Below are 226,559 nucleotides of genomic sequence, written 5' to 3' on the forward strand. Positions count from 1 at the left end.
TTTAAAAGAAGTCCGGCGGTGTCCTACTCTCCCACAGGGTCCCCCCTGCAGTACCATCGGCGCTGTGAGGCTTAGCTTCCGGGTTCGGAATGTAACCGGGCGTTTCCCTCACGCTATGGCCGCCGAAACACTATTGATGTTTCAATCAAACCTATAGACAAATCATTGTTATCTGTAGGGTTCTCGACCGTACATCGAGAACCACTCAGTGGACGCGTAGCACCAACAAACGGTGTGTTATCAAGTCATCGGCTTATTAGTACCAGTCAGCTGCATGCATTGCTGCACTTACACATCTGGCCTATCAACCCAGTAGTCTGGCTGGGAGCCTCTCACCCGAAGGTATGGAAATCTCATCTTGAGGCCGGCTTCCCGCTTAGATGCTTTCAGCGGTTATCCATCCCGAACGTAGCTAATCAGCGGTGCTCCTGGCGGAACAACTGACACACCAGAGGTTCGTCCAACCCGGTCCTCTCGTACTAGGGTCAGATCCTCTCAAATTTCCTACGCGCGCAGCGGATAGGGACCGAACTGTCTCACGACGTTCTAAACCCAGCTCGCGTACCGCTTTAATGGGCGAACAGCCCAACCCTTGGGACCTACTCCAGCCCCAGGATGCGACGAGCCGACATCGAGGTGCCAAACCATGCCGTCGATATGGACTCTTGGGCAAGATCAGCCTGTTATCCCCGAGGTACCTTTTATCCGTTGAGCGACAGCGCTTCCACAAGCCACTGCCGGATCACTAGTCCCGACTTTCGTCCCTGCTCGACCTGTCAGTCTCACAGTCAAGCTCCCTTGTGCACTTACACTCGACACCTGATTGCCAACCAGGTTGAGGGAACCTTTGGGCGCCTCCGTTACATTTTGGGAGGCAACCGCCCCAGTTAAACTACCCACCAGGCACTGTCCCTGAACCGGATTACGGTTCGAAGTTAGATATCCAGAGTGACCAGAGTGGTATTTCAACAATGACTCCACAAGAACTAGCGTCCCTGCTTCACAGTCTCCCACCTATCCTACACAAGCCACACCGAACACCAATACCAAGCTGTAGTAAAGGTCACGGGGTCTTTCCGTCCTGCTGCGCGTAACGAGCATCTTTACTCGTAATGCAATTTCGCCGAGTTCGCGGTTGAGACAGTTGGGAAGTCGTTACGCCATTCGTGCAGGTCGGAACTTACCCGACAAGGAATTTCGCTACCTTAGGATGGTTATAGTTACCACCGCCGTTTACTGGGGCTTAAATTCTCAGCTTCGCCTTGCGGCTAACCGGTCCTCTTAACCTTCCAGCACCGGGCAGGCGTCAGTCCGTATACATCGTCTTGCGACTTGGCACGGACCTGTGTTTTTAGTAAACAGTCGCTACCCACTAGTCTCTGCGGCCACCACACCCTTTTCGGAGCAAGTCCGTATAAGTGGATGGCCCCCCTTCTCCCGAAGTTACGGGGGCATTTTGCCGAGTTCCTTAACCACGATTCTCTCGATCTCCTTGGTATTCTCTACCTGACCACCTGAGTCGGTTTGGGGTACGGGCGGCTAGAACCTCGCGTCGATGCTTTTCTTGGCAGCATAGGATCATCCACTTTTTATCCGCATCGTGTCTCAGCCTATGTGAACGGCGGATTTGCCTACCGTTCGGCCTACGCACTTGCACCAGGACAACCATCGCCTGGCATGGACTACCTTCCTGCGTCACACCTGTTAATACGCTAACCGCACCAGCATGGGGTCGTACGCTAGGCCCCACGGCGAACCCCGAAGGGTCGAATGTGAGGATTCAGATACTTAGCACTACGGGATTAGTTTGGGCGGTTCTTCGCCGGTACGGGAATATCAACCCGTTGTCCATCGACTACGCCTGTCGGCCTCGCCTTAGGTCCCGACTTACCCAGGGAAGATTAGCTTGACCCTGGAACCCTTGGTCTTTCGGAGGACGTGTTTCTCACACGTCTTTCGCTACTCATGCCTGCATTCTCACTCGTGTAGCCTCCACGGCTGGTTTACACCGCCGCTTCGCTGGCCACACGACGCTCTCCTACCCATCAACACGGCTGGACCACGAAGGCCTACCAATAATGTCAATGCCACAACTTCGGTGGCGTGCTTGAGCCCCGTTACATTGTCGGCGCGGAATCACTTGACCAGTGAGCTATTACGCACTCTTTCAAGGGTGGCTGCTTCTAAGCCAACCTCCTGGTTGTCACAGCAACTCCACATCCTTTCCCACTTAGCACGCGCTTTGGGACCTTAGTTGGTGGTCTGGGTTGTTTCCCTCTCGACTATGAAGCTTATCCCCCACAGTCTCACTGCTGCGCTCTCACTTACCGGCATTCGGAGTTTGGCTGACGTCAGTAACCTTGTAGGGCCCATCGGCCATCCAGTAGCTCTACCTCCGGCAAGAAACACGCAACGCTGCACCTAAATGCATTTCGGAGAGAACCAGCTATCACGAAGTTTGATTGGCCTTTCACCCCTATCCACAGCTCATCCCCTCAGTTTTCAACCTAAGTGGGTTCGGTCCTCCACGACGTCTTACCGTCGCTTCAACCTGGCCATGGATAGATCACTTCGCTTCGGGTCTAGGACATGCGACTGAATCGCCCTATTCAGACTCGCTTTCGCTACGGCTACCCCACACGGGTTAACCTCGCCACATATCGCTAACTCGCAGGCTCATTCTTCAAAAGGCACGCTGTCACACCTGCTAGGGGTGCTCCAACGGTTTGTAAGCAAACGGTTTCAGGTACTATTTCACTCCCCTCCCGGGGTACTTTTCACCTTTCCCTCACGGTACTTGTCCGCTATCGGTCATCTGGGAGTATTTAGGCTTATCAGGTGGTCCTGACAGATTCACACGGGATTTCACGGGCCCCGTGCTACTTGGGATACTCTTCGCGCCACGGTTGGCATTTCGACTACGGGGTTGGCACCCTCTATGACCGGCCTTTCAAGACCGTTCGTCTATACCATCGTGTAACGCCGCCACCTCGGCAGAGATGACTGAAAAGTCCCACAACCCCCAACGTGCAACGCCTGCCGGCTATCACACACGCTAGGTTTAGCCTGTTCCGGTTTCGCTCGCCACTACTAACGGAATCGCGGTTGCTTTCTCTTCCTGTGGGTACTGAGATGTTTCACTTCCCCACGTTCCCTCTACCCGCCCTATATATTCAGGCGGGAGTCACTAGGTCGGCACGCCGCCCAGCGGGGTTTCCCCATTCGGACACCCTCGGATCAAAACTTGCTTATCAGTTCCCCGAGGCTTATCGCAGATTGCTACGTCCTTCTTCGGCTCCAGATGCCAAGGCATCCACCGTTTGCTCTTAAAGACTTGAAATCACATGAGTTTGAATCAGAATCGACACCAGACCCCGAAAGGTCCGGCATGAAATTGACTAATGATCTTTAAGATCATCTTGTGCAACCGATCAAAGATCGGCTGCAAGATGCTCGCGTCCACTGTGTAGTTCTCAAAGTACGGGCGGTACCCCTTCTCGCAACCCCACACGGGGGAAACAACAAGAGGCCCAGAGGAGACAGAACGACCCAAAGGCCGGCCCGGTCCCTCAGGACCCAACAGCGTGCAGACACCGGCCCCCTCACCCAGAACCTTCCAACCGCAAGCGGCGTACTAGCTCCGAGATCAGATCTCGATGTCATGTCAAATGTTCCACCCATGAGCTCCCAGCGAAGAACGTATGCCTTCGATCTGGGTTCTGGACACCTACAAGAGGTGTCAGATGCTCCTTAGAAAGGAGGTGATCCAGCCGCACCTTCCGGTACGGCTACCTTGTTACGACTTAGTCCTAATTACCGATCCCACCTTCGACGGCTCCCTCCACAAGGGTTAGGCCACCGGCTTCAGGTGTTACCGACTTTCATGACTTGACGGGCGGTGTGTACAAGACCCGGGAACGTATTCACCGCAGCGTTGCTGATCTGCGATTACTAGCGACTCCGACTTCATGAGGTCGAGTTGCAGACCTCAATCCGAACTGGGACCGGCTTTTTGGGATTCGCTCCACCTCACGGTATTGCAGCCCTTTGTACCGGCCATTGTAGCATGCGTGAAGCCCAAGACATAAGGGGCATGATGATTTGACGTCATCCCCACCTTCCTCCGAGTTGACCCCGGCAGTATCCCATGAGTTCCCACCATTACGTGCTGGCAACATAGAACGAGGGTTGCGCTCGTTGCGGGACTTAACCCAACATCTCACGACACGAGCTGACGACAACCATGCACCACCTGTTTACGAGTGTCCAAAGAGTTGACCATTTCTGGCCCGTTCTCGTATATGTCAAGCCTTGGTAAGGTTCTTCGCGTTGCATCGAATTAATCCGCATGCTCCGCCGCTTGTGCGGGTCCCCGTCAATTCCTTTGAGTTTTAGCCTTGCGGCCGTACTCCCCAGGCGGGGAACTTAATGCGTTAGCTGCGTCACGGAATCCGTGGAATGGACCCCACAACTAGTTCCCAACGTTTACGGGGTGGACTACCAGGGTATCTAAGCCTGTTTGCTCCCCACCCTTTCGCTCCTCAGCGTCAGTTACGGCCCAGAGATCTGCCTTCGCCATCGGTGTTCCTCCTGATATCTGCGCATTCCACCGCTACACCAGGAATTCCAATCTCCCCTACCGCACTCTAGTCTGCCCGTACCCACTGCAGGCCCGAGGTTGAGCCTCGGGATTTCACAGCAGACGCGACAAACCGCCTACGAGCTCTTTACGCCCAATAATTCCGGATAACGCTTGCGCCCTACGTATTACCGCGGCTGCTGGCACGTAGTTAGCCGGCGCTTTTTCTGCAGGTACCGTCACTTTCGCTTCTTCCCTGCTAAAAGAGGTTTACAACCCGAAGGCCGTCATCCCTCACGCGGCGTTGCTGCATCAGGCTTCCGCCCATTGTGCAATATTCCCCACTGCTGCCTCCCGTAGGAGTCTGGGCCGTGTCTCAGTCCCAGTGTGGCCGGTCACCCTCTCAGGCCGGCTACCCGTCGACGCCTTGGTGAGCCATTACCTCACCAACAAGCTGATAGGCCGCGAGCCCATCCCCAACCAAAAAATCTTTCCAACAACTGGCCATGCGGCCGTTGTTCGTATCCAGTATTAGACGCCGTTTCCAGCGCTTATCCCAGAGTCAGGGGCAGGTTGCTCACGTGTTACTCACCCGTTCGCCACTGATCCACCCAGCAAGCTGGGCTTCACCGTTCGACTTGCATGTGTTAAGCACGCCGCCAGCGTTCATCCTGAGCCAGGATCAAACTCTCCGTAAAAAAGAAATGCATACCCCACCGGGAAAACGGTGACGCAGCGAGTTTGAAACTGACCAAAGAGACAAATCATTGCTGACTTTATCCATTGCCAACCCCAGAAAAGAGGCTGGTCTTTGATCCAAAGGAATCTCACCCCACCGAAGTGGAGTCGAGGTTATTTGGCATTTGACAAGTGCACGCTGTTGAGTTCTCAAGGATCGGACGCTCCCCCGACCCAACCATCACAGTCAGGCCCGAAGGGCAACTTCTCAATCTTACCGAAGCGATCCGGCCTGTCAAATCGACACGCCGTAGGCTTCGAAGCTGATCATGTAACCAGGCGCTTACTGCGCCGAGGCAACTTGACTAGCTTATCCGTTTCGCGATCGAAGTCAAATCGACTCGAACCGGATCCGGAAGCTCCACGTCAGACAGAAGTATGTCTGCGATCCGCTCCGAGGAGCTGATCTGGTGGAGGTGGTTCTCCGCTTGAGGGGGGTAAGGCTCTCGGCCTCTCCGCTTCCCTGTGGGGCGAACAAGTAATAAGTTACGTGGATTCCGGGGATCGGGCAAATCAGGCCGGTCTGCCGGGCGTGTCGCAATCGGGGTGCCGAACTGGCGGCACCGCCGGATCAGAACGAACGGTGCCCGCAGGGACAGAAGAAGCCCCGTCCTAGCTGAGCTCGGACGGGGCTTCTTCGTTCTGTGGACCTAAGGGGACTCCGCCGTCCTCGCTCCGCTGCGGCGGGCTCCCCGAATCACTCAGCCTGACAGATACGAGAAAACCCCCCGGGCTTCGCGCGGGGGGTTTTCTCGTATCTGTGGACCTAAGGGGATTCGAACCCCTGACCTCCTCGATGCGAACGAGGCGCGCTACCAACTGCGCCATAGGCCCTTGAACTCGTCTACGTTATCACGCAGATCTCGGCGCTCGTGTCATCCGGCTGAGCGACGGGCGAGCAGCTCGCGGACGTGCGCCTCGATCTCGGCGTCATCGACGAAGCCCATCTTCGCGTACGGCGACGAGGCGGCGGGCGGCAGCTGTACCGGAGCGGGCGGCGCCATCTGCTCGGCGCGCTCTCGCAGTTCGGCCAGTCGAGCAGCCTTGCGACGTTCGGCCTGAGCATCGTGCTGCGCCATCGCCGCCTGCGCGCGCGACCCGCTCATCGACACGAGGGGTTCGGGAAGGGCACGAGGCGTCCAGGTCGCCGCCCCCTGGTCGTGGAGCGGCGGAGCTTCCCGGTGCACGGCGGGCTCGGCCTTCCGGGCATTCCGACGAGCGGCGCGCGCCGCCCTCGCAGCGACCGAAGACATCCGCTGCAGAAGGAAGGATGCGACTACGACGGTCGCGCCCCCGAGCCACAGCAGCAGCGAGGCCTGCGTGGCGATGAGCTGCCAGGCGCCGAGACCGGCGACGACGAGACCGAGGAACAGGGCGATCGTGGCGGTGAGGCGAACCCGGCGACGGGCACGCGCCTGACGCACGACAGGATCAGCCTTCGTGGCTGCCAGTTGTTCGCGCAGAAGCACGAGCTCGGCGGCCTCCTTCTCCGACTGCAGCCGCTTGGCGAGCTTCTGCTGCGCGAGCGCTGTCCGTGCGGTCAGCTCGAGGCGGACCTCCCCTGGCGTCTCACTCGTTTCGGCGAGCACGCGCAGAGCCTGATTCAGACGGACGGCGTTGCGTTCGGCGGCGTCGTACTGGAAGCGCCCGCGCCACGACGGCAGCAGGTACAGCATCCACAGGAGCACAGCGACGAGGACGATCACGCCCCCGCTCAGCACCGGCCCATCCATATCGACAACGGTAAGGGAACAGCGCGCCCACGGCGGACGGTGTCGACGCGTGTCGCGATCGGATCGCAGACAGTTCGGGGCCGACATCCCCCGGGACCCGATCGGATGACGGCATCCGATCGCTCCTGAGGCGTGTCGGCCCCGATGCGGCGTCGTGCGGGACGTCAGTCCAGGAAGATGTCCGGGAAGAGCCGGTCGTCCGGGGTGCCGGGGATCGCGGCGTACCTCGAGAAGTCGGTCACGCCGTCGGCCTCGAGGACGTCTTCGACGATGAGCGTCTGGCCGGTGTACTCGGCGGCGGGCTTGGTGAGCACGGCGTACGCGGCATCCGCATAGATCTCCGGTATGCGGCTCGCAGCCATCACCTTGTCTCCGCCGAGCAGATTCTGCACGGCGGCCGTCGCGATCGTCGTGCGGGGCCACAGGGTGTTCGCGGCGATCCCGTCGCGGGCGAACTCCGCGGCGAGGCCGAGCGTGACCATCGTCATCCCGAACTTGGCGAGCGTGTACCCGGTGTGTGCGCCGAGCCACTTCGGAGTCGGGTTCAGGGGCGGGGAGAGCGACAGGATGTGCGGGTTCGCCGCGTCCTTTAGGATCGGCACCGCCGCGCGCGACAGCATGAACGTGCCGCGGACGTTGACGTCCTGCATCAGGTCGTACTTCTTCGGGTTCAGATCGAGCGAGCGCGACAGGTCGATCACACTGGCGTTGTTGATGACGATGTCGATGCCGCCGAACTCGCCGTGCGCCTTCAGCACCGCTTCGGTGATGTCGTCGTCGTCACGCACGTCACCCACGATCGGCAGCGCCTGACCGCCGGCCGCGCGGATCTGCTCGGCCGCGGTGTGGATCGTGCCCTCGAGCTTCGGATGCGGAGTGTCGGTCTTCGCGAGCATCGCGATGTTCGCGCCGTCGCGCGCGGCCCGAAGGGCGATCGCGAGGCCGATGCCGCGGCTGCCGCCGGACATCAGGATGGTCTTGCCTGCCAGTGTGCTCATGGTTTCTCCTGGTCTGTGCTCGTTCCCGTCGCAGAAGATCCCGGAAAGCCGGCTGGAAAGCGGGCGTTCTCGCGACGGGAGGGGTCGTCTTACTTCGGTGCCATGCGGATCGCACCGTCGAGGCGGATGGTCTCGCCGTTCAAGTACGAGTTCTCGATGATCTGCTGCGCGAGTGCGGCGTATTCGTCGGGGCGACCGAGGCGGGAGGGGAAAGGCACCTGCTGGCCGAGCGAGTCCTGAGCGGCCTGCGGCAGGCCCATCAGCATCGGCGTCTCCATGATTCCGGGCGCGATCGTGCAGACCCGGATGCCGTGGCGCGCGAGTTCACGTGCCACGGGAAGAGTCATGGCGTGCACGCCGCCCTTCGACGCAGAGTAGGCGGGCTGCCCGATCTGTCCGTCGAACGCCGCCACGCTGGCGGTGTTGATGATCACCCCCCGTTCGCCGGATTCGGTGGGGTCGTTCTTCGCGATCACGGCGGAGGCCTGCGACAGCACGTTGAACGTGCCGACGAGGTTGATGCGGACGATCCGCTCGAAGTCGGCGAGCACGGCGGGGTTGCCCTCGCGATCGAGCACCTTGGCCGGCGGGGCGATGCCCGCGCAGTTGACGACCACACGCAGCGGGGCCGCGGCCTGTGCAGCGGCGACCGCAGCATGCACTTCGTCGACGCTGGTCACGTCTGCGGCGACGAACTGCCCGCCGAGCTCCTCGGCGAGCTCGGCGCCCTTCGACGAGGGCAGGTCGATGATCGTGACGTGGCCGCCGGCCGCCGAGATGCACCGGGCTGTGGCCAATCCGAGCCCGGAGGCGCCGCCTGTGATGAGCGCGCCGAGACCTGTGATCTGCATTCTCGTTCTCCTTCGAACCTCGTCGTGTGATCGACCGCGTGAGACGCAGTCTCAGCTTACGTGGTTCTTGGGTCCACGAGAATCTCAGTGGGGACCCGCCGGAGACGACAGTGCGGGCGCCGCGGATGCTCTATGGAATCCGCCGCGCCCGCGTACCCGCGAAGCCAGAGCGCTCAGTACGGGACCTGACTGACGTGGAGGTTGAAGGTGATGCCCATCCACGACCCCGAGTAGTAGTTCTGCGAGCCGTTGCTGTACTTGAAGCAGCCGGTGCCGCACGACCCCTGATATACGTAGCTGTTGCCCGCGGCGCTCGCAGATCCAGCCGAGCCCAGGAGGATCGCCGCAGCGACCCCGATGACCGCAGCGGAGCTGGCGGCCTTGCGTGTGATCGTCCTCATCTTCTTCGTCGCCTTTCGAACGTGGAACGCCGGATGCGGCGAAGCGCCGCTCGGCGCTTCTCATGATGCCGACTGCCAGGCGGCTCAGCATCCGTGAAAATACCTGTTCCCCGCCTCGCCTCGCCCCTTTGCCCTCGCTCCCGTAGTTTGCTGATCTCATGGAGCTGCGGCGCAGAAGAGCGTACGATCCCGCCTCGATCGACGACGGGTTCCGTGTTCTCGTCGACCGGCTCTGGCCTCGCGGCGTCTCCAAGGAGCGCGCCGCGATCGACCTATGGGCGAAGGAGACCGCCCCGTCCGCGGAACTGCGACACGAGTGGCACGCGGCTCCCGCCAGCGAGTGGGGCGTCTTCGCCGAGCGCTACCGCGCGCAGCTCGCTGGAGAGTCGGCCGACGCGCTTCAGGAGCTGGCCGGCCTGCTGCGACAGCATCCGGTCGTCACCTTGGTCTATGCGGCGCACGATCCTGTGCACAACCACGCCGTCGTGCTGGAAGAGGCCCTGCGGAAGCTGCAGGACGCGTGAGCTTCCCCGCTCCGGACATCGCCGTGCCCGAACGCGTCCGCGAGCTCGCCCGAGGCGCCGCGCTGACGCCGGTCTGGCTCAACAACATCGGCGGGCTGACGTTCCGCACCGACGACGGCCGCTACATCAAGTGGGGTCCGCACGATCTCGAGGCGAACATGCGCGACGAGGCCGAGCGCATGCGCTGGGCGTCGCGATGGATCGCGGTTCCCGAGGTGCTCGACCAGGGCCAGGATGCCCACCAGGAGTGGCTGGTCACGATCGCGCTCCGGGGACGCAGCGCCGCGGATCCGCGCTGGCACGACGACCCCGAGCGCGCGGTCCGCGCGGTGGGCGAGGGATTGCGGATGCTGCATGATGCCCTGCCCGTCGACGAGTGCCCGTGGGAGTGGAGCGTCGGTTCGCGCACCGCGGGAGCTGCCGAACGCGGCACGATCGTGCCCGTCGATCTGCGGGATGCGCCCCCGGTCGACCGCCTCGTGGTGTGCCACGGCGACGCGTGCCTGCCGAACACGCTGCTCACCGACGACGGCGTCGTCGCAGGCCATGTCGATCTGGCCGCCCTCGGCGTCGCCGACCGCTGGGCCGACATCGCCGTCGCCTCGATGAGCACGGAATGGAATCTGGGCGACGGATGGCAGGACACGCTGATCGACGCCTACGGCATCGCCCCCGATCGCGAGCGCCTCGACTACTACCGGCGGCTCTGGAACGAGACCTGACTCAGGCGCTCCCTCCGAGCACGAAGTTCCACGCGCCGGTCGCGACGGCCGCCCAGATCGCGATCGCAGGAATCACGCCTGCGATGAGGACAAGCACGGTGTCGCGCCAGGTCCACACCGATTCGCGCGCCCACGAGCGCGCGCCCGAGCCGCCGAAGCCACGTGCCTCCATGGCCGTGGCGAGCGACGATCCGCGTCGGATCGCCAGCACGAACAGCGCGAACGCCATGCCGAGGGTGCGGCGGATCCGACCCTGATCCGCGACCCCGCGGGCCCGACGGGCGAGCGCGAGAGCCCTCCAGTCCTCGGCGAGCAGGCCCAGCATCCGCATTCCGGCGAGCGCGCCGATCACGAAGCGAGCCGGCAGCCGCAGTCGCTGCGCCAGATCGTCGGCCAGATCGGTGGGGTCGACTGTGACGAAGAGCACGACCGACGGCAGCCCGATCGCGAGGACGCGCACGGCGGTCGCCGCCGCAAGCGAGAGCGACCCGTCGCTGACCCTGATCAGCAGCCATTCGAAGTGCACGGCGCCGCTCGTCGAGCCGTACAGAGCGATCGTGACGGCGCTCAGCGGAGCCGCGATCCACAGCACCGCGGTGCGGGTCCAGAACTCACGGGCGCCGAGACCCGCGAGCAGCAGCAGCGGGATCTCGAGGACGAGCGCGACGGATGCCGACACCACGTCGATCGACACGATCAGCGGCACGGCGATCAGCAGAGCGGCGGCGAGCTTGGCGAGCGCCGATCGCGGCGCGATCGGGCCGCGGCGCTCGATGCGCGCAGTGAGGGGATCGATCACGGGCTCACCTCGAACCGACGGGCGTGCAGGGCCTGCAGCACTGCTTCGTCGTGACTGATCGCGACGATCGCGGCTCCGTCGTCGCGGAGCGCCGCGATGATCGCGACGAGTTCGGCCCAGGTCGTCGCATCCTGCCCGAACGTCGGCTCGTCGAGCACGATCATCTGCGGCCGCGTCGCCAGGGCCGCAGCGACCGTGAGCCGACGCTTCTCGCCTCCTGAGAGCGTGTACGGGTTGGCCTCGGCGAGCGCCGAGAGCCGCAGCCTGTCGAGGAGTTCGTCGGTGCGACGCGCGATCTCGGCCTCGTCGAGGCGCAGCGCTCGAGGACCGACGGCGAGCTCCTCACGCACCGTCTTCGCGAGTAGCTGGTGCTCCGGCGTCTGCAGCACCGTCGCGATGCGGGTGAGCAGCGACGTCGACGACCACCGGAACGGGTCAGCTCCTTCACCCGAAGACAGCGCCGCTGTGGCCGTGACCCGACCGCTCTCGGCGGGGATGAGCCCCGCGACCGTCAGGCCGAGCGTCGATTTTCCCGCGCCGTTCGGACCGGTGATCCCGATGACCTCGCCCGCATGCACGTCGAGGTCAAGGGGTCCCGCCACGGCCACTCCTCGGCTGCGCGCCACGGTGAGGCCACGGGCTTCGATCAGCCGTTCACCGGGGGCGAGGACGGGCGGCGGCGGCACGGCGGGCGGATGCTCGGGAACCCAGACGCCGGACGCCGCCAGTTCCGCTCCGCGCGCGCCCAGCACCTCGTCGGGCGGACCGTCCGCGAGCACGACCGTGCCTTCCGGCTCGGCCCCCAGCACGATCACCCGGTCGACGAGCGGCAGCCAGACGTCGATGCGGTGCTCGATCACCACGAGCGTGGCGCCGGTGACATCGAGCGCGGCCGCGACGGCGTCCCGCACGTCCTGAACACCTACGGGGTCGAGGTTGGCGGTCGGCTCGTCGAGCAGGATCGCGCCCGGCCTCATCGCCAGCACACCGGCGAGCGCGAGGCGCTGCTTCTGTCCTCCCGACAGCGCGGCCGTGGATCTGTCGAGGGGAACGGCGAGCCGAACGGCATCCAGCGCCGACCGCACCCGATGCCAGATCTCGGGGCGGGGCACGCCCAGGTTCTCGCAGCCGAAGGCCACGTCATCCCCGACACGGGCGAGCATGGTCTGCGTGTCGGGGTCCTGCAGGACCATCCCGACTCTGCCGCGAGCCTGCGCGGCAGGCAGGCCGTCGACGAGAAGCGAGCCGTGCGTCTCCCCCTCGTCGGCTCCGCCCAGCACGCCGCCGAATCCCTGCAGCAGGGTCGACTTGCCCGAACCGGACGCGCCGAGCAGCAGCACGCGCTCCCCCGGCGATATGGCGAGGTCGATCTCTCGCACCGCCCAGCGCAGCCGCGTGGCGTACCGCCAGCCCCAACCGCGCGCCTCGAGAGCGGCGGGGGTCGCCGCGCCGGTCACACCCGTGCGGCGACCTCGCGACCGGCGGCGAAACGGCTCAGCGCACCGGTCGCGGCGAGGCCGCGGGCGATCAGCCACGCGCCGATGCCGGCGATGACGGCACCCGAGACGGTGCTCGAGGCGATGTAGATGACGGTGAACGCGGTGTCGGCTCCGGCGTACCAGAGGATCACGTCGTTGATACCGCAGGCGACGCCGGCGGCGGCGCCGGCGAGGATCGCGACGGGCAGCTTCCACACCCCGTAGAGGAACAGCAGGAAGATGAGTTCGGCGCCCAGACCCTGCACGAGGCCCGAGACGATCGTGAGCGGACCCCACACGTTGCCGACGAGCGCGGAGATGACCGCGGCGACCAGTTCGGTGTACAGCGCAGCCCCCGGCTTGCGGATGATCAGCCCGCCGAGCACTCCGGCGATCAGCCAGGGCCCGTTGACGAGCGCCTGGACACCGGGGAGCAGCGGTTCGAGCAGCGTACTGGGGCCCTGGTAGCCGACGTTCCACAGCACGAAGATCAGGGCGCAGGCGACGGCGATGACGCTGGCCACGACGATATCGACGACGCGCCAGCGCCACAGCTGGGCGTTGCGAAGACCGGACGCCGTGCCGGTCGTGGAAGCGGACGTGGAAGTACTCATCTGAACTCCTCCCTGCGCCGGCATTATCCGGATCAGGTTCGACGGTCGAAGCGCGATTCGCTCCCTCTCAGCCCGGCTCGCCGGACTCCCGTGGTTGTTCTGTCGATATTACCCGTCGTACCGGTGTTCTGTGAGCGGAGTTCGGTACCGTAGGCAGGTGACCGCTCCTGACTCCGCCGAGGCCACTGCACCTGTGGGCGATGACGTGACGACGGATGCTGCGGCAGAAGCCTTCGACGACCTCGATGCACTGGTCTCGGCTTCCGTCGCTCCCGACGCTCGCTGGGCCGAGGGCGACGACCACGCCACCGCCCTGACCTGGATCGATCCTGCCCAGGTGGCCGACGCCTCACCCGCTGCCGACGGTGACGATGCGGCCTCGCTCTTCACCGGCGCACATCTCCGGTCGGCCGTCGTCCGGCCAGGGGTGCTCGTGCCCGTCGGCGTTCTGCTCGCGCTCGTCGGCGCCTACACGGGCACGACGCTGCTGTGGCCCCTGCACGAGATCGCCCCCACGGTGCAGGCCGTGGAATTCTCGACGACACCGGCTCAGGCCGCCGCGATCACGTGGCCCGCGCAGGGAAGCGCCGCCGTCGGGATCGCAGGTGTCGGCACACTGGCGTCTTCGACCGATCCTGCGGCGATCGCGAGCATCTCCAAAGTGGTCTCGGCCATGATGGTGCTCGATCGGATGCCGTTGGCTCCCGGAGAGCAGGGTCCCTCGTTCTCGTTCACCAGGGCCGACAGCCAGTCGTACCTCGCATACAAGCGCAGCGACCAGTCGGCTCTCGACGTGCCCGTCGGCGGCTCGCTCACCGAGTACCAGATGCTGCAGGGCGTACTGCTCGGCTCGGCCAACAACTACATCGACCGGCTCGCGAAGGAGATCTGGGGATCGGATGCCGCGTTCGCCGACGCGGCGGCCACCTGGCTGAGCGAGCGCGGAATCAGCGGCATCACGATCAAATCTCCGTCGGGGTTCGACGAGCGCAACGTGGCGACGCCCGAAGCCCTGATCGCGGTGGCGCAGAAGGCCATGCAGAATCCGGTGTTCGCCGAGATCGTCGGCACGACGTCGGTCGACCTGCCCGGAGCCGGAACCGTGCGCAACACGAACGGGATGATGGCCGATTCCGGGGTCGTCGGGGTCAAGACCGGCACCCTCCATGAGAGCTGGAATCTGCTCACGGCGAAGGATGTCACAGTGGGCGATACGACCCTGCGACTGTATGCGTCGGTGCTCACGCAGGAGGACGACGACATGCGCCTCGCGTCGACGCGCTCGCTGTTCTCGCAGGTCGAGAACGAGCTGCAGACTCAGGCGCCGACGGTACCCGAGGGCACTGTCGTCGGCTCCGTGGAGACCCTCTGGGGTGCCGAGGTCGACATCGTGACGGACGCGGATGCCGACGTGGTGCTGTGGAACGGCGGAATCGCGACGACGACCGTGGAGTTCGACCTCGACGAGAAGCGCAAGGCCGGCGCAGAGGTCGGCACGCTCACGACGACCGGCCCGGTGAACACGGCGACGACCGAACTGGAGCTCGCGGGAACCGTGCAGGATCCGAGCCCGTGGTGGCGGCTCACGCATCCGCTGGAACTGTTCGGGCTGACCGACAAATAGCCGCCCGCGCAGAGCCACCCGCGCAGAGCCACCCGCGCAGAGCCACCCGCCTGCGGTCCCCGCCGTACGCAGATGCCCCGTCCCGGATTCCGGGGCGGGGCATCTGCGTGCACGAGTCAGGCCTTGGGAGCCTCACCCCGGTTCTCGACCACGGCTTCCGCCGCGGCGATCTCGGCGGCCGGGCTCTCAGCTCCGACCACAGCGCCGACGCGCGCGGCATCCGCTTCAGCCTCGGCGTCTCCCGTGACGACGACCGGGGTCGTGCCCGTGAGAGCCTCTTCGGCGTCGATGTCGGCGGCCGCCTGCTCGAACTGCGACTGGTACAGGCGCCAGTACGCGCCCTGCGCCGTGATGAGCTCGTCGTGCGTGCCCTTCTCGACGATGTCGCCGTGCTCCATCACGAGGATGAGGTCGGCATCGCGGATCGTCGACAGGCGGTGAGCGATCACGAACGAGGTGCGTCCTTCGCGCAGCGCCGCCATGGCGTGCTGCAGCAGCAGCTCGGTGCGGGTGTCGACGGCCGACGTGGCCTCATCGAGGATGAGGATCGACGGCTTGGCGACGAACGCACGGGCGATCGTGATCAGCTGCCGCTCACCGGCCGAGACGTTCGAGGCGTCCTCGTCGAGCACGGTGTCGTAGCCCTCGGGGAGGGCGTGAACGAAGCGGTCGACGTACGTCGCCTTGGCGGCGGCGAGCACCTCGTCGTCGGTCGCGGTCGAGCGTCCGTAGCGGATGTTCTCGCGGATGCTCCCGGCGAACAGCCACGGGTCCTGCAGCACCATGCCGGTGCGCGAACGCAGGTCGTCGCGCGTCATCTCGGAGATGTCCTGCCCGTCGAGCAGGATGCGTCCGCCGCTGAGCTCGTAGAACCGCATGATCAAGTTGACCAGCGTGGTCTTGCCAGCGCCGGTCGGGCCGACGATCGCCACAGTCTGACCAGGCTCGACCTGGAAGGAGAGATCGGTGATGAGCGGGCGGTCCTCCGAATAGGAGAACGCGACGTGCTCGAACTCGATGACTCCCTTGCCGTCGACGACCGTGGGGGCGTCTTCGGCATCCGGGTCCTGCTCGTCCTCGTCGAGCAGCTGGAAGACGCGCTCGGCCGATGCGGTGCCCGACTGCACGACCGCAGCCATGCCGCCGAGTTCGGCCAGCGGCTGCGAGAACTGCTGCGAGTACTGGATGAACGCCTGCACGTCGCCGAGTCGCAGCTGACCGCTGGCGACCATGAGACCGCCCAGCACTGCCAGAGCGGCGTAGCTGAGACTTCCGACGAAGGTCATCGCGGGCATGATGATGCCCGAGAGGAACTGCGCCTTGAACGCCGACTGGAACAGCTCCTCGTTCTCGACCTGGAACTTGTCGAGTGCGTCCTGCTCGCGGCCGAAGACCTTGACCAGCGCGTGGCCGGAGAACGCCTCTTCGACGCGCGCGTTGAGACGACCGACCTTGCGCCACTGGGCGCCGAAGGCCTTCTGCGAGCGCGGACCGATGATCCCGAAGATCACTCCCATGAGAGGGAGGGCGATCAGGGCGACCAGCGCGAGCTGCCACGAGATCGAGAACATCATGACCAGCACGCCGACGACGGTGAGCACCGACGTGAGCGCCCCTGAGAGGGACTGCTGCATCGTCTGCGTGATGTTGTCGATGTCGTTCGTGACGCGGGAGATCAGCTCACCGCGCTGCACCTTGTCGAAGTACGACAGCGGCAGACGGTTGATCTTCGCCTCGACGTCTTCGCGCAGGCGCCACATGGTGCGCACCATGATCACGTTGATGACGTAGCCCTGGATCCAGCTGAGCAGCGCCGAGACCACGTAGATCGCGAGCACGGCGGCGATGATCCAGCGCATCGCGTCGAAATCGATGCCCGCACCGACCGTGAAGTCGTTCATGGCCGCGATCTGGTTGGCGAAGTCGGTCTGGCCGAACTGCCGCAGCTGCTCGATGACCTCGCTCTTCGTGGTTCCTTCGGGGAACCCGGGGAAGTCGCCGTTGGGCTTGGCGAGCTCGTTCGAGATGAAGCCGGCGTACACGAGGTTGGTCGCCTCGCTGAGCACCTTGGGAGCCGCCACCGACAGCACGACGCCGACGGCGCCGAGGAACGAGACGAACACGAACCAGACGGCGGAGGGCTTGAGGAGTCCGATCATGCGTCCGAAGCTCTTGCCGAAGTTGTCGGCCTTGCCCGGTGCGACGCTGTCCCAGTCACCGGAGTTCTGGCGGGCCTGCTCGGCGAGCTCGGCCTCGTACTTCTCTTCGGCGGTCATCTCGGGCTCGGCGACGGGTGCTGCCGTCTTGCCGCGACCGCGCTGCGGGCGCTTCGATGCGGTGTTGTCGCTCATGCGTCCACCCCCAGCTGCGACTCGACGATCTCACGGTAGGTCTCGCTGGTCTCGAGCAGTTCCTCGTGGGTGCCCACGCCGACCATGGTTCCTCCTTCAAGGACGACGATGCGATCGGCATCCGTGACCGTCGACACGCGCTGCGCGACGACGATCTTCGTGACGTGCGGAAGCTCGCGCCACAGAGCCTGCCTCAGGCGGGCATCGGTCGTCAGATCGAGCGCCGAGAACGAGTCGTCGAAGACGAGGATCTGCGGCTGGTGCACGATCGCACGGGCGATCGCGAGCCGCTGACGCTGTCCGCCCGAGACGTTCGTGCCGCCCTGAGCGATGCGCGAGTCGAGCCCGTCGGGCATCTCTTCGACGAAGTCGCGTCCCTGTGCGATCTCGAGCGCGTGCCAGAGCTCCTCGTCGGTTGCGTCCTCGCGGCCGTAACGGAGGTTCGAGGCCACGGTCCCCGTGAACAGGAACGGGCGCTGCGGCACCAGGCCGATGCTGTCCCAGAGCGACTCGACGTCGGCCTCGCGCACATCGGTGCCCCCGACGAACACGCCGCCGCCGGTCACGTCGAACAGCCGAGGGATCAGTGAGACGAGCGTGGTCTTGCCCGCACCGGTGGAGCCGACGATCGCGACGGTCTCTCCCGGCTGCGCTGCGAAGCTGATGCCCGACAGCACGGGCGACTCCGCGCCCGGGTAGGTGAACTCGACACCGTCGAAGGCGACAGCACCCGGAGTCGGGAATGCCGTGACGCCGTTGTCGGGGCGGGTCATCGTGGACTGCGCGTCGAGCACCTCGCCCACGCGCTCGGCGGATACGGCGGCGCGCGGAATCATCATGGCCATGAAGCTGGACATGATGACGCCCATCATGATCTGGCCGATGTACTGCATGAAGGCGAACAGCGTGCCGACCTCGACCGTGCCGGCGTTGACCTCGATGCCTCCGAACCAGATCACGGCGACGACCGTGACGTTGAGGATCAGCATGAACATCGGGAAGAGCAGCACGAAGAGCGAGCCGATCTTGCGGCCGACCACCATGATGTCGGTGTTCGCGCCGCGGAAGCGCTCCTCCTCGATGTCCTCGGCGCACGAACGCGCGGACGACGCGGACGCCCGTCAGCTGCTCGCGCATGATGCGGTTGACGTTGTCGATCTTCTTCTGCATGCTCCGGAACAGCGGCACCATGCGGCTGATGATGAGCAGCGCCACGATGAGCATGACCGGCACCGAGACGGCGATGAGCCAGCTCAGACTCGCGTTGGTGATGACGGCCATGATGATGCCGCCGATCGCGAGCAGCGGTGCGGTGACGAACATCGTCGCGCCCATCATCGCGAGCATCTGCACCTGCTGCACGTCGTTGGTGTTGCGGGTGATCAGCGAGCCGGCGCCGAACTGCGAGACCTCGCGCTCGGAGAATCCGCTCACCTTGGCGAAGACGTCGGCGCGGATGTCGCGACCGGCGCCCATCGCGGCACGAGCGGCGAAGTAGGTCGCGATGATCGATGCGACGATCTGGCCGAGCGAGACGAACAGCATGAACAGCCCGGTTCGCCAGATGTAGTCGGTGTCGCCCTGGGCGACGCCCTTGTCGATGAGATCCTTGTTCAGGGTCGGCAGGTAGAGCGAGGCGAGGGCGCTTGCGAACTGGAACACCAGGACGCCGATGAGCAGCCATCGGTACTTGGAGAGATAGCGGACGAGGATTTTCCCGAGCACAGGCGGACTTCCTTGTGGGATCAGAGGGGCGGATTTCTCGGCAGGCGGATGCCGGTCGACAATCGGCCGCAACATAGAGTGCCACGAGCCGCGGACATTCGCATCCCCCACAGGGATGACCTTCGCTGACAGCGAACCTTTTCGTCCTGGCCAGCGGTTTCTGCACTGAGGTCAACAGCGGAGGGCCGCGGCATCCGCTCTCGAAAGCGGACCCCGCAGCGTCCCTGACGTCAGAAGAGCGGTCTCTGCGGCACGTACGCCCTGGCGTCGGCACCCGCATCGGGCCCAGCCTCGGCGATGGTCGCCGGCTCCCACTTCGGGTTGCGGTCCTTGTCGACCAGTTGTGCGCGAATCCCCTCGACGAGATCCGGATGCTGGGTCACGAACCACATGACACGGCGGTATTCGCCCTCCAGGGCTGAGCGCAGGTCCGGCAGTACGCGCGCCTCGCGCACCGCGTCGAGCGTCACGGCGAGTCCGGTGGGCGCGAGGCCTTCGAGCAGATCGGCGATGGCCGCGGCATCCGTCGTCCCCTGCGCCTGCAACCGGGCGACGATCTCGGCGACCGTGTTCTCGGAGAACGCCTCGTCGATCCACTCCCTCGCGTCGGGCAGCTCGGTGGGCTCGGGGGTCTCGTCGAACAGCAGCACGATCTCGGCGGGGCCGGTCGGGTCGGCACGGTAGGCCAGCGCCTCACGCAGCGCCTCGAGCCGGTCGGACGGGACGAAATGGTCCGCGAACCCGAGGTAGACGGCATCCGCACCGTTCATGGTGCCGCCGGTGAGACCGAAGTACTCGCCGAAGCGGCCGGGCGCGCGGCCGAGCAGCCAGGTTCCGCCGACGTCGGGGGTGAAGCCGATGCGGGTCTCCGGCATCGCCAGCTTCGAGCGCTCCGTGACGATGCGGATGGCGGCGTGGCCGGCGAGGCCGATGCCGCCTCCCATCGTGATGCCGTCGGCGATCGCCACGATCGGCTTCGGATACTCGGCGATCATCGCGTTCATCGCGTACTCGGCCCGGAAGAACTCGATGGTCTCCGCCGAGCGCCCTGACACGATCTGCGCGTGCAGCTCGCGCACGTCGCCGCCCGCGCACATGCCGCGCTCGCCTGCTCCGTCGATCATCACGATCTGCACGTCGGTGTCGTCGAGCCAGGCCTCGAGCGCTGCGGTGATCTGCACGATCATGCCATGGTCGAGGGCGTTGATGGCCTCCGGGCGGTTCAGCGTGAGTCTCCCCAGGGCTCCTTCGGTGCGGACGATGACGCGCGGGGCAGCGGTGGGTTCGGTCACGAGAGCCAGGCTACTCCGTCTGATCTGTCGGCATTCCACAGCGGAAATGCACGATCGTGCAGCTTTTCCGGCAGGATAGATGGAACTGCCCAAGCAAGAAAGGGGCCGCGCATGCCCGAAGGACACGTGCTCGAGTTCACGCGCGTCACGAAGCGATTCAACGACGTGACGGCGGTGTCCGATTTCTCGGCGCGCGTCGAGCCAGGCGTCGTCACGGCCTTCCTCGGCCCGAACGGAGCAGGAAAGACCACGACGCTGCGCATCCTGCTCGGCCAGGTGCGGCCGAGCAGCGGCACGGCCACGATCGGCGGGGTGGCCTTCGCCGACCTCCGCACGCCCCTCAAGACCATCGGATCTGTGCTCGAGGAGACCGTGTACCGCCCTCGGCGCAGCGCTGCGCGACAGCTCACGATCGCCGCGAAGGCCAACGGCATCCCGCTGGCGCGCGTCGACGAGGTGCTCGCGCTGGTGGGTCTCGACGGCGAGCGCGAGGGTCGCATCGGAAGCTTCTCGCTCGGCATGCGCCAGCGGCTCAGCGTCGCGCACGCCCTGCTCGGCGACGCCGGCACGCTCGTGTTCGACGAGCCCGCGAACGGACTCGACCCTGAGGGCATCCGCTGGATGCGCCTGCTCATGCGCCGCCTGGCCGACGAAGGACGCACGGTCCTCGTGTCGTCGCACGTGCTCAGCGAAGTCGAACAGGTCGCCGATCATGTGCTCGTGCTCTCGAAGGGCCGACTCGTGCTCTCCAGCGGCATCGAGAGCCTCGCCGACCCGGCATCCGGATCGGTTGTCGTGGACGCCGCCGACCGGGCCGCGCTCACCGCGGCTCTGGCCGAGGCCGGCTTCGAGGTCGAGGTGCTGCGCTCGGGTCTCACTGTGCGCGGCGGAGACGCCAAGACGGTCGGTGCGCTGGCCGCGACCGCCGGCATCGCATTGAGCACGCTCGTGCAGCGCGGCCCGACGCTCGAAGACGTGTTCATCGACCTCGTCCGCGGCGGCAAGTTCGAGCCGCGCCCCGCGATAGCGGCGGCAGCCGACGACGTGGTCGTCGACGACACGACGGATGCCGAGGAGTCGGACATCGACGCCGCAGGTACGAGTGCGGATGCTGTCGATGCCGGAGCCGTTGCTGCTGCCGACGCCGCAGGCGCGGAGGCGGATGTCATCGCAGTCGACGGCACCGCGGATGCCGACGCCGAGGTCACTGTGACCGATGCGGAGGCGGATGCCGCAGCGGTCGCGACCGTAACGGATGCCGACGCCGGCTGGGACGAGACGGAGCCGCGCGCAGAGGCCGACGCCGACGCCGACGCTCCTGGCGACTCCGAGGAGACGAACGCCGAGAGCGGCGAAGACCGCGCCGACGGCAGCGCTGCGCAGACCGAGTCCGCGGACGTGCCGGTCGATGCCGACGCTGCGACGGCCGAGGAGAGCGCGTCGCCCGAATCGGGCCCGTCGTTCGACGAGATCCTCTTCGGGTCCGGCCCCGCGGCTTCCGCTGAATCCTCCGCCGTCGACGCTTCCGGCGAGCCGGGAGACGATCATGTCGGCACGGAGATCTTCGCGGGCCTCGGCGAGGAGTCTTCCGAGGAGGTCCCGACCCACGACAGCGCGGCCGATCGAGCAGACTCCGCCGAAGCGCACGGCGACGACGCCTCCGAGGAGGCGGGCGAGGCCGAGGAGGCCGACCCGCGTTCCGCTGCGGTGAGCTCGATGCTCGCCGCCGCAGCGCGCGCCTACTACGACGATGAGCCTCAGCCCTACCCGTTCGGCGAGGGCTCCGACGAGGCCTCTGCTTCAGACGAGCACGGGGACAGCGCACCCGACAGCAACGGCCACTCAGAGCAGGCAGAGCACGACGGTTCGGAGCACGTCGAGACCGCACACGTAGACGCCGCACACGTCGACACCGACACCGCTGCAGGCGGTGAGGAGCACGTCGACGCCGAGGACGAGTCCCCGCACAGCGAAGACCATGGACACGGCGAGCACCAGGAACACGGCGAGCACCACGAACACGGCGAGCACAACCAGGGCGAGCACGACCACCACGAGGGCGAGCGCCACCACTACTGATCGCGCCCCGGCTGACCGAACCCCTTCGTGCTCAGGCACGGAGGGGTTCTCTCCTGTCCGGGTCTCAGGCGGGTCGCGGCCGGATCACGGGTCGCTTGCTGCCCTTCGACACCGGAGTCGGCGCGGTCGCCACGATCTCCTCGACGTCGGCCGGCTCGGTCGACACGTCGAGCCGAAGCGCCTGGGTCAGAGCGAGCCCGTGGCGTGTGGTGAGGATCAGCCGGCGGTAGTCGTCGTCGCCGTCGAGGTCGATGACGACGCTCGGCCGCCGACGCCGGATCAGCACGAAGTCGACGGTTCCCGCGGCTTTCCACGATCCCGCCGCGAACACACCGGGGATGTGCGTGCCGGGACCCGGGACTCCGCGGAGCCAGGTCCACGCGTCATCCGTCAGCTGCACTTTGGTGATGGTGTCGCGGGCGATCCGCACGTTGTCGCGGTGGAAGCTCGCCGCACGCTCGATCGGCGAGAGCACGATCTCGAGTTGCGTCTGGTCCAGGAGCAACGTCACCATGACCCTAGTCTGCCAGCGCATTGCTGACGGATGTCTGGAACATGCTCACAGGAACGCAACGATCCCGGCCGAACCGCCTGCACCGCTCTGACAGAACGGGCGCAAAACCGAGTCAGGCCGGCGCGTCGGCGGCCGCACGCGCGGCAGCGGGGAGCGCCGCCTCGATGAGCCGCAGCTCCTCTTCGCCGTGAGCCGCGGTGAGGAACCAGGCCTCGAACACGCTCGGCGGCAGGGCAACGCCCTGCTCGCGCATCGAGTGGAAGAAAGGCGCGTACCGGAAGGAATCCTGGGCCTGCGCCTCTGCGTAGTCTCGCGGAGCCGACGCCCGGAACGAGGCGTTGAAGAGGTTGCCGGCCTTCGCCACGGAATGAACGACCCCGGCGTCGGTCAGTGCGCCTTCGAGGGCTGCCACCAGACGAGCGGATGCTGCGTCGATCGTGTCGTACACATCCGCCGTCGCCAGGCGCAACGTCGCCAGTCCTGCCGCGACGGACAACGGGTTCCCCGACAGCGTGCCGGCCTGATAGACGGGCCCGAGCGGCGCGAGCAGATCCATGATCTCGGCGCGGCCACCGAGAGCAGCCAACGGCATCCCTCCGCCGACGACCTTGCCGAACGTGAAGATGTCGGGGAGGTAGTCCTCGCCCGCCGCCGCCTGCAGTCCCCAGAAACCGGCGGGATGCACGCGGAACCCGGTGAGCACCTCGTCGAGGATCATCAGGGCGCCGTGCTCGTGCGCCGTGTCGGCGATCAGCCGGTTGAACCCGGGCACCGGAGCGACTACGCCCATGTTGGCGGCCGACGCCTCGACGATCACCGCCGCGATCCGATCGCCGTGCTCTGCGAACACCGCGTCGAGAGCGGCGGGATCGTTGTATCCGATCACCAGGGTCTGTGCGGCGATCGGGGCGGGCACGCCGGCTGAACCGGGCAGTGCGAGAGTCGCGACGCCCGACCCCGCCTCCGCGAGCAGACCGTCGGAGTGCCCGTGATAGTGACCGGCGAACTTCACGAGCAGATCGCGCCCGGTGGCACCGCGCGCGAGTCGGATCGCCGTCATCGTCGCCTCGGTGCCGGTCGAGACCAGTCGAACCCGCTCGATCGGACGTGCGTCGCCGAACCGGACCCGATCGGCGATCAGAGCCGCGAGCTCCACCTCGCCCTCGGTCGGCGCGCCGAAGGAGAGTCCGCGCGTCGCCGCCTCCTGCACGGCAGCCACCACCTCGGGGTGCGCATGCCCGAGCAGTGCAGGGCCCCATGACGCGACCAGGTCGACGTACTCGTTGCCCGCGGCATCCGTCACGCGTGCTCCCGACGCCGACGCCAGGAAGCGGGGGGTACCGCCGACGGAGCCATAGGCTCGCACGGGCGAGTTCACGCCGCCGGGCGTCACCACACGGGCGCGGGCGAACAGGTCGTCATTGCGATCGGTCATGGATCCATTCTCTCAACGACCCGGGAGGGGTGGTGAACGACCGGCGCGGCCGTGATCAGTCGCGCAGCCAGCCGGCAGCTTCGGTCGCCCAATAGGTCAGCACGGCATCCGCGCCCGCACGGCGGATCGACACGAGCGACTCCAGAACAGCGGCGCGACGGTCGATCCAGCCGTTCGCCGCGGCGGCCTCGACCATCGCGTACTCGCCCGAGACCTGATATGCCCACACCGGAATACTGACGGTGTCACGGACCTCGCGCAGCACGTCGAGGAAGGCCATGGCCGGCTTGACCATGACGATGTCGGCGCCCTCCGCCTCGTCGACGACGGCCTCGCGCACGCCCTCGCGACGATTGCCGGGGTCGAGCTGGTAGGTGCGTCGGTCACCCTGCAACTGCGAATCCACGGCCTCGCGGAACGGTCCGTAGAAGGCGCTCGCGTACTTCGCGGCGTAGGCGAGAAGCAGCGTGCCGGTGAACCCCTCGGCATCGAGCGCTGCGCGGATGACGGCGACCTGACCATCCATCATCCCCGAGAGCCCGAGCAGCTGCGAGCCCGCGCGCGCCTGCGCGAGCGCCATCGACGTGTACCGCTCAAGCGTCGCATCGTTGTCGACCGAACCGTCGGCGGCGAGCACTCCGCAGTGACCGTGGTCTGTGAACTCGTCGAGGCACAGATCGGTCTGGACGACGAGGGCGTCGCCGACCTCGGCGGCCAGCGCCTCGGTCGCCACATTGAGGATGCCGCGCGGATCGTCGGCTCCCGAACCCTGCGCATCGCGGACCGCGGGAACGCCGAACAGCATCACGCCGCCGACGCCGGCCGCGGCCGCCTCGAGCGCAGCCGCGCGCAGCGAATCCAGAGAATGCTGCTGCACACCCGGCATGGAGCCGATGGCGACAGGCTCCGAGAGCCCCTCGCGCACGAACAGCGGCAGCACGAGCTGACGCGGTTCGAGCGACGTCTCGCGCACGAGCGACCGCACGGCGGGCGACTGCCTCAGCCGGCGCATCCTCGTCTCGGGGAAGCTCATGGTGCGAGCTCGTCCGCCGCGTGCGGCAGCGTGAAGTGCGACACCGCGTCGATGAGCGCATCCACCGTCTGGCGGTCGGCCACGACCGTGATCGGAAGACCGGCTTTGAGCGCGTCCTTCGCTGTGCGGGGGCCGATGGCTGCGAGCAGGGTCTTCTCGGGGATGTCGGGGAACTGCTCGCGCACCTGCTGCGCGACCGACCCGCTGGTGATGAGGATCGCGTTGATGCGTCCGTTCTGCACGTCGCGCATGATGCGGTCTGTGACGGGAACGCCGACGGTGCGGTAGGCGACGACGCTGTCGACGTCGTGGCCCGCCTTCTTCAGCAGCCTGCTCAGCACGGGCTTCGCGATCTCGCTGCGCAGCGCCAGGATCTTGCGCGACGCGATGCCTTCGAGGGCGATGATCTGCTCGGCCATGCCCTCGGCCGAGTTGTCGTCCTCGGGCACGAGCGCGACCTCGTAGCCCACAGCCTGAAGTGCCGCAGCCGTCGTCTCACCGACCGCCGCGATCCGGGTCGTGCGCGGCACGACCGCGCGATGCGCGAACATCACGTCGACGGTGGTGGCGCTCGTGACCGTCAGCCAGTCGTACGCGCCGTCGGCGAGATTCTCCAGTGCGCGATCGAGAGCCGCCTGATCGGTGGTCGGGGCGAAGTTGATGAGCGGCGCGACGACGGGGACCGCCCCTTGCGAACGCAGACTCGCGGCGACGCCGTCACCCCACGGTCCACCGCGCGGAACGAGGACTCGCCAGCCGTCCAGCGGCCGGTCGTGATGAATTTCAGTCATGAGGAATGCTCTCGGGAGACAAGGTCAGCCGCCCCTTGATCGAGCAGCCGACGGGCAAGATTCAACCCGAGCTCGCGTGCTGCGTGCATCGGGTCTGCACCATCGGCAGCATCCGCTCCATTGCCACTGCCGCTCCGACGAATATACTCCCCGTTCAGGTCCTCCGTGACGTCGAGACCGATTCGTTGCGCTCCGTCGGCGGCGTAGACGACGGTTCTGACGCGCACCGACGAGCCTGCGACGACGGCATGAGCGGCCATGGGCGCCTGGCATCCCGCGTCGAGCCCTTCGAGCACGGCCCGTTCGACGGTGATGGCGAGACGAGTGCTTTCGTCGTCGAGCGCGGCGAGGGCCGAGAGCAGCTCGGGGTCGGCATCCGTCCTCGTCTCGACGGCCAGCGATCCCTGCCCCGGCGCGGTGGGCCACTCGGCGAGACCGAGCTCCTCTCGGCGGAGCGGAGAGTCGGTGCCCAGACGCGACAGGCCGGCGGCGGCGAGGATGACGGCATCCAACTCGCCTGTCGCCACCTTCTGCAGTCGCGAGTCGACATTGCCGCGGATGTCGACGACGTCCGCATGCGGAGCACGGATGCGCACCTGGGCGATGCGCCGCGGCGAGCCGGTGCCGATCCGGCTTCCCGGGATCAGCTCGTGAAGCGGGATGCCGTCGCGCGTGACGGCGACATCACGTGCGTCCTCGCGCAGCGGCGTGGCCGCGATCACGAGGCCGTCGGGCTGTTTCGTGGGCAGATCCTTCAGCGAATGCACGAGGAAGTCGCACCCCCCCGCGAGCAGCGCCTCACGCAGACGCGTGGCGAAGATGCCCTGTCCGCCGATCAGCGACAGCGAGGCGCGATTCGTGTCGCCCTCGCTCGTGATCGGCACGAGCTCGACGGAGCGCCCGATGACCTTCTCGAGGGCGGCAGCGACGTGGCCGGACTGGGCCTGCGCGAGCGCGCTGCGGCGAGTCCCCAACCTGATCGGAGTGCTCATCGCAGACCTACTGCAGCACGTCCGCGATCTCGTCGAACCGGAGCCTGCGCCCCGTGTAGAAGGGCACCTCCTCCTTCACATAGAGACGCGCGTCGGTGTAGCGGAGATCGCGCATGAGATCGACGAGCTCTGTGACGTCGTCGGCCTCGAGAGGCAGCAGCCACTCGTAGTCGCCGAGAGCGAAGGCCGCGACGGTGTTCGCGATGACGCCCGTGAACGCGGCGCCCTTGCGGCCGTGATCGGCGAGCATCTTGCGTCGCTCCTCCTCAGGGGCGAGGTACCACTCCGGCGTGCGCACGAACGGGTAGAGGCAGAGCCAGTCCTTGGGCTCGACGCCGCGGAGGAAGCCGGGGACGTGCTGGCGGTTGAACTCGGCGTCGCGGTGCACGCCCATCACGTTCCACACCGGCAGCAGCGTGCGCAGCAGCTCGGTGCGCCGCAGTCGCCGCAGTGCCTTCTGCAGATCCTCAGCGGTCTCGCCGTGCAGCCACACCATCAGATCGGCGTCGGCCTTGAGGCCGGAGACGTCGTAGAAGCCCCGCACCGTGACGCCCGAGTCCTCGATGTACGACACGATCGTCTCGAGTTCGGTCGAGTCGGATTCGGTCACCGGGACGTCGGGATTGCGTCGCCAGACCGCCCAGAGGGTGAAGCCGGATGGGTTCTCTTCGCGCTCGTCGGACATGCATCCAGTCTGCCCCCTTTATGCGGAGGGTGCGAACCGGCCCTTCGACGGGCTCAGAGACCCAGACGGCGGCGCCTGGTCAGCGGGATGCGGCGCGGGCGAACACCCAGACGGCGCTGCCGACCACAGCGGCGAGGGCTATCGCCGCGGCGACGGCGCCCACCGGATTGCGGTCGGCGAATCGCCGGGCCTTCACTGCTGCGCGAGCCGAAGCCTTCTCGAGTCGCCGAGGAACGTTGCCCTTGATCTCGATCGCGGCGAGAGCGGCCTTGAGCTCCGCGCGCGCAGAGCTCACCGGATCGGCGATGCCGAGCGGAACCGCGGTCTTCGGCAGTGCCGTCGCCGACACGGCGGCGGAGTCAGAATTCGTCATTGCCGGATCCCTTCGCGAGCTTGATGTCGGTGGCGACCGCCTGCGCGGGGTTCTCGCGCGAGAGGACCTTGCGGAAGCGCAGGAACCCGAGCAGGCCGAAGAACAGCATCGCCAGGATCAGGATGCCGAAGACGGCCAGCGCCGAGAGCCAGACGGGCCACCACGACGACAGCCCGGCGATCGCGAACACGAGGATGACCGGAACCGCCCAGAACAGGAAGAACAGCGCGACGAGGAACCAGACCGAGCCGATCCCCGCATCCTTGGATGTCTTCGAGACCCACGCCTTGGCCGCGTCGATCTCGGCCTTGACGAGGTTCGTGATGAGCTCGGGCAGATCGCCGAGCAGTGTCAGCAGGCTGTCGTCCGCGCGATCCCGGAACGGGCGGGGCATCTCAGTCGTCCGCCTTCTTCGCAGCCGTGGACTTCGCAGCCGTGGCCTTCGCGGCCGTCTTCCGCGCTTCGGCAGTGGCCTCATCCGCCGCCTTCGCAACGTCGTCTGCGGCGTCCTTGCTGGTGGCGAGAGCGGAATCGAGCTTCTGACCAGGGGTTCCCTCGCCGCCGACCGACTTCGCCACCTTCACGACGCCGGTCCAGATCGCTCCCGGTACGGCCGCAGCCTTGTCGCCGACGAAGCTCTTCACCTTCGTGACCTGCTCCTGCACAGGGTCGAGGTTCCAGACCTTCAGCCACTGCGTCTTGATCTGCTCGTAGCGCTCGCGACCTGCGCGCGTGCCGAGCACGTATCCGACGCCGAGTCCGACGACGAGTCCGATCTTCCCTTTCATGGGGTCTCCTCTCGTTACTGTCCAGCAACTCGTGGCGTGCCAGGCTCCCAGCGTAACCCCATATGCCGATTTCGGCATCTACTCCTCAGGGGGGTTGACAGATCGCAGCCTGTCAGCGCCAGAGAAGCGAGTGCCGAAGTCGATCCGCCTCGTCCTTCGCGTCGGGGATCACCTGCGCGAGCCCGGTGCCGGCGAGCCACGCGCCCACGACCGCGAGTCCGGGCACAGCCTGCACGGCAGCGCGAGCGGCCGAACGACGCTCGCCGGATCCGATGATCGATGCGGGCTGCGACTGCGTGAAGCGCGCGCGGTGGGAGGCAACGAGATCGCCTGCGGCCAGCGGCACGCCGAGCAGAGCGGATGCTTCGCGCAGCGCCAGGCGCGCTGCATCGTCGTCGTCGAGAGCCGCGGTCGCGGCCGGTTCGCCCTGCGCGCCGAAGGACACCCGCACGACGTGGCGGGAACCCGCCGCCCTGCGCACCCAGCTCCACTTCGCGCTCGAGTGGGTGAGCGCCTTCGCGACGTGCGAACCGGGAACCGTGAGCACCCCGGTGCCCCGCGGGGCGGCGTCGAGCGCCGGCGCCTCGAGCAGCAGTGTCACGATCTCGATCTCTGGCGCGTCAGCGGCTGAGGTCCGGGCGAGTCTCGGCGCCGCGTCGACCAAGAGCTCGCGGGCGACCGACTCGGACGTGGCGACGATGACGGCATCCGCGGCGATGCTCAACGGCTCCGATTCATCAGCATCGACGTCGACCTCTGCCGTGATCGTCCAGACTGCGCCCTCGCGCGTGACACGGGTGGCCGGAGCCGAGGTCCGGACCTCGCCCCCGAGCCCCTCGAGATCGGCGACCAGCGCGTCGACGAGCACGCTCATCCCGCCGTCGAGTCCCTCGACGGCGGATCCCGGCGCCTTCGCGGCCCGAGCGGCGCCCTCCTCGCGAAGGGCCTGCACAGCCCCCGACAGCGATCCGGTGCTGGTGAGTGCGGCGTTGAGTCCCGGGGCGGCGATGTCGACGTCGACGTCTTCGGGAGACGCCGAGTAGACGCCAGTCGTCACGGGGGCGACGAGCCGGTCGCGCACCTTCGCCCCCATGCGCGAGGTGACGAGCTTGCCGAGGCTGTGGTTGTGGCCGATCGTGAGCGGCGGACGGACACGGTCGAGATAGGCGCGCCAGACGCCAGACCAGCCGATGATGCGGCGAACGTCGTCCTGAAACGGATTCGCAGGGATGCCGAGAATGCCGCCGACCGGAAGCGGAGAGGCTCCGGTGCCGGGGATGCCCGCGAGCCAGGCGCCTCCAGCGGCCGGCGCCACGACGCGGTCCCCCAGGCCGAGCTCCTCCACGAGTGCGCGCACGTGTCCGCCACGGGTCGCGAAGCTCTCGGCGCCCGCATCGACTGTGATGTCGCCCAGCGTCGCGCGCCGGATCGCTCCGCCCACGGCATCCGCCGCCTCCAGCACCGTCACCCGCATGCCGACCTTCGCGCACTCACGAGCCGCGATGAGCCCGCCGACGCCGCCGCCGATCACGACGACATGGGTCTCGGCGGCACGGGCTGCGAGGGCGGGGGGCTCTTCAGTCATCCCACGATTCTCTCAGGCCTCTGCAGTGGTGCCGCTGCTCCCCCGCTTGCGGACCTCGCGCAGCACGATCTGCTCGGGGCAGACCGTCGACAGGAAGTCGCCGACCGAGAGAGCGAGCCTCTCGCCCACGAGGGAATAGAGGATGCGGTTCGCGTCGCGACGTTCGGTGACGAGTCCGGCCTGGCGCAGCACGCTCAGGTGACGCGAGATCGTCGGCCCGCTGGCGGCGAAGCGCGAGGCGATCTCCCCAGCGGCGAGCTCGCCCTCCTTCAGATCCTGCAGGATCTGGCGACGGGTGGGGTGCGCGAGTGCGGCGAAGATGTCGGAGGCGCTGTCTGCCATGTTTGCAATATAGCATCCTTGCTAGATAGTGTTTAGCCGGATAGCTAACAGGCGAAGGAGAGAGCGATGCGAGTGGCCATCACCGGAGGAAGCGGTTTCGTCGGGCGCAATCTCGCAGAGCACCTCGAGGATCCGGTCGTGATCTCGCGCCGTACCGGAGCGGACATCACCGACGTCGATGCCCTCGCGGCCGCGTTCGCGGGATGCGACGCCGTCGCGCACTGCGCCGGCATCAACCGCGAGATCGGCGAGCAGACCTTCCAGCGGGTGCATGTCGAGGGGACGCAGGCGGTCGTCGAGGCCGCTCGCCGCGCCGGGGTCACCCGGATCGTCATGGTCAGTTTCCTTCGCGCCCGCCCCGATTGCGGCTCCGGGTACCACGAGTCGAAGTGGGCGGCCGAGGAGATCGTCCGCAGCTCCGGCATCGACCACACGATCCTCAAGTCCGGCATGATCTACGGCCCGGGCGACCACATGGTCGATCACGTCACCAGGGCCGTGCGCACGCTGCCGTTCTTCTGGACCGTCGGGTTCCGCGAGCGCACGGCACGCCCCGTGCCGGTCGACGACGCGGTCGATGTGCTCGTCGCGGCGCTCGAGGGGCGCATCTCCGAGCCCACGGTCGCGGTGATGGGCGCCGACGAGGTCACGCTCGGCGAGGCCATCCGCCGCATCGCGCGCGTCGCCGGGCGCCGTCCCGCCTACATCCCGATGCCGGTCTGGACGATCCGGGTGCTCGCGCAGCTCACCGAGTGGCTGATGGTGGTTCCCCTCGTCGCGAAGGCACAGGCGCGGATGCTGGCAGAAGGCGTGAGCGAAGCGGCGCCGCCCGCACCCGAGCCGCCCGTCGGCCTCCGCCCGCATCGCACGTTCAGCGACGAACGCATCCGCGCCGCCCTGCCCGAGGGGCGGTTCGGGCTCGGAGACCTGCGGATCCGGCTGCCCTGGAGGCGCTGATCGGGGCCTGGGCCCCGGGCATCCGCTCTCCTCTCCGGTTCGGGAGGAGAACGCGCACTCGGGCTGAGGATTCATGCCCAGGGCTCCTCCCGATCGTGAGAACCCCTCCCGAACGAGCTCGCCGCACCAGCGCGTGAGCATGCGACCGCATGTGGTCACGTGCTCAGGCGGGGCCTGGATCAGCGGGAGTGCACCAGCTCGACGATGCGCGTGAGCTGATCGGGGTCGGTCTCGGGCGGCACGCCGTGACCGAGGTTGAGGATGTGCCCCCTGGCCGCGCGCCCGCGCTCGAGCACATCGAGCACATGAGCTTCGAGAACTGGCCACGGGGCGCCCAGCAGCGCGGGATCGATGTTCCCCTGCACCGTGACGTCGGGACCGAGGATCGCGGCGGCCTCGTCGAGCGGCTGACGCCAGTCGACGCCCACGGCGTCGGCCACGCCGTCCAGGCGCATGTCGGCGAGGAACGGCCCGGTCCCCACGCCGAAGTGGATGGTCGGGATTCCGATGCCGTCCAGCGCCGCGTGCGAATGCGGGGCCACGAAGGCCCGGTAGTCGGCCGGGCTGAGCGAGCCCGCCCACGAGTCGAAGAGCTGGACGACGGATGCTCCGGCATCCCGCTGGATCTCGAGGAACCTCCGCGAGACCTGCCCCAGCCAGCCGGCCAGGCGGTTCCACGAGTCGGGATCGGCGTGCATCATGGCCCGCGCCTGCAGGTGCTCCTTCGACGGACCGCCCTCGACAAGGTACGCGGCAAGCGTGAAGGGGGCTCCCGCGAAGCCGATCAGCGGGGTGCCGCCCAGTTCATCGGTCACGATCTTCACGGCCGCGGCGATCGCCGTACCATCGAGATCGGCCGGATCGATCGCGGTGAGGCGCTGCACATCGTCGGCCGAACGCACGGGGTTCGCGAATACCGGGCCGCGCCCGGGCTCGATCACCACGTCGACGCCGGCGAGGCGCAGCGGGATCACGATGTCACTGAAGAAGACGGCCGCATCGACGCCGTGCCGACGAACGGGCTGCAGAGTGATCTCGGCGGCGAGGTCGGGTGTGAGGCACGCGTCGAGCATGCGCGTGCCGACCCGCAGCTCGCGGTACTCGGGCAGCGAACGGCCCGCCTGCCGCATGAACCACACCGGTGTCTGAGCGGGGCGGTCGCCCCTGAGGGCGCGAAGGAGCGGAGCGTCGGAGAGGGCCATGCATCCATCCTTTCATCCGTGAAACACCGCGGTAACCGATCGACGGTACAATCGAAGGGTGCTGCTGTGTGTCACGGCGAGTCACAAGACCGCCTCCTTCGACTTGCTCGAACGCCTGAGCCGCACCCCCGATGACGTCGCTTCCACCCTGGTGGAGCTGGCGCCGTGCGTGCAGGGTGCGGTCGTTCTGGCGACGTGCAACCGGTTCGAGGCGTACGTCGAACTCGACGAGCCCGTCACCGCGGCCGGCGCCATCGGCGTCGAAGCCGTGCTCGAAGCGGTCGAGTCCGCCACCGGCGTCGCCGCTGACGAGCTCGACGGCGCCTACGCCGTGCACGCGGGGCGACGCGTCGCCGAGCACTTGTTCTCTGTCGCGTCCGGGCTCGAGTCGGTCGTCTCGGGTGAAGGCGAGATCGCCGGTCAGGTGCGACGAGCGCTGAAGTCCGCCCGCAAGGACGGCACCACCTCGCCTGAGCTCGAGCGCCTGTTCCAGCGCGCCAGCCAGGCGCAGCGCAAGGTCAAGAACGTCACCGCCCTCGGCCGCGCCGGCCGATCGCTCGTGCGTCTCGCCCTCGAGCTCGCCGACAGCCGCATCGCCGACTGGTCTGCCGAACGTGTGCTGCTCGTCGGCACGGGCGCGTACGCCGCGGTCACCCTCGCGACGCTCCGCGAGCGCGGAGCCCAGAACATCTCGGTCTACTCGCCGTCGGGCAGGGCGGAGATCTTCGCCGCGAAGCACGGCATCCGCCCTGTGGCCGAGTCCGACTACGCCCGCACCGCCGCACGGTCGAGCCTGCTGATCACCTGCACCACGGCGACCGAGCCGGTGCTCGGGCTCGAGCAGCTGCAGCGGCCGGTCGGTCTCGCCGCGGCGGGATGCCCGGTGGGTCAGCACAGCCAGCTGGTCGTCGACCTGGGCATGCCTCGCAACGTCGACCCGGCTATCGCGAGCCTCGAAGGGGTCGCGCTGCTCGACCTCGAGACCATCCGCCTGCACGCACCCCTCGAAGAGTTGCAGGCGACGGATGCCGCGCGCAGCGTCGTGCGAGAGGCTGCCGACACCTTCCACGTGGTGGGGTCGCGGCAGAGCGTCACCCCCTCGGTGGTCGCCCTTCGCTCGCACATCTTCTCTCTGCTCGACACCGAGATCGCGAGGGCCCGTGCCCGCGGCGACGAAGACGGCAAGGTCGAGCAGGCGCTGCGGCATCTCACCGGCGTGCTGCTGCACACGCCGACCACTCGTGCGCACGAGCTCGCCGCGAGCGGCCGTGCCGACGACTTCGCCGCCGCCCTCGGCACGCTCTACGGCATCGAGCCCGAGCAGCCCGACGCCACGGCATCCGCTAGCGCCTGAGCCGGGCTTCCTGCTCGATCAGCAGGTTGGCTGATCATGTGGTTCTTACAGCGATGCAGATCTGGGATCAATCATCGGTCGCTTCGGCGAGGAGCGATGCGATCGCTGCTCGCACGCGGGGAAGATCGACGTTGATGGTGGCCCACACCGCGTCGTAGTCGGTCGCCTCGTAGTGATGCGCCAGTCGATCGCGCATGCGCTTGATGCTCGACCAAGGCACCTGCGGGTTCGCGACGATCGTTTCATCGCTCAACCGTGCGACGTTCTCACCGATCTTGATGATGATCGACTCGGCCGCGAGCCCCGGTGTATTGAGTTCGTCCGAGATGTACCACTCATGGCCTCGACCGGCGAGCCGCGTACCGTTATCGCACAGACGCAGGATCTCACGCAGCGACCGTTCATCCTTTTCGCTCACGCGGCCACCGCTGACCGGAGGATCGGATGATCAGCGGGGAGCCCTCCGTCTGTGACGACGTCGACCGGAACGCCGAGCAGCTGTTCGGCGGCGAGAGCGAACTCGGCGACCGTCAGCAAGCCGACATTCGGTGAGCGGGTGACCAGGATATCGAGGTCGCTCTGCGCGGTATCCGTGCCCGTCCTGGCGGAACCGAACACTCGCAGGTTGTTCAACCCGTATTCCGCGGCGAGCTTCTTGAGTTCGTCACGATGCTGCTCCAGCGCTTCATGAGGCAAAGGGCGCACAGCCGACCGCAGTCTGTCGACCATCGCCGCCGACGGATTCCGCCGCCCGGCCTCGTACGCGGCGATGTTCGGCTGCGCAACGCCGCTGCGCAATGCGAGCTGCGCTTGGCTGAGCCCCGCCCGCTCACGCAGTTCGCGCAGTGATTCACTCATATCATCATGATATAGCTCACGTGAGTCCGGGGGAAGGGCGAAAGAAGGAGCTGAGGTGCCTCCGCGCCAGTAGGCCCGCATCGGCCGCAGGCTTGACTCGGTCCCCGCGCACGTGCTCATAGTGGGCGATGATCATGGACGCATCGGCAGCGGGGAGAACCGGGATGAGCAAGAATCGGCACCGTGGCCTGACGGCTTTCCTCACGATGCTGGTTCTCCTCACCCTTCCCATCGTCGCCTTCGCGTTCGCCGTGCAGGTCGCGCCAAAGGTGCATGCGGACGGCTCGTGCACGGGTATCGGCTTCGGCTGCACCCCCTCTCCGCATGACGGCCTGCTGCTGGTCGGCTTCCTCTTCGGCCTTCCCGCACTGCTCGCTACTGTGGCGATCGGTGCGCTGCTGAACACGGTGTTCCTGAAGCGCTCGCGCTGGCACGGCATCGTCATCGGACTGCTTTCAACGTTGATCGCCATCGCACTCGTCATTGCTGCGGTGGCGGCCTACCTGACGATCACAGGCGCGCTGCGATGGCCCTGAGATACCGAGACAGCCCTGCGATACTGGGGGCATGGCCCTTCACATCACCGGAGACACCGCCGCCGACACCCTGTTGACCGAGAACCCGCTGGCCCTGCTGGTCGGGATGCTGCTGGACCAGCAGGTTCCGATGGAGACCGCGTTCGCCGGCCCTCTCAAGATCGAGCAGCGCACGGGGGCGACGGATGCCCCCACGATCGCGCGCATGGACCCGGACGAGTTCCTCGCCGCGTTCAAGCAGACGCCTGCCGTGCACCGGTTCCCCGGATCGATGGCGGCACGCGTGCAGACGCTGTGCCAGGAGCTCGTCGACCAGTGGGGCGGCGACGCGCAGAACCTCTGGACGGATGGCGACCCTTCGGGCGCCGAGGTGCTCAAGCGGCTGAAGACCCTGCCCGGCTTCGGCGAGCAGAAGGCGAAGATCTTCCTCGCTCTCCTCGGCAAGCAGTACGGATTCCGCGGAGAGGGCTGGCGCGAAGCATCCGCCCCCTACGGCGAAGAGGGCTCCTACCGCAGCGTCGCCGACATCGTCTCGCCCGAGTCGCTCGGCAAGGTGCGCGAGCACAAGAAGGCGATGAAGGCTGCCGCGAAGGCGAAGGAGTGAGGCCGACCGGCGACGACGTCGCAGGCCTCATCGCCCGCTCCAGCCCGGCGATCCGCCGCAGGGATGCCGAGACGCTGACGGCCCTCATGCAGGAGATCACGGGGCGCGAACCTCACACCTGGGGCACGATCATCGGCTTCGGCTCGGTGCACTACCGCTACCCGACGGGAACCGAGGGTGACAGCGGGGTGCTGAGCTTCGCACCGCGCAAGGCCGCGACGACGATCTACCTGTTCGACGGCGTCGATGCGCATGCCGACGATCTCGCTTCGCTGGGCCCCCACACCACCGGCGTCGGATGCCTGTACATCAAGGACCTCGAGCAGATCGATGCCAAGGTCCTCACGCGCATCCTGAAGCGCTCTCTCGCCTGGGTCGAGGCGGGCGGCACGGAGCAGGTGCAGCTCACCGTCACCGGCTGAGACCGCTCTGTTCCGGCCTCGTGGGGCGGAGCATCCGCCCCACGGCGGCGACGCCGAGACCCCCGCTTCTCGCCGCGCCCCCTGATTCATCGAGGGTCACGGTGAGAAGAAGGGGTCTTGAGGCGCTGAGGACCAGTGCCGGCGCTCAGCGCAGGCCGGCGAAGAAGGTGCGGATGTCGGCGGCGAGAACCTCGGGGCGCTCGAGGGCGGCGAAGTGCCCTCCTTCCTCGAAGCGGCTCCAGTGCACGATGTTCGAGTTGTCGCGCTCGGCGAAGACGCGGATCGTCTGGAAGTCGTCCTTGAACACGGCGACCCCGGTCGGCGCCTGGTTGATGTGCGGCTCGGCCTCGACGCGGGCGTTCTCGAGATAGCTGCGGGACATGCCGGATGCCGCGTTCGCGAACCAGTTCACGCTGACCTCGAGCAATATCTTCTCCAGCGGCACGAGCGAGGTGCCGTTGCCGAAGGAGTTGAACAGCTCGCTGTAGGCGAGCAGGCCGATCGGCGAGTCGCTGATGCCCACCGCCACCGTCTGCGGGCGCGACGAGTTCATCGTGTTGTAGCCGCCGACCGACTGGAACCACTGCATGTGCTCGAGCCCGGCGTAGTCCTGCGGTTCGAGCTTCTCGAACTCGGCCGGGTCGCCCGAAGGGAACGAGAACAGCTGCAGCACGTGCAGTCCCAGGAAGCCCTCGGGGTTGAGCAGCCCGAGCTCGCGGGCGACCATCGCGCCGTTGTCGGAGCCGTGGATGCCGTAATTGTCGTACCCGAGCCCGCGCATCAGCCGGTCGTAGGCCGCCGCGACCTTCGCGGTCGTCCAGCCTGCCGAGGCCAGGGGCTGAGAGAAGCCGTAGCCCGGAACGTCCGGAATCACGACGTCGAAGGCGTCCTCCGCACGGCCGCCGTGCGCCACAGGGTCAGTGAGCAGGTCGATCAGCTCGAGGTAGTCGATGGCGGAGCCGGGATAGGTGTGTGCGAGGAGCAGCGGTGTCGCGCCGGCGTGAACGGAGCGGACGTGGATGAAGTGGATGCTCTGTCCGTCGATCTCGGTCGTGAAGTGCGGGACGGAGTTGATGCGCTCCTGAGCCGCTGTCCAGTCGAAGTCGCGCCACGCTGCCAGAGCCTCGCGGAGGTAGGAGTTCGGGGTGCCGGCATCCCAGTCGCCAGCGTCGCCGACCTCTGTCGGTGACGGCTGGGGAAGGCGGGTGCGGGCCAGGCGATCCTGCAGATCGGCGACCTCGGCGGCGGTGACCGAGACGGTGAAGGGGCTGAAGGTGAGGTTCGTGTTTTCCATATCTCGAGAGTAGAAACGCAATAGGCTGGATTCGTTCCTAATCGAAGAACTTCTTTCGAGAGGATGCCGATGGCCGATCCGACCGCCCGCCTGCTCGCCCTGCTGGGTCTGCTGCAGACCGGGACGGAGCGCTCAGGCAGCGAACTCGCCGCCCGCCTCGGCGTCTCCGGCCGCACCGTCCGCCACGACATCGAGCGGCTCCGCGACCTCGGCTATCCCGTCGACGCGAGTCGCGGCTCGATCGGCGGCTATCGGCTCGGTGCCGGAGGGAAGCTCCCGCCGCTGCTGCTCGACGACGAGGAGGCCGTGGCGGTCACGGTCGGGCTCCGCGCAGCGGCCGGAATCGCGGGCGTGGCCGAATCCGGGGCGAGGGCGCTCGCCAAGCTCGAGCAGGTGCTCCCCTCGCACCTGCGCCCGACGGTCGACGCCCTGCGGTCGAGCGTCGACCGTGCCCCCGAGAACAACGACACCGATGCGCCGGACCCCGAGGTCGACGCCGCGTCTCTCCAGGCCATCGCCGGCGCGATCCGCAACACGGAATGGCTGCGCTTCGACTACGAGGGCGCCCCTTCGCTGGTCGAACCGTACAGATTGCTCACCTGGCATCGACGCTGGTATCTCGTCGCGCGCGATCCTGAGGCGGGCGAATGGGGCACGTACCGCGTCGACTGGATGGACCTGCGGATGCCGACGCGTCGCCGCTTCGATCCGACACCGCTGCCCGGTGGCGACTACACGGCGTTCGCGATGCGCACGATCGCGGTGAGCGGCTGGGTCGTGCACGCGCGCCTGCGCATAGACGCTCCCGCGGAGGCGGTGCTCGATCGCATCCACGCCGCGGTCGGCGTCGTCGAACCGGTCGACGACAGCCACTGCATCCTCGTCACCGGCGCCGACAGCCTCGACACGGTCGCCGCCTACATCGGGATGCTGATGATGGACTTCACGGTGGAGAGCCCGCCGGAGCTGATCCCTCGGCTGCGGCTGCTGTCGGAGCGCTACGCACGCGCGGTCGCCGGCAGCGCGCCAGCCCCGGCATCCGCTCCTACCTCCGAGCTCTGACACCGATACCCCCACCTGACGCCGAGACCCCCACCTGTTCGCGTGAACAGATGGGGGTCTCGGTGATAAGCGGGGGTCTCGGCGCGGCTGGCGCACGAGGCGCGGCCGTGCGTCAGGCGCCCTTCAGGCGCTCCGCGAGGTACCGCTCGAGCTCGTCGATCGAGACGCGCTCCTGCGCCATCGTGTCGCGGTCGCGCACGGTGACGGCGCGGTCGTCGAGGGAGTCGAAGTCGACCGTGACGCAGAACGGCGTGCCGATCTCGTCCTGACGACGGTAGCGGCGGCCGATGGCGCCGGCGTCGTCGAAGTCGATCGCCCATGATCCGCGCAGCGTGTCGGCGACCTCGCGCGCCAGCGGCGAGAGGTTCTCGTTGCGGCTGAGCGGGAGCACGGCCACCTTGACCGGGGCCAGACGCGGGTCGAGGCGCAGCACTGTGCGCACGTCGGTGCCGCCCTTGGCGTTCGGCACTTCCTCCTCGACGTAGGCGTCGACGAGGAACGCCATCATGGCGCGGGTGAGGCCGAAGGACGGCTCGATGACGTACGGGGTGTACCGCTCGCCCGAGGCCTGGTCGAAGTACGACAGCGACGACCCGGAGGCCTCGCTGTGGCTCGACAGGTCGTAGTCGGTGCGATTGGCGACGCCCATGAGCTCGCCCCACTCCTTGCCCTGGAAGCCGAAGCGGTACTCGACGTCGATGGTGCCGGCCGAGTAGTGTGCGCGGTCCTCTTCGGGGACGTCGAAACGACGCATGTTGTCGGCGTCGATGCCGAGATCGATGAACCAGTTCCAGCAGGCCTCGACCCAGTGTTCGAACCACTCCTGCGCCTCGGCGGGCGGGGTGAAGTACTCGATCTCCATCTGCTCGAACTCGCGGGTGCGGAAGATGAAGTTGCCGGGGGTGATCTCGTTGCGGAACGCCTTGCCGACCTGGCCGATGCCGAACGGAGGCTTCTTGCGCGATGCGGTGAGCACGTTCGAGAAGTTCACGAAGATGCCCTGCGCGGTCTCGGGGCGCAGGAAGTACATGCCTGACTCGTCGTCGACGACACCGAGGTAGGTCTTCACCAGGCCCGAGAACGCCTTGGGCTCTGTGTACTGGCCCTTGGTACCGCAGTTCGGGCAGGGAATGTCGGCGAGGCCGTTCTCGGCCTTTCGGCCCTTGCGCGCCTCGAAGTCCTCGATGAGGTTGTCAGCGCGGAAGCGCTTGTGGCACTGGAGGCACTCGACCAGCGGGTCGGTGAAGGTCGCGACGTGACCCGACGCCTCCCACACGCGCTTGGGCAGGATGATGCTCGAGTCCAGGCCGACCATGTCGCCACGGCCGCGCACGAACGTCTGCCACCACTGCCGGCGGATGTTCTCCTTGAGTTCCGTCCCGAGGGGTCCGTAGTCCCAAGCGGACCGCGAACCGCCGTAGATCTCACCCGCTTGGAAGACGAACCCGCGGTGGCGGGCAAGGGCGATGACCTTGTCTAGACGGGACTGTTCGGCCACGGTGGCTCCAATGGTCGGATGCGGGTGAGGAACCCGTGAACGCGGGCCTCTCCATTCTATCCGCGCGTGCTCCGCCGCAACTCTCGCTCACGCGACCCGCGCCACCGCGGTACGCACGAGCCACCAGCGAATCCACGTCAGCCGGACGGTGGCCGGTCGACATCGTGGTGGCGCGCGGCGCTCAGGGCGTGAAGAGGTAGCCGCGCTCGACGTCGAAGCCCGCGATGCGCAGGCCCCGGCCGAGCCGGTCCTCCATCTCGGAGCGCAGACGCAGACGCCACTCGTGCGCGGCATCCGCATCGGTCTCCCGCAGCGACTCCACATCCGTGGGAATGGCGAGGGTGTCGACCACGGCATCGGATGCCGGGGGCTTCGCGATGTCGGCGAGCGCCCACTCGACGTCGAGGCGGTCGCTCTCGTCACCCGCATCCCCTCCGCCGAAGATGCCGTATTGGTTGACCGCGTAACCCGTCACCCTGGCGCCGAGCACGGTGAGGAAGAAGTGCGCGTTGCGCGCGACGAGCGGGTCGAACGTCCAGCTGATGCGGCCGACCTCGCGCGAGAACGCCCACTGCCGCTGGTGCTCCTTGAGTTCGCGCCCCCAGCCGCGACCGCGGTACTCGGGACGCAGGGCCGTGATGTGCGAGTGCATCGCGCGCCGCCCCGGCTCGCCGAAGAAGGCGATCGACGCGCCCACCATTCGCTCCTCACCGTCCTCGCCGTCGAACAGGCCGACCACGTAGTTGCCCGATTGCTGCAAGGCGCGGAGCGTGCCGGCGTCGACGACCCGTTCGGGGCCGCGGATGGAGTCCAGCAGAGCCTGGGCGTCGAGGATGAGTTCTACGGTGTCGAGATCGCGGATGGTGCGCACGGGTCCAGTCTGCCCCTCTCAGACGGATCGCGGAACCTCGCCCCGCCGGAGGGCGGTGCCGCCGCCGGCGCTGGTCGAGTTCTGCGCTCTTCAACCGTCCGGCGGTTCCGGATCGTCCAGGATGTCGGACGGCAGTGCCAGACTCGAGCCATGCAGCAACGTGTCAGCTTCATCACCCTCGCCGTCTCCGACCTCGCTCGCAGCCGCGCCTTCTACGTCGAGGGCCTCGGCTGGGAGCCCGTGTTCTCCGGCGACGACGTGCTCATGTTCCCCGTCGCGGATCGGGTGATCCTGTCGCTGTGGTCGATCGAGGGCTTCACGGCCGAGCTCGGCGAGGCACCGGCATCCGGTGTCGCACCGATCACCCTCGCGCACAATCTCGCCACCCCCGCCGAGGTCGACGATGTGCTCGCCGAGGCCGCTCTGCTCGGGGCCCCGGTCAGTCCTGGTGTGCAGCGGGAGTGGGGCGGGTACTCGGGGTACTTCACCGACCCCGACGGCTTCCGCTGGGAGATCGCGGTCAACCCCGGCGAGACGGGCGAGTTCGTCCTGCCATCGTGACCCGGCAGTTCTGCGCCGACGCGCCCCGCTCTCCGGAACGCCGATAGCCTGAACCGATGGGAGAGAACGACGAGCGCGCACGCAGACGACTCTCCCGCAGTTCCCCGAAATGGGCGATCGTCGCCGTCCTGGCATTCGCCGGTCTCTGCTCGTCGTTCATGTTCACGCTCGTCGTGCCGCTGCAGGCCGAGCTCCCCCACCTGCTGAACGCGTCTCGCGAAGACACCACGTGGGTCGTCACGATCACGCTCCTCGTCGCCGCCGTCGCCACGCCGATCTCCGGTCGGCTGGGTGACATGTACGGCAAGCGCCGGGTCATCATCGTGCTGCTCGCGCTCCTCATCGTGGGCTCGACGATCGCGGCGCTGTCGGGCTCGATCGTGGGCGTCATCATCGGCCGCGCCCTGCAGGGGGCTGTGACCGGCGTGGTGCCGCTCGGCATCGCCGTGATGCGCGACACCCTGCCGCCCGAGCGGTTGGGCACGGCGGTCGCACTCATGAGCGCGACGATGGGCGTCGGCGGGGCGATCGGGATGCCGGTGGCCGCGATCCTCGCCGAGAACGCCGACTGGCACTGGCTGTTCTGGCTCGCAGCGGCACTGGGCGCGATCGGACTCCTGCTGGTCGTCGTCACCGTCCCCGAGGACGTGCTCCGCTCCTCCGGTCGGCTCGACGTGATCGGCGCCATCGGCCTTGCGATCGGACTCACCGGAATCCTGCTGTTCGTCTCCCGCGGCGCGGAGTGGGGATGGACCGCTCCGCTCACGCTCACCTGCGTCATCGGCGGCATCATGGTGCTGCTCGTCTGGGGCTGGTACCAGCTGCGCACGAAGGACCCCCTGCTCGACCTGCGCGTCGCCGCCCGCCCCGCCGTGCTGTTCACCAACATCGCCGCGATCGGCATGGGCTTCGCCCTGTTCGCCTCGAACGTCACGTTCCCTCAGCTCCTCGAGATGCCGGTCGGCAGCGGCTCGGGGTTCGGACTCGACATGGTGGGCGCCTCACTCATCATCATGCCGGCCGGTCTCGTGATGATGGTCATCTCCCCGCTCTCCGGCTGGCTCGAGCGCACGGTCGGCCCCAGACCGCTCTTCACCGTCGGCGCCGTCGCGATCGTGCTCGCCTACGTGTTCGTGCTGCTGTGGTCGAGCGAGGTCTGGCACATCTTCGTCGCCAACCTCCTCATCGGCGTCGGTATCGGCTTCACGTTCGCAGCGATGCCGATGATCATCATGCGCTCCGTGCCGGCGAACGAGACCGGCGCCTCGAACGGCTTGAACGCGCTCTTCCGCTCGGTCGGCACGTCGAGCGCCTCGGCGGTGATGGGCGGGGTGCTCGCGGCGATGAGCGTGACGGTCGACGGCGTCGCCGTGCCGACGCGCGCCGCGTTCGACGTATGCTTCTGGCTCGCGATCGTGGCCGGAGCCGTGGCCGTCGTGCTGTCGCTGTTCATTCCCCGGCAGCGCTCGGCCGAGCAGCATCCGTCGCTGCCGAGCTGACCGTCAGCGCGTGATCTCGCGCGGATCGGGGTCGCCGTCGCGCGGCGGACGCAACCGGTCGGGGATCGGCCACGCCAGCGTGAACTGCGCGGTCGCCGGACGGGTCATGTCGCCGAAGTCGTCGATCTTCACCACGATCCTGCCGGGCGCACCCGCTTCGTCGGGCGTGACCTCGACGATGCGCACGCGCAGCGGACGATCGCCTTCGCCCTCCAGCATCCAGGGTTCCGCGAGCCAGGCGATGCCGTGCTCTTCGAGTGCGGCCTCTGCGTCCAGCCATTCGACGGGAGCGGATGCCGGGCGCCCGAGCACGTCGACGGCGATCCATTCGTCGCCTTCCGGGTGTATCCAGCCGAGGAGCTCTCCGTCGTCACGGCGATGCGGGGTCCAGTCGGGGTGAGGCATGCCTCGATGCTAGACGGCTGGAGAACTAGTGCGTGTACTCCATGAGTTCGACGCCGAGGACGCGAAATGCGTCGTGCGCGCGCAGCCGGTGCGCGATCGAGAGATCGTCGAAGCAGACGATGAGCGAGTAGGCGACGCCTGCACGGGGTCCGGCCAGCACACCGGCCTCGGCCCGCACACCGCGGTCACGGCCGGTCTTGTTGATGAACAGCAGCCCGTGGGCGTCGTGGTCGTGCGCGAACGGATCGAGGCCGGTGGATGCCGCCACGAGGCTGAGATCCTGGTTGAGGCTGAGCCACTCGGACACCTGGGCGCTCACCGCCGCATCGACGACCTGCGAGTTGACCAGAGCGGAGAACAGGCCCGCGAGTTCACGAGACGAGCCCACCGCGACGTGCGGGGCGTCGTCGGGACCGCGCTGGTCGCGGAAGCGGTCGAGCAGCGCCGTGCGTCGCAGCCCCAACGACTCGATGCGCTCGCGCACGCGGTCGTGACCGACCTTCTGCAGCAGCGCATTCGCCGCGATCGGATCACCCGCGGTGGCCGCGAGCACGGCGAGATCTTCCAGCGGCAGCGCCGGCGCGTGCAGGTGCCGCCACACCCCTGAGGTCGACACCTGATCGGTGGCGGCGCGCTCCACGATCTCGAGAGGATCGAGGGTTCCTGCCTCGAACGCGGCCGCGACCTCGACGAGCAACGGCACGACTCCGAGTCCCGCGATCGGCATTGTCACGTGGTCGTCGCCGGAGAGCACGTGTACGTGGGAATCGAGGTCGACGACGTGCACCGACACCTGCACACCGGCATCCGCCAGCATCTCGAGAGAGCGCAGGGTCGAGGTGAACGACCGCTTGCCGATCGCCGCGCGGCGCGGCAGCCGCCGTACCGCGCGCTGAGACCGCCGACCTGACGGAGAGTCAGAGCTCGACGAGTGGCGGAAGCCTTCGACCGGCTCGGGAGCGCCCACGCGTGATCCTTTGAGGGGGGTTGGATTGCGGGATGCCATGGGGATGCACTCCCCAGCAGCACGGATATCGTAACCCTCGTGAGTGAGGATCCTTCACGAACTCCGGAGAAAGGTCACCAGATCGTCACACGGGCGTTCTGCGGCAGCCACAGGGCGTCGGATTCGGTCACGCCGAAGGCCTCGTAGAACGCGTCGATGTTGCGCACGATCTGGTTGCAGCGGAACTCGGTCGGCGAGTGCGGGTCGATCGTGAGCAGTCGCAGGGTCTCGGCTTCGCGGCTCTTCTGCTGCCACACCTGCGCCCACGACAACAGCAGACGCTGCACGCCGGTGTAGCCGTCGATCACCGGGGCCCCTGCACCGCCGAGCGACAGCTCGTACGCCTTGAGCGCGATGCCGAGGCCGCCGAGATCGCCGATGTTCTCGCCGATCGTGAGGGCGCCGTTGACGTGGTGCTCGGCGTCGAGCCCTTCGGGGACCAGAGCGTCGTACTGCTCGATGAGGGCCTTGGTGCGCTCCTCGAAGGCCGAGCGGTCGGCATCCGTCCACCAGTCGTCGAGCTTGCCGTCGCCGTCGTAGCGACTGCCCTGGTCGTCGAAGCCGTGGCCGATCTCGTGCCCGATGACCGCGCCGATGCCTCCGTAGTTGGCCGCCGCGTCACGGCTCACGTCGAAGAACGGGTACTGCAGGATGGCCGCCGGGAACACGATCTCGTTCATCGAGGGGTTGTAGTACGCGTTGACCATCTGCGGCGGCATGTGCCACTCGGCGCGGTCGATGGGCTTGCCGACCTTGTCGATGTGACGGTCGTGCTCGAAGATCGCCGCGCGGCGCACGTTGCCGAACAGGTCGTCGCGGTCGATCACGAGAGAGGAGTAGTCACGCCAGACGTCGGGGTGGCCGATCTTGGGCGTGAAGGCGTCGAGCTTGGCGAGCGCGCGCTCGCGGGTCTCGGCGGTCATCCACTCAAGGGTCGTGATGCTCTGCCGGTACGCCTCGATGAGGTTGCCGACCAGTTCGTCCATCGCGGCCTTCGCCGTCGGCGGATAGTGACGCTCGACATAGACCTTGCCGATCGCCTCCCCGAGGGCGCCCTCGGTGACCGAGACGCCGCGCTTCCAGCGCTCGCGGATGCTGGGCACGCCCGAGAGCTCGGTGCCGTAGAACGAGAAGTTCTCCTGCACGAGATCGTCTGTGAGGAAGGGAGCGGCCGCGTGCACCACCTGGGAGCGCAGCCACGCCTTCCAGTCGTCGAGCCGGTCGGCGACGAGGAGCGAGCCGAGAGCCTCGAAGAAGCTGGGCTGAGAGACGACGACCTCGTCGAGAGCGACCGGGTTCGACGGACTGACTCCCTCGCGCCAGGGCGCGAGGTCGACGCCGGCGAGGTCCTGCAGCTCGGCCCAGGTCTTGAGGTTGTACGTCTCGACGGCGTCACGGCTGCGCACGTTGTCCCAGTGGTGCGAGGCGAGCTCGGTCTCGAGCGCGATCGCCCGGTCGGCGTGCGCCGCGGCATCCGAGATACCGGCGAGTGCGAGCAGCCGCTCGAGGTGCTCGCGGTACTTCGCGCGGGTCTCCTCGAAGGTATCGAGACGGTAGTAGCTCTCGTCGGGCAGCGACAGACCGCCCTGCAGAAGAACCGGCAGGTACCGCTCGGGGTCACCAGGGTCGCCGTCGACGTACAGTCCGATCAGGTGAGCACGGCCGTCGCGGTCGTAGGCGCCGACGGTGCGCAGGAACGCGGGGATGCTGTCGAGCGCGTCGATCTCGGCGAGAGTCTCGACCAGCGGCGTCACACCGGCGGCATCGATGCGCGCGGTGTCCATGAAACTCGCGAACAGGTCGCCGATCTTGCGGGCGAGCGTGCCCTCCTCAGCGTCCTGCGACTCCTCGATGATCGCCCTGACGTCTTTCTCGGCCTGTTCGGCGAGCATGTGGAACGCGCCCCATCGGGCTTTGTCGGCGGGGATCTCGGTGCGGGCGAACCAGGTGCCGTTGACGTGGCGGTACAGGTCGTCCTGCGGACGGATGTCGGAGCTGAACTCTTCGATGGCGAGGCCTGCGGGGAGGGTCATGGAGACAGCCTATGCGGCACACCCGACATCAGGATCGGAGGACAGGCCGGCTCCCGGCCGAGTACACGCGCGTCGCAAGGCTGTTCGCTCTTCTGGAGGACGCTTGGTCGAAAAACGTCCTTCGCAAGCGCAATCGTCCTTCGGAAGCGCAGGTCATCGTCAGGTCAAGCGCGGCGACGGATGCCGAAGCGGCGCCGCTTGGGTCTCTCGGCGTCGGCGGCGCGCAATGCACGACGCGCAGCGCGGCGTTCCGCCCACGCGGCGACTTCCGCGTCGATGTCGCGCGGCTGCGTCACCACGGGCGGGCCGCCCATCAGCTGCCGCCGGGCCTCGAGCACGCGGCGATTGAAGTCCTCGAGCACGTGGCGCACGTCGGACTCGCGGCCGAGCAGGTCGAGCTGGTCGTCGAGCTCGCGGTCCTCGGTGCGCAGCAGGATCGCGGGCGGCCCCAGCCCCGTCAGGTTCTCGTTCTCGATCTTGCGGCGGATCCACCAGTCCGGATCGTGGTGGTCGCCCAGCCCCTCGATCGGCTTGCCCGCACCGGGCAGATCGTCGAAATCGCCCCGGCGGATCGCCACCTGGATCGCGCTCTCGATGTAAGCGGCGCGGTCCACGGCCGCGCCTGCGCCCGGCGCCGTGCCGGTCTCGGCATCCGCATCCGTCTCGCTGCCGCTCTGCTGCCGCGCGCGATACCTGGCCGCGGCCTCTCGTGGATCGGTCATGTGCACCTCCGACTGGTTCCAGGGTACGCCGGGCGCGCTCGGGCCGCGCGCGGCGCTCGCGTAGCGCCCGCTGCCGCAATCCGCCGCGGATACCGACGCGAGGCGCCACCCCAGCGCGCGCCGATCGGGCCCCTAGGGGGAGCCGCCATGTCGCCGCATCCCCCTAGGCTCGGAGGGTGAGCCTGAACCGCGAGATCCTGCGCCTCGCCGTGCCCGCACTGGGCGCGCTGATCGCCGAGCCCGCGTTCCTCATCGTCGATGCCGCGCTGGTCGGGCACCTCGGCACCGCACCGCTCGCCGGTCTCGGCATCGCGAGCGCCGTGCTGCAGACGGTCGTCGGACTCATGGTGTTCCTCGCCTACTCGACGACGCCCGCAGTCGCGCGACGGTTCGGCGCCGGCCGACCGGGCGAAGCCGTGAGCGTCGGCATCAACGGCATGTGGCTCGCGCTCGGGCTCGGCGCCGTGCTGGCCGTGATCGGAGCCGTGGCGTCTCCGTGGCTCGTGTCGCTGTTCGGCGCGAGCGACGCCGTCGCTGCCGAGGCCAACGCCTACCTCGTGATCTCGATGTGGGGCCTGCCGGCCATGCTCATCGTGTTCGCTGCGACCGGGCTGCTGCGCGGCATGCAGGACACCATGACGCCGCTGTGGATCGCCGGTCTCGGCTTCGGCGCCAACGCTCTGCTCAACTACGTCTTCATCTACGGACTCGGCTGGGGCATCGCAGGCTCGGCCGCCGGCACGGTCACCGCCCAATGGGGCATGGTCGCCGCGTACGTGCTGGTCGTGCAGCGGCTCGCCGCGAAGCACAGCGCCTCCCTGCGCGCGCACGGCCGCGGCATCCGCAGCACAGCGCGGTCGGGCGGCTGGCTGTTCCTGCGCACCGTGAGCCTGCGCGTGGCCCTGCTCGCGACCGTCGGCATCGCGACCGGGATCGGCACGACCGAGCTCGCCGGATGGCAGATCGTCTTCACGATCTTCTCGGCCGCGGCCTTCGCCCTCGATGCTCTCGCGATCGCCGCCCAGGCGCTGATCGGCAAGGAGCTCGGCGCAGGGGATGAGATTCAGGTGCATCGTGTGCTGGCGCGAACAGTCGCGTGGGGCGCCTGGTTCGGCGTGATCGTCGGCGCTCTGATCGGGGCGCTGTCGGGAGTCCTCGGCATCGTCTTCACCGGAGACGCCGCAGTAGCCGCTCTCGTGCAGCCCGCACTGATCGTGCTCGCGGTCGCCCAGCCCATCGCCGGCGTCGTCTTCGTTCTCGACGGCGTGCTGATGGGGGCGAACGACGCGAAGTATCTCGCGGTCGCCGGCGGCATCAACCTGGTGCCGTTCCTGCCCGCGTTGTGGATCATCGCGGCCACCGACGTCGACGGGGCGGCAGGCCTCATCTGGCTCGCCGTCGCCTTCTTCGGCATCTACCTCCTGGCGCGCCTCGGCACGCTGGGCTGGCGGGTGCGCTCGGGTCGGTGGATCTCGGTGGACGCATGAGCGCCTGGCCGGAAGACGCGGATGCCGTCATCCGCCGGATTCGCGATGAGCTCGCCGCTTCGGCCGACGTTTTCGACGGCCTCGACGACGTCCGGGTCGCGGCCGACCTCCGCGGCGACGACCTCGAGCATCTGACGATCGATGCGAGCGGCGCGGCTCTTCGACTGAGGCCACAGCCCTCGGCGACGGCCGCGACAGGCGGCGTGACGGAATCGTCCCCGACTTCCGAGATCCGGTCGCGGCGGTCGGGGATCGCACGCAGGGTGCGGCTGATCGCCGCGCCGGTGCGGATCGACGAGATCCCGCTCACGATCGACATCGAACTCCTCGACGCACCCATCGACTGGCTCGAGTATGCGCGGCCGACCGACTCGGCCCGGCCGGAGACAGCGCTCGGCGCCGAACTCCGTGACGACGGCGAAGGGATGCGCGGTGCGCTCTCCGCGTCGATCCGCAGTTCCGATGTGGGCCCCCTGCTCGAGCGTGTGACTCGCGCCGCTCTCGCCGCAGAGGGTCTCGTCATCCGTTCCGTCCGGGTCGACCTCGATCAGGACGGAGCCGACGGCATCCGTCTCTCCGCCCGGGTCCGCGTGCGATGGAGACTGCTCAGCGCTTCGGCGCGGGCGAAGGTACGACTGCGAATCAGCCCGGACGCGGTCGTCACGGTGCACGAACTCGAGGTCGGCAGCCGCAACCCGATCGTGGCGCTCGCGCTGCGCGCCGCTCGCAAAGCGATACGTGCGCAAGTCGGCCGCACTCTCGATCTCAACGACTCGCGCTCCGGCTCGGCGGTCCGCCTGCACGGTCTGCGCGTCACGGTGGGTCGAGACCTCAACGTCGAGGCCAGGCTGGGCTGAGTCCGTTCAGACCGTGCCGTCGTCGAGTTTGTCGACATGCTCCGGGCACAGCGCAGAAACGGATGGCTCCATGAAGGCCGCCACCATCGCGTCGTTGAATCGAGTCTGCTTGAGTCCATCCTCGAGTTCGAAGCCGCTCACACCGAGATCGAACTGCTCGCAGATGTACCAGCCGACGCCGATGATCTCCCGATCCGTCCACCGATTCAGGTCGTCGACAGCCGCATCGCGCACCTGGGTAGCGAGCGCGACCTCGACGTCGGCGAGCGGCTCCTGGGTCGGCTCGGGAGCCGGCGTGTACGGCGTCACGACCGCGGTCGGCTCCGGCGAGGGGGCGGCATCGGTCACGGCGGTGCACCCGGCGAGCGCGAGGGCGACCACCGGCAGCGCGGCGAGTCTCAGGGCGACGTTCATACGGCGTACCTCCGGCACCACTCGTACATGATCACGGCGGCGGCCGCGCTCGCGTTGATCGATCGGGTCGAGCCGTACTGCGTGATCTCGACATGGGCGGATGCCGCGGCGAGCGCCTCGGCGGAGAGCCCTGGCCCCTCCTGGCCGAACAGCAGAACACAGCTCTCGGGGAGTTCGGCGCGGTCGACCGGCACCGCCCCGTCGACGTTGTCGACCGCGATGACCGGGATGCCGGCATCCGCCGCCCACGCGGCGAAGTCCTCGACCGTCTCGTGATGCACGACGTGCTGGTAGCGGTCGGTGACCATGGCCCCGCGCTTGTTCCAGCGACGCCGCCCGATGATGTGCACGGTGTCGGCGAGGAACGCGTTGGCGCTGCGCACGATCGAACCGATGTTCATGTCGTGCTGCCAGTTCTCGATCGCGACGTGGAACGGATGCCGCTGCAGATCGAGATCGGCGACGATCGCCTCCATGCGCCAGTACCGGTAGCGATCGATCACGTTGCGGGTGTCGCCGTGGGCGAGGAGCTCCGGGTCGTAGTGCTCTTCTTCGGGCCACTCCCCTGGCCAGGGTCCGACGCCGTATCCCGGCTGTGCCGAGTCCTGGGTCGCTGAGCCCGCCTGCGCGTCGTCCATCAGGCCAGCGTATCCGCGGCCGACACGGGTGCCGGTCAGTCGATGATCACGTAGAGCGTGCTCGACCACATCACGAACCACAGCACCGCGATGGCGACGAGCGGCAGCAGCGTGACGACCCGTCTGGCCGCTCCGCCGAAACGCAGCGCGAAGGCGGTGACCACGACGGCGATGATGCTCCCGATCAGTGCGGCGATGGTCGTGGGCCAGCCGGTCTGCGTGTCCCCCGCCTCCCAGTCGCACAGGCGACCCGCCGGGATGAACGTGATCTCGACGGTGCGCAGCGTGTTGTCGTGGGGTTCCACCCCGTCGGGCAGGTCGCTCGCCCAGCAGGAGTCCATCACGTCGGCTCCGGCATCCGTCCCCTGCGAGATGGTGGCCGCGGCCACAGGGAAGACACTCAGCACGGCCAGCAACAAGAGCACCCACCAGGCGGTGCTCGTCCTCGTCAGCGACATGGTTCCCCTCCCCTCCCTGGTGTAGCACGCGCGGGATGCCGACAGCGAGAACCGTCGACCGATCGTTATTTAGGTGGACCGAAAAATCCGCTACGATTTCGGCATGCCTAAAAATTCGGTGATCGACATGGCGCCGCCGGCCGTCGCCCCTCGCAGCCTGTGGCTGCTCGGCCCCGCGCTCGTCGCCGGGGTCGCCTACCTCGATCCGGGCAACGTGGCGAGCAACATGACCGCGGGGGCGCAGTACGGCTATCTGCTGGTCTGGGTCGTCCTGGCCGGCAACATCATGGCCTGGCTCATCCAGTACCTCTCGGCAAAGCTCGGCGTCGTGACAGGCCAGAGCCTGCCCGAGGTGCTGGGCGCCCGGTTGCGCAACCGTTGGGCGCGACGGGCGTACTGGCTGCAGGCCGAGCTCGTCGCGATGGCCACCGATCTCGCCGAGGTGATCGGCGGCGCGGTCGCACTGAACCTCCTGTTCGACGTGCCGCTGCTGCTGGGCGGCTTCATCACCGGCGCCGTGTCGATGATCGTCCTCGCAGTGCAGAGCCGCCGCGGACCTCGCCACTTCGAGTTCGTGATCATCTCGCTCATGGCGATCATCACGTTCGGCTTCGTCGCGGGGGTCTTCGTCGCGCCGCCGGATCCCGCGGGAGTCGTCGGCGGAATCGTCCCGCGCTTCGAAGGAACCGGCTCGGTGCTGCTCGCGGCATCCATCCTGGGCGCGACGATCATGCCGCACGCGATCTACGCCCATTCCTCGCTCGCCCGCGACCGGTTCGGCTCGTCTGGGGCGAGAGGGCAGAAGGTAGATGCCGCCGCCGAGGCCGTGCGCACGGAGCCCTCGCGCATCCGGCGTCTGCTGACGGCGACCCGCTGGGACGTGTCGATCGCGATGATCATCGCCGGCTCGGTGAACCTGTGCATCCTGCTGCTCGCCGCCGCGAACCTCGCCGGCGTGGAGGGCACCGACTCGCTGGAGGGCGCGCACGCCGCACTCGCCGCAGGTCTCGGCCCCGTGGTCGCGACGTTCTTCGCCGTGGGCCTTCTCGCATCCGGGCTCGCATCGACCTCGGTCGGCGCCTACGCCGGAGCCGAGATCATGCACGGGCTGCTGCACGTGCGCATCCCTCTGCTGGCCCGACGCCTCGTGACCCTGATCCCCGCCCTGGTCATCCTGGGGCTCGGCGTCGACCCCACGCTCGCGCTCGTGCTCAGTCAGGTCGCGCTGTCCTTCGGCATCCCCTTCGCCCTCATCCCGCTCGTGGTCCTCACCGCACAGCGACGCACTCTCGGGTCGTATGCGAACCGCATCTGGACGACGGCGGCCGGGATCGTGGCGTCGATCCTCCTGATCGCCCTCAACGGCGCACTGCTGTGGCTCCTCGCGACCGGATGATCCGACGGTGTCGTCGGACATTGATTGAACGCCTATTCAGTGCTCCGCTATTCTTCGTCTGTGGATGATGACCTGGGAATCCTGATCTTTCTCGGTGCCGGCGTGCTCGTGCTCATCGGCATCGTCTTCTTCGGCGTACTGAGCTCACGCCGCAAGAAGGCCGCGACACAGCGGACCTTCACCGTCCGGCAGCAGATCATCGGCGAACAGCCCTTCCTCGCCAGCAGCGACCTCGATGCCTCCGACAGGCGTCAGGAAGAGCTGTTCCGGGAGACGTACCCGATCGGCGGCAGTCTCGTGCTGAATCTCGTGGATGCCGAGGGCGCGTGGGCCGAGCGCGAGGTGCATGTCTCGCGTATCGGCCGGAGTCTGCGCGCCGGCTGGCCGCAGGCCCGCATCGGGCTGACGGCGTACTTCCGCGAGTGGGAGAACACCGAGTTCCCTGCCGTCTTCCCGGTGAAGGGCACCGACAGAATCACGACCGTCGAACTCGACGAGGGCGGCGTGACGGCATCCGACGATCGCAATGCGGTCGTGTGGTCGGCACAATGGTCTGCGCTGCTCTTCTCCAACGGCTCGGACATCGTCCTCGGCGACGGCACCGGGAAGACCATCCGTTTCGACCACCCCGACGGGCACCCCGCGCTCGAGGAGCTCCTCATCAAGTACGGCACTCTGAAACAGATGCACTTCTGACCGCGCAAACCGCCCTGCTCATTCCGGAGGCGGCGAGGGCTCGGATCCGAGAGAGGATACGCTGAATCACATGCCCGCAGCATCCGTCGTCCGCCTTCTCACGTGGATCGGACTCGCGACCGGGCTGATCGGCGGCCTGCTGGTCGCGTTCCCGAACGTGCTCCCGGTGGGCGGTCCGTGGGTGCAGCTCGCCCTCGGCATCGCGACTCTCGTGCTCGCGTTCCGCGCCAGGAAGATCGGCATCGCCCAGATCGAGGGCTTCGACGGGCGACTGTCGCTCGCGGCGGCGCTGCTCGGCTTCCTCGTCGTGTTCTTCGCCGGCCAAGTCGCCTTCGGCCTCCTCGTCGATGTCGCGAATCCCTAGGCTGGACCCGTGGCATCCCCCGCAGCTGACGACTACCTCAAGACCGTCTACGCCCACACCGAGTGGCAGGACGCGCCGATCACCCCCTCGGTGCTCGCCGCGAAGCTCGGCATCGCGCCGTCGAGCGTGACAGAGATGGTCAAGAAGCTCGCCGCAGCAGGATTGGTCTCGCACGTCCCGTACGGGGCGGTGCGATTGACGGATGCCGGCGCCGAGCGCGCTCTCGCGATCATCCGCCGGCATCGACTGATCGAGACCTGGCTCGTGCGCGAGTTCGACTACGGCTGGGACGAGGTCCACGACGAGGCCGAGGTGCTCGAGCACACGATCAGCGACCGACTGCTCGAAGGCATCGACGCCCGGCTCGGTCGGCCGCGTTTCGACCCGCATGGGGACGCGATTCCGGATTCCGCGGGCCAGGTCGATCGCGAGCCCTTCGTGCTGCTCGCCGAGGCCGCCGTGGGTCACGTCGGACGCGTGCTCCGGGTGAGCGATCAGGACCCCGAGGTCCTCCGCGTGATCGAGGCCGCCGGAGTCGCGGTGGGCGCCGAGGTGACGGTGACCGCCGACGGGATCGTGGTCGACGGGGCGCCCGTCGCGGTGGGCGACGCCGCCGAGGTGATCTGGCTCAGCGCCTGACGGCCTGCTCCGCGTCATCCTCGCCCTCTAGGCTGTGCACATGGCACAACGCGACGACATCGAATGCTGGCTCACCGACATGGACGGCGTGCTCGTCCACGAGAACGACGCCATCCCCGGGGCGTCCGAACTGCTCGCCGGCTGGGAGAGCTCCGGCATCCCCTACCTGGTGCTCACGAACAACTCGATCTTCACCGCCCGCGACCTCTCCGCGCGCCTGCGCACGAGCGGACTGCACGTGCCGGAGGACCGCATCTGGACTTCGGCGCTCGCGACCGCCGACTTCCTGAAGCAGCAGCTGCCCGGCGGCTCGGCGTTCGTGATCGGCGAGGCCGGAATCCTCACCGCCCTGCACGACGCCGGGTTCATCATGACCGAGACGAACCCCGACTTCGTGGTCGTCGGCGAGACGCGCAACTACTCGTTCGAGGCGATCACCAAGGCGATCAGGCTCATCAACGACGGCGCGCGTTTCATCGTCACGAACCCCGACGCCACCGGCCCGAGCGCCGACGGACCGCTCCCCGCGACCGGCGCGATCGCCGCGCTCATCACGAAGGCCACCGGCAAGGAGCCGTACGTCGTCGGCAAGCCCAACCCGATGATGTTCCGCTCGGCCCTGAACAAGATCGGCGCGCACTCCAAGCGCACCGGCATGATCGGCGACCGCATGGACACCGATGTCGTCGCCGGAATCGAAGCGGGCCTGCACACGGTGCTCGTACTCACGGGCATCAGCGATCAGGCCGAGATCGAGAAGTACCCGTTCCGCCCCGACGAGATCGTGCAGTCGGTCGCCGATCTGCTTCCCCGCATCACCGAGACCATCCCGACGGTCAAGACGAAGAAGTGACGAGTGGGCGTTCTCGATGAGGGTGAGCGAGTACGGGCAGCGGATGCCGCGGCCTGGCGCGCCTGGCTCGACGAGAACCACGCACGCACCGCGGGTGTGTGGCTGCTGAGCGTGCGCGGCAACACGAACGCCGGCGTCGGCTATGAAGACGCCGTGCGCCACGCGCTCTGCTTCGGCTGGATCGACGGCCCTGTGCGCACCTTCGACGATCAGACGGTCGGGCAGTGGTTCTCTCCTCGGCGCCCGTCGAGCGGCTGGGCCGCGACCAACAAGGCGCGCATCGCCGAGCTCGAGGCCGCGGGGCTGCTGGCGCCGGCCGGCATCCGTGCGCTCGACGTCGCCAAGGCCAACGGAGCCTGGGAGGTTCTCGACGGCCCGGAGGCCGGGATCGAGCCACCCGAGTTCACGCAGGCGCTCGACGCCCTGCCCGCGGCGCGCGCGAACTGGGACGCCTTCCCGAAGTCGGTCAGGAAGCTCGGGCTCACGAACATCGCGATGGCCAAGCGCCCCGAGACCCGAGCGGCGCGCATCGCGAAGATCGTGGCGGATGCGGCGGAGAACAGACGCCCATGAGTCAGAACGACCTGCTGTTCCTCGTCGTCACGCTGAGCCTCGTGACCTCGCTCATCGTGATGATCGCGCGATTCGCGAGCTCACGCCGTCGCGGCCGCGGAGACGAGTCCGACGGTCGCGCCGGCTGGTGGGAAGGCCCCTGGGACGACGACGACCGACGCCCCTGAGGTCATGACGCCAGCGACGCCCCCGGGATCGCGGCGAGCAGCTCGCGCGTGTAGGGGTGCTGCGGGTCGTCGAAGAGCCGCTCCGGCGTGCCGCTCTCGACGATGACTCCGCGCTGCATCACGTGCACCTCGTCGGAGATCATCCGCACGACCGCGAGGTCGTGGCTGATGAACAGATAACTCAGCCCGAGACGCGACTGCAGCTCGCCCAGGAGCTCGAGGATCTGCGCCTGCACCAGCACGTCCAGCGCCGAGACGGCCTCGTCGAGCACGACCAGCTCCGGCTCCAGCGCGAGGGCCCGAGCGATCGCGACCCGCTGACGCTGACCGCCCGACAGCTCGTGCGGCAGCCGCTCAGCCATGGCGGCGGGCAGTGCGACCTGTTCGAGGAGCTCACGCACGCGTGCGCGCCGGCTCTCCGCCGTGCCGACGCGGTGCACCCGCAAGGGCTCGGCGATAGACTCCGCGACGGTGTAGCGCGGGTCGAGCGATGCGTACGGGTTCTGGAACACGGGCTGCGCTCTGCGGCGCAGGGCGAACAGCTCCCGACGGCGAAGGCCGGTGAGGTCGACGCCGTCGAACAGGATCGACCCCGAAGTGGCATCCTCGAGACCGAGCACCATGTTCGCCGTGGTGGACTTGCCCGATCCTGACTCCCCGACGATCGAGACGGTCGTCCCACGTGCGATCGTGAAGCTCACGCCGTCGACCGCGGTGAACGTCTGGGGCTCTCCCGCCTTGGGCGACCGCAGCGCGAACTCCTTGCGCAGATCCCGCACCTCGACGAACGGCGTCGCGTCGTGCCGCTCCGGCCGCTCGCGCTGATCGCGTCGCGACGCGAGGCTGGGAGCTGCGGCGATGAGCTGCTTCGTGTACTCGTGCCGGGGATTGCCGAGCACCTCCTCCGAGGTCCCCTCTTCGACGATCCTGCCGCGGAACATCACGACGATCCGGTCGGCGCGCTCCGCGGCGAGCGCGAGATCGTGCGTGATCAGGAACACGGCGGTGCCGAGTTCGCCGGTCAGCTCGTCGAGCTGGTCGAGGATCCGGCGCTGCACTGTGACGTCGAGGGCGGAGGTGGGCTCATCCGCGATCAGGAGCTTCGGGCGGCAGGCGAGCCCCATCGCGATCAGCACGCGCTGACGCATGCCTCCGGAGAACTCGTGCGGGTACTGGCGGGCACGGTTCGCGGCGTCGGAGATGCCCACCATCTCGAGCAGCTCGACGACCCGCTCCGCCGTCTTCGCCCCAGAGGTGCGCCCGTGCACCTCGAGAGCCTCGCCGATCTGCGCCCCGACGCGCATCAGCGGGTTCAGGTTCGACATCGGATCCTGCGGGACGAGGCCGATCCCCGCACCGCGCAGGGACACCATCGCGTTCTCGCCGAGCTCAGTGAGCTCGCGACCGTCGAAGCGGATGCGACCCGCCGTGATCACGCCGTTCTCCGGCAGCAGTCGGTTGACCGCCGCTGCGGTGGTCGACTTGCCGGACCCGGATTCGCCGACGATCGCGACCGTCTCACCCGCGGCGACGTCGATGCTGATGTCGCTGATCGCGGTGACGAGCTCTCCGCCGGTGCGGAAGGCGACAGCGAGGCCGCTGATGCTCAGGACGGGATCGGTGGTCATGGTGTTCTCGTTCCTTCGTCGGGGCGGCCCTGCGGGCCGAGGATCTCAGGGAGGGCCGCACGCCACAGGACCTCGGTCGTCACGGGGTCGGCGGCGAAGAGGCGGTTGGTGAGCAGCACGATCGACGCGCCGGCGCCGGGGATGACGCCGAAGGCGCACCCCGTGAAGCCCGGATGCCACAGCATCCGCTCTGGCCGACCGTCGATGTGCACGCGGTCGCTGCGCCAGCCCAGCGCCTGCCCGGGGTCGGGGCCGTCACGGAAGAACTCCGCAATGGACTCGACCGACCAGAGCTCCGGATGCTCGTGCGGACGAGCGAGGGCGGAGCCCAGCACGAGCAGGTCGCCGGCGGTCGAGAACAGCCCGGCGTGGCCGGCGACACCGTCGAACGCGTGTGCGCAGTTGCCGTCATCGACGACGCCGACGATCTCATGCTCGCGCCAGGGGAAGTCGCGGCGCGGCGTCAGCACCGGATAGGGCTTCCCGGTCTCGACCATCCGGCGTTCCGCGGCGTCTCCGAGGGCGCTGGCTGCGACGGGTCCGACCGCAGACCCGAAGCCCGTGCGGCTGAGGCCCAGGGGCTTCGCGACCAGCGACTCGAAGGCGGCGTCGAGCGAGGTGCCCACGACCCGGGCGACGATGCGGCCCAGCAGCATGAAGCCGAGGTCGGAGTAGTGGCGCTCGCACCCTGGCGGGTATCTCAGAGGGAGCGCGTCGATCGTCGAAGACGCAGCATCGTCGAACAGATAGAGCGGCTGCCATTCCCACAGCCCGGCCCGGTGCTGCAAGAGGTCGCGCATCGTGGTCTCGGGCGCGCACGAGGTGCCGGGCAGAACACGCGCCACGGTGTCATCGAGGGCGAGGGCGCCCTGGGCGACGAGGCGAAGGATCATCGTCGTCGTCGCCGCGACCTTGGTCACCGAGGCCAGGTCGAACGCCGTCTCGGTCGTCACGGTCCTGCCGTCGAGCGAGGCCGATCCGCCCGCTGACACGGAGTTCTCGTGCGCGGAGGCGATCCCGGCGACCGCGCCGAGGGGAGCCGACGGGTGTGCGAGAACGACCTCGACGGCATCTGCGGCGCTCATACGCGCACCCCCGCGCGGATGTCGACGAGCACATCGGCGTCGACGTCGGAGTCGAGCCCGGCGACGCCGATCCCCACGACGTCGCCGAGCACGAGCTGATCTGCGGCGGAGCGGATGCCGCCGACGACCGGAGAGCCCCGCAGCCAGAGCGCGGCGTCGAGATCGTGGATCCCTTCGGGCGAGAGCGCGGCCGCGAGGTGAGCTGCCGCGGTCACGCCCACCGCGGACTCCATCATGCAGCCGAAGACGACGTCGAGTCCGTGCTCGCGTGCGGTGAGCGCCGCGCGTCTCGCCTCTGCTGGGCCACCGGTCTTGGCGAGCTTGATGTTGACGATGTGTGCCGCACCCCGTTCGGCGATGGCGCGCACATCGGCCGCGGTCCGCACGGATTCGTCGGCCATGATCGGTGTCTCGACGGCCGCGACGACACGAGCGAGACCGTCGAGGTCGCCGGCCGGCACCGGCTGCTCGACGAGATCGAGCCCGAGGCCGGCGTCCTCGCAAGAGCGGATGACGGCGATCGCCGTCGCCGCATCCCACGCCTGATTCGCGTCGACGCGCAGAGCGATCCCCTCGCCCACCGCGGCGCGGACCGCGCGAAGTCCTGCGAGCGCGTCGGTGTCGGCCGAGACCTTCGTCTTGAGGCAGCGGAATCCGGCCGCGACGTGCGCTGCCGCCTGCACGGCGAGATCGTCGGGCAGGCCGGCAGACAGCGTCATGTCGGTCCGGATGCGGATGGGCGGCGCGGATGACGGGGCAGGGTACGCGTCCTCGGCCAGCGCGACGGACAGCGGGATCCCTCGCGCCTGCGCCGCGAGGTCCACGAGCGCGCATTCCATCGCGCTGCGAGCCGCCGCGTTCCCCCACGCCGCCCCGGCGAGACGACGGTCGGCATCTTCTACGCCGGCGCCGAGCACGACATCGGCGAACGGACCGGCCACGACAGCCGCGACGCTCTCGGGGCTCTCCCCGGTGACCCGCCAGCTGATCGCTGCCTCTCCCCACCCGCGGCGCCCGTCGGAATCGGTCGCCTCGATCAGGACGACGTCGAGCGCGTCGACGCGGCGCACGTTCGTCACGAACGGGCGCACGAGCGGAGACGACACGCGCAGCACGCGCAGACGGTCGACCACGCTCATGGCAGCTCCCTGCGCATCCGCTGCTCCGGCTCCCCGAACTCGGGCTGCGTTCTGGTGGCGCCGTCGGCACTCCACCCCTGCGCCTCGTAGAACCCGATCGAAGGAGCGTTGGCCGCGAACACCCACAGCACGGCAGACCGAGCACCGGCGGCCACCAGGGCCTCGACAGCAGAAGTCAGCAGCAGACGGCCGACACCGCCGCCGTGCGCCTGCGGCGACACGTACAGCGAGTGCACGGCGCCCCGGTCCGCCGTGCAGGCGAAGCGGGTGAGCCCCAGAATCGTCCCTTCGCGCTCCGCGACGTGCACCTCGCCCTCGTCGTCCGCGAGCACTCTCGCCCACAGCGCCCGCGCACGCTCGTCGGTCATCGCCTCGATCGCCGCATCCGGGAGGATGCCACGATAGCTCTCGCGCCAGCATCCGAGGAACACGCCGAGCACCCCGGACAGGTCGTCCGGGGTCGCGCGGCGCACCTCGATGGTCATGATGCCGATGCCGCCGTCAGGGTCAGAGCCGCGATGCCGCCCAGGGGCGCCGGCAGCACAAGGGGCCCGACGCCCGGCGTGATTGTGCCGAGGATGCGCGGCTCGCGTGCTCCCGTGCCCCCGGGGACGATCGCCGGCACGCCGTGCAGCGTGCACCAGCCGATCAGCGCGAGCAGGATCGCCTCCTTGCTGTCGGCGGGCGCGCCCAGCTCGTCGGCCAGAACGACCTCGGTGCCGGGGAGCGCCGCTCGAAGACCGTCGAGGATGAGGGGGTTGCGGCATCCTCCCCCGGAGACCGCGAGGAAGCCGATGCCGGCTGCGCGCACGTCACGGGCGACGGTGCGCACCGTCAGCTCGGTCAGCGTGCGCACGAGATCTGCGACCGGGATCTCCCGTCCCTGTGCGGCGAGGTGCTCGTGCACGTAGCCCAGGTGGAAGTGCTCCTTGCCCGTGCTCTTCGGCGGGGTGAGCGCGTAGTACGGGTCGGCGAGGAGAGTCTCGAGCAGAGGCTCGTCGACCGCCCCCGTGCGGGCGATGCCGGCGTCGTCGTCATAGCCGAGCGGGTTGAGCTCGTGCTCGACGATCACGGCGTCGACCAGCGCGTTGGCGGGGCCGATGTCGTAGGCGATGAGGCCGCCGGGCCCGACCACCGTCATGTTCGAGATGCCGCCGAGGTTGAGGGCCGCCGCGGTGCCCGCATGGGAGCGCAGCAGCAGCTCGTCGAGGAACGACACGAGCGGCGCGCCGTGGCCGCCCGCCGTGATGTCGCGGATGCGGATGTCTGAGACGACCGGCGCGCCGACCCGTTCGGCGATCCACGCCGGCTGGCCGATCTGCAGGGTCCCGAGTGCGTGCGCGCCGTCGACCCAGTGATAGACGGTCTGGCCGTGCGAGCACACCGCATCCACGCCGCCGGCCTGCGCCGCCACGTCTGCTGCGACCTCGGCGAACGCCTGGCCGATGAGCGTGTCGAGCTCGCAGACCTCGGCGAGCGTGGTCTGCGCAGGTGGGAGCGCAGCGATCAGCCGCGCCCGCAGCTCGGGGGCGTAGGGCACGCTGGTCGCGGCGAGCACCGCGCCGGTGAGCTGTCCGTCTTCTTCGATGAAGTCGACGACTGCCGCGTCGATCCCGTCGTGCGATGTGCCCGAGATGAGCCCGAGAACGCGCATCAGTCCTCCTCCAGTGCGGTGCGCAGCCGACCCTCGGCTGACGTGAGTCGTGCGGTCGCCGCGGCGAGGTCTTCGCCGCGGCGGAGCATGATGGCAGCGACCTTGACGTCGTACCCCGCCTCGTCGAGCGCGTGGACCGCCTCCTCGCGCTCGACATCGGCGATCGTCCGCACCATCCGGATCGCGCGCTCGCGCAGCTTGTGGTTGGTGGCCTTCACATCGACCATGAGGTTGCCGTAGACCTTGCCCTGGCGCACCATGACGATGGTCGAGAACATGTTGAGCACGAGCTTCTGCGCGGTGCCCGACTTCAGACGGGTCGAGCCGGTGAGCACCTCGGGCCCGACCTCGACCTCGATGCCGTGATCGGCAGCGGCGCTGAGCTCGGTTGCGACGTTGCACGACAGCCCGACGGTCAGTGCCCCGCGCTCGCGGGCTCGGCGCACCGCGGCGACCACGAAGGGCGTACGCCCGCTGGAAGCGATCCCGATCACGGTGTCGAGCGGACCGATCGCCGCCTGGTCGACGGCGGCGGCGCCGGCATCCGCGTCGTCCTCCGCGCCCTCCACCGGATTCACGATCGCGCCGGTACCGCCCGCCATGATGGCGAACACGAGCTCAGGTGGGGTGCTGAAGGTCGGAGGGCATTCCGAGGCGTCGAGAACGCCGATCCGGCCCGGCGTGCCGGCTCCCACGTAGATGAGGCGCCCGCCACGCGACATTCGCTCGGCCGCGGCCTCGATCGCCGGCACGATCTGCGGCAGGGCGCGCCCGACAGCTGCGGGCACGGTCGCATCAGCGTCGTTCATGGTCTGCGCGAGCTCGGCCACGCTCATGCGGTCGAGATCCGCGTACCGCGGATCGCTGGCTTCGGTCACCAGTGTGCTCAGATTCTCCACGGTCATCGCCTTCCCCTGTTGCGCGGATCGAGACTGTCGCGCAGGCCGTCGCCCAGCAGGTTGAGTCCCACCACGAGCAGCACGACCACGACGCCGGGGGCGATCATGGTCCACGGGGCGATGGTCACGAGCGTGCGGGCTTCGAAGATCATCGACCCCAGTGACGGCGCGGGCGGCGGCGTTCCGAGACCGAGGAAGCTGAGCGACGCCTCGGTGAGCACCGCCCAGGACAGCGACAGCGTGACCTGCACGATGATGATCGACGTGATGTTGGGCAGCACGTGGCGGAACATCGTCGCCATGCGGCTCTGGCCGGTGCTCTTGGCGGCCTTGACGTACTCGACCTCGCGCAGCGAGAGCACCGGTCCACGGGTGACGCGGATGAAGATCGGCACGTAGACGATCGCGATGGCCACCGCGATCGTGAACCAGTTGCGGTCGAACACAGAGGCCAGGGACAGCGCGAGCAGCAGCGGCGGGAAGGCGAACAGCACGTTCGTCACCGCGGTGATGGCGCCGTCGGAGACGCCCCGGTAGAACCCGGCGACGAGGCCGCACACCGTGCCGACGACGGTCGCGAAGGCGACGGCGACCACGGAGATGAGGGCGGAGTTCGCGACGCCTGCCGCGACGCGGGCGAAGACGTCGCGACCGAACTGATCGGTGCCGAACCAGTGCGCGCCGTTCGGAGCCTGCATCCGTGACGGCGGATCCTGCGCAAGCGGGTCGAACGGCAGCATCCCGAAAGCGGAGACGAGGCTGAGCGCGGCGAGCAGCACGACGATGACGAGCCCGGCGAGCCCGCTCCGGCTGCGCAGCAGCAGCCGCACGCGCTCGATGGTCCTGCCGCCGCCGGGGGCGAGAGTCGGGGTCTGCGAGATGTCGGTCATACGGCACGCACCCGGGGATCGATGACCCGGTAGAGCAGGTCGGTGAGCAGGTTGACGATGACGAAGGCGAGCGCGATGACGAGCACGGTGCTCTGCACCAGCGCATACTCCTTCTGCTGGATGCCGAGCAGGACCTGGCGTCCGATGCCCGGGAGGGAGAAGATCTGCTCGACGACGACGGCCCCGCCCAGCAGATAGCCGAACTGCAGACCCGTCATCGTGACGATCGGAACCAGGGCGTTGCCGAGCACGTGGCGCAACTGCAGCCGGCGCGGCGGCACGCCCTTGGCGCGTGCGGTGCGGATGAAGTCGTTGGCGCGGATCTCGAGCACGGCCGTGCGCGTGGTGCGCATGATGGGGGCGGCGATCCCGAAGCCGAGGACGAGCGAGGGCAGCAGCATCTGCTGCAGGTTGAGGACGGGGTCCTGGAAGAAGTGCGCGAATCCCTGGCCGTTGGGATTGAACCCGAACGACGAGGCGAGCACCGCGAGCAGCGCGGTCCCGAGCAGGAAGGCCGGAATCGACAGGCCCGCGAGGCCCACGATCTGGCCGGCGCCGTCTCTGATCGAGTCGGGCTTGGACGCTGAGAGCATTCCGAGCGGGATGCCGATCAGGAGGGCGATGACGATGGAGAAGATCGCGAGCTCGAACGTGACGGGCAGCGCCGCCGCGGTGAGGTCGAGCACGCTGGTCTGCGCACGGGAGGAGAAGCCGAGGTTGCCGGTGAAGATGTTGCCGAGCCATGAGAAGAACTGCACGAAGAGCGGCTGATCGAGGCCGTAGTACGCCTCGAGGGCGGCGCGCTGAGCCGGCGTCAGGGCCGCGGCCTCCGTGCCGAGGCCGGAACTGATCTGGTCGCCGGGGATGGCGCGCAGCATCAGGAAGACGAACACGGCGACGCCGAGGAGCGTGCCGAGGGCTGCGAGGATGCGGCGCAGCACGCTGTTGCGGAGGAGCTGTCTGAACATGGGCGGGAGGATGCCTGTCGTCGGGGCGGCGGTGCGGGCGGGACTGGCCCGCACCGCCGCGTCGCGCTGCTTACTTGATGGAGGTCGTCCGCAGGTACTGCAGCGAGCCGTTCGCCATGGGGACGAAGCCGTCGACGTTCGACGCCGCGGCCGTGTAGGTGTAGCTGGTGAACAGCCAGATCCACGCCGCGTTGTCCTCGAGGTTCTCCGACACCTGCGCGTAGATCTCCTTGCGCTTCTCCGGGTCGGCCGTCTGACGTCCTTCAGCGAACAGGGCGTCGAGCTCGGGCGAGGAGTAGCCGGCGACCTTGTTCAGGTTTCCGGTGCTGGTGAAGTATCGGCCGTACATGCCGTCGGGATCGGGGCGCCCGCCGTTCAGGGCGACGGCGGCGTCGAAGTCGGCGGCGATCCAGCGGTCGACGAACGCGCCCGACTCGAGCACCTCGAGCTCGAGCGTGATCTTGGCGTCGGCGAGCTGCGCCTTGAGGTTCTGCGCCTCGTTGACCGACGTCGCGTACTCGCCCTGCGAGACGATGGCCTTGATGGTCACGCCGTCGGACTTGCCCGCCTTGTCGAGGTAGTCGGCTGCCTTGTCGAGATCGCGCTCAGGGCACGGACGGGCGTCGGGATCGGACTTGTACGCGGGCGACGTGATCGGGCCGGTGACCTCGCCTTCACCGAGAGCTGCGGTGTCGAGCACCTCCTGACGGTCGATCGCGCACTGGATCGCGAGACGCACGTTCACGTCGGCGAGGTCGCCGTGCGTGGCGTTGAGCTGGAGCGCGTGGTAGCTCAGCTGCGGGGTCGTCGCCACCGTCACGTTGGCGCCCTCGGCGGTCTGCGCGACGAGCGGGTCGTCGAACACGGCGAGCTGGACGTTGCCGGACTGCATGGCCGAGACGATCGAGGACTCGTCCGGGATCACCCGGAACTCGACCGTGTCCAGGAGGGCGGCGTCTCCCCAGTAGTCGTCGTTCTTCGCAAGGGTGAGCGACTGGCTGGGCGTGCGGTCTTCCATCACGAACGGGCCGGTGCCGTTCGGCGTGGTGTTGAGCCCTTCCTCGGTGTCGTCCGACGAGAGCATGGCCATGTTGATCACGGCCAGGTTCGCGGGCAGCGCGGCATCCGGAGTCTTCAGCGTGACCGTGACGGTCTTCTCGTCGGTCGCCTCGACGCCGGCTACGGATGCGAGCGAGCTGCGTGCGACCGCGGCGGTCGCCTCCGCGGCGATCGCGTCGAGCGAGTACTTCACGTCTTCGGAGCCGAAGGTGCTGCCGTCGGCGAAGGTGACACCGTCACGGAGGTGGAAGGTCACGGTGAGTCCGTCCTCAGACACATCCCACGACTCGGCGAGACCGGGGACGACGTTGAGGTCCTCGTCGAACTCGGTGAGGGTGCCGTAGATGTTCTGCAGGACGTTCACCGCCTGGAACTGCGTGGCCTTCCAGGGGAACAGGGTGTCGGGGTCGCTGGTGACGCCTATGACGATGTCGCCGCCGGCGGCTGCGCCCTCCGACGGCGCGGGCTTCGACGGCGCCGAACAACTGGTGATGACGAGGGCCAGGGCGACCCCTGTCGCTGTGAGGGCGCCGAACGACGCCCGCCGTGCTGTGCTCATTGCTGATTCCTCCAGGCTTGGGGATGCATCGCTTCGGCGTCGGGTCGGCACATCGCCGTTGTCGCCCCGCGAACATCATCGGTCTTGGTGTGCACCAAAAGTACACCAAGTTCGCTTCTCATGTAACAAAAATTCCTCTACTGTGTGATCAGCGATCGGAGACTGCCCATGCCCTACGAAGCCGCCCGCGACGACGCCGGCGCCCACCCCGTGCTTGTCCGCATGCGCGCGATCCGCCCGGAGCTCCGCCCGAGCGAGCAGCGCATCGCCGACCTGTTCCTCGCCGATCCGGCCACCACCGCCGGCTACTCGGTGGCCGAGCTCGCGCAGCGATGCGGCACCTCGACGACCTCGGTCGTCCGCTTCTGCAAGCGGCTGGGGTACGACCACGTGCGCGAGCTTCGCAACCACGTCCTCCGCGACGTCGAGCGCGAGACGTTCGACACTGCGGCGCTGCCCGACGTCTCGGGGGACATCGATCGCAACGACACCCTGTCGGACATCGTCGCCAAGGTCTCGCTCGCCGAGACGCTGTCACTCGCCGACACGGCGAAGGTCCTCGACACCGAGGCTCTGAGGGCATCCGTCGACGCCATCACCGCCGCGAACCGCGTCGACATCTTCGGCGTGGGCGCGAGCTCGATCGTGGGCCTCGACCTGCAGCGCAAGCTGACCCGGATCGGCAGGACCGCGCTCGAGTGGTCGGATCACCATGCGGCGTGGACCTCGGCTGCGACCCTCCAGCCGGGGAACGTGGCTATCGCGGTGTCGCACAGCGGCGCGACCACCGACACGATCGAGTTCCTCATGCTGGCACGGCGCGCCGGCGCCACGACCATCGCGATCACGAACCACGCCGGCGCTCCGCTCGCCGGCCAGGCGGACATCGTGCTCACCACGGCAGCCAGGGAGACCGGGTTCCGGTCCGGCGCCCTGGGCAGCCGCATCGCCCAGCTGATGGTCGTCGACTGCATCTTCATCGGCGTCGCGCAGTCGAACTACGACCGATCGATGGAGGCACTGCGCGACACTTTCGCCGCCGTGCACCACGTGCGAGCCTCGGGCGCGTGAGCAGCTCGCGCCGTCACGCCCTCACCGGCCTGTTCGCGGCGTTCGCGAGCCTGGGCGTCACCGCGTCGTTCGTCCCGGCGGTCCTGCCCGCCGCGGAACGGAGCATCGGCGCTGACCTGAGCCCGGCCGTCCCCGCTCTGTTCGCAGGACTGCTCGTCGGCGTCCTGCTCTCCGGCCCGCTGATGCTCCGGCGCCCCGCTCGCACGACTCTGATCGTCGGCAGCGCACTGCAGGCGGCCGCGCTCGTGGCCGGAGCATGCGCCGACACCACTCTGCTCTTCATCGTCGCGGCGACCACCGCCGGCATGGGTTTCGGCCTCGTGGAGGCCGCAGGCTCCGTGGCTGCGAAGGGCGCCGTGGTCGGCAGTGCCACCGGGGTGCTGAGCGCGCTCACCGGGACGGTGGCCGTGAGCGCGGCGGTGACTCCCCTCGCGGTGGCGGCGGGTGCCGGCGCCATGCCCGCGCTGAGCGCACTCGCTGCGGTGCCGCTCGCGACGATCGTGATCCTCGCCACCGGCCGAGCCGCCCGCCGGGATGCCGCCCCTCCCGCCCGCCGCGACCTCGGGAGTCTCGCGATGCTGGCACCGTTCGCCGTGGCACTGCCCCTCTATGTGGGGGTCGAGACCGTCCTCTCCGGCTGGTCGGCCGTGATCCCCGAGCGCACGCTGTCTCTCTCCCCCTCGGCCGCGGCACTCGGCACGACGGCGTTCTGGACGCTGATGGCGCTCGGTCGGTTCGGCGCCGCGGGGCTCCGAAGACGAGGAGTGCCGCCCGTCGCGATCCTCGCCGTCGGAACGGCGGCAGCCGCTGTGCTGATCGCCTCCGCAGGGCTCCTGTTAGAGGCGGCTCCGATCGGAGCCCTCGTCGCACTCGCGGCAGCGGTCGCCCTGCTTGCGCCGAGCTACGGCCTGATCGTCGGGCTCGCGCTCGATCGCCTGGACGCCGCACGGAGCGCCGCCGTCACCGGCGCGCTGGTCGCCTGCGGGGCCCTCGGCGGCACCTTCGTGCCCGCACTGGTGCTGCTGATCGGCCGCGATCCCGCGTCGAGCACGACCTTGCTCGTGTCGGCAGGGCTGTGCGCCGCGGTGCCGCTTCTGGCCGTGCTCGCGGTGCGCGGGTCGCTCGGGGTCAGCGCAGAACGAACGCCGCGGCGCCGATGAGGGGCCCCTCGTCGCCGAGGCCGGAGCGCACGACGCGAGTCCGCCGCGAGTACTCGTGTGCGGCGCTCGCAGTGAGAGCCTGCTGCACGAGGTCGATGTAGTCGGCGGACACCTGCGAGAAGCCTCCGCCGATCGCGACCATGTCGAGGTCGACGAGCGTCGCTGCATCCGCCAGCGCCTCGCCGACGGCCCGTGCGGACCGCTCGATCGCGGCACGGGCGATCGCGTCTCCTGCGGCCGAGTCGCGCGCCAGGTCCTCGCCGGTCGCTCCCGACCAGCCCTGCTGCTGCGCCCAGGCGGCACTGGCCGGCCCCGAGGCGATCTCCTCGAGTGTGAGCCCGCCCTCTCGACGCACCTGACCGAGATGGCCTGCGTTGCCCGAGGCGCCGGGGATGTACGCGCCGTTCACCACGAAGCCGCCGCCGACGCCGGTCGACACGACGATCGCGAGCGAGGAGCGGGCGTCCTTCGTGGCGCCGAGCCAGGACTCGGCGAGCGCGAGCGCACCGCCGTCGTGGCCGAACACCGTGGGCAGCCCACGCCCGAGAATCCCGGAGGCGGTCGCGCGCACCGCACCCGCGAGACCGTAGCCGCGGGCTGCAGGCATGTTCACCGGGAGGATCTGGCCGACGTTACGGTCGATCGGCCCGGCACTGCCGATGCCGGCGCCGACGAGCTCTGCGGCGTCGGGGAGACGGGAGAGGGCGTGGGCGATCACCGTCGCGATCGCATCGTCGAGCGACGCGGGGGTGGCATCCCGGCCCGTCGCCCGACGGCTGCGGCTTCCCCGCACGAGGGTGCCGTCGTCGGCCACGAGCGCGGCCTCCATCTTGGTGCCGCCGACATCGACGGCGAGGGCGAAGCGATTCACTGCGGGTCGAGCCCGAGGTCGTCGAGATCGAAGGCCGCGCGCCACTCGAGACCCTCGGCCTCGATCGCGGCCTGCGCTCCGGTCTTGCGGTCGACGATCACGGCGACGGCGACGATCTCTGCGCCCTCCTTGCGCAGGGCCTCCACCGCCTTGAGCGCGGACTGGCCGGTGGTCGAGGTGTCCTCGAGCACGACGACGCGCTTGCCCTTGACGTCGGCGCCCTCGATCTGGCGGCCGCGGCCGTGGTCCTTGGGCTCCTTGCGCACGACGAAGGCGTCGAGCGGGGCGCCTGATGCGACGGAGGCGTGCAGCACCGAGTTCGCGATCGGGTCGGCGCCGAGCGTGAGGCCGCCGACGGCGACGACGTCGAGGTCGGCGATCAGGTCGAGCATGATGCGGCCGATCGCGGGAGCTGCCCGGTGGTCGAGCGTCAGCTTGCGCATGTCGACGTAGTAGGTCGCCTTCTTGCCGCTGGAGAGCGTGAAGTCGCCGTGGAACACCGCCTCGTCCTTGATGAGGTCGAGAAGGGACTGGCGGTCTGCGTCGAGTGCGGTCACGGAATCCAGTGTAGAAGCAGCGGATGCTGGATTCGCCGCCGGCATCCGCTTATCGTGGCCGGGAGACCGACCGAAGGAGCTTCCGTGTTCTCGTACGACCCGTACGCCGCCCTCGCCGAGTTGCGCCCCGTCGCCCCTCTCGAGCTGACCAGCCCCGACTTCGAACCGGGCGGCGCCCTGCCGCTGTCGGCCTGGTCCTCTGACCGTGGAGGGTCCGACCTGACGCCGCGGCTACGCTGGTCGGCCCCGCCGGCAGGCACGAAGAGCCTGGCGATCTCGTGCTTCGACCCGGACGCGCCGACCGGATCCGGTTTCTGGCACTGGGCGGCGTTCGACCTGCCGGCGGACCTGGTCGGCCTCGACGCGATCGACGGCTCGGTCGGCAGCCTTCCGGCGGGAGCCAAGGTCATGCCCAACGAGGCGCGACTGCAGCGCTACATCGGCGCCGCGCCTCCGGTGGGCACGGGCGTGCACCGCTATTTCTTCGTCCTGGACGCTCTCGACGTCGATGCTCTGGATCTCACGGGAGACGAGACGCCCGGCACGCTCGGCTTCCACCGGCACTTCCACACGCTCGCCCGCGGCATCCTCGTCGGCACGGCCGACCCGGCGGAACGCTGAGCCGGCGTCGCATTCTGGACAACGCCCCCCTTCTGTCGTATCATTCCATCATGCGAAATCAATTATTCGCATGATGAATACCACGGAGAGGGAGGGGACGTCGATGTCTACCCATCGCCAGACGGTCGCGATCACCTATGAAACGGCCGTCCGCGCCGTCTCCATCGCCATGGAGGTGGGTGAGGTCACAGGTGTGAAGACCGTGGTCTCGGTCGCCGACCCGTCGATGACACTGATCGCCTACGGCATGGCAGACGGTGCGACGCCGCACAGTGCCGAGACGAGCAAGCGCAAGGCCGTCACCTCCGCATCGACCCGCCGCCGCACCGGTCTCATCCCCGACGTGCTCACCACCGCACTGCCCCTGGGCACCGGCGGCGCCCTCACGACGATCGACGGGGGCGTTCCGATCTTCTTCGGCGAGACCTGCGTCGGCGGCCTCGGAGTCGCAGGCGGCAGCCCCGCCCAAGACATCGAGATCGCGCTCGAGACCCTGAAGCGCCTCGGCGCTCGAGTAGAAGGACTGGAATCATGACCTCGTATCTCTCCCGCGCCGACCTCTCGGTCGCCGAACCCATCGCCGAGTTCGCCGAGTCCGCGCTTGCGGATGCAGGTCGCGACGCCGACGCGTTCTGGGCCGGGGCGAGTGCGCTCATCCACGACCTGGTGCCCCGCAACGCGGCCCTGCTGCGCAGGCGCGACGAACTGCAGCAGCGCATCGACGACTTCCACCGTGCGCACCCAGGGGTTCCCGACAAGGACGCCTACCGCGCCCTCCTGACCGAGATCGGGTATCTCGTGCCCGAGCCGGAGCAGGTCGCCGTGACGACCGAGAACGTCGACGCCGAGCTCGCGACGATGGCGGGTCCGCAGCTCGTCGTGCCGCTGCTCAACGCCCGCTTCGCGATCAATGCTGCGAATGCCCGCTGGGGCTCGCTGTACGACGCGTTGTACGGCACCGACGCGATCAGCCAGCAGGGCGAGCTCGCCCCCGGCACGGAGTTCAACTACACCCGTGCTGCCGAGGTGGTCGCCTGGGGGCGGGAGTTCCTCGACGAGATCGCCCCCTTGGACGAGGGCTCGCACAGCGACGCGACCGCCTACCGGGTGGACGCGGACGGGCTCGTCGTCGACACGGCGGGCGGCGAGCACCGCCTGCGCGATGCCTCGGGGTTCGTCGGCTTCGCAGGCGAGACGGATGCTCCCACCGCCGTACTGCTGGTCCACAACGGCCTGCACGCTGAGATCGTGATCGACCGCTCCGGCCGGATCGGCACGACGGATGCCGCGGGCGTCCAGGACATCATCCTCGAGTCCGCCGTCACCGCGATCCTCGACCTCGAGGACTCGGTCGCCGCGGTCGACGGTGACGACAAGGCCCTCGGCTACCGCAACTGGCGGGGCTTCATGGACGGCACCCTCAGCGAGACCGTCACAAAAGGCGGCCGCACGTTCACGCGCACCCTCGCCGCCGACCGCACGTACAACCGGGCCGACGGTTCGGAGGTCACGCTCCCGGGGCGCGCCCTCCTCTTCGTCCGCAACGTCGGCCACCTCATGCGCACCGACGCCGTGCTCGACCGCGACGGCGAGCCGATCTTCGAGGGCATCCTCGACGCGATCATGACTGCTCTCGGCACGCTCCCCGAGCTCGAGGGTCCGAACGCCGGGCGCAACTCGCGCACCGGCTCGATGTACATCGTCAAGCCCAAGATGCACGGCCCCGAGGAGGTCGCGTTCGCGGCCGAGCTGTTCGACCGCGTCGAGCAGCTGCTGGGACTGCCCGGCCGCACCATGAAGGTCGGGATCATGGACGAGGAGCGCCGCACCTCGGCGAACCTCGCCGCCGCGATCGCCGCGGCATCCGATCGGGTCGTGTTCATCAACACGGGCTTCCTCGATCGCACCGGAGACGAGATCCACACCTCGCTGCACGCGGGACCCTTCCTGCCGAAGGCCGCGATCAAGCAGCAGCCGTTCATGAAGGCGTACGAAGACCGCAACGTCGCGATCGGCGTCGCCTGCGGGCTCGACGGGCACGCCCAGATCGGCAAGGGCATGTGGGCCGAACCCGACCTCATGCACGACATGCTGCAGAAGAAGATCGCGCACCCCCAGTCGGGAGCATCCACCGCCTGGGTGCCCTCGCCGACCGCCGCGACCCTGCACGCCCTGCACTACCACCAGGTCGACCCGTTCGCGGTGCGCGCGACGCTCGCGCCTGTGGGCGACAGCGCGCTCGACGCCCTGCTCGTGCCGCCGCTGGCGGGTGAGGGAGATCTCACGCCCGAGATCGTCGCGGAGGAGATCGACAACAACGCACAGTCGATCCTCGGGTACGTCGTGCGCTGGATCGACCAGGGCATCGGCGTCTCGAAGGTGCCCGACATCAACGGCGTCGGCCTCATGGAGGATCGCGCGACGCTGCGCATCTCGAGCCAGCTGCTCGCCAACTGGCTGCAGCACGGCGTCATCACGCTCGACCAGGTCGATGAGAGTCTGCGTCGTCTCGCCGTGGTCGTCGACGAACAGAACGCGGGCGACCCGAACTACGAGCCACTGGCCTTCGCCGAGGGCGAAGAACCGGGCATCGCCTTCACCGCCGCCCGTCGCCTGATCGTCGAGGGGGCGGCGCAGCCCAGCGGCTACACCGAGCCGCTGCTGCACGGGCTTCGGCGGGAGAAGAAGGCCGAGCAGGCTGCTCGGGTCTGAGCCGCGGCAGCACCTCCTACGGTTGGCCGGGGCTGGGTCACGCTTCAGCAGGGTTGCCGCGCGGCAGGTCGCCGTTGGCGCGACCAGACAGCTGCGCCGCTCACACTTCGGCAGGGTTGCGGCGCGGCAGGTCGCCATTTGTGTGACCAGACCCCGGCATCCGCTGTCCGACCTCGCAACTAGGCTGTTCTCATGCGCTTGGCCACCTGGAACGTCAACTCCATCCGCACCCGCGTCACCCGCACCGTCGAGTTCGCCGTTCGTGAAGACGTCGACGTGCTGGCGATGCAGGAGATCAAGTGCAAGCCCGAGCAGTTCCCGTATGGGCCGTTCGAAGAGGCCGGGTACCACGTCGAGGTGCACGGCCTGAACCAGTGGAACGGCGTCGCGATCGCGAGCCGGCTGCCGATCACCGATGTGCAGACCTCGTTCGCGGGCATGCCCGGTTTCGCGAAGGGCCATGAGGGGCCGGATGCTCCGCTCGAAGCCCGTGCGCTCGGTGTGATGGTCGACGGCGTGCGGGTGTGGAGCCTGTACGTGCCCAACGGCCGCTCGCTCGACGACCCGCACCTCGCCTACAAGCTGCACTGGCTCGAAGAGCTGAAGAAGTCCACGGCCGCCGAGCTCTCTGCGAACCCCGAGCTTCCGCTCGCGCTGGTCGGCGACTTCAACATCATCCCGTTCGACGACGACAACGGCGACCCCGACATCGTCGTCGGCCGCTCGACGCACGTATCGCCGCAGGAGCGCGCCGCGTTCTTCGCGCTGGCGGATGCCGGTGTCAGCGACGTCGTGCGCCCGCTGCTCCCCGAGGGGTACACCTACTGGGACTACCAGCGTCTGAAGTTCCCCCGCAACGAGGGAATTCGCATCGACTTCGTCCTGGGCTCGAAGGCCCTGGCGGATGCGGTGACGGGTGCCTCGATCCACCGGAACGAGCGCAAGGGCGAGCAGCCCAGCGACCACGTGCCGGTTGTCGTCGACCTCGACTTCGGCAGCTCCGAAGAAGACGACGACCTGCCGATGATCTTCTCCTGATCTGCCCCTCACCGGTCGTTGAGCGAGGAGCGAAGCGACGAGACGAAACGCAGTGACCCTCCCATGACTCTCCGCCTGATCGCGACCGACCTCGATGGAACGCTCCTCGACTCCACCGGCACGGTGACTTCGCGCACGCGCCGGGCGCTCGATGCAGCCAGAGCTCGCGGCATCCACGTCGTGCCCGTGACCGCCCGCCAGCCGATCGGCCTGCGCGCGATCGCCGCCGAGGCGGGCTTCGACGGCTGGGCGCTGTGCGGCAACGGCGCGTACGCGACGAATCTCGTTGACGGGCGGATGCTGTTCGCCGAAGAGTTGCCGCCCGAGACGATCCGCACGCTGGCCCAGGCGCTGCGCGCCAGCATCCCGGGCCTGCTCTTCGCGAGCGTGCGCGAGGGCGGAGAGACCTTCGTCGCCGAGGACGGGTACGCCGAGATCGCCGACTATTCCGACCACAAGCGCCACCCGCAGACCATGGGCGGAGTGCCGCTCGATCAGGTGCTGGCGGCGCCGACTCTCAAGCTCGTGATCCGGCATCCCGAGCTCTCGCCCGGTGTCCTCTTCGAGGCCCTGCGCGATCTCGGCCTGGTCGGCTTCGAGGCCACGCTGTCTGGCGCCCCGTTCGTCGAGGTGATGGCCGAGGGCGTGACCAAGGCCACCGGCCTCGCCCGGCTCTGCGAGCACCTCGACGTCTCGCAGTCCGACGTCGTCGCCTTCGGCGATGCGCTCAACGACGTCGAGATGCTCCGATGGGCAGGCCACGGGGTCGCGATGGCCGAAGCCGAAGACGTCGTGCGCGACGCGGCTGACGAGGTCGCCGCCTCGAACGACGACGATGGCGTGGCGCGCGTCATCGAGCGGATGCTGGGCTGAGCCCTACTCGAACTCCAGGTCGGTCTGGTCGACCGGCCTGTTGATCACCGGCTTCGAATCCTCGCGAAAGACCTCGAACTCGTCAAGATGGCCGTCGACGACGTGCAAGAGGAGGTGGACCCGCACACCGTCTCGATCTAGATAACTCGCCTCGACGGGTATCCGTCGAGGCACGTCAGCGCGAGCGGCCCCTCGCGTCGAGAGCCGGAGACTGCCGTCGGCGTCGATATCCGCGACTGTGACGCTCCGGAGCTGGTCGTGGAGTTCGGCGTTCCCCGGGAAGTCCCTCGCGACGAAGCGCAGGAGCAAGCGCGACTCTTCTTCGCGTATACCGCGGAAGCCTTTGGGCGGGGAGTTCCGGCCCAAACCCTTAGGGAACCAGCGCATTGAACACCCCTAACGCATCAGTTGCGACTGGCGAATAGAGCCCCGTCTCGGCGATCTGTTTCGTCCCGGATCTGGCGAACTTCATCGTCATTTGCCTGCCTCCATAGTTCGGGCGGTTGCCGGTCCGCCTCACGCGAAAGCGTTGAGTTCGATGACAAGGAAAGCCGCCGACACAGCCCGAGATCTGCTGGGAGCTGGCGGAGGCGACGCTCATCTGCCGAAGAGTCCAATCGCCGTCACGATGCAGCCAAACACGATGAAGAGGATGCCGACGATGAAGATGTGACGAGGTGCAGACTCTGGTCGGATGGCGTCGTCAGCGAGCGGAGCCCCGTAGAAGAACTCCAAACCTGCATGGAAGATGCCGGGAACGGTGCGTCGGAGAAGTATCAACACCACGCCCAGGACGACGATGATCGGACCGATGATGATGTCAGGGAACACGTACGATCACCACCGAGCAGGGCGATTCGCGTTCATCGACTGATATACCTGGCGCTCATTCGCTCTCCCATCGTTCGATTCATCATCTACGGAATCGGATGCTGACAGATCCGTGGGCGAGACGGCACTGAGAGATCGAAGGACTCCGCCGCCGCGTACTTCAGCCCTGAGTGTCGCTGCTCACAGGACCGCTGTTCTCCCGAGGCATCAGGCCTTCGTCACCCGACGGCGCAGCAAGACCCCGCCGCACAGAGCGAGGAAGAGTCCAGCGATCAGGATGCCACCCGGCAGCTCGGCACCGGTGCTCGCGAGACCGGTGGCTGCGGCACCGCGCACGGGCGGAGTGGTCGCGGATCCGCTACCGGTGCCTGCACCCGTCGCCGCGGTGACCTGCAGGGCGACACTCGCCTCGATGGCCGACTGCGCGCCGACGGCGACGAGAGTGTGCGAACCCGCCGGTGCCGTTGCCGGGATGCGGAGGGAGCCGCTCAGACGTCCATCACTGTCGGCGACGAGGGAGCCGAGGGCGATCGGGTCGGAGTGCAGTTCGAACGCGACCGTCTCACCGGGTGCGAAGTTCTTTCCGGTCACGGCGATCTCCCCTCCGGCGCTCACCGAACCGGCGGCGACAGAGATGCGGGGCTTCGGAGCAGCGCAGTCGGTCGTGAGGGTCACGTCGATGCCTGCCAGAACCTGCCCTTCGTTCATTTCGATCGGCTCAGCATCTTCAAGCGAACCTGCACCACCATTGAAGGTCTCGCAGTACCCGTCTGCTTCCACACCGATCTTGTACGAGCCGGCTGGCAGCGGGCCTCCGACAGATGCAGGGGCGGGCATCCCATAGCCGAATCGGTACTCTCCATCGGCCATGGCCACCGCCGCGACACGCCATTCACCGCCGCTGAACAGGTAAGCCGTGACCTCGGCGCCCTCAGCGGGGAGTTCTCCCGTCGCCGTGACCGATCCTTGAATGTCGCCGCCGATCGAGAGCTCGAAATCTATGCCCAACACGTCAGAATCACCCCCGAGCGCGACCGCGGTTGCTTCGGATGCGGTCTTCGCGTCGAGGTAGTACTGCCGCGCGTAGATGGGGTCGTACTCGTTGCCCCAGGCGAGCAGTTGGTATGTGCCGGGCGGAAGTGTCAGCTCGTACTCCCCGGCGTCGTCGACGTAACCCATTCCGACGATAAGCCCGTCGGCCCAGGCTTCGACGAGTCCCTCTGTGACGGGTTCACCGCCCGAGGACACCGACCCGCGAATCGCGGTGTACCCGTTGAGAGCGAGTTCAGCATCGACTCCCTCGAGATGCTGCCCGGGGGCGACGACGACGGGCGTCGCATCGGACTCGAGTGAAGCATCGTTCCAATACTCGGACACGACGCTGGCCCCGTCGGCCTCGAAGTGCAGAATGTAGCTTCCGGCGCTTACCTGGGCCTGGTATCCACCATCCGATTCGATGGGCACGATCGCCACCGGTCCGTGTGCGCCCGAAACCGTCACTGTTCCGGTAAGCGCTGAACCATCGGCGCGGCTCACGTGCCCGCTGATCGTTGCCGACTCCGCGAGCTCGGCGTCGATGCCGGCGGTCGTCTGACCCGGCGTGACGGAGACCAGGGTCGAGTCGAGAGCGTGGACTGCATCCTCCCAGTACTCGCCCGCAAGCGTGCTTCCCATCGGCGCACTGTACTGGACCACGTAATCGCCAGGACGCAACCCGTCGATCAGAAAGGTTCCATCAGGGCCGGTCCACCTCATCCCGCCAGAGCCCAGATTGCCTGCCTTCATCACATTCACCGGCGCCCCCGCGATCGGCGAACCATCGTCCGCACGGGTCACCCTCCCGGAGACAGCGCCTCCGACTTCCAAGGCGGCGTCGATGTCTGCGACCGTCTCGCCGCCGGACAACGTCAGCTTCTTTGCCGCGAACCAGTCCGGGGCGTCATCCCAGAACTCGGAGAGCAGACCGCCGCCTGCGGCGTCGGGTGCGAATCTCACTGTGTATTCGCCCGCCGGCAACCCCACCACGCTGTAGGCGCCGGTCGCATCCGTGTACCCGTTGTAGGAGAACCCGCCGGCGGTGGGCGTGACGAACACGCCCACGTTCTCGACCGGCGCTCCGCCGTCTTCCCGTGTGACCTGCCCCGTGATCGTCGCGGTGGGCGCGTCTTCGGCTGCGGCCGACACCGCTCCCGTCAGAGCCAGGGCCGCAGAGGCCGCTCCGGCGAGCAGCATCTTCAGCAGCGCGCTCTTCTTGGTCCGTCGTGACAGCATGGCCGGGTCCCCCTCAGGACTCGTGGCGCCGGAGCGCAGATCAGCAATCCACCCGCCGACCGTGCGGCAACGTGCTGTCCGAATCTATTGGGAAATACACAGGAAGGGAATAGTCGATCCTCGGGAAATATTCCGCACGATCGACTGGAGGCCGTCCCGCCCTACATCGTCCCGGTGCGCACCTCACCAGACACCGGCGCGTACCGCAGCAGCAGTGTGCCGCCGTCACCTGATTCAGCCTGCAGCAGCCTCATGCTCGCCGGAGCCGCTCCGTCGGGAAAGACCTTGCGGCCCTGACCGAGCACCACCGGGTACACCCACAGCTGCAACTCGTCGTAGAGCTGCTCGGCGAGCAGAGTCTGCACGAAGTCGACGCTGCCGATCACGTGCACATCCTGGTGCTTCTCGCGCAGCTCGGCGATCTCTGATGCCAGGTCGTCGCCGACGCGCGAACTGCCCTGCCAGCCGAGCTCGATCCCGGCATCCCTCGACGCGACGTACTTCGGCACCCGATCGAACAGCTGCCCGATGAACCCCTCAGGCCCGGTGGTGTGCTGCGGCCAGTACCCGGCGAAGATGTCGTAGGTTCGGCGACCGAGCAGCAGGGCGTCGAGGGTGTCCATACCCGCGGTCACGCTGCGCATGACCGCCTCGCTCGGATAGCCCGCCTGCCAGCCGCCGTACGGGAAGCCGCCGCTGGTGTCCTCCTCAGGCCCGCCGGGGGCCTGCGCGACGCCGTCGAGAGTGGTGAACAGGTCGATGATGATGCGTCCGGTCATGATGCTGTCTCCTTCGTGAGTTCGGCGAGCGGTGCGATGTGAAAACTGCGGGCGAAGGAGTCGAGCCACGAGACATCGCCGCGCACCACTGCGAGAACGTCCTGCTCGACGGCTTCGGCAGGGGTGAGCTCCCCCGCGATCAGACGGCGGATGCCTGGGCCGGCCACGATGACGGCATCCGCTTCTCCTTCGGGGAGCCGGCCGCCGACCGGCGGCGCCGGTGGAGCCAGCTGCGCCACCGATAGCGAGCCTGCGCGCACCGAGGCGCGCAGCGCCACGTCACCTACGTGCAGCTCGTACTCGGCGTCCGCGGCGGCATCCGCCTGGAACGCCGTCCGCAGCGCCATCGTCAGGGAATCGGGCGTGACGACATCGCCCTCGTCGGGGTCGCCCATCGTCTGGAAACCCCACCGACCGAGAGCGAGGATGATCGGCTCGAGCGCACGACCGTAGTCGGTGAGCTCGTAGACGAGTCCGCAGTTGTGCAGCGGGACCCGTCGGACGACCCCGCCCTCCTGCAGCTCTTTGAGCCGTGTCGAGAGGATGTTGGTCGGAATGCGCGGCAGGCCCAGCTTCAGGTCGGTGTAGCGGCGGGGGCCGACGAGCAGATCGCGCACGATGAGCATCGCCCACCGCTCCCCGACCAGCTCGACGGCTGTGGTCACCCCGCAGTACTGGCCGTAACTGCGCGCGGCCACCTCAGGCCGATTCGGCGACGTGCTCGGGGCCGTTCTCCGCAGCCTCGGGGGTCATGTAGAGGAAGCCGAGCGAGTTGCCGTCGGGGTCGTCGATGTCGCGCGAGTACATGAAGCCGTAGTCCTGCGCGGGCTTGGGCTCGCTGCCGCCCGCGGCGAGTGCCTTCTCGACGATCGCGTCGACGTCTTCACGAGAGTCCTGCGTGAACGACACCGAGACCTGCACGACCTGGTTCGGGTCGGCGATCGGCTTGTCGGTGAAGGTCGCGAAGAACTCCGGCTTCAGCACCATGAAGTAGATGTCGTCGCTCCACACGACGCACGCGGCGTTCTCGTCGGTGAACAGCGGATTGATCTCGCATCCGATGGCCGTGTAGAACGCCTTGCTGCGCTCGAGGTCGGAGGTGGGCAGGTTGACGAAGACCTTGGTCATGATGACTCCCTTGTCGAAGGCCCGCGGGTTGCGGCGCCCATTGAAGTCATGCTTGCAAAAAACAAGTACTGCCGTCAAGGGGTTGTTGCGCGTTCGGGAGGAGACCTCGCGCTCGGGAGGAGGCTCGACGCGGATTCCTCCGCCCGAAGGCGAGAACTCCTCCCGAGAGAGCGGCGAGTGCGCTACTTCGCGAGCGCCGCCGCCACCGCCTCCTCGACCCGGGCGTCCTCACGCGCCTGCCGCGTAGCGGCTCTTGCGCGCAGCATCCGCGGCACGAAGACGATCGCCGCGACCACGAGGAGGATCAGCGCGAGCAACAGCCACGGCACAGCCCACCCCGTGCCGCTCGCGACGACGGGAGCAAGCGAGGCCGTCGTGCCCGCGGCGTCCGTGGACGCCGGGATCACGGTCGCGGTCGCCGTCAAGAGGACGAGAGCGGCGAATCCGGGCACCGTGACCTTCTGCGTCCAGGTCTCGCCGGGGAGCAGTTCGGGAGCATCGCCGACGTCGGCGGCATCGGTCGCCAGCAGGCCGAAGGGCCCCGCCAGGGTGACTCCGGCGACCGAGCCGATCGTCGTGTTGCCGGTGTTCTTGAGCGTGAAGGCGACGTCGACATCGCCTGAGAACGGATTGAGGCCGCCGCCCCAGTCGACGCTCACGTCGTCGACCGCGAGCGCGGGAGCGAGCTCTCCGTCGACGCGCACGCCCATGCGGATGCCGAGACGCCGATCGACCGTGACACCCTCGGCGTTCTGGTCGGCGGTCGCGAGAGAGGTCACGATTCCCGCGCCGTAGTCGCCGGGCGTGGCGTTCGCCGGAACCGCGATCGTGAACGGCACCATGGCCGACGCCCCCGGGGCGACGGAGACCACTCCCCCGCCGTCGACAGTGACCCAGGTGCCGAGCTTCGCCGACTTCTCGCCTGCGGGCAGCAGATCAAACCCGCCGTCCTCGGTCGTGAAGCCGTCGGCCGCGTACACGCCCAGGTCGAGCGGTTCGGCACCCCGGTTCGTCACGACGATGCCGTCGGTGATCGTCTCGCCGGGGCTGAGCGTGTACTCGTAGCCCGCGCGATCGGCGCCGAAGCTGTTCGATTCGGTGCGGACCGTCCAGGTGACGTCGTCGACCGCGGCATTCGCCGCGGGCGCGGCGAACAGGGCGGCCAGCGCGAGAAGAGCCGCAGTGACGCCCGCACGGCGGGCGAGGGAGGGGATGTTCATGAGTGTTCGTCTCTCGGGAGCTGGAAGCGGATGCCGTGAGGCGAGCGTGCCCGCCTCACGGCATCCGGATGCGTCCGCCGGTCTCAGCCGGCGAGCGCGGTGAGGGTCAGGGTCGCGCGGTACGCGCCCTTCTCCGTCGTGTTCGGGAATGTCAGCTCGAGCCCTGCGCCGACCTTGGATGCGCCGAGTTCGTGCCCGTTCCACGCGCCGGCGAGGGCGCGCGACTCCGACAGACCGGTTCCGCTGGTGTAGCCCGAGGCGATCGGGGCGCCGGCGATCGTGCCCGCACCCTCCTCCTTCACAGACGGGGTCCAGCCGAGGTACTTGCCCGAGAGGACCTTGGCGCCATCGGTGAAGTCGCCGACGGATGCCGAGATCGACCAGCCAGAGTGCGTCTTGCGCGTGTCGGTGACGGTGATCGGGTTGATCTCGCCCGAGGCGGTGAAGTACGTGTTGTCCTTCTCGACGGCCGTGCCGAGGTCGACGAGGCGATTGGTGCCGTCGATCGTCCAGCCGAACTCTCCGGGTGCGCTCTCGGGGACGTCGACCTGGATGTCCTGGCCGTCTCCGTGGTTCGCGTTGATCGTGACCGAGTCGACCACCGACAGCACCGGGTTGGAGCCCGAGGCCTCGCTGCGGATGTCTTCGACGATGAGCTTGTCGTCGCGGACCTTGACCTGCACGTAGGAGCGGGTCTTCTCCTGGCTCTGCACGGAGTTGTACCAGTAGCTCGACGGGTTCAGCGGGTCGGCGCCGTTTCCGGCGCCGCTCGTGCCTGACGCGTCCGGAGCGGTGATGTTGTAGTACTTCGATCCGGATGCCGAGTTGGCGGTCATGTAGACGACACCGCCGGGGCCGACGAAGATCTCGTCCTGTCCGGGCTGCTCGTCGGGGTTCGCCTTCTCGCCGTTCTTGATCTCGTAGCTGCGGGTGTAGACGTGGTCGTGGCCCTGCAGCACGAGGTCGACGCCCAGGTTCGAGAACACGGTCGGGAAGTCGACGCGGCGGACCTTGTTGTCGGCGTCCTTCGCGTGCGACGCGGCCGAGTAGATCGCGTGGTGGTAGACGAGCACGGTGTGCTTCGCCTCTGCGCCGTGCTGGTTGATCACGTCGGTCACGTAGGCCACGTGCGCCGCGTCGCCGTTCGTGCCGTCGGTGGTCTTGTAGCTGTTGCTGTTCAGGTCGATGAACAGCACGTCCTTGTAGATGAACCAGTAGTCGCCACCCGAGGTGTTCGACGCCGGGTCGCCGTTCGCGTAGTACTTCGCGCTGCGGTCGGTGTTGGGCGTGTACAGGTGCTGCTCGTAGGCCTTGCCGCCGACGTCGTGGTTTCCGATGGTCGCGACCCACGGGTACTGGCGCAGCTTGTCCGAGGCGAGGAACGCGTCCCACTGCGTCTCGGTGTTGGCCGTCTCGACCTGGTCGCCGCCGGAGACGAGCAGCTCCGCGGTCGGGTTCGCCCCCAGGGCGACGTCGAGCGTGTTCGCCCATCCGGCGCCGTCGTTCGCGACGTTGCCGGAGGCGCCGATCTGCGGGTCGCCGAAGAACAGGAAGTCGAAGTCGCCGTCGAACGACTGGGTGGAGAAGGAGTAGGCCGTCGACCAGTTGCCCTCGGATCCGACACGGTAGGTGTATGCCGTGTTCTCTTCGAGGCCGGTGAGGGTGGTGTGGCGGTTGACGCCGCCGACCGAGGTGATGTTGGCCGTTCCGGTGGCCGTGAACGTCTTCGCGGTGGCGGGGAACTCGCCGTTCACGACGGATGCCGTCGGAGCCAGCTGCACGAGCTGCTCCTCGTCGGCGGTGCTGTACCAGGTGACGATGCGCTGAGATTCGTTCGCGCCGACGCCGAGGATGATCCCGGTGTACTGCGCAGTGGACGCTGCCGTCGCGGGAGCCGCGACGAGACCGCTGAGGACCAGCGTCGCGCCGACAGCTGCGGCGGCGATCCACGCACCGGTGCGACGCGCCGGTCGCCGGTGAGCGGATGGGGTGAGGGAGGACATGGAGTATCCGTTCTCTGATCGATGGGGGATTCGCGGCCGCGTGCACGCGGTCCACTCGCTCAGACTTCGCCCGCCGTGTGGCCGGAAGGTGAATGCCGGGTGCCCGGCAGGCGATGCGTGGGCGAACGGCATCCGCACGCACAGTTCCCGCTGCCGTCAGGCGCCGAGCAGACGCTCCACGAACCAGTACAGACCCGCCGCGGTCACACCCGCCGCTACGATGCCGGCGACCCACATGCCGGTCTTCGGCGCCTTCCGTCGCAGCAGGACTAGCAGGGGGAACACGGCGAGGATGATCCCGATCTGCACCGCCTCGATGCCGAGGTTGAATACGAGCAGAGACCACAGCAGCGTCCACGACCACGGCTGGTCGATGCCGAGCGCGGCGGCGAAGCCGAGCCCGTGCACGAGGCCGAACACGAAGACGACAGCCAGCCGCAGCCAACCGGAACGGTCGAGGCCGAGCGGCCCGCTGCGCCGAGAGAGATCGTCCACGTGCTCGCGCTTGCGCCCCAGGCGCAGCAGGTACCAGGCCGCGACCACGGCGATCGAGAGAGCGATGATGGGCTCCACGACGACCGCGGGCACCGAGACCACGCCGACGGCGGCGAGGATGAACGTCACCGAGTGCGCGATCGTGAACGAGGTCGCCGCCAGCACGATCTCGCGCAGCCTCCTCGAGCCGACGATCAGCGCGAGCAGGAAGAGGATGTGATCGATGCCGGTGAGCAGGTGCTCGGCGCCGAGCGCGAAGAACGACCAGAAGCGCTCCCACCCCGTCTGCTCTGTGTCGAAGGACGGATGCTGCGCGTCGAGCGCCGCGCTGCCGTGCTGCAGGTCGAGGTCGTAGGTGACGACCGCCTTGGTGTCGCGCACGTATCCCTCGTCATCGCCGAACAGGGTGCTCGTGATCACGTGGCCGTCGTTGGTGGGCGCGCAGTCGCTCACGACGGTCAGCCGCACGTACGGCACCCCTTCGGCGAGAGTCATCTCGAGCTCGTCGTCGAGGCGGGCAGGGCAGACCTCGCCGCCGACCGCGGCGGTGAAGCCCGCCGTGACATAGGCCGCGACCGAGTCGATGTGATCCTCGAGCGCCTGCACCTGCAGCTGCGCGTCCTGCGCCTCGAACGCGTAGGTGCCGTCGTCGAACAGAGAGTCGTCGTCTTCTGCATCCGCGGCCGACACGATCAGCAGGTCGTACTCGAGCTTCAGCTCGGACACGACCGTGCCGCCCTGCGCGGTGACGTCGGCGTAGACGACCGAGGTGAAGCCGTGAGCGGCGGCGGGCGCGGCGATCGTGAGGATTCCGGCTGCGGCGACGAGGCCGATCACTGCGGCGGTGGGGCGGATGCGTCTCATCTGGCTCTCCTGCGGGTTCGCGGTCCTTCGGGCGGACCTGGAGCAGGTTGTCCCGCCGGCGTGAACGGCAGGAGACGCCCCGGGGAACAGGCGGGGAACGACGGCGCGATCGGCGCAGGCGCACGCCGTCGGTGCCGCAGAGTGGATGACATGCGTGCCCGCTCCGCCCTCGCCACCGCATCCGTGGTCGCCTTCGCGATCGCTCTCACCGGCTGCGCGTCCGCCGGCTGGGACGAACCGCGGTCGGCGCCCGCAGCCGTCGGCTCGGCGGCACCGGGGTTCGTGCCGGAGGTGCGCCCTTCACCAGAGGCAACGATCGAACCGGCGGCGGGGTCATGGGACGGTGTCAGCCCCGCGCCCGGCTACCGGGTCGTGCTGCTGACGGCGGGTGCGGATGCCGAGACGCAGACGATCGCCCGGTCGGTGCGCGACTGGGCGACGGCGACCTCCGTCGACCTCCGCACCGTCACCGCCGACGAACACGACCCGATCCCCGGGATCGTCGACGCGATGGAGCGCAATCCCGACCTCGTCATCGTCGCGGGCGAGCACCTGATCGACCCGCTCGCGATCGTGTCGGCGAACCATCTCGACCGCAGCTTCCTTGTGATCGGCGCCGAGATCGCGGAGCCGACCGAGAACGTCACGGCGGTGGACTGGACGGGGGCGTCGTTCCGCGGCGAGGGGCTGGGGTCGGCGTCCGACTACGATCCGGCGACCTTCACCCCCGAGCGCACGGGTGACGCGGTGCGGGCCGGGGTCGCGGCGGTGCTGAGCGACCTGAACGGCCTGGTGATCTGGATCGACTAGTCCGCCGCGATCGTGCGCTCGCGCAGCCCGATGAGGGCCAGACCGCCGGCGCCGAGCGTGAGGGCGGCGACGACCGCGAGGCCGACGCCGGGGACGGATGCCGTCGCCACCGCACCCGCGACGAGCGGACCCCCGGCATCCCCCAGCTCCCGCCCCAGCTCGGCGCTGCCCATCGTGCGGCCCATGCGCTCCGGAGGGGTCGAGGCGGCGAGATGCGAGAACGCCACAGGTGTTGCGGCGCCCACCCCCGCACCGACGAGAACGGCCGCCACCACGAGGGAGACAGGGTGATCGACCGCCGCGACAAGCCCGATGCCCGCCGCGATGAGCCCGAGACCGCCGACCGCACCCAGACGGACGGATATGCGACCTCGGTCGTTCGCCGCGCCGACCAACGGCTGAATGACACTGGACACGACGGCCAGCACGGTCACGATCGCCATGCTGCCGACGGTGCCGAGACCGATCTGCCGCCCGAGCAGGGGCAGGAAGCCGACAGCCACGGCGAGCGCGCCCGTGGTCGCAGCGAGCACGAGGGTCGGTACGAGGAAGCCGGGAGCGATCAGCTCGCGCCCGAGGTCGACGAGGGTGACGCGCTTTCGCGGCAGCACGGGCACCTCGGGCACGGCGAACCCCACCCAGGCCGCGGCCGCGACCCCCAGCACGGCGAGAGCCCAGAACAGCGCCGGCATCCCTCCCCAGACGACGAGGACCGCTCCGAGCAGCGGACCGAGCGCGTAGCCGAGGCTCTTCCACGATCCGTACCGGCCGAAATAGCGCCCGCGCGACGAATCGTCGACGAGGCGGGCCACGGCCGCGCTGGAGGCGGGCGAGAAAGCGGATGCGGCGGCCCCCTGCCCGAATCGGGCGATCACCAGCGCGATCATCCCCGGCGCCACCGCCCCCACCACGGAGAAGACCGAGAACGCGAGCAAACCGCCCACGATCACGGGGCGCACGCCGACGCGGTCGCTGAGCGCTCCGAACAGCGGCTTGAGCAGGACCTCGGCCAGGTCGTACAGGGCGAGGGTGAACCCGAAGGCGAGCAGGGTCCAGCCGATGTCCTCGCTCTCGGCGCCCAAAGCCGCCGCGATGCCGTGCGCGCCGAAAGCGGTCGTGAAGCCGGCGAGATAGAGCGGAGCCAGGCGGGGGCGCGGGGAGGTCACGCTCGATTCTCGCAGGGTGGGGTGTGGTCGATTCGGCACCGCCGGCGCGCGTGAGTGGCCACTTTCGCTGCTCCGCGGGGAGATCGCGGTGCATTTTCGACCACTCACGGCGGGGACGCGGGGCGGGCGAGGCGGGGAGCGCGGGCTCCGCCCATCCACCGCGAGGGGGATGCCGCAGCGTCCCCCTCCGCCCTACCGTGGAGAGCATGCCCTTCATGCGCACCCCCTCCGCTCGCGAGCACCGCGGCGATCTCGTGCTCGCCGGCGTCCTGCTCGTCGGCACGGTGCTCAGCGCTGCGCTCTCCTCGATCGCGCAGGTGTACGGCGATGAGGCCCAGGAACTGTGGACCGCCCTCGTCTACGCCGTGTTCATCGCGGTTCCTCTCGCCGTGCGTCGGCGTTGGCCGGGCATCGTCGCGATCGTCGTCTCACTCGCATACTTCGCCGCGGTCTCGCTGAAGGTGCCGGAGATCTTCGTCGGCAACATCTCGATGTTCGTCGCCCTGTACACGGTCGGCGCCTGGATGAACGACCGCCGCCGAGCCATGATCGTACGGATCGGGATCATCGTCGGCATGTTCGTGTGGCTCATCATCACGATGTACCGCGACGCCATCACCGAGGCCGACAAGGCGGATGTCGCGGCGGGCCTGTTCTCTCCCTACATCGCGTACATGCTGATCCAGCTGCTGCTGAACATCCTGTACTTCGGCGGCGCCTACTACTTCGGCGAGCGGGCCTGGGCTGCAGCCGCCGAGCGAGCCGTACTCGAGGAGCGCACCGCCGAGCTGGAGCGCGAGCGCGAGGTCACCGCGGCGCAGGCGGTCGCCCTCGATCGGGTGCGCATCGCCCGCGAGCTGCACGACGTCGTCGCCCATCACGTCTCGGTCATGGGCGTGCAGGCGGGCGCGGCGCGACTCGTGATCGAGCAGGACCCCGACGGCGCCCGCCAGCTGCTCACGGGCGTCGAGACCTCGGCGCGAGAGGCCATCCGCGAGCTGCACCAGCTTCTCGAGACCCTGCGCACCCCTGGCGGCGACGCGACCGAGACCGCGTCGACCCTCGGCCTCGACGACATCGCCGAGCTCGCCGCCTCTTCCACGGAGGCGGGCCTGCCCGCCGACTACGCCGTGATCGGAGACCCCGTCCCGGTGCCGCCCATGATCGCGGTCAACCTGTACCGCATCGCCCAGGAGTCGCTCACGAACGCGCGCCGCCACGCCGGAGCCGGCGCCACCGCCGATGTGCGGGTGCGGTACGACGACGACGGTGTCGAAGTCGAGATCGTGAACACGGGCCGCAGCATCGTGAACCTCCGTCCCGGCCTCGGCCAGCTCGGCATGCGCGAGCGGGCGACCGCGTCGGGGGGCACGCTCGAGGTGACTCCGCGGCCCAGCGGCGGACTGCGGGTGCGGGCCCGGGTTCCCCTGGAGGCACGCGCGTGATCCGGGTGCTGCTGGTCGACGACCACGCCATGCTGCGGGCCGGATTCCGCACGATCCTCGAGAGCCAGCCCGACATCACCGTCGTCGGCGAGGCGGGCACCGGAGCGGATGCCGTCGACCAGGCATCGACGCTGCTCCCCGACGTCATCACGATGGACGTGCAGATGCCCGACATGGACGGCATCGAGGCCACCCGCCGTATCGTCGCCGACCCGCGGGTATCTTCCGCCATCGCGATCGTGACGACCTTCGACCGCGACGACTACCTCTTCCAGGCGCTGGACGCAGGGGCCGCGGGATTCCTCCTCAAGAACGCCGGACCGGAAGACCTCATCACCGCGGTCCGCGCACTCGCCGCAGGCGACGGGATGCTGTCGCCCGAGGTGACGCGACGCGTGCTCGCTCGATTCGCCACGACGCCCGGGATCCGCAGCCGGACCGACCGACACGACGCACCCGCGGCGGTCGCGGCATCCGCTCCCGGTACCGCAACGCGCCCGTCGTCCACCACGCCGGTCGTGCTGGCCGAGCCCCTCACCGACCGCGAGGCCGAAGTGCTCGTGCTGCTCGCCGACGCCCGCAGCAACGCGGAGATCGCGACCGCCCTGTACATCGGCGAGGCGACCGTGAAGACGCACGTGTCGAGGATCCTGCAGAAGCTGGGCGCCCGCGACCGGGTGCAGGCCGTCGTGACGGCGCACCGGCTGGGGCTCGCCTAGACCGGCACCGGAGCGACCAGCGATAACCTCGGAGGCATGCCCGAGGCCGCACCGTTGACCCGCCCGATCACGGCCGGCGTCGTCACCGCCCTCGTCGGATTCACGAGCTCTTTCGCCGTGGTGCTCACGGGGCTGTCCGCCGTCGGCGCGACGCCCGCGCAGGCTGCGAGCGGGCTGCTCGCGGTGTGCCTCACGATGGGCGTCGCGTGCGTTGTGCTCGCCTGGCGGTATCGGATGCCGATCACCGTCGCCTGGTCCACCCCCGGGGCCGCCCTGCTCGCCGCGACCGGCGCGGTGGAGGGCGGATGGTCAGCAGCCGTCGGCGCGTTCCTCCTCACCGGCGCGCTGATCCTGCTGACCGCCCTGTGGCCCGCTCTCGGGGCCCTGATCGCGCGCATCCCGCCGTCCATCGCTCAGGCGATGCTCGCCGGGGTCCTCCTTCCGCTGTGCCTCGCACCGATCACGGGCCTCGTCGAGAACCTCTGGGGCGTCGTGCCGGTCGTACTCACCTGGCTGGTGTTCGCGCGGCTCGCGCCACGCTGGGCCGTGCCGCTCGCGTTCGTCGCGGCATCCGTCGTCGTCGCGATCTCGCTCGTGCAGACCGGATCCCCCGTCGACCCTGCCCTGCTGCTGCCACGGATCGAGCTGACGGCGCCCACGTTCTCCCTGGGCGCCGCGGTCGGCATCGCCCTGCCGCTGTTCATCGTGACCATGGCCTCGCAGAACGTGCCGGGAATCGCCATCATGCGCAGCTTCGGCTACGAGGTCCCCTGGCGGCCGGCGATGCTCGTGACCGGGCTCGGCACCGCGCTCGGCGCCACCGCGGGCGGTCACGCGATCAACCTCGCCGCCATCAGCGCCGCTCTCGCGGCCGCCCCCGATGCCGATCCGGACCCGAAGCGCCGCTGGATCGCCGGCGTCTCGACCGGTGTTTCCTATCTCGTGCTCGGCGGATTCTCAGCGGCGTTCGCCGCTCTGGTGCTGCTGGCTCCGCAGGCCGTCATCCCGGCGGTCGCCGGCCTCGCCCTGTTCGCAGCCTTCGGCTCGGCCGTGCAGCAGGCCATCGACGACCCCGGCGAGCGTCTGCCCGCGGTCGCGACCTTCCTCGTCGCGGCATCCGGAATCGCCGTGCTGGGAGTGAGCGCCGCCTTCTGGGCTCTCGTCGCCGGCCTGCTCGTGCGGGCGGTGCTGCACGCGGGGAAGCGCCCACAGGGTTAGCGTGGAACCGTGACCGCCCCCGGATTCTTCGACGCCCGGCCCCTCGTCGATCCCGTCGACAACGCCGAGGTCGCGCGGTTCGCCCGCGCGCAGCGCACGTCGCAAGCCTCGGGCGCGCAGGTCGCCATGTACATCATCCTCGGCGTCCTCCTCGCCTTCTTCGTGCTTCCGATCATCTACGTGATGGCGATGGGTCTCGGCTACGCGATCGCCCGCGGCACGGGTGCGGCTGTCGCCGCGCTCGTCGCCACCGTGTTCACGGGTGGACTCGTCACGCTCGCCGTGATCGCGGCACAGCGCGGCAGGGCGGCACGCGAACTCGCGAGCTACCGGCTCTCCGGCTTCGCCGCCGCGAACTCGATGGAGTACTTCGCCAAGCTCGACGCCCCACCGCTGCCGGGCATGATCTATTCGCACGGAACGAGCCGCATGTCGACCGACGTCGTGCGCGGTACCACCCCTCGTTTCGTCGAGTTCGGCAACTATCAGTACACGACCAGCAACGGCAAGAACTCGACCACCCACCGCTGGGGCTACGTCGCGATCAAGCTCGACGTGCCGCTGCCGCACATCGTGCTCGATGCGCTGAGCGACAACACACTGGGATCCGACGTGGCCGCGGGATTCTCCCGCGAGCAGCGGCTGTCGCTCGAGGGCGACTTCGACCGGTACTTCTCGCTGTTCTGCCCGTCGGGCTATGAGGTCGACGCGCTCTACCTGTTCGCCCCCGATGTCATGGCGCGCTTCATCGACAACCTCGCGCAGCTCAACGTCGAGATCGTCGACGACTGGATGTTCTTCTACACGCGTCGCCCGGTGTCGACGCTGGACCCCGCGACCTGGTCGTGGCTGTTCGGCGCCGTCGGCGCAATGATGACCAAGCTCGACCAGTGGGCGCGCTGGCGCGACGACCGGCTGCGAGCGATGGCGCAGCCCGTCGTCGCGACGCCTTCGGCTGCGGCATCCGCTCTGCCCTTCGCACCGCCGGCCGCGCTGCTCACCCCGCCGCCGCCGGGTGTCGCCCCGCCGGGTCAGCGCCTGCGCACCCGGAGCCCGTGGCTGATCATCACGATCCTCCTCGTCGTGGCGGGCGGGATGGCGCTGCTGCCCTTCGCCTTCGCCGTCATCGCGGTGCTCTTCGCGCGCTGATCCACCCTCAGGGGGACTCCGCGGCAATCCCCCGTGCGGAGGATGCCCCCGCGTGGCCTGCGGTCATAGCGTGAAGCCATGCGATGCACTGACCGAACGGAGTGAGCCGAAGTGACCACAGGAAAGCTCGAATTGAGCGGCATCACCAAGAGCTATGGCTCGCGGCTCGTGCTCGACGACGTCTCGTTCCAGGTCGCCCCCGGGCGCCTCACGGGCTTCGTCGGCGGCAACGGAGCCGGCAAGACGACGACCATGCGGATCGTGCTCGGCCTGCTATCGGCCGACGGCGGACGTGTCGAGCTCGACGGCTCGCCGCTCACCGCCGAGGACCGCAGGCACTTCGGCTACATGCCGGAGGAGCGCGGTCTGTATCCGAAGATGAAGGTGCTGGAGCAGATCGTCTACCTCGCGCGACTGCACGGATTCAGCAAGGCGGATGCCGCGGCTCGTGCCACGGCCCTTCTCACCGAACTCGGTCTCGACGCCCGCCTGAACGACACCATCGAGTCGCTCTCGCTCGGCAACCAGCAGCGTGCGCAGATCGCAGCGTCCCTCGTGCACGATCCCGAGGTGCTGATCCTCGACGAGCCGTTCTCCGGTCTCGACCCCCTCGCGGTCGACGTGGTCGCGGGAGTACTGCAGGCGAGCGCCGCGAAGGGCGCCTCGATCCTGTTCTCCTCTCACCAGCTCGACGTCGTCGAGCGGCTCTGCGACGACCTCGTGATCCTCGCCGGCGGCACGATCCGCGCGTCCGGATCCCGCGACGCGCTGCGCGCCGAGCACGCCGGCGACCGCTACGAGCTGGTGTCGGCGGGCGACGCCGGCTGGCTGCGCACCGAGCCGGGCGTGACGGTGCTCGATTTCGAAGGCGGGTACGCCCTGTTCGAGGCCGAGAGCGCCGACGTCGCGCAGCGCGTGCTGCGTGCCGCAGTCGACCGCGGCGATGTCGCGAGCTTCGCCCCCAAGCATCCGTCTCTCGCCCAGATCTTCAAGGAGGTCATCCAGTGAACCCTTCGACCGGCTCAGGGACCCAGGCTGTCTGGCTCGTCGCCGAGCGCGAGATCGCCTCGAAGCTGCGCAGCAAGACGTTCCTGATCTCCACCGGCATCCTGCTTCTCATCGCGCTCGCCGGCATCCTGATCGGCGGGTTCGCCAGCAAGAACCCCGAGGCCACCGCCGTGGCCGCGACCTCGCAGACGATCGCCGCCGTCGAGGCGCTGCCGAACGTCGAGGTCACCGAGGTGGCCGACCGCGGAGAGGCCGAGAAGCTCGTCCGCTCGGAGGACGTCGAGGCGGCCGTGCTGCCTGACGACGGCCCGCTCGGCTACACCGTGATCGCGCTCACCGATGCACCGGGCAGCATCGTCAGCGGGCTGTCGGTCTCGCCGTCCGTCGAGATCCTGGAACCGGCGACCACCAACCCGCTGCTGCGGTACTTCATCGCGATCGGCTTCGGTCTGGTGTTCTTCATGGCCGCGTCGACGTTCGGCGCCACGATCGCGCAGAGCGTGGTCGAAGAGAAGCAGACCCGCGTCGTCGAGGTGCTGCTGTCGTCGATCTCGGCGCGCACGCTGCTCGCCGGGAAGGTGATCGGCAACACGGTGCTGGCGATGGCGCAGATCATCGCCCTCGCCGCGATCGCCACGGTGGGGCTCATCATCACCGGGCAGAACGCGGTGCTCGCCGGTCTCGGCGCCCCGATCATCTGGTTCGCCGTGTTCTTCCTGTTCGGCTTCGTGCTGCTGGCAGCGCTCTACGCTGCAGCAGCGTCGATGGTGTCGCGCATGGAGGACATCGGATCGACCACGACGCCGATCATGATGCTCGTGATGGCGCCGTACTTCCTGGTGATCTTCTTCAACGACAACCCCCTCGTGCTGACGATCATGTCGTACGTGCCGTTCTCGGCTCCGGTGGGGATGCCGATGCGACTGTTCGTCGGCGAGGCGCAGTGGTGGGAGCCGCTGATCAGCCTCGTGATCCTGCTCGCCTCCTGCGTCGCCGCGATCATGATCGGCGCGAAGATCTACGAGAACTCGCTGCTGCGCATGGGTACCAGGGTCAAGCTGGCGGAGGCGCTGCGCGGCTGACTCGCCCGGCCCGATCACCGAGACCCCCTGTTGCCACCGAGACCCCCAGCTGCAACCGGGGGTCTCGGTGGCAACGGGGGGTCTCGGCGTGACGCGACGTCGGCAGCTGGGGGTCTGGCCGGCGTCAGAGGGTGCCGGCGTTGGGGCGGCGGCACCGGGGGAAGCGGGGATCGTCCCGCGATGGGTTCAGATCACGCCGTCGGCCAACGCGGTCGGGTTGCCGAAGCGGTGGTTGGTGATCGACACGGCCTGCTCGTGCATGAACGGCAGCATCTCGACGCGGCCGGCGCCGGTCACGGCGTGCGACCAGACGGCGACGTCGGGGATCCCACCGAGAGCCTCGAACAGGGGGGCCGGGTCGCCGCCGACGAGACGGACGCGCTGCCAGGTGTGCGCGGCCTTCGCCTGAGCCTTCGCGACGTGCTTGACCCACGAGGCATCCTTCTCGTGCGTGACGGCGATGCCCGCTGTGCGCAGCGCCTTCTCGACCGATGAGGGCAGGGCGGGTGCCGAAACCGTGAACGGGCTTCCGCTGCGCAGGGCCGCGGCCAGGACGCGGATGCCGTCGGCGAGAGGCGCCTGCTCGGCGATGCGCACGTCGACGGCGGTCGGACGGTAGCGGAACACGTTGCGTTCGACTCCGAGGCCGGACTTGTCGCTGATCACGCCGAAATCGTTCGTCCAGGCCTGCTCATCGGAGGCCGCAGCGGAGCGCAGCCACTCGGCTTCCGCCGCGTCGAGCACACCGTCGGCGGCGGCGAGCAGCCGGGCGACCGGCTCCGAGACGGCGGCGCCGGGCGCTGCAGCGGGAAGCTCGGCGGGCGTCCACTCCCCCAGGCCGAACAGATAGTTCGGGCCGCCGGCCTTGGCGCCGGCGCCCACGGCCGAGCGCTTCCATCCGCCGAAGGGTTGACGCTGCACGATCGCACCCGTGATGCCGCGGTTCACATAGAGGTTACCGGCCTCGACGCGGTCGAGCCACGTGGCGACCTCATCGGAGTCGAGCGAGTGCAGCCCTGCGGTTAGGCCGTAGTCGACGGCGTTCTGCAGGCGGAATGGCCTCGTCGAGGTCCTTCGCGCGCATGACGCCGAGCACCGGGCCGAAGAACTCGGTCATGTGCGTCGTGGATCCGGGGGCGACTCCGGTCTTCACGCCGGGAGTCCACTGCCGGCCCTCGTCGTCGAGCTTCTTCGGCTCGACGAGCCAGCGCTCGCCCCGCTCGAGGGTCGTGAGGGCCTTGAGCAGCTTGCCGTTCGCAGGCTCGATGATCGGGCCCATCTGGGTGGCCGGGTCGCTCGGCAGGCCGACGCGCATCGAGGTCACGGCGTCGACGAGCTGGCGCTCGAACCTCTTCGAGTCGGCGACCGAGCCGACGAGGATCGCGAGCGATGCCGCAGAGCACTTCTGCCCCGCGTGACCGAAGGCGCTGCGCGCCACGTCTGCGGCGGCGAGGTCGAGATCGGCCGACGGCGTCACGATGATCGCGTTCTTGCCGCTCGTCTCGGCGAGCAGCGGCAGATCCGAGCGGAACGAGCGGAACAGCTGGGCGGTCTCGTACGCGCCGGTGAGGATCACCCGGTCGACGATCGGGCTCGAGACGAGCTGCGTGCCGAGCTCGCGCGAGCCGAGATCGACGAGCGCGAGCAGGTCGCGCGGCACGCCCGCAGCCCACAGCGCCTCGACCATCACGGCTCCGCAGCGCTGGGTGAGCTTGGCGGGCTTGATGACCGCGGCCGAGCCGGACGCGAGGGCGGCGAGCACACCGCCGGCGGGGATCGCGACGGGGAAGTTCCACGGCGGGGTGACGACCGTGACCTTCGACGGAACGAACTCCGCACCGGGGATCTTCTCGAGATCGAGGGCGCGCTCGGCGTAGTAGTGCGCGAAGTCGATCGCCTCGGAGACCTCGGGGTCGGCCTCGGCGATGGTCTTGCCCGCCTCGTGAGCCATGATCTCGATGAGCTGGCCCCGTCGCGCGGCCAGCTCGGCGCCCGCACGGTGCAGTACGGCGGCGCGGTCGGCGGCAGGCAGCGCGGCCCACTTCTCGGCGGCGGCGGATGCGGCGGCGAACACGTCATCGAGCTGCGCGGGCGACTCGACGCGCGCAGCCGCGATGGCCCCTTCGCCCAACGTCGTGCTCACACTGCGGCGCAGGATCTCGCGCCCCCACGCGCGGTTCGCGGCGAGCGCCGGATCGGTGTCGGCCTGGTTGTGGAAGCCGGTGCCCGTCGACGGGCTCTGGGACCCAGCGGATTCCGCCTCCTCCGCGCGGTTCTGCACGCGGTGCGGGGCCGGAACCCCGCGGTCGGCCTCGAGGCCGGCGAGCGAGCGTTCGAAGCGCTCGCGCTCGCGCGTCAGCAGAGCGGGGTTCGAGGCGAGCTCGAACACCGCGGACATGAAGTTCTCGGGGCTCGCGTTCTCTTCGAGCCGGCGCACGAGGTACGCGATCGCGACGTCGAACTCGGCCGGGTTCACGACCGGCGTGTAGAGCAGCAGGCGGCCGACGTCCTTGCGGACCGCCTCGGCCTGGCCGGTGGCCATGCCCAGCAGCATCTCGTACTCGACGGGCGCCTGCCCTGAGCTTGTCGAAGGGTCGGTGACGCCCCGCGCCTTCGCGAGCAGCCACGTGTATGCGATGTCGAAGAGGTTGTGCCCCGCGACGCCGATGCGCACCGCGTCCAGCCGCTCCGGAGTCATCGCCCAGTCCAGCACGCGCTTGTAGTTCGTGTCGGAGTCCTGCTTGGTCGAGTAGGTCGCGAGCGGCCAGTCGTGGATCTTCGCATCGACCTCCTCCATCGCGAGGTTCGCGCCCTTGACGACGCGCACCTTGATGGGCGCTCCGCCCTTGGCGCGGCGTGCTGCCGCCCACTGCTGCAGGTGCTGCATGGCGCCGAGGGCGTCGGGGAGATAGGCCTGCAGGACGATGCCGGCCTCGAGGTTCTCGAGTCCCGGCTGGTCGAGGATGCTGGTGAATGCCGCGATCGTGAGATCGAGGTCGCGGTACTCCTCCATGTCGAGGTTGATGAACTTCGCCTTGCCCTTCGCCTCTGCGGCGGCGGCGAGCTCGTACAGCGGGGTGAGCTTCTCGACGACGTCGGCGACCGCTTCGTCGAACGACCACATCGACAGCTGGCTGACGACGCTGGACACCTTGATCGACACGTAGTCGACGTCGTCGCGGGCCAGGAAGTCGTAGGTGCCCTTGAGGCGTCGCCCGGCCTCGCGCTCGCCGAGCACGGCCTCGCCGAGCAGGTTGAGGTTCAGGCGGTTGCCGCTCTTGCGGAGCTTCGCGATCGCGGGCCCGAGCTTCGAGGGGGTGGCGTCGAGCACGAGGTGTCCGACCATGGCGCGCAGCACCCGGCGCGAGATCGGCACGACGACGCCGGGGAGCTTGGGCGCCCAGAAGCCACCGGTCTTGATCGCGGCGCGCAGGTAGCCGGGAAGAAGGGTCGGTGTGATCTCGGCGAGGTCGGCGAGCTTGCGACCGGCGACGCGGAGGTCTTCGGGCCGCATCACTCCGTCGACGAAGCCGACGGTGAAGTCGAGGCCGTTCGGGTCTTTGAGCACCTCGGAGAGGCGCTGGGCCGCGGGCTCGACGGGGTGCGTCTCGCTCTCCTTCAGCCAGCGCTGCACGAGAGCGGCGACCTCTTCGGTACGCGGAGTGGTGTCGACGACGGTCATTGGCGGGGAACCTTCCACAGACGGGGCGCACACCCGGGTCGCGTGCGTCTCCCGATCATTGTGCGACCCGCGAGTAGGCTACGTCTATCAACCGATCTGCGTGATTTCTGTTCGGTTTCAGTGAACAATCGAAAGGGACGGATGCTCGACGTCAATCGACTGCGGATGCTCGTCGAGCTGAGCCGCCGCGGCACTCTCTCGGCCGTCGCCGACGCGCTCTCCTACAGCAAGGCCACGGTGTCTCAGCAGCTGAGCGCGCTCGAGCGCGAGGTGGGTGCGCCGCTGCTGCGCCGCGTGGGCCGAGGAGTGCAGTTCACCCCGCAGGGGAACGTGCTCGTGGCGGAGGCCGTCGGCATCCTCGACCAGCTCGAGCACGCGCAGGTCGCCGTCGCCGAATCGCTCACCGAGGTCACCGGCACCGTGCGCATCGCCGTGTTCCAGACCGCCGCGCACGCACTGCTCCCTCCCGCACTGCTCGCCCTGCAGGCGCAGCATCCGGCGCTCCGCGTCGATGTCACCGAGAGCGACCCCGAGACGAGCCTCGTGGGGGTCGCGAGCCGCGACTTCGATCTCATGCTCGCCGAGCAGTACCCGGGGCGCACCCGTCCGATCAACGCCGACCTCGACCGCGTCGTGCTCACGCACGACACGATCGCCCTGGCCCGACAGCCGGGCGCCCGGCCGATTGCAGATGCCGCCGCGGCCCTCTGGGCGACCCGGGACGATCCCTGGGTGCTCGAGCCGGCGGGCACCGCGTCCCGCGCGTGGGCCGAGCAGCTGTGCCGGACGGCGGGCTTCGAGCCCGACGTGCATTTCGAGGTCGCCGACCTCACCACGCACGTCCGCCTGATCAGGGCGGGGCTCGCGGTCGGGCTGCTGCCCGAGCTCGTCTGGGCCGGCGACGCCCCGACGGTCGACCTCGCTCCCCTGCCGGGGGCCCCTCGGCGCGAGATCTTCTCGTCGGCGCGACGCGTGTCGGCAGCAGCCCCCTCGATCAGGGCCGTGCGTCGTGCACTGGTAGAGGCGGCATCCGTGATCCTGCCGGACTGACGCCCTCGGAGGATCCGGCCACCTCGTCGAGGCGAGGAGGATCCGCGCCAGGGCGCGAGACCGTCACCGCGGCCGCCGCTGCACCGAACGCGAGCATCGCACGCACGAGCTCCTCGTCGACGCCGCGCAGCGCCTCACGAGAGGCCGCCCCGGAGAGCCCCGCATCCCGCAGAGAATGGATCAGCGCAGCCATGAACGTGTCACCCGCGCCGACCGTGTCGACGACGTCGACTCGGTGGCCGCCGACGCGGACCACACCGGCGGCGGTGACTGCATCCGCGCCGTCACCGCCACGCGTCACCACCACGATGGCGGGGCCCGAGCGCTGCAGACGCTGCGCGACCTCGAGCGGATCCTCTCCGGGGTACAACCAGCCGAGGTCCTCGTCGCTCGCCTTGACGACGTCGGACGCGGCGACGAGAGCCTCGACGTCTCGCAGAGCCTGCGCGCGGTCGGGAACCAGCGCCGGGCGGATGTTGGGGTCGTAGCTGATCAGCGCATCGGGCCGCAGAGCCTCGAGCAGCGAGCGCACGACGTCGGCTCCCGGATGCAGCAGAGCGGCGACGGAGCCCACGTGCACGATACCCGGGTGCTCGCCGACGACGGACTCCGGATCGACGCCGTCGAGAGTCCAGCTCAGATCGAACTCGTACCGGGCCGATCCGTCGGGGCCGAGCTGCGCCAACGCGGTCGAGGTGCGCTCCGCCCCGGCCACGAGCACGTCGACGCCTGACGCCGCGAGCCAGGCCCGCACGGCCCTCCCGCGCGGATCTTCTCCGAGCTGAGTCAGCAGCAGCGGTTCGTCGCCGAGGCGGGCGAGTGCGAGAGCGACGTTCGCGGGACTGCCCCCGGGAGTCTCCTCGATGCGGCCGGCCTCACGATGAACGATGTCGACGAGGGCCTCACCGATCACCAGGACGTCGCGGCTCACGCGCGCCGCACCGGCGTGAGGAAGCTGAGAACACTGTGCGGCTCGACGATCAGCGGTTCGAGACGTGCGTTGAACGCACCGCCGGCCTCACCGCCGAGATGCTCGTCGAAGGCCGCACGATCACGGTAGACCTCGAAGACGACGAACCGGTGGTCGTCCTCGTGCCGCCGAAACACCTCGAATACCTGGTTCCCCGGCTCCGTGCGAACGACCTCGGCGTACTCGCCGATCAGCCCCTCGACCGTGTCCGCAGCTCCCGGTACCGCCGTGAACTCGGCGTACAGCGCGACCTGTTCGCTCATGCGGTCGCCGCTCCCGTCATGATCGCGACGGCATCCGTCATCGAGTGCGATTCAGGTGTGATGGTGGCCGCCTTCTTGCCCAGACGCTGGATGTGGATGCGATCCGCGACCTGGAAGACGTGCGGCATGTTGTGCGAGATGACGATCACGGGAACCCGGTTCTGTCGGAGCCGCTGGATCAGTTCGAGCACCTGGTTCGACTCGCGCACTCCGAGAGCGGCAGTCGGCTCGTCGAGGATGACGACCTTCGACCCGAACGCCGCGGCGCGTGCGACCGCGACGGCCTGGCGCTGACCACCCGACAGGTTCTCGACCGGCACCGTGACGTCCTGAAGAGTGGAGATGCCCAATCGCTGAACCTCGGCGCGGGCATCTGCCCGCATCCCCTTCGTGTCCAGCGCGCGGAACAGCGAACCCATGATGCCCGGTTTGCGCCGTTCCCGGCCGAGGTAGAGGTTCGAGGCCACATCGAGCGCGGGTGAGACCGCGAGGTTCTGATACACGGTCTCGATCCCGGCGTTGCGCGCGTCCTGCGGTCCGCGGAACTGCACCGGCTGACCGTCGAGAAGCAGCTGGCCTTCATCCGGGATGTACGCCCCGGTGAGGCATTTGATCAGGGTCGACTTCCCGGCGCCGTTGTCGCCGATGATGGCCAGCACCTCTCCGGGGAAGACCTTGAGGCTGACGCCGTCGAGACCGACCACACGACCGAAGGTCTTGACGAGGCGCTTCGCCTCGAGCACGGGAAGGCCTTCCGGAGTCGGTGCTTCGAAGGGCTGGGTTTCGGTGGCGCTCACTTGCGTACCTTCCTGATCCACTGGTCGATGGCGACCGCGACGATGACGAGGATGCCGATGGCGAGGGTCTGGTACAGACCGTCGACGCCGGCGAGGAACAGACCGTTGCGGAACACGCCGACGATGATCGCGCCGAGCAGGGTTCCCCAGATGATGCCGCGTCCGCCGAACAGCGACGTTCCGCCGATGACCACGGCGGTGATCGAGTCGAGGTTGAGGTCGGCGCCCGCGTTGGGGCTCGCCGCCCCGGAGCGCCCGATCTGGATCCACGCGGCGACGGCGAGCACCGCTCCCGCGGCCACGTAGACGCTCATCAGCACCTTCTTGGTCGAGATGCCGGCGAGGCGGGCCGCCTCCGCATCGTCGCCGACGGCGTAGACGTGCCGGCCCCAGGCGGTGCGCCCGAGCACGTACGCGACAACGAGGTACAGCGCGAGCATGATGACGACGCCCACGGTGAGCCGCACATCTCCGAGCGGGATGGCGGTCGAGGTCCAGGTGAGGAGCTCGGGCATGTCCGCCTTGCGGATCGTCTGCCCGCCGCTGTACAGCAGCGTCAGCGCGATGAAGACGTTGAACGTGCCGAGCGTGGCGATGAACGGAGGCAGCTTCACCCTCGTCACGAGCAGTCCGTTCAGGGCGCCTGCGGCGAGTGCGGCGATCAGGCCGGCCAGCAGGGCGATCGGAGCAGGCAGCCCGTTGTTCGCGGCGGTCTGCGCCATCACCATCGAGGTGCCGATCATGAGCGCACCGACCGAGAGGTCGATGCCTGCGGTGAGGATGATGAGGGTCTGCGCGATCGCGACGGTGCCGACGACGGCGACCTGGTCGAGCACCAGCGAGAGGTTCGCCGCGGCGAAGAAGCGCGGGTTGATGATGCCGAAGACGATGACGGCGATCACCAGCACGACTGCGGGGCTGATGGCGGGATAGCGGTGGAGCAGGCCGCGGATGCGGTCGACCGGTGTCCGCCGGTCGAGGAACTCTGCGGCGAGATCCAGGGTCGAGGTGGCTGCTTGCTGAGTCACGGGGTCACTTCCGATCGTGGGTTGGACGGATGCCGCGACCGGACGAGTCGACGGTCGCGGCATCCGAGAAGGTGTTACTTGCCGCCCCAGCAGATGTCGAGAGCAGCGGCGGTGTCGATCGACTCGACGCCGTCCACGGGCGTGTCGGTGACGAGAGCGACACCCGTGTTGAAGAAGTCGAGCCCCTCGGAGTTCGCGGGCTTCGTGCCGTCCTTCACGAGGTCGACGATCGACTTCACTCCGAGCTCGGCCATCTTCACCGGGTACTGCTGGCTGGTGGCGTCGATGATGCCGTCCTTCACCTGGCCGACGCCTGCGCAGCCGCCGTCGATCGACACGATCAGCACGTCGTCCTTGCTCTTGCCTGCAGCCTCGAGCGCCTGGTACGCGCCGTAGGCCGCCGGCTCGTTGATCGTGTAGACGACGTTGATGTCGGGGTTCTTGGCGAGGAGGTTCTCCATCGCCGTGCGGCCGCCGTCTTCGGCGCCCTGGGACGCCTCGTTGCCCACGATCTCGTACGAGCCGCCCTTGCCACCGGTGTAGCTGCCGGTCGTCTCCTCGTCGCCGTTCACCTGCTCGTCGCCGAGGTCGACCCCCAGCCCGGAGAGGAAGCCCTGGTCGCGGCTGTAGTCGACGCTGACGGCCTTGTCGTCGAAGAGGTCGATCAGGCCGATGACGGCGTCCTTGCCGTCGAGCGCGCCGGCGGTCCACTGGCCGACGTACTCGCCCGCGAGGAAGTTGTCGGTGGCGAACGTGATGTCGACGGCGTCGGCGGGGTCGGGAACCGTGTCGAGGGCGATCACGAAGATGCCCGCCTGACGAGCCTTGTCGATCGCGTCCAGCACAGCGGGGCCGTTGGGCGTGATGAGGATTCCCTTGTCACCCTTGGAGATGGCCGCCTCGATCGCCTGGATCTGGGTGTCTTCGTCGCCGTCCTCCTTGCCCGCGGCGAGGGTCAGCTTCACGCCGTCCTTCTCGGCGGCGGCCTTGGCGCCGTCCTGCATGGCGATGAAGAACGGGTTGGAGTTGGTCTTGACGATCAGCGAGACGCCGATTTCGTCATCGGAGCCGCCTCCGGCCGCCGGACCGGAACCGGCGCATCCGGTCAGGGAGACGGCGAGTGCTGCGGATGCTCCGATCGCAGCGGCGAGCACACGGCGGCTGCGACGGGTGAAGTGCTTCGTCATTGAATGGTCCTCTCGGGCGGTTCGTCGCCTCGTTGACAACGATGTCAGGGACAGTTGTACCCGCATCGCCCAGTAGAGTCAAGTGCAGTCGCCAGAATCGAGACAATCCCGTGACACCGATGTCAGAGCCCCGCCATTCCACCGGATCCCGCCCGAGGGCCACCATGAAGCAGGTCGCCGCCCTCGCCGGGGTCGGCACGAAGACGGTGTCGCGCGTCATCAACGACGAGCCCAACGTCTCCGAAGCCACGGCCGCGCGCGTGTGGGACGCGATTCGCGCACTCGACTACCAACCGGATCTGCAGGCGGGAAGTCTGCGCCGATCGGACGGCCGCACCCGCACATTGGGCCTGCTCGTGGGAAGCGTCGACAACCCGTTCGCCGGCGCGATCCACCGCGTGGTCGAGGATCTGGCCGCTGAACGCGGCATGGCCGTCTTCGCGTCGAGTCTCGACGACGATCCCGCCCGCGAGGGCAGCGCGGTCCGCGCCTTCTTGCAGCGCAGGGTCGACGGTCTCATCCTCACCACGGCATCCCGCCGGCCCGACTATCTCGGCCAGCTGCAGGAACGCCGCATCCCCGCCGTGTTCGTGGACCGCGAGCCCCTCATCGACGGCGTCGACACGGTGGCCAGCGACAACCACGCCGGCGCGTCGGCCGGAGTCGCACATCTCATCGCACGCGGGCATCGACGAATCGCGCTTCTCGCCGACCGGCTCGATCTGACGACCGCGAGTCAGCGTCAGCAGGGATACCTCGACGCACTCTCTTCGGCCGGCATCTCACGCTCGGACGCGCTCATGGCGACCGACCTGCATGACGTCGAATCCGCGCGCGCCGCACTGGAACGGATGCTCCGCGCCCCCGAACCTCCGACCGCGGTGTTCAGCGCGCAGAACCTCATCACGATCGGGGCGCTCCATGCACTGCGCGATGCCGGGCGCTCGCACACCGTCGCCCTCGTGGGCTTCGACGATCTGCCCCTGGCGGATCTGCTCGACCCCGGCGTGACGGTCGTGGCCCAGGACCCGCAGGAGATCGGCCGCCGCGCCGCCGAACGGCTCTTCGCCCTGCTCGAAGGCGCCGACGGCGATCCGGTCCGCGAAGTCGTGCCCACGCGCCTGATCGCCCGCGGCTCCGGCGAGATCGCTCCTCCCGCCTGACTCGCCTCCGAACTCGGCCTTGCGTTGTCCACTGGACAGGCCGTAAGTTCTCGCGACAGAGATTGACATCGATGTCAGTTCTGAGTGTCACGCACGAAGGAGCGCGAATGATCCCCCCTCTGAATCGTCCTCGCGGCAATCGCCCGAGAGCCCGCACCACTGTGGCCGTCGCGCTGGGAGCGGTGCTGATGATCGGATGCGTCGGCCTGCCGGCCGTCGCCGCCGACGTGGCGCCCGGCGACGAGCAGTACCGGCCACTGGTCCACTTCACCCCCGAGCAGAACTGGATGAACGACCCGAACGGGCTCGTCTACGCCGACGGCGTCTATCACCTGTTCTTCCAGCACAACCCGCAGGGGACCACCTGGGGCAACATGAGCTGGGGACATGCCACGTCGACCGACCTGCTGCATTGGACGCAGCAGCCTCTCGCGATCCCGCAGACGTTCGATGAGGCCGGCCGCCCGATCGAGGACATCTTCTCGGGTTCGATCGTCGTCGACCACGACAATTCCGCCGGATTCGGCCCCGCAGGATCCAGCCCCATGGTGGCGATCTACACCTCGGCGTACACCGCGCAGCATCCGCAGCACGCCGGACTGCAGGCTCAGTCGCTCGCCTACAGCCTCGACGACGGTCAGACCTGGACCAAGTACGAGGGCAACCCGGTTCTCGACCGCGGCTCGGCGAACTTCCGCGATCCGAAGGTCTTCGAGTACGACGGTCCCGCCGGCAGGTACTGGGTGATGGTCGCCGTGGAAGCTCTCGAGCACAAGGTCGTGATCTCCAAGAGCACTGATCTGAAGAACTGGGAGCACCTGTCGGACTTCGGGCCGGCGAACGCCACCGGCGGCATCTGGGAATGCCCCGACCTCTTCCCGCTTCCGGTCGACGGAGATCCGGGGAACACGAAATGGGTCATGGTCGTGAACCTCAATCCGGGCGGGCCGAACGGCGGCAGCACCGGACAGTACTTCGTCGGCGATTTCGACGGCACGACGTTCACCTCCGAGACGACGGACTCCGCGCCGACGGCGCCGGAAGGCCGCGTGTTCGCCGGATTCGATGGCGGCGACTACGACGGATGGACCGTGCGCAACGATCCGTCCAGCGAGATCGCCGGTCCCTGGGGTGCAGCGCCGGCCGCCGGCACGATCCCCGGACAGCAGGCGGTCTCAGGCTGGATCGGCGACGGGCTGGTGAACGGATTCCTCGGCGGCGATGCCCCGACGGGGACTCTCGAGTCGCCGGCGTTCACGATCGAGGACGACTACATCGACCTGCTGGTCGGCGGCGGCGATCATCCGCACGTCGAGGGCTCCCAGCTCTCCAATCTGCCTCCCGCCGGATCCACGGCGCTGTACGACTTCGAGCTGCCGGACGGGCAGAACCTCGCCGAGTCGGGGTGGGAGCTGACGAACGACTTCGCGACCGACCCCGATCGCAGCCCGTCCACCCAGGGTGGCGAGGGCTATCTCGGCACCCGGCGCATCAACACCTTCGAGGCAGGGCCCAACGGCGATGCGAACCGCGGCGACATGACCTCGCCGGCGTTCACCATCGACGGCGACCACATGTCGTTCCTCATCGGCGGCGGGCGGCGCACCGACGGGTCGCTGCAGGCGGAACTGCTCGTGGACGGCGAGGTCGTCCGCACCCAGACCGGCGCGAACTCCGGGAGCCTCAACTGGGCCTCCTGGAACGTCGCGGACCTTCGCGGCGAACAGGCCGAGATCCGGATCCACGACGACACCGACGGCGGATGGGGCCATCTGACCTTCGACAACGTCGTGATCGGAGACGAACCGGCCCAGGTCCGCTCCGACGAGACCTCCGTGAACCTCGTCGTCGACGGCCGGATCGTGCGCACCGCCACCGGCTCGAACAGCGAGGCCCTGACGTGGAGGTCGTGGAACGTGGCCGAGCTGCGTGGCGAGCAGGCGCGGATCGTCGCGATCGATAACAACAGCAGCGGCTGGGGTCATCTGCTCTTCGACCAGGTGACCTTCTCCTCCGCCGGCGTGCCGGTCCCCGCAGAGGGATACGACTGGCTCGACTGGGGTCGCGACTACTACGCGGGCGTGTCGTACTCGGGCACTCCTGACCCCGGGACACGTGTCATGCAGGCGTGGATGAACGACTGGGACTATGCGGGGGACATCCCGACATCGACCTGGCGCAGTTCGATGGCGCTCCCCCGCGAGGTGCGCCTCGTGAGCACGCCCGAAGGTCCGCGGCTGGCGCAGCGCGTCGTCTCGCAGCTCGACGGCCAGCTCGATCTCAGCAGGGTGCAGACCCGCACGGGTGTCGACGTGGAGGGCCCGACGCCGCTCGGCTTCTCTGCGGAGGTCGCGAAGATCGAGGTCGTGCTGGAGCCAGGGTCCGCGCAGAAGGCGGGGATCACCGTCTTCGGCGATGAGACGAGCGGAACCCGCATCGGCTACGACGCGGAAGAGCAGCGGGTCTTCATCGATCGCACCGACTCGGGAGCCGTCGGCTTCAACCCGTCGTTCGCATCGGTCGACGACGCTCCGCTGCCCGGTGCGACGCTCGCAGCCGACGGCTCGGTGACCCTCGAGCTCTACATCGATCGGGCATCCGTCGAGCTGTTCACGGCCGATGGCCGCGTGTCGCTGACGGACCAGGTGTTCCCGAATGCCGGGGCCGATGCCATATCGGCGTGGTCCGAGGGCGGCGCAGCGCGGATCCGCAGCATCTCGGTGACGCCGATCACGGCGACGATGTGGCAGAGCACGGACGACAGGGCGACCGCTCCCCCGGCGAAGGGGAAGCTCTCGGATTCGAAGACCTCGCAGGGATTCACGGTCAGCATGACCCAGAAGAAGGGCGAGGAGGCGACGGTGTTCCGGCTGTACGAGAACGGAACCCTGATCTCCACCACGCCTGTCGACGCGCCCGCGGGGCAGCGTTCCGTGGACGTGCCTCTCACCGGCCGTGCGCCGGGGACCTACGTCTACACGGGCGAGCTGGAGAATTCGCACGGAATCACGGCGACCTCGAGCACAAAGATCAAGGTCAAGTGACCGGGACCTGATCCGAGAGGTGGATGCCGCGGCGAGTCGTCACGGCATCCACCTCGCATTTTTTCGTCATCCAGGGAACTTTTCGTCATCCAGGGAATATGCATGCAAATACATGTGTTCCGGCACTGTGTACCCGGACGAAGGAGTCCGATCCGCTCCTTCCGAAAGGCATCCTCATGAGCACTCCCGTTCTCGACCGCACCGCCCCCACCGAGCACCCCGTCCTCGACGTGCTCGCCGCCCGCTGGAGCCCGCGCGCGTACGACGCCGCGAACAAGATCGACGACGCCAAGCTGAACGCCGCGCTCGAGGCCGCGCGCTGGTCGCCCTCGGCGTACAACCTGCAGCCGTGGCGCTTCATCGTCGCCCACCGCGGCACTGCTCTCTTCGACCAGATCGTCGACTCGCTCGTCGAGTTCAACCAGCTCTGGGCCGCGAACGCCTCCGTGCTGATCGTCTCGATCGCCGAGACCGAGTCGGAGGACGGCAAGCCGATCAGCCACGCCGTCTACGACCTCGGCCAGGCCGTCGCGCACTTCTCGGTCCAGGCGCACCACGAGGGTCTCCTCGTGCACCAGATGAGCGGCTTCGACCCCGAGGTCGTGCGCGAGTTCGCCGATCTCGCTCCGCGATTCAGCCCCACCACCGTCATCGCCGTGGGCGAGCTCGGCGACGCGACCGGCCTTCCCGAGGGCCTGCAGCAGGCCGAGACGGCCCCGCGCGTGCGCCGCCCGATCGCCGAGACGGTCATCCTCAGCGCCTGAGCGCCGACCCATCGCACGCCGGCGCCCCCGCTCGGCTGCAGCGCCCCTGCGGAGTCACGTCACTCAGCAGGAGCCTCGCAGCTGAGCGGGGGCGCTGTTGCGTACGACGCGCCGCCGCCGCCGCGACGTGGCGACCGCCGCGCCCCACGTCACCGCGGCCGGTGCGCGTTCCGCGCCAGAGCATCGGCGGCGCGCACGAGAGCCAGGTGCGAGAACGCCTGCGGGGTGTTCCCGAGCTGACGGCCGGCGACCGTGTCGTACTCCTCCGACAGCATCCCGACATCGTTCGTCAGCCCGCACAGACGGTCCATGAGTACGTGGGCCTCTTCGTGGCGACCGGTGACCGCGTACTGCTCGACCAGCCAGAACGAGCACGCGAGGAAAGCACCTTCTGACCCGGCGAGACCGTCGACTCCCGTGCCGGTGCGGTAGCGGCGGACGAGCCCGTCGGGCATGAGGGTCTGTTCGATGCGCTCGACCGTCGCCAGCATCCGCGGATCATCCGGGCGGCAGTATCCGACCTGCGGAAGCAGCAGCAGCGATGCGTCGACCTCCGTCGTGCCGTAGTACTGCACGAAGTGCCCGTCGACCACACCCTGACCGTCGATCTCGGCACGCATGCGCTCGCGCAGTCCTCGCCAGCGCTCGACAGGACCTTCCAGCCCGAAGTCCTCGACTGCACGCACCGCGCGGTCGAACGCGGCCCACATCATGACCCGGGAATGGGTGAAGTGGTGCGCATCGCCCCTGATCTCCCACAACCCCTGGTCGGGCCGCTCGAGCTGCTCAGAGGCGAACCGCACCAGCTGCCGCTCGAGCGGCCAGGAGAACTCCGACTCGTCGAGACCCGCCGAACGCGCGGCCGAGAGCGTCACGAGCACCTCGCCCACGACGTCCGCCTGATACTGGGCGGCCGCGCCGTTGCCCAGACGCACCGGCGACGAGCCCTGATAGCCCGGGAACTCCGGCAGCACGCGCTCCAGCAGGTCGCGTTCCCCCGCGAGGCCGTACATGATCTGCAGATCGGCCGGATCGCCCGCGACCGCGCGCAGCAGCCACTCGCGCCAGCGGTCGGCGACGGTGAGGAAGCCGTGATCCAGCAGCGCCTCCAGCGTGAGGGCCGCGTCGCGCAGCCAGACGTAGCGGTAGTCCCAGTTGCGCTCTCCGCCGATCTCCTCCGGCAGCGCCATGGTCGCGGCCGCAGCGATACCGCCGGTCTCGTGGTTGGTCAGGGCGCGCAGCAGCAGCAGGGAGCGCACGACGTCGCCGCGCCGAGGTCCGTCGTGCGAGATGCGGTCGGCCCAGCTCTGCCACCAGTCCTTCGTTCGCTCGACCTCGTCGTCGACGTCGAGAACCGGGGGTACGTCGCGATGCGAGGGGAACCACGTCAGCTGCAGATCGTGCTCCTCGCCCGCGACCACCGTCAACTCGCCCCGGTGCTGGTGGTCGACGGCCGTCAGCCGCCCACCGCGGATGGCCACGGCATCCGGGCCGCCCATCGCCACCAGACAGGGCTCGTCGGCGGTGCCCGTCTGCCGCACCCACGGCATTCCCCGCGAGTAGTCGAAGCGGATGCTGATCTGCTGCACGAAGTCGATCTCACCCTGCACGCCGACGATCCTGCGGACGAGATCCGTGCGGCGGATGGCGATGTCGGGATCGAGCCCGATCGGCATGAAGTCGTGCACCTCGGCGACCGCGTCGCCGAGCGTCCAGCGGGTGATGAGCACGAAGGTGTCGCCGTCGTACCGCCGCGAGCACTCGGCATCGGGGTCGGCCGGATGCAGTTCCCAGCGGCCGTGCGCCTCGTCGCCCAGCAGGGCGCCGAACACCGACGGGGAGTCGAGGCGAGGCAGACACAGCCAGTCGATGCTGCCCGCCTTCGACACGAGCGCGGCCGTGCGGCAGTTGCTCAGAAGCGCGTAGTCCTCGATGCGGGCAGCCATGACCGGAGTGTTGCACCTCCCCGCATCCGACTCAAGCGGCCGCTCCGCCGAGCCTGCAGAGTTCTCGGCCCGTGGCCACGCCGGCTCAGTGCGCCGGTCTGTCGACGACGACCTCGTTGCCCTCCTTGTCGACCACCTTGCCGTCGACGACGGAGTCGCCGTCTTGGAGGGCGTCGAGGATCGCGATCGGGATGCTGCGGGTCGGCGCCGACACGAATGCGTTCTTGCGGTTCACGCTGCCCAGATGGTTGAACAGCAGGTTGAGCAGGATCGCGGCGACCGCAGCCGAGCTGATGCCGGAGTGGAAGATCGTGTTGAACCAGTCGGGCATCTGGTCGTAGATCGCGGGGGCCGCGATCGGCAGCATGCCGATGCCGAGGGAGGCCGCGACGATGATGAGGTTCATGTTGCCGCGGTAGTCGACTTTCGCCAGGGTGCGGATGCCGCTGGCCGCGACGCTTCCGAACAGGACGATTCCGGCGCCTCCCAGCACGGGCGCCGGGATCGCGCCCACGACGCGTCCGAGTACCGGCAGCAGGCCGAGCACGACGAGCACGACACCACCGGCGGTGACCACGAACCGGCTCTTCACGCCCGTGATCGCGACCAGACCGACGTTCTGCGCGAACGCCGACTGGGTGAAGGTGCCGAAGACCGGTGAGACGGCGCTCGAGAGCATGTCGGCGCGGAGCCCCGCGGCGATGCGCTTGGAATCGACCTTGGTGCCCACGATCTCGCCGACGGCGAGGATGTCGGCCGTGGTCTCGGTCAGCGTCACGAGGATGACGATGAACATCGAGATGATGCCGGCGATCTCGAAGGTCGGCAGTCCGAACGCGAACGGCGTCGGGAACGCGAAGATCTCTCCCTCACCGACGGCACTGAAGTCGACCCGGCCGATGATCGCCGCGAAGATCGTGCCGAGCACGATGGCAAGCAGGATCGACAGTCGCGAGACGGCGCCGACGGGGACCTTGCTGAGCACCAGCACTATGGCCAGGGTCACGAACGCGAGCAGCAGGTTCTGCGGGGCGCCGAAGTCGTCGGCGCGGTCGTTGCCGCCCATGGCCCAGCGGGCTGCGACAGGAAGCAGCGTGAGTCCGATCGTGGTGATCACGACGCCGGTGACGACCGGCGGGAAGAACCGGATGACCATCGCGAACACCGGAGCGATGAGCAGGCCTATGACGGATGCCACGATCACCGCGCCGAACACCGCCGGCAGTCCTCCGCCGTTCGTGACGATCGCGCCCATGGTAGCCACACCGGCGAACGAGACGCCCTGCACGAGTGGCAGCTGCGAGCCGAAGAACGGGATGCCGACGGTCTGCAGGATCGTCGCGAGACCGCCCATGAACAGGCAGGATGCGATCAGCACGCCGATCTCGGCCGAGCTCAGGCCGGCCATCTGGCCGATGATGAGCGGCGGGGCGATGATGCCGCCGTACATCGTCAGCACGTGCTGGAGGCCGTACCCGAAGGTGGCTCCGATAGACAGCCGTTCGTCTTCCGGCCGCGTGGCGACCGCGTTCTTCTTGCTCATATCGACCTCTTCGTCGTGTTTCCGTGGATGCGGGTGGTTCGAGTCGTTCGGGTGGGCGTTCGGGTTCAGGAGTGACGGGCGAGGAGACCGCGCGCCGCCTCGCTGTGGTGGGCGATGAGCCGCGGAACGTCGAGGCCGTCTATCCTGCCGTCGATCACGCGCCAGCGTCCGGCGACCATCACCCGGTCGGCACGATCCGCGCCGCACAGCAGCAGGGCGGCCACCGGATCGTGGCTGCCGGAGAACCGCAGCTCGTCGAGAGTGAACATCGCGAGGTCGGCCTGCGCGCCGGGAGCGAGCACGCCGATGTCACCGCGACCGAGGGCACGGGCGGAACCTGAGGTCGCCCAGCCGAGCGCGCGTTCCGGCGTGATCGCGGCGGCGCCGTAGCGCAGGCGCTGCAGGTACAGCGCCTGGCGCACCTCCTGGATCATGTTCGAGCCGTCGTTCGAGGCCGAACCGTCGACGCCGAGCCCCACGGGAGCGCCGGCCTCTTCGAGTTCGAGCGCACGGGCGATGCCCGAGGCGAGACGCATGTTCGAGGTCGCGCAGTGCGACACCGCGGTGCCTGCCGCCCCCAGTCGGGCTATCTCGGCGTCGTCGAAGTGGATGCCGTGCGCCAGCCACGTGCGATCCGACAACCAGCCGACTCTCTCGAGGTAGTCGACGGTGCGCAGGCCGAACATCTCGCGGCAGAAGTCCTCCTCATCGAGCGTCTCGGCCAGATGCGTGTGCAGGCGGACGTCGAGTCGGTCGGCGAGGGCCGCGGTGTCGCGCATGACGCCGGTGGTCACGGAGAACGGCGAGCACGGTGCGAGACCGATCTGCACGAAGGCGCCGTCGCCGCGCTCGTGATAGGCGCCGATCAGCCGCTCGCTGTCGGCGAGGATCGTGTCGGCATCCTGCACAGTCCGCTGCGGCGGCAGCCCACCGTCATCCTCACCCAGCGACATCGACCCGCGAGTCAGCGTCGCTCGCATTCCGAGCTTCCTCACGACGTCGACCTGCACGTCGATGCCTTCTTCGAGCCCATTCGGGAACAGGTAGTGGTGATCGGCGGCCGTCGTGCAGCCTGAGAGCAGCAACTCGGCGAGCGCCACGGTCGTGGCGAGCTCGAGGTCGCGCGGCGTGATGCCCGCCCAGACCCCGTAGAGGCCTTTCAGCCAGGGGAAGAGCTCGGCGCTCACAACGGGCCGCCAGGCGCGCGTGAGCGTCTGATAGAAGTGGTGGTGCGTGTTGATGAGCCCGGGGATCACGACGTGGCGGGCGGCGTCGAAGACCGAGTCGACCGGGGCTGTAGGCGCGCCACCGGCGGGCACGAGTTCGCTCACGACGGCGCCCTCGAGGACGATCCCGCCCGCGGCATCCGCATCGGTCCCCGTGAAGATGCCGAGCGGATTCTTGATCCAGGTGCGGGCGGCGGGCTGGGACATGGCGACTCCATCTGTGACGGTGGAGCCGGGGAACGGCCCCACGAGGGGCCAGCTCAGTTTCCCTGTCTGCTGATCCAGGTGCCCCGTCATCGGAACAGTTCAGGTCTACCAGCCGCGCGTCGAGACAGTCAAGGCTTTTCTCATATCTCGGACTCGGCATTCCATAAAGCGGAATAGATCGACGGATGCTGCACGGTTGCCACACCAGTACACGCATCGCCAGAGGGTGGCCTTCGGCTGCGGATCGGGATAACGTCACGGCCATGGCGACCACTCCCACGACCCTGTTCATCCTCGGCGCCTCTGGCGACCTGACGTCCCGGCTGCTGCTCCCCTCGCTCGCCGCTCTGCTCGCGCGGCAACCGCAGCGTCGTGTGGTCCTGCGCGGCTCGGGCACGGAAGAGCAGGATCACGAGGCCTGGAAGAAGCTCGTGGGCGTCGCCTTCTCGGACTTCCCTGGCACGATCGACCGCGTGACGATCGGCGACTACACCTCCGCCGACGTGACCGACCGGGACGCGGTCGCCGCCCTCGTCGACACCCTCGAACCGGGCACCGTGCTGTACTTCGCGCTTCCGCCGGCGGTGACGCGCGCGGCGATCGCGGCCATGCAGGGCATGACGCTCCCCGAGGGCACGGTGCTCGCGATGGAGAAGCCCTTCGGCGACGACGAGAAGACGGCCCGCGAGCTCAACGAGATGCTCACCGCTCTCGTGCCCGAACGTCAGATCTTCCGTGTCGACCACTTCCTCGGCCGCTCGATGCTGCTCAACCTCATGGGCGTGCGGCTGGCCAACCGCATCTGGGAACCGGTCTGGTCGGCGGAGCACATCGAGTCGGTGCTCATCCGATTCGACGAGAGCATCGCCCTGGAAGGCAGAGCCCGCTACTACGACAAGGCGGGCGCGATGATCGACATGATCCAGAGCCATCTGCTGCAGGTGCTCGCCCTCGTCGCGATGGACCCGCCGGCGAGCATCGACGAGCGCGACCTGCGCGATGCGAAGGCCTCGATACTCCGGGCGACGCACGTGCTCGGCGACGACCCGGCGCAGTCGTCCCGCCGGGCCAGATACACGGCCGGGCGGATCGACGATCGAGACCTGCCCTCGTACGCGGACGAGGACGGCGTGGATGCCGCTCGCGACACCGAGACCCTGGCCGAGGTCGTGTTCGAGGTCGCGAACGACCGCTGGGCCGGCGTGCCCTTCGTGCTGCGTTCGGGCAAGGCTCTGGCGGCGAAGAAGTCGGAGGTCGTCGTGACGTTCCGGCCGGTGCGGCACGTGCCGAAGGGACTCGCGGGCTCGCCCGTCGACGGCGGCCGGCTGACCTTCTCGCTGGGGCCCGACGAGATGCGGCTGAAGCTGCACGTGACCGGCGGCGACGACCCCTTCGCGCTGCGCGACGAGGAGCTGTGCGCCGATCTCGGCGAGGGGCAGCGCCGGTCGTACGAGGAGGTCATCGACGAGCTCCTCGACGGCGAGGTCGCCCTGTCGGTGCGCGCAGACGAGGCCGAGGAGTGCTGGCGCATCATCCAGCCGGTCCGAGACGCCTGGGCGTCGGGCGCCGCGCCCGTCGAGGACTATCCCGCCGGGTCCACGGGGCCCGAGGACTGGGCGACGAGCTGAGGGGAAACCGTTTCACCCGGTGCGGGCCGCCGCCAGTCCGAGCGATTCGAGAGTGATGCGCGGGGTTCGCCACCGGCGGTCGGGATCCCACCAGGCAGGACCCCGGATCTGCGGAACGCCCCCGAACATGCGTATCTCCCAGCCGGAGGTGTCGAGAGAGCGGTGATGCCACCAGCACAGGGGCACCCCGTTGTCGGTGTGCGTAGGGCCGCCTCTGGAGTGCTCGGTCACGTGATGGATCTCGCACCACGAAGCCGAGACGTGGCACCCCGGAATCAGGCACTCTCGGTCGCGGGCGACGATCGCCCGCCGCTGGTGCACCGTGAATACGCGGTCGGTGACCGTGATCCCGATGATGCGGCCCTCGTCGAAGAGCACCCGTTGGATCGCCCCGGTGCATGCCGTATGCCGCGCGACCGACAGCGGCACGGCGGCCTCCGCCCCGGGAAGACGTGCCCACCCCGTTCCCTGTGCCAGGTCGGCGGCATCGACGTGCACGACCAGCGTGGGTGCTGCGCCGCCAAGGCGCGGCATGTCATCGTGCCGCGCGGCGATGCCGAGCGCCGCGGCGAGCGCGTCATGACGCTTCTGGCCGGACGTGCGGGTGTCGATCCGATGCTGCGCGTCGTCGTTGAAAGGATCGCCTTCTACATCCTCGCCGCCGTCGAAGGCGACCGCGGACGCCGGGGCGCCGCCCACCTTCGGGTTGTTGAACGCGTCGAAGATGAGCTGCAGCTGCGCCACGAGTTCGGGCGTGAAGTCGCCGCGCACAGGGTGCACACCGTTGCGCAGACGCCCGACGCTCAGCCTCCGACGTGCCTGCGCCGCGTGATCGGACGGCTCTGCCCCGTCGGGGTCGAGCACCGCCGTGAGGTACTCGGCGGCGTGCCGCAGGTCTTCCGGCGTGGCAGGCGGCCCTTGTCGCGTCTCGGAGGCATCGGCGGCGTCGCCGTCGCAGGAGCGGTCGTCGCCCGGAGACCCCTCTTCGGAGGCCGGGCAGCCCCTGGCGTAGCGGGCGAGGTGCTCGTCGACGAGCAGCCGCTCCTCGACACCGATGCGAGTGTGCGCCCGGTCGATGGGGGCGGTGGCCGCGAGCAGACCTGCGACCCCGATCACTCCGTCGAGCAGAGCCTCGCGCAGCTGCGGCCACGCGGCGGGCAGCCGCTCGCCCGACACGATGCTGATCTCTCGATGCATCGCGTTCGAGACCCGGATGATCTTCGACGCGGTCGCGGCGTCGGTCAGCAGCGCCCGCTGGAGGAACTCGTTCGTGCCGCGGCATCCGAACTGGTGCCCGAAGTCCGCCGCGGCGGTGGCGACCGTCTCGACGACGCCTGCATCGACCAGCCGAGCGACCTCCCCGAAGACCCGGAGAACCTCGGCGCGTTCGGCGTCGCTCAGCCCGGCGAGGACGTCGCCGGCCAGCACCGTACGCAGGTCGGAGGCGACCTGGGCGAGAGCGTCGGCGGTGCTGGTCATGCCTCTATTCAACAGGGGGCCACCGACATTCCGACCCTGGAAACAGCCCGGTCAGATGATATTTCTTGAGACTTTACCGCCACCCCTCCTAGCGACGCTCTTCGCGCCTCGAGGTGGCAGTTCGTGCCGCTTCAACCGTCGCGAAGCGGCACGAAGGGCCACCTCGGGCGACTCTCGCCTGAGACGGGAGGAGGGGCGGATGCCGCAGCATCCGCCCCTCTCGACGCGGCTCACTCGTCGAGCAGCTCGGCCTCGATCACGTCGTCATCGGTCGAACCCGGCACCTGTTCGGCCTTCTCGGCGGTGAGGACGAGCCCCGCGCCATCTGCCGCGATGTCGACTCGCACCGTGTCGCCGTCGTGCACGCCGCCCGACAGCAGCGCGGTCGCCAGCTTGTTCTGCACCTCGCTCTGGATGAGCCGGCGCAGCGGGCGAGCACCGAACAAGGGGTCGTAGCCGCGCTCGGCGAGCCACGACCGCGCGTCGGGCGTGACGGCGAGCGAGAGCCTGCGGTCATGCAGCCGCTTCTGCAGCGCGTCGATCGTGAGCTCGACGATCTGCGCGAGGTCGTCTTCGCTGAGCGAGGAGAACATCACGATGTCGTCGAGACGGTTCAGGAACTCGGGGCGGAAGACCTGGCGCACGAGCACCATGACCTGCTCGCGCTTGTCGTCCACCGACAGCGTCGGATCGATCAGGATCGGCGAGCCGAGGTTCGAGGTGAGGATCAGGATGACGTTCGTGAAGTCGACCGTCCGGCCCTGGCCGTCTGTGAGACGGCCGTCGTCGAGCACCTGCAGCAGCACGTCGAACACCTCGGGGTGCGCCTTCTCGACCTCGTCGAGCAGGATCACGCTGTACGGGCGACGACGGACGGCTTCGGTGAGCTGGCCGCCCTGCTCGTAGCCGATGTATCCAGGGGGCGCTCCGACCAGGCGCGAGACCGAGTGCTTCTCGCCGTACTCCGACATGTCGATGCGGACCATCGCGTGCTCGTCGTCGAACAGGAACTCGGCGAGCGCCTTGGCCAGCTCGGTCTTTCCCACCCCGGTCGGACCGAGGAACAGGAACGAACCGGTCGGACGACCGGGATCGCTGATGCCGGCGCGCGAGCGGCGCACCGCATCCGACACCGCCTTCACGGCTTCCTTCTGTCCGATCAGTCGCTTGCCCAGCTCGGACTCGAGGTGCAGCAGCTTCTCGCTCTCGCCCTGCAGGAGGCGGCCGACGGGGATGCCGGTCCACGCCGCGATCACGGCGGCGATGTCCTCGTCGGTGACCTGCTCGTTGACCATGCGGGGCTCGGTCGATGCGGTCGCCTCGGCCTGCTCGGCCTCGGCGATGTCGCGCTCGAGGCGCTTGATGGTCTCGTATTCGAGCTTCGACGCCTTCGTGTAGTCGGCGTTGCGCATCGCGAGGTCGCGCTGCGTGATCGCGTCGTCGAGCTGCTTCTTCAGCTCGCCGACCCGGTTGAGCCCCTGACGCTCGCGAGCCCAGCGGGCCTCGAGCTCTGCCAGCTGCTTCTCCATGCCGACCAGCTGCTCTCGCAGAACGCCGAGGCGCTCCTTGGACGCGGCGTCCTTCTCGCGCTTGAGAGCGAGCTCCTCGAGCTTCATCCGGTCGACCTGGCGCTTGAGCTGGTCGATCTCCACCGGCGAGGAGTCGATCTCCATCTTGAGCCGAGACATCGACTCGTCGATCAGGTCGATCGCCTTGTCGGGCAGCTGCCGCGCGGGCAGGTAGCGGTTCGACAGAGCGGCGGCCGCGACCAGTGCGCTGTCGGAGATCGTCACCCCGTGATGCGCCTCGTAGCGGCCCTTGAGTCCGCGCAGGATCGCGATCGTGTCTTCGACCGACGGCTCGCCGACGTACACCTGCTGGAATCGGCGCTCGAGCGCCGCATCCTTCTCGATGAACTCCCGGTACTCGTTGAGGGTGGTCGCGCCGATCATGCGCAGCTCTCCGCGGGCCAGCATCGGTTTGAGCATGTTGGATGCCGCGACCGAGCCCTCCCCGCCGCCGGCGCCCATCAGGACGTGCAGCTCGTCGATGAAGGTGATGATCCGCCCGTCGGACTCGGTGATCTCCTTCAGGACGCTCTTCAGACGCTCCTCGAACTGACCGCGGTACATCGCACCCGCCACGAGAGCGGAGATGTCGAGCGAGACCAGCTCCTTGTCCTTGAGCGACTCGGCGACGTCGCCCGCGACGATGCGCTGCGCGAGGCCCTCGACCACGGCGGTCTTGCCGACGCCCGGCTCGCCGATGAGCACCGGGTTGTTCTTGGTGCGCCGGGTCAGCACCTGGCTGACGCGGCGGATCTCGCTGTCTCGGCCGATCACGGGGTCGAGCTTGCCCTGCCGGGCGCGATCGGTGAGGTTTATGCCGAACTGCTCGAGTGCGGATTGCTGTTCTTCGGTCTGAGGCGTGGCCATTCGGTTCTCCCGATGCTCCCTTTCAAAGTTGAGTGACTATGACTCAACTTTACCGCCTGCTGCTCCGCAGATCAACCGCTGAGCGTTCATGCGTCAGGATTCGGCGCGTCTGCAAGAATCGAGGTGGTCGTTGACGACAGCTGAGGGGGCACTATGGCGCACGACGACGAGTTTCTCGCGGTGATCGCTGCCGAGGTCGCGCAGGATCCGCAGAACATCGCGCTGCGGGAGGACTTCATAACCCTGCTGCTGGAACGAGATGCGGATCAGGCGGCGACCGAGATCGACGCCTTCGAGGCGCACGGCGGCGACCCCGCCCGCGCCCGCGTGCTCCGGGCGCGCGTGATGGCCGCACGGCTGCGCAGCGGAAAGGCGAACACCGCGCCATCAGACACGCCGCGTGCGGCCGCGGAACCGGACTCGGCGCGGGTCCCCGAGCCGGAGGCGCCATCGCGAGCCCCGGTCGCGGCGGACGACGACGCTGCGACCGGGGATCGGATCGAGCAGCCCGGCTTGTGGGATGCGGAGCGCCCGCAGGTGACCCTCGCCGACGTGGCCGGTCTCGCCGAGGTCAAGCAGCACCTCGACTCGACGTTCCTCGCCCCGCTGCGCAACCCTGCGCTCGCGGCGGCGTTCGGGCAGAAGCCGGGCGGGTCGCTCCTGATGTACGGTCCGCCCGGCTGCGGGAAGACGTTCATCGCTAAGGCGATCGCCGGCGACCTCGGCGCCTCCTTCATCCACGTCACCCTCGCTGACCTGCTCAGCGCCTGGATCGGCGAGAGCGAGAGGGCGATCCAGAGCGTGTTCCGCGATGCCAGAGCAGCCGCGCCATGCGTGATCTTCTTCGACGAGTTCGACGCTCTCGGAGGACGCCGGGCATCGGGCGGCGGCGGATCGCAGTCGATGCGGATGATCGTGACCCAGCTGCTCGAAGAGCTCGACGGCGTGACGAGTGAGAACGACGGGGTCTACTTCCTCGCCGCGACGAACCGGCCGTGGGACATCGACCCCGCCCTGCGTCGCCCCGGTCGCATCGACAAGACCGTGCTCGTGCTGCCGCCGGATGCGGTCGCCCGCGCCGCGATCCTGCAGGGCGACCTCGACGGCAAGCCGCAGGACGACGTCGATGTCATCGCCGTCGCCGCTGCGACCGAGGGGTTCTCGGGAGCCGACATCGCCCAGGTCGCGAAGCACGCGCTGCAGCGCTCGCTCACCGCGTCGATGGCGGCGGGAGCGATCGTCCCCGTCACCACCGAGGGCCTGCTCGAGTCCGCGGCGAGCATCACTCCCTCCACCACGAGCTGGTTCGACCAGGTGGCCCCCGTGCTCGAATACGGCGTCGACGACGGCACCTTCGACCAGCTGCGCGCCTACCGGGTCAAGCAGGGCATGCGGTGACACACCACGACGACCGCGACAACCTCGAGCAGGTCGCCATCGTCCGAGACCGCGACCTCGCCCTCGAGCTGCTCGGCGCGCAGCCGACCAACCGCAGGATCGCCACCCTGGCCCACAGCGTCCTCGCACGCGAACCCCGCTTCACCGGCACCTACCTCATCCTCGCCCTTCATCACCAGGCACGAGGCGAGCTCGATGACGCGCGTCGAGAGCTGCGTCAGCTCATCGGCGTTCAGGACGGCTACCGCCTCACTGCGGTCCGCATCCTCCGCGACCTCGAGTACGAGAACCGGAGATTCGACGAGGCCCTCCGGCTCGCCGAGCACGCGATGCAGGGCGGGGAAGAGGTCGAGTGGCTCGACCTGATGATGCTCGGCGCCGCGACCGTGTTCACCGGCAGCCGCACCGCCGGCTGGGACCTCATGGACGAGGCGGTGGTGTGGACGGGTCGAGTCGATCCCACCCTCATTCCGAAGGTCCTCGCCAAGCGGGCGCTGCTGTTCCTCTCGACCGGGGCGCCGCCCGAGCGCTTCCTCCCGGCCGCCGAGGCGGCGATCGCTGCGAGCCCGTGGGAGAGGCTGCTCTCGATCGCCCTGGCGTACGCCTATCTGTACGACTACCGCGCGGCGGACGCGCGCGACCTGTTCCAGCGCGTGCTCCGCGAGGACCCGACCGACACCGTCGCGCAGGGCGGCATGATCATGGCGCGCGGTTTCCTCGAACCGATCGAGCGCGGCGACGCGACGATGGACCAGCTCCGCGAGGCGGGCATGGGAGAGATGGCCTGGCGGATCATGCACGAGCAGATCTTCGATCTCGACATCGAGCACGCGCTGGCCGCGCTGAGCCGCGTGCTGCCGCGCGCGCTCGTACGGGCACTGCGCGGCCCCCTGCGCAGGAAGAAGCTCGAGGCCACGGAGGGAAACCGCTCCCTCCTCGGCTGGCATGACGGTCAAGACCCCGGCACCGGCGACGCCTGGGGGCTCGGCGAACCGGTTCGGCTGCTCTCGGGCGCCGAGGTCGACGCGATGGCGGCCGCCGCTCAGGACCCAGGCGCCTGGCCGGCGTGGTCCGAGGACGACGCCTTCGTCCCGATCGCGACCGACGACGCGGGCTCGTACTTCTTCGAGGGGTACGCCTCGCGCCTGTACCGCCGGACGGTCGGCGGCTCGGATGTCGAGGTCGCCCCCAGCCTCGCCGACTGGGTCTGGGATCGCGTCGTCGACTTCGGCGGCGAGGAGCCGCGACCAGGAAGGGCGCCGAGAGGATGAACACGACGACGAACGACGAACGATCGGCCATCGAGCACGACCGTGACCTCGCGTGGGAGCTCTGGGATGCGCAGCCGACCCATCCGCGCATCCCCGAGCTCGCGCACAGCGTGCTCGCCCGCGAGCCCTCGTTCACCGGCATGATCGTGCTCATCGCTCTGCACCGCGAGGCGTGCGGCGAGATCGACGAGGCGAGACGCCTGCTTCGAGACCTCATCGGGCGGCGGGACCGCCAGTATCTGAACGCGGTGAAGAAGCTCCGCGACCTCGAGATGTCCGACGGCGACTTCGCCGAGGCTCTCCGGCTCTGCGAGATCGTGCTGCGCGAGCAGCCGGATGCCGATTGGATCGAGCACATGGAGCTCGGCAGCGCCCTGGCGTACACCGGCCGCGCCGAGGAAGGCTGGCGCCGCATCGACGAGGCGGTGGGGATCGCCGCGGCGCAGGGCGCGCAGGAGCATGCCATCGCGCTGGGACAGCGCGCCACACGACTCTTCGCCACGGCGGCTGACCCCGAGCGCCTCCTGCCCGCCGCGGAGGAGGCGTACGCCGCAGATCCGACGGAGTACCTGCTCGCGGTGACGCTCGGCTACGCATACCTGAACACCTATCGGCCAGACGAGGCGCTCGATCTGTTCCAGCGAGCGCTGCGCGAGGACCCGACCTTCGAACTCGCGCAGAACGGCGTCAAGGTCACGAGAGGCTTCCTCGAGCCGATCCGCACCGGCGCCGCGACGATGGACACGATGCGCGAGATGCAGATGGGGGAATACGTCTGGCGACGCTTCGTGGCGAAGGCCTTCGGCGCCGATCTCGCGGATGCGCTCGTCGCGCTCGACGAGGTGATGCCCGAGACTCTGGCGGCGACTCTGCGCCCGCCGCTCGACCAGGCTGCCGCCGTCGCATCGGGCGGCCAGGACACGATCTTCGCCTGGCATGACGGCCAGGAGGCCGGAACCGGCGATCTCTGGGGCCCCGGGGAGCGCTTCCGGCTGATGACCGGCGCCGAGGTGGCCGAGATGAATGACGGGGTCGAGCAGGACCCCGCCGCCTGGGGCGACTGGGACGACAAGCCCGACTATTTCTGGGTGATCTTCACGGACGATGCCGGCGACTACCTCCTCGAGGGGCTCGGAGGAAAGCTGTATCGTCGTTCGCCCGGGGTGCCCGACGTCGAGGTCGCGCCGAGTCCGGCGGAATGGATCTGGGATCGCGTCGCCGCTTTCGGCGGTCGCGATCCCCGCCCGGGTCGCAGTCGACGCACAGCCGGCTGAGCGCTGCCGAGCACCCCGCTGACGGTCATTCCACGGGTCACTCCGAGTCGGTCATGCCCCGGCGCAGCAGGCGTCCGCGCGGGGTCTCGAAGTCGATGACTTCGCCGTGCAGGTACGTCGTGCGCACGACGCCGGCCAGCGCCTTGCCGTGATAGGGCGTCAGGTGGTTCTTGTGGTGAAGCTTCTCCACGTCGACCACGTAGGCGTCGTCGGCCGCGAACACCGAGAAGTCGGCATCGTAGCCGGGCGCGATGCGCCCCTTTCCGGTGAGGCCGGCGAACTGCGCGGGGCGCTCGCTCATCCACGACACGACCGTCTCGAGAGACAGTCCGCGCTGACGCGCCTCGGTCCAGATCAGCGACAGACCGAGCTGCAGCGAGGCGACACCACCCCAGGCCACGGCGAAGTCGCCGTTCTCGAGGTCCTTGAGGTCGAGCGTCGACGGCGAGTGGTCCGAGACGATGAAGTCGATCGTGCCGTCTTCGAGTCCCTGCCACAACAGCTCGCGGTTTCCGGCCTCGCGGATCGGCGGGCAGCACTTGAACTGGGTGGCCCCGTGCGGGATCTCCTCGGCCGTGAGCGTCAGGTAGTGCGGGCACGTCTCGACCGTGATCTTCAGCCCGTCGTGCTTGGCGGTGCGGAGCATGGCCAGGGCGTCGGATGACGACAGGTGGAGGATGTGCGCGCGGGCGCCCGTCCAGCGAGCACGCTCGATGACCTCGGCGATCGCCAGGTTCTCAGCTCCCCTCGGACGCGAGGCGAGGAACTTGCTGTAGTCGTCGCCTTCGGGCTGCGGAGCGCGGTCGATCGCCCGGGAGTCTTCGGCGTGCACGATCATGACCGAGTCGAAGTTCGAGAGCTCGCGCATGTCCTTCTCGAGCTCGTCCGCGTCGAGCGGCGGGAACTCGTCGACGCCCGAGTGCAGCAGGAAGCACTTGAAGCCGAAGACACCGGCGTCGTGCAGGGGTCTCAGGTCGGCCGTGTTTCCCGGCACCGCCCCGCCCCAGAAGCCGACGTCGACATGCGTCTGCCCCTTGGCGGCCTCGCGCTTGACGTTCAGCGCCTCGACGCTGACGGTGGGCGGGATGCTGTTCAGCGGCATGTCGACGATGGTCGTGACTCCGCCGGCCGCGGCGGCGCGGGTGGCGGAGGCGAAGCCCTCCCACTCGGTGCGACCGGGCTCGTTGACGTGCACGTGCGTGTCGACGAGGCCGGGGATCAAGGTCTCATCGGCGGCGAGTTCGATGACCTCTCCGCCGTTCAGGTTGTTGCCGAGCGGCTGCATCGCGACGATGACGCCACCGCGGACGCCGACCTCGCGAGGCCGGATGCCGGCAGAGGTGAGCACGCGCTCCCCGCGGATCACGAGGTCGTAGTGCTCCCCCGTCGGGTCGAGCGAGGCCTGTCCGGCATCCTGCTGTTCGAACTCCTGCGACATGTCGCCGTTCCCTTCCGCCGGCGCAGCCGGCTGTGTGTCCTGAATAGATTCTGCGCGTGTTCAGCGCGTGCGGGTTCCGAAGCCGGTGATCCGCTTCGGGCGAGGCTGTGCGTAGGTGCGCACCTTCGAGGTGGTCAGCCCCAGCCGCACGAGTCCCTCGGCGACCGCGACCGCGGCCTGCACCCCGTCGACGACGGGAACGCCGCACAGCTCGACGACGCGCTGTTTCAGCTCGGCCATGCCTCCGCAGCCGAGGACGATGACCTCGGCGCGATCGATCTCGACCGCGCGCTGAGCCTCGGCCGCGATCGCCTGGATCGCCCGTTCGGGATCGGACTCGAGCTCCAGCACACCGAGACCTGAGGAGCGCACGGATGCGCACCGATCGTGGAGGCCGGCGAGGATCAGCCGGTCCTCGATCAGGGGCACTGCGCGATCGAGGGTCGTGACGACGGAGTAGGAGCGTCCGAGGTACATCGCGGTGGATGCCGCGGCATCCGTGATGTCCACGACGGGCACCGTGAGCAGCTCCTGCAGGCCCTCACGCCCGTGCTCCCCGTACCCGGCCTGGATGACCGCGTCGTATTGGCCCTCGTACTTGACCACCTTGTCCATCACGGCGATCGCCGCGAGATAGCTCTCGAAGTTGCCCTCGCAGGACTCGGCGCCGAAGTCGGGGGTGAGCCCGATGATCTCGGTGCCGGGCGCGGCCACAGCTCGAGCGGCCTCGGCGATGCCATCGGTCATCGTCTGGGTGGTGTTCACGTTCGCGACGAGGATGCGCATGATCGATGCCTTCCGGGTCAGTGGGTCGGAGTGACGGCGATGTCGCCGGCGGGGACGTCGTGGAACGGGCCGCGACGGTCGGCGATCACGCCGTAGACGACGGCCGCCAGACCCGCCGCGAAGAACCACGAGAACTCGCGAACGGACTCGAAGACCGGCATGAAGGTGAGCAGAAGCGAGATGCCGCCGGCCACGATCAGCGCGATGACCGCCCGCGGGTTGAAGCCGCGAGAGTACGCGTACTCGGCGACGGGCGAAGTCGAGTACAGCTCGGGCACGTTGATGCGCTGCTTCTTGATCAGCCAGTAGTCGACCATGATGATGCCGAAGAGCGGACCGAGCAGGGCGCCGAGACCGCCGAGGAAGACGTTGATCACGACCGGGGAGTTGTACAGGTTCCAGGGTGTGATGACGAGTCCGATCACGGCTGACAGGAGCGCCGCCTTGCGGAAGTTCAGGTGCCTGGGCAGCAGGTTCGTGAACGCGTAGGTCGGGGCGACGAAGTTCGCCATGAGGTTCACCGCCACCGTGAGGGCGATGAGCGCGAGCGAGGCCAGCACGAGCAGGAGCGTGTTCGGGATCGCGGCGACGACGTCGGCCGGAGAGGTGATGACCGTGCCGTCGATCTCGAAGGTGCCGCCGGCGAGGATCACGACGATCAGTCCGAAGAAGAGCATGTTGATCGGGATGCCCCAGAAATTGCCCTTGACGATCGCCTTGCGCGACTTCGCGCCGCGGGTGAAGTCGCAGAAGTTGAGCACGAAGGTGCCGTAGATCGAGACCCAGAGAGAGGCGGCGCCGAGCATCTTGAGCCACAGCTCGCCGCCCTCGGCGGTCCCGTGCGGCGCCCAGTTGATCTGGAAGCCGCTCTGCACGAGCACCCACACCGCGAGGATGACGAAGGTGCCGAGGATGATCGGCCCAGCGAAGGCCTCGTACTTGCGGATCATCTCCATGCCGTAGCTGACGATGATGACCTGCACGATCCAGAGCGCGACGAAGGTGATCCAGCCGAGGGCCGAGAGGCCGAGGAACGCCCCCTCCTGAAGCGATGCGGCGCCCGGAGCGACCGCGAGGATCACGACCTGGAGCACCTGCGAGGCGAGGAAGGTCTGCACTCCGAACCACGCGATGGCCACGATGCCGCGCAGCAGGCCCGGGATCTGAGCGCCGTGCACGCCGAACGCGATGCGGCTCATGACCGGGAACGGGACGCCCGTCTTCTCTCCCATGAATCCCGAGAAGGTGAGCAGCAGGAACAGGAACAGCGCGCCGAATGCCAGCGCCCCCAGGATCGCCCCGCCGCTGAGACCGAGCGCGAAGAGGCCGATCGCGAACGCGTAGTTGCCGAGGCTGTGCACGTCGTTGGCCCAGAGGCTGAAGATGCTGTAGGCGCTCCAGTGCCGGCCCTCACGGGTGGTCGGAGCCAGGTCGCTGTTGTACAGTCGCGGGCTGATGCCGGCCTGCACGGCGACCGTGATCGAGGGAGCCTCATCGAGGCCTTCGGATGCGCGGCTGGGTATGTGGACGAACTCTTCGGTGGACATGAGCGCCCTTCTTGACTGCGTTGTCAGATGAGTTGTGGAGAGGGAGGATGTTGATTCCGTATCATGGAATCAAACTTTCAGCTAAGGAAATCTCACCACACACGAAGCGCGTTGTCAATGATTTGGCATACCAAAACATTGGACGGCATACCAAATCAGGCGAATTCTGTCGCGATCCGCGCGCCGACCTCGACGAGCAGCGATCTGGCGTTCGCCATGCTCGTGGCCGCATCGGGTTCGAGCTCGCTGAGCGGATAGACGCGACGGAATCCGGCGCCCGCCGCCTGCCCCTCGGACAGCGTCGACCGCCCGCAGACGGCCACGACAGGCACACCGGCAGCCCGCGCAGCGGCGGCCACGCCGAGAGGCGTCTTGCCCCCGAGGCTCTGATCGTCGAGGCTGCCCTCGCCGGTGATGACGAGGTCGACACCCGCCAGACGATCGGCGAGGCCGGTGAGCCTCTGCACCACGTCGATGCCCGGTTCTCTTCGCGCACCGAGCACCGCGAGGGCCGCATAGCCCACGCCTCCCGCAGCACCCGCTCCGGCCGCGCCGGCCGCCGGTCGCACTCCCGGCTGCTGCTCGAGCAGTTCCGAGAACCGGCGCAGGCCTGTCTCGAGGACGGCGACATCGTCGGCGCTCGCCCCCTTCTGCGGCGCGAACACCGAAGCCGCCCCCCGGTCTCCCAGAAGAGGATTGTCGACGTCGCTCGCCAGCACGATCGTCGCGCCGGCGAGGCGCGGATCGAGACCCGACGCATCGACCTCGACGAGCTCGGCCAGCGCCGCACCGCCCGGCCGCACAGGGCGGTCGTGCGCACGCAGCGAGACGCCGAGCGCCTGCAGCATCCCCGCTCCCCCGTCGGTGTTCGCGCTGCCCCCGACTCCGAGCACGATCGTCGTGCACCCACGGTCGAGCGCCGCGATGATGAGTTCGCCGGTGCCGTGGCTGGTCGCCGTGAGCGCGGCCTTCTCGCCCCTGGGCAGCACGTCCAGCCCGCTCGCCGCCGCCATCTCGATGATCGCCTCGTCACCGCGCACGGCGAACCGCGCATCCAGTGGCGCGCCGGTCGGGCCCGTGACTCGCACGCTGACCGCCTCGAACCCGCTCGCGATCGCGGCCTCGACGGTGCCCTCGCCGCCATCGGCGACGGGCACCGTCTCGATCTCGGCATCCGGCGTCACCGAACGGATGCCGTCACCGAGTGCGGCCGCGACCTCGGCTCCTGTCGCGGAGCCCTTGAACTTGTCGGAGGCGATCAGGACGCGCATGTTGTGCTCAGTCCAGCAGTGCGTACACGGCCTCGGGCGCGTCGGCCGCCGTCGTCGCGAGGTCCTCGAACTCGTTCATGGTGTCGAGATCGGCGCCCATCGCGATGTTGGTCACCCGCTCGAGGATCACCTCGACGACCACCGGCACCTGGAACTCCTCACGCAGACGCTCAGCTTCGGCGAAGCCCGCGGCGAGGTCCTCCGGACGCTCCACGCGGATCGCCTTGCAACCGAGGCCTTCGGCGACCTTGACGTGGTCGACGCCGTAGCCCTGCGCGACGCTGTTCTCGTCGTAGGGGGTGTTGATGTTGTCGAAGGCGAGGGAGACCTCGTAGTCCATCTCGAACGGACGCTGCGACTGGCGGATCAGGCCGAGATAGCTGTTGTTCACCACGACGTGGATGTAGGGCAGCTTGTGCTGCGCCCCCACCGCGAGCTCCTCGATCATGAACTGGAAGTCGTAGTCGCCGCTCAGGGCGACGACGGTCTGCTCCGGCTTGCCCCGCACGACGCCGAGGGCGGCGGGCAGGGTCCAGCCGAGAGGTCCGGCCTGGCCTGCATTGATCCACTGACGGGGTCCGTACACGTGCAGCAGCTGGGCGCCGGCGATCTGCGACAGGCCGATCGTCGTCACGTAGGTGGTGTCATGGCCGAAGGCCGACAGCATCTCCTGATAGACGCGGTGCGGCTTCATGGGCACGTTGTCGAAGTTCGTCTTGCGCTGCAGACGCGCCTTGCGGTCGCGGCACTCCTGCGCCCAGCCGTTGTAGTCGGGCAGCTCGGCGACGCGGTCGCGCGCGGCCTCGAGCAGCGCGTCGATGAACGCGCCGGCGTCGGAGACCACACCGTAATCGGGCGCGAACACACGGCCGATCTGCGTGGGCTCGATGTCGACGTGCACGAAGGTGCGGCCCTTGCGGTATGTGTCGAGACCCCCGGTGTGGCGGTTCGCCCACCGGTTGCCGATGCCGAGCACGAAGTCGCTCTCGAGGAAGCTCGCGTTGCCGTAGCGCTGCGAGGTCTGGATGCCGACGAGGCCTCCGGCCAGCGGGTGGTCGTCGCCGATCGCGCCCCAGCCCATCAGGGTCGGGAACACCGGCGCGCCCAGGGTCTCGGCGAGCTCGACGAGCTTGTCCGAGGCGCCGGAGTTCACGATGCCGCCGCCGGCGATGATCGCGGGATGCTTCGAGGCGATGAGCATGTCGAGCACCTTCTCGGCCTGTGCACGCGTCGCCGTCGGCTTCGCGACAGGCAGGGGCTCGTAGGTGTCGATGTCGAACTCGATCTCGGTCATCTGCACGTCGAAGGGCAGATCGAGCAGCGCCGGACCGGGGCGCCCCGAGCGCATGATCTGGAACGCCGTCTGGAAGGCGCCAGGGATCTGGCCCGCCTCGAGCACGGTCTTGGCGAACTTCGTGACGGGCTTCGCGATCGAGGCGATGTCGACGGCCTGGAAGTCCTCCTTGTCGAGCTTGGCCACCGGCGCCTGGCCGGTGATGCACAGCATCGGGATGCTGTCGGCGATCGCCGCGTAGAGGCCGGTGATCATGTCGGTGCCCGCGGGGCCCGAGGTGCCGATGCAGATGCCGATGCGGCCGTCGCCGGTGCGGCTGTAGCCGTCGGCCATGTGGCTGGCGCCCTCGACGTGACGGGCCAGGGTGTGCCGGATGCCGCCGCCCTGGCGCATCGCGGAGTACAGGGGGTTGATGGCAGCACCTGGCAGGCCGAACGCCTCGGTGGCGCCCTCCTTCACCAGGATCTGGACGATGGCGTCCACTGCACGCATGCGAGTCATGAGAAGTCCTTAGGAATCAAGTCGGATCGGGATGCGCTGAGCTCAGCGACCGGAGAGTTCGGCGGTGAGCTTGAAGAGGCCCGAGTGGTCGAGGCCGCCGTCGCCACGGGCGACGAGGGCGTTCACGAGCTGCGCGACGGCTGCACCGAGGGGGACGGTGACCCCCACGGAACGTGCGGCCGAGGTGACGATGCCCAGATCCTTGTTGTGGAGGGCGAGGCGGAATCCGGGGGCGAAGTCGCGGTTCAGCATCTTCTGCCCCTTCTGGTCGAGGACCTTGGAGCCGGCGAGGCCGCCCCCGAGGACCTTGAGTGCGGCATCCATGTCGACGCCGAACGCCTCCAGGAAGACGACGGCCTCGGCGAGCGCCTGGATGTTCACCGCGACGATGAGCTGGTTGGCCGCCTTGACGGTCTGACCGGCACCGGCGGGGCCGACGTGGACGATGGTCTTGCCGATCGCCTGCAACACGGGCTCAGCGGCCGCGAAGTGCTCGGGAGATCCGCCGACCATGATCGAGAGGACGCCGTCGATCGCGCCCTGCTCGCCGCCCGAGACGGGGGCATCGACCGCACCGAATCCTGCGGCGACGGCCTCTTCGGCGAGCGTCTTGGCGACATCGGGACGGATCGAGGAGTTGTCGATCCAGAGCGCGCCGGACTTCGCATTCGCGAACACTCCGTCCTCGCCGCGCACGACGCCCTCGACGTCGGGGGAATCCGGAACCATCGTGATGACGACATCCGCGTCCTTGACGGCATCCGCGATGCTGGTGGCGCCCGTGCCGCCGGCCTCGACGAGCTTGTCGATCGGCTCCTGACTGCGGTTGAAACCGGTCACGTCGTAGCCGGCCTTGACGAGGTTCTCGGCCATGGGCAGGCCCATGATGCCGAGGCCGATGATGGCGATGCTGGTCATGTCTTCGCTCCTTCGCGGATCTTCTGTCGGTGGTTCAGGCGTTCGTGCTCGTGGTCGAGCTCAGCCAGGCGAAGGGGTCGGCCTGGGTCGCCTTGTATTCGAGCCCGATGGGGCCGGTGTAGCCGCCGGCCCGTGCCTCGGCGATCCACTGCTCCAGAGGCAGGTCGCCCGTGCCCGGCTCGCCGCGCCCCGGGGCGTCGGCGATCTGGACGTGACCGAACTCGGCGGCGTGGCCGGCGATGACCGCGGGGACGTCGTCGCCGTTCACGGCAAGGTGGTAGAAATCGGCGAGCAGCTTGACGTTGTCGACGCCGTGCTCGTCCTCGACGCGCTGGATGATCGCGAGCGCGTCGGCCGCGGTCTTCAGCGGGTAGGCATCCATGCCGGAGACGGGTTCGAGCAGGACGACGCCGCCGATCTTCGCGACGGCCGCGCCGGCGAACGCGAGGTTCTGCACGGCCAGGTCGTCCTGCGCCTGCGGATCCGTGCCTTCGATGCGATTGCCGTAGAGCGCGTTGAACGCCTTGGCGCCGAGGCGCTCGCCGATGCGGACGACGACATCGACGTTGGCGCGGAACTCGTCATCGCGGCCGACCCACGAGACGAGGCCGCGGTCGCCGCCGGGCATGTCGCCGGCGAAGAAGTTGAGACCGGTGAGCCGGACGCCCGCTTCCTCGATGGCCGTGGCGAACTCGTCGACCTCGTCCTGCGCGGGGACCGCGGAGGAGAACGGCCACCAGAACTCGACGGCATCGAAGCCGGCTGCCTTGACCGCCGCGGGCCGCTCGGTGATCGGCAGCTCGGTCAGCAGGATCGAAGCGTTGACGGTGTAGCTCATGACATCATCCTTGATTATCGGATTGTGGAAGAAAAGTTCCTTGTGATGAAAAGAGTACGCCCGCGGCGCGGGCGATGTCAACCGGCACGGCGGCGCGGTGGTGATCCTCAGTTCTTTCATATCGTGGATATGAACTTCTCTATTGCGGAATAGTCCGCTCCGGCGTTACTGTTCTCGAACGCCCTCATTCGGAGAGGCGTCCAGACTCAACTCGATGACGAGCAAGAGAGGTCTCCTCCATGTCTTCCACTGAATCGCCCGATCCCGTCCGATCGCCCACCGGGCACAAGGATCTGATCCCCCGCACCGGACTGATCGTCCCGAAAGCGAAGAAGGTCGGCCGCGTCCGCTGGGCCATCGGCTTCCTGCTGTTCTTCGCGGTGCTGATCAATTACATCGACCGCAGCTCGATGTCCATCGCGGAGCACGACATGAGGATGGAGTTCGGGCTCACAGAGGGTCAGATCGGCATCATCCTCGGCAGCTTCGGCTGGTCGTACGCGCTCATGCAGATCCCCATGGGAATGCTCCTGGACAAGATCGGCATCAAGTGGGTCATGCGGGCCGCGACAGTCCTGTGGGCCGTCTCGTGCTTCCTCACCGCCATGATCAGCGGCATGGGCCTGCTTCTCATCGCCCGACTGATCCTCGGCCTCGCCGAGGCGCCGATCTTCCCCGGCGCCATGAAGACCACGAGCTACTGGTTCCCGCGCAGCGAGCGCGGAATGGCCACCGTGATCTTCGACAGCGGCCAGCGCCTCTCCAACGTGATCGGCTTCCCCCTCGTCGGCGCCGCCGTCGCCCTGTTCGGATGGCGCGGCGCGTTCATCACCATCGGCGTGCTCAGCCTGATCTACTTCATCGTCTTCTTCGTCTTCTACCGCGACCCGAAGGAGATGAACCGCAAGGGCCGGCTGAGCGACGCCGAACTGAGCCACATCCTCGACGGCGGCGCGCAGCACGAAGACGCTCCGACGCCGAACCCGCTCGCCAACCTCGGATACATCCTGCGCCAGCGCAAGGTCTGGGGCATGTCGCTCGGACTCGGCTGCGCCGGCTACGTGCAGTGGATGCTGCTCACCTGGCTGCCGGGGTTCCTGCAGTCCCAGATGCACATGGACGTCGCGAAGTCGGGTCTGTTCACCGCCGTCCCCTGGTTGTTCGCCGTCGTCGTGCAGTACCTGCTACCCGGCTATCTGCTGGATCGACTGGTTCGCAACGGGAAGTCCAGCACAGCGGTTCGACGAGTGTTCATCATCGGCGGCATGGTGCTCGCCACCACGATCGTCGGAACGGCGTTCACCACCGACCTCGTCTGGTCGCTCATCTGGATCACGCTGGGGATCACGGGCATCACCATCACCTTCAGCGTGACGAACTCGCTGCCCGCCCTGATCGCCCCGGAGGGCTCTGTGGGCGCGACGGGTGCTGTCATGAACACGGTGAACAACCTCATCGGCACGACCGCCCCGATCGTCACCGGGTTCATCGTGCAGTTCACCGGCAGCTTCGCCTGGGCATTCATCGTCGCCGGCGTCATGCTGGTCATCGGCATCATCTTCTACACGGTGGTGCTCGGCCGGATCGAGCAGATCCCGACCGTCGAGGAGCGTGCCGCCGCCGAGGTCGCGACGAGCGCCTGACCCGTCAGATCCGTCGAAGGGGGTGTGCCGGTACCGGCACACCCCCTTCGCGCGTCCCTCTGCGCTGACGGTTCGGTCACGTCTGTGGCGGGCCGCCCGGCTCCGCACCCTGCCGATGCGTGACCGAACCCCAGGGCTGTCACGCTCGCGGTGAGCCGAATCCCATCACACCCTGCCGAGGCGTGACCGAGGTGCGCCCACCGCTGACCATGCGCCGACGGATGCGGGCGGGCCGAAATGCGCCGGACAAGCGAATCGCACCTCCCCAGGACGGAGAGGTGCGATTCGTTCGTCAGGACGGCGCTCAGGTGAGCTTGATCTGGCGGTTCATGTCCTTGTAGAGCAGGTAGCGGAAGTCCTCGGGGCCGCCGGCGTAGCAAGCCTGGGGGCAGAAGGCGCGCAGCAGCATGTAGTCGCCGGCCTCGCACTCGACCCAGTCGTCGTTGAGGCGGTAGACGGCCTTGCCCTGCAGCACGAACAGTCCGTGCTCCATGACGTGCGTCTCGGCGAACGGGATCGATCCGCCCGGCTTGAACGTGACGATGTTCACCTGCATGTCGTGCGCCATGTCGCTCGCGTCGGAGAAGCGCGTGGTCGACCACACGTCGTCGGTGTCGGGCATCGAGACCGGCTCGATGTCCTTGTCGCTCGTGACGAAGGATGCCGGAGCGTCCACACCCTCGAGCCACTCGTACGCCTTGCGGATCCAGTGGAAGCTCGTGATCTCCTCGCCATCGTTCGCGAGCGACCATGACGCACCAGGCGCGATGAAGGCGTAGCCGCCCTCCTCCAGCACGTGCGTCTCGCCCTCGAGCGTGAGCGTGAGGCGCCCGGTCGTGACGAACACGACGCCCTCGACACCCGCCTCGACCTCGGGCTTCGCCGCTCCACCGCCGGGCGCGATCTCGACGATCAGCTGCGAGAACGTGGTCGCCGAGCTCGGGGTCGGCCGCGCGATGATCCACGCGCGGGTGTTCGTGAAGCCGGGAAGGCTGCTGGTGACGATGTCGCGCAGCACGCCCTTCGGGATGAACGTGTAGGCGAGCTTGACGACCGCGCGATCGGTGAGCAGGTCGGTCTGCGGCGGCAGGCCGCCGGCCGGGGTGTAGTAGGACATCATGCCTCCTTGGCGATGAGTTTCGGGTGGGCGAGACGCACGAGCTCTGTCGGCTCGGATCCCGTGGCTGAACGCACCTCGTCGATCGTGACGGCTCCGCACTCCAGTCCGCGCACGACGAAGCGGGCGAGGGCTCTGGCTGTGGCGGGCTCGTCCATGATGGCCGCGTCACTGCCGTGCAGGTAGTTGTCGAGGCGTTTCGCCGCGGCGGCGAAGCCTTCGCGGTAGAAGGCGTAGGTCGCGAGGAACCGGGTGGGCAGCTGTGGTGCTGCGAGGTCCCAGCCCTGGTAGTAGCCGCGCTCGAGCGAGCGCCGCACGAGTCGGGCGTGCAGCTGCCACGCGGCCAGCGCGTTCTCGCCCACCGGGATCACGTTGGTCGACCCGTCCGAGAGCCGCACGCCGGTCTCGGCGACGGCGACCTGCATGACCTGCTTGGCGTAGTCGGCGGCCGGATGCTCCATCGACTGGTACGCCGCGGCGATCTGCAGCGAGGCGCTGTAGTCGTAGGTGCCGTAGTGCAGCGCCGACACCCGCCCGTTCGCCCGGTGCAGGAGCGCTGCGACCGGCACCGATCCGTCGGCGGCGATGATCAGCTGCGGGGTCTCCATCTGCACCTCGAAGCGCAGGCGCCCGGCATCCAATCCGAGGCGCTCCTCGAAGACCTCGCACAGCGAGACCATCGCTTCGACCTGCGCGGCCGTGGTCACCTTCGGCAGGGTCAGCACGAGCCCGTCGGGGAGAGGCCCGAGCGAGGCGAGCGTCGACAGGAACAGATCGAGGGTGCGGATGCCGCGGCGCCGGGTCGGCGCCTCGAAGCACTTGAAGCGGATGCCGATGAAGGGCGGGGCGACGCCTGCCGACACGGCTGCGGCGACGCGCTGCGCGGCGAGCACGGCATCCGCGTCCTCCTCGTCATCCGGCCGGGCGCCGTAGCCGTCCTCGAAATCGAGGCGGAGGTCTTCGATCGGCTCGGCGAGAAGCTTGGCGTCGACCAGGGGCGCGAGTTCGCCCGCGAGGTGCCCGAGCCCGATCGCTTCGGCCAGTGCCGCCGTGCCGCCGAACGCGGCCACGGCCTCGGCCGCCTGCGCGCCGAAGCGCGACGGGAGTTCGGGATCGTACCGATCGGCGGGCACGTACAGCGTGTGCACGGGCTGTCGGGTGCCGTCGTCGCCGGGGTACTCGGTGGCGAGAAGGGCGTCGGTGCCGGCGAGCCGGGAGTCGATGCCGGCGAGGTCGTCCTCGGTGAGAGCTGTCATGGCTGCGGTCACTCTTTCGTCGCGCCGGCTTCGACGACGCGGACGATGGCTTCCGCGACCGCGCCGGCCACCAGCGGGTCGAAGACGCTGGGGATGATGAAGCTCGCGTTGAGCTCGTCCTCCCCCACTCGCGCGGCGATCGCGTCGGCGGCTGCGACCAGCATAGGCGGCGTGATGTCCGACACGCCCGCGTCGAGAAGACCGCGGAAGAAGCCGGGGAACGCGAGCACGTTGTTGATCTGATTGGGGAAGTCGCTGCGCCCGGTGGCGACGACGGCCGCGTGTCTGGATGCGACGATCGGGTCGATCTCGGGCGTCGGGTTCGCCATCGCGAACACGATCGCGTCGTCGGCCATCGCCGCGATGTCGGCCTCGTCGAGCACGTTCGGAGCGCTGACGCCGATGAAGACGTCGGCGCCGACCACGGCCTCTTTGAGCGAGCCCCGGAATCCGCGCGGGTTGGTGGTCGCGGCGATCTCGACGCGGTGCGCGTCGGCGTACTCGCCACCAGCGTGGATCGCGCCGTCTCGACCGGCGGCGACGATGTCGTGCGCGCCCTCGGCGAGCAGCAGCTGGATGATGGCGTTGCCGGCGGCGCCCACGCCTGAGACGACGATGCGCACGTCGCCGATCGACTTGCCGACGACCTTGAGCGCGTTGCGCAGCGCCGCGAGGGTGACGATCGCGGTGCCGTGCTGGTCGTCGTGGAACACCGGGATGTCGAGCTCTTCACGCAGCCGGGCCTCGATCTCGAAGCAGCGCGGAGCCGCGATGTCCTCGAGGTTCACGCCGCCGTACACGGGGGCGATCGCCTTGACGATCTTGATGATCTCCTCGGTGTCCTTGGTGTCGAGGCAGACCGGCCAGGCGTCGACGTTCGCGAACTGCTTGAACAGCGCGGCTTTGCCTTCCATCACGGGGAGCGCGGCCTCGGGGCCGATGTCGCCGAGGCCGAGGACGGCGGTGCCGTCGGTGACGACCGCGATCGTGTTGCGCTTGACCGTGAGCTGTCGAGCCTTGCTCTTGTCCTCGGCGATCGCCATGCAGACGCGGGCGACGCCCGGCGTGTACGCGCGGGACAGGTCGTCGCGGTTGCGCAGCGGGACACGGGGGTTGACCTCGAGTTTGCCGCCCAGGTGCATGAGGAACGTGCGGTCGCTCACGAGACGCACCGTGACGCCCTCGAGCGCGTCGACCGCCTCGCGCACCTGATCGGCGTGCTCCTCACCCGTGGTGTTGCAGGTCAGGTCGACGACGATCGTCGTGGGGTGCGATTCGACGACGTCGAGTGCCGTGATCGCGGCGCCCGCTCCGGCAGCAGCGGCGGCGAGCTCGCTCGTGACGCTGAACTTCGACGGGGCGTCGATGCGCAGGGTGATCGAGTTGCCGGGTCCCGGATTGGCCATGTTTCCTCCTCGTCGAGGTGAGCCGGCCGAAATCGGCGGCACACACGATGCACTTCTCTGAAATCTCCACGATTTTCGTATCGTGGACTCTATTATCTACTTTATGGAAAGTTGATGCAAGCCTGGATACGATGAGGGGCGAGATTTTCGATACGCGGCTTTCGCATGGTGAAATGATGGCGAGCAGGAGGTTCTTAATGGCTGAGAGCAAGACCCCGAAGAGCGCCGGATCCGGTGTGCAGTCGGTCGAGCGCGTGTTCGAGCTCCTGGAGCTGGTGACGGATGCCGGCGGCGACGTCACGCTGAGCGAACTCGCGGCATCCACCGATCTGCCCCTTCCGACGATCCACCGCCTGCTGCGCACACTCGTGACGCTCGGCTACGCCCGGCAGCTGCCGAACAGGCGCTATGCGCTGGGCCCGCGGCTGATCCGCATCGGCGAAGGCGCACAACGCCAGTTCGGAGCGCTGGCGCGGCCGCAGTTGAAGGGCCTCGTCGACGCGCTCGGCGAGAGCGCCAACATGGCCGTGCTCGACGGCGACATGGTCGTCTACGTCGCGCAGGTGCCGTCGCTGCACTCCATGCGCATGTTCACCGAGGTCGGCCGCCGCGCCCACCTGCACGACACGGGCGTCGGAAAGGCGATCCTCGCGCAGCTGCCCGACGAGACCGTGCGCGGCATCGTCTCGCGCGCCGGCATGCCCACTCCGACCGAGCACAGCATCGGCACGGTCGACGCCCTGCTCGCGGAGCTCGACGTGATCCGCGAACGCGGCTACGCGATCGACGATCAGGAGCAGGAGATCGGCGTGCGCTGCTTCTCGATGGCCGTGCCTGACGCTCCGACCCCGACTGCGGTGTCGGTCTCGGGTCCGATCTCCCGCGTCGACGAGGCTTTCGGCGCACGCGCCGTGCCGTTGCTGCGCCGCGCCGCCGAGGCGATCGTCGGAGACCTCGCCAGCTGAGGTCCGCCGCGCGCCCCTGCCGTTCGGGAGGAGCTCGCACGTTCGGGAGGAGGAATCATCCGGATTCCTCCTCCCGAACGTCTTCTCCCCTCCCGAACGTGAACCCTTGCGCGCGTCCACCCGGACTCGCATTACGCCCGAGTTGCAGATGACCTGGCATCGCGCGCGCCCATCCGACAGGATGGGCGCATGTTCGAGAGCGACGTCGCGGATGTCCCCCAGCTGAGCTCCACGGGCCTGCTGCCCGGCGGCGACGAGATCGCCGAGCTCGTCGGCCTCGCCCATGCCCGCTATGCCGAGGACGGCGCCGGAGCGGTGGCCGACTACATCCCGATCCTCGCCGAGGCCGACCCGTCGTGGTTCGGACTCTCGCTCGTCGGGGTCGACGGCCGGTCTGCGTCCGCCGGAGACATCGACGTGGCGTTCTCGATCCAGTCCATCTCGAAAGCGTTCGTCTTCGCGCTGGTCTGCGAGGAGCTCGGGCACGAGGCGATCCACGACGTGGTCGGCGTGAACAACACCGGGCTCGCATTCAACTCGGTGGTCGCTGTGGAGCTCAACGGCGGCAGCCCGATGAACTCGATGGTCAACGCCGGTGCGATCGCGACGACCGCGTTGGTGCCGGCGGCCGACGCCGATGAGAGATGGCAGCGCATCCGCGACGGCCTCAGCCGCTTCGCCGGGCGTCCGCTGGCGCTCGACGGCGAGGTGTACCGTTCCGAGTCCTTCTCCAACCACCGCAACCAGGCACTGGCGAGGCTTCTCCAGAGCTATGATCGGCTCGCGATCGACCCCGTCGAGGCGGTCGACATCTACACCCGGCAGTGTTCGCTGGCGGTGACCGCGGCCGACCTCGCGGTGATGGGGGCCACGCTCGCCGCGGGAGGGACGAATCCGCTCACCGGGGACCGCGTCATCTCGGTGGAGACCAGTCGCGACACGCTCGCGCTGCTCGCCTCATGCGGCATGTACGAACGCAGCGGGGAGTGGCTCTTCGAGATCGGGCTCCCCGCGAAGTCGGGGGTCTCCGGGGGCATCGTCGCCATCGCCCCCGGCAAGGGCGCCGTCGGAACGTTCTCGCCTCCGCTCGACCCGGCCGGCAACAGCGTGCGCGGCCAGCGGGCGTGCGCCTACCTCTCCCGCGCTCTCGGACTCAACCTGTTCGCCTCCGCTCCCCCGGCATCCTCCCCAGACGCCTCCCCCACCATTGGAGTCCCCTGATGTCCTCAGCCAAAGAACCGGGAACCCCGGCCCCTCCTTCCGAGGAGCGGCGCTCGTGGGCGCCGATGATCGGACTGTTCCTCGCCCAGGTCCTGATGTCGTTCAACGTCGCGGCCCTGCCGATCTCCCTCGGCGGGATGGTCGAGGACTTCGACGTCCCGCCGACGACCGCGAGTTCGACCATCGTCGTCTACGGCATCGCGGTCGCCGCCCTGGTGATGACGGGGGCGAAACTCGGCCAGCGCATCGGCTGGGTCCTCATCTTCCGGGTCGTGGTCGCGGTCTTCGCCGTGTCCTCCGTGCTCATGATCACGGCGCAGACGATCGATTGGGCCATCGGCGGACAAGTGCTGGCCGGCGCCTCCGCCGCCATCATCGTCCCCGCCCTCGTGGCCCTGATCGCGGAGAACTACCGCGGGGCGCAGCAGGCGACCGCGGTCGGCTCGCTCGGGTCGGCGCGCGCGTTCTCGGGCATCAGCGCATTCCTGATCGGCGGCACGCTCGGCACGTTCGTCGGCTGGCGCCCGATCTTCTTCATCACGCTCGGCCTCGCGGTCGTCGTCTTCCTGCTGAGCTTCCGGCTGCGGTCGGACAGGGGCAATCCCGGCATCCGCATCGATCTCGTGGCCTCCGTTCTCATCGGCGCCGCGATCGTGCTGCTCACCCTCGGCTTCAACAATCTCAACGGGTGGGGCATCATCGCCGCCTCGCCGAACGCGCCGTTCTCGGTGCTCGGGCTTTCGCCCGCGCCGGTCTTCGTGATCCTCGGCATCTTGCTCGGTCAGGCGTTCTTCCTCTGGACCCGCCGCCGGATGAGGCTCGGGAAGGTGCCGCTCGTCGACCTCGGCGTGCTCGGCCGCGGCTCGGAGCGCGCCGCGGTGTACGCGATGTTCATCATCGTGGCGATGGAGGCCGCCGTGAACTTCACGGTGCCGACCTACATCCAGGTCGTGCAGGGGCGAACGCCGTTCGACACATCGCTCGCCATGATGCCCTTCAACCTGACCGTCTTCCTCACGGCGACGCTCATCGTGCGCTTCTACAAGCGCTTCAGCCCGCGGCGGATCGCCCTGTTCTCCTTCGCGCTCACGACGGCGGCCCTGGTGTGGCTGTCCTTCGTGGTGACGAACAACTGGGAGACCCTGCCCACGATCATCGGTCTCGTGGCATTCGGAATCGGCCAGGGAGCCCTCGTCACGCTCGTGTTCAACGTGCTGGTCACCGCGGCCCCGAAGGAGCTCGCCGGCGACGTCGGGTCGATCCGCGGCACCACGCAGAACCTCGCGAGCGCGGTCGGCACCGCCGTGATGGGTGGGCTGCTCGTGACGATGCTGAGCATGGGGTTCACCCAGGCGGTCACCGACCACCCCGACCTGCCGCCCGAGCTGATGGAGCAGGTCGACCTCGACCAGGTGAACTTCGTCAGCAACGACGATCTGCGCGCGAAGTTCGAGGAGACGGAGGCCACGACCGCGCAGATCGACGCGGCCGTCGCGATCAACGAGGAGCAGCGTCTGCGTACGCTGAAGCTCGGGTTCCTCGTGCTCGCCGGCATCAGCCTCGCCGCCGCCCTGCCCGCATCCCGTCTGCCCCGTTACCGCCCGGAGGAGATCCCGGATCCCTCGCCGACGCGCTAGGGACCCCGCAGCCACGGTCAGGCGGTCACGCTTCAGCGCACCTGCACGCCCTCGAACCCGCCTGAAGCGCGACCGACACGCGGGTTCAGTCACGCTTCGGCCGGCTGGCGCATTCGCCAACCCGCCTGAAGTGTGACCGAACCCGCGCTCCTGAGCGAGAATCCCTACTCTGCGTCGGAGCCGCTCGTGCCGGCGTTCACGTCGAGCAGGCGGTACTTCTCGAAGGCCTGAGCGGGGAGCGCGGCATCCACCTCTCCGCGCTTCGCGAGCAGCTGCAGAGTGCGCACCACGACCGACGGGCCGTCGATCTTGAAGAACCGTCGGGCGGCGGCGCGGGTGTCCGAGAAACCGAAGCCGTCGGCGCCGAGGGTCGCCCAGTCGTTGGGAACGAACTGGCGCACCTGATCGGGCAGGTCCTTGGCGTAGTCGCTGACGGCGACGATCGGGCCCTCCGATCCCGCGAGCTGCGACACGAGGAAGGGCGTACGAGAGCCGCGGCCGAGGAACTCGTCCTCCTCGGCGGCGACGGCGTCGCGGCGCAGCTCGGTCCACGAGGTGACCGAGAACACGTCGGCGACGATGCCCCAGTCGTCGCGCAGCAGCTGCTGCGCCTCGAGCGCCCAGGTCACGCCGATCCCCGAGGCGAGCAGGTGAGTGCGCGGGTTCTCGACGGCGGAGATGCGGTGGATGCCGCCCAGGATGCCGTCGACGTCGACCCCTTCGGGTTCGGCAGGCTGCACGATCGGCTCGTTGTAGACCATGAGGTTGTAGATCACGTTCCGGTCCTGGGACGAGGGGCCGTACATGCGCTCGATGCCTGCACGCATGATGTGCCCGATCTCGTAGCCGAACGCGGGATCGTAGGTGACGACCGCCGGGTTCGTCGCCGCGAGGATCGGCGAGTGCCCGTCGGCGTGCTGCAGCCCCTCGCCGGTCAGCGTGGTGCGCCCGGCAGTGGCGGAGATCAGGAATCCGCGCGCCATCTGGTCGGCTGCAGCCCACAGGGAGTCGCCCGTGCGCTGGAAGCCGAACATCGAGTAGAACACGTACACGGGGATCAGCGGTACACCGTGCGTGGCGTAGGCGGTGCCCGCGGCGGTGAACGCCGCGATGGAGCCCGCCTCGTTGATGCCGACGTGCAGGATCTGCCCCGACGTGGACTCCTTGTACGAAAGGACGATCTCGCGGTCGACCGCCAGGTAGTTCTGGCCGTTCGGGTTGTAGATCTTCGCGGTCGGGAAGAACGCGTCCATGCCGAAGGTGCGCGCCTCGTCGGGGATGATCGGGACGATCCTCTTGCCGAACTCCGGGTCGCGCATGAGGTCCTTCAGCACGCGCACGAACGCCATGGTCGTGGCGGCCTGCTGCTTGCCGGAGCCGCGGGCCGCAACCTCGTACGCCTTCTCGTCGGGCAGGGCGATCTCGCCCGAGGCGTGCGGGCGCCGCTCGGGCAGGTAGCCGCCGAGCGCGCGACGGCGCTCCTGCAGATACGCGATCTCTTCGGCATCCGCCCCCGGGTGATAGTACGGCGGCCGGTACGGGTCGGCCTCGAGCTGAGCGTCTGTGATCGGCACCCGCAGATGGTCGCGGAAGTCCTTGAGGTCCTGCAGCGTGAGCTTCTTCATCTGGTGGGTCGCGTTGCGCGCCTCGAAGCGCTGACCGAGCCCGTAGCCCTTGACCGTCTTGACGAGGATGACCGTGGGCCTGCCGTTGCGCTCCATGGACTTCGCGTACGCCGCGTACACCTTGCGGTAGTCGTGGCCGCCTCGCTTGAGGCCCCAGATCTGGTCGTCGGTGAGGCCGTCGACCAGGGCCCGGGTGCGCGGATCGCGACCGAAGAAGTTCTCGCGGATGAATCCGCCCGACTCGGCCTTGTAGGTCTGGTAGTCGCCGTCGACGGTGGTGTTCATGATGTCGACGAGGGCGCCGTCGGCATCCGCGTCGAGCAGCGAGTCCCACTCGCGGCCCCAGATCACCTTGATGACGTTCCATCCGGCGCCGCGGAAGAAGCCCTCGAGCTCCTGGATGATCTTTCCGTTGCCGCGCACGGGGCCGTCGAGGCGCTGCAGATTGCAGTTGACGACGAACGTGAGGTTGTCGAGGCCGTCGTTCGCGGCGAGCTGCAGCAGACCGCGCGACTCCGGCTCGTCCATCTCGCCGTCGCCGAGGAACGCCCACACGTGCTGGTCGGAGGTGTCCTTCAGACCGCGGCCTTCCAGGTAGCGGTTCGACTGCGCCTGATAGATCGCGTTCATCGGTCCGATGCCCATCGACACGGTCGGAAACTCCCAGAACTCGGGCATGAGCCGCGGATGCGGGTATGACGAGAGCGCGTGCCCCTGGCGGGACTTCTCCTGGCGGAAGCCGTCGAGATCCTCTTCGCCCAGACGCCCCTCCATGAAGGCGCGAGCGTACATCCCGGGCGAGGCGTGCCCCTGAAAGTAGATCTGATCGCCACCGCCGGGGTGGTCCTTGCCCCGGAAGAAGTGGTTGAAGCCGACCTCGTACAGGGTCGCGGCGCCCGCGTAGGTGGAGATGTGCCCGCCGACGCCGATGCCGGGTCGCTGCGCGCGGTGCACCATGACGGCGGCGTTCCACCGCATCCAGGCGCGGTAGCGTCGCTCGAGCTCCTCGTCACCGGGGTACTCGGGCTCGTCGGCGGACGCGATCGAGTTGACGTAGTCCGTCGTGGCGATCGGCTCGGAGCGGATGCCGGCATGGCCTGCCAGCGTGCGGACGATGTGCTCGCCACGGTCGGAGCCGCGTTCGGCGATGAGCGCATCGAGCGATTCGAGCCACTCAGCGGTCTCCTCGGGGTCGAGGTCGGCTGCGGTGGCGGAGGCGCGAGTGTCGGTCACTGTTCGGCCTTTCTTGTTAGATAGGGGGAGAGGTCAAGATCTGAGAGGACTCGAGGATGAGCGCACGCATCGCCGTCGTGACGGGAGCGGGCTCGGGCATCGGCAGGGCGGTGGCGCGCGCGCTGCTGGATGCCGGCTTCCGGGTCGCGCTGGCCGGACGCCGCGAGGACGCCCTGCGAGAGACGGCGGCCGAGCATCCGGGCGCCCTCGTGGTTCCCGCCGACGTCACCGTCGAGGCCGAGGTCGAGGCGCTGTTCGCCGCGGTCGTCGCCGAATGGGGCCGCGTCGACGTACTGTTCAACAACGCCGGGGCCTTCGGCCCCGCAGCATCCGCCGCCGAGATCTCGCTCGCCGACTGGCAGAGCACTCTCGACGTGAACTTGACCGGTGCGCTGCTGTGCGCAGGCGCCGCGATGCGCGCCATGATGGCGCAGAGCCCGCAGGGCGGACGGATCATCAACAACGGATCGATCTCGGCCCAGGTGCCCCGACCGCTGTCGGTCGTGTACACCGTCTCGAAGCACGCGATCACGGGACTCACGAAGTCGATCGACCTCGACGGACGGGCCTATGGCATCTCCGCCGGACAGATCGACATCGGCAACGCCCGGACGTCGATCATGACGGAGATCGGCGTCGGCGACGGGGCTCTGCAGGCCGACGGCTCTCGCAAGGTCGAGCCGACGTTCGATGTGGCGGATGCCGCGCGAGCCGTGCTGTTCATGGCGCAGCTCCCTGCGGAGTCGAATGTCACCAGCCTGACGGTCGCGGCATCGGGCATGCCGTTCGGCGGACGCGGCTGAGAGACCGGACGCGGCTGAGAGACCGGACGCGGCTGAGAGACCGGACGCGGCTGAGAGACCGGACGCGGCTGAGAGACCGGACGCGGCTGAGAGACCGGACGCGGCTGAGAGATGATGAGCGGTCCCGATCATGTGCGGACCTCCTCGTCCTGTCGCCGGGTCGGTATCGGGTGTGGCGGGCGTGGTCGGGGTGAGCCCGGTGCGTCATCGGGACGAGCTCACCCCCGATGCTCCGGCATCTGATCCGGCGCACCCGCGTGAACATGTATTTCGTATTATGGAATAATAGTTTCAGTATGCGTAACAAGCATGACGCGCACCCGAGTGCTTGTCAAGGTGCCGCGGGGTCCGTGCGCCTCTGACGGAGCGCACGGACCCGCGGCAGGAGCCGGCCCTCAATGGGCTGTCGAGCCCTCCGGCTCCTCGTCGACGACGGGGATCGGCGCCCCCTTCGCGTCGACGAGCTTTCCTCCGACGTAGCGATCGCCCTCGCGCAGCACGCGGATGACGTCGGTCTTCACGGCCCGCACCGGACTCGCGGCGAACACCGACGGGTTCGAGGGGTTGCCCTGCGAGAAGTGGTTGAACACGAGGTTCAGCAGGATCGCCATGATGGCGGCCGAGCTGATGCCCGAGCCGAAGATCACCTGGAACCACGTGGGGAAGTTCATGTAGATGTCGTGGTTGACCTCGGGCAGCACGCCGAAGGAGAGGGAGGCGGCCACGATGATCAGGTTCATGTTGCCGTCGTACTTGACCTTGGAGAGGGTGCGGATGCCGGAGGCGGTCACCGTGCCGAACAGCACCAGTCCCGCACCCCCGAGGACGGCGGTGGGAACGGCGGCGACGATGCGGCCGAGCACGGGGAGAAGGCCCAGGACGATGAGGATGACACCGCCCGCGGCGACCGCGTAGCGGCTCTTGATCTTCGTGACCGCGACGAGACCGACGTTCTGGGCGAAGGCGCTCTGCGTGAACGAGTTGAAGATCGGAGAGATCGCGCTCGAGACCATGTCGGCCCGGAGCCCCGCCGCGATGCGCTTGCGGTCGACCTTCGAGCCGGTGATCTCGGCGACGGCGATGATGTCGGCGGTGGTCTCGGTGAGGATCACCAGCACGACGATCGTCATCGAGACGATTGCGGCGAGGTCGAACGTCGGCACGCCGAAGGCGAACGGCGTCGGGAACGCGAAGATCGGGCCGTCGAACACCTTCGAGAAGTCGGCTTTGCCGATCAGCGCCGCGAAGATCGTGCCGACCACCATGGCGATGAGGATCGACAGCCGCGAGATGGTCGAGTTGCCGAGCTTCGAGAGCAGCATGATGACGAGCAGCGTGAAGCCGGCGATGCCGACGAAGACCGGATCGGCGTAGTTGTCGGCCTGCGGGTTCGCGCCCGTGATCCAGCGCGCGGCCACCGGCACCAGCGAGAGCCCGATCATGGTGATCACGGTTCCCGTCACGACGGGCGGGAAGAAGCGCACGATCTGCGCGAAGAACGGCGCGATCACGAGACCGATCAGCGACGCCACGATGACGGCGCCGAACACGGCGGGCAGCCCGCTGCCCTGGTTGACGATCGCGAGCATGGTCGCGACCCCCGCGAAGGAGACGCCCTGCACGAGCGGCAGCTGAGAGCCGAAGAACGGGATGCCGAGGGTCTGCAGCAGCGTCGCGAGCCCGCCCATGAAGAGGCACGCGGCGACGAGCACGCCGACCTCGGTCGGGTTCAGGCCGGCGGCCGCGCCGATGATCAGCGGCGGAGCGATGATGCCGCCGTACATCGTCAGGACGTGCTGGAGTCCGAACGTGAAGGCGGTGCCGATTCCGAGACGTTCGTCTTCGGGGCGCCTGGATTCTGCTCCGGTCTTGGTGGAGTTGCTGGTCTTGGTCGAGTTGCGTACAGCGAACATCTGGTGGACCTCCTTGTCCGTGACCCGCTCTTCGGGGTGGGCTCGATGGGCATGACGAATAGCGGTCGCCTCGCGTCGAGACGACCTCGATGGGTTCAGGGGTGAGTCCGGTGCGTCGGGAACGGACTCACCCCCAGCGTCGGATCGGCGACCCGGCGCGGTCTGCGGAGACGGGGAGCATGCAGCTCCCCGTCCGGGTGATCAGCAGAAGCCGGCGGAGCCGCTCCACGACCAGTGGTCGGTGTCTGCGCCTTCACGGAGGAACGACGCCTCGATCAGGCCGTAGGGGCGGTCGGCGGCGAAGAACACCTCGTTCGGGTTCTCCAGGCCGAACGGCGACAGGTCGACGACGAAGTGGTGGCTGTTCGGGGTGGAGAAGCGGATCTCGTCGATCTCGGGGTGCGCCTCGAGCACGGCCTCGGCCATCTCCTTCAGCGTGTGCTGCAGCGCGTAGGAGTAGTTGCGCGAGAAGCCTGCGAGCAGGCGGCTGCGGACGTCGGCGAACACCTCGTTGAAGTCGAGGTCGTTGCGGTTGTAGCGCCACTTGGCCGTGACGGAGGTGGCGAGGATGCGGTCCTCGGTCTCGGGCAGCGTCGTGTACTTCTCCTTCGGGTATCCGACGAATCCGCTCTGGGTCGACTTGAGGACCTTGAGATCCTGCAGCCCGGCGATGACGGTGGTGTCGTCGCCGTCGATCTGCACGAGCGCGGTGCGGGTCTCGGTGCCTCCGGCCACGAACGCGTGGTCGTGGGGGCCCTCGTCGCCCTCGATGCGCTGCCAGGTGTACTGCTCGGCTTCCCAGCGCCCGCCGGTGACCCAGTCGAACTCGCCGGTGAAGTGGCGGCCGAGACGGAGCAGGAACTCCTCGGGGCTTCCGACGCCGTCCTTCGCGAAGGCGTAGACGGTGTTCTTCTGCGTGTCGGTCGCGACGACGTGCTCGTTGTTGCCGTCGAAGTGGGCGCTCGCGAAGTCACCGCGCAGCTGCGAGGTGACGTTCAGGTCTTCGATCTCGTGGCGGGCGGTGTCGCGCGTGATGCGCACGACACGGACCTCGGCCTTGCCGTACTGGTTCTTGCCCAGAATGATGTCGGTCATTTCGATACTCAGCTTCCTCGGTAAGTGGAATAGGCGAACGGGCTCAGCAGAAGAGGCACGTGATAGTGCGCCTGCTCAGCGTCGACCTGGAAGGTCAACACCACCTCCGGGAAGAAGGTGTCCGTGTCGATGCCGGCGAAGTAGGCCGCCGTGTCGAACCGGAGGCGGTACGCACCGCTCTCCAGCCGCTCGGGGCCCAGCTCTTTCACCCGCCCGTCAGCATCGGTGAGGCCCGAACCGATCCCGACCCATCCGTCGCCGACTCGGGCCTCGAGTTCGACGGCGACGCCGGGCGCGGGGCGCCCGATCGATGTGTCCAGGATGTGGGTGGTCACGTGAGAGACGCTCATGCGCGTGCTCCTTCAGTCTCGATGGCTCCGGCCAGGCGGAGTGCGGCGATCTCGCGCAGCTGCTGGTCGATCACGGCCAGCTCCTGCTCGGGGGTGTTGCCCAGTCGCTCCTGCAGCAGGGCGAGGATGTCGTCGGCCGACCGACCTGCGGCGCGCACCAGGTACACGCGGTCGAACTTCGCCTCATAGGCCCGGTTGCCCGCGGCGAGAGCGTCGGCCGCACTCGCGTCGACACCTGCCTGCTCGCTGCGCGCGTGCGCCGCCTCGGGGCTGTCGCCCTGGGCGCGCTCGCCGATGCGCGGGTGGTGGGCCAGCGCGGCGTCGAGCTCGGCCTCGGTGAGAGGCGCGGCGACGTGCATCGCGGCATCCGTCAGCGCGTCGATCGAGGCGTAGGGGCGCCCTGCGATGAGCGCGTCGTACCAGCGGGGAATGTCCAGCGCAGGTTTCGCGACGCTCAGAGCGGCGTCGCGGGTGCTGGAGTTGAACTCCTCGAGCAACATCTTCGATCCTCATCACATGTTGGCATCCGACGTGTAAGGACTATACGGAGCCTCTGTTTCGAGAGGATTAAGTTTCCGCATGTCGGAACTGTTATTTCAACATGTGTAAACAGTATGCGGGAGCCGTGGCATCCCGTCAACCCCCGCGACAGATGTCGGCCGAGAATACAAATGTCGGCCCGGAACGGCGGTCTGTACCGCCATCCGTGTTCCGGACCGACACCTGTGTGGAGGCGCGTCAGACGCCGAGTTCGGCGCGCAGGCGTGCGACGTGGCCGTCCGCGTCGACGCCGTACTCGGCACGCTGCACGACGCCGTCTCCGTCGAGCACGAAGGTCGAGCGGATGACGCCGTCGAAGGTGCGGTCGCCGACGGTCTTCTCGCCCCATACGCCCCAGGCCTTCGCCACCGCGGCGTCGGAATCGGCGAGCAACGGGAAGGTGAGCGCCTCGGCATCCGCGAAGGCGCGGATCTCGTCGACGCTGTCGGGCGAGACGCCGATCACGGCGTAGCCGGCCGCGTTGAGCGACGACAGGCTGTCGCGGAAGTCGCAGGCCTCTGTCGTGCACCCGGGCGTCGCCGCCTTCGGATAGAAGTAGACGACGACGTTGCGGCCGAAGAAGTCGGCGAGCGACACGGCGTTGCCGTCCGCGTCGGCGAGCGTGAAGGCGGGAGCGGTGTCGCCTGCGGTGAGTTGCGTCATGGTTTCTCCTCGTGGTCGGATACTGCGTTTCGTCTCGCTCCGCTCGCTCAACGAACGGATGCCGGATGCTGCTCGGTCAGCGCACGACGACGTGCACGTCGAAGGCCTCGGCGAGCTGCATGATCTTGCGCGCGCGCCCGAGGCGAGGAAGGTCGCTTCCGTCACGGACGATCTGCCCGCGCGCATCGAAGTCCTGCAGGAACTCGTAGGCCCATTCGACATCGGTGCGGGTGGGGCTGATGACCTCGTTGACCACGGGAGTCTGATCGGGAGACAGGCAGAGCTTGCCCGTCATCCCCATCGAGACCGTGATCGCGGACTGCTCGCGGAGGATCGGATGGCTCGACCCGACGGTCGGGCCGTCGATCGGACCGGGGAGCCCGGCGGCCCGGCTCGAGACGACCAGACGGGCGCGCGGATAGGCCATCGCCTCCCGGTCGGCCGACATGCCGGTGTCTCGACGGAAGTCGCCGCTGCCGAACGCCAGGCGGAACACGCCCTTGGCCCGAGCGATCTCCGTCGCGTTCTCGATGCCGATCGCGGATTCGACGAGTGCCACGACGGGCACCTTCGCGCCGAGGCGGTTGTAGGTGTCCATGGCCTGACCGCCGAGCTCGGTCTTCGCGAGCATCACTCCGCGCAGACCCTGGGCCGCGCGCAGCGCCTCGATGTCGGCGGCCCAGTGCTCGCTCGTGGCGTCGTTGATGCGCACCCAGGCGCTGCCGCCCGAGCTGAGCCAGTCCACGACGTCCTGCCGCGCCGAGTCCTTGCGGCTCGCGTCGACAGCATCCTCGATGTCGAGCACGACCGCATCGGCGTGCGATGCGGCGGCGGCGTCGAACGTCTCCGGCCGGGTGGCCGCGACGAGCAGCCACGAGCGGGCGAGCTCAGGCGCGATCTCGCGCGTGGTCACGGACGCCGACGGTGCCAGCGGAGCGTTCATTCATTCTTTCCGTTCTATGAAATTTCATTTCTACTAAACGAAAAGACTACTCCTCGCCTCGGCTGCCCGTCCAGAGCGGACGGAGCACATCGAGGATGCCTGCTGCGACCTCGCGCTTGGAACCGGATGCCGTCGCGGCCACGGCGCCGTCGGGGGCGAGCACGATCACGGCGTTCTCGACCGCCTCGAACCCGCGCTCCCAGCCGACCTCGTTCACCACCAGCAGATCGACGCCCTTTCGCTGCTGCTTGCGGCGGGCGCGTGCCAGCAGCTCCTCCTGATCACCCTCGGTCCCCGGGGTCTCGGCAGCGAATCCGACGATCAGCTGCCCGTCACGGCGCGCTCGCACAAGACCCGCCACGATGTCCTCGTTCTCCGCGAGCTCGATCGCCGGGATCCCGCCCGCCTCCTTGGTCAGCTTGCGCGGCGACACCTCGACCGGCCGGTAGTCGGCGACCGCCGCCGCCATCACGATCGCATCGGCGGAGGCTGCGGCCTCCGCCATCGCCTGCCCGAGCTCGGCCGCGGTTCCCACGTGCCGGATGCGGACGGACGGATGCTGCGCTGGGGCGAGCACGTCGCCGGCGACGTTCGCGGCGACGAGGGTCACCTCGGCGCCCCGGGCCGCCGCCTCTGCGGCGAGCGCGACCCCCTGCCTGCCGCTGGATCGATTGCCGAGATACCGCACCGGGTCGATCGGCTCGCGCGTGCCGCCCGCCGAGATCGCGATCCGCAGCCCCTCGAGGTCGCGCGGGGCGAGAAGGGCGAGCGCGGCATCCGCGATGCCCTCCGGCTCGATCATCCGCCCCGGCCCGCTGTCGCCTCCGGCCAGCTCGCCGACGGCAGGCCCGACGATGTGCACTCCGCGGCTCTGCAGCGTGGCGATGTTCGCCTGGGTGGACGGATGCCGCCACATCTCCGCGTGCATCGCCGGGGCGATGAGCACGGGCGCTTCGGTCGCCAGGAGGGTCGTGCCGAGCAGGTTGTCCGCGATCCCCGCCGTCATCTTCGCGATGGTGTTGGCGGTCGCGGGCGCCACGACGACGAGATCGGCGTCCTGGCCGAGAGCGACGTGGCGCACCTTGGCCACGTCGTCGTGCACGCTGGTGGTCACCGGGTTGCGGCTGATCGCCTCCCAGGTGGGCAGGCCCACGAAGCGCAGCGCGTCTTCCGTGGGGATGACCGTCACCTCGTGCCCCGCCTTGATCAGCAGCCGGACGAGCTGCACGGACTTGTACGCGGCGATTCCACCGGTGACTCCGACGACGATGTTCACGGTTCGATTCTGCCTCGTCCGGCGCTCGCCCGGGTCGCCGTTAGCATCGACTGCATGGGGGATCTCGAGGATTGGGAGACGGGCGTCGTCCGCGACCCGCACACACCGCCGCAGGCACTGGCCGACATCGCCGAGCGACGTTACGACCTGCACCCTGCGATCGCCGCGCATCCTCGCGTGTATCCGGGACTGCTCCAGTGGATGGCGGCGGTGAACCCCGCCTCCGCGCTGCCCGCGCTGCCTCAGCCCTTCACCCCCGGTCAGTCTGAGCCGTCGGCGCCTCCCGGGCCCGCTTCGACGCCTGCGCCGCCGTACGACCTTGCGCAGCAGCAGCCCGTGGCATCCGCCCCGCCTGCGTCCGGGCCGCCTGCGTCCGGGCCGTACTACCCGGCCCCGTCGTCGTCCGCGCAGTACTATCCGATCTCGGGCGGGCGCCCGGTTCCTCCCCCGCGTCGGCGCAACGGCGTCGGATGCTGGCTCGCCGGATGCGGGTGCCTCACCCTTGCCGGGATCTTCATGGTGGTGCTGTTCGTGCTCGGCGGGCTCGGATCACTGTCGTCATCGTCGGGCGAGGGCGAGGGCGTACCGCAACAGCAGTCCGACGCCGCGGCGATCGCCGAGCAGCTCGCGGCATACGACGCCGAGCTCGCCACGATCCGATCGCTCGCCGTCGCCCTCGACGGCAACCCGGCAGCACCCCTCGTCCTCGACGAGAACTGGCTCTCATATCTCGATTCACAGGCGACCGCCCCGAACCTCACCCTGACCGAGGCGAAGAACATCGTCTCGATGACCGTGGACGTCCGCACCGAGCTCGAGCAGAGCATCGCGACCGCTGAGCAGCGGCGGAGCAATGCCTCAGGCTCGGTGTCGGAGCGCCTCGTCGATGAGGCCGGCAACGGCTACATCGACATCACGTGGGATGCCGCACAGGCCTGCGGTTCGCCCGATGGCGGGGATGACTGGGAGACCGCCGGATGCGTGACCGGCGGCAACGCCCTGACGGTCCACCTGGTCCCCGACGCGGAGTTCCGCAGCGATTGGTCGCTGCGGATGTCCGTCGCGCACGAGCTCGCACACGTGTATCAGTTCGCGGATGCCGCGCGCTTCGATGACCAGCACAGCGATGCCGACCGACTGCTCGAGCAGGGGCTGTTCACGGGCAGCGACGAGGCCATGGCAGACTGCTACGCGCTCACCTATTACGGGGCATGGGCGCTGAGCGATGGGATCGAAGAGGTCGGCTACGGCTACGTGTGCAACGAAGCCGAGCGTCAGGCGATCCGCGACTGGGCGGCGTCACTGCACGCGCCGATGCCAGGCTGACCCCGAGAAACCTGGCGTCTTGACCGTCCACGGCACGAGTCATAGGCTTTCAGCACCCTGCATCCGATTTCAGAATTCAGTATTCGAATTCCGTATTTCGGAATCGAATGACCACCTCTCTGAAGAGGAGCCGCCCATGAGCGAATCCGCCGTGACCGTGAACGGGGAGCGCCGCTCCCTCGCCGACACCGCGACGCACACCACCGCCCTGGACTGGCTGCGCGGCCGCGGGCTCTCCGGCAGCAAAGAGGGCTGCGCCGAAGGCGAGTGCGGTGCTTGCGCGATGCTGCTCGCGACGCCCGCCTCCGACGGGGGAACCGCCTGGACGCCCGTGAATGCCTGCCTCGTGCCGGTCTACGCGCTCGACGGACAGGAGATCGTGACGGCCGAGGGGCTCGGCGACCCCGAGCACCTGCACCCCGTGCAGGAGAAGCTCGCCGAGGCCGGCGGATCGCAGTGCGGCTACTGCACTCCCGGCTTCGCGTGCAGCATGGCCGGAGAGTACTACCGCGCCGATCGCGCCGGAGATGAGGACGAACCCCTCGGCGAGGAGCCCTGCCCCGTGCACGACGCCGAGCACGGTCCGAACGGCTTCGACCTGCACGCACTGAGCGGCAACCTGTGCCGATGCACCGGCTACCGCCCGATCCGCGACGCGGCCTACGCCCTCGGTTCGCCCGAGCAGGGCGACCCGCTGCAGCAGCGCCTCTCACAGCCGGCGCCCTCGCCCGTCGCCACCGACGTCGAGGTGGCGGGCCGACGCTTCGTGCGACCGGCATCCCTCGCCGACGCCCTGCGGATCCTCCGCGACGAACCCGACGCCCTCCTCGTCGCCGGATCGACCGACTGGGGCGTCGAGGTGAACCTGCGCGGCCGACGCGCCCCGTTCGTCATCGCGATCGAGCAGCTGGACGAGCTGCGCGGTCTCACCATCGGCGACGATTCGATCGAGATCGGCGCGGCGCTCGCGCTCTCCGAGGTCGAGAAGCGCCTCGACGGCGCGGTGCCGCTGCTCGCCGAGATGCTCCCTCAGTTCGCCTCGCGACTGATCCGCAACCGCGGCACATTCGGAGGCAACCTCGGCACCGGCTCCCCCATCGGCGACACTCCCCCTGCACTGCTCGCGCTGGGCGCCCACCTGGTGCTCACGAGCGCCGGCGAGGACGACCGCATCGTCGAGCGCGAGGTCGAGCTGTCGGAGTACTTCACCGGATACCGGCAAACGATCCGGCAGCCCGGGGAACTCATCAAGGCCGTGCACATCCCGCGCCCGCTCGCCCGCGTCACGGCCTTCCACAAGATCGCCAAACGCCGCTTCGACGACATCTCCAGCGTCGCCGTCGCGTTCGCGCTCGACATCGAGGGCGGCGTCGTGACCGCCGCGAAGATCGGCCTGGGCGGCGTCGCCGCGACGCCGCTGCGAGCCCTCGCGACCGAGGCCGCCCTGGTCGGCCGCCCATGGGACGTCGAGACCGTCCGCACGGCATCCGAGGTCCTGGGTGCGGAGGGCACGCCGATGTCCGATCACCGCGCGAGCTCCGAGTACCGCGCCCTCATGCTCAACACCGCGCTGCTCAAGCTGTACAGCCGAACCGTGATCGAGTCGAAGGAGGTGCCGGCATGAGCACGCTCGCCGACCGCCCCGAGAACCCCGTCGTCGGCCGCCGCGCCGCGCACGAGAGCGCTGCGCTGCACGTCACGGGGGCCGCGATGTATACCGACGACGTCGCAGAGCACACCGCGGGCGTGCTCACCGCGTGGCCCGTGCAGTCGACGAACGCCCACGCCAAAGTGACGATCGACGTCTCCGGCGCCTACGAGGTGCCGGGCGTCGTGCGCGTGCTCACCGCAGACGACGTGCCGGGTCTCAACGACGCCGGCATCCGCAACGACGAGCCCCTGTTCCCGAGCGAGGCCATGTTCTACGGTCACGCGCTCGTGTGGGTGCTCGGCGAGACACCCGAAGCCGCGCGCCTGGGAGCCGAGCGGGTGCAGGTCGAGTACGAGCCGCTGCCCTCGATCATCACGGTGCAGGACGCCCTCGACGCGCAGTCCTTCCAGGGGACACCGCGCACGGTGCAGCGCGGCGACGCGTCCGCCGGGCTCGCAGGGTCCGCCCACGTGTTCGAGGGGGTGACCGAGTTCGGCGGCCAGGAGCACTTCTACCTCGAGACGCACGCGTCCTTCGCGATCCGCGACTCCGAGGGGCAGTACTTCATCCAGTGCTCCACCCAGCATCCATCCGAGACGCAGGAGCTCGTGTCGCACGTGCTCGGCATCCATTCGAACGAGGTCACCGTGCAGTGCCTGCGCATGGGCGGCGGCTTCGGCGGCAAAGAGATGCAGCCGCACGGCTTCGCAGCCATCGCCGCTCTCGGCGCCAAGCTCACCGGTCGCCCCGTGCGACTGCGGCTGAACCGCACTCAGGACATCACGATGACCGGCAAACGGCATCCGTTCCACATCGCCTGGAAGGTCGGCTTCGACGCCGACGGAATGCTGCAGGCGCTGGATGCCGTGCTCACCTGCGACGGCGGCTGGTCGATCGACCTGTCCGAGCCCGTGCTCGGCCGCGCCCTGTGCCACATCGACAACGCCTACTGGATCCCGAACGTGCACGCCTACGGGCAGATCGCGAAGACGAACAAGACCTCGAACACCGCCTACCGCGGTTTCGGCGGTCCGCAGGGCGTGTTCCTGATCGAGGACATCCTCGGCCGTATCGCCCCGCAGCTGGGCATCGATCCGCTCGAGCTGCGTCGACGCAACTTCTACCGGCAGGGGCAGACCACGCCCTACGGCCAGGTCGTGAAGGATGCCGGGCGCATGTCGACGATCTGGGATCAGCTCTCCTCCGAGGCTTCTGTCGATGAGCGACGGGCCGAGATCGCCAGGTTCAACGCGACGAGCCCGCATGCCAAGCGTGCGCTGTCGATGACGCCGATCAAGTTCGGCATCTCGTTCAACTTCGCCGCCTTCAACCAGGCGGGCGCCCTCGTGCACGTCTACAAGGACGGCTCGATCCTGATCAACCACGGCGGCACCGAGATGGGGCAGGGGCTGCACACCAAGATGCTGCAGGTCGCCGCCACCGCGCTCGGCGTCGAACTGGATGCGGTGCGCCTGGCCCCGACCCGCACTGACAAGGTGCCGAACACCTCGGCGACGGCCGCGTCCTCGGGTGCAGACCTCAACGGCGGCGCCGTGAAGAACGCGTGCGAGCAGATCCGCGACCGCATGGCCGCGGTGGCAGGGCGCCTGCTCGGCGTCGACGAGCGCGATGTGCGCTTCGGCGGCGGGTTCGTGACCGCGCTGGGCGCTCCGCTGAAGCAGGTGACGTTCGCCGAGGTCGCCAAGGCCGCCTACCTGCAGCGCGTGCAGCTGTTCGCCGCGGGCTACTACCGCACCGAGGGTCTGCACTGGAACCCTGAGATCATGCAGGGCTCGCCGTTCAAGTACTTCGCGTACGGGGCAGCCGCGACCGAGGTCGAGGTCGACGAGTTCACCGGGGCGTACCGGGTGCGCCGCGTCGACATCGTGCACGACGTGGGCGACTCGCTCTCGCCCATGCTCGACATCGGCCAGATCGAGGGCGCCTACGTGCAGGGCGTCGGCTGGCTGACGCTCGAAGAGCTGCGCTGGGACGAGAGCGACGGCCCGCATCGCGGTCGCCTGTTGACCCAGTCGGCCTCGACGTACAAGCTGCCGAGCTTCTCGGAGATGCCGTCGGAGTTCTCGGTCAGGCTGTTCGAGAACGCACGCGAAGAGGGCGCCGTCTACGGCTCGAAGGCGGTCGGCGAGCCGCCGTTCATGCTCGCCTTCAGCGCCCGCGAGGCGATCCGGGATGCGGTGGCGGCGTTCGGACCGGCGGGCCATTCGGTCGAGCTCGCGTCTCCCGCGACACCTGAGGCCGTGTTCTGGGCACTGCGTGCGGCGCAGGCGGCGAGTGAATCCGCTTCCGCGACGAAAGACGAGACTCCGACCGCGTCTGAGCCCGCACTGGCACCGGCCGGCTGAACGGGATGGACTGGCTCGACGCCCTGCACGGGCTGCGCGCACGGCGCAACCCCGCGGTCGTCGTGACCCTGGCGGTGGTGCGCGGCCACGCCCCTCGCAACGGCGGAGCGAAGATGGTCGTCTCGGCGGATGCCGTGTTCGGCACGGTCGGCGGAGGAAACCTCGAGGAGACCGCGATCGACCGCGCGAGGGAGATGCTGGCTGCAGGCTCCGCCGAACCCGAGCTGCTCACCCTGACCCTGAGCGACAAGGCCGTGACGGAGTACGGCGTGCAGTGCTGCGGAGGAGAGGTCACCATGATGCTCGAGCCGATCAGAGTCATCCCGACCGTCGCGGTGTTCGGCGTCGGCCACGTCGGGCTCGAACTCGCGCGCATCCTCGCCCGGCACGAGGTCGATCTGCACCTGATCGACTCGCGCCCCGCGATGCTCGACGCCGGGCGCCTGGGCGAGCCAGGCCGCAGCGGAGTGTTCGCCGACGCGGTCGCGCGCGTGCACATCACGCACGCGCCGGTACCGGAGTCGGCGCTCGCCGCACTGCCCGAGGGCGCCCACGTGCTGGTCATGACCCACGACCACGTCGAGGATCTCGCGGTGGTCGACATGGCCCTGCGCACGCCAGGGCTCGGGTCGATCGGGTTGATCGGGTCGGCGTCGAAATGGGTGCGCTTCCGCAAGAAGCTCGCCGAAATCGGGCAGACGGATGCCGATCTCGAGCGGGTCATGACCCCCATCGGCATCCCCGAGGTGGCCGGAAAGCAGCCCGCGGCGATCGCCGTGAGCGTGGCGGCGCGCCTGCTGCAGCTGATCGACGAGCAGGCGCGGCGGGCGTAGTTCCGGCATCCGATACCCGTACGAATGTCGGCCGAGAAGACGAATGTCGGCCGGGATCGGGGTTCAGGACCGACATCTGTGTTCCGGGCCGGCATCTGTGTCGGGCGGATCGATTCGCATCCACCATACGGAAACCAGAATCCGAAATATGGACATGCCCGCCGAACTGATCTAGAGTCTCCTCAGGCCTAGGCGGGTTCACACAACCATCTACCGGGCACCCCCGCAGCGAAGACGCTGCGGATCGTGACCCGGAGGTGCTTCATGCTCGACCGTCTGACCGACTACGCCGACTGCCTGGCCGATCCCGATCGCTGGGCGATCGCGACGATCGTCGAGGTCTCCGGCTCCGTGCCTCGCCCTGCGGGAACGTCGATGGCGGTGCGCGATGACGGCCGCACGATCGGTTCGGTGTCGGGCGGCTGCGTCGAGGGTGCGGTGGTGGATGCTGCGCTCGAGTGCCTGCGGACCGGCGAGGTCGAGCTGCACTCCTTCGGCTACGCCGATGACGACGGCATCTCGATCGGGCTCATGTGCGGCGGCGACGTGCGCGTGCTCGTGCAGCCGCTTCGCACCATTCCCAGCGGCATCCTCTCCGAACTCGCCCTCCCCGGTCGTGCCCCGAGGCTCGTGCGGGAGCTGCCGCTCGACGACGCGGCTCGCAACGGAGGAGTCCTCACGTTCGGGCGGAGACTCACGACGGAACCCTCCGCCCGAACACGTGTTCTCCACCCGACCGAGGCGGGCCTCGGACCTCGACGATCGGGTGCGCGCGGCGCTCGAGCTCGGCGGCACGCACGTCGTCGAAATCGCCGACCGATCGCAGCCGGAGTGCCCCGTCATCCGCCGCCTGCTCGTGGAGTCGACGACGACTCCCGCACGCCTCGTGATCTACGGGGCGAACGACTTCTCGGCCGCTCTCGCGCAGGCGGCCGCGCTGCTCGGCCGGCACGTCACGGTGTGCGACGCCCGTCCCGTGTTCGCGACCCGGGCCCGTCACCCCGGTGCCCAGGAGGTGGTGCTCATGCACCCCGCCGAGCATCTCGCCCAGGAGATGGACGCCGGACGCATCGACGCCCGCACCGCGATCGTCGTGCTCACGCACGACCCACGCTTCGATCTGCCCGTGCTCGATCGCGCCCTGCGGGCCGACCTCGCCTACGTTGGCGCGATGGGATCGCGCATGACGCACGAGAAGCGGATGCAGGAGCTGCGCGCGGGTGGGCTCGGCGAGGAGCATCTCGCTCGCCTGCACTCGCCGATCGGCCTCGACGTCGGAGCCCGAACGCCCGCCGAGGTGGCGGTGTCGATCCTCGCCGAGCTCATCCTCGTCGAGACCGCGGCCCGCGCCGGCGTCTCGGCCGCTTCGCCGCGCACGCTGCGCGAGGTCTCCGGCGACGTGCACGACACCCGCCGCACCTGCGCAGCCGAACCGCGCAGCCCCGAGGGGGCGATGGCATGGATGTGACGAGCGTCGACGAGGTGCTGATGTGCGCCGACCCCACCGTGTGGCGCCCCGGCGACTCGTGGCTGGCCGGCGGCACGGTCATCTACTCCTACGGCACCGACATCACCCGCGGCGCCCCGACTCGCCTGCTCGACATCACGGGAGCCGGGTGGCAGCCGATCACCTGGCACGACAACGGAGACCTCGAGATCGCCGCCACGTGCCGCATCGCCGATCTGCGCGACCTGGCCGACGACCCTCTGCCCGGCGGGGCGCCGCGCAGAGCGCTGCCGGGGCTCGACGTCATCCCACCGGTCTGCGACTCGTTCGTCGCCTCGTGGAAGATCTGGCACGTCTCGACGGTCGGGGGCAACGTGGCCACAGCGCTGCCCGCCGGCCCGATGATCTCGCTCCTCACCGCGTGGGACGCCACGGCCCTGATCCTGCGTCCCGACGGACGCCGACGCCGCTCGTCGGTCGCCGACCTCGTCACCGGCCCGGCCAGGACCCGGCTCGGCTACGGCGAGCTGATCCGCAGTTTCCTGGTTCCTGCCGAGGCGCTGCGCCAGCCGCACGCGTTCCGTCGCATATCGCTCACCGAGCGCGGTCGATCCGCCGCGCTGCTCATCGGCCGCCGCACGACCGAGCGGAGCGCACGAGTCTCGATCACGGCATCCGTCCCCCGCCCGATCGTGCTCGACCTCGTCGTGACACCACGACGAGCGGATGCCGCCGCCTGGCGCACCGCGATCGATACGGCCGCCGTGAGTGCTGGCGGCTGGTACGACGACATCCACGGCGAGCCGGCCTGGCGCCGCCTGATGACGCATCGGCTCGGCGACGAGATCGTCGCCGAGCTGCTCCCCGGCGCCACCGGGGTCGACGAGGCGAGAGGCCGCGTCACCGGCGATCTGCGCATCGAGAGGAGCGTGGCATGAGCATCATCGAGAGCGGTCTCGGAACGGATGCCGCGCGACCGACGGATTCCGGCCCGCGCCCGGCGACGCTCGACGGCCGCGAGGTCGAGGTCGCCGCCGAACCCGGCCAGTGCCTGCGCACCTGGCTGCGCGATCAGGGATCCTACGGCGTGAAGAAGGGATGCGACGGAGGAGACTGCGGCGCCTGCACCGTGATCGTCGACGGCGAAGCCGTGCACAGCTGTGTTTACCCCGCGCATCGCGCGGCCGGACGCGAGATCGTCACGGTGCAGGGCCTCGGAACACCGGAGCATCCGCACCCCGTGCAGGAGCGGTTCCGCAAGGCCGCCGGATTCCAGTGCGGTTTCTGCACGGCGGGCATGGTGTGCACGGTCGCAGCGATGCCGGAGGGCGACGAGCACGATCTCGATCGCACTCTGAAGGGCAACATCTGCCGCTGCACCGGATACCGCAGCATCGACGATGCGGTGCACGGGGTGGAGAACATCGACGACCGCGCCGGTGGCGTGGGGCATGCCACCGGCGCTCCGGCCGCGCTCGGCGTGGTGACTGGAACGGCGCGGTACACGATGGACATCGACCCCGACGAGCTCCCCGGAGCGCTGCTCTACGGAGCGGTGGTGCGGAGTCCGCACGCCCATGCGCGCGTCATCCGCATCGACGCCACCCGCGCTCTCGCGGCGCCCGGCGTCGTGCGGGTGCTCACCGCCGACGACGCCCCGCGGACGCTGTTCTCGACCGCCCAGCACGAGCTCGTCGAAGACGACCCGGAAGACACCCGCGTGTTCGACGACGTTGTGCGCTTCGTCGGCCAGCGGGTGTCGCTCGTCGTCGCCGAGTCGCAGCGAGCCGCCGATCGAGCCGCCCGTCTCGTCGAGGTCGAGTACGAGGTGCTGCCGTTCAACCTCGATCCCGAACTCGCCGACCACCCGGACACCTCCGTGCTGCACGGCGACAGCAACGTCGTGATGCAGCTGCACTCCGAGGTCGGCGACCTCGAGGCCGAGCTGGCAGCATCGGCCATCGTCGAGGAGCGAACCTTCCGCACCCATCGGGTCTCGCACACCGCGCTCGAGACGCACGGCTCGATCGCCTGGCAGGACGCCGACGGACGGTACGTCGTGCGCAGCAGCACGCAGGTGCCGTTTCTCGTGCGGCGGTCGCTCGCTCGCGTGTTCGGGCTGCCGAAGGAGGATGTGCGTGTGTACGCCGCCCGGGTCGGAGGGGGCTTCGGCGGCAAGCAGGAGATGCTCACGGAAGACCTCGCTCTGCTCGCGACGAAAGCCACCGGCCGGCCCGTGCGCATCGAGTTCTCGCGCAAGGAGGTGCTCACCGCGACGACCGTGCGGCATCCGTTCCGCATGCGAGTGCGTATGGGCGCGACTTCGGACGGCGTGATCACCGGCATCGCGGTCGACGTGCGATCCGACACCGGGGCTTACGGCAACCACGGTCCCGGTGTGATGTTCCACGGCGTGGGCGAGTCGATCGCGGTATACCGGGCGGCGGCGAAGAAGATCGACGCGTCGGTCGTGTACACGAACTCGGTCCCGTCAGGGGCGTTCCGCGGCTACGGACTCAGCCAGATGATCTTCGCGATCGAGTCGACGGTCGACGAGCTCGCCCGCGGGCTCGGTCTCGACCCCCTCGAGATGCGCACGAAGAACCTGATCGGCCCCGACGACGCGATGATCGCCGCGCACGAGGAGCCCGACCTCATCATCGGCAGCTACGGGCTCGACGAATGCGTCGCCATAGTGCGCGACAGGCTGGCGCGCACACGAGAAGCGGATGCCGCCGGCCTCGCCTCCGGCTGGACGATCGGCGAAGGCGCGGCCGTCGCCATGATCGCGACGGTCCCTCCGCGCGGACACCACTCCCACGTCACGATCCGGCTCGAGCCCGACGGGGCGTTCGGCCTCGACGTCGGCACGGCCGAGTTCGGCAACGGCACCTCGACCGTGCATCAGCAGATCGCGGCCACCGTGCTGCAGACCACCACGCAGCGCGTGCGGCTGCGTCAGGCCGACTCCGACCTCGTCGAGCACGATACCGGGGCTTTCGGTTCGACCGGCACGGTCGTCGCCGGCCGGGCGACGCATGCGGCCTCGACCTCGCTCGCCCTGACGATCCGCGAACGCGCCGCCGCCGTGTTCGGCGCCCCCGTCGAGGCGTGCCTTCTCGCGGGCGATCGTGTGATGCACGGGGGCGAATCGCTGACGCTGCGTGAACTCGCCGCTTCCGGCCCGATCGAGGCGAGCGGATATTGGGGCGGCAGTCCGCGGTCGGTGGCGTTCAACGTGCAGGGATTCCGGGTCGCGATCGACGAGGGCACCGGGGAGCTGCGGATCCTGCGTTCGATCCACGCAGCGGATGCCGGTGTCGTCGTGAACCCCGAGCAGTGCCGCGGGCAGATCGAGGGCGGTATCGCCCAGGCGATCGGCGCGGCGCTGCACGAGATCGTGCGTCTCGACGAATCGGGGCGGGTGATCAGCGACATCCTCCGGCAGTACCACGTGCCGACCTTCGCCGATGTGCCGCGATCGGAGATCTTCTTCGCGCAGACGAGCGACGTGCTGGGTCCGTTGGGCGCGAAGTCGATGAGCGAGTCTCCGTTCAACCCCGTCGCCCCCGCACTGGCGTCCGCCATCCGTGATGCGACCGGTATCCGCCTGACGGCGACTCCCTTCACACGCGACCGGATCCACGCCGCGATCATCGAACGTGACGCCGGCGCGTCGACGGAGCAGGCCACGCCGGAGGCGGACCGTTGACGATGCACCACCGTCACGCGATCGTGCTGGCGGCGGGCAGCGGCACCCGTCTGGGGCTCGGTCCCAAAGCGCTCCTGCCGTGGAACGGCGAGGTGCTCGCCACCCGGGCCACACGAGCGGCCGCGCTGGCCGGCTGCAGCGTCTCGATCGCGATCGGCCCGGAGGCGTCGGAGGTGCGTCGTTGGCTGCGTCGCCGCTCGTCCTCCGCGGTCGCGGTGCACGTGCCCGACGCGCAGCGCGGCATGGGCGTCTCGCTGCGCGCGGCGGTCCGCCATCTCACCGCTGCCCCTGACCGACCGGATGCCGTCATCGTGCTGCTCGTGGACCAGCCGGGAGTCGACGACTCCGTCATCCGTCGCCTGTTCGACGCGCACCGGCCCGGCCGTGTGACGCGTGCCGCCTGGACCGGCGCGCCCGGCAATCCCGTGGTCTTCGACACCGACCACCTCATCGCGGCGGCGTCGGTCGCGACGGGCGATTCCGGCGCGAGGGTGTGGCTCTCGGCGCATCCGCGCCTCATCGACGATATCGAGTGCGGAGACCTCGGCTCCGGCGCCGACGTCGACGAGCCGTCCGACCTCACCGCCTGGCCCGAACTCGGCTGAGCGCGCGCTTGCGTGCGGCGTGCACTCCGGTCTGCTCCGGCGTCCTCCGTGCCGGCATGCTCCATCGCCGGCGCCCCTCCTCAGCTGCGAGGCCCCTGTTCATCTGCGTAGATGAACAGGGGCCTCGCAATCCGGCAGAAGCCTCCCCGCGCCGGGCGGATCAGCCCGCGAGCATCGTCTCGATCGGACCGCGCACGAAGTAGAGCGCGAAGCCGGCAGCGACGACCCACATGAGCCAGTGCACCTTGCGGGCCCGCCCGGAGAGCGAGTTCACGAGGGCCCACGAGATGAAGCCGACACCGATGCCGTTGGCGATCGAGTACGTGAGCGGCATCGTGACGATCGTGAGGAAGACCGGCAGCGCGACGGCGAAGTTCGTGAACTTGATCTCCTTGATCTGCCCCATCATCATCGCGCCGACGACCACGAGGGCGGCGGATCCGACCTCGATCGGCACGACGAGCGTGAGCGGGGTGAAGAACATCGAGAGCAGGAACAGCACTCCCACCACAACCGCAGCCAGCCCCGTGCGTGCCCCTTCGCCGATGCCCGAAGCGCTGTCGACGTAGACCGTGTTCGACGAGGTCGAGGTCGCACCTCCAGCCACGGCGCCGAGACCCTCGACGACGAAGGCCGAGCGCAGCCGCGGGAATGTGCCGTCCTTGTAGGCGAGGCCCGCGTTCTTCGCGAGACCGGTCATGGTGCCCATGGCGTCGAAGAAGTTCGAGAACACGAGTGTGAACACGAGCATCGTGGCCGACAGGGCTCCGATGCGTCCGAACGATCCGATCAGGTCGAACTGCCCGATCAGCCCGAAGTCGGGGATCGTGACGAGCGCGGTCGGGATCTCCGGGATCGTCATGTGCCAGCCGCCCGGATTCTCGAAGCTCGGGCCGAGCTTGAAGGCCGCCTGCGCGATGATCGCGAGGATCGTCGAGGCGACGATGCCGATCAGGATGCCACCCGGCACCTTGCGGGCGACGAGCACGCCGATCAGCACGAGGCCGATCAGGAAGATGAGCGTCGGGATCGAGGTGATCGATCCGCCGTCGCCGAGCTGCACGGGCGGGCCGCCGGGAGTGCGGTTGACGAAACCCGAGTCGACGAAGCCGATGAACGCGATGAACAGCCCGATACCGACCGTGATCGCCGCCTTCAGCTGGGCGGGCACGGCGTTGAAGATCGCGGTGCGGATGCCGGTGGCCCCGAACAGGACGATCAGGATGCCGTTGATGACGACGAGCCCCATGGCCTCGGGCCAGGTCACCTGGCCCACGACGGAGACGGCGAGGAACGAGTTGATGCCGAGCCCCGCGGCGAGCGCGAACGGCAGTCTCGCGACGAGTCCGAACAGGATCGTCATGACGCCGGCGGTGAGCCCGGTGGCGGCGCCGATCTGCGCGCCGTCGAGGGCGTTCCCCGAGACGTCGGCCACGCCGCCGAGGATCAGCGGGTTGAGGATCACGATGTAGGCCATCGTCACGAAGGTGACGATGCCGCCGCGGATCTCACGGCCGATCGTCGAACCGCGACGGCTGATCTCGAAGAAGCGGTCGAGGGCGTTCTTGGGCTCGGCGTCGACCGTGGCGGTCGCTCCGGTGGCCAGAGGCGGGAGTTCCGGCGCGGGGACCGCGCCGGTCTCAGGGTCGTTGAAGACATGTGAAGACATCATCGGCTCCAGGGTTGGTCGTGCAGAAGGTGGGTGGATGCGGGGCTCTTCGACAGGCGGACCGGATGGGTCGCTGAGCCTGTCGAAGCGTCCTGAGGTATGCTCGCGCGCGTCAGTAGTCGACGCGCGAGGTGTTGGCGTTCCACTCCGTGAAGGGGGCGACGCGCTCGTCGGGCGTCAGCGACTCCTGGCCGACCGGCATGATGGCCCGGTCTTCGGGGCCGCCTTCGAAGTATCGGTAGAAGACCGCGTCGTCGAAGCCGGCGTCGGCCGCGTCGTGGCGGGAGGCGGCGAAGTAGACCCGGTCGATGCGTGCCCACAGCGAGGTGGCGAGGCACATCGGGCAGGGCTCGCAGCTCGTGTAGAGCGTGGCCCCCGTGAGGTCGAACGTGCCGAGCCCTTGGCACGCGTTGCGGATGGCCGTGACCTCGGCGTGCGCCGAGGGGTCGAGGTTCGCCGTGACCCGGTTGACCCCCTCGAAGACCTGTCCGTCGGCCGACACGACGATCGCGCCGAACGGGCCGCCCGCGTCACGGACGTTCTCGGTGGCGAGCGCGACGGCCCGGGAGAGGTACTCGGCCGGAGTGGGCTGCGAGTCTGTGGCGGACATGCTGATGCTGCTCATGAAGGCTTCCTTGCTGTCGTCGCAGTGATACGGCTTCCGGCAGGGCCCCGTGGGGATCGGCCTCGAGATATACGTCGAACCGCTAGGTTGTGCTTTCTTGCGCCTGGCGACCGTCATCAGTCGTCCAGCCAGCACGACTGTACTCCCGAGAATCGCGGGCGTCCAGAGTGTTCTGAAATTCACATTCCACAATGCGAGATCGGAGATTGTGAATCCGCGCATGCGGAACTATGGTCGTCATCATGACGCATTTTCGGATCAGCGAAGCCGCCCATCTGCTGGGTGTGAGCGACGACACCGTGCGCCGCTGGGTCGGCGACGGCATCCTCGTGGCGTCGCTCGACTCCTCAGGTCGCCAGGTGGTCGACGGTGCCGCCCTCGCCGACCAGGCCACGAGGCTCGCCGGAGGCGCGGCCGACGACGACCCGGTGCGCCGCAGCGCGCGGAACCGCTTCACCGGCCTCGTCACCAAGATCGAGATCGACGGGCTGATGGCCCAGGTCGAGCTGCAGAGCGGTCCGCATCGGGTCGTGTCGTTGATGTCGGCCGAGGCGGCGCGCGAGCTGCGCCTCGAGGTGGGCAGCAAGGCGACCGCGGTCGTCAAGGCGACGATGGTCGTCGTCGAGACCGAGAAGCAGGCGTCGTGATGAGTGCCATCCGCCCCCTGGCCGCCGTGGTCCTCACGATCGGCCTGTTCGCGGCGACCGGCTGCACGGCATCCGCTCCTGCCGAGCCCACGGCCACCGCATCCGACGAATTGAGCGGCGAGCTGACGATCTTCGCCGCCGCCTCTCTCTCGCAGGCGTTCGACGAGCTCGCCGCCGATTTCGAGCGGCTGCATCCCGATCTCGACGTCCGGCCGATCTCGTACGACGGGTCCTCCGTGCTCGCCACCCAGCTGATCGAAGGCGCTCAGGCCGACGTGTTCGCCTCGGCCGACGAGAAGAACCTGGCGAAGGTGGCGGATGCGGGGCTCGCGGACGCCGGTGAGCCGTTCGCCACGAATGTGCTGCAGATCGCCGTCGCGCCTGGGAACCCCAAGGGCATCGAGACGCTCGCGGATCTCGCGCACCCCGGGCTCACCGTGTTCGTGTGCGCCGCCGAGGTGCCGTGCGGCAGCGCCGCTCGCACCCTGCTCGACACGGCGGGAGTCGCGCTCACCCCCGCGAGCGAGGAGCAGAACGTCACGGCCGTGCTGTCGAAGGTGCGCTCGGGCGAAGCCGATGCGGGGCTCGTGTACGCGACCGACGTCAGGGCCGCAGGCGACGCGGTGACGGGCGTCGACATCGAGGGAGCGGATGCGGCCACCAACGTCTACCCGATCGTCGAACTCGCCGGAGCGCAGAATCCTGATGCGGCGCAGGCGTTCGTCGCGTTCGTGCAGTCGGACGCGGGGCGAAAGGTGCTCGAGCGTCTCGGATTCGGGGCGCCGTGACCCGGCGCGGCGAGAGTCGCGCGGCGGCGCGACGGATGCCGGTCTGGCTCTGGATCCCCGCCGGGCTCGGCGCTCTGGTGCTGACTCTGCCGTTCGCCGCGCTCCTGATCCGGCTGGACTGGGCCGCTGTGCCCGCAGCCGTCTCCTCGCCCGAGGCGCTGCAGGCGCTGGGCCTCTCGCTGTCCACCGCCGCCCTCGCGACCGCGGTGTGCGTGCTGCTCGGCGTGCCGCTCGCCCTCGTGATCGCACGGAGCACCGGGCCACTCGCGGCGGTGCTGCGCACCCTCACCACGCTGCCCCTCGTGCTGCCGCCACTCGTCGGCGGCATCGCCCTGCTGTCGCTCCTGGGCCGGAACGGTCTGTTCGGCGGGGCTCTCGGAGTGCTCGGCATCCGCATCCCGTTCACGACCGCGGCTGTCGTGATCGCTCAGGTGTTCGTGGCGTTGCCCTTCCTGGTGATCTCGGTCGAGGGCGCGCTGCGCGCGGTCGGCACGGGCCATGAGTCGGTCGCGGCGAGTCTGGGCGCGCGCCCCCTCACTGTGTTCCGCCGCGTCACGCTGCCCCTCGCCGCCCCCGGACTCGTCGCCGGCGCGGTGCTGTGCTTCGCGCGGGCGATGGGCGAGTTCGGCGCGACGGCGCTGTTCGCCGGGAACGCGCCCGGTGTCACGCGGACCATGCCGCTCGCGATCTACACCGCGTTCAACGGTGCAGGCGTGCGGGAGGACACCGCGATCGCGCTGTCGCTGCTGCTGATCGTCGTGGCGGTGGCCGTGCTGCTGCTGATGCGCGGCTGGCGAGCGGATGCCGTGCGATGAGCCTCGACATCGACATCACCGCCCGCGCCGGGGCGTTCCGGGTCGAGGCGGCGTTCACCGTGGCCCCTGGTGAGGTCCTGGCCGTGCTCGGCCCCAACGGCGCGGGCAAGTCGACGCTGCTCGCGGCCATCGCCGGGCATCGGCCGCACGCCTCGGGCGCGATCTCGCTGAACGGCGCTCCCATCGCCGCTGCCATGCCGCCCGAGCGGCGGCGGATCGGCCTGCTCGGCCAGCGCGCGATGCTGTTCCCGCACCTCTCGGCGCTCGAGAACGTGGCCTTCGGCCCTCGCGCGCAAGGACTTCCCCCCGCCGAGGCGCGGCGGCGCGCCCTCGCTCACCTCGACGAGGTCGGGCTGAGCGACGTCTCGCGCCATCGACCGGCCGAGCTCTCAGGCGGTCAGCAGCAGCGCGTGGCTCTCGCGAGGGCTCTCGCGGCCCAACCGCTCGCACTTCTCCTCGACGAGCCGTTCGCCTCGCTCGACGCCGAGACCGGCACGCAGGCACGGCGCCTCGTGGCGCAGCTGCGTGAGCACCTCGCGATCCCGATCGTGCTGGTCACACACGATCCGCTCGACGCCGTGATGCTCGCTGCTCGCACCGTCGTCGTCGACGAGGGGCGCATCGTGCAGCAGGGCGAGACGCCCGACGTTCTCGGTCATCCACGGTCTCGGTTCGCGGCGGCGATCACCGGGGTGAATCTCGTCACGGGCACGGGCACGGGCACGGGCACGGGCGACGCTGCCGGCGCCCTGATGGCGGATGGCGGACTCCGATTCCTCGGACACGGCGACGTCCTCGTCGACGGTGAGGCGGGATCGGCGGTGTTCTCCCCGGCATCCGTGCGCGTCCTGCCCGACGGCGACCCCATGTCCGAGAACTCCTGGCGCGGCACGGTGTCGATCATGGAAGCCGTGGCGGGCGGCATCCGCGTGTTCACCGCGGAGCATCCGCAGCTCGCCGTCGACTGTCCGTCGGGTGCTGCTGCGGCACTCGGCATCCGTCCCGGTGCGACTGTCGCCTTCCGCGTAGATCCCGCCGACGTCTCGGTGCGACGCGAAGGCTGACATCCCGGTCGGCGGTGCTACCGTTGCCACTCGAAAGGGTGGACGATGACGATCTCGACGTCTCGCGGAACCGGCGCGCAGGCTGCTGGCGCGCTTCGTCTGCCCTCCGTCGGTCTCATCGACGCGCGTGAGCGCCCGCTGCGCGACCTCCGCATCTCGGTGACTGACCGCTGCAACTTCCGCTGCGTGTACTGCATGCCGCGCTCGGTGTTCGGCCGGGACTACGCGTTCCTCGATCGCGACGAGCTGCTGAGCTTCGAGGAGATCGAGCGGATCTCGCGCATCGCCGTCGCCCACGGTGTGCGCAAGCTGCGGCTGACCGGCGGCGAGCCGCTGTTGCGTCGCGGGATCGAGGAGCTCATCTCGCGACTGGCGGCGCTGCGGACGCCCGAGAGCCGCAAGGTCGAGATCGCCCTGACGACCAACGGCTCTGCCCTCACGCTCAAGGCGCAGGCCCTGAAGGATGCGGGACTCGATCGGCTCACGGTGTCGGTCGACACGCTCGACGACGAGCTGTTCCAGCGCATGAACGACGTGCGTTTCCCCGTGTCGCGCGTGTTAGAGGGCATCGAGGCCGCGCACGAGGTCGGCATCGGTCCCATCAAGATCAACATGGTCGTCAAACGAGGGCTCAACGACCACGAGATCGAGCCCATGGCGGCCCGTTTCAAGGACACCCCGTACACGCTGCGGTTCATCGAGTACATGGACGTGGGCACCTCGAACGGCTGGGAGCTGGACGAAGTGGTGCCCGCCGCCGAGATCGTCGAACGCGTCGGCGCTCTGTTCCCGCTCGAGCCCGTGGGCGCTCGCGCGACCGGAGAGACGGCCAAGCGCTGGCAGTACGTCGACGGCTCGGGTGAGATCGGGGTCATCTCCTCGGTCACGAACACGTTCTGCGGCACCTGCAATCGCGCGCGCATCTCGACCGAGGGCAAGCTCTTCACGTGCCTCTTCGCAACCGAGGGGCACGACCTGCGCGCCCTGCTGCGCGGAGGCGTGTCGGATGCCGAGCTGTCGCAGGCGATGGCCGGCATCTGGGGAGCGCGCGACGACCGGTACTCCGAGATCCGCTCCGAGCTCACGCCCGAGCTGCGCGCGGCGCGGCCCCGCATCGAGATGAGCTACATCGGCGGCTGAGGCTGGAATCGACCGCCCTACAGCCCGACCCACTCCGAGACGCCGTCGTCGTAGTGCTGGCGTTTCCAGATGGGCACACCGCGCTTGATCTCCTCGACGAGGAGCTCGCAGGCCTCGAAGGCCTCGGCGCGGTGGCCGGCGGATGCTGCGGCGAACAGCGCCACGTCGCCGATGCGCAGATCGCCGACGCGATGAGCCGCCGCGACCCGCCGCCCCGTCTCGGCCGCGATGCGCTCGACGATCTCGCTGAGGAACCGCTCGGCGTCGGGGTGTGCCCGGTAGTCCAGCGACTCGACCGCGCGACCGCCGTCGTGATCGCGCACGACTCCGCAGAACATCACGACCGCGCCGTCGGCGTCGCCGCCCACGGCGGCCCGGACGGCTACCTCGTCGATCGGCTCGTCGGTGATCAGCGCGAACGTCATGCGGGCACTCCTTCTCCGTGCGGGGCAGCGGTGTCGGCATCCGCTCCGTCGTCGCGACCTGACTCGACGTCGCCGCCGACCGCGACGAAGGAGCGAATGCCGCCCACGACGTAGACCGCGTCGAGGCCCTGTCCGCGCAGTGCCGTGGCGGCTCGGCGCGAGCGGGGGTCCTGCTCGCAGTACACGACGACGGGGAGCGTCGTCTCGACGTTCTCTCCCGCGTCGATCCGTCCGACCGGCAGAAGCTCCGAGCCGTGGATGCGCCGCCCGGCAGCCTCCTCCGCCTCGCGGACGTCGAGCAGCAGCATCCGCTCCCCCGCCCTTCGCCGCCTCAGCAGCTCGGCCGCCGAGATCGACAGGCCGGGATCTGCGGCCGTGCCGCACAGGCGCTCGTAGTCATCGAGGCCGGTGAGCTCCGCGCGCGTCTCGTCGACGGCGTAGGCGATCTCTCGGGTGCGGGCGGTGAGCGCATCGTAGAAGAGGACGCGTCCGAGCAGAGGCTCGCCGATTCCGGCGACCACCTTGATGACCTCGGTCGCCATGAGCGAGCCGATCGCCGTGCACAGGCTCGGCAGCACGCCACCGAGCTCGCAGGAGAGCGCCTCGTCAGCGGGGGGCGGAGCGGGGAAGAGGTCGCGGAAGGTCGGTCCGCGTCCCTTCCAGGCGATGCCGACCTGGCCGTGGAACCGGAGGATCGATCCCCACACGAGAGGCTTGCCGGCGAGCTCTGCGGCGTCGTTCGCGAGGTAGCGCGTGGCGAAGTTGTCGCTGCCGTCGACGAGCAGATCGTAGTCGGCGAGCAGCCGCGGCAGATTCTCGGCGCTGACGCGCTCGCGATGGGGGACGACGGCGATCGCGGGGTCGATCGCCGTCACCGTCTCAGCGAGCGAATCGACCTTGGCCCGACCGACATCGGCCGTTCCGTGGCTGAGCTGACGGTGCAGGTTCGAGAGCTCGACGACGTCGTCGTCGGCGATGCCGATCGTGCCGACACCCGAGCCCGCGAGCACGGGGACGAGAGCGCTGCCGAGGCCGCCGGCTCCGATCACGAGCACGCGCGCCGCCGCCAGCCGCCGCTGCGCAGACTCGCCGAAACCCGGCAGCATGAGCTGCCTGCTGTATCGGGCGATGCGATCGGAATCCAGCGTCGGCCCCGGCTCGACGAGCCCCGTGCGGACGCGCTCTGAGTCGGCGGGCGGAGTCATGCGGAAAGTCTACGGCGCAGCATCCGTCCGGTCTCCGCTGTCCGCTGCTCCCTTCGGTTCTCTGCCGTGGCCAGAATCGCACCGCACACGCCGCTCTCGGATGCGGATCCGACCACACACCGAGCATCCGGTCTCCGTCGCCCGTCATAGGATGAGCGGCATGGCGATCGTGATGCTGAGGTACTTCGCCGCGGCCGCCGACGCCGCAGGACGCGAGGCGGAAGAGCTCGAACTCGGGGCAGAGCACACGCTCGAGGCCCTGCGAGATGCGCTGACGAGCCGATACGGAGAGCCCATGGCGCGGGTCCTCAAGAGCGGGTCGTTCCTCGTCGACGGCGTCGTGCGCCGCGACCTGACTCTCCCCGCCGGCGAGCACATCGACATCCTGCCCCCGTTCGCGGGCGGATGACCGCGATGTCCACCACCGTCGAAGAACACGCCGCGACCGTCGCCGCGCTGCTCGCACCCGCCCTCGCCGCGGTCGCCGACCCGTCCCGCGCCGAGATGGTGCCCCTCACGCCCGCCGGCCCCGCCCACGGGCGCGTGCTGGCCGCCGACGTCCGCAGCCCCCTCCCGGTGCCGCCCTTCGCGAACTCCCAGATGGACGGCTACGCGGTGCGCTCCGCAGACATCGCCGCAGCGACGGGATCGCGCCCCGTGCGGCTGCCGATCGGCAGAGCCCGCGCAGCCGGAGACGCGGCCGACGTCCACGAGCTCGGTACCGCGACCCCGGTCATGACGGGCGCCGCGATCCCCGCCGGCGCGGATGCCGTCGTGCAGATCGAGGCCGCCGACCCGCCGCGCTTTCTCGGTATCGGAGCGGCGGGGGGCGACCCGAGCGCGGGTGTCGCGTTCTCGACGCCGGTGGCACCGGGAACCTTCATCCGCGAAGCCGGCAGCGACGTCACCGCAGGTCAGCTGCTGCTCACCGCCGGCACCCGCCTCGGACCCGCCCAGTTGGCCACGCTCGCGGCGGTGGGCCTCACCACCGCACGCGTGCGTCCGCGGCTGCGGGTGCTGCTGGTCTCCACCGGCCACGAGCTGCGCGCCCCCGGCGAGACGCTCGGATCGGGGCAGATCCACGATGCGAACACGGCATCGCTCGCCGCATCTCTCATCGACACCGGGGCCGAGGTCGCCTGCGCCGCAGCTCCGGACGACGCCGAGGCTCTGCTCGCCGTCATCGCAGCGCACCCTGAGGCGGACCTGCTGATCACGACCGGAGGGGTGAGCGCGGGCGCATTCGAGGTGGTCCGCGACGCGCTCGCGTCCAGAGGGGTGTCGTTCGGGCACGTCGCGATGCAGCCCGGTGGGCCTCAGGGAGCGGGGATGCTGCGCCGGGACGAACTTGCTCCGCTGCCCGTCGTCGCCTTCCCCGGCAATCCGGTCTCAGCCCTGCTGTCGTTCGAGATGTTCCTGCGTCCACCGCTGCGCCGGGCCGCCGGCCTGCGCGATCAGCGTGAGGTGCGCTGGCTGCCGCTCGCCCACGCGATCGAGTCGCCGCAGGGCAAGCATCAGATCCGCCGCGGGATGCTGCGCGACGACGGAAGCGTCTCGGTGGGCGCACCGGGGTCGCATCTGCTGCATGACTACGCTCGGTCGACGGTGCTCGTGCACGTGCCCGCTGGTATCGCCGCGCTTCCCGCCGGTGCAGAAGTCGAAGTCTGGAGGATCGATGAGTGAGCTCTCGCATCTGCGTGCCGACGGGTCGGCGCACATGGTCGACGTCACCGAGAAGCAGGTGACCCGCCGCGAGGCGTCGGCGCAGGCCGTGCTGGTGACGACGCCCGAGGTCGTGGCGATGATCGCCGACGGCTCACTGCCCAAGGGCGAGGCGCTGGGCACCGCACGACTGGCGGGCATCATGGCCGCCAAGCAGACGTCGGCGCTGATCCCGCTGTGCCATCCGCTGCCGTTGACCAAGCTCGCCGTCGACCTCGAGCCGCAGGGCGACCGCGTGCGCATCGTCGCGACGGCCGTCACGAACGGCGTCACCGGGGTCGAGATGGAGGCCCTGACCGGCGCGGCTGTGGCGGCCTTGACGCTATACGACATGATCAAGGCCGTCGACAAGCACGCCGTGATCACCGACGTGCTCGTGCTCGCGAAATCGGGCGGCAAGAGCGGCGACTGGTCACGGCCGTGACCCGCACAGCGTGCGTGCTCGTGGTCTCGACCAGGGCCGCGCACGGCGTGTACGAGGACCGCACCGGTCCGGTCATCGTCGAGTGGCTGCGTGATCGCGGGTGCGCAGTGCAGATCGAGGTGGTGGCTGATGCCGGTGTCGGCGATGCTCTGTCGGCACTGCTCGCGCAGCATCCGTCCGTCCTGCTCACGACAGGCGGCACCGGTGTCTCGGCCGACGACCGCACGCCGGAGGCGACCAGGGCTCTGCTCGACATCGAGCTGCCAGGGATCGTCGAAGAGGTCCGCCGCCGAGGTGCGACGGTGACGCCGACCGCCGTCCTCAGCCGGGCGGTCGCGGGGGTGGCCGGCGGATGCGTCGTGATGAATCTCCCCGGATCCACAGGCGGTGTGCGCGACGGGCTCGCCGTGCTCGACGGTGTGCTCGAGCATCTGCTCGACCAGCTCGGTGGCGGGGACCACTGATGTGCACGGTCGTGATCGATGCGGCCGACGCGGCATCCGTCCGCCTGCTGGCCGTGCGCGATGAAGACCCGCAGCGCGAATGGGACGAGCTCGGCGCGTGGTGGCCGGATCGGCATCCCGGGGTGATCGGCATCCGCGACCGCCGAGCCGGTGGCGCCTGGCTGGCCGCGAACCCCGCCGAAGGTCGCCTCGCAGTTCTGCTGAACCGCGCCGATGTGCTCGATCTGCCCGCGGACCTGGCGCTGTCGCGCGGCTCGCTCGCCCTCGAATCGGTCATGGGCCGCTCCCCCGCAGCCCCCGAGCGGATGCACGGATTCAACCTGCTCGAGGTGCGCCCCGAGGGCTCGCGCGTGCTCAGCTGGGACGGCGCCTCGCTGCGCGAGACGCCGATCGAACCAGGCACGCACATGATCGCGCACGACGATCTCGACGACGCAGGCACGCCGCGCATCGCGTCGTGGCTGCCGGAGTTCCGCGCGCTCGGGCCGACCTCCGCGAGCACGGACTGGAGAGCGGACTGGGTGCGGATGCTGGCAGCATCCGCCGCTCTCCCGCCCGAGGACGACAGGGCCATCATCCGCGACAACAGGCCGCATGGCTACCCGACCCAATCGCTGCTGTACTGCACCGCCGACGTCTCTGCGGCGGGCATCGACGTCGACTACCACGCCTTGCCGACGCCCGCCCATTGGTCGGCACCCGATGCGTGACCCATTGCTCTGACCGCGCTCCTCGGGTACGTTCCTTCGTAAAGAATCTTTCCTAAAGATTCGTCGTCCATCCACCGGAGGAACCATGCGTCAACGCCGACCCCTGCTGGCCCTGCTGGCCGCCGCCGCCCTGATACCGCTCGCCGGCCTCGTCGCCACCTCGGCTCAAGCGGCGTCTCCCGTCACTCTGCGAGATCCGGTCAAGCGCGAGATCGCGCAGGAGATCATCACCTCGGCCGAGAACTCCTCGCTGAACTGGTACGACCAGTACAGCTACATCGAGCCATACCCCGACGGCCGGGGTCTGACGGGTGGGATCGTGGGCTTCACCTCGGGCACCCACGACATGCTCGTGCTCGTGCAGAACTACACGGCAAAATACCCGAACAACCGCCTCGCCAAATGGATCGACGAGTTGGAAGAGGTCGACGGCACCGACAACACCGCACCGCTCGGCTCTGCTTACATGGCCGACTGGGAGGCCGAAGGCGCTGTCCCCGCGTTCCAGAAGGCGCAGCGCGACGAGGTCACGGTGCAATACTTCGACCCCGCCGTGGACCTCGCGATCGCCGATGGGCTGGGAGCGCTCGGACAGTTCGCCTATTACGACGCTGCGGTGGTGCACGGCTTCTCCGGCCTGCAGGATGTTCGCACCGAGGCGAAGAAGGATGCGACGACCCCCGCGTCCGGCGGCAACCAGACGACGTATCTGAACGCCTTCCTCGACGCCCGCGTGGTCGAGATGCAGAAGGAAGCCGCGCACGAAGACGTCAGCCGCGTCGAAAAACGCGCAGCGGGTCTGGCTCGACGCGGGCAACCTCAGCCTGAACACGCCGCTGAACTGGTCCGTGTACGGCGATCCGTACTCGATCACCACCGACCCCACGCCGCACTGGCCCGTCGACGGCGGCACCACTCCGACGCCGACCCCGACTCCGACGCCGACCCCGACTCCGACACCGACAACGACCCCGGGCACGGCGACGTTGATCTCGAAGAACAAGCCGGTCACGGCGTCGACGGTCGAGGGCACGGGCTTCGAGGCCGCGAAGGCGGTCGACGGCAACGCGACCACCCGGTGGTCGAGCGTGGAGGGCATGGACCCGCAGTGGGTGCGCATCGACCTCGGCACCGGCTCCACCGTGAACAAGGTCGTCCTGAAATGGGAAGCCGCATACGCGAGCAAGTACCGCATCGAGACCTCGAACGACGGCACCACCTGGACCACCCTCGCCACCGAAGCCGCAGGCAACGGCGGCACCGACGAGTTCACCAACCTCACCGGCACCGGCCGCTACCTCCGCATCTACGGCACCGCACGCGGCACCGCCTACGGCTACTCCCTCTACGAAGCCGAGGTCTACACGGTGACCGGCGGAGGCACCACTCCCACCTCCACGCCGACGCCCACGCCCACACCGACGCCCACGGCGCCGGCCGGGCCGACCTGGCCGGGGTCATCGCAGATCACCGTCGCCGATGGCGCGGACACCTTCGGCACGGACCTCAGCGGGCTGTCGTTCTCGGCCGACGGATCTGCCCTGTGGGCCGTGAACAACGGCTCGGGCACGCTGCACCGCCTCGTCCGCAGCGGATCGAACTGGGCAGAGGCGTCCGGATGGTCCGGCGGGCGGACGCTGCGCTACACGAACGGCTCCGGCGCTCCGGATGCCGAGGGCGTCGTCGCGGTCGGATCCGACCTGTTCGTCGCCTCGGAGCGCAACGGCTCGAGCAAGAGCACGAGCCGCCCGTCGATCCTGCAGTACCGCCCGGGCACGTCTTCAGGCTCATTGACGGCGCTGAAGGAGTGGAACCTCACATCCGACCTGCCGTCGGTCGGCGCCAACGACGGCCTCGAGTCGATCGCGTGGATCCCGGATGTCGACCTCGTCGCCAGCGGGTTCGTCGACCAGCGCACCGGCTCGGCGTACTCTCCCGCGTCATACGCGAACCACGGCGACGGCCTGTTCTTCGTCGGGCTCGAGGCTGACGGAAAGGTGTACGCCTATGCACTGAACCTCAGCGGCGGGTTCACCCGGGTGGCGAGCTTCGCCTCGGGCTTCGACACCGTGATGGAGCTCGAGTACCAGCCGAGCACCCGCACGTTGTGGAGCGTGTGCGACGACAGCTGCGACGGCGCGGTGAACGCCCTGAAGGTCACCTCCGGCGCCTTCGCCGTGGCGGCGGAGTACGACCGCCCGGCGGCGATGCCGAACATCAACAACGAAGGCTTCGCGCTCGCGCCGGCGTGCGTCGGCGGTGCGCGGTACGCGATCTGGGCGGACGATTCCGACACCTCGGACCACGCTCTGCGTGCGGGGTCGATGAGCTGCAGCTGAGCGTCAGCCATAGTGCGCCCCGGTCGTCCGCGACCGGGGCGCACGTGCAGGATGCCCTTGACCGGCCCCTCGCCCTCCCGATACTCTTTCCGTAAATCAGAAGATTACTTCCGAATAGCGGAATAGATAGCTCGATGGAGAGGTGACCGACATGGCACGCAACGACCAGACGCCGATGAATCGCGACGACCACGAGCAGCCGATCGTCAACATCGATCCGGACTTCTACGTCCCCGCAGGGGCCGAGCGGACGAACAGCTACCTTCGAGCCCTCCGCATCCTGTTCCCGAAAGCCGCCTGAGTCAGGCGGCTCGAGTCACGCCGCCGACTCCGCATCGCTCAGGCACGAGAACCGCGTGCGGTAGGCGGTCGGGGTCATCCCCAGCACGCGAGAGAAGTTCTGACGCAGCACGGCCGCCGACCCGAAGCCGCACTCGTCGGCGATGTGATCGAGCGGCAGGTCGGTGCGCTCCAGCATCCGCTGCGCGTGCAGGATGCGCTGGCGGGCGAACCACGCCGCAGGCGTCACGCCGTAGTCGGCCTTGAACCGGCGCGCGAAGGTGCGCGACGACATCAGGGCACGAGCGGCCATCTCGTCGACGCCGATGTCTTCGCGCAGGTTCTGCACGGCCCACTCGGCCACGGCGGAGAGCGAATCGGATGCCACGTGCGGGATCGGCCGGTCGATGAACTGCGCCTGCCCGCCGTCTCGTTGCGGCGGTACGACCATGCGCCGCGCGACGCGGTTCGTGAGCTCGGCGCCGATCTCCTGTCGCAGCAGGTGCAGGCACGCGTCGATGCCCGCGGCGGTGCCGGCGCTCGTGATGATGCGACCGTCCTGCACGAACAGCACGTCGGCGTCGACCTCGATCTCGGGATACATCGCGGCCAGATGCTGCGAGTACATCCAGTGCGTGGTGGCACGACGCCCGTCGAGCACGCCCGCGGCACCCAGGATGAACGAGCCACTGCACACGCTGATCACCCATGCCTCCCGTGCGACGGCATCTCGGGCCAGATCGAGCAGAGCGGGGTCGATCATGCCCCAGTACTCGCGCGGCACCGGGCAGAAGATCACGAGATCGGCCTCGTAGGCGAAGGAGAGGTCGTTCTCGACGTTGACCGAGAAGCCCATCTTCGAGTTCACGACGCCGGCGCGCGGAGCGACGACGCGGAAGTCGAAGTTCGGGACGCCGTCGTCGGAACGATCGAGCCCGAAGGCCTCACAGGCGACACCGAACTCGAACGGGGCGAACCCCTCCTGGATCACGCAGGCCACTGTCTTCATCGTCAATCACTCCCTCTGGGTTGCTGAGCCTGTCGAAATCATGGCGGTTTTCCTACGTCCAGTGTCACTTCTGCCACTCGTGGCGGTTCTGCATTGAACGTAGCGTTTCTGCCATGGTACTCCTCATCGCACTCATCGCGCTCCTCATCTGGGCTCTCATCGCCACTGTCGTGGAGGTGCGCCGCGACGGTTACCGTGCCGTGCCCACCGACTGGGCCCGCGTCGGCGGCCGGGAAACCGCGGCCCAGCCCGAGGTCATCCAGCGATCCCTCTGAATGACTGCCCAAGAGTGGATGCGGGGGCTACGCTCGACTGCATGAGCGAGCCCCAGCATCCACCCGTTCCGCCGTACGGTCAGCCGAGCCCGACCCCGCAGGCGGCCCCCCAGCCCCCGACCGCTCAGCCCTATTCGCCGCAGCAGCCCTACCAGCAGCCGGCCCAGCCCTACCAGCAGCAGCCGTACGCACAACCGCAGTCGCCCGCTCTCGACGGCGCCCCGCAGGGCCACCCGGGCGCGGCACCGCAGCATTTCGGACAGCAGCAGCCGGGAGGCGACTACCCCGTTCCCGGCTACCCCGGCACCGGCTACCCGGCGCGCCCCGCCGCCTCGGGCAAGGCGCTGGGACGCACCGCGCTCATCATCGCTCTGATCGCGTTCGCCGTCGGCGTGCTCGGCTCGTTCCTGTACCCGCTGCTGTACGGGGCCTTCTCGTACTCGTCCGGGTTCAGCTACGGAATCATCTCCGGCGTCACGGGTTTCCTGGTGCTGGTCGGCTCGACCGTCGCGCTGATCCTCGGCCTGATGGCCATCCGTCGTCCGGGGTCGCCCGTCCTGGCCGGCATCGCGATCGGCATCGCCGCGAGCGAGATCGCGGGCACCGTGATCTCGTGGATCTCGTCCCTGTTCTACGCCTTCGTCTGAGACCGGAGCCATCATGAGCGAACCGCAGCAGCCCTCCGCCCAACCGTATCCTCCCGCGTCGCCCTACGGCTCTCCTCAGGGAACCCCGCAGTACGGCATGCCCTCTCAGGGAGCCCCGCAGTACGGTGCTCCGCCGCAGGGCGGCCCTCAGTACGGCGCCCCCGCCGCCCCCGGCAATCCGCTCGGACGCACCGCGTTCCTCGTCGCAGTCGTGACAGGCGCCATCGGCATCCTGTTCTCGGTGATCACGCCCTTCCTGTATTCGAGCGGCAACTACGACGTCGCCGATTCCCTGGGCACCGTGATCGGCATCCTGGTGCTGATCGGCGGCATCGCCGCCGGCGTGCTCAGCATCCTGGCCCTGCGCCGCCCTGCTCCGCACCTGCTCGCGGCCATCGCCCTCGGCATCGCCGGCTCTGTCGTCGTCGGCCGGGTCATCACCTGGATGGCCTCGCTGCTGTACTACCTGTTCTGATCGTCGCCGAGGGCCGGCGCGCCCGGCCTCGATGTAGGGTCGGCTCATGACTCCCCTCGACAGCCTTCTGGCGTTCGTGGTCACGTCGATCGTGATCATCGTGATTCCCGGGCCGAGCGTGCTCTTCGTCATCGGTCGTTCGCTCTCACTCGGCCGTCGCGCCGGAGCGCTGAGCGTCGTGGGCAATGCCCTCGGCACCGTCCCCGCCGTCGTGGCCGTCGCATTCGGTGTCGGCGCCATCGTGGCGTCCTCCGTCGTCGCGTTCACGGTCATCAAGATCGTCGGCGCCGCCTACCTCGTGTGGCTCGGCGTCCAGGCGATCCGCCACCGTCACGACCATCGCGCGGACGTCGCCCGCGAGCCGGCTTCCGCCTGGCGGCTCCTGCGTCAGGGCTTCATCGTGGGCGCCACGAACCCGAAGACCATCGCGTTCTTCGTCGCCGTGCTGCCCCAGTTCGTCTCTGCATCCGGTGGCCCTGTCTGGGCGCAGCTGCTGCTGCTCGGGCTGGTCTTCCAGACGATCGCGCTGGTCTGCGACAGCGTGTGGGTGCTCGCCGCAGGCACGGCCCGCACCTGGTTCGCACGCTCGCCCCGGCGGATGTCGACGCTGTCGGGCACTGGTGGAGTGATGATGATCGGCCTCGGCGGCACGCTGGCTCTCACCGGTGCGAAGAGCTGACGACGCAGGCCGAACGGATCAGCGCGATTCCGGCAGCACGTGCTCGTAGATCTCGATCATGGCGGCGGTCCGTGAGGACTGCCGGAAGGCCTCGGCCGTGGCCTCGAGAGGAACCGGGGCGGTTCCGGACGAGATGTCGGATGCCGCCTGCCGCAGCGTCTGCGCGAGTGCGGCGATCCGCTGCGCCTCCGGCGCATCGGAATCCGGCACCGCCCACAGGCCGCCGCCTAGCTCCGCAGCGATGTCGGGATCGCTGATCACCGACGGCGTGCCCAGAGTCGCCGCCTCGAACGGCGTCATCCCCTGCGTCTCGAAGCCGATCGACGTCTGCACGAGAGCGTCGGCCGCCGCGATCCTGGAGAGCGTCTCGGCGTAGGTCAGCTTGCCGGCGAAGCGCACGTTCGGCAGTCCGGCGACGATCTTCTCGGCGGCAGGACGCTGCGCTCCGCCGCCGATGATCTCGAGCTCGGCGTCGACTCCGGAGGCGACGAACGCCTCGAGGAACGGCAGCAGTCGCTTCTCGGGGCTCATCCGCCCGAGCCAGACGAAGCGCGGCCGTCCAGGCATCCGCTCCTCGGGGGCGGCGGCGAGCGTCGCAGCCCGCACGTCATCGTCGATGCCGTTCCAGACCACATCGACGCGCCCGAACACCCCGTGCTGCTCGAGCCGTCGCGCGAAGTGCGTCGAGGGCGCTGTGACAGCGGATGCACCGGCCGCGAGCCCGCGCAGAAAAGCCCACCCGTCAGACCCGGCGCCCGTGCCCGGCAGCGCGCGACGACGCCACAGGTTGAGAACCGCCAGGACGGGCCCGGCGAGCGGCGTGACGGCACGGATGCCCACGTCGACGCGGTTGTGCATGGTGTGCACGACAGGGATCCCGTGACGGCGGGCGAATCGGTGACCGATGAACCCGCCCCAGAAATCGGCCTGCACATGCACGAGATCGACAGGAGGCCTGCGCGTCATGGCCCGATCGAGGAAGCGGTCGGTGCCGCGGCCCGGCCAGCTCATCGAGTACTCGCGGTCGGCGGTGATCGGCATCGAAGGGAGGTCGACGTTCGCCGGATCGTACGCGCCCGAGCGAGGTCCGTGCATCTTCGGCGCCACGACGGTGACGGTGTGGCCGGCGCGTTCCAGGAACTCGCGCTGCAGCCGCATCGACACCTGCGCCCCGCCGAGGGAATCGAGGTGCTGATCGCCGAAGAAGACGATGTGCATCGTCACTCGGGCAGAGGCTCGTCGCGGTACAGCGCCTCGAAGGTATCGAGAGTGCGGGTGATGTCGTGGATGATGACGCCGTCGAGAGAGGCGCGCTGCATCCGCTCGTACTCCTCCGGCGTCGCGGTCAGCACGTCGGTGAGGCGTGCGGCCAGTTCGTCGACGTTGCCCGGCTCGAAGAGGTAGCCGTTCTCGCCGTCGTGCACGAGATGAGGCAGCGCGACGGCGTCGGCGGCCACGATCGGCAGTGCTGAGGCCATGGCCTCCATGGTCGCGATCGACTGCAGCTCGGCGATCGATGCGATCGCGAACACAGATGCCCGGGAGAGCAGCGCCCGCAGTTCCTCGTCGGTCGTGCGACCGTGGAACGTGACGCGGTCGGCCAGGCCCAGCTTGACCGTGAGGTTCTCGAGGTTCTTGCGCTGATCGCCGCCGCCGACGATGTCGAAGGTGGTCTCGAGCGCGGGGTCGAGCTTCGTGATCGCGTGCAGGATGACCTCGACCTGCTTCTCTGCGGTGAGGCGGCCGACGAAGACGATGCGGTTCTTCTCGCGCGGACCGATGACGGGGGTGTACTGCGAGCGGTCGATGCCGCAGCTGATCGGGATCACTCCGCTGACTCCGACGGTCTTCTCGAGGAAATCGGCGGCGCGGCGCGTGGGCGTGGTGACGGCGCGCATCATGTCGAAGGTGCGCTTCGCGTCGGACCAGGCGAACTTCTCGACCTTGCGATCGACGAAGTCGGGGAAGATCGAGTGATCGAGGATGTTCTCGGCCATGACGTGGTTGGTGGCGATCACCGGGATGCCGCGCTCACGTGCGATGTGGGCGAGGCCACGGCCGATCACGATGTGCGACTGGATGTGCACGACGTCGGGCTGCACCCGGTCGAGCACGATGCGCGCGTAGTGCTTGGACCGCCACGGCCAGACGAAGCGGATCCAGTCGTGGGCCAGCCAGCGTACCGACGGCAGACGGTGCAGAGTCATCGGCTCGCCCTCGACGACCTCGGTGCGCGGCTGCGCCCGGCGATAGGCCTGGTTGGGAGCGGCGACGTGGATGTCGTGTCCGCGCTGAACCAGACCGGCGGCGAGGCGCTCGGCGAACCGGGCGGCGCCGTTGATGTCGGGGGCGAACGTGTCGCAGCCGATCAGGATGCGCAGCGGACGATGGTCGGTCGAGTCGGATGCGGGAGAAGACATGCTGCCTTTGGAGGTTTCGACGGCCACGGAGCGCCCGGTCGGGCGGTGGCCACTCTACCCGAGGGCTCTGGCCGAGCCGCCCAGGCGTACCGGCATCCGCCCAGGCTCAGCTCTCGGGAGCGCCTTGTGCAGTCGCGCTCGCCATTCTGATGTGCTGCTCGATCGCCGCGTACAGCTCGTCTCCGATGAGGCGACCGACGAAGAGCAGCGTCGTCTTCGCGGGCATCGACCGCACCGTCACGACGTTCTGCGTGCGCCTCAGATCGAAGAGCCGGCTCCACAGGAACCTCGTCGCGCCTCCCGGGCCCGTCAGCTCGAGAGCGTCCGGAGCGATCGTCAGGGTCTGCGCGGTGCCGATCGTGAGGCTGCGCTTCACTGTGCGGCTCACCGCCGTCACGACTACCGTCGACGAGATGACGGCGATCGCCATGACGGCGGCGGAGAAGCCGATGACGTCGCCTGGCAGGATGCCGGCCACCCCCAGCATGAGAACGATCACGCCGATCAGAGCGAGCACTCCGAGGACGACGAACAGCTTCCACGACGCGCGGAGCAGGGCTGCGCGCGCGACGCGCTGATCGACCGCGCTGAAGACGATCGAGGAGCTGAGCACGCCCGTCGCGGAGGCCTCCCCCAAGAGGTCGGCGCGATCTTCGGCGACGGCAGGTCGTCCGACCAGCTCGATGGCTCTCGCGAATGCAGCATCGTCGATGAGCCGCCCGGGTATCCCCAGCCGTGCGTTCGATGGTGCGACGGTGACATAGAGGCCACCGCCGACACGCTTCAGATTCGACAGCTGTCCCCACCGGATGCGATCGGCCCCTGCCGCACCGTCGATGTCGAAGGTGCCCTCGGTGATCGCCAGGCTCATCTCGGACCCGAGCGGCAGCTGCTTTCGGGTCACCACGGCCTGTATCCAGATCAGGACCGCCGCCCCCACGAGCGCGCCGACCACCCCTGCGACAGCGAGCCCCCACCCGTCCGACGGCGAAGGCCCGAGCGCGCTGACCCCGGCGGCGACGACGGACAGCGCGGCCAGCGCGCCCAGCAGGATGAAGACGGTGCGCGACTGGGCGAGATGCCCGCGGAGGACGACTCGCTGATCGTCACGATCGATCGTGATCGTCCGCCGCTCGAACGCATCCATTCGCTGCCCTCCTGCAGTAAGCATGTCGCACGTCACCCTAGCCCGGTGCTCGACGGAGGTTCGCACACCGGCATCCGCCCAGGCTCAGCCTCTAGCGTGGTCCTATGAGACTGACAGCATCCGCCGATCCCGCTCTCTGGATCCCCGTGACGGACTCGCTCGGCTTCAGGGGACGCCGGCACCGCAAGGCCGCGATCCGGATGCTGCTCGGCCAGGCCAATCAGGCGCTCGGCCGCACGGAGCGCCCCGGCTCGAAGTTCGGCGCGTGGGCCATGAGCCAAGCGGCCCCTCTGCTTATGAAGCGCGCCGACGGTCGTGTGCTGGTGTGGACGTGGAAGGCGGAGCCCGAGCTCGTCGTCGCGATGGTCACGGCGCAGGTGCTCACCCCCGACGTGCGGGTCGCGCGCGCGTCGATGCCGATGGACTACGACGACACCGAGTCGTTCCAGAGCCGCTGGCTCGGCAGGGGCGAGAAGCTCGTCGCGCCTGCACTGTCGGGCACGCCGTTCACGACCTACACGTGGGACACGGGGACGCACCTTGTGACCCTCACCGCCGTGTGCGGAGATCGCGAGCGCTTCGGCACCCTCGGCAGTGCACTCGACGACCTCGCGCGCAGCATCCGCATCGCCGACGATCTGACCGGTGGCGAGTCCCCTGAGGTGCTGCGGCTGCCGCCGGCCTGATCCGGCCTGCGCCTCGCGCGAATGAAGCCGCGGCTCAGCGATTCGCCGGTTCGGGGGCAGCTCTGCTCGGCTGCGAGTGACGCGGGGTGCGCCATCGCCGAGCCGCATCCCACCAGGCCGGCCCGCGGATCTGCGGGATTCCATCGGACATGCGGATCTCCCAGCCGGAGTACTCCAACGATCGATGGTGGTACCAGCACAGGGGCACGCCGTTGTCGGTGTGCGTCGGGCCGCCGCGGGCGTGCTCGGTCACGTGATGGATCTCGCACCAGCTCGCTGCGACGTGGCAGCCGGGAATCAGGCACTCGCGATCGCGAGCCACGATCGCACGCCGCTGATGCACGGCGAATACCCGATCCGTGACGCTGATGCCGACGATCCTGCCCTCGTCGAACAGCACCCGCTGGATAGCTCCGGTGCACGCCGTGTGCAGCGCGACAGATGCTGAGACGGGACCGTCGATACCGGGTATGCGCGCCCAGCCGGCCGCTCCGGCCGCCACTTCTTTCGCGTCGACGTGCACCACGAGCGTGGGGGCGGCGCCGCCGAGCGACGGCATGTCTTCATGCCGAGCCGCGATCCCCAGCGCGGCGGCGAGAGCATCGTGCCGCTTCTGCGCAGGGCTGCGCGGATCGATCACGTTCCGCGGGTCGGAGTTGAAGGGATCTTCGTCATCGGGCGTCGAGTCTGTGAACGCGACCCCCGGCGTTGCTGGACCGCTGCCCTTCGGGTTGAGCTGCGCATCGATGATCTGCTGCAGCTGCGCCTTCGTCTCGGGGAGCAGATTGCCGCGTACCGGGAATACACCCTCGCGCTCACGGCCGATCGTGAGAAAGCGCGAATTCATCGCGTTGCGATCGTTCGGCTCGGCCCCGTCGGGATCGAGGATCATCGCGATCTCCGAGCCGAACAGCCGCAGATCCTCAGGCGTCGCCGGAGGGGCGACATCTCCGGCAGCCGCACCGTCGACCGAGCTCGCGCCGCGCGCGAAATCGGCGAGCATGACGTCGGCGTGCAGCCGGTCGGTCGTGCCGATCCGCGTGCCGGCGCGCTCGATCGAAGCCGTGGCGGCGAGCAGCCCGCTGACTCCGACTGCTCCGTCGAGCAGCGCCGCCCGCAGAGCCGGCCACCGGGCAGGCAGGGGCGCTCCCGTGATCAGTTCGGTCTCGCTGGTCACCAGCCGCGCAGCCTTCACCAGGAGCGCTGCCCCGCGAGCATCCGTCCGCAGCACTCGCTGCAGGACTTCGTTCATGTTCCGGCAGCCGAGCCTCTGTGCGAAATCCACCGGATCGGCCGTGGCGACCGTCTCGACGACGACCGCCTCCACACGCCGCAGCGCCTCTCCGGCGACCCTCAGAACGTCCATGCGCTCGGCATCCGACAGCGCCGCCAGAGAATCTGCACCCAGCACGCGATCGAGGTCGGCGACGACCTGATCGAGCGTGGCGACAGGGCTGTTCATACCTCTATTCAACAGGGGGCCACCGACATTCAGGGGCGGGTTTCAGGCTGATCAGAGTAGGTATCTGCGGAAAGCACAAATTTGTGCATCATGGTAATAGTGAAGTACGGTAACTATTATGCAACCGTTGCTCCTTGACCGTCTTCTCCAGATCGCCGATCTGTTCCAGAAAGACATGGCCCGTGCTTTCGACGGCACCGGACTCACCCCCGCGCGCGTGCATCTGCTCTGGGCGCTGCAGCACGCCGGCCCCTCTACGCAACAGGCGCTCGCTCGCCTCTGCGGCGTCTCGCCGCGCAACATCACGGGTCTGGTCGACGCCCTCGAGGCATCAGGTCACGTGCGACGCTCCCCTCATCCCTCCGATCGGCGGGCCGTGCTCGTCGAACTCACCGGCACTGCGACCGAGACCATGACGCAGATGCAGCAGGAGCACGCCGACCTCGATGCCACGCTCATCGCCGCGGTCGCGCCAGAGGATCGCGCGGCGGTCGAGCGCGGAATCACGGCGATCGCCCTGCATCTCGAGACGCTGGTGGCGGATGCCGCGGCGAGCGAGCCCGCAAAGGGAGCACCATGACATCCACCGCCGCCCTTCCGACCCGAGGCGCCCGCATCATCGACGCCGCCCGCAGAGCGCTGCACGCGGAACTCCGCGTCTACTCGAGCATCGGCCGCGCGATCACTCGTCGCCCCGCGATTCCACCTGGAGGCACCGGCCTCGGCTACCACCGGCCAGTACTGACCGTGCTGTTCATCTTCATCGGCCTGTCGGCCGTCGAGATACCGATCATCGATCTCATCGTGCACCGCTGGCCGCCCGTGCGGATCACCATGCTCGTCATCGGCATCTGGGGAGTCACCTGGATGCTCGGCATGCTCTGCGCGATGCTCATGCGCCCCCACACGGTCGGCCCCGACGGCATCCGCGTGCGCAGCGGCTTGGAGATCGACGTCGCCGTCTCCTGGAACGACATCGCGTCGATCGCCGTGTCGCGCCGGGTCGACGAACCGAAGCAGCCGCGAGTGTCGGACGGTGAGTACTCCGAGCGGATGCAGAACGAGACGAACATCCTCATCGAGCTCGAGCGCCCCACCCGCATCCGCCTACCCGGCCTGGCCCCGAAGGGCGGCGAGCATGTCGTCGACAGCATCCGGCTGTGGACGGACGAGCCGCGCTCGTTCATCGCCGCCGCCCGCCCGTTCCTGACGGCGGCGGCGTGAGCGTCATTCCAGCCCGCGGGCGGCGAGCCATTCCTTCGCGACCCGGGCAGGCGCCCTCAGCAGCCAGGCGTCGGCGATGATCTCTACCAAGCGCTCGCTTTCGATCGCGTCGAGCCGCACGAGCAGCCCCGGGTAGCCGTCGAAGTGCGGAATGCTGAACAGCCACTCGGGCTCCGCGGCGAGCAAGGCTTCCTTCTCCTCGACCGAGCCGACCCGCACACCGAGCACCGGGCCCTCCGGCCATGCACGTCCGAGGGACTCGAGTTGACGCAGGTCGGCACCCGTCGGGCCGCGCATCCAGGCGATCTGACCGCTCTTCAGCCGCCAGGCCGGCTCCCCCGTGTGTCCGCCTGTGCGCTCCTCGACCCCCGGCAGCGCCAGCGCGATCTCCCGGACGTCATCGATCGTGGCCATGCCACCATCGTCCCGCGCAGCGACCGTCGACGCAACGGCCGGTCAATAGACTCGGGGTGGGGGGAAACATGGATTCCGGTCTGCTGTACATCATCGGCCTGTTCGTCGTCGGTATGGGCTTCTCGCTCTGGGCGCTGCTGCGCCCGGATTCGTGGATGCGCGTCGATCGCGTCACGTGGGGGTGGATGCTCAAGGGCGGACGTGACGCAGAGCTGAGCGACGGCGGGCGCACGTGGATCCGCATCCGTGGCGTGATCGGCATCGTCGTCACGGTGATCGCCTGCGGCGTCCTGCTGTCGCTGCGCGCCGACGCGATCGGCCGCGCCGACGCCTCGGACCAGCAGAGGACGAGGGAAGAACAACGGCAGCAAGTGGCCGAGGCGTGGGGAGCCGCCGGAGACGGCATCCGCGTGCTCGTTCCGACCGGTGGCGCGGCCTCCGATTCGATCGCCCCCGAAGAGGTGGCTTCGACCATCACAGGCTTCCAGGTGGTGCAGGACGACGGTGCGAGTCCCGAGTATCTGCGCGAGCTCCCCGTGTTCCGCAACGGCGACGAGCTCGTGATGCGCAAAGACGAGTTGGCGACGGTCTTCGCAGGCGTCGACCTGCTCATCGGCACTACCTCGGTATGCGACGTGAGCAAGGTGATCGTCACGTCCGAACCGGACCGCGTGGTGCTCGACGTCGTCTACGCGACGACCGCGTCGTACGGCGGCTCGTTCACCTGCACGCAGAAGTCCATCGGAAACGTCGGTCTGACCCCCGTGGACCTGCCGGAGCCGCTGGGCGACAGAACCGTCGCGCTGGCTGACGGCACCACCCTCACGGAGATCGGTTCGCGCTGACCTCCTGCGCTCCGCCGACTGCGCTCCGCCGACTGCGCTCCGCGCGAAAAGTCGGAGTCCCCTGGAGACGCGCCGCCCGGAGCACCCCGGGCACCGTGTGTCGCGACGAGACTCCGACTTTTCGAGCGCGGCGCTGCGCGTTCTCAGCGCACGATGCGGACGGTTCGCACCTCGAAAGGACGCAGCGACAGCGCGGCGCCGAGCCGCGGAGCGTCGAGTTCGTCTTCGATCAGCGTGACTTCGCGCACCTCGCGATGCTCGAAAGCGACCGCGAGTTCGCCTGACATCCGGCGTCCGAGCGACTCGTAGAGCCGCACGATCACATCACCCGAGCCGTCGGCCGCGAGCTTGACGCCCGACACGACGATGCCGTCGCCGGACACGGAGACGAGTGGCTCCACCTCGCGCTCACCATGCACCGTCGTCGACGGGGAGTTGAGCGCGATGCCCTCGGCGGTCGCGATCGCGGCGTCCGCTCCGATCACGAAGCCGACCTGGATCTCGTGGCGACCGTGGTCGGTGTCGGGATCAGGGAACCGCGGTGCGCGCAGCATCGAGAGCCGCAAGGTCGTGGTCACGTCGTCGTCGGACACCTCGCGCGAGGTGTCGTAGCCGTAGATCGAGTCGTTCACGAGGGCCACGCCGAAGTCCTGCTCGCGCACCAGCACGAAGCGGTGCATCGAGGTCTCGAACTTCGCCGCCTCCCAGCTCGTGTTCGTGTGCGTCACGCGCGCCTGGTATCCGAACTGCGTCTCGGCCTCGGTGTGCGCAGCCTGCACATCGAGCGGGAACGCGAGCTTCAGCAGCTTCTCGGTCTCGTGCCAGTCGATGTCGTTGCGCAACGCGACGGTACGAGAATCCGGTCGCAGGGAGATGGTCTGCTCGATCGACGACTCGGAGAACCGGCGGGTCACCGTCACGACGGCGGCGCCATCGACGAGGGATGCCGTGATCGACGACACCTCGGTGAGATCGACGACACTGTTGCGGTAGTAGCGGTCGATGTCCCACGCATCCCACATGTTGGGGAAGTCCTGGTGCAGCTGGAACAGGTTCGCCGCGCGCCCCGGCGCCACCGCCTCACGGCCCGTGGACTTGTCGACGGCAGAGGTGATCAGGCCGTCCCCCGAGACGAGCACCGAGACGAGGTCGTTCTCCAGTCGCCAGCCTCCGCCCTCTTCAGTCAGGGAGGTGGGGCGTTTCGTCTCGCTCCGCTCGCTCAACGACCGAGTATCGAGGGCAGCGCCGGTCGTCGGGTCGAACCGCAGTTCGCGCTCGCCTTCGCCCGCGAGCGAACGGCGAGCGGCATCCGAGAGCTTCCGCGCCTGCTCGAGCACCTCGGTGAGCACCTCGACGGCCTCGCGATGCACCCAGGCGATCGAGGTGCCGGGAAGGATGTCGTGGAACTCGTGCAGCAGCACGGTCTGCCACAGGCGATCGAGCTCGTCCTGCGGATACGCGGCCCCCGTGCGCACAGCATCCGTCGCCGCCCACAGCTCAGCCTCGACCAGAGCGTGCTCCGCCCAACGGTGCAGCGCCTTCGTGGCGTGCTGGCTGGTCAGGGTCCCCCGGTGGAGCTCGAGGTACAGCTCTCCGACCCAGATCGCCGGATGCGGCAGCTCGGCGCGCGCGGCGTCGAAGAAGACGTCGGGATGCTCCCAGACCACCTGCGCGCTGCCCTCGAGGTCGGCCAGTCGGGACGCCTTTCCGGTCATCTCGCGCGTGGTGCCTCCGCCGCCGTCGCCCCAGCCCACCGGTGCGATCGAGCGGGAGGAGACGCGGTTCTCCTTGAACTGGCGCGAGGCCTTGGCGACCTCCATCCCGCTCAGCTGCGAGTTGTAGGTGTCCATCGAAGGGAAGTGCGTGAACATCTGCGAACCGTCGATGCCCTCCCACAGGAACGTGTGGTGCGGGAAGACGTTCTGCTGATTCCACGAGATCTTCTGCGTGAAGAACCACTCGAACCCGGCACGGCGCATGAGCTGGGGCAGCGCCGGCGAGTAGCCGAAGCTGTCGGGCAGCCACACGCCCTTCGAGCGGATGCCGAACTCGCTCTCGAAGAACCGCTGGCCGTATTGGAACTGGCGCACGAGCGACTCGCCAGATGGCATGACCGTGTCGGACTCGACCCACATGCCGCCCAGCGGCAGGAATCGCCCTTCCGCCACCGCTGCCTTGACGCGGGTGTAGACCTCGGGGCGGTGCTCCTTGAGCCAGGCGTATTGCTGCGCGCTGGACATGCCGTACTGGAACCCGGGCTGCTCCTCGAGCAGCGTGGTCATCGACGACGTCGTGCGGGCCACCTTGCGGATCGTCTCGCGCACGGGCCACAGCCAGGCCGAGTCGATGTGGGCGTGGCCGACGGCGGAGATGCGGTGCGCGCTCGCCTCTGCGGGAGCGGCGAGCACGTCAGCGAGCTTCGCCCGAGCGTCGGATGCCGTCTCGGCGATGCGCTGCAGGTCGAGCACGTCGAGGGCGTCGTCCATCGCCTGCAGGATGCGCATGCGGCGCGGCGAGGTCGCAGGAAGCTCCGCCTGCAGCTCGAACAGCACCTCGAGGTCGAGGGACAGCTCGAAGATCTCCTGCTCGAACACCGCGAGGTCGATGCGTCGGGTGCGGTACAGCGGCTCGGGAGAGGACGTGCGGATGTCGCCCTCCTGCGTCGGCAGGAACGGGTGGTAGTCCAGCAGCACGGGGTTCGCCGCCGCCTCGAGGTAGAGCTCGACCGGCTCGTCGCCGTGCGCCGACTCGGCGACGGGCACCCACTGGTTGCGCGGATTGATGCTCTTCACCGGAGTGCCGTCTGGGCGGTACGCGAGCGCCTCGCACTGGAAACCCGGCATGTTGATGTCGAAGCCGAGGTCGATCACGGCCTCGACGCGACGGCCCGCCCACTCCGCGGGAACGCGGCCCGAGAGCTTGAACCACGTGGTCGACCAGGCTGGTCCCCACGCGCTCGGCACGGCGACCGGCGCGAAGTCGAGGGCCAGCCCGTCTGCCGGCGCGATCGGCTCACCCGGCAGCTCGTGAGCCTCGACGGTCAGGGGCACGGATGCCGAGTGGATGGCGGGGCGGATGCGCTCATCGAGCACCCGCTTGACGCGGCCGAGGGTGAGAGTGGTGTCGTCATGCATGAAGGAGCGTCTCCGGTCGACGGTCGAGGTTTACTCAGGTTACTTTACTAAAGCGATATAGCCCACGGGTCGATCCGGTGTCCGACGCTACGGCGCGAGCGGGGTGCTCGGAGCGGGGACGCCGATGCGCTCATCGACCTCGCGGAACTCGGCGAGTGCCAGCTGCGATCCCCCGTTCCAGGCCCGCTCGGCCATGGCGCGAAGCGGCGAGCGGATGCCGGCGAGCACCTGCTCAGCACTCTGCGCGTCCGCGTCGTCCGACCACACCGAGAACACTGAACCGCGCAGGGAGGACGGGTAGGGCTGGGCGATCTCCTGGCGCGTTCCGTCGGTCAGCGCAGGGAACAGCCCCGGGTGCCAGTCGGCCTCCCATATCCTCGCGCTCGTGGGGTAGACGTACCCCGCCTTCTCGCCCAGCACGTAGTAGAACAGCGTGTCGTGGAAGTTCACGAGCTCATGTCCGGCGGTCAGCGCGGCCGACAGTGGGCTCATCCCGGCATGCCAGTTCGTCCACCAGGCCAGCGCCACCTGCGGGTCGAGCGCCACGACCTGCCCTCGCAGCATCCCGTCGTTCCAGACGCGGGCGGCGAGACCGCGCTCACGCAGGTGGACCGCAGTCCGGTTCACGAAGTCGGTGAGCAGATCGAATCCCGTGGCCTGCTCGCCGAAGCGCTCACGTGCCGCCTGCTGAAGCACGGGATTGTCGTCGATGCGGGCGAAGTCGACGAACTCGTCACCGCCGAGGTTCCAGCGCGTGCTGTGAGGGAACAGCCGGGCGACGTCGTCGATCAGCATGTGCGCGAAAGCCACAGCGTCGTCGCGGGTGATGTCGAGAGCGTGGTCGATCGGACGCCCGTCGGATGCGGCGAGCCGCAGCTCAGGACGTGAGGCGAGGACGTGCCCCAAGTGCCCCGGCATGTCGAGCGAAGGGACCAGATCGATGTGCAGGTCGGCTGCAGCATCGGCGATCTTCCGCGCCTCCGCACGTGAGACGTGCAGCGGCGAGACGACCTCGGCGAAAGAGTCGGACCCGATCCGGAACCCCTCGTTCTCCGACAGGTGCCACTGGAACGAGTTGATGCCGACATCGGCGAGAACGGGGAGCAGCTCGAGGATCCACGCCGCAGCGAAGTGCTTGCGCGCCGCGTCCAGATGAAAGCCGCGCTCCGGCACCGCGGGCGCGGACCGCACGCGACCGCGAGGCACCGCGCCCTGAGCTCGCAGGTTGTGCAGCACCTGCCTGGTCGCGCGGAAGGCGCCTTCGGGGGTCGATGCGCGCACCTCGATGTCGTCGTCGACGTCGATCGAGAACGCCTCCGCGACGTCGCCCTCGGCCTCAGTCTCGGCCGGGCGTCGCAGGCGCACGATCTGCCGATCGCCGCCGGGAATGCCCCGCTCTGCGAGCTCGCGCTCGAGACGCAACGCCTCGGCGCTCAGCGACGGCTCGTCGGTGACGACCCGCACGGCGTTCGGCCGCCAGAATCCGCCCGTCAGTGCGGCGAGCTGCGGCTGCGGGATCGCAAGCCACCTCGGCGAGATCTCGGCATCCGCTGTCATCCCTTGACGCTGCCCTCTTCGACGCCTTTGAAGAACTGCCGCTGCAGCGCGGCGAAGAGCAGGATGATCGGCACGAGCGCGATCATCGTGCCGGCGGCGATCACGCGCGGATTCGCCGCGAAGTTGGAGCTCAGGTACTGCATGCCGACCGTGAGCGTGTAGTTCGCCGGATCCGAGAGCACGACGAGTGGCCACAGGAAGTCGTCCCACGCCCCGATGAACGCGAACAGCGCGACCACCGAGACCATGCCGCGCACGTTCGGCCACACGATGTGACGCAGCCGCTGCATGGTGTTCGCACCGTCGATCGTGGCCGCGTCCAGCGTGTCGGGCGGGATCATGCGGCACGCCGCCATCATCAGCAGCACGTTGATCGCGGCGATCGCGCCCGGCAGGAAGACGCCCCAGAGCGTGTTCGCGAGACCGAGGGACTTCACCGTGAGGTACTGGCTCGTCAGCGTGACCTCTCCGGGGAGGAGCAGCGTGGAGAAGATGACCGCCAGCACGATCCACTTGCCGCGGAACTTCATGGTTCCCAGCGCGTAGCCGCCGATCGTGGCGAACACGACGTTGGTGACCACTGTGCCCACGCCGACGAGCAGGGAGTGCCAGGCGTAGTCGAGCACCGGGATCGTGCGGAACACCTCGGCGTAGTTGTCGAGCGTCGGCGCCGAGGGGATCAGAGATGGAGGGAAGTCGTAGATGTTCTCGGTCGCGCCCTTGAAAGACGTCGACATCTGCCAGAGGAAGGGGAACACCATGATCGCGAGCACGATCAGCAGCAGGGCGTACTTTCCGATCAGGCCGCCGAGCGACGGCTTCATGATGTCGGCCGAGCCCTTGGTGCGGTACGCGCGCTCGCGTCGCAGCTCCTGGTTCACGCTCATCGGGTGACCCCCTGCGTGCTGCGCGCGATCTTCGCGGCCTTCGCCGTGCGCCTCGTGGCGAGCGCCTCCTTGATCGTGTCGCTGTTGTTGATCACGCCGACGACCGCGAGCGGCACGAGTGTCAGGAGGAACAGCACGAGCGAGATCGCCGACGCATACCCCACCTGACCGTTCAGTCCCTTGCCCATCGACTGGATCAGCATGACCATGCTCATCGCCCGACCGCCTGGTCCGCCCGATCCGTTGGAGAGCACGTAGAGCTCGGTGAAGACGCGCATCGCCCCGACGCAGACCAGCACCGAGACGAGCATCATCGGCCCGCGCACGCCCGGGACGGTCACGGACCAGAAACGGCGCCAGCGGCCGGCGCCGTCCATCGCCGCCGCCTCATGCAGCTCACGACCGACGTTGCCGAGCGCTGCGAGGTACACGACCATGTAGTAGCCGAGACCCTTCCACACGGTGAGGCCGATCGCGCAGCCGATGAGCAGCCAGCGATCCGAGAGGAACTCGATGGGCCGATCGGCGAGGCCGAAGAACTTCAGCGCGGAGTTCACTGTGCCGCTACCAGAGAACAGGAACTCCCAGACGATCGCCACGACCACGGCCGAGGCGATCACCGGGAAGTAGAAGGTGGTGCGGAAGAACCCGATTCCCGGGATCTTGCTGTGCACGAGCATCGCGAGCAGCAGGGGCAGGAATGTCAGCAGCGGCACGCAGACCACGACGTAGACGAGCGAGGTCGACAGGGCGTACCCGAACCTCTCGTCTTCGAACAGCTTCGCGAAGTTCGCGAGGCCGACGAACTCCGCGGGGCGGAGGGGACGAGCATCCGTGAACGCCAGCATCACGGTGTTCAGGAACGGCCACAGCGCGAACACGAACACCCAGATCACCGCCGGCAGCACCAGCAGATACGGCGTGAACCATCTCTGTCTCTTCACGGTCTCGTCCTCTCCGCCGCGGCGCTCAGTCAACGACGTTCTGCTGGGCGTACTCCACGGCCTTGTCCAGTGCCTCCTGGCCGGAGATCTCGCCGGTGATCGCGAGCGCGATCTGCTGCTTCGCGTAGGTCTCCATGGCCTCGGTGTACTGCGGGGCGCCGGTCTGCTTCGCATCGGCCATCTGCTCGGCGGCGAGGGAGGTCGCGGTGCCCTGCAGCTCGTTCACCGGGGCTTCGGCGAAGACCGACGGGTCGGAGTTGGCCTCGATCGTGCCGGGGAAGAACCCGGCTGCGAGCTTCACGAACTCGATCTGGTTCGCCGTGTTCGTCACGAACTCCGCGAAGGCGAGCGCGGTGGCGGAGTTGTCCGAGTTCTTCGAGACGCTGATGCCCTGCACGAACAGCGGCGGATTGCCGAAGCCGTTCGTCACGTCGACGTCCGGAAGGAGGTTCGGCGCGTTCACCGCGACGTCCTTGTCGATGTAGTTCGGGCCCGCCGTCGTCCAGGCGACCCCGCCGGTGTTGAAGATGTTGATGTTCGAGTTCGCCGTGCCCGCGCCCTGAAGTGCCTCGGCCGTGATCGCCCCGGCCTTGTAGAGCTCGGCGTAGCGGTCGATGATCTTCGCGGCTTCGGGTGTGTTGAAGACGAACTCCCCGTCCTTGTAGATGTCGGGAGCGGCGCCGACGATCTGCAGCGTCTTCGGGCTCGGCACCGAGGAGAACATCGGCACGCCCGCTGCGGCGAGCTTCTCGGCGGCATCCAGGGTCTCGTCGAAGGTCGTGGGGGCCTGCGTCACACCGCCCTTCGCGAGCAGCGCCTTGTTCCAGTAGTTGAGCTCGGTGCCGAGATACCACGGGAATGCGAAGGAGCCCTCGACGCCGTCGTACTGATAGGCGGCGACGCCGCCGGCGACGTAGTCGTCGATCGCCTTCGACGCGCTGCCGAGGTCGAGCAGCTGATCGGCGGAGGCGAGGGAGTACGCGTACTCGGGCGGCAGGTTGATCACGTCGGGCAGCTCACCCGACTCGGCCTGCTGCAGGATCTTGTCCTCGTAGCCGTCGCCGGGCTGGTCGATCCATGTGACCTTCGTGCCGGGGTGCTCCTTCTCGAACGACGCGACGACGTCTTCGAAGTAGGGCGTGAACTTGTCGTTCTTGAGCGACCAGGTCTGGAAGGTGATCTCGCCGGTGATCTCTCCGTCGCCTCCTCCGCCTGGGGCGGGAGAGCCGCCGCCGGTGCAGCCGGCGAGGATGAGGGATGCCGCGACCGCGAGGCCCGCGACTGCTGTGGAACGGTGCTTCATGGACTTCTCCTTCGAAGTGGCCGGGGCTGGGGCGCCTGCGGGAGGCGCTGTGACAACCCTCACTAAAACGGTATAGTGACCATAGCATGCCACATGTCGCTCGACAGGTCGACCCCGGGATGCGCGCCGTTTCAGCGTCGATACTCGAAAGGACAGCGATGCCCAGCTCCCTCGCTCCGCTGCGCTTCGGCGCCAACTACACACCCCGGTCGCAGTGGATGCACTCGTGGATGTCTCTCGACCTCGACGAGGTGAAGCGCGACTTCGAGGCCCTCGCGGAGCTCGGGCTCGACCACGTGCGCATCTTCCCGCTCTGGACGATCCTGCAGCCGAACCGCACCCTGATCAGAGACCGAGCCGTCGCCGATGTGCGCGCCGTGGTCGAGCTGGCCGGAGACTTCGGCCTCGATGCGAGCGTGGACGTCATCCAGGGGCATCTGTCGAGCTTCGACTTCATCCCGTCGTGGCTGTCCACCTGGCATGACAAGAACATGTTCACGCACCCCGACGCTCTGAGCGGGCAGGTCGAGCTCGTGACCCGGTTGGGTCAGGCCCTGGGATCAGAACCGAATTTCCTCGGCTTCACGCTGGGCAACGAGACGAACCAGTTCTCCGCCGCGACCCATCCCTCCCCCTGGCCGGTGAGCGAGTCCGAGGCCGCGAACTGGATCACGACGTTGCTGGATGCCGCCGCGGCCGCCGCGCCCGCACAGCAGCATGTGCACAGCGAGTACGACGCCGCCTGGTACATGGACGGCCACGGCTTCACCCCCAAGCTGGCGTCCCGCCTCGGCGCCCTCACCACCGTGCACTCGTGGATCTTCAACGGCACCGCCCAGCGGTACGGCGGCAGATCGGCGGCATCCGATCGCCACGCCGAGTACATGATCGAACTCGCGCGCGGCTTCGCGACCGATGCCGATCGCCCGATCTGGCTGCAGGAGGTGGGCGCACCCTCGAACTGCCTCAGCCCTGAGGAGACCCCCGGCTTCCTCGAGGCGACGCTGCGCTCGGTCGCGCGCACGGAGAACCTCTGGGGCGTGACCTGGTGGTGCTCGCACGACGTGAGCCGCAGCCTCGCCGACTTCCCGGAACTGGAGTACACGCTCGGCCTGATCGACGAAGAGGGCGCGGCCAAGCCGATCGGGCGGCGTTTCGCCGAGCTCATCCCCGAACTGCGCGAACGCCGCACCGCTCCCGCCCGCGCGCTCGGCATCGTGATCGACGTCGACGAGGCGGAGACGCCGCTGAACCGCGGCGCGATGAGCCCCGGCGGATCCGTCTTCCAGGCCTGGGTCGACGCGTGCGAGGCGGGTGTCGACGCCGCGTTCGTCACCTCGATCGATGCCGACAGCCCCCAGGCTCTCTCCGCTCGCGGCATCACAGAACTCGTGCATCCGGCTCCCGACGGCGTGGCGTACGACTCGCACAACACCGTGGTGTGAGTTGCGACTAGCGCGGGGCGCCGGTGCTCTCGCGCACCGTGAGCTGCGGCAGTGCGCCGACCCGATCGTCGAGCAGCTCGGCCACCTCGATCTGCTCGAGGAGGAACGCCGCGGCATCGGCTCCGAGCCCGAACGTGTCGCGCGTGATGCTGGTGATCGACGGATGCACGAGTCCCGCGACCACGGAGTCATCGAAGGACGCGATCGACAGGTCGCCCGGCACCGCCAGCCCCATCTCCTGGGCGATGCGCAGGCCGGCGATCGCCATCACGTCGTTGTCGAACACGACGGCGGTGGGCCGATCGGCCCGACTGAGGATCCGTCGCATGGTGGCGGATGCGGCGACAGGCGAGAAGTCGGTGGCGATCACCTCTCCGGTCACGCTTCGGGCTGTGAGACCCCGCAGCACATCGGTGCGCAATCGCGTGTGCTGGAACTCTGCGGGGCCGGCGACGTAGACGATCGACCGGTGGCCGAGAGCCGAGAGGTAGTCGAAGAGCGAGTGCGCGACCTGGCTGTCGTCCAGCCACAGCGCCGCCGGGTCTCCATCAGCCGAGGGATGGCTGCCGATCACGACGGCGGGCAGCGCGAGCTCGGTGAGCGCGGCGAGACGCGGATCGTCGTCCCGGGGATCGATCACGATCACTCCGTCGACCTGATTGGCGCTGCGCCAGCGCCGGTATGTCGCCACCTCGTCGTGGATCGACGAGACGAGCACCATCTGCATCGCGATGTGCCGCTCTGCGAGAGCCGACTGCACGCCGGCGATGAGATCCGTGAAGAACGCCTCGGTGCCCAGGGTTCCCGCCGGCCGGTTGACGGCGAAGCCGATGACGCCCGCACGGGCGCCGACGAGCGCACGGGCGGCTGAACTCGGCTGCCATTGATGCTCTGCCGCGATGTCGAGGATGCGCTGCCGAGTCTGCTCGCTGACTCCGGGGCGTCCGTTCAGCGCGAAGGACACCGCCCCCTGAGAGACGCCGGCCAGTCGGGCGATGTCCGTGATCGTCACGCGCTTCGGTTTGGACATTCCCCAACTGTAGCGATCGAGTTCGTTCGCGCTTCTTGGACTGTGCACAGAAGCGGTGCTCTGCTAGTGTCTCGCTAAAGCGCTTAAGTAGTCGCAGTGCTGCGACGCGACTTGGGCATCCCCTCGAAGGAGAGAGCAATGAAGCGAACCACCGCGCTCGGATTGGGCGCACTTCTCACAGGACTCGCGGCGTTCACCGCACAGCCGGCGACGGCCGACGCCGCGTCTCCGGCCGGCGCCGGCGATCCGCTCAGCACGACGCAGTGCGAAGCGGCACCGCAGACCATGGCGTACTACCGAACATGGCGGGACGTCACTGTCCCGCAGAACGCGAATTCGAACCTGCCCGACCCGAACGTGACGCGGATGACCGATCTGCCCGCGGAGATCGACGTCGCGATGGTGTTCGATGCCGGAGCGACAGCCGGCACGGACTACTGGCCGACGCTGCGCGACACCGACGTCCCCGCCCTGCATGCCAGGGGAACCAAGGTCGTCTACACGCTCTGGATCGACAAGCTCGCGAAAGCCGACATCCCGCTCGACGACGCCTCGTACCGCGCCTACGCTCAACAGCTCGTCGACACCTACGTGACCCCGTACGGACTGGACGGCATCGACGTCGACGTCGAGTCCTACCCGCAGGGCGACGACCTCACCCGCGCGATCGGCGTGTTCGACGCCCTCGGCGAGCTCATCGGCCCGAAGTCGGGCAGCGATCGCATCTTCATCTACGACACCAACCAGACCGGCGACACGCCGCTGTTCGAAGCCGTCTCGGGCAACATCTCCTACGTGCTGCTGCAGGCCTACGGTCGTGGGGTCTCGGGCATGCAGGCGACGTGGGAGACCTTCGCCGACGACGTGGCGCCGTGCCGGTTCCTCCCCGGCTTCTCGTTCTACGAGGAGCAGGACCGCACGCACTGGGGCGACGCCGAGGGCATCTACGACTCGACGACCGCTCCCTCCTCGACCGCGTACCAGTACGCCATCTGGCAACCGGAGGAAGGCGCGAAGGGCGGCTTCTTCGCCTACGCCGTCGACCGCGACGGCAAGGTCTACGGCGACGACACCATCACGAAGACCGATTTCACGTGGATGCGCAACCTCTCCCGCGTGCAGGACGACGCGGCAGGCGTCGAGCCTGCACCCCCGGCGGCGCCGACCGCCGCTGTCGACGCCGATCGGGTGACGCTGCGCGGCACCGGCGTCGCCGGCGCCGAGATCTCGGCGACCACGAGCGGCCCTGGGCGCACGGCGACCGCCGCGACTGCGGCTGTCGCCGCCGACGGCACCTGGACGATCGTCCTCGATCGCAAGCTGACTCCTCCGCAGTCTGTCGCCGTGTCGCAGAGCGTCGACGGCTCGGCATCCGAGGCCGTCGAGGTGCGCTTCCGCCCCGGAGCGCACTGACCAGGCGCCTCACTGGCATGCCGCAGAACGCGAACCGCCCTTCCCCGATCAGGGAAGGGCGGTTCGCGCGTGGGCGTGGTCGTGGTCGTCAGAGGCTCACATCTCCGACGAGGTTGACCGCGATCCCCATGCCCGCGAACATCGCCGCCTTGGCGATCAGTGCACGATCGGCGGTCTCGGCATCCGGCGCGTAGACGAGCTGCGCGTGGTTGGCCTTGTGCCGCGCCATGAACTGGTCGCGCGTCTGGCCGCGCAGCACGACATGAGCGATCGGCCACTCGGGGTTCGTGGCCTCCTTGCGGCGACGGGTCTCCTCCTCCGGCAGCTCTACGACCGAGGCCCGGAAGACATCGGCCTGCAGGATGCCGTCGGCGATGAACACGCGCGACAAGACGATCTCGCCCGGCCTCGAGACGCCGTTGATCGTGGCGCCGCCCGCGGGGAAGAACACGTGACCCTGCCGCCACCCCTCGGCCTGGTCCCAGCCGCCGAGATGCGATGCGGGGACGGAGCCGGAGATCTCGTACACCCAGACGAACTCGCCGTCGTACTCCTCTCCCCACCGGACGTCGTGCAGCGTGTTGTCGGGCACGAGTCCCATCGCGCGCCAGACGCGGTCGGTGACGAGCGCGTCGACCGCGACCCCCTCGTCCGCTTCGTTGAAGTGCGGGAAGGCCCGGCCCTCGTGCAGCACGCGCGAGCCGTCGCGCGAGGTCACGGGAGGGCGCTCGGTGGAGTTCAGGATGCCTTCGGCGAGGTCGGATGCCGGCACGAGGTCCTTGAGCCCCTGCTGATACTGGATGCCGACCGCGTCGAGACCGAAGTCGTCCGCGATGCGGAGAGCGGCGATGTACATCTTCAGCTGCCACTGCACCTGCTCGCGGGTGAGTTCGGTGACGGCATCCTCGCCGTATCGGAAGGTCATTCCGTGGTCGATCAGCCAGTCGTAGGCGGCATCCGCCTCGTCCTCGCCGACCTCGAGCATCTCGGCGTACAGCGCCGACTGGGAGAGCCGCTCCTTGTAGATGCCCGTCTTGTTGAGCAGCTCGTCGTCGAAGATCGCGTTGTACATGCCCATGCACCCCTCGTCGAAGACGCCGATGATCGCCTTCTCCGCGTGGAGCTGGGCGGCGAGCGCCTCACCGAGACGCTTCTCCGGGCTGTCGGGCAACTCGGGCAGCGGACGCACGTGCGAGTCGTCGTGGGTGATGGCGCCGGTCTCGGTCCACTCCCTGATGGCGTCGGTGAACCAGTCGTCGGTGTAATCGACCGACCAGGTCGTCGCATAGGGCTTGCCCATCTTGGTCAGGCCCGCGTTCAAGCCGAGCAGGCCGACGAGGCCCGGCCAGTCCCCCGCGAAGTTCGCCACGGTGAGGATCGGCCCCTCGTGAGTGCGCAGGCCCGCGAGAACGTGGTGCGAGTACTGCCAGTTTGCGATGGCCACGACGAGGGGGGCGTCGACAGGGATGTCTCGGAACACCTCCAATCCCATCCGCTGGCTGGAGATGAAGCCATGTCCGGTCGCCGGGTCGACACCGAACGGGCGGACGACCGTCCATCCGAGGCCATCGAGCACGCCGGTCACGCCCTCCTCGAGTTCGACCTGGGTGGGCCAGCCCGCGACGTTCGCCGACTCCCGGAGATCTCCGGAGGTGATGAGATAGGCGGTCTTCGGGGCGGATGCCGGCCGGACGACGGGTGCGGGCAGGGTGTAGGTGGTCATGATGCCTCCGGTGTCAGGGTGTGGATGGTGTGCGACTCCCCGTCTCGGAGTCGGATGCCGCGTCCGACGCTGCGACCGTGCAGCCGCAGATCGCCGATGTCGAGGGTTCCGCCGTCGAGACGGAGCGTGAGCGCATCGCGGTCGATCTCGACCCGGCCCCAGCCGGAGCCGGTCGTGAACAGGCTGCGGAAGGGCCCGTCAGTCGCCGGAGCGAAGGAGAGAACGCGGTCAGGCGCGTCCCATTGCGCCCCGCTCACGCCGAGCAGCAGCGCCCAGGACGCGAGGGAGCGGGCGTAGTGGTTGCCGCACTCGATCTCGTTCCAGGGGCTGCGGTGGGTGCCGTCGTAGCGAGCGCGGAGCGCCCGTTCGATGCGGAGGGCTTCTTCATAGCGGCCCGCGAAGAGGAGGGAGGCCGCGACCTGGTGCTCCACGCCCGTCCACACCTCGTCCGAATAGACGAAGGGAATCGCCGGACGCCCACCCCGGGGCCAGGACGCGAGCAGCAGTCCGCCCTCGTCGTTCAGCGCGTACACGCGCTGCGTGCTCTCGTGGGCGGAGAGATCGTCGCGCAGGTTGTACCTGGCGATGGCGCCGAGCGCCGAGTCGACCCGATCCTCGGGCAGCAGATGACCGAGTCCGTTCACGAAGGCGTGGAACTGTCCGAGCAGCTGGTCGGACAGCACGCCGTCGCCGTACTGGTAACGATGAGCATCGGCATCGTCGATGACCTGCCGGTAGTACTCGCCGTTCCACAGCGTCGCGTCCATGGCGGCGGCGACGTGCTCGGCGCGCGCGGTCCAGCCGCGGGCGCGCTCGACCTCGCCGAGGTGGGCGGCCATCCGCGCCCCCGCCCGCAGCGCGGCGAGGTACACGCCGTTCGCGAGCGGCTCCGCCCCGTGGAACTCGATGTCGTAGGTGTTGTGCATCTCGCCGTCGAGCAAGCCGTCGCCGTCTCTGTCCCACTCGCGGATCGCGTAGTCGAGGGTGCGGGATGCCGCGGGCCACAGCTCGCGGAGGAACTCCTCGTCGCCGCTGAACCGCCACTCCCGGTGCAGGCGGAGCAGGGTGCCGAGCTGCCCGTCGACGGCAGGACCCATGAACCAGGAGGGCCCGCCGAAGATACGGTTGCCGCGGAACTTCTGCGCACCGGCGTCGTCGGTCTCGAGCAGGTACTCGACCCGGCGAGCGCTGCGTTCGAGCGAGGGGAACAGCCAGGCGAGCGTCTGCGCGTACGACCACACGTGCGTGCAGGTGCCTTCGCAGGAGCCGCCGTGATCGAACGAGCCCTCCCATGCCGCGAACACCGGCCCCTCCCCCAGCTCCGCGTTCGGGGACTCGACGACGAAACCGGTCGTCGAGCGTGCCGCAGCGACGTTCGCGCCGATCGCATCGACCAGGACCGCGTCGAGGCTGCCGCCGTAGAGGGCGTCGACGAAGGCGTCGGTGGCCCGCTCCAGCGCCGGGAGCTCGTCGTGGAGATGCCGCGCGGCCGTCCATGCGTCCGGCCACAGCGTCGCGTAGTGGTTGCGCACGACGCCGTCGTCCGGGTCGTCGAGGACGATGTGCCCGTGCCACCCCCGACGCCGGTTCGGGAAACTCCACGACAGCACGAACTCGAAGTCGCGGCTCTCCCCGGGCGCGAGCGTGTGAATGATCCCCAAGGAGCCGGTGCGGATCCGCGGCAGTTTCGCGAGCATCTCCTGCTCGGTCAGCGGCGCCGCGTCAGGGTCCGCATCGAGCTCGGCGAACAGCCCGCGAGGGCGATCCTCCAAGGTCAGTCGCGGTTCGGCGGCGAGCAGCCCGTCGTCGGTGAGGTCGTTCCAGAACAGCCGCGCGCCGTCTGGCCAGTAGCTGGTCACCCATTGCGGCTTGACGGTGGTCGCGGCATCCGTCGTCGTCAGGCTCAGCGTGCCGTAACCGGGGTCGTCCGGAGGAAGGTCGATGCCGAAGTCGAGTCCGCGCACGGCGCCGTCGTCTCGCCAGCGCACGGTCTGAGTGGCGCGCATCCCCCAGGGCGCGTCGGGCCCTGGAGCGGCGTGTCCGGCGGTGTGCGAGACGCTGCCGACCACGGTTACCGCCACCGGACACGTACCGGGATTGGTGACCCGGTAGCGGAGGACCGCGGCGGGGATGCCGGAGGCGTCGGCGTCGAGCGGCACGAGCGGCGTGAACGCGTGCAGCGAGACGTCGACCGGAAGGACGCCGTCGGTGAAGTCGATGTCGACGACCGGATACTCGCCGTGCAGCATCGCAGCATCCAGCCGGGGAAGCCCCGCGAGCTGGTCGAAGGAGTAGCCGGCATCCGCGTCGTGCCGCCCGGTCAGTCGCGCCTCCAGTACCCGCGTCACCGCGGGCCCCGTCTCGGGCGCTGCGTGGATCGCGAAGAAGGAATACGGGTTGCGGCGACCCTTGTCGGGGAGGTTCTCGAACTCCCAGTCGCGCAGCTCGCCGCGTGCTCCGATCGACACGTTGCCGGTGCCGATGCCACCCAGAGGGAATGCGGTCGCCTGCGAGGTGTGCGGGATTCCGCGGGATCGACGGATCATGCCGCCTCCTTCTTCTGCTCGGCGGCGAGCTCGTGCACGACATCCTTGGATCCTTCGTACAGCCGCAGGTATCGATCGAAGAGCGCGTCGTAGCGAGCGCGCAGCGTCTCATCGGGGTGGATCTTCTCGGCGACCGGGTTCCAGTCGGCGATCACGGGAGCGCCGGTCGCCGCGGTGGCGGTCGCGGTCGCCGCGAGGAACGCAGCGCCGTAGCTCGCGCCGATCGTCGTCTCGGGAACGTCCTGCACGAGTCCGGTCGCATCAGACACGATCTGCATCCAGAGCCTTCCCTGCGTGCCGCCGCCGACGGCGACGACGCGACCGATGTCGGCGCCCGCCGCCCGCATCGTCTCGACGTTGTGGCGCACGCCGAGCGCCGTGGCTTCGAGCGCCGCCCGGTACAGATCGCCGCGGGTGTGGCCGAGCGTGAGACCGGCGACGACGCCGCGCGCGTCCGCGTCTTGGATCGGTGTACGTTCGCCGGCGAAGTACGGCAGCATCAGCAGTCCGCGCGCTCCCGGGCCGGACTCCTCGGCGTCGGCGAGGAGCTGCGGATAGTCGGCTCCCGTCAGATCCTTCAGCCACGAAGTCAGCGCCCCTGAGGTGGAGAGACCGCCGGCGAGGTTGCGGGTGCCGGCGAACGCCCCCGCCGTCGTCCACATCGACGGTGTGCGCAGCGTCTCCTCGCCGGTGGCGACGAGGAACATCGTGGTCCCGTACATGAGCATGAGATCGCCGACCTCGTGCGCGCCGACGCTCACGGCCTCGGTCCAGGCGTCGATCGTGCCGGTGATGACGGGCGTGCCCTCCGGGATTCCCGTGGCGGATGCCGCGTCGGGGGTGACCGTGCCGGCCACGTCGCCGGCCCATCGCAGCGGAGGCTGCTCGATCGAACCCGCGTAGCGCGCCCACCAGGGTTCATGCCACCGCTCGCCCTCGATGTCGTAGAGGGGAGAGACCTGACTCGCCGACTGGTGATCGAGCAGGTAGGCGCCGGTCAGTCTGCGGGCGAGCCACGAGGCGGGCATGAACAGCCGCCGCGCTCGAGCCCAGGCCTCCGGCTCCTCCTCCGCGACCCAGACCAGCTTCGGCCCGCCGGCCTGCGAGCTGAGCAGCGAACCACCCACGCGGGCGATCTCTTCGGCGCCGATCTGGGCGGTCATCTGCTCGATCTGCACATGTGCGCGCGTGTCCACGCCGTAGAGGATGGCCGGGCGGACCGGCACATCGTCGTCATCGACCAGCAGGATGCACGGCCCCATGCCGCTGACGCCCACTCCGCCGATCTCGGCCTCGGGCACCGCGGCGATCAGCTCTCGCGCGATCGCGACGAACTCGTCCCACCAGACCAGACCATCCATCTCGACCCAGCCGGTGTGCGGACGGCTGACCTCGTGCGCCCTGGTCGCGGTCGCCAGGATCTCGCCGTCGACGTCCACCAGCACGCCCTTGCTGCTGGCTGTGCCGATGTCCACCCCGAGGGTGCAGCGCATGGTGTCCTCCTTGAAACCCGGGCCGTCGATGCGAACCTGTCGCCACTGTACGCGAAATCGATTTCATGACGCAAGACGCTGTGCGTCCGGGCCTTCGGAGTGACGGGATCCGTCAGCCGCGGATGACGGAGGCCGACTGGATCTCGTTGCGCAGCACGACCGTGCGCGCAGGCTGGGCATCGCCGCCGATGCGCTCCAGAAGCATGCGCGCAGCCGTGACGCCCATGTGCCGCGCTGGCAGCCGGACGACCGTCACGGCGGTCGGCGAGAGCGTGGTGAAGGGCAGCGAGCCGATCACCGCGACGCCCACCTGCGGTGGCGTGAGGCCGTGCTCGGTGAGCACCTGGATAGCGCCGACCCCGATGAGGTTGTTGCCCGCGACGACGGCGTCGGGAGGGTCGGGGAGGGCCAGCAGTTCTTCCATCGCCGCTCTCCCGCCGTCGACCCTGAACGTCGCGAACCGTGCGAGTTCGTCGAGGTCGAGCTCGGGTCGCGACGCTCCCAGCACCGCCCGCCAGCCGGCGGCGCGCTCTGCAGCCGTATCGATGTGCTCAGGACCGCCGATGTAGGCGATTCGGCGATACCCTGCGTCGATCAGGTCTTTCGTGGCCGACGTGCCGGCGGCACGGTTGGCCATCACGACCTCGTCGATGTCGTAGTCGGTGCCGCGGTCGACAGCCACGACCGGCCGCCCCGTGGCGAGGACGCTGTCGAGGTCGGTGTGCTCGTCGGCGGTCGCGATGATGATCCCCGACATGTGCTCGGCGATCGCGATCCGGAGATAGGTCGCCTCCTTCTCCACCTGCGCGTCGGAGTTGCAGAGCACGACAGAATATCCGGCTTCGGAGGCCACGTCCTCGACGCCCCTCGCCATCTCGGTGAAGTACGGATTCTCGATATCGGGGATGACGAGGGCGATGACCTCGGAGCTCTGCCGACGCAGCGTCCTCGCGGTGCGATTCGGCGTGAAGTTCAGACGGGCCGCGGCGTCGCGGACAGCGGCCACCTTCTCCTCCGACACGCTCGTGCCGTTGAAGACGCGCGAGACCGTCGCCGGAGAGACTCCGGCGAGCTCTGCGACGTCGTAGATCGTGGACATGCGAACCTCACTGCGTTGTCCGGATGTGCCGGATGTGAAGCAACAGTATCGTGCACGCATCCGTTCTCTGGCGTTCTGAGGTGAAATCGATTACATTGGCGCCCATGACTTTCGCACCCTCTGACCTGGCGACCCTCGCGACGCTGCGCCCCGTGCAGACGCGTTCGATCTCGCCGGAGAACTTCGATGGATCCGCTGGGGGCGGTGGCCGGGCGACCGAGGGCACGGGCGCATCTTGCGCGCGTGACCTCGGCCCCGGCTGGAAGATCTCGCCCAGCGTCGACGTGAAGGCGGGCGAGACGTTCGACCTCGCCCGCATCCAGGGTTCGGGCAAGATCACGCACATCTGGATCACCACGCACACCGACAACTGGCGCACCCTGCTGCTGCGCGCGTACTGGGACGGAGCCGAGGAGCCCGCCGTCGAGGTTCCGTACGGAGACTTCTTCTGCAACGGGTGGGGAGTCTTCGCCCAGGTCAACTCGCAGACGATCGCCGCCAACCCGCACGGCGGGTTCAACTCGTACTGGCCCATGCCGTTCCGCGACGGTGCGCGGCTCACGCTCGAGAACACATCGACCGTCGATGTGCGCATCTACTACCAGGTGACGTACGAGGTCGGCGGAGATCACTCCGGCGACGCCTACTTCCATGCGCAGTGGCGTCGCTCGAACCCTCTCGAGGACCTCACACCGCACGTGATCCTCGAGGGTATCGAAGGCCAGGGGCAGTACGTCGGCACCTACATCGCCTGGGGCGTGAACTCGAACGGCTGGTGGGGTGAAGGCGAGATCAAGTTCTACCTCGACGACGACACCGACTACCCCACGATCTGCGGGACCGGAACGGAGGACTACTTCGGCGGTGCATGGAACTTCGACATCCCCGGGCAGGGGTACACCGAGTTCTCCACCCCCTACCTCGGGATGCCGCAGGTGATCAGGCCCGATGGCCTCTATGTGAGTCAGCAGCGCTTCGGCATGTACCGGTGGCACCTGCTCGACCCGATCCACTTCGCCACCGGCATCCCGAAGGTCGACATCCAGGCTCTCGGCTGGCGCAGCGGATGGCGTTACCTGCCGCTGCGCGACGACATCGCGTCCACCGCGATGTTCTATCTCGATCGCCCGACCGCTCGGCGTCCGAAGACGCCGAGCGCGGACGATCTGGAGGTGCACCTAGGAACCGCTCCCGTGCCCGACATCGGCGCGACGCCTCCGCGCGATCCGCGGGCCTGACGGTGACCGGATGCTGTTCTCGCTGACCGGTGCGAGCGGTGCGGGCAAGTCGACCGTGCTCTCGCTCCTCGAGACCGTGGACTGGGGAGCGCCGGTCCGCTGCGTGGAGTTCGACTCGATCGGGGTTCCCGATGGGGCGGACACCGCCTGGCGGCACGGCGCCGTCGAGCACTGGGTGCAGCAGGCGCTGATCGCCCAGGCCGACGGCGCCCACGTGCTGCTGTGCGGCCAGGTGCCGATGGGCGAGCTCCTCGCCGCGCCCTCCGCCGATCAGCTCGATGGCATCCGCGTATGCCTGCTCGACTGCTCCCCCGACGTGCGCACGGAGCGGCTGGTGCAGCGCGGCGAGCACCTAGAGGTGATCGTGCACCACAACCGCTTCGGCGAGTGGTTCCTCGCGCACACCCTCGACCCGCGACATGCTCCAGAGGTGATCCGTGTCGCGAGCCCCCTGCCGATGCAGTGGTCGCGCTGGGCCGACCTGGAACCAGGAGATCCGCGGTGGCGGGCCGAGATCATCGACACCGACGCGCTGACCCCACAGGAGGTCGCCGCATCCGTCGAGTCCTGGATGCGGCGCGAACTCGCGGCGCTCTGACGTTCTCCGCTCCCGTCGCGAAATCTCCGGGTATGGATGCCGATTTCCGGGATTTTCTGCGACGGGAGCGGCCACCGGACCGTCTCAGGACACTCGTCGTTCGTGTGGGGCGCGCCTGTTCAGACCAGCCAGGCGGGTGCGCGTCCTCGCAGGACGGCACCATCGATCGAGAAGCGACCGGCGCCGGTGAAGGCGAGCGCGAGCGCCGCGACACCGAGCACGGCGACGAACTCGTAGCCGCCCTCGCCGACCCAGAGGCCGGCGGGCAGGTGCACGGCCACGATCGCGACGATCATGTCGATCGCGAGCAGGATGCCGACCGGGCGGGTGAAGAGCCCGAGCGCGAGCAGGGCGCCGCCGATGAGCTCGACGAAAGCGACGAACGGCGCCGCGATCTCCGGCAGGGGGACACCCATGTCGGCGAAGCTGCCGATGGTTCCCGGGAGGGTGTACTCGAAGATCTTCTGCGCACCGTGCGCCACGAAGATCAGGCCGACCACGACGCGCAGGACGAGGAGTCCCAGCGAGGCGGACGAGGAGGGGGCGGTGGTGTTCGTCATGAGGAGTTCTTCCTTCGTGGCAGGACACCCGCGCGCCAGGCGCGGAGCAGGGTCGTTCCCTGCCGACCACGCTAGGAAGGGGATCTATCGGTCTCCTGTGCGTGTGACGCCTCGTTACCGTCGCAGTCGGCGGCGCCCCCGTCGTCGCTCCACGCCGCCCAGAGCTCGGCATACGCCCCGCCATCGGCGAGCAACCTCTCGTGTGCGCCCAGCGCGACGAGGCGGCCGCCGTCCACGACGGCGATGCGATCTGCGTCGTGCGCGGTGGAGAGCCGATGGGCGATCGCGATGACCGTTCTACCTGACAGCGCTGCAGCGAGCGCGGACTCCAGATCGCGCGCCGCTCGCGGGTCCATGGCTGAGGTCGCCTCGTCGAGCACGATCGTCCCCGGGTCCGCGAGCACCACGCGGGCGAGGGCGAGCTGCTGTTCCTGCGCCCCGGTGAGCGGCTGTCCTCCGACACCGACCTCGGTGTGCCATCCCTCGTCGAATGCGTCGATCCATCCGGAGGCGCCGACCGTGTCGAGCGCTGCCCGAAGACTGCGGTCGTCGGCGTCCGGTCGGGCGAGCAGCACGTTGTCGCGGATACTCGTCGCGAAGATGTGGCTCTCTTGCGTCACGAGCAGCGCGGCCTGTCGTCGCCGCGCAGGGTCGAGCCCGGTGATGTCGACGCCGCCGACCGTCACGGTGCCGGAGGACGGGTGATCGAGACCCGCGATCAGACGAGCGAGCGTCGATTTCCCCGCCCCCGACGGCCCGACGACGGCCAGGCGCTCACCGTCGACGACCCGAAGCGTCACGCCGTGGAGCACCTCGCGGCCGGCGCGGTACGAGAAGCACACGTCGCGCAGTTCGACCGTCTCGGACGCGGTGAGGGAGCCGGCTGCTCCTCGCTCTCGCGGCGCGCGGTCGGCAGGGGCCTCAGGGTCCGGCATCCGACCCACGCCGAGCACCCTGGCGAAGGAGACGAAACCGCGCTGGAGTTCGTCCGTGCACCCGATGAGCGTTTCCATCGGAGCGACGAGCGCCGAGGCGTACAGCGTGACGGTGACGACAGCCCCGATCGACATGTGACCCTCGATCGCCAACCAGCCGCCCCACGCGAGGGACGCGAACACGGGAATGGCGAAGGCGAGATTGGACCAGGGGAGCATCACTTGTCGCAGCCGGATCCGGGCGAGCGCTGTCACCCAATGCGCCGCGATGGACTCGTCCATGGATCGGTTGCGCGCCTCTTGCAGCCCGAGTGACTCGACCGTCCGGGCGCCGGACGCCGTCTCGTGCACCGATGCGAACATCGGCCCGTAGCTCTCCCCGAGATGCCGATAGACCCTCGGCGCAAGCCGCACGTACCAGCGCATCACGACGACCAGCAGGGGCAATGCGAGAAGGTACACGGGCACCACCGGCGGGGCCACCAGCAGCGCTGCGACGACCGTGAGGGTCACGGTGACCGCCGCGATGAGCGCCTGCGGAATCGCATCGCGCACCGTCCCTCCGAGCGCGCGGATGTCCTGGGTGGTGCGGGTGACGAGCTCGCCGGTACCACCGCGCTCGATCACGCCGATCGGCAGGCGCAACGCGTTCCGCATGAACTCGTCGCGCACATCGCGGAAGACGTCCTCTCCGAGCACGAGGGCGGTCCGCGTCGCCGCGAGCAGCAGCGCTGCCTGCACCACGACGCTCGCCAGCATGGCACAGCAGAGGAGGGCGATGTCGGCGGCCGTCGCCTCGCGCCCCAGCGCGTCCACGAGCACTCCGAACAGCCGCGGAGGCGCCAAGGCTGCGATGGCTGCCGCCCCGAACAGCACCACGATCAGCACCAGCCGACCCCGATTGCGGCGCCAAAGGCCGCCGAGCGCCGACCAGACGTCTCTGCTGGTGGCGGTGGGCAGGGCCTGTTCGCTCATCGCCCCTCCTCCGCGCGCTCGGTGAGATTCGGCTGCGCCTGCGCGCGCAGCACTGCTCTGCGATACCCCGAATCACGTCGCAGCAGATCGTCGTGCGTGCCTTCGGACACGACTGCGCCGCGAACCACGTGCGCGACCCTGTCGGTCTGTGTGAGGACGAGCGGGCTGGCGGTCACCACGACGGTCGTCCGCCCTCGCCTGGCGGAGCGGATGCCCTGGGCCATGCGCTCTTCGGTCGGCGCATCGACCGAAGAGGTGGGGTCGTGCAGCACCAGTATCTCCGGATCCGACAGCAGCACGCGCGCCACCCCCAGTCGCTGCCGCTGACCACCGGAGAACTCGACGCCGCGTTCGCCGACGAGGACGTCGAGCCCGCCCACGGCCTCGACGACGTCGATGGCGTCGACCGCGGCCACGGCCCGCAGGATCGCAGGGTCGTCGTGGCGACCCCGCGGATCGAGGACACTCCGCAGAGTGCCGCTGAACAGGAACGGGACGGGATCGGCGACGACGACGCGAGCGCGGACATCGGCGATCGGCAGAGAGCGGATGCCGCGGCTCCGCAGCGTCACCTCGCCCTCCGCGCCGACGTCGTCCGCGTCGAGTCGCCCCAGACGATCGACGAGCGCACGCGCCACCGCGGATTCCGTGAGGACGACGCCCAGCAGCTCGCCCTCTCGTACGACCAGTCCGGTCGCGGCATCCGTCATCGCCGACTCGGCTGCACCGCTCTCGTCGTCCCGAGCGCGACCTTCGGAAGACTCCCACAGCGGCTCGACGCCGAGCACCTCGACGATCTTGCGGGCACCGATCAGCCCTCCTACGACCACTCGAAGCACCTGATTGAACAGCGTGACAGGCAGCATCATGAAGCCGGCGTACCCGTAGAAGGCGACGAGGGCCCCGATCTGAAGCTCACCCTGCGCGACCAGCAGGGCCCCGATCCACGTGAGGGCAGCGACCAGGACGCCCGCGATCAGGACGTTGAGTCCGTCGGCGGCTGCGAGGGGCCACGCCGCCCGCTTCGCCGCGTCTGAGAGGCCGGTGGAGTGACGCCGGAATCGGTCGAGGAACTGCTCCTCTCCTCCGATGCCCCTGAGCACCCGCATGCCCCTGACGCTGTCGGCGGCTACGGCGTTCATCCGTTCTGACTCCTCACGCACGGCCCACTGCCGCGAATGGAGCGATCTGACCAGGGTGAACTGCACGAGCGTGAACGCGGGCACGCCGACGATCACGAGCAGTCCGAGGACCACCGAATCGCGCAGCAGCAGCACCGAGACGGTGGTGAACGAGACCAGCGCCGACAAGAGCGACCCGACGTTCAGCGGGACGAAGCCGAGCATCCAGGTGTCGGAGGAGACCAGTGTGACGATCGCACCCGCGCGCAGCCTCCTGTCGACGGCGACGGTCGCACCGGTCGCCGCGTGCGCGATCACCTGGTTCACGCGACTCGCCGCGCGCTCGAAGTTGACCGAGCCCGCTCGATCGCGCAGACCCTGGATCAGCGAATGCTGCAGCTGCAACCACACCACGACCGCAAGCCAACGCAGGAACGCGCCCCCGTCGCCCGCGACGAGGCCCTCGTCGATGGCACGTCCGATCGCCCATGGTGTGAGCGCGAGTCCGAGCAGCCAGACTATGTCGCACACGCTGCCCTGGAGCACCGTGGTCCACTGCATCCTGATGAGCCAGCGCAGGAAACCGGCGGGGGTGCTGCCCTCCGGCGGCGGCGAGTACGGTTCGGGGACTGAGCGCAATCGATGCCCCCTCCTCAGACGAGTCCCTGCACCCGGAACTGCTCGGAGTGGTAGACGCTGTTGTTCCCGGTGTTCCATTGGCTCACGCTCAGATGCAGGTCCGACAGCGTCGAACCGGGGATGATGTAGCCGCCGTACAGCTGCGCGACGTGCGAGGCGTCCTCGGTGTTCCACTCGGTGCCGTACAAGAGGGTGGTCTTGGCTGCCGTGTAGAGATTGTCTGTCGGGGTGTTCAGCACCATCGCGTCGATCCGGTACGCGCCGGAGTTGAACCACGTGAGGATCCACTTGCCGCCGAGAGGGCGGAGACACATCTCGCCGAACTGGCCGGAGAGGACCTCGGTGACCGGCTTGCCCCAGCCCCAGGAGCCGTTCGCGTACCCCCATGGCTGGTAGGCCGACAGCGTGGTCATGTTGTTCGACGGCACCCGGTAGAGCACGATGCCCTTATCGCGCTGGAAGCCGGTGCCGTAGATGTAGACGTAGCCGTCGTTGCCCTCGCCCCACGTGATGCACTGGAACTTGCCCCCGGCCATGTCGGCGGGGAACTGCAGCCCGGTGTGCTGCCAGGTCGCGCCGTTGTCGTCGGACTTCCACAGCTCCGTCCAGCGCACTGTGCCGAACTGCGGGCCGTTGACGATCGCGTGCAGGTACATGCGCGAGCCGATCGTGATGACGTCTGACGGGATGACCGTCGTGAAGTAGTTGTCGTGCGGGTAGTACCAGAGCTGCGGGGCGGTGCCCTGCGTGTTCGCCCCCGCTCCCGCGGAGCCGTTGAACGTGACCCCGGAGACGAGGTTCGTCGTCGAGGAGTACAGGGCGACCGGCGAACGCCAGTTCGCACCGCCGACGTGGTCGGCCCAGGTGTCGCCGAACATGAACAGCATCCGCCCTTCCGGGGTGCGCGCGGGAATGCCGAGATCCGTCGCTCCCACCCCGTACTGCACCGGTACTTGAGTGCCGGCCAGCACCTTGACCCTCGTCACGGTGAGCCCCGCTGCGGATGCCGGTGGCGCCGGCGCCGTCGCGGCGATGAAGGCCGCGCCGAGCACCGCCGCGCCCTGGATGAGTCCTCGGCGGCTGACGCCGCGCTCGTTCGTGCTCTCGGTCTCCATCGACCGCTCCTCTCGTCACCGCATGGGTACTGCTACTTGAGACCTGCCATCTTGATGTTGCCGATGATCTGCCGCTGGAAGATCAGGAAGAGGATGATGACCGGGGCCGCTGCCAGGACGGAGCCGGCCATCAGCAGTCCCAGCTCTGTGCTGCGCTCGGAGCGGAAGGTCGCGAGATACTGCTGCAGCACGAACTTCTCCGGAGAGGTGATCGTGAGGATCGGCCAGACGTAGGAGTTCCAGTAGGCCAGGAACGCGGTGATCCCCATCACGACGAACGGCGGCTTGGAGAGCGGGAGGAAGATCCGCCAGAAGATGCCGAAGCGTCCGCAGCCGTCGAGCATCGCGGCCTCCTCGAGGCTCTTCGGGATGTTCAGGTAGAACTGCCGGATGAAGAACACCATGCCCGCGCTCGCGAGTCCGGGGATGACGAGCACCGCGAGGGTGTCGAGCATCGCCAGCCGGGTGACGACGATGAAGCTCGTGAGCAGGATCGTCATACCGGGGATGAACATGGTCGTGATGACGACAGTCCAGATCAGTCCCTTGAAGCGGAAGTCCAGGCGGGCGAACGCATAGGCGGCGAGCGAGTTCACCGCGAGGCTGCCCACCGTGAACAGGATCGCTCCGAAGAACGTCCAGGCCAGCGTCCGCAGGAAGGTCGGATCCGCCAGGATCTGCGCGTAGTTCTGCCAGAGCCAGACCTCGGGGAAGAACTGGAACGGCGTCTCGACGACCTCGGTCTTCGACTTGAACCCGGCGATCACCATCCAGGCGAGCGGGAACAGCGACGCGATGACGAACAGCGCGCCGAGGATCACCTTCCCGAGGAGGACGAGCCATCCCCCGGCGCTGCGCGGCGTCCGGGTCGAGCGCGGCTCCTTGCCCGCGAGGACGATGCGTGTGGTCTCCTGCATGACGGCCATCAGTCCACCAGCCTCTCGGAATTGACGAACTTGAACACGAGCGCCGAGATCGTCCCCAGCACGACGAACAGCACAAGCGCGGCAGCGATCGAGTATCCGGCGTTCACGTCGAGACGGAAATGGTTGAAGATGAAGAGGTTCGGCAGGGTCGTGGAGTCGAGCGGCCCACCCTGGGTCATGACGAGCGGAAGCTCGAACTGCTGGATCGCCGCGACGAAGCCGGTGATGAGCAGGTACAGCACGACATTCCTCATCTGCGGGATCGTGATGTACGAGGTCTTCTGCCACCAGTTGGCGCCCTCCATCGCGGCCGCCTCGTAGTACTCGGTGGGCACGTCCACCATCGCGGCGACCATGATGAGCGAGGTGAGTCCCATGCCGAGCCAGATCGCCGGGACGGCAACCGCTGCGAGCGCCCATTTCGGGTCACCGATCCAGGCGATCGGTTCGACGCCGAAGGTGCCGAGAAACGCGTTCAGGAGCCCGCCGGAGTAGTTGTAGATCAGCACGAAGATGATCGACGCGATCACCGCGGAGACGATCGTCGGGATGTAGATGCTGACCTTCAGGATGCTGGCCGCCCGGCGCGACACGGCGACGACGAGGCTCGCGAAGAGGAACGCCAGCACGAGCATGACCGGCACCGTCATCAGCACGAACGCGAAGCCGCGTCCGATCGTGGCGAGGAAGAGCGGATCCTTCAGGACGTTGACGTAGTTGCGGATGCCGACGAACTCCGGGTCCTTGTAGAAGCTCCAGTCCTGGAACGACAGATACCCGGCGTAGACCGCCGGCCAGATGACGAAGATCCCCAGCAGCACCACGACCGGCAGCAGGAACCAGTAGGCGGTCTTGTTGTCGCGGTATCGATAGCGGTTCTTCTTGCGCCGGATGTCGCGGCGCTCCTCCACAGCCTGGCTGGCCATATCCACCTCGTCGTGCTCTCGGGGCGTCGTCCCGCCCGGGGCCTCTGGGCCCCGGGCGGTCACGCCGACAGGGTCAGTTCTTCGGCGCCTTGTCGGGCAGCCCGTCGCGGTCGATCACGGTCTGGATCGCGGCGTTCGCGGTCTTGATCGCGTCGTCCACCGACGCCGAGCCCTTCATGACAGACTCCATCGCGGTGCCGACGGCCAGGTTCACATCCCACGGGTACGTGGAGCCGGCGATGGCGTCCGGGGCGATCTCGTCGACGATGACCTTCGACCAAGGGGCCTTCGCGGCCTCCTCGCTCGCGGCGACGGCATCCTGCACCGACTGGCGTACGGGCACCTTGGTGAACTGGGTGTTCACGAAGAAAGGCACCAGGTTATCGGGATCGCCGCCGATCGCCCACGACAGGAACTCGCCCGCGGCATCCGCGTTCTTGGTCTTCGCGTCGACGACCCAGGTGAAGTTGCCCATGGTGGTGGCGGTGCGACCGTCGGCGTCCGAGGCGCTCGGGAAGCGGCCGACGCCTGTCTTGTCGAGCAGGTCGGCGTAGTCGGAGCCGATCTCCGACATCATCCACGAGCCGGAGACCTTGAAGGCGACCTTCTGCTGCCCGAAGTCTTCTCCGGCGACATAGGCCGCGAGGGGCTGCTTGGGCATGTAGCCCTTGTCCCACAGCACCTTGTACTGCTCCATCAGAGCACGGTAGCCCTTGTCGTCGACGTCGGGCGCGGACCAGTCGTCGGTGAGTGCGAGGTGGCCGGAGAAGTTGTACTGCTGACCGACCGTCGACCATGCCATCGTCACGGCGTCCTGCGCGGGAGAGATGCAGTACTGGCCGTCGGCGAGCGTGGGCTGGATCTTCGCGCAGGCGTCGAGGAGGTCGTCCCAGGTCTCGGGGGCCTTGCTGGAGTCGACACCCGCGGCATCGAGCATGTCCGTGTTCCAGAAGAGCACGGTCTGCGGCTCGAGGAGCAGCGGGTACGCGTAGTGCTTGCCGTCGATCTCCGAGATGGAGGAGGCGATGTCGAGGATCTCGCCCAGCGCATCCTTCGAGACGATCGAGTCCAGTTCGTGCACGGATCCCGCGTTCACGAGGTCATGGAGGTTGGCGGAGCTCGTGTACACGTCGGGAGCCTTGCCCGCGGCCTGTGCGGCCTTCATCTTCTGGTCCCAGGCATCCGCCGGCACCTCGGTGTCGACGACCTTGATCTTGTCCTGCGACGCGTTGAACTTCTTGACGATGTCGGCGTACCACTCGTTCTCCACGGGGGTGAAGGAGCGGTGCCAGAACTGCACGGTGGTGACGCCGTCTCCGCCGCCCTCCCCCGCCGACTCGCCTGGGGTGCCGGACCCGCAGGCGGCGAGCATCGAGCCGACCGTCAGCGCTCCGAGAGCGGCGATCGCCGTGCGACGCGTGCGTGTGGTGATTCTCATGGGTTCCTCCTCAGGAACGGACTCCTCATCGAGTCGCTGCTGTGTGCTCGGCTGCCGCCGAAGGGATCCGGCCGCGCGTCGATCCTCGGTGACCGGGTAAGCGCCAGATTATGCGAAATCGATTTCATGCGCAAGGGATCAAATCGTCTTCTCAGCCCGCGCGCACCAGATCCGCCGAGAACCAGAACACGTTGTACGGACCCCAGAGGGAGAGCGTGAAGTAGATCGTGCTGCCGTCGTCGCTCACGTAACGCGGATTGAGGTACGGGGAGTACAGCCCCGGGTACTCATCGCCTGACACGAGCTCGATCGCCTGCCCCCACGGACCCCACGGAGTGACGCCCTCGCGGATGTAGGCGTTGCCCGCATCCGAGTAGGTCATGATCCAGCGATCCAGGTACGTCGACCACATGACCGACAACTCGCCGATCGTCCCCTCGACGACCGTCTCGGCATCCTCGAGATCGCTGCTCCATCGCGGGGTCTCGCCGTCGACGCCGGCGAAGTAGGAGTAGGCATCCTGGTCCTCGACCGCATCCTCCGTGGCCCGCACACGCATCAGCTGCACACCTCCGAATCGCCCCGACGGGATGGACCAGAAATAGATCCAGTCCTCGCCGCCTTCGTGCACCTCCGCCGTGGCGAACTGCACGAAGTTCGAGTCGCCGGGCCATTCGACGCCGTCCACGGGCGCCCAGCTCTCTCCCCCGTCGCGTGACACGATCAGCGCGGAACGGTTGGCATCCCAGGCACCCGGCTCTCCCCAGAACTTCACGGACATGTACGAGACGTAGATCGTCTCGCCGATCGCGAAGCCGTAGGTCGGGATCTTGGTGACCTCGCCTCCCGCACCGTTCGCGTCATGGTCCCCTTCGACGAGCGGAGCAGCCAGACCGATGTCGTCTTCGACCCAGCCGTCGAACGAGATCCCGTCGGACGGGTCGTCGTCGGTCGTCCACGCGGCGACGTTCGAGCGCCAGAAGCCTCCTTGTCCTCCGATCGACTCCGGATCGCGTTCGCCGAATGTGTCTCCGAACAGGAAGAACGTGCGGTCGCCGACATTGACCATCGACCCGAGATCGGTGCCGGCGACCGAGACCGCCGCGGTGTCGTTCATGGCGTCGGGGCCGGTGAGCTGCGCGATCTCCGCGACCTCGGAGACGCCGTCGAGCACGAAGGGCTTGTCGGGGTTCGGATCGACGCTCACCCCCGCACTCCCGGCGCATCCGGCGAGCACGAGGGCGAGGACGACGGATGCCGCGACGGCGGCCCTGCGAGATGCGGAAGTGACGGACATGATCCTCCTCGATCGGTGACGGTCATGGATCCGAATCTAGCGGAAATCGATTTCAACACACTAGGGTCTTCGGCATGGCAGACACCCCTACACTCCGTGGCTGCGCCCGTCCGCGGCCGACGGTTTCGAACCTCGGTGGGGACACGAGAACGGCATGCAGATCGGCATCCCGCCGACCCCGGGACCTCGCGGACTGCTGCGTATGTTCACGCCCTATCTCGACCACCCGGAAGAAGGCGCACGCTGACCGCATCCCCCACGCGTGCGCCTGAGAGAGCGTCGAGCGCACTTCCGTAGACTCGCCGGATGGCGAAAGTGCGGGCGCGTGCGGTTTTCGGCGCACTGCGTCTCACCGCGGCAGCCGTGTGCGCAGTCGCCCTCGTGCACCGGCTGTTCTGGGGGCTCAGCTCACGGACGACCGCGGGCGAGAACTTCTTCGCGTACCTGACGGTCGAATCGAACTGCGCGCTCGTGATCGTGCTGCTGATCGGCACTGCACTCGCGTTCACACGAGCGACTGACCCACGCTGGTTCACGATCGCTCTCGCCCTCGTGCTGACCTGGACCATCACGGCCGGGCTCGCCTTCGCCTTGATCGTCTGGCAGGCCGGGCTCCGCGGCATCCGCGTCGATGTGCCCTGGTCCGATCAGGTGCTGCACTTCTGGCTGCCCGCCTGCACGGCGATCGCCTGGGTGCTCACACCCGGCCACCGCCGGGTGTCGTGGTGGATCGTGCCGTGGTCGCTGCTCTTCCCTCTCGCGTGGGGCGGAGTGACGATGTGGCGGGGGCCGCTCGTCGGCTGGTATCCGTACTACTTCCTCGACCCGCGGCAGGTGTCGGGGATGCCCGAATTCCTCCTCACGAGTGCCGTGGCGCTGTCGATCTTCGCGCTCGTGGCGTGCGTGCTGGTGCTGATCAGCCGGATGCCGCAGATCAGGCGATCGGCTGCATGAACGGCGCCAGCGCGGCCATGGCCGCGGCCTGAGCGGCCTCGTCGTCGAGCGCTGCGAACTCGGCGGCGTCGGCGCCCCCGACGATCCCGACGAGGATCGCGTCTCCCGTGACGGGTGCGAGGTTGAACCAGGTGCGGATCGTCTGCTCTGCGCCGACCGCATGCCAGATGGTGGCATCCGTGTCGACGAGCGGCTCGTCGAACCGCAGCCAGACGGTCTCGATGAAGCCCATGCCGAGGTCGGCGATCGCCCCGCGCTGCGCGAACGGCAGCTTGGGCGCGAACTCGATACCGTCGCTCTGCAGCACCCCGAGCGGAACCGTGATGATGACGCGGTCAAACGACAGCGACTCCCCGGTGGCGATGCCGAGGCTCACGCCGGCATCGTCATAGGCGACGCGCGAGACGGCCGATGACAGGCTCACCCTGACGCCGTCGACGAGCTGCGCGAGCACTGCGCCGAGGTCGCCGAGCACGGCCGTGCGGGTGTCGGGCGGCAGCGTGGGCGGGAACCACGACGACGCCTGATCGGGGTCGGACCCGGCGGATGCTGCGACGTAGGCGAGCAGCGCCGCGAGCCCCGGTTCTGCGGGGTCGGCGCCGGCATCGGCGAGCGCCTGCGCCAGAGGGACGTCGGCCGGGAGCGCCTCGGCCGCAGCGATCGCGTCGATGACCGGCTGGCTCGACGGCGCGTCGACAACGCCGTCGGGCGACCTCCACAGAGCGCTCTCGAGGACCGCTGTGCGGATGTCGAGCGCGTTCAGCTGTTCGCCGAGCTCGGTGTCGTCGGCGCCGATGAGCCAGCCGCCGAGCTGCGCGGGCACGGGCCATCGCTCGTCGTCGACCACGCTCTGGATTCGGCCCCCGGTGCGATCGCGCGATTCGAACACCGTGAGCGCGAGACCCGTCGCGGCGAGGCGTGAGGCGGCGGCGGCTCCTGCGAGTCCGGCGCCGACGATCGCCACGCGCTCTCCTGCGCCGGCTGCGGCCAGCAGTTCCTCGGCCGCGCGGGTGCCGGAGCGGAGCGCTCCGGCCATGGTCCCCGGTGCATCTGCATCGGTCGCCTCACCAGCGAAGAACAGGCGGCCGCGGACCGGTGTCGCGAGCGCGTCACGAGCGGCGCTCTGAACGCCGACCGGAGTGAAGCTCGCCGCACCAAGGGCTGACGGGTCGGTCGACCATGCGCTGCGAGCGAAGGCGATCGGGGCGAGGCTGTCGCCGGTCGGGGTCGGCGAGGGAGTGCGATCAGGCGTGGGTGTGGGCGCCGGCTCGGGAGTGCACGAGGCGAGAAGCACCCCGATCACGCCGGCTCCGGCGCCGACCAGCAGAGTGCGACGCGTCATCCTCATCGTGACGCAACGATACCGCGCTCGCCCTGCTGCGTCCCAACGACCCCACTGCACTCCGAGGGAGATGTCAGTCGCGGGCGCGCGGATCCCACAGGACGATCTCGGTGGAGCGGCGGATGCGCCGGCCGTTCGGCACGGGCACGACGCCGGCCGAACCGGCGGCGAACACGCGGACGCCAGGGCGGTTCTCCCGTTCGGCGCGCAATGCGGCCTCGAGGCCCGAGACCTGCCGGCGCAGCATCCGGTTCTCATCCTCCAGGTCGAGCAGCCGGGCGATCGCCGGCAGGCTCATGCCCTCGGACGACAGCTGGGCGACCTCGCGCAGCTGTTCGATGTTGCGGGTCGAATAGCGCCGCGATCCGCCGGTCGTACGACCGGGGACCACGAGGCCGATCCGGTCGTACTGACGCAGCGTCTGCGGGTGCATGCCGGCGAGCTCGGCGGCGACGGCGATCGCGAACACCGGGGTGTCGGCATCCATGCCCTGTCGTTCAGCCATCGGACTCACCCGCACAGAGCCCGGTCGTCATCGCCGGGCCTTCGCCATCAGGTCGGCCCGCGGGTTCTCGTCGGGCTCCAGCTCGTGGAACTTCTCGAGCGCCTCGCGGGCTGCCTCGTCGAGGTGCGAGGGCACCGCGATCTGGAGTTCGGCGAGCAGGTCGCCCGATCCCTTGGTCGTGGTGACGCCGCGACCCTTGACGCGCAGCACGCGACCCGAAGGCGTACCGGGGGCGACACGGAGCTTGACCGTGTCGCCGCCCAGCGTGGGGACCTCGATCGTCGCGCCGAGCGCGGCCTCGGTGAAGGTCACCGGAACCACGACGCGGAGGTTGAGCCCGTCGCGGGTGAAGACCGGGTGCGGCTTGACGGCGATCTGCACGACGATGTCGCCGTTCTCACCGCCGTCCGGCGAGGGCCGTCCGCGTCCGCGCAGCTTGATCTTCTGCCCGTCTGCAACGCCGGCCGGGATCTTCACCTTGAACGGCTTGCCGTCCTCGCCCTGCAGGGTGATGGTCTCTCCCTGCACGGCGGTCGTGAAGTCCAGCGTCGTGCGCGCGGTGACGTCGGCGCCGCGCTGCGGGCCTCCGTATCCGCGGAATCCGCCCGAGGTCCGCCCGAAGCCGCCGGAGCCGAAGCCTCCGCCGCCCTGGTTGAACATCGAGAAGATGTCCTCGAAATCGGCGCTCTGTCCGCGACCCTGCTGGCCGAACCGGCTGAAGACGTCTTCGAAGCCGCCCGCGCCCTGACCACCCGCGGTGAAGCGGGCGCCAGAGCCCATCGCGCGGATCTCGTCGTACTCCTTGCGCTGTTCGGCATCCGACAGCACCGAGTAGGCCTCGCTGATCTCCTTGAACTTCGCCTCGGCGGCCGCATCGCCCTGATTGGAATCGGGGTGGTACTTCCGCGCGAGCTTGCGATAGGTCTTCTTGAGATCAGCGTCGCTGACGTCCTTCATGACCCCGAGGGTCTTGTAGAAGTCCTTGTCGAACCAGTCCTGGCTAGCCATCTGTCCCCTACTCGGCAGGTACTGCGACGACGACCTTCGCGGGACGCAGCTCGACGTCGCCGAGCCGGTAGCCGACCTCGACGACCTCGAGGATCGTCGTCTTCTCCGCGCCCGGCGTGGGCTGCTGGAAAATCGCTTCGTGCTGCTGCGGGTCGAACTCGTCGCCAGCCTCGCCGTACGAGACGACGCCGAGACGCTCGACCACAGTGCGCACCTTCTCGGCGATCACGGCGAAGGGGGTGCCCTCGACCAGATCGCCGTGCTGGGCGGCGCGAGCCAGATCGTCGAGCACGGGGATGAGGCCCTTGGCGGCCTCGCCCTTCGCGCGCTCGATGTCGGTCTGGCGCTGCTCCTCGGTGCGGCGGCGGTAGTTCGCGTACTCGGCCTGAAGGCGCTTCAAGTCGTTCAGCAGGGTCGCCTCGGCGTCGGCGATCGCGGCATCCTCTGCGGCAGCCTCGTCGGTCTGCTCGGCGTTCAGGATGTCGTCGACCGTGAGCTCCTCGTCGGAGCCCTCAGCGGCCCTGGCCTCGGTGGAGTCCGGATTCTGCGGCGCGGGGCCGGATGCCGCAGCATCCGACCCCTCCGGAACCTCGTTCTCTTCGAAGTTCTTGTCCGTCATGATTACTTCTTGTCTTCCTCGTCGTCGACGACCTCTGCGTCGATGACGTCCTCGTCGGAGGAGCTGCTGTCATCGGCGGGGGCGCCCTCGGGGGCGCCGGCTGCGGCATCCGCCTGCGACTGCGCGTAGATCGCCTCGCCGAGCTTGGTCTGCGACTGGTTGAGCTTGTCGAAGGCCGTCTTCACGGCCTCGTCGTCGTCGCCGGCCAGCGCCGTCTTGAGCGCGTCGACATCGGCCTTGACCTCGGTCTTCACGTCTTCGGGCAGCTTGTCGTCGTTCTCGGAGATGAGCTTGTCGATCGAGTACGCGAGCGTCTCGGCCTGGTTGCGGACCTCGGCGGCTTCGCGGCGCGCCTTGTCTTCTGCAGCGTGCTCCTCGGCCTCGCGCACCATGCGGTCGATGTCGTCCTTGCTGAGCGACGAGCCGCCGGTGATCGTCATCGACTGCTCCTTGCCCGTGCCCTTGTCCTTGGCGGACACGTGCACGATGCCGTTCGCGTCGATGTCGAAGGTGACCTCGACCTGCGGGATGCCGCGCGGAGCCGGGGCGATGCCGGTGAGCTCGAAGGTGCCGAGCGGCTTGTTGTCGCGTGTGAAGTCGCGCTCGCCCTGGAAGACCTGGATCGCGACGGACGGCTGGTTGTCGTCGGCCGTCGTGAAGGTCTCGCTGCGCTTGGTCGGGATGGCCGTGTTGCGCTCGATGAGCTTGGTCATCATGCCGCCCTTGGTCTCGATGCCGAGGCTCAGCGGGGTGACGTCGATCAGCAGCACGTCCTTGCGCTCGCCCTTGAGGACACCGGCCTGGAGGGCTGCGCCGACGGCGACGACCTCGTCAGGGTTGACGCCCTTGTTGGCTTCCTTGCCGGCCTCGCGCTTGACGAGTTCGGCGACGGCGGGCATGCGGGTCGAGCCGCCGACGAGGACGACGTGCGCGATGTCGGCGACCTTGATGCCGGCCTCGCGGATGACGTCTTCGAAGGGCTTCTTGGTGCGGTCGAGGAGATCCTTGGTGAGGTCCTCGAACTTCGCGCGGGTGATCGTCTCTGAGAGCGAGACCGGGCCGGACTCGGTCAGCGACAGGTACGGCAGGTTGATGCTCGTGCTGGTCGAGGAGGAGAGCTCCTTCTTCGCCTGCTCGGCGGCCTCCTTGAGACGCTGCAGGGCGATCTTGTCGCCCGAGACGTCGACGCCCGTGGTCTCCTTGAACTGCTTGATCAGGTAGTCGACCAGACGCTGGTCCCAGTCGTCGCCGCCGAGGCGGTTGTCACCGGCGGTCGAGCGCACCTGGATGGTGGAGAAGTCGTCGTCCTTGCCCACCTCGAGGAGGGAGACGTCGAAGGTTCCGCCACCGAGGTCGAAGACGAGGATGAGCTCGTCTTCCTTGCCCTTGTCGAGGCCGTACGCGAGAGCGGCGGCGGTGGGCTCGTTGATGATGCGGAGCACGTTGAGGCCCGAGATCTCGCCGGCCTCCTTGGTGGCCTGACGCTCGGCGTCGTTGAAGTATGCGGGAACGGTGATGACGGCATCCGTCACCGTGTCGCCCAGGTACGACTCGGCGTCGCGCTTGAGCTTCATGAGGATGCGCGAGGAGATCTCCTGCGGCGTCCACTTCTTGCCGTCGACGTCGAAGCTCCAGTCGGTGCCCATGTGGCGCTTGACCGACGAGATGGTGCGGTCGACGTTGGTGACGGCCTGGCGCTTGGCCGTCTCGCCGACGAGCACCTCGCCGTCCTTCGTGAAGGCGACGACCGACGGGGTCGTGCGGAAGCCCTCGGCGTTGGCGATGACCTTCGGCTCGCCACCCTCGAGGACGCTGACGACGGAGTTCGTGGTTCCGAGGTCGATTCCAACAGCACGTGCCATGTGTTCTCTCCTTGTATGTGTGGAACGGGAAGTCTGCGGCGATCAGGGAAACCTGAGTCGCGATGACTCAACTGTACTCCGAGGGTCGGATGCTGTCAAAAGAAGTTGATATGAATTGGCTCAACTTTGCTTGTCTCGCTGTGCTCGCTCGACGGCCGGTGGGGTCGTCGCTCCGTCTCGCTCTTGGTTATCGTGGTGCGATGAGCGATGCCGTTGCCTTGCACGTCGATGAGGACGGATTCTTCTGCCTCGTCGCGCCCGATACGTATCGTGGCTTCGTCGATGAGGATTGGGAGCTCGAGCAGCTCCTCACCCACTTCGCAGGGCAGATGAACGCGGAATCCCTGTTCATCGCCTATCCCGGCCCGTATGACACCAACGAGACCGTCGTAGTCGCAGATGGCCATGGTGATGCTCCGGTGCTGCGTCAAGCGGTGGGCGCTGTGAACGTCGGCCCCGGAGGGCTGTGGCTCACCGACTACACGCAGCTGACGATGGCCGCGCAGTTCGACGATGAAGCCCCGACCGCGTCTTACGCGATTCGGCTTCCGATCGCAGAGGGTCGGCACCGGGTCGATCTCCGACAGCTCGACGGCGTCCCACGCTACGTGCTCACCATCACGCCGCTTGCGGATGATGGCCGCGAACCGGTCAGCGCGGTTCCCTGGTTCTCTTAGCCCGCGCCAGCCGAGCGTCACATCCGGTCCCTCGTCTTCCCGACGCGCAGCCGCGCCGCCGCGCCGCCGGGGAATGGCGCACGCCCCGACCGTGTTTCGCTGAATAACGTTCACATTCCGCGACGCCCATTCCCTTCTTACGATGGATCCGCCATGCCTGCACCCGAAGATCACGCCGCCTGGCGCGCACAGCGCCGCGCCGCCGTCACCGCGCCCACGGGCAACCTCGCCCTCGTCGAGACCCGTTGGACAGGGGCGGAGCGACCCGACATCGACGCAGAGCAGGCGGATGCCGCGGCATCCGTCACTGTGACGCCCATCGAGCGCACCGACATCTCGACCGGAGCCGCCGAGTACGGGTTGCGCGTGTGGGACGCGGACGCTCCCGCGATCCGTGCGTTCGAGAGTATCGACACCTACGACTACGACCCCGCATGGGTGATCGAGGCGCAGTTCTCGCCGGTCGAGGCCTCTCGCACCGTGCCTTTCGAGCACATCCGCGACAACGGAGGCACTCGCGAACTCGTCGTGCCCGGCGACATCACCTTCACGCTGAACGGCGCCGAGCACCGCCTTGCCGCCTTCGATGACGGCGGCCAGCTGCTGCTCGTGTTCGGCGACGCCACCAACGGCGCCGAGACGTACGGATCCGGCCGCTTCCTGTTCGTGCGCCGCGACGACGACAGCGCCTTCGGCGCCGCGGGCACGGTCGTGCTCGACTTCAACCGCGCCTTCGTGCCGCCGTGCGGTTTCTCCGCACAGTACAACTGCCCGCTGCCCCCGGCGCAGAACCGGTTCAGCGAAGCCATCCGCGCCGGCGAGAAGAGCGTCGTGTTCTCAGGCGGATTCGACATCTACTCCGCCTGAACTCCACTCAGCATCCGTCACCCGAACCCGCAGCATCCCTCACCCACCCACCAGGAGACCCCTGTGAAGAAGTCCCTCGCGCTCGGCGCGACCATTCTCGTCTCGGCCCTCGCGCTCGCCGGCTGCTCGGCCGGCGGCGGCGCGTCCGCCGACGGTCCGGATGCCACCATCCACATCGGATCGATCTACGAGCCCGTCAACCTCTCCAATGTCGCGGGCGGTGGCCAGGGCGTCACCGAGGCCCTGACAGGCAACGTCTACGAGGGCCTGTACAAGCTCACCGATGACGGAGAGGTCGAGCCGCTGCTCGCCGAGAGCGCCGACGTCAGCGACGACGGCCTGACGTACACGATCACGCTGAAGGACGGCGTCGCCTTCCACTCCGGGAAGAAGCTGACCTCGGCCGACGTGAAGGCGAGCATCGAGGCCGTCACCGCCGAGGAGTCGCAGTCGGCGCGCAAATCGGCCTTCGAGGTGATCACGAGCATCGAGACCCCCGACGACGCGACCGTGGTCTTCACGCTCTCGCAGCGCTCGATCTCGTTCCTCTACAACCTCAGCTACGTGTGGATCGTGAACGCCGACGCGACAGACCTGGAGACCAAGGAGGACGGCACCGGCCCCTACACGCTGGACGAGTGGAAGAAGGGCAGCACCCTGACCCTCGACCGCTGGGACGACTACTGGGGCGAGGCGGCCAAGAACGCCGAGGTCGTCTACACGTACTTCACCGATGCGACAGCCGAGAACAACGCCCTGCTCACCG

199 protein-coding genes, 1 tRNA gene, 3 rRNA genes, 4 pseudogenes and 1 riboswitch (1 of these 208 running past the window's edge) are annotated in these 226,559 nt (G+C 68.6%); of the genes and pseudogenes, 86 read left to right on the forward strand and 121 right to left on the reverse strand.

What is annotated here, in order from left to right; translation table 11 throughout:
- Positions 1–10: 10 nt before the first annotated feature.
- From rrf to QFZ53_RS00040, 8 genes are all read right to left on the reverse strand, one after another.
- Positions 11–127: ribosomal RNA gene (gene rrf / locus QFZ53_RS00005) — 5S ribosomal RNA — on the reverse strand.
- Positions 128–236: 109 nt separating this feature from the next.
- A 23S ribosomal RNA gene (locus tag QFZ53_RS00010) occupies positions 237–3,340 on the reverse strand.
- Between the two features lie 414 nt (positions 3,341–3,754).
- Positions 3,755–5,277 (reverse strand): 16S ribosomal RNA (locus QFZ53_RS00015).
- The 16S, 23S and 5S rRNA genes sit together here, the layout of an rRNA operon.
- Before the next feature lie 801 nt (positions 5,278–6,078).
- A tRNA-Ala gene (locus QFZ53_RS00020) sits at positions 6,079–6,151 on the reverse strand.
- A gap of 41 nt (positions 6,152–6,192) precedes the next feature.
- The gene (locus QFZ53_RS00025; RefSeq protein WP_307292213.1) at positions 6,193–7,050 is read right to left on the reverse strand and encodes a hypothetical protein; all 858 of its coding nucleotides are present in this window, start codon (positions 7,048–7,050) and stop codon (positions 6,193–6,195) included.
- A gap of 164 nt (positions 7,051–7,214) precedes the next feature.
- Positions 7,215–8,048 carry an SDR family oxidoreductase gene (locus tag QFZ53_RS00030; RefSeq protein WP_307292215.1) on the reverse strand — a complete coding sequence of 278 codons (834 nt, stop codon included), beginning with the start codon at positions 8,046–8,048 and terminating at the stop codon, positions 7,215–7,217.
- An 89-nt stretch (positions 8,049–8,137) separates the two neighbouring features.
- On the reverse strand, positions 8,138–8,899 hold the full coding sequence (locus QFZ53_RS00035; RefSeq protein ID WP_307292217.1) for an SDR family NAD(P)-dependent oxidoreductase: 762 nt from the start codon (positions 8,897–8,899) through the stop codon (positions 8,138–8,140).
- A 173-nt stretch (positions 8,900–9,072) separates the two neighbouring features.
- Entirely contained in the window at positions 9,073–9,300 is a 228-nt protein-coding gene (locus QFZ53_RS00040) for a hypothetical protein (RefSeq protein ID WP_307292218.1), read from the reverse strand.
- Positions 9,301–9,458: 158 nt separating this feature from the next.
- Between QFZ53_RS00040 and QFZ53_RS00045 the strand changes: the two genes are divergently transcribed.
- On the forward strand, positions 9,459–9,824 hold the full coding sequence (locus tag QFZ53_RS00045; protein WP_307292220.1) for a DUF488 domain-containing protein: 366 nt from the start codon (positions 9,459–9,461) through the stop codon (positions 9,822–9,824).
- Positions 9,821–10,546: an aminoglycoside 3'-phosphotransferase gene (locus QFZ53_RS00050; RefSeq protein ID WP_307292222.1), complete on the forward strand. Its 726-nt coding sequence runs from the start codon at positions 9,821–9,823 to the stop codon at positions 10,544–10,546. The genes QFZ53_RS00045 and QFZ53_RS00050 overlap by 4 nt, the downstream gene beginning before the upstream one ends.
- Before the next feature lies 1 nt (position 10,547).
- On the opposite strand, the gene QFZ53_RS00055 is transcribed toward QFZ53_RS00050, so the two are convergent.
- From QFZ53_RS00055 to QFZ53_RS00065, 3 genes are all read right to left on the reverse strand, one after another.
- Positions 10,548–11,345, reverse strand: coding sequence for an energy-coupling factor transporter transmembrane component T family protein (locus tag QFZ53_RS00055; protein WP_307292224.1), 798 nt, complete (start codon positions 11,343–11,345; stop codon positions 10,548–10,550).
- On the reverse strand, positions 11,342–12,802 hold the full coding sequence (locus QFZ53_RS00060; RefSeq protein ID WP_373426214.1) for an ABC transporter ATP-binding protein: 1,461 nt from the start codon (positions 12,800–12,802) through the stop codon (positions 11,342–11,344). Before QFZ53_RS00060 ends, QFZ53_RS00055 begins: the two co-directional genes overlap by 4 nt.
- On the reverse strand, positions 12,799–13,437 hold the full coding sequence (locus tag QFZ53_RS00065; RefSeq protein WP_292905182.1) for an ECF transporter S component: 639 nt from the start codon (positions 13,435–13,437) through the stop codon (positions 12,799–12,801). Before QFZ53_RS00065 ends, QFZ53_RS00060 begins: the two co-directional genes overlap by 4 nt.
- Positions 13,428–13,539, reverse strand: a riboswitch (TPP riboswitch). It overlaps the preceding gene by 10 nt.
- A gap of 55 nt (positions 13,540–13,594) precedes the next feature.
- Here QFZ53_RS00065 and QFZ53_RS00070 point away from each other — a divergent pair.
- A complete protein-coding gene (locus QFZ53_RS00070) occupies positions 13,595–15,061 on the forward strand; it encodes a D-alanyl-D-alanine carboxypeptidase (RefSeq protein ID WP_307292228.1) in 1,467 nt (488 codons plus the stop codon).
- Positions 15,062–15,177: 116 nt separating this feature from the next.
- On the opposite strand, the gene QFZ53_RS00075 is transcribed toward QFZ53_RS00070, so the two are convergent.
- The 3 genes and pseudogenes from QFZ53_RS00075 to QFZ53_RS00085 form a co-directional block, all read right to left on the reverse strand.
- Positions 15,178–17,337: an ABC transporter ATP-binding protein gene (locus QFZ53_RS00075; RefSeq protein ID WP_373426308.1), complete on the reverse strand. Its 2,160-nt coding sequence runs from the start codon at positions 17,335–17,337 to the stop codon at positions 15,178–15,180.
- Positions 17,338–17,408: 71 nt separating this feature from the next.
- Positions 17,409–19,137, reverse strand: a pseudogene (locus QFZ53_RS00080) (ABC transporter ATP-binding protein).
- Positions 19,138–19,367: 230 nt separating this feature from the next.
- Positions 19,368–20,429, reverse strand: a complete 1,062-nt coding sequence (locus tag QFZ53_RS00085; protein ID WP_307292234.1) for an enoyl-CoA hydratase/isomerase family protein — start codon at positions 20,427–20,429, stop codon at positions 19,368–19,370.
- A gap of 111 nt (positions 20,430–20,540) precedes the next feature.
- Between QFZ53_RS00085 and QFZ53_RS00090 the strand changes: the two genes are divergently transcribed.
- Positions 20,541–22,508 (forward strand): ATP-binding cassette domain-containing protein, encoded by a 1,968-nt coding sequence (locus tag QFZ53_RS00090; protein ID WP_307292238.1) that lies wholly within the window; start codon positions 20,541–20,543, stop codon positions 22,506–22,508.
- Positions 22,509–22,572: 64 nt separating this feature from the next.
- On the opposite strand, the gene QFZ53_RS00095 is transcribed toward QFZ53_RS00090, so the two are convergent.
- The 11 genes from QFZ53_RS00095 to QFZ53_RS00145 all read right to left on the reverse strand — a co-directional run bounded on the left by QFZ53_RS00095 (position 22,573) and on the right by QFZ53_RS00145 (position 31,046).
- A complete protein-coding gene (locus QFZ53_RS00095; RefSeq protein WP_307292242.1) occupies positions 22,573–23,022 on the reverse strand; it encodes a hypothetical protein in 450 nt (149 codons plus the stop codon).
- A 112-nt stretch (positions 23,023–23,134) separates the two neighbouring features.
- The gene (hemL, locus tag QFZ53_RS00100) at positions 23,135–24,457 is read right to left on the reverse strand and encodes a glutamate-1-semialdehyde 2,1-aminomutase (RefSeq protein ID WP_307292243.1); all 1,323 of its coding nucleotides are present in this window, start codon (positions 24,455–24,457) and stop codon (positions 23,135–23,137) included.
- A gap of 55 nt (positions 24,458–24,512) precedes the next feature.
- Entirely contained in the window at positions 24,513–25,490 is a 978-nt protein-coding gene (gene hemB / locus QFZ53_RS00105; protein WP_307292245.1) for a porphobilinogen synthase, read from the reverse strand.
- On the reverse strand, positions 25,487–26,281 hold the full coding sequence (locus QFZ53_RS00110) for a uroporphyrinogen-III synthase (protein ID WP_307292247.1): 795 nt from the start codon (positions 26,279–26,281) through the stop codon (positions 25,487–25,489). The genes hemB and QFZ53_RS00110 overlap by 4 nt, the downstream gene beginning before the upstream one ends.
- Positions 26,278–27,273, reverse strand: coding sequence for a hydroxymethylbilane synthase (gene hemC, locus QFZ53_RS00115; RefSeq protein ID WP_307292250.1), 996 nt, complete (start codon positions 27,271–27,273; stop codon positions 26,278–26,280). Before hemC ends, QFZ53_RS00110 begins: the two co-directional genes overlap by 4 nt.
- 7 nt (positions 27,274–27,280) lie before the next feature.
- Positions 27,281–27,958 (reverse strand): hydrogen peroxide-dependent heme synthase, encoded by a 678-nt coding sequence (gene hemQ / locus QFZ53_RS00120; RefSeq protein WP_292905160.1) that lies wholly within the window; start codon positions 27,956–27,958, stop codon positions 27,281–27,283.
- Between the two features lie 79 nt (positions 27,959–28,037).
- Positions 28,038–28,331, reverse strand: coding sequence for a hypothetical protein (locus tag QFZ53_RS00125; RefSeq protein WP_307292253.1), 294 nt, complete (start codon positions 28,329–28,331; stop codon positions 28,038–28,040).
- The gene (locus tag QFZ53_RS00130; protein WP_307292255.1) at positions 28,318–28,725 is read right to left on the reverse strand and encodes a phage holin family protein; all 408 of its coding nucleotides are present in this window, start codon (positions 28,723–28,725) and stop codon (positions 28,318–28,320) included. The genes QFZ53_RS00125 and QFZ53_RS00130 overlap by 14 nt, the downstream gene beginning before the upstream one ends.
- A 1-nt stretch (position 28,726) precedes the next feature.
- Entirely contained in the window at positions 28,727–29,119 is a 393-nt protein-coding gene (locus QFZ53_RS00135) for a hypothetical protein (RefSeq protein WP_307292257.1), read from the reverse strand.
- A gap of 112 nt (positions 29,120–29,231) precedes the next feature.
- Entirely contained in the window at positions 29,232–30,704 is a 1,473-nt protein-coding gene (gene hemG / locus QFZ53_RS00140) for a protoporphyrinogen oxidase (RefSeq protein ID WP_307292259.1), read from the reverse strand.
- 12 nt (positions 30,705–30,716) lie between these two features.
- Entirely contained in the window at positions 30,717–31,046 is a 330-nt protein-coding gene (locus QFZ53_RS00145) for a metalloregulator ArsR/SmtB family transcription factor (protein WP_292905150.1), read from the reverse strand.
- Between the two features lie 66 nt (positions 31,047–31,112).
- Between QFZ53_RS00145 and QFZ53_RS00150 the strand changes: the two genes are divergently transcribed.
- Positions 31,113–32,003: an NAD(P)H-binding protein gene (locus tag QFZ53_RS00150; RefSeq protein ID WP_307292264.1), complete on the forward strand. Its 891-nt coding sequence runs from the start codon at positions 31,113–31,115 to the stop codon at positions 32,001–32,003.
- 179 nt (positions 32,004–32,182) lie between these two features.
- Here QFZ53_RS00150 and hemE read toward each other — a convergent pair whose 3' ends face one another.
- Complete coding sequence (hemE, locus tag QFZ53_RS00155) at positions 32,183–33,205, reverse strand: uroporphyrinogen decarboxylase (protein WP_307292267.1); 1,023 nt, start codon at positions 33,203–33,205, stop codon at positions 32,183–32,185.
- Positions 33,206–33,263: 58 nt separating this feature from the next.
- Here hemE and QFZ53_RS00160 point away from each other — a divergent pair, with 58 nt between their 5' ends.
- The gene (locus QFZ53_RS00160) at positions 33,264–34,559 is read left to right on the forward strand and encodes a glutamyl-tRNA reductase (protein WP_307292269.1); all 1,296 of its coding nucleotides are present in this window, start codon (positions 33,264–33,266) and stop codon (positions 34,557–34,559) included.
- A 67-nt stretch (positions 34,560–34,626) separates the two neighbouring features.
- Here QFZ53_RS00160 and QFZ53_RS00165 read toward each other — a convergent pair whose 3' ends face one another.
- Together QFZ53_RS00165 and QFZ53_RS00170 are read right to left on the reverse strand one after the other, a co-directional pair.
- Entirely contained in the window at positions 34,627–34,977 is a 351-nt protein-coding gene (locus QFZ53_RS00165; RefSeq protein WP_307292270.1) for a HepT-like ribonuclease domain-containing protein, read from the reverse strand.
- The gene (locus tag QFZ53_RS00170; RefSeq protein ID WP_307292272.1) at positions 34,974–35,417 is read right to left on the reverse strand and encodes an XRE family transcriptional regulator; all 444 of its coding nucleotides are present in this window, start codon (positions 35,415–35,417) and stop codon (positions 34,974–34,976) included. The genes QFZ53_RS00165 and QFZ53_RS00170 overlap by 4 nt, the downstream gene beginning before the upstream one ends.
- Positions 35,418–35,581: 164 nt before the next feature.
- Between QFZ53_RS00170 and QFZ53_RS00175 the strand changes: the two genes are divergently transcribed.
- Genes QFZ53_RS00175 through QFZ53_RS00185 form a run of 3 tightly spaced genes read left to right on the forward strand, consistent with a single transcriptional unit; the run spans position 35,582 to position 36,979 of the window.
- Positions 35,582–35,953 (forward strand): hypothetical protein, encoded by a 372-nt coding sequence (locus tag QFZ53_RS00175; protein WP_307292275.1) that lies wholly within the window; start codon positions 35,582–35,584, stop codon positions 35,951–35,953.
- Between the two features lie 31 nt (positions 35,954–35,984).
- Positions 35,985–36,557 carry an HhH-GPD-type base excision DNA repair protein gene (locus QFZ53_RS00180; RefSeq protein ID WP_292905142.1) on the forward strand — a complete coding sequence of 191 codons (573 nt, stop codon included), beginning with the start codon at positions 35,985–35,987 and terminating at the stop codon, positions 36,555–36,557.
- On the forward strand, positions 36,554–36,979 hold the full coding sequence (locus QFZ53_RS00185) for a DUF1801 domain-containing protein (protein ID WP_307292279.1): 426 nt from the start codon (positions 36,554–36,556) through the stop codon (positions 36,977–36,979). Before QFZ53_RS00180 ends, QFZ53_RS00185 begins: the two co-directional genes overlap by 4 nt.
- 145 nt (positions 36,980–37,124) lie before the next feature.
- On the opposite strand, the gene QFZ53_RS00190 is transcribed toward QFZ53_RS00185, so the two are convergent.
- Positions 37,125–38,273 carry an epoxide hydrolase family protein gene (locus QFZ53_RS00190; RefSeq protein WP_307292280.1) on the reverse strand — a complete coding sequence of 383 codons (1,149 nt, stop codon included), beginning with the start codon at positions 38,271–38,273 and terminating at the stop codon, positions 37,125–37,127.
- 69 nt (positions 38,274–38,342) lie between these two features.
- On the opposite strand from QFZ53_RS00190, the gene QFZ53_RS00195 reads away from it, so the two are divergent.
- Positions 38,343–39,335, forward strand: coding sequence for a helix-turn-helix transcriptional regulator (locus QFZ53_RS00195; RefSeq protein ID WP_307292281.1), 993 nt, complete (start codon positions 38,343–38,345; stop codon positions 39,333–39,335).
- Between the two features lie 112 nt (positions 39,336–39,447).
- On the opposite strand, the gene QFZ53_RS00200 is transcribed toward QFZ53_RS00195, so the two are convergent.
- The gene (locus tag QFZ53_RS00200; protein WP_292905134.1) at positions 39,448–40,833 is read right to left on the reverse strand and encodes a glycine--tRNA ligase; all 1,386 of its coding nucleotides are present in this window, start codon (positions 40,831–40,833) and stop codon (positions 39,448–39,450) included.
- Between the two features lie 181 nt (positions 40,834–41,014).
- The gene (locus tag QFZ53_RS00205) at positions 41,015–41,704 is read right to left on the reverse strand and encodes a GNAT family N-acetyltransferase (RefSeq protein ID WP_307292284.1); all 690 of its coding nucleotides are present in this window, start codon (positions 41,702–41,704) and stop codon (positions 41,015–41,017) included.
- 150 nt (positions 41,705–41,854) lie between these two features.
- On the opposite strand from QFZ53_RS00205, the gene QFZ53_RS00210 reads away from it, so the two are divergent.
- Both QFZ53_RS00210 and QFZ53_RS00215 read left to right on the forward strand, forming a co-directional pair.
- The gene (locus tag QFZ53_RS00210; protein WP_307292286.1) at positions 41,855–42,265 is read left to right on the forward strand and encodes a VOC family protein; all 411 of its coding nucleotides are present in this window, start codon (positions 41,855–41,857) and stop codon (positions 42,263–42,265) included.
- A gap of 56 nt (positions 42,266–42,321) precedes the next feature.
- The gene (locus QFZ53_RS00215; RefSeq protein WP_307292288.1) at positions 42,322–43,764 is read left to right on the forward strand and encodes an MFS transporter; all 1,443 of its coding nucleotides are present in this window, start codon (positions 42,322–42,324) and stop codon (positions 43,762–43,764) included.
- Between the two features lie 3 nt (positions 43,765–43,767).
- Here the strand turns inward: QFZ53_RS00215 and QFZ53_RS00220 are convergent, their stop codons facing one another.
- From QFZ53_RS00220 to QFZ53_RS00235, 4 genes are all read right to left on the reverse strand, one after another.
- The gene (locus tag QFZ53_RS00220) at positions 43,768–44,169 is read right to left on the reverse strand and encodes a hypothetical protein (RefSeq protein ID WP_307292289.1); all 402 of its coding nucleotides are present in this window, start codon (positions 44,167–44,169) and stop codon (positions 43,768–43,770) included.
- Between the two features lie 25 nt (positions 44,170–44,194).
- Positions 44,195–45,136, reverse strand: a complete 942-nt coding sequence (locus QFZ53_RS00225; RefSeq protein WP_307292292.1) for a serine hydrolase — start codon at positions 45,134–45,136, stop codon at positions 44,195–44,197.
- 113 nt (positions 45,137–45,249) lie between these two features.
- Positions 45,250–47,208: a M13 family metallopeptidase gene (locus QFZ53_RS00230; RefSeq protein WP_307292295.1), complete on the reverse strand. Its 1,959-nt coding sequence runs from the start codon at positions 47,206–47,208 to the stop codon at positions 45,250–45,252.
- Positions 47,209–47,372: 164 nt separating this feature from the next.
- Positions 47,373–47,930 carry a DnaJ family domain-containing protein gene (locus QFZ53_RS00235; RefSeq protein ID WP_307292297.1) on the reverse strand — a complete coding sequence of 186 codons (558 nt, stop codon included), beginning with the start codon at positions 47,928–47,930 and terminating at the stop codon, positions 47,373–47,375.
- Positions 47,931–48,106: 176 nt separating this feature from the next.
- Here QFZ53_RS00235 and QFZ53_RS00240 point away from each other — a divergent pair, with 176 nt between their 5' ends.
- A complete protein-coding gene (locus tag QFZ53_RS00240; protein WP_307292300.1) occupies positions 48,107–49,417 on the forward strand; it encodes an MATE family efflux transporter in 1,311 nt (436 codons plus the stop codon).
- Positions 49,414–50,274, forward strand: a complete 861-nt coding sequence (locus QFZ53_RS00245; protein WP_307292302.1) for a hypothetical protein — start codon at positions 49,414–49,416, stop codon at positions 50,272–50,274. The genes QFZ53_RS00240 and QFZ53_RS00245 overlap by 4 nt, the downstream gene beginning before the upstream one ends.
- Before the next feature lie 6 nt (positions 50,275–50,280).
- On the opposite strand, the gene QFZ53_RS00250 is transcribed toward QFZ53_RS00245, so the two are convergent.
- From QFZ53_RS00250 to QFZ53_RS00260, 3 genes are read right to left on the reverse strand one after another with little or no spacing between them, the layout of a single operon-like run.
- Entirely contained in the window at positions 50,281–50,688 is a 408-nt protein-coding gene (locus tag QFZ53_RS00250) for a hypothetical protein (RefSeq protein WP_307292305.1), read from the reverse strand.
- On the reverse strand, positions 50,685–51,326 hold the full coding sequence (locus tag QFZ53_RS00255) for a TrmH family RNA methyltransferase (RefSeq protein WP_307292308.1): 642 nt from the start codon (positions 51,324–51,326) through the stop codon (positions 50,685–50,687). Before QFZ53_RS00255 ends, QFZ53_RS00250 begins: the two co-directional genes overlap by 4 nt.
- Positions 51,327–51,361: 35 nt before the next feature.
- Positions 51,362–51,784, reverse strand: coding sequence for a hypothetical protein (locus tag QFZ53_RS00260; RefSeq protein ID WP_307292310.1), 423 nt, complete (start codon positions 51,782–51,784; stop codon positions 51,362–51,364).
- 103 nt (positions 51,785–51,887) lie between these two features.
- Between QFZ53_RS00260 and QFZ53_RS00265 the strand changes: the two genes are divergently transcribed.
- The 7 genes from QFZ53_RS00265 (at position 51,888) to QFZ53_RS00295 (ending at position 56,472) form a co-directional block, all read left to right on the forward strand.
- Positions 51,888–53,180, forward strand: coding sequence for an Nramp family divalent metal transporter (locus QFZ53_RS00265; protein WP_307292312.1), 1,293 nt, complete (start codon positions 51,888–51,890; stop codon positions 53,178–53,180).
- A gap of 60 nt (positions 53,181–53,240) precedes the next feature.
- Positions 53,241–53,876, forward strand: a complete 636-nt coding sequence (locus tag QFZ53_RS00270; protein ID WP_307292315.1) for a hypothetical protein — start codon at positions 53,241–53,243, stop codon at positions 53,874–53,876.
- A 70-nt stretch (positions 53,877–53,946) separates the two neighbouring features.
- A complete protein-coding gene (locus tag QFZ53_RS00275; protein ID WP_292905089.1) occupies positions 53,947–54,240 on the forward strand; it encodes a hypothetical protein in 294 nt (97 codons plus the stop codon).
- A 9-nt stretch (positions 54,241–54,249) separates the two neighbouring features.
- Complete coding sequence (locus QFZ53_RS00280) at positions 54,250–54,879, forward strand: metal-dependent transcriptional regulator (protein ID WP_292905087.1); 630 nt, start codon at positions 54,250–54,252, stop codon at positions 54,877–54,879.
- Positions 54,880–54,919: 40 nt separating this feature from the next.
- Positions 54,920–55,732, forward strand: coding sequence for an HAD-IIA family hydrolase (locus QFZ53_RS00285; protein ID WP_045257075.1), 813 nt, complete (start codon positions 54,920–54,922; stop codon positions 55,730–55,732).
- 3 nt (positions 55,733–55,735) lie between these two features.
- Positions 55,736–56,305, forward strand: coding sequence for a YdeI/OmpD-associated family protein (locus QFZ53_RS00290; RefSeq protein ID WP_307292322.1), 570 nt, complete (start codon positions 55,736–55,738; stop codon positions 56,303–56,305).
- On the forward strand, positions 56,302–56,472 hold the full coding sequence (locus tag QFZ53_RS00295; protein ID WP_307292324.1) for a hypothetical protein: 171 nt from the start codon (positions 56,302–56,304) through the stop codon (positions 56,470–56,472). Before QFZ53_RS00290 ends, QFZ53_RS00295 begins: the two co-directional genes overlap by 4 nt.
- A 2-nt stretch (positions 56,473–56,474) precedes the next feature.
- Here the strand turns inward: QFZ53_RS00295 and QFZ53_RS00300 are convergent, their stop codons facing one another.
- The 9 genes from QFZ53_RS00300 to QFZ53_RS00340 form a co-directional block, all read right to left on the reverse strand.
- Positions 56,475–58,100 (reverse strand): ABC transporter ATP-binding protein, encoded by a 1,626-nt coding sequence (locus tag QFZ53_RS00300; protein WP_307292327.1) that lies wholly within the window; start codon positions 58,098–58,100, stop codon positions 56,475–56,477.
- A complete protein-coding gene (locus QFZ53_RS00305) occupies positions 58,097–59,185 on the reverse strand; it encodes a serine hydrolase domain-containing protein (RefSeq protein WP_307292330.1) in 1,089 nt (362 codons plus the stop codon). The genes QFZ53_RS00300 and QFZ53_RS00305 overlap by 4 nt, the downstream gene beginning before the upstream one ends.
- Positions 59,182–60,324 (reverse strand): mandelate racemase/muconate lactonizing enzyme family protein, encoded by a 1,143-nt coding sequence (locus tag QFZ53_RS00310; protein WP_307292333.1) that lies wholly within the window; start codon positions 60,322–60,324, stop codon positions 59,182–59,184. Before QFZ53_RS00310 ends, QFZ53_RS00305 begins: the two co-directional genes overlap by 4 nt.
- Entirely contained in the window at positions 60,321–60,809 is a 489-nt protein-coding gene (locus tag QFZ53_RS00315; protein ID WP_292905070.1) for a GNAT family N-acetyltransferase, read from the reverse strand. Before QFZ53_RS00315 ends, QFZ53_RS00310 begins: the two co-directional genes overlap by 4 nt.
- Positions 60,806–61,978, reverse strand: coding sequence for an anhydro-N-acetylmuramic acid kinase (locus tag QFZ53_RS00320; RefSeq protein ID WP_307292337.1), 1,173 nt, complete (start codon positions 61,976–61,978; stop codon positions 60,806–60,808). The genes QFZ53_RS00315 and QFZ53_RS00320 overlap by 4 nt, the downstream gene beginning before the upstream one ends.
- A complete protein-coding gene (murQ, locus tag QFZ53_RS00325) occupies positions 61,978–62,883 on the reverse strand; it encodes an N-acetylmuramic acid 6-phosphate etherase (protein WP_307292340.1) in 906 nt (301 codons plus the stop codon). The genes QFZ53_RS00320 and murQ overlap by 1 nt, the downstream gene beginning before the upstream one ends.
- On the reverse strand, positions 62,880–63,767 hold the full coding sequence (locus QFZ53_RS00330) for an ABC transporter permease (RefSeq protein WP_307292341.1): 888 nt from the start codon (positions 63,765–63,767) through the stop codon (positions 62,880–62,882). Before QFZ53_RS00330 ends, murQ begins: the two co-directional genes overlap by 4 nt.
- Positions 63,764–64,735, reverse strand: a complete 972-nt coding sequence (locus tag QFZ53_RS00335) for an ABC transporter permease (RefSeq protein WP_307292343.1) — start codon at positions 64,733–64,735, stop codon at positions 63,764–63,766. The genes QFZ53_RS00330 and QFZ53_RS00335 overlap by 4 nt, the downstream gene beginning before the upstream one ends.
- A gap of 70 nt (positions 64,736–64,805) precedes the next feature.
- Positions 64,806–66,353 carry an ABC transporter substrate-binding protein gene (locus QFZ53_RS00340; protein WP_307292345.1) on the reverse strand — a complete coding sequence of 516 codons (1,548 nt, stop codon included), beginning with the start codon at positions 66,351–66,353 and terminating at the stop codon, positions 64,806–64,808.
- Between the two features lie 168 nt (positions 66,354–66,521).
- Between QFZ53_RS00340 and QFZ53_RS00345 the strand changes: the two genes are divergently transcribed.
- Together QFZ53_RS00345 and QFZ53_RS00350 are read left to right on the forward strand one after the other, a co-directional pair.
- Complete coding sequence (locus QFZ53_RS00345) at positions 66,522–67,424, forward strand: MurR/RpiR family transcriptional regulator (protein WP_292905061.1); 903 nt, start codon at positions 66,522–66,524, stop codon at positions 67,422–67,424.
- Entirely contained in the window at positions 67,421–68,584 is a 1,164-nt protein-coding gene (locus QFZ53_RS00350) for an MFS transporter (RefSeq protein ID WP_307292348.1), read from the forward strand. The genes QFZ53_RS00345 and QFZ53_RS00350 overlap by 4 nt, the downstream gene beginning before the upstream one ends.
- Here the strand turns inward: QFZ53_RS00350 and QFZ53_RS00355 are convergent.
- Positions 68,553–69,455, reverse strand: a complete 903-nt coding sequence (locus QFZ53_RS00355; protein ID WP_307292350.1) for an ROK family protein — start codon at positions 69,453–69,455, stop codon at positions 68,553–68,555. The two genes, QFZ53_RS00350 and QFZ53_RS00355, sit on opposite strands and share 32 nt — an antisense overlap.
- On the reverse strand, positions 69,452–70,012 hold the full coding sequence (pyrE, locus tag QFZ53_RS00360) for an orotate phosphoribosyltransferase (protein WP_307292352.1): 561 nt from the start codon (positions 70,010–70,012) through the stop codon (positions 69,452–69,454). Before pyrE ends, QFZ53_RS00355 begins: the two co-directional genes overlap by 4 nt.
- Before the next feature lie 84 nt (positions 70,013–70,096).
- Here pyrE and QFZ53_RS00365 point away from each other — a divergent pair, with 84 nt between their 5' ends.
- From QFZ53_RS00365 to QFZ53_RS00385, 5 genes are all read left to right on the forward strand, one after another.
- The gene (locus QFZ53_RS00365; RefSeq protein ID WP_307292353.1) at positions 70,097–70,633 is read left to right on the forward strand and encodes a YbhB/YbcL family Raf kinase inhibitor-like protein; all 537 of its coding nucleotides are present in this window, start codon (positions 70,097–70,099) and stop codon (positions 70,631–70,633) included.
- A 103-nt stretch (positions 70,634–70,736) separates the two neighbouring features.
- On the forward strand, positions 70,737–71,168 hold the full coding sequence (locus QFZ53_RS00370; protein WP_292905055.1) for a GlcG/HbpS family heme-binding protein: 432 nt from the start codon (positions 70,737–70,739) through the stop codon (positions 71,166–71,168).
- The gene (locus QFZ53_RS00375) at positions 71,165–73,345 is read left to right on the forward strand and encodes a malate synthase G (protein WP_307292357.1); all 2,181 of its coding nucleotides are present in this window, start codon (positions 71,165–71,167) and stop codon (positions 73,343–73,345) included. The genes QFZ53_RS00370 and QFZ53_RS00375 overlap by 4 nt, the downstream gene beginning before the upstream one ends.
- A gap of 192 nt (positions 73,346–73,537) precedes the next feature.
- Positions 73,538–74,383 carry an exodeoxyribonuclease III gene (locus QFZ53_RS00380; RefSeq protein WP_307292359.1) on the forward strand — a complete coding sequence of 282 codons (846 nt, stop codon included), beginning with the start codon at positions 73,538–73,540 and terminating at the stop codon, positions 74,381–74,383.
- Positions 74,384–74,446: 63 nt separating this feature from the next.
- Positions 74,447–75,256 (forward strand): Cof-type HAD-IIB family hydrolase, encoded by an 810-nt coding sequence (locus QFZ53_RS00385; protein ID WP_307292361.1) that lies wholly within the window; start codon positions 74,447–74,449, stop codon positions 75,254–75,256.
- A 3-nt stretch (positions 75,257–75,259) separates the two neighbouring features.
- Here the strand turns inward: QFZ53_RS00385 and QFZ53_RS00390 are convergent, their stop codons facing one another.
- From QFZ53_RS00390 to QFZ53_RS00430, 9 genes are all read right to left on the reverse strand, one after another.
- Positions 75,260–75,643 (reverse strand): DUF6984 family protein, encoded by a 384-nt coding sequence (locus QFZ53_RS00390; RefSeq protein WP_373426215.1) that lies wholly within the window; start codon positions 75,641–75,643, stop codon positions 75,260–75,262.
- 210 nt (positions 75,644–75,853) lie between these two features.
- A complete protein-coding gene (locus QFZ53_RS00395; RefSeq protein ID WP_307292365.1) occupies positions 75,854–76,087 on the reverse strand; it encodes a hypothetical protein in 234 nt (77 codons plus the stop codon).
- A gap of 207 nt (positions 76,088–76,294) precedes the next feature.
- Entirely contained in the window at positions 76,295–78,358 is a 2,064-nt protein-coding gene (locus tag QFZ53_RS00400; RefSeq protein WP_307292367.1) for a carboxypeptidase-like regulatory domain-containing protein, read from the reverse strand.
- Between the two features lie 161 nt (positions 78,359–78,519).
- Positions 78,520–79,137 (reverse strand): dihydrofolate reductase family protein, encoded by a 618-nt coding sequence (locus tag QFZ53_RS00405; protein ID WP_307292368.1) that lies wholly within the window; start codon positions 79,135–79,137, stop codon positions 78,520–78,522.
- Entirely contained in the window at positions 79,134–79,835 is a 702-nt protein-coding gene (locus QFZ53_RS00410; RefSeq protein WP_307292369.1) for a winged helix-turn-helix transcriptional regulator, read from the reverse strand. The genes QFZ53_RS00405 and QFZ53_RS00410 overlap by 4 nt, the downstream gene beginning before the upstream one ends.
- A 1-nt stretch (position 79,836) precedes the next feature.
- A complete protein-coding gene (locus QFZ53_RS00415; RefSeq protein ID WP_292905031.1) occupies positions 79,837–80,265 on the reverse strand; it encodes a VOC family protein in 429 nt (142 codons plus the stop codon).
- Positions 80,266–80,447: 182 nt separating this feature from the next.
- Complete coding sequence (locus QFZ53_RS00420) at positions 80,448–81,485, reverse strand: DUF916 domain-containing protein (RefSeq protein WP_307292373.1); 1,038 nt, start codon at positions 81,483–81,485, stop codon at positions 80,448–80,450.
- 83 nt (positions 81,486–81,568) lie between these two features.
- Positions 81,569–83,488, reverse strand: coding sequence for a purple acid phosphatase family protein (locus QFZ53_RS00425; protein ID WP_307292377.1), 1,920 nt, complete (start codon positions 83,486–83,488; stop codon positions 81,569–81,571).
- A gap of 156 nt (positions 83,489–83,644) precedes the next feature.
- Entirely contained in the window at positions 83,645–84,847 is a 1,203-nt protein-coding gene (locus QFZ53_RS00430; protein WP_307292379.1) for a HupE/UreJ family protein, read from the reverse strand.
- Positions 84,848–84,997: 150 nt separating this feature from the next.
- Here QFZ53_RS00430 and QFZ53_RS00435 point away from each other — a divergent pair, with 150 nt between their 5' ends.
- On the forward strand, positions 84,998–85,657 hold the full coding sequence (locus tag QFZ53_RS00435) for a hypothetical protein (RefSeq protein ID WP_307292381.1): 660 nt from the start codon (positions 84,998–85,000) through the stop codon (positions 85,655–85,657).
- Here QFZ53_RS00435 and QFZ53_RS00440 read toward each other — a convergent pair.
- The gene (locus tag QFZ53_RS00440; protein WP_307292383.1) at positions 85,654–86,823 is read right to left on the reverse strand and encodes an MFS transporter; all 1,170 of its coding nucleotides are present in this window, start codon (positions 86,821–86,823) and stop codon (positions 85,654–85,656) included. The two genes, QFZ53_RS00435 and QFZ53_RS00440, sit on opposite strands and share 4 nt — an antisense overlap.
- Before the next feature lie 206 nt (positions 86,824–87,029).
- Between QFZ53_RS00440 and QFZ53_RS00445 the strand changes: the two genes are divergently transcribed.
- From QFZ53_RS00445 to QFZ53_RS00470, 6 genes are all read left to right on the forward strand, one after another.
- On the forward strand, positions 87,030–88,268 hold the full coding sequence (locus tag QFZ53_RS00445) for a sensor histidine kinase (RefSeq protein ID WP_307292386.1): 1,239 nt from the start codon (positions 87,030–87,032) through the stop codon (positions 88,266–88,268).
- Positions 88,265–88,987 carry a response regulator gene (locus QFZ53_RS00450; RefSeq protein ID WP_307292388.1) on the forward strand — a complete coding sequence of 241 codons (723 nt, stop codon included), beginning with the start codon at positions 88,265–88,267 and terminating at the stop codon, positions 88,985–88,987. Before QFZ53_RS00445 ends, QFZ53_RS00450 begins: the two co-directional genes overlap by 4 nt.
- A gap of 36 nt (positions 88,988–89,023) precedes the next feature.
- A complete protein-coding gene (locus QFZ53_RS00455) occupies positions 89,024–90,205 on the forward strand; it encodes a benzoate/H(+) symporter BenE family transporter (RefSeq protein ID WP_307292391.1) in 1,182 nt (393 codons plus the stop codon).
- Between the two features lie 9 nt (positions 90,206–90,214).
- Entirely contained in the window at positions 90,215–91,354 is a 1,140-nt protein-coding gene (locus QFZ53_RS00460) for a hypothetical protein (protein WP_307292393.1), read from the forward strand.
- 111 nt (positions 91,355–91,465) lie between these two features.
- On the forward strand, positions 91,466–92,362 hold the full coding sequence (locus tag QFZ53_RS00465) for an ABC transporter ATP-binding protein (protein WP_307292396.1): 897 nt from the start codon (positions 91,466–91,468) through the stop codon (positions 92,360–92,362).
- Positions 92,359–93,444 (forward strand): ABC transporter permease, encoded by a 1,086-nt coding sequence (locus QFZ53_RS00470; protein WP_307292399.1) that lies wholly within the window; start codon positions 92,359–92,361, stop codon positions 93,442–93,444. The genes QFZ53_RS00465 and QFZ53_RS00470 overlap by 4 nt, the downstream gene beginning before the upstream one ends.
- A 186-nt stretch (positions 93,445–93,630) precedes the next feature.
- Here QFZ53_RS00470 and QFZ53_RS00475 read toward each other — a convergent pair.
- Positions 93,631–97,126, reverse strand: a pseudogene (locus tag QFZ53_RS00475) (proline dehydrogenase family protein).
- Positions 97,127–97,267: 141 nt separating this feature from the next.
- Between QFZ53_RS00475 and QFZ53_RS00480 the strand changes: the two are divergent.
- Positions 97,268–98,176 carry a LysR family transcriptional regulator gene (locus QFZ53_RS00480; protein ID WP_307292402.1) on the forward strand — a complete coding sequence of 303 codons (909 nt, stop codon included), beginning with the start codon at positions 97,268–97,270 and terminating at the stop codon, positions 98,174–98,176.
- Here QFZ53_RS00480 and QFZ53_RS00485 read toward each other — a convergent pair.
- From QFZ53_RS00485 to QFZ53_RS00505, 5 genes are all read right to left on the reverse strand, one after another.
- Entirely contained in the window at positions 98,121–99,107 is a 987-nt protein-coding gene (locus QFZ53_RS00485) for a carbohydrate kinase family protein (RefSeq protein ID WP_307292403.1), read from the reverse strand. The two genes, QFZ53_RS00480 and QFZ53_RS00485, sit on opposite strands and share 56 nt — an antisense overlap.
- Positions 99,104–99,409, reverse strand: a complete 306-nt coding sequence (locus tag QFZ53_RS00490) for a putative quinol monooxygenase (protein ID WP_292905009.1) — start codon at positions 99,407–99,409, stop codon at positions 99,104–99,106. The genes QFZ53_RS00485 and QFZ53_RS00490 overlap by 4 nt, the downstream gene beginning before the upstream one ends.
- Complete coding sequence (locus tag QFZ53_RS00495; RefSeq protein ID WP_292905007.1) at positions 99,406–100,206, reverse strand: ATP-binding cassette domain-containing protein; 801 nt, start codon at positions 100,204–100,206, stop codon at positions 99,406–99,408. The genes QFZ53_RS00490 and QFZ53_RS00495 overlap by 4 nt, the downstream gene beginning before the upstream one ends.
- The gene (locus tag QFZ53_RS00500) at positions 100,203–101,234 is read right to left on the reverse strand and encodes an ABC transporter permease (protein WP_292905005.1); all 1,032 of its coding nucleotides are present in this window, start codon (positions 101,232–101,234) and stop codon (positions 100,203–100,205) included. The genes QFZ53_RS00495 and QFZ53_RS00500 overlap by 4 nt, the downstream gene beginning before the upstream one ends.
- 74 nt (positions 101,235–101,308) lie before the next feature.
- Entirely contained in the window at positions 101,309–102,421 is a 1,113-nt protein-coding gene (locus tag QFZ53_RS00505; protein ID WP_292905003.1) for a substrate-binding domain-containing protein, read from the reverse strand.
- A 119-nt stretch (positions 102,422–102,540) separates the two neighbouring features.
- On the opposite strand from QFZ53_RS00505, the gene QFZ53_RS00510 reads away from it, so the two are divergent.
- From QFZ53_RS00510 to QFZ53_RS00520, 3 genes are all read left to right on the forward strand, one after another.
- Positions 102,541–103,584, forward strand: coding sequence for a LacI family DNA-binding transcriptional regulator (locus QFZ53_RS00510; protein WP_307292409.1), 1,044 nt, complete (start codon positions 102,541–102,543; stop codon positions 103,582–103,584).
- Positions 103,585–103,691: 107 nt separating this feature from the next.
- The gene (locus QFZ53_RS00515; RefSeq protein ID WP_307292412.1) at positions 103,692–106,628 is read left to right on the forward strand and encodes a glycoside hydrolase family 32 protein; all 2,937 of its coding nucleotides are present in this window, start codon (positions 103,692–103,694) and stop codon (positions 106,626–106,628) included.
- 176 nt (positions 106,629–106,804) lie between these two features.
- Positions 106,805–107,392, forward strand: a complete 588-nt coding sequence (locus QFZ53_RS00520; protein ID WP_307292414.1) for a nitroreductase family protein — start codon at positions 106,805–106,807, stop codon at positions 107,390–107,392.
- Between the two features lie 149 nt (positions 107,393–107,541).
- Here QFZ53_RS00520 and QFZ53_RS00525 read toward each other — a convergent pair whose 3' ends face one another.
- The 3 genes from QFZ53_RS00525 to QFZ53_RS00535 all read right to left on the reverse strand — a co-directional run bounded on the left by QFZ53_RS00525 (position 107,542) and on the right by QFZ53_RS00535 (position 112,314).
- Positions 107,542–109,338 carry a glycoside hydrolase family 15 protein gene (locus QFZ53_RS00525; protein ID WP_307292416.1) on the reverse strand — a complete coding sequence of 599 codons (1,797 nt, stop codon included), beginning with the start codon at positions 109,336–109,338 and terminating at the stop codon, positions 107,542–107,544.
- Between the two features lie 85 nt (positions 109,339–109,423).
- Entirely contained in the window at positions 109,424–110,881 is a 1,458-nt protein-coding gene (locus QFZ53_RS00530; protein ID WP_307292417.1) for a nucleobase:cation symporter-2 family protein, read from the reverse strand.
- Positions 110,882–110,946: 65 nt separating this feature from the next.
- A complete protein-coding gene (locus QFZ53_RS00535; protein WP_307292418.1) occupies positions 110,947–112,314 on the reverse strand; it encodes an 8-oxoguanine deaminase in 1,368 nt (455 codons plus the stop codon).
- 263 nt (positions 112,315–112,577) lie between these two features.
- Between QFZ53_RS00535 and QFZ53_RS00540 the strand changes: the two genes are divergently transcribed.
- Positions 112,578–113,942: a glucose-6-phosphate dehydrogenase gene (locus QFZ53_RS00540; RefSeq protein WP_307292420.1), complete on the forward strand. Its 1,365-nt coding sequence runs from the start codon at positions 112,578–112,580 to the stop codon at positions 113,940–113,942.
- A gap of 12 nt (positions 113,943–113,954) precedes the next feature.
- On the opposite strand, the gene QFZ53_RS00545 is transcribed toward QFZ53_RS00540, so the two are convergent.
- On the reverse strand, positions 113,955–115,421 hold the full coding sequence (locus tag QFZ53_RS00545) for a DUF222 domain-containing protein (protein WP_307292421.1): 1,467 nt from the start codon (positions 115,419–115,421) through the stop codon (positions 113,955–113,957).
- 230 nt (positions 115,422–115,651) lie between these two features.
- Positions 115,652–117,856: an ATP-dependent Clp protease ATP-binding subunit gene (locus QFZ53_RS00550; RefSeq protein WP_307292422.1), complete on the reverse strand. Its 2,205-nt coding sequence runs from the start codon at positions 117,854–117,856 to the stop codon at positions 115,652–115,654.
- Positions 117,857–118,009: 153 nt separating this feature from the next.
- Here QFZ53_RS00550 and QFZ53_RS00555 point away from each other — a divergent pair, with 153 nt between their 5' ends.
- From QFZ53_RS00555 to QFZ53_RS00565, 3 genes are read left to right on the forward strand one after another with little or no spacing between them, the layout of a single operon-like run.
- Positions 118,010–119,254 carry an ATP-binding protein gene (locus tag QFZ53_RS00555; RefSeq protein ID WP_307292424.1) on the forward strand — a complete coding sequence of 415 codons (1,245 nt, stop codon included), beginning with the start codon at positions 118,010–118,012 and terminating at the stop codon, positions 119,252–119,254.
- Entirely contained in the window at positions 119,251–120,525 is a 1,275-nt protein-coding gene (locus tag QFZ53_RS00560) for a tetratricopeptide repeat protein (protein WP_307292426.1), read from the forward strand. The genes QFZ53_RS00555 and QFZ53_RS00560 overlap by 4 nt, the downstream gene beginning before the upstream one ends.
- Positions 120,522–121,799 carry a tetratricopeptide repeat protein gene (locus QFZ53_RS00565; protein WP_307292428.1) on the forward strand — a complete coding sequence of 426 codons (1,278 nt, stop codon included), beginning with the start codon at positions 120,522–120,524 and terminating at the stop codon, positions 121,797–121,799. The genes QFZ53_RS00560 and QFZ53_RS00565 overlap by 4 nt, the downstream gene beginning before the upstream one ends.
- Before the next feature lie 37 nt (positions 121,800–121,836).
- Here the strand turns inward: QFZ53_RS00565 and allB are convergent, their stop codons facing one another.
- From allB to QFZ53_RS00600, 7 genes are all read right to left on the reverse strand, one after another.
- Positions 121,837–123,237 carry an allantoinase AllB gene (allB, locus tag QFZ53_RS00570; RefSeq protein WP_307292430.1) on the reverse strand — a complete coding sequence of 467 codons (1,401 nt, stop codon included), beginning with the start codon at positions 123,235–123,237 and terminating at the stop codon, positions 121,837–121,839.
- 60 nt (positions 123,238–123,297) lie between these two features.
- Entirely contained in the window at positions 123,298–124,023 is a 726-nt protein-coding gene (locus tag QFZ53_RS00575; RefSeq protein ID WP_307292432.1) for an aspartate/glutamate racemase family protein, read from the reverse strand.
- A 17-nt stretch (positions 124,024–124,040) separates the two neighbouring features.
- Complete coding sequence (locus QFZ53_RS00580; RefSeq protein WP_307292434.1) at positions 124,041–125,570, reverse strand: NCS1 family nucleobase:cation symporter-1; 1,530 nt, start codon at positions 125,568–125,570, stop codon at positions 124,041–124,043.
- Between the two features lie 155 nt (positions 125,571–125,725).
- Complete coding sequence (locus QFZ53_RS00585; protein ID WP_307292436.1) at positions 125,726–126,841, reverse strand: glycerate kinase; 1,116 nt, start codon at positions 126,839–126,841, stop codon at positions 125,726–125,728.
- A gap of 7 nt (positions 126,842–126,848) precedes the next feature.
- Entirely contained in the window at positions 126,849–128,636 is a 1,788-nt protein-coding gene (gene gcl / locus QFZ53_RS00590) for a glyoxylate carboligase (RefSeq protein WP_307292437.1), read from the reverse strand.
- 42 nt (positions 128,637–128,678) lie between these two features.
- A complete protein-coding gene (locus QFZ53_RS00595; RefSeq protein ID WP_292904969.1) occupies positions 128,679–129,554 on the reverse strand; it encodes a 2-hydroxy-3-oxopropionate reductase in 876 nt (291 codons plus the stop codon).
- A 34-nt stretch (positions 129,555–129,588) separates the two neighbouring features.
- Positions 129,589–130,392, reverse strand: a complete 804-nt coding sequence (locus tag QFZ53_RS00600) for a hydroxypyruvate isomerase family protein (protein WP_307292439.1) — start codon at positions 130,390–130,392, stop codon at positions 129,589–129,591.
- Positions 130,393–130,631: 239 nt separating this feature from the next.
- Between QFZ53_RS00600 and QFZ53_RS00605 the strand changes: the two genes are divergently transcribed.
- A complete protein-coding gene (locus QFZ53_RS00605) occupies positions 130,632–132,035 on the forward strand; it encodes an MFS transporter (RefSeq protein WP_292904964.1) in 1,404 nt (467 codons plus the stop codon).
- A 304-nt stretch (positions 132,036–132,339) separates the two neighbouring features.
- On the opposite strand, the gene QFZ53_RS00610 is transcribed toward QFZ53_RS00605, so the two are convergent.
- The 3 genes from QFZ53_RS00610 to QFZ53_RS00620 are packed head-to-tail and all read right to left on the reverse strand — an operon-like array spanning position 132,340 to position 135,814.
- Positions 132,340–133,155, reverse strand: a complete 816-nt coding sequence (locus QFZ53_RS00610) for a bifunctional allantoicase/(S)-ureidoglycine aminohydrolase (RefSeq protein WP_307292440.1) — start codon at positions 133,153–133,155, stop codon at positions 132,340–132,342.
- Positions 133,152–134,408, reverse strand: coding sequence for a DUF6986 family protein (locus tag QFZ53_RS00615; protein WP_307292442.1), 1,257 nt, complete (start codon positions 134,406–134,408; stop codon positions 133,152–133,154). Before QFZ53_RS00615 ends, QFZ53_RS00610 begins: the two co-directional genes overlap by 4 nt.
- A gap of 8 nt (positions 134,409–134,416) precedes the next feature.
- On the reverse strand, positions 134,417–135,814 hold the full coding sequence (locus QFZ53_RS00620) for an NAD-dependent malic enzyme (RefSeq protein ID WP_307292444.1): 1,398 nt from the start codon (positions 135,812–135,814) through the stop codon (positions 134,417–134,419).
- A gap of 197 nt (positions 135,815–136,011) precedes the next feature.
- On the opposite strand from QFZ53_RS00620, the gene QFZ53_RS00625 reads away from it, so the two are divergent.
- The 3 genes from QFZ53_RS00625 (at position 136,012) to QFZ53_RS00635 (ending at position 139,637) form a co-directional block, all read left to right on the forward strand.
- Positions 136,012–136,779, forward strand: a complete 768-nt coding sequence (locus QFZ53_RS00625) for an IclR family transcriptional regulator (RefSeq protein WP_307292445.1) — start codon at positions 136,012–136,014, stop codon at positions 136,777–136,779.
- 189 nt (positions 136,780–136,968) lie between these two features.
- Positions 136,969–138,000, forward strand: coding sequence for a glutaminase A (gene glsA, locus QFZ53_RS00630; RefSeq protein ID WP_307292447.1), 1,032 nt, complete (start codon positions 136,969–136,971; stop codon positions 137,998–138,000).
- Positions 138,000–139,637, forward strand: coding sequence for an MFS transporter (locus QFZ53_RS00635; protein WP_307292449.1), 1,638 nt, complete (start codon positions 138,000–138,002; stop codon positions 139,635–139,637). The genes glsA and QFZ53_RS00635 overlap by 1 nt, the downstream gene beginning before the upstream one ends.
- Before the next feature lie 164 nt (positions 139,638–139,801).
- Here QFZ53_RS00635 and aceE read toward each other — a convergent pair whose 3' ends face one another.
- Entirely contained in the window at positions 139,802–142,495 is a 2,694-nt protein-coding gene (gene aceE / locus QFZ53_RS00640; protein ID WP_307292451.1) for a pyruvate dehydrogenase (acetyl-transferring), homodimeric type, read from the reverse strand.
- A gap of 56 nt (positions 142,496–142,551) precedes the next feature.
- Here aceE and QFZ53_RS00645 point away from each other — a divergent pair, with 56 nt between their 5' ends.
- Complete coding sequence (locus QFZ53_RS00645; RefSeq protein ID WP_307292453.1) at positions 142,552–143,298, forward strand: SDR family oxidoreductase; 747 nt, start codon at positions 142,552–142,554, stop codon at positions 143,296–143,298.
- A 395-nt stretch (positions 143,299–143,693) separates the two neighbouring features.
- Here the strand turns inward: QFZ53_RS00645 and QFZ53_RS00650 are convergent, their stop codons facing one another.
- From QFZ53_RS00650 to coaBC, 7 genes are all read right to left on the reverse strand, one after another.
- Positions 143,694–145,211 carry a nucleobase:cation symporter-2 family protein gene (locus QFZ53_RS00650; protein WP_307292455.1) on the reverse strand — a complete coding sequence of 506 codons (1,518 nt, stop codon included), beginning with the start codon at positions 145,209–145,211 and terminating at the stop codon, positions 143,694–143,696.
- Between the two features lie 201 nt (positions 145,212–145,412).
- The gene (gene pucL, locus QFZ53_RS00655) at positions 145,413–146,306 is read right to left on the reverse strand and encodes a factor-independent urate hydroxylase (protein WP_307292457.1); all 894 of its coding nucleotides are present in this window, start codon (positions 146,304–146,306) and stop codon (positions 145,413–145,415) included.
- Between the two features lie 8 nt (positions 146,307–146,314).
- On the reverse strand, positions 146,315–146,656 hold the full coding sequence (uraH, locus tag QFZ53_RS00660; RefSeq protein WP_307292459.1) for a hydroxyisourate hydrolase: 342 nt from the start codon (positions 146,654–146,656) through the stop codon (positions 146,315–146,317).
- Positions 146,653–147,156 (reverse strand): 2-oxo-4-hydroxy-4-carboxy-5-ureidoimidazoline decarboxylase, encoded by a 504-nt coding sequence (gene uraD / locus QFZ53_RS00665; protein ID WP_307292460.1) that lies wholly within the window; start codon positions 147,154–147,156, stop codon positions 146,653–146,655. The genes uraH and uraD overlap by 4 nt, the downstream gene beginning before the upstream one ends.
- 238 nt (positions 147,157–147,394) lie before the next feature.
- The gene (gene bcp / locus QFZ53_RS00670; protein WP_307292462.1) at positions 147,395–147,859 is read right to left on the reverse strand and encodes a thioredoxin-dependent thiol peroxidase; all 465 of its coding nucleotides are present in this window, start codon (positions 147,857–147,859) and stop codon (positions 147,395–147,397) included.
- 76 nt (positions 147,860–147,935) lie between these two features.
- On the reverse strand, positions 147,936–148,802 hold the full coding sequence (locus QFZ53_RS00675; protein ID WP_307292464.1) for an HpcH/HpaI aldolase/citrate lyase family protein: 867 nt from the start codon (positions 148,800–148,802) through the stop codon (positions 147,936–147,938).
- Positions 148,803–148,848: 46 nt separating this feature from the next.
- A complete protein-coding gene (gene coaBC, locus QFZ53_RS00680; RefSeq protein ID WP_307292465.1) occupies positions 148,849–150,078 on the reverse strand; it encodes a bifunctional phosphopantothenoylcysteine decarboxylase/phosphopantothenate--cysteine ligase CoaBC in 1,230 nt (409 codons plus the stop codon).
- A 54-nt stretch (positions 150,079–150,132) separates the two neighbouring features.
- Between coaBC and QFZ53_RS00685 the strand changes: the two genes are divergently transcribed.
- From QFZ53_RS00685 to QFZ53_RS00725, 9 genes and pseudogenes are all read left to right on the forward strand, one after another.
- Positions 150,133–151,404: a variant leucine-rich repeat-containing protein gene (locus tag QFZ53_RS00685; RefSeq protein ID WP_307292467.1), complete on the forward strand. Its 1,272-nt coding sequence runs from the start codon at positions 150,133–150,135 to the stop codon at positions 151,402–151,404.
- Between the two features lie 136 nt (positions 151,405–151,540).
- On the forward strand, positions 151,541–153,028 hold the full coding sequence (locus tag QFZ53_RS00690; protein WP_307292469.1) for a xanthine dehydrogenase small subunit: 1,488 nt from the start codon (positions 151,541–151,543) through the stop codon (positions 153,026–153,028).
- Entirely contained in the window at positions 153,025–155,421 is a 2,397-nt protein-coding gene (xdhB, locus tag QFZ53_RS00695; protein WP_292904932.1) for a xanthine dehydrogenase molybdopterin binding subunit, read from the forward strand. The genes QFZ53_RS00690 and xdhB overlap by 4 nt, the downstream gene beginning before the upstream one ends.
- Before the next feature lie 5 nt (positions 155,422–155,426).
- Entirely contained in the window at positions 155,427–156,254 is an 828-nt protein-coding gene (gene xdhC / locus QFZ53_RS00700) for a xanthine dehydrogenase accessory protein XdhC (protein ID WP_307292473.1), read from the forward strand.
- Positions 156,255–156,518: 264 nt separating this feature from the next.
- Positions 156,519–156,692: pseudogene (locus QFZ53_RS19800) on the forward strand (XdhC family protein); the annotation flags it as partial.
- Between the two features lie 283 nt (positions 156,693–156,975).
- Positions 156,976–157,722 (forward strand): XdhC family protein, encoded by a 747-nt coding sequence (locus QFZ53_RS00710; RefSeq protein WP_307292477.1) that lies wholly within the window; start codon positions 156,976–156,978, stop codon positions 157,720–157,722.
- Entirely contained in the window at positions 157,713–158,639 is a 927-nt protein-coding gene (locus tag QFZ53_RS00715) for an FAD binding domain-containing protein (RefSeq protein WP_307292479.1), read from the forward strand. Before QFZ53_RS00710 ends, QFZ53_RS00715 begins: the two co-directional genes overlap by 10 nt.
- On the forward strand, positions 158,636–161,413 hold the full coding sequence (locus QFZ53_RS00720) for a molybdopterin-dependent oxidoreductase (protein ID WP_307292480.1): 2,778 nt from the start codon (positions 158,636–158,638) through the stop codon (positions 161,411–161,413). The genes QFZ53_RS00715 and QFZ53_RS00720 overlap by 4 nt, the downstream gene beginning before the upstream one ends.
- Positions 161,414–161,415: 2 nt before the next feature.
- On the forward strand, positions 161,416–162,018 hold the full coding sequence (locus QFZ53_RS00725; protein WP_307299327.1) for a nucleotidyltransferase family protein: 603 nt from the start codon (positions 161,416–161,418) through the stop codon (positions 162,016–162,018).
- 160 nt (positions 162,019–162,178) lie between these two features.
- Here QFZ53_RS00725 and QFZ53_RS00730 read toward each other — a convergent pair whose 3' ends face one another.
- Together QFZ53_RS00730 and QFZ53_RS00735 are read right to left on the reverse strand one after the other, a co-directional pair.
- Positions 162,179–163,690: an NCS2 family permease gene (locus QFZ53_RS00730; RefSeq protein WP_307292482.1), complete on the reverse strand. Its 1,512-nt coding sequence runs from the start codon at positions 163,688–163,690 to the stop codon at positions 162,179–162,181.
- Positions 163,691–163,799: 109 nt separating this feature from the next.
- Entirely contained in the window at positions 163,800–164,297 is a 498-nt protein-coding gene (locus tag QFZ53_RS00735; protein WP_373426309.1) for a nucleoside deaminase, read from the reverse strand.
- Positions 164,298–164,554: 257 nt separating this feature from the next.
- Between QFZ53_RS00735 and QFZ53_RS00740 the strand changes: the two genes are divergently transcribed.
- The 5 genes from QFZ53_RS00740 to moaA are packed head-to-tail and all read left to right on the forward strand — an operon-like array spanning position 164,555 to position 168,766.
- Complete coding sequence (locus QFZ53_RS00740) at positions 164,555–164,959, forward strand: TOBE domain-containing protein (RefSeq protein WP_307292486.1); 405 nt, start codon at positions 164,555–164,557, stop codon at positions 164,957–164,959.
- Positions 164,959–165,747 (forward strand): molybdate ABC transporter substrate-binding protein, encoded by a 789-nt coding sequence (gene modA, locus QFZ53_RS00745; protein ID WP_307292489.1) that lies wholly within the window; start codon positions 164,959–164,961, stop codon positions 165,745–165,747. Before QFZ53_RS00740 ends, modA begins: the two co-directional genes overlap by 1 nt.
- A gap of 35 nt (positions 165,748–165,782) precedes the next feature.
- Positions 165,783–166,562, forward strand: coding sequence for an ABC transporter permease (locus QFZ53_RS00750; RefSeq protein WP_307292490.1), 780 nt, complete (start codon positions 165,783–165,785; stop codon positions 166,560–166,562).
- Positions 166,559–167,626: a sulfate/molybdate ABC transporter ATP-binding protein gene (locus tag QFZ53_RS00755; protein ID WP_307292492.1), complete on the forward strand. Its 1,068-nt coding sequence runs from the start codon at positions 166,559–166,561 to the stop codon at positions 167,624–167,626. Before QFZ53_RS00750 ends, QFZ53_RS00755 begins: the two co-directional genes overlap by 4 nt.
- 45 nt (positions 167,627–167,671) lie before the next feature.
- A complete protein-coding gene (moaA, locus tag QFZ53_RS00760; protein ID WP_307292493.1) occupies positions 167,672–168,766 on the forward strand; it encodes a GTP 3',8-cyclase MoaA in 1,095 nt (364 codons plus the stop codon).
- Positions 168,767–168,783: 17 nt separating this feature from the next.
- Here moaA and QFZ53_RS00765 read toward each other — a convergent pair whose 3' ends face one another.
- Both QFZ53_RS00765 and QFZ53_RS00770 read right to left on the reverse strand, forming a co-directional pair.
- Positions 168,784–169,191 carry a molybdenum cofactor biosynthesis protein MoaE gene (locus tag QFZ53_RS00765; protein WP_307292497.1) on the reverse strand — a complete coding sequence of 136 codons (408 nt, stop codon included), beginning with the start codon at positions 169,189–169,191 and terminating at the stop codon, positions 168,784–168,786.
- Positions 169,188–170,396: a ThiF family adenylyltransferase gene (locus QFZ53_RS00770; protein ID WP_307292499.1), complete on the reverse strand. Its 1,209-nt coding sequence runs from the start codon at positions 170,394–170,396 to the stop codon at positions 169,188–169,190. Before QFZ53_RS00770 ends, QFZ53_RS00765 begins: the two co-directional genes overlap by 4 nt.
- Positions 170,397–170,556: 160 nt before the next feature.
- Between QFZ53_RS00770 and QFZ53_RS00775 the strand changes: the two genes are divergently transcribed.
- The 8 genes and pseudogenes from QFZ53_RS00775 (at position 170,557) to QFZ53_RS00810 (ending at position 176,356) form a co-directional block, all read left to right on the forward strand.
- Complete coding sequence (locus QFZ53_RS00775; RefSeq protein ID WP_292904904.1) at positions 170,557–170,805, forward strand: MoaD/ThiS family protein; 249 nt, start codon at positions 170,557–170,559, stop codon at positions 170,803–170,805.
- Between the two features lie 5 nt (positions 170,806–170,810).
- A complete protein-coding gene (locus QFZ53_RS00780; RefSeq protein WP_307292504.1) occupies positions 170,811–172,079 on the forward strand; it encodes a molybdopterin molybdotransferase MoeA in 1,269 nt (422 codons plus the stop codon).
- The gene (moaC, locus tag QFZ53_RS00785) at positions 172,072–172,542 is read left to right on the forward strand and encodes a cyclic pyranopterin monophosphate synthase MoaC (protein ID WP_307292506.1); all 471 of its coding nucleotides are present in this window, start codon (positions 172,072–172,074) and stop codon (positions 172,540–172,542) included. The genes QFZ53_RS00780 and moaC overlap by 8 nt, the downstream gene beginning before the upstream one ends.
- Complete coding sequence (locus QFZ53_RS00790) at positions 172,539–173,006, forward strand: MogA/MoaB family molybdenum cofactor biosynthesis protein (RefSeq protein ID WP_307292509.1); 468 nt, start codon at positions 172,539–172,541, stop codon at positions 173,004–173,006. The genes moaC and QFZ53_RS00790 overlap by 4 nt, the downstream gene beginning before the upstream one ends.
- On the forward strand, positions 173,006–173,716 hold the full coding sequence (locus tag QFZ53_RS00795) for an NRDE family protein (protein ID WP_307292511.1): 711 nt from the start codon (positions 173,006–173,008) through the stop codon (positions 173,714–173,716). The genes QFZ53_RS00790 and QFZ53_RS00795 overlap by 1 nt, the downstream gene beginning before the upstream one ends.
- 85 nt (positions 173,717–173,801) lie before the next feature.
- Positions 173,802–174,470 (forward strand): annotated as a pseudogene (locus QFZ53_RS19805) (chitosanase); the annotation flags it as partial.
- 94 nt (positions 174,471–174,564) lie between these two features.
- The gene (locus QFZ53_RS00805; protein WP_307292516.1) at positions 174,565–176,055 is read left to right on the forward strand and encodes a discoidin domain-containing protein; all 1,491 of its coding nucleotides are present in this window, start codon (positions 174,565–174,567) and stop codon (positions 176,053–176,055) included.
- 151 nt (positions 176,056–176,206) lie between these two features.
- Positions 176,207–176,356 carry a hypothetical protein gene (locus QFZ53_RS00810; RefSeq protein ID WP_292904893.1) on the forward strand — a complete coding sequence of 50 codons (150 nt, stop codon included), beginning with the start codon at positions 176,207–176,209 and terminating at the stop codon, positions 176,354–176,356.
- A 15-nt stretch (positions 176,357–176,371) separates the two neighbouring features.
- Here the strand turns inward: QFZ53_RS00810 and QFZ53_RS00815 are convergent, their stop codons facing one another.
- Positions 176,372–177,343 carry a GlxA family transcriptional regulator gene (locus QFZ53_RS00815; protein ID WP_292904891.1) on the reverse strand — a complete coding sequence of 324 codons (972 nt, stop codon included), beginning with the start codon at positions 177,341–177,343 and terminating at the stop codon, positions 176,372–176,374.
- A 113-nt stretch (positions 177,344–177,456) separates the two neighbouring features.
- Here QFZ53_RS00815 and QFZ53_RS00820 point away from each other — a divergent pair, with 113 nt between their 5' ends.
- From QFZ53_RS00820 to QFZ53_RS00835, 4 genes are read left to right on the forward strand one after another with little or no spacing between them, the layout of a single operon-like run.
- Positions 177,457–177,618 carry a hypothetical protein gene (locus QFZ53_RS00820; RefSeq protein ID WP_292904889.1) on the forward strand — a complete coding sequence of 54 codons (162 nt, stop codon included), beginning with the start codon at positions 177,457–177,459 and terminating at the stop codon, positions 177,616–177,618.
- A 41-nt stretch (positions 177,619–177,659) separates the two neighbouring features.
- Positions 177,660–178,265 carry a hypothetical protein gene (locus QFZ53_RS00825; RefSeq protein WP_307292521.1) on the forward strand — a complete coding sequence of 202 codons (606 nt, stop codon included), beginning with the start codon at positions 177,660–177,662 and terminating at the stop codon, positions 178,263–178,265.
- Positions 178,266–178,278: 13 nt separating this feature from the next.
- Positions 178,279–178,740, forward strand: coding sequence for a hypothetical protein (locus QFZ53_RS00830; protein ID WP_292904885.1), 462 nt, complete (start codon positions 178,279–178,281; stop codon positions 178,738–178,740).
- Between the two features lie 46 nt (positions 178,741–178,786).
- Positions 178,787–179,419 carry a LysE family translocator gene (locus QFZ53_RS00835; RefSeq protein WP_307292524.1) on the forward strand — a complete coding sequence of 211 codons (633 nt, stop codon included), beginning with the start codon at positions 178,787–178,789 and terminating at the stop codon, positions 179,417–179,419.
- A gap of 18 nt (positions 179,420–179,437) precedes the next feature.
- On the opposite strand, the gene QFZ53_RS00840 is transcribed toward QFZ53_RS00835, so the two are convergent.
- From QFZ53_RS00840 to QFZ53_RS00850, 3 genes are all read right to left on the reverse strand, one after another.
- Entirely contained in the window at positions 179,438–180,637 is a 1,200-nt protein-coding gene (locus QFZ53_RS00840) for a glycosyltransferase (protein WP_307299328.1), read from the reverse strand.
- 2 nt (positions 180,638–180,639) lie between these two features.
- Positions 180,640–181,839: a glycosyltransferase gene (locus QFZ53_RS00845; RefSeq protein ID WP_307292526.1), complete on the reverse strand. Its 1,200-nt coding sequence runs from the start codon at positions 181,837–181,839 to the stop codon at positions 180,640–180,642.
- A 106-nt stretch (positions 181,840–181,945) separates the two neighbouring features.
- Positions 181,946–183,010 (reverse strand): hypothetical protein, encoded by a 1,065-nt coding sequence (locus QFZ53_RS00850; RefSeq protein ID WP_307292528.1) that lies wholly within the window; start codon positions 183,008–183,010, stop codon positions 181,946–181,948.
- An 80-nt stretch (positions 183,011–183,090) separates the two neighbouring features.
- On the opposite strand from QFZ53_RS00850, the gene QFZ53_RS00855 reads away from it, so the two are divergent.
- The gene (locus QFZ53_RS00855) at positions 183,091–183,672 is read left to right on the forward strand and encodes a hypothetical protein (RefSeq protein ID WP_292904877.1); all 582 of its coding nucleotides are present in this window, start codon (positions 183,091–183,093) and stop codon (positions 183,670–183,672) included.
- A 34-nt stretch (positions 183,673–183,706) separates the two neighbouring features.
- Here QFZ53_RS00855 and QFZ53_RS00860 read toward each other — a convergent pair whose 3' ends face one another.
- Positions 183,707–185,134, reverse strand: a complete 1,428-nt coding sequence (locus tag QFZ53_RS00860) for an HNH endonuclease signature motif containing protein (protein ID WP_307292529.1) — start codon at positions 185,132–185,134, stop codon at positions 183,707–183,709.
- 118 nt (positions 185,135–185,252) lie between these two features.
- Between QFZ53_RS00860 and QFZ53_RS00865 the strand changes: the two genes are divergently transcribed.
- Both QFZ53_RS00865 and QFZ53_RS00870 read left to right on the forward strand, forming a co-directional pair.
- Positions 185,253–185,714 carry a MarR family winged helix-turn-helix transcriptional regulator gene (locus QFZ53_RS00865; RefSeq protein WP_307292531.1) on the forward strand — a complete coding sequence of 154 codons (462 nt, stop codon included), beginning with the start codon at positions 185,253–185,255 and terminating at the stop codon, positions 185,712–185,714.
- Positions 185,711–186,358, forward strand: a complete 648-nt coding sequence (locus QFZ53_RS00870) for a hypothetical protein (protein ID WP_307292532.1) — start codon at positions 185,711–185,713, stop codon at positions 186,356–186,358. Before QFZ53_RS00865 ends, QFZ53_RS00870 begins: the two co-directional genes overlap by 4 nt.
- Positions 186,359–186,361: 3 nt before the next feature.
- On the opposite strand, the gene QFZ53_RS00875 is transcribed toward QFZ53_RS00870, so the two are convergent.
- Complete coding sequence (locus QFZ53_RS00875; RefSeq protein ID WP_292904869.1) at positions 186,362–186,772, reverse strand: MmcQ/YjbR family DNA-binding protein; 411 nt, start codon at positions 186,770–186,772, stop codon at positions 186,362–186,364.
- Positions 186,773–186,840: 68 nt separating this feature from the next.
- Here QFZ53_RS00875 and QFZ53_RS00880 point away from each other — a divergent pair, with 68 nt between their 5' ends.
- Complete coding sequence (locus QFZ53_RS00880; RefSeq protein ID WP_307292533.1) at positions 186,841–187,617, forward strand: hypothetical protein; 777 nt, start codon at positions 186,841–186,843, stop codon at positions 187,615–187,617.
- Between the two features lie 143 nt (positions 187,618–187,760).
- On the opposite strand, the gene QFZ53_RS00885 is transcribed toward QFZ53_RS00880, so the two are convergent.
- The 5 genes from QFZ53_RS00885 to QFZ53_RS00905 form a co-directional block, all read right to left on the reverse strand.
- Entirely contained in the window at positions 187,761–190,751 is a 2,991-nt protein-coding gene (locus QFZ53_RS00885) for an alpha-mannosidase (RefSeq protein WP_307292534.1), read from the reverse strand.
- Positions 190,752–190,838: 87 nt separating this feature from the next.
- A complete protein-coding gene (locus QFZ53_RS00890) occupies positions 190,839–192,308 on the reverse strand; it encodes a family 20 glycosylhydrolase (protein ID WP_307292535.1) in 1,470 nt (489 codons plus the stop codon).
- Positions 192,305–193,195, reverse strand: a complete 891-nt coding sequence (locus QFZ53_RS00895) for a carbohydrate ABC transporter permease (RefSeq protein ID WP_292904859.1) — start codon at positions 193,193–193,195, stop codon at positions 192,305–192,307. Before QFZ53_RS00895 ends, QFZ53_RS00890 begins: the two co-directional genes overlap by 4 nt.
- On the reverse strand, positions 193,192–194,139 hold the full coding sequence (locus QFZ53_RS00900) for a carbohydrate ABC transporter permease (protein WP_307292536.1): 948 nt from the start codon (positions 194,137–194,139) through the stop codon (positions 193,192–193,194). Before QFZ53_RS00900 ends, QFZ53_RS00895 begins: the two co-directional genes overlap by 4 nt.
- A gap of 25 nt (positions 194,140–194,164) precedes the next feature.
- Positions 194,165–195,442, reverse strand: coding sequence for an ABC transporter substrate-binding protein (locus QFZ53_RS00905; protein ID WP_292904855.1), 1,278 nt, complete (start codon positions 195,440–195,442; stop codon positions 194,165–194,167).
- Positions 195,443–195,600: 158 nt separating this feature from the next.
- Here QFZ53_RS00905 and QFZ53_RS00910 point away from each other — a divergent pair, with 158 nt between their 5' ends.
- Positions 195,601–196,887 (forward strand): glycoside hydrolase 5 family protein, encoded by a 1,287-nt coding sequence (locus QFZ53_RS00910; protein ID WP_292904853.1) that lies wholly within the window; start codon positions 195,601–195,603, stop codon positions 196,885–196,887.
- Positions 196,888–196,894: 7 nt separating this feature from the next.
- Here QFZ53_RS00910 and QFZ53_RS00915 read toward each other — a convergent pair whose 3' ends face one another.
- On the reverse strand, positions 196,895–197,917 hold the full coding sequence (locus QFZ53_RS00915; RefSeq protein WP_292904851.1) for a LacI family DNA-binding transcriptional regulator: 1,023 nt from the start codon (positions 197,915–197,917) through the stop codon (positions 196,895–196,897).
- A gap of 138 nt (positions 197,918–198,055) precedes the next feature.
- Here QFZ53_RS00915 and QFZ53_RS00920 point away from each other — a divergent pair, with 138 nt between their 5' ends.
- Positions 198,056–199,330: an EndoS/ChiA family endoglycosidase gene (locus QFZ53_RS00920; protein ID WP_307292539.1), complete on the forward strand. Its 1,275-nt coding sequence runs from the start codon at positions 198,056–198,058 to the stop codon at positions 199,328–199,330.
- Positions 199,331–199,418: 88 nt separating this feature from the next.
- Here QFZ53_RS00920 and QFZ53_RS00925 read toward each other — a convergent pair whose 3' ends face one another.
- The 4 genes from QFZ53_RS00925 to QFZ53_RS00940 all read right to left on the reverse strand — a co-directional run bounded on the left by QFZ53_RS00925 (position 199,419) and on the right by QFZ53_RS00940 (position 206,191).
- Entirely contained in the window at positions 199,419–201,053 is a 1,635-nt protein-coding gene (locus QFZ53_RS00925) for a fucose isomerase (RefSeq protein WP_307292540.1), read from the reverse strand.
- Complete coding sequence (locus QFZ53_RS00930; protein ID WP_307292541.1) at positions 201,050–203,599, reverse strand: GH116 family glycosyl hydrolase; 2,550 nt, start codon at positions 203,597–203,599, stop codon at positions 201,050–201,052. The genes QFZ53_RS00925 and QFZ53_RS00930 overlap by 4 nt, the downstream gene beginning before the upstream one ends.
- Positions 203,596–205,092 carry an FGGY-family carbohydrate kinase gene (locus QFZ53_RS00935; RefSeq protein ID WP_307292543.1) on the reverse strand — a complete coding sequence of 499 codons (1,497 nt, stop codon included), beginning with the start codon at positions 205,090–205,092 and terminating at the stop codon, positions 203,596–203,598. The genes QFZ53_RS00930 and QFZ53_RS00935 overlap by 4 nt, the downstream gene beginning before the upstream one ends.
- Before the next feature lie 112 nt (positions 205,093–205,204).
- Positions 205,205–206,191 carry a LacI family DNA-binding transcriptional regulator gene (locus tag QFZ53_RS00940; protein ID WP_292904841.1) on the reverse strand — a complete coding sequence of 329 codons (987 nt, stop codon included), beginning with the start codon at positions 206,189–206,191 and terminating at the stop codon, positions 205,205–205,207.
- 104 nt (positions 206,192–206,295) lie between these two features.
- Between QFZ53_RS00940 and QFZ53_RS00945 the strand changes: the two genes are divergently transcribed.
- The gene (locus tag QFZ53_RS00945; RefSeq protein WP_307292546.1) at positions 206,296–207,429 is read left to right on the forward strand and encodes a glycoside hydrolase family 172 protein; all 1,134 of its coding nucleotides are present in this window, start codon (positions 206,296–206,298) and stop codon (positions 207,427–207,429) included.
- Positions 207,430–207,439: 10 nt separating this feature from the next.
- The gene (locus QFZ53_RS00950) at positions 207,440–208,027 is read left to right on the forward strand and encodes a hypothetical protein (RefSeq protein ID WP_307292547.1); all 588 of its coding nucleotides are present in this window, start codon (positions 207,440–207,442) and stop codon (positions 208,025–208,027) included.
- A gap of 119 nt (positions 208,028–208,146) precedes the next feature.
- Here the strand turns inward: QFZ53_RS00950 and QFZ53_RS00955 are convergent, their stop codons facing one another.
- The 8 genes from QFZ53_RS00955 to QFZ53_RS00990 form a co-directional block, all read right to left on the reverse strand.
- Complete coding sequence (locus QFZ53_RS00955; protein ID WP_292904835.1) at positions 208,147–208,587, reverse strand: DoxX family protein; 441 nt, start codon at positions 208,585–208,587, stop codon at positions 208,147–208,149.
- A gap of 71 nt (positions 208,588–208,658) precedes the next feature.
- Positions 208,659–210,497, reverse strand: coding sequence for an ABC transporter ATP-binding protein (locus tag QFZ53_RS00960; protein ID WP_307292549.1), 1,839 nt, complete (start codon positions 210,495–210,497; stop codon positions 208,659–208,661).
- Positions 210,494–212,257, reverse strand: a complete 1,764-nt coding sequence (locus QFZ53_RS00965) for an ABC transporter ATP-binding protein (protein WP_307292550.1) — start codon at positions 212,255–212,257, stop codon at positions 210,494–210,496. Before QFZ53_RS00965 ends, QFZ53_RS00960 begins: the two co-directional genes overlap by 4 nt.
- Before the next feature lie 14 nt (positions 212,258–212,271).
- Complete coding sequence (locus QFZ53_RS00970) at positions 212,272–213,372, reverse strand: DUF4185 domain-containing protein (RefSeq protein ID WP_307292552.1); 1,101 nt, start codon at positions 213,370–213,372, stop codon at positions 212,272–212,274.
- Positions 213,373–213,404: 32 nt separating this feature from the next.
- Positions 213,405–214,298 (reverse strand): carbohydrate ABC transporter permease, encoded by an 894-nt coding sequence (locus QFZ53_RS00975; RefSeq protein ID WP_307292553.1) that lies wholly within the window; start codon positions 214,296–214,298, stop codon positions 213,405–213,407.
- A complete protein-coding gene (locus QFZ53_RS00980; protein WP_307292554.1) occupies positions 214,298–215,224 on the reverse strand; it encodes a carbohydrate ABC transporter permease in 927 nt (308 codons plus the stop codon). Before QFZ53_RS00980 ends, QFZ53_RS00975 begins: the two co-directional genes overlap by 1 nt.
- Before the next feature lie 73 nt (positions 215,225–215,297).
- Positions 215,298–216,662 (reverse strand): extracellular solute-binding protein, encoded by a 1,365-nt coding sequence (locus QFZ53_RS00985; RefSeq protein ID WP_307292556.1) that lies wholly within the window; start codon positions 216,660–216,662, stop codon positions 215,298–215,300.
- A gap of 151 nt (positions 216,663–216,813) precedes the next feature.
- Positions 216,814–217,959, reverse strand: a complete 1,146-nt coding sequence (locus QFZ53_RS00990; RefSeq protein ID WP_307292558.1) for a DUF4185 domain-containing protein — start codon at positions 217,957–217,959, stop codon at positions 216,814–216,816.
- 306 nt (positions 217,960–218,265) lie between these two features.
- On the opposite strand from QFZ53_RS00990, the gene QFZ53_RS00995 reads away from it, so the two are divergent.
- The gene (locus QFZ53_RS00995; RefSeq protein ID WP_307292560.1) at positions 218,266–218,913 is read left to right on the forward strand and encodes a Pr6Pr family membrane protein; all 648 of its coding nucleotides are present in this window, start codon (positions 218,266–218,268) and stop codon (positions 218,911–218,913) included.
- Here QFZ53_RS00995 and QFZ53_RS01000 read toward each other — a convergent pair.
- The 5 genes from QFZ53_RS01000 to dnaK all read right to left on the reverse strand — a co-directional run bounded on the left by QFZ53_RS01000 (position 218,894) and on the right by dnaK (position 224,249).
- Positions 218,894–220,255, reverse strand: a complete 1,362-nt coding sequence (locus QFZ53_RS01000; protein WP_307292562.1) for an FAD-dependent oxidoreductase — start codon at positions 220,253–220,255, stop codon at positions 218,894–218,896. The two genes, QFZ53_RS00995 and QFZ53_RS01000, sit on opposite strands and share 20 nt — an antisense overlap.
- A 73-nt stretch (positions 220,256–220,328) precedes the next feature.
- Complete coding sequence (locus QFZ53_RS01005; RefSeq protein ID WP_292904809.1) at positions 220,329–220,760, reverse strand: heat shock protein transcriptional repressor HspR; 432 nt, start codon at positions 220,758–220,760, stop codon at positions 220,329–220,331.
- A gap of 27 nt (positions 220,761–220,787) precedes the next feature.
- Positions 220,788–221,768, reverse strand: coding sequence for a DnaJ C-terminal domain-containing protein (locus tag QFZ53_RS01010; RefSeq protein ID WP_307292564.1), 981 nt, complete (start codon positions 221,766–221,768; stop codon positions 220,788–220,790).
- A gap of 7 nt (positions 221,769–221,775) precedes the next feature.
- Positions 221,776–222,387 (reverse strand): nucleotide exchange factor GrpE, encoded by a 612-nt coding sequence (locus QFZ53_RS01015; protein ID WP_307292566.1) that lies wholly within the window; start codon positions 222,385–222,387, stop codon positions 221,776–221,778.
- A gap of 2 nt (positions 222,388–222,389) precedes the next feature.
- Positions 222,390–224,249: a molecular chaperone DnaK gene (gene dnaK / locus QFZ53_RS01020; RefSeq protein ID WP_292904803.1), complete on the reverse strand. Its 1,860-nt coding sequence runs from the start codon at positions 224,247–224,249 to the stop codon at positions 222,390–222,392.
- Positions 224,250–224,449: 200 nt separating this feature from the next.
- On the opposite strand from dnaK, the gene QFZ53_RS01025 reads away from it, so the two are divergent.
- From QFZ53_RS01025 to QFZ53_RS01035, 3 genes are all read left to right on the forward strand, one after another.
- A complete protein-coding gene (locus QFZ53_RS01025; RefSeq protein ID WP_307292569.1) occupies positions 224,450–224,926 on the forward strand; it encodes a hypothetical protein in 477 nt (158 codons plus the stop codon).
- A 153-nt stretch (positions 224,927–225,079) separates the two neighbouring features.
- Positions 225,080–225,793 (forward strand): DUF1684 domain-containing protein, encoded by a 714-nt coding sequence (locus QFZ53_RS01030; protein ID WP_307292572.1) that lies wholly within the window; start codon positions 225,080–225,082, stop codon positions 225,791–225,793.
- A 63-nt stretch (positions 225,794–225,856) separates the two neighbouring features.
- Positions 225,857–226,559, forward strand: the 5' end (the start) of a protein-coding gene (locus QFZ53_RS01035) for an ABC transporter substrate-binding protein (RefSeq protein WP_307292574.1). 788 nt of this gene lie beyond the right edge of the window; the window shows 703 of its 1,491 coding nt (coding positions 1–703); the start codon lies at positions 225,857–225,859; its stop codon lies off the right edge, out of view.

Source organism: Microbacterium natoriense, from assembly GCF_030816295.1.
In the GTDB taxonomy this organism is placed as follows: Bacteria; Actinomycetota; Actinomycetes; order Actinomycetales; family Microbacteriaceae; genus Microbacterium; species Microbacterium natoriense_A.

What these genes read in the sequence shown, in the direction of transcription:
- QFZ53_RS00025 (WP_307292213.1), bottom strand. Translation starts at nt 7,050, where the DNA reads ATGGATGGGCCGGTGCTGAGCGGGGGCGTGATCGTCCTCGTCGCTGTG.
- QFZ53_RS00030 (WP_307292215.1), bottom strand. Translation starts at nt 8,048, where the DNA reads ATGAGCACACTGGCAGGCAAGACCATCCTGATGTCCGGCGGCAGCCGC.
- QFZ53_RS00035 (WP_307292217.1), bottom strand. Translation starts at nt 8,899, where the DNA reads ATGCAGATCACAGGTCTCGGCGCGCTCATCACAGGCGGCGCCTCCGGG.
- QFZ53_RS00040 (WP_307292218.1), bottom strand. Translation starts at nt 9,300, where the DNA reads ATGAGGACGATCACACGCAAGGCCGCCAGCTCCGCTGCGGTCATCGGG.
- QFZ53_RS00045 (WP_307292220.1), top strand. Translation starts at nt 9,459, where the DNA reads ATGGAGCTGCGGCGCAGAAGAGCGTACGATCCCGCCTCGATCGACGAC.
- QFZ53_RS00065 (WP_292905182.1), bottom strand. Translation starts at nt 13,437, where the DNA reads ATGAGTACTTCCACGTCCGCTTCCACGACCGGCACGGCGTCCGGTCTT.
- QFZ53_RS00075 (WP_373426308.1), bottom strand. Translation starts at nt 17,337, where the DNA reads ATGACCGCCGAAGAGAAGTACGAGGCCGAGCTCGCCGAGCAGGCCCGC.
- QFZ53_RS00090 (WP_307292238.1), top strand. Translation starts at nt 20,541, where the DNA reads ATGCCCGAAGGACACGTGCTCGAGTTCACGCGCGTCACGAAGCGATTC.
- QFZ53_RS00095 (WP_307292242.1), bottom strand. Translation starts at nt 23,022, where the DNA reads ATGGTGACGTTGCTCCTGGACCAGACGCAACTCGAGATCGTGCTCTCG.
- hemL (WP_307292243.1), bottom strand. Translation starts at nt 24,457, where the DNA reads ATGACCGATCGCAATGACGACCTGTTCGCCCGCGCCCGTGTGGTGACG.
- hemB (WP_307292245.1), bottom strand. Translation starts at nt 25,490, where the DNA reads ATGAGCTTCCCCGAGACGAGGATGCGCCGGCTGAGGCAGTCGCCCGCC.
- QFZ53_RS00110 (WP_307292247.1), bottom strand. Translation starts at nt 26,281, where the DNA reads ATGACTGAAATTCATCACGACCGGCCGCTGGACGGCTGGCGAGTCCTC.
- hemC (WP_307292250.1), bottom strand. Translation starts at nt 27,273, where the DNA reads ATGAGCACTCCGATCAGGTTGGGGACTCGCCGCAGCGCGCTCGCGCAG.
- hemQ (WP_292905160.1), bottom strand. Translation starts at nt 27,958, where the DNA reads ATGTCCGACGAGCGCGAAGAGAACCCATCCGGCTTCACCCTCTGGGCG.
- QFZ53_RS00125 (WP_307292253.1), bottom strand. Translation starts at nt 28,331, where the DNA reads ATGACGAATTCTGACTCCGCCGCCGTGTCGGCGACGGCACTGCCGAAG.
- QFZ53_RS00130 (WP_307292255.1), bottom strand. Translation starts at nt 28,725, where the DNA reads ATGCCCCGCCCGTTCCGGGATCGCGCGGACGACAGCCTGCTGACACTG.
- QFZ53_RS00135 (WP_307292257.1), bottom strand. Translation starts at nt 29,119, where the DNA reads ATGAAAGGGAAGATCGGACTCGTCGTCGGACTCGGCGTCGGATACGTG.
- hemG (WP_307292259.1), bottom strand. Translation starts at nt 30,704, where the DNA reads ATGACTGAAGAGCCCCCCGCCCTCGCAGCCCGTGCCGCCGAGACCCAT.
- QFZ53_RS00145 (WP_292905150.1), bottom strand. Translation starts at nt 31,046, where the DNA reads ATGGCAGACAGCGCCTCCGACATCTTCGCCGCACTCGCGCACCCCACC.
- QFZ53_RS00150 (WP_307292264.1), top strand. Translation starts at nt 31,113, where the DNA reads ATGCGAGTGGCCATCACCGGAGGAAGCGGTTTCGTCGGGCGCAATCTC.
- hemE (WP_307292267.1), bottom strand. Translation starts at nt 33,205, where the DNA reads ATGGCCCTCTCCGACGCTCCGCTCCTTCGCGCCCTCAGGGGCGACCGC.
- QFZ53_RS00170 (WP_307292272.1), bottom strand. Translation starts at nt 35,417, where the DNA reads ATGAGTGAATCACTGCGCGAACTGCGTGAGCGGGCGGGGCTCAGCCAA.
- QFZ53_RS00175 (WP_307292275.1), top strand. Translation starts at nt 35,582, where the DNA reads ATGAGCAAGAATCGGCACCGTGGCCTGACGGCTTTCCTCACGATGCTG.
- QFZ53_RS00180 (WP_292905142.1), top strand. Translation starts at nt 35,985, where the DNA reads ATGGCCCTTCACATCACCGGAGACACCGCCGCCGACACCCTGTTGACC.
- QFZ53_RS00190 (WP_307292280.1), bottom strand. Translation starts at nt 38,273, where the DNA reads ATGGAAAACACGAACCTCACCTTCAGCCCCTTCACCGTCTCGGTCACC.
- QFZ53_RS00195 (WP_307292281.1), top strand. Translation starts at nt 38,343, where the DNA reads ATGGCCGATCCGACCGCCCGCCTGCTCGCCCTGCTGGGTCTGCTGCAG.
- QFZ53_RS00210 (WP_307292286.1), top strand. Translation starts at nt 41,855, where the DNA reads ATGCAGCAACGTGTCAGCTTCATCACCCTCGCCGTCTCCGACCTCGCT.
- QFZ53_RS00215 (WP_307292288.1), top strand. Translation starts at nt 42,322, where the DNA reads ATGGGAGAGAACGACGAGCGCGCACGCAGACGACTCTCCCGCAGTTCC.
- QFZ53_RS00220 (WP_307292289.1), bottom strand. Translation starts at nt 44,169, where the DNA reads ATGCCTCACCCCGACTGGACCCCGCATCGCCGTGACGACGGAGAGCTC.
- QFZ53_RS00230 (WP_307292295.1), bottom strand. Translation starts at nt 47,208, where the DNA reads ATGACCCTCCCCGCAGGCCTCGCCATCGAAGAGTTCAGCTCCGACATC.
- QFZ53_RS00235 (WP_307292297.1), bottom strand. Translation starts at nt 47,930, where the DNA reads ATGACCGATCCACGAGAGGCCGCGGCCAGGTATCGCGCGCGGCAGCAG.
- QFZ53_RS00245 (WP_307292302.1), top strand. Translation starts at nt 49,414, where the DNA reads ATGAGCGCCTGGCCGGAAGACGCGGATGCCGTCATCCGCCGGATTCGC.
- QFZ53_RS00250 (WP_307292305.1), bottom strand. Translation starts at nt 50,688, where the DNA reads ATGAACGTCGCCCTGAGACTCGCCGCGCTGCCGGTGGTCGCCCTCGCG.
- QFZ53_RS00255 (WP_307292308.1), bottom strand. Translation starts at nt 51,326, where the DNA reads ATGGACGACGCGCAGGCGGGCTCAGCGACCCAGGACTCGGCACAGCCG.
- QFZ53_RS00260 (WP_307292310.1), bottom strand. Translation starts at nt 51,784, where the DNA reads ATGTCGCTGACGAGGACGAGCACCGCCTGGTGGGTGCTCTTGTTGCTG.
- QFZ53_RS00265 (WP_307292312.1), top strand. Translation starts at nt 51,888, where the DNA reads ATGCCTAAAAATTCGGTGATCGACATGGCGCCGCCGGCCGTCGCCCCT.
- QFZ53_RS00275 (WP_292905089.1), top strand. Translation starts at nt 53,947, where the DNA reads ATGCCCGCAGCATCCGTCGTCCGCCTTCTCACGTGGATCGGACTCGCG.
- QFZ53_RS00285 (WP_045257075.1), top strand. Translation starts at nt 54,920, where the DNA reads ATGGCACAACGCGACGACATCGAATGCTGGCTCACCGACATGGACGGC.
- QFZ53_RS00295 (WP_307292324.1), top strand. Translation starts at nt 56,302, where the DNA reads ATGAGTCAGAACGACCTGCTGTTCCTCGTCGTCACGCTGAGCCTCGTG.
- QFZ53_RS00300 (WP_307292327.1), bottom strand. Translation starts at nt 58,100, where the DNA reads ATGACCACCGATCCCGTCCTGAGCATCAGCGGCCTCGCTGTCGCCTTC.
- QFZ53_RS00305 (WP_307292330.1), bottom strand. Translation starts at nt 59,185, where the DNA reads ATGAGCGCCGCAGATGCCGTCGAGGTCGTTCTCGCACACCCGTCGGCT.
- QFZ53_RS00310 (WP_307292333.1), bottom strand. Translation starts at nt 60,324, where the DNA reads ATGAGCGTGGTCGACCGTCTGCGCGTGCTGCGCGTGTCGTCTCCGCTC.
- QFZ53_RS00315 (WP_292905070.1), bottom strand. Translation starts at nt 60,809, where the DNA reads ATGACCATCGAGGTGCGCCGCGCGACCCCGGACGACCTGTCCGGGGTG.
- QFZ53_RS00320 (WP_307292337.1), bottom strand. Translation starts at nt 61,978, where the DNA reads ATGCGCGTTCTCGGGCTCATCTCGGGCACATCGCACGACGGGATCGAC.
- murQ (WP_307292340.1), bottom strand. Translation starts at nt 62,883, where the DNA reads ATGACCGTGGAGAATCTGAGCACACTGGTGACCGAAGCCAGCGATCCG.
- QFZ53_RS00330 (WP_307292341.1), bottom strand. Translation starts at nt 63,767, where the DNA reads ATGACCGACATCTCGCAGACCCCGACTCTCGCCCCCGGCGGCGGCAGG.
- QFZ53_RS00335 (WP_307292343.1), bottom strand. Translation starts at nt 64,735, where the DNA reads ATGTTCAGACAGCTCCTCCGCAACAGCGTGCTGCGCCGCATCCTCGCA.
- QFZ53_RS00340 (WP_307292345.1), bottom strand. Translation starts at nt 66,353, where the DNA reads ATGAGCACAGCACGGCGGGCGTCGTTCGGCGCCCTCACAGCGACAGGG.
- QFZ53_RS00345 (WP_292905061.1), top strand. Translation starts at nt 66,522, where the DNA reads ATGCCCTACGAAGCCGCCCGCGACGACGCCGGCGCCCACCCCGTGCTT.
- QFZ53_RS00370 (WP_292905055.1), top strand. Translation starts at nt 70,737, where the DNA reads ATGTCTACCCATCGCCAGACGGTCGCGATCACCTATGAAACGGCCGTC.
- QFZ53_RS00375 (WP_307292357.1), top strand. Translation starts at nt 71,165, where the DNA reads ATGACCTCGTATCTCTCCCGCGCCGACCTCTCGGTCGCCGAACCCATC.
- QFZ53_RS00380 (WP_307292359.1), top strand. Translation starts at nt 73,538, where the DNA reads ATGCGCTTGGCCACCTGGAACGTCAACTCCATCCGCACCCGCGTCACC.
- QFZ53_RS00385 (WP_307292361.1), top strand. Translation starts at nt 74,447, where the DNA reads ATGACTCTCCGCCTGATCGCGACCGACCTCGATGGAACGCTCCTCGAC.
- QFZ53_RS00390 (WP_373426215.1), bottom strand. Translation starts at nt 75,643, where the DNA reads ATGCGCTGGTTCCCTAAGGGTTTGGGCCGGAACTCCCCGCCCAAAGGC.
- QFZ53_RS00400 (WP_307292367.1), bottom strand. Translation starts at nt 78,358, where the DNA reads ATGCTGTCACGACGGACCAAGAAGAGCGCGCTGCTGAAGATGCTGCTC.
- QFZ53_RS00405 (WP_307292368.1), bottom strand. Translation starts at nt 79,137, where the DNA reads ATGACCGGACGCATCATCATCGACCTGTTCACCACTCTCGACGGCGTC.
- QFZ53_RS00415 (WP_292905031.1), bottom strand. Translation starts at nt 80,265, where the DNA reads ATGACCAAGGTCTTCGTCAACCTGCCCACCTCCGACCTCGAGCGCAGC.
- QFZ53_RS00420 (WP_307292373.1), bottom strand. Translation starts at nt 81,485, where the DNA reads ATGAACATCCCCTCCCTCGCCCGCCGTGCGGGCGTCACTGCGGCTCTT.
- QFZ53_RS00425 (WP_307292377.1), bottom strand. Translation starts at nt 83,488, where the DNA reads ATGTCCTCCCTCACCCCATCCGCTCACCGGCGACCGGCGCGTCGCACC.
- QFZ53_RS00430 (WP_307292379.1), bottom strand. Translation starts at nt 84,847, where the DNA reads ATGAGACGCATCCGCCCCACCGCCGCAGTGATCGGCCTCGTCGCCGCA.
- QFZ53_RS00435 (WP_307292381.1), top strand. Translation starts at nt 84,998, where the DNA reads ATGCGTGCCCGCTCCGCCCTCGCCACCGCATCCGTGGTCGCCTTCGCG.
- QFZ53_RS00445 (WP_307292386.1), top strand. Translation starts at nt 87,030, where the DNA reads ATGCCCTTCATGCGCACCCCCTCCGCTCGCGAGCACCGCGGCGATCTC.
- QFZ53_RS00455 (WP_307292391.1), top strand. Translation starts at nt 89,024, where the DNA reads ATGCCCGAGGCCGCACCGTTGACCCGCCCGATCACGGCCGGCGTCGTC.
- QFZ53_RS00480 (WP_307292402.1), top strand. Translation starts at nt 97,268, where the DNA reads ATGCTCGACGTCAATCGACTGCGGATGCTCGTCGAGCTGAGCCGCCGC.
- QFZ53_RS00490 (WP_292905009.1), bottom strand. Translation starts at nt 99,409, where the DNA reads ATGAGCGAACAGGTCGCGCTGTACGCCGAGTTCACGGCGGTACCGGGA.
- QFZ53_RS00505 (WP_292905003.1), bottom strand. Translation starts at nt 102,421, where the DNA reads ATGACGAAGCACTTCACCCGTCGCAGCCGCCGTGTGCTCGCCGCTGCG.
- QFZ53_RS00510 (WP_307292409.1), top strand. Translation starts at nt 102,541, where the DNA reads ATGTCAGAGCCCCGCCATTCCACCGGATCCCGCCCGAGGGCCACCATG.
- QFZ53_RS00515 (WP_307292412.1), top strand. Translation starts at nt 103,692, where the DNA reads ATGATCCCCCCTCTGAATCGTCCTCGCGGCAATCGCCCGAGAGCCCGC.
- QFZ53_RS00520 (WP_307292414.1), top strand. Translation starts at nt 106,805, where the DNA reads ATGAGCACTCCCGTTCTCGACCGCACCGCCCCCACCGAGCACCCCGTC.
- QFZ53_RS00525 (WP_307292416.1), bottom strand. Translation starts at nt 109,338, where the DNA reads ATGGCTGCCCGCATCGAGGACTACGCGCTTCTGAGCAACTGCCGCACG.
- QFZ53_RS00530 (WP_307292417.1), bottom strand. Translation starts at nt 110,881, where the DNA reads ATGAGCAAGAAGAACGCGGTCGCCACGCGGCCGGAAGACGAACGGCTG.
- QFZ53_RS00535 (WP_307292418.1), bottom strand. Translation starts at nt 112,314, where the DNA reads ATGTCCCAGCCCGCCGCCCGCACCTGGATCAAGAATCCGCTCGGCATC.
- QFZ53_RS00540 (WP_307292420.1), top strand. Translation starts at nt 112,578, where the DNA reads ATGGCGACCACTCCCACGACCCTGTTCATCCTCGGCGCCTCTGGCGAC.
- QFZ53_RS00545 (WP_307292421.1), bottom strand. Translation starts at nt 115,421, where the DNA reads ATGACCAGCACCGCCGACGCTCTCGCCCAGGTCGCCTCCGACCTGCGT.
- QFZ53_RS00550 (WP_307292422.1), bottom strand. Translation starts at nt 117,856, where the DNA reads ATGGCCACGCCTCAGACCGAAGAACAGCAATCCGCACTCGAGCAGTTC.
- QFZ53_RS00555 (WP_307292424.1), top strand. Translation starts at nt 118,010, where the DNA reads ATGGCGCACGACGACGAGTTTCTCGCGGTGATCGCTGCCGAGGTCGCG.
- QFZ53_RS00565 (WP_307292428.1), top strand. Translation starts at nt 120,522, where the DNA reads ATGAACACGACGACGAACGACGAACGATCGGCCATCGAGCACGACCGT.
- allB (WP_307292430.1), bottom strand. Translation starts at nt 123,237, where the DNA reads ATGTCGCAGGAGTTCGAACAGCAGGATGCCGGACAGGCCTCGCTCGAC.
- QFZ53_RS00575 (WP_307292432.1), bottom strand. Translation starts at nt 124,023, where the DNA reads ATGCGCATCCTCGTCGCGAACGTGAACACCACCCAGACGATGACCGAT.
- QFZ53_RS00580 (WP_307292434.1), bottom strand. Translation starts at nt 125,570, where the DNA reads ATGTCCACCGAAGAGTTCGTCCACATACCCAGCCGCGCATCCGAAGGC.
- QFZ53_RS00585 (WP_307292436.1), bottom strand. Translation starts at nt 126,841, where the DNA reads ATGCGCGTCCTGATCGCCTCCGACAAGTTCAAGGGCTCCGCGACAGGA.
- gcl (WP_307292437.1), bottom strand. Translation starts at nt 128,636, where the DNA reads ATGACTCGCATGCGTGCAGTGGACGCCATCGTCCAGATCCTGGTGAAG.
- QFZ53_RS00595 (WP_292904969.1), bottom strand. Translation starts at nt 129,554, where the DNA reads ATGACCAGCATCGCCATCATCGGCCTCGGCATCATGGGCCTGCCCATG.
- QFZ53_RS00600 (WP_307292439.1), bottom strand. Translation starts at nt 130,392, where the DNA reads ATGAGCTACACCGTCAACGCTTCGATCCTGCTGACCGAGCTGCCGATC.
- QFZ53_RS00605 (WP_292904964.1), top strand. Translation starts at nt 130,632, where the DNA reads ATGTCTTCCACTGAATCGCCCGATCCCGTCCGATCGCCCACCGGGCAC.
- QFZ53_RS00610 (WP_307292440.1), bottom strand. Translation starts at nt 133,155, where the DNA reads ATGATGTCCTACTACACCCCGGCCGGCGGCCTGCCGCCGCAGACCGAC.
- QFZ53_RS00615 (WP_307292442.1), bottom strand. Translation starts at nt 134,408, where the DNA reads ATGACAGCTCTCACCGAGGACGACCTCGCCGGCATCGACTCCCGGCTC.
- QFZ53_RS00620 (WP_307292444.1), bottom strand. Translation starts at nt 135,814, where the DNA reads ATGGCCAATCCGGGACCCGGCAACTCGATCACCCTGCGCATCGACGCC.
- QFZ53_RS00625 (WP_307292445.1), top strand. Translation starts at nt 136,012, where the DNA reads ATGGCTGAGAGCAAGACCCCGAAGAGCGCCGGATCCGGTGTGCAGTCG.
- glsA (WP_307292447.1), top strand. Translation starts at nt 136,969, where the DNA reads ATGTTCGAGAGCGACGTCGCGGATGTCCCCCAGCTGAGCTCCACGGGC.
- QFZ53_RS00635 (WP_307292449.1), top strand. Translation starts at nt 138,000, where the DNA reads ATGTCCTCAGCCAAAGAACCGGGAACCCCGGCCCCTCCTTCCGAGGAG.
- QFZ53_RS00645 (WP_307292453.1), top strand. Translation starts at nt 142,552, where the DNA reads ATGAGCGCACGCATCGCCGTCGTGACGGGAGCGGGCTCGGGCATCGGC.
- QFZ53_RS00650 (WP_307292455.1), bottom strand. Translation starts at nt 145,211, where the DNA reads ATGTTCGCTGTACGCAACTCGACCAAGACCAGCAACTCCACCAAGACC.
- pucL (WP_307292457.1), bottom strand. Translation starts at nt 146,306, where the DNA reads ATGACCGACATCATTCTGGGCAAGAACCAGTACGGCAAGGCCGAGGTC.
- uraH (WP_307292459.1), bottom strand. Translation starts at nt 146,656, where the DNA reads ATGAGCGTCTCTCACGTGACCACCCACATCCTGGACACATCGATCGGG.
- uraD (WP_307292460.1), bottom strand. Translation starts at nt 147,156, where the DNA reads ATGTTGCTCGAGGAGTTCAACTCCAGCACCCGCGACGCCGCTCTGAGC.
- bcp (WP_307292462.1), bottom strand. Translation starts at nt 147,859, where the DNA reads ATGACGCAACTCACCGCAGGCGACACCGCTCCCGCCTTCACGCTCGCC.
- QFZ53_RS00675 (WP_307292464.1), bottom strand. Translation starts at nt 148,802, where the DNA reads ATGAACGCTCCGCTGGCACCGTCGGCGTCCGTGACCACGCGCGAGATC.
- QFZ53_RS00685 (WP_307292467.1), top strand. Translation starts at nt 150,133, where the DNA reads ATGGGGGATCTCGAGGATTGGGAGACGGGCGTCGTCCGCGACCCGCAC.
- QFZ53_RS00690 (WP_307292469.1), top strand. Translation starts at nt 151,541, where the DNA reads ATGAGCGAATCCGCCGTGACCGTGAACGGGGAGCGCCGCTCCCTCGCC.
- xdhB (WP_292904932.1), top strand. Translation starts at nt 153,025, where the DNA reads ATGAGCACGCTCGCCGACCGCCCCGAGAACCCCGTCGTCGGCCGCCGC.
- xdhC (WP_307292473.1), top strand. Translation starts at nt 155,427, where the DNA reads ATGGACTGGCTCGACGCCCTGCACGGGCTGCGCGCACGGCGCAACCCC.
- QFZ53_RS00715 (WP_307292479.1), top strand. Translation starts at nt 157,713, where the DNA reads ATGGATGTGACGAGCGTCGACGAGGTGCTGATGTGCGCCGACCCCACC.
- QFZ53_RS00720 (WP_307292480.1), top strand. Translation starts at nt 158,636, where the DNA reads ATGAGCATCATCGAGAGCGGTCTCGGAACGGATGCCGCGCGACCGACG.
- QFZ53_RS00725 (WP_307299327.1), top strand. Translation starts at nt 161,416, where the DNA reads ATGCACCACCGTCACGCGATCGTGCTGGCGGCGGGCAGCGGCACCCGT.
- QFZ53_RS00730 (WP_307292482.1), bottom strand. Translation starts at nt 163,690, where the DNA reads ATGATGTCTTCACATGTCTTCAACGACCCTGAGACCGGCGCGGTCCCC.
- QFZ53_RS00735 (WP_373426309.1), bottom strand. Translation starts at nt 164,297, where the DNA reads ATGTCCGCCACAGACTCGCAGCCCACTCCGGCCGAGTACCTCTCCCGG.
- QFZ53_RS00740 (WP_307292486.1), top strand. Translation starts at nt 164,555, where the DNA reads ATGACGCATTTTCGGATCAGCGAAGCCGCCCATCTGCTGGGTGTGAGC.
- modA (WP_307292489.1), top strand. Translation starts at nt 164,959, where the DNA reads ATGAGTGCCATCCGCCCCCTGGCCGCCGTGGTCCTCACGATCGGCCTG.
- QFZ53_RS00750 (WP_307292490.1), top strand. Translation starts at nt 165,783, where the DNA reads ATGCCGGTCTGGCTCTGGATCCCCGCCGGGCTCGGCGCTCTGGTGCTG.
- QFZ53_RS00755 (WP_307292492.1), top strand. Translation starts at nt 166,559, where the DNA reads ATGAGCCTCGACATCGACATCACCGCCCGCGCCGGGGCGTTCCGGGTC.
- moaA (WP_307292493.1), top strand. Translation starts at nt 167,672, where the DNA reads ATGACGATCTCGACGTCTCGCGGAACCGGCGCGCAGGCTGCTGGCGCG.
- QFZ53_RS00765 (WP_307292497.1), bottom strand. Translation starts at nt 169,191, where the DNA reads ATGACGTTCGCGCTGATCACCGACGAGCCGATCGACGAGGTAGCCGTC.
- QFZ53_RS00770 (WP_307292499.1), bottom strand. Translation starts at nt 170,396, where the DNA reads ATGACTCCGCCCGCCGACTCAGAGCGCGTCCGCACGGGGCTCGTCGAG.
- QFZ53_RS00775 (WP_292904904.1), top strand. Translation starts at nt 170,557, where the DNA reads ATGGCGATCGTGATGCTGAGGTACTTCGCCGCGGCCGCCGACGCCGCA.
- QFZ53_RS00780 (WP_307292504.1), top strand. Translation starts at nt 170,811, where the DNA reads ATGTCCACCACCGTCGAAGAACACGCCGCGACCGTCGCCGCGCTGCTC.
- moaC (WP_307292506.1), top strand. Translation starts at nt 172,072, where the DNA reads ATGAGTGAGCTCTCGCATCTGCGTGCCGACGGGTCGGCGCACATGGTC.
- QFZ53_RS00795 (WP_307292511.1), top strand. Translation starts at nt 173,006, where the DNA reads ATGTGCACGGTCGTGATCGATGCGGCCGACGCGGCATCCGTCCGCCTG.
- QFZ53_RS00810 (WP_292904893.1), top strand. Translation starts at nt 176,207, where the DNA reads ATGGCACGCAACGACCAGACGCCGATGAATCGCGACGACCACGAGCAG.
- QFZ53_RS00815 (WP_292904891.1), bottom strand. Translation starts at nt 177,343, where the DNA reads ATGAAGACAGTGGCCTGCGTGATCCAGGAGGGGTTCGCCCCGTTCGAG.
- QFZ53_RS00820 (WP_292904889.1), top strand. Translation starts at nt 177,457, where the DNA reads ATGGTACTCCTCATCGCACTCATCGCGCTCCTCATCTGGGCTCTCATC.
- QFZ53_RS00825 (WP_307292521.1), top strand. Translation starts at nt 177,660, where the DNA reads ATGAGCGAGCCCCAGCATCCACCCGTTCCGCCGTACGGTCAGCCGAGC.
- QFZ53_RS00830 (WP_292904885.1), top strand. Translation starts at nt 178,279, where the DNA reads ATGAGCGAACCGCAGCAGCCCTCCGCCCAACCGTATCCTCCCGCGTCG.
- QFZ53_RS00835 (WP_307292524.1), top strand. Translation starts at nt 178,787, where the DNA reads ATGACTCCCCTCGACAGCCTTCTGGCGTTCGTGGTCACGTCGATCGTG.
- QFZ53_RS00840 (WP_307299328.1), bottom strand. Translation starts at nt 180,637, where the DNA reads ATGCACATCGTCTTCTTCGGCGATCAGCACCTCGATTCCCTCGGCGGG.
- QFZ53_RS00845 (WP_307292526.1), bottom strand. Translation starts at nt 181,839, where the DNA reads ATGTCTTCTCCCGCATCCGACTCGACCGACCATCGTCCGCTGCGCATC.
- QFZ53_RS00850 (WP_307292528.1), bottom strand. Translation starts at nt 183,010, where the DNA reads ATGCTTACTGCAGGAGGGCAGCGAATGGATGCGTTCGAGCGGCGGACG.
- QFZ53_RS00855 (WP_292904877.1), top strand. Translation starts at nt 183,091, where the DNA reads ATGAGACTGACAGCATCCGCCGATCCCGCTCTCTGGATCCCCGTGACG.
- QFZ53_RS00860 (WP_307292529.1), bottom strand. Translation starts at nt 185,134, where the DNA reads ATGAACAGCCCTGTCGCCACGCTCGATCAGGTCGTCGCCGACCTCGAT.
- QFZ53_RS00865 (WP_307292531.1), top strand. Translation starts at nt 185,253, where the DNA reads ATGCAACCGTTGCTCCTTGACCGTCTTCTCCAGATCGCCGATCTGTTC.
- QFZ53_RS00870 (WP_307292532.1), top strand. Translation starts at nt 185,711, where the DNA reads ATGACATCCACCGCCGCCCTTCCGACCCGAGGCGCCCGCATCATCGAC.
- QFZ53_RS00875 (WP_292904869.1), bottom strand. Translation starts at nt 186,772, where the DNA reads ATGGCCACGATCGATGACGTCCGGGAGATCGCGCTGGCGCTGCCGGGG.
- QFZ53_RS00880 (WP_307292533.1), top strand. Translation starts at nt 186,841, where the DNA reads ATGGATTCCGGTCTGCTGTACATCATCGGCCTGTTCGTCGTCGGTATG.
- QFZ53_RS00885 (WP_307292534.1), bottom strand. Translation starts at nt 190,751, where the DNA reads ATGCATGACGACACCACTCTCACCCTCGGCCGCGTCAAGCGGGTGCTC.
- QFZ53_RS00890 (WP_307292535.1), bottom strand. Translation starts at nt 192,308, where the DNA reads ATGACAGCGGATGCCGAGATCTCGCCGAGGTGGCTTGCGATCCCGCAG.
- QFZ53_RS00895 (WP_292904859.1), bottom strand. Translation starts at nt 193,195, where the DNA reads ATGAGCGTGAACCAGGAGCTGCGACGCGAGCGCGCGTACCGCACCAAG.
- QFZ53_RS00905 (WP_292904855.1), bottom strand. Translation starts at nt 195,442, where the DNA reads ATGAAGCACCGTTCCACAGCAGTCGCGGGCCTCGCGGTCGCGGCATCC.
- QFZ53_RS00910 (WP_292904853.1), top strand. Translation starts at nt 195,601, where the DNA reads ATGCCCAGCTCCCTCGCTCCGCTGCGCTTCGGCGCCAACTACACACCC.
- QFZ53_RS00915 (WP_292904851.1), bottom strand. Translation starts at nt 197,917, where the DNA reads ATGTCCAAACCGAAGCGCGTGACGATCACGGACATCGCCCGACTGGCC.
- QFZ53_RS00920 (WP_307292539.1), top strand. Translation starts at nt 198,056, where the DNA reads ATGAAGCGAACCACCGCGCTCGGATTGGGCGCACTTCTCACAGGACTC.
- QFZ53_RS00925 (WP_307292540.1), bottom strand. Translation starts at nt 201,053, where the DNA reads ATGACCACCTACACCCTGCCCGCACCCGTCGTCCGGCCGGCATCCGCC.
- QFZ53_RS00930 (WP_307292541.1), bottom strand. Translation starts at nt 203,599, where the DNA reads ATGATCCGTCGATCCCGCGGAATCCCGCACACCTCGCAGGCGACCGCA.
- QFZ53_RS00935 (WP_307292543.1), bottom strand. Translation starts at nt 205,092, where the DNA reads ATGCGCTGCACCCTCGGGGTGGACATCGGCACAGCCAGCAGCAAGGGC.
- QFZ53_RS00940 (WP_292904841.1), bottom strand. Translation starts at nt 206,191, where the DNA reads ATGTCCACGATCTACGACGTCGCAGAGCTCGCCGGAGTCTCTCCGGCG.
- QFZ53_RS00945 (WP_307292546.1), top strand. Translation starts at nt 206,296, where the DNA reads ATGACTTTCGCACCCTCTGACCTGGCGACCCTCGCGACGCTGCGCCCC.
- QFZ53_RS00950 (WP_307292547.1), top strand. Translation starts at nt 207,440, where the DNA reads ATGCTGTTCTCGCTGACCGGTGCGAGCGGTGCGGGCAAGTCGACCGTG.
- QFZ53_RS00955 (WP_292904835.1), bottom strand. Translation starts at nt 208,587, where the DNA reads ATGACGAACACCACCGCCCCCTCCTCGTCCGCCTCGCTGGGACTCCTC.
- QFZ53_RS00960 (WP_307292549.1), bottom strand. Translation starts at nt 210,497, where the DNA reads ATGAGCGAACAGGCCCTGCCCACCGCCACCAGCAGAGACGTCTGGTCG.
- QFZ53_RS00970 (WP_307292552.1), bottom strand. Translation starts at nt 213,372, where the DNA reads ATGGAGACCGAGAGCACGAACGAGCGCGGCGTCAGCCGCCGAGGACTC.
- QFZ53_RS00975 (WP_307292553.1), bottom strand. Translation starts at nt 214,298, where the DNA reads ATGGCCGTCATGCAGGAGACCACACGCATCGTCCTCGCGGGCAAGGAG.
- QFZ53_RS00980 (WP_307292554.1), bottom strand. Translation starts at nt 215,224, where the DNA reads ATGGCCAGCCAGGCTGTGGAGGAGCGCCGCGACATCCGGCGCAAGAAG.
- QFZ53_RS00985 (WP_307292556.1), bottom strand. Translation starts at nt 216,662, where the DNA reads ATGAGAATCACCACACGCACGCGTCGCACGGCGATCGCCGCTCTCGGA.
- QFZ53_RS00990 (WP_307292558.1), bottom strand. Translation starts at nt 217,959, where the DNA reads ATGTCCGTCACTTCCGCATCTCGCAGGGCCGCCGTCGCGGCATCCGTC.
- QFZ53_RS00995 (WP_307292560.1), top strand. Translation starts at nt 218,266, where the DNA reads ATGGCGAAAGTGCGGGCGCGTGCGGTTTTCGGCGCACTGCGTCTCACC.
- QFZ53_RS01000 (WP_307292562.1), bottom strand. Translation starts at nt 220,255, where the DNA reads ATGACGCGTCGCACTCTGCTGGTCGGCGCCGGAGCCGGCGTGATCGGG.
- QFZ53_RS01005 (WP_292904809.1), bottom strand. Translation starts at nt 220,760, where the DNA reads ATGGCTGAACGACAGGGCATGGATGCCGACACCCCGGTGTTCGCGATC.
- QFZ53_RS01010 (WP_307292564.1), bottom strand. Translation starts at nt 221,768, where the DNA reads ATGGCTAGCCAGGACTGGTTCGACAAGGACTTCTACAAGACCCTCGGG.
- QFZ53_RS01015 (WP_307292566.1), bottom strand. Translation starts at nt 222,387, where the DNA reads ATGACGGACAAGAACTTCGAAGAGAACGAGGTTCCGGAGGGGTCGGAT.
- dnaK (WP_292904803.1), bottom strand. Translation starts at nt 224,249, where the DNA reads ATGGCACGTGCTGTTGGAATCGACCTCGGAACCACGAACTCCGTCGTC.
- QFZ53_RS01025 (WP_307292569.1), top strand. Translation starts at nt 224,450, where the DNA reads ATGAGCGATGCCGTTGCCTTGCACGTCGATGAGGACGGATTCTTCTGC.
- QFZ53_RS01030 (WP_307292572.1), top strand. Translation starts at nt 225,080, where the DNA reads ATGCCTGCACCCGAAGATCACGCCGCCTGGCGCGCACAGCGCCGCGCC.